Source organism: Ideonella sp. BN130291 (genome assembly GCF_036231905.1).
GTDB lineage: Bacteria > Pseudomonadota > Gammaproteobacteria > Burkholderiales > Burkholderiaceae_C > CAMLIZ01.
The window spans coordinates 1-227,620 of the sequence record NZ_JAZARE010000004.1 but is presented as its reverse complement, the minus strand read 5'-3'; the positions used below and the strand labels follow the sequence as shown (position 1 = coordinate 227,620).

The following is a 227,620-nucleotide window of genomic DNA, read 5'->3' as shown; positions in this document are numbered from 1 at the left end:
GGACGCGGAGCCGCCGCGCGATGCCAACCTGGACGACGAGGAAGAGGTGCTGATCGGCCATGCGCTGCCCGGCGCGCTGGCCTTCCTGGGCCTGGCCTTCCTGCTCTGCACGCTGGTGGTGGCCGGGCTGCCGCCGCTGTCGGGCTTCATCGGCAAGCTGGCCATGCTGTCGGCCCTGCTCGACGCGCCGGTGGGGGCCGCCGGCCTGGCGGCAGGGCGTACGCTGTTCGTGCTGCTCATCGTGTCTGGCCTGCTCGCGGCCACCGCGCTGGTGCGCGTGGGCATCCGCCACTTCTGGGCACCCGCGGGCCGGCCCGCGCCCCGGCTGCGCATCGTCGAATGCCTGCCCATCGGCCTGCTGCTGGGCGCCTGCATCGCCCTGGTGCTGCAGGGCGAGGCGGCACTGGCCTACATGCGCGCCACCGCCGAGGCGCTGCACCAGCCGCAGCACTACATCGGCGCGGTGCTGGGCAGCCGGCCGGTCACGCGCGGCGGCCCCGTGCCGGCCGCTCCGGGGGCCGCCCCGTGAAGCGCTGGTGGCCCGCCCCGCTGCTGTCGGCCGCGTTGCTGGCGCTGTGGCTGCTGCTCAACCCCTCGCCCGGCGTGGGGCAGGTGGTGCTGGGCGCGGTGGTGGCCCTGGTGATGCCGGTGCTGCTGGCACCGCTGCGGCCGGCGGCCGGCCCGGTGCGGCGGCCCGCTGTGCTGGCAGCGCTGATCCTGCGCGTGGGCGGCGACGTGGTGCTGTCGGCACTGAGCGTGGGCCGCGGCGTGCTGCGGGCCGGCCGGCAGGCGCCGCGCGGGCGCTTCGTGACCGTGCCGCTGCACCTGCGCGATGCCCATGCGCTGGCAGCGCTGGCCATCATCACCACCGTGGTGCCGGGCACCGTGTGGTGCGAGCTCGCGCCCGATCGCAGCGCACTGCTGCTCCATGTGTTCGACCTCGGTGCCGACGACGAGGCGGCCTTCATCGGGCACTTCAAGGCCCGCTACGAACGACCCCTGCTGGAGATCTTTGAATGAGCCCGCTGCTGTCCGCGGCCATCACGGTGACGCTGCTGCTCTACGGGCTGGCCATGGCGCTGACCCTGTGGCGCCTGATGCGCGGCCCCAGCGCCCAGGACCGCGTGCTGGCGCTGGACTTCCTGTTCGTGGTGGGCCTGCTCGTCATGCTGGTGCTGGCGATCCGCTATGGCAGCAGCATGACCTTCGAGGCCGCGTTGCTGATGGCGCTGTTCGGCTTCGTGGGCTCGGTGGCTCTGGCCAAGTTCCTGCTGCGGGGGGAGGTGATCGAATGATCGAGCTGATCGTCGCGCTGCTGCTGGTGGCCAGCGGCGCGCTGGTGCTCACGGCGGCCGTGGGCCTGTGGCGCCTGCCGGACTTCTTCCTGCGGCTGCATGCCCCGGCCATGGCCTCCACGCTGGGCGCCTGGCTGGTGGCGCTGGCGACGGTCCTGCACTTCTCGGCGCCAGCGCAGGCGCCATCGCTGCAGGCCTGGCTGGTGATCGTGCTGCTGAGCATCACCGCGCCGGTGAGCACCGTGGTGCTGGCGCGCGCGGCACTCTTCAGGCGCCGACAGGCGGGCGATCCGCTGCCGCCACCGCTGCGCAGTACCGCCGAGTCGGGACCGGCGCCTCGCACACCCGAGACACCGGAGCCCTGAGCTCGCCGGAGGAGCGGGCGAGACGAGGGCGCAGCGGGCGCCGCGCCCTCGGTGACCGCTCAGCGTGCCGCGGCGGGCCGTGGCGCGACACGCCAGGCCCTCATGGGCGGGGGCAGCGGCGCATCACGCGGCCGCGGCACGATCAGCATGTCGCATTCCGCCCCCGACAGCACCCGGCTGCTCACGCTGCCGAGCAGGAACTCGCCCAGCGTGGACCGGCCCTGCTTGCCGGCGACGATGAGGTCGGCGCCCAGCAGCCTCGCCTGCTGCAAGGTGGCCAGGTCGGCGGCACCGCGGCCCACCGAGAACACCAGGTGCGTGCGGTCCAGGCCGAGCCGGGCGGCCAGGCGGCGCATGCGGCTGCCGGTGGCGGCCGCCGCGTTGGCGCCCAGCTTGCGGATCAGGGACTCGTCCACGTCGGCGCGGCGCAGCACCGCGTCGCGATGCGTGTCCAGCGCATGGAACACATGCACCTGCGCGTTGGCCGCCAGCAGCGCGGCCAGCTGCAAGGCGCGATCCGAACCCGCGGTGAAGTCCACCGGGCTCAGCACCCGCCGGTACGGCGCCTCGGCCGGCTTCTTGATTACGAGCACCGGGCGCCGGCAGGTGCGCAGCATGCGGTCGGCGGTGCGGCCGATCAGCGGCTTGGGCAGCCGGCTGTGGCCGCGCTGGCCCAGCACCACCAGGTCGGCGTGGGCCGATGCACGCATCAGCGTGGCCAGGGGGTCGCCGACGGCGACCTCCACCGTGGCCCGCACGTCATAAGCGGCGGCGATCTCCACCGCCACGCGATGCAGCGCGGCCCGCGCCTGCGCGCCCTTCAGGTCGATGTCGGTGGTGGGTGAGAACCAGTCGCGCAAGGGCTTGCAGCCGTCGGCCGGCAGCACGTGCAGGATGTGCAGCCGGGCGCCATGCTCATGCGCCAGCAGGGCCGCGCGGCGCACGGCATTGTTGCCATCGGCGGAGAAGTCGGTGGCGGCCAGGAGAGAGTTGAACGTCGTCATGGAGCCTCCTTCACTACAACGAAAAGTCGCCACTGGATTCAGGCTGGAAGAGGATCGCCAGCACCTCGGCGCTCTTGTCCTCCCCCACCGGCGTGGCCCAGCGCGCCACGCTGCCCACGCGCAGGCCCAGCAGGCTGCGGCCCACCGGCGACAGCACCGACACGAAACCGGCGGCCGGCTCGGCGTCGGCGGGGTAGCACAGCGTGAGCGTGCTGCGCTGCCCGGTCTGCAGGTCCTGCAACAGCACTTGCGAATACATGGTGACCACGTCCGGTGGCACCTCGCGCGACGGCACGATGGCCGACGCGTCCAGCAGGTCCTCCACGTCGTGCCCGCGGCCCGGCAGGCCCTCGCCCAGCGGGTCGCGCCGCAGCAGGTTCAGCAGGCGGACATGGTCCAGTTCAGTGAGCGTGCGCTCGAATGTCAAGGCTTCCACGAGGCGGTCCTTCAGTGTGTGGACGCGCACCTGCACGATGCAGGCACGCGTCAGCGCGCGGGCGAGGTGCCCGGCGATCTGAGGAGTTGCGCAAAAGGGTGGAAGCGATCGCCGGGCTCAGGGATGTGCGGCCGGCTGACGGGTGCGTGGCCCCCAGCCGGCGCGCGAGCGCCCGGGTGTGCACCGCGGGCACGCGTCACGCGAAACCTTTTCGCGAGCAGCGCCGCGGGCCGCGACGTGGAAGGGGGTGGAACACATGAAGCCCACTCTAAGGGTGCGGCGCATTGGGTGCAGGGCACGCGAAACAAGTCGCACTGGAGCGTGTGCGTATTCACCTCTGCGCGGCGATGGTCTGCGATGGTCTGGATGGCCGTTGTCGAAATCTGCCCGGCTCATTCGTCGTGCAGGATGACCGGCGAATCCTTCGCCCGCCCCGCTGCCCTGCGGCAGCTTGCTGGCGTGACCGCACATGACCTCTTCCCCGACCCGGCTGGTGCTGCTCGTGGCCACGCGCAAGGGCGCCTGGCTGTTCCATGGCGACAGGCGGCGCGACACCTGGCGCGTGGACGGCCCGCACTTCCTGGGCCACATCGTCAGCCACGTGCAGCTGGACCCGCGCGACGGCCGCACCCTGCTGCTGGCCGCCAAGACCGGCCACCTGGGGCCCACCGTGTTCCGCTCCACCGACCTCGGCCAAACCTGGAAGGAAGCACGCCAGCCGCCCGCCTTCAGCCCGCCGACGAACGGCCTGCCCGCGCGCACCGTGGACCACACCTTCTGGCTCACGCCGGGCCACGCGAGCGAGCGCGACACCTGGTATGCCGGCACCTCACCGCAAGGCCTGTTCCGCTCGGAGGACGGCGGCGTCAGCTGGATGCCGCTGCCCTCGGTGAACGATGACGCCCAGTTCCGCGAATGGATGGGCAGCGCGCAGGACGGCACACCCGACGGCCCGAAGCTGCACTCCATCATCGTGGACCCGCGCGATCCGGCGCACCTGCTGTTCGGCATGTCCGGCGGCGGGGTGCACGAGTCCCGCGATGGCGGGCGCAGCTGGGCGCCCCTGATACAGGGCATGGAGGTGGTGGAAGGGTTCGACGCCCGCACCGTGACCTTCCACGACCCGCATTGCGTGCGCCTGTGCCCCAGCCAGCCCGACCGCCTGTACCAGCAGAACCACTGCGGCATCTACCGGCTGGACCGGCCCGGCACGGCCTGGCAGCGCATCGGCCGCCACATGCCGGCCGACGTGGGCGACATCGGCTTTCCGATGGTGGTGCACCCGCACGACGCCAACACCGCCTGGGTGTTCCCGATGGACGGCACTGACGTGTGGCCGCGCACCAGCCCGGCGGGCCGACCGGCCGCGTATATGACACGCGATGGCGGCCAGCGCTGGCAGCGGCTGGACGAAGGCCTGCCGCGAGAGCAGGCCTGGTGGACGGTGAAGCGCCAGGCGATGACCGCCGACAGCAGCGCCGAGCCCGCGCTCTACCTGGGCACCACCAGCGGCGAACTCTGGGTGGGCCACGACGGTGGCGCCCGCTGGGCCAACATCGCGCGCCACCTGCCGGAGATCTACGCGGTGGAAGTGGCGGAGTTACCGGCATGAACGTGCTGGTGCCGAGTGCGCTGCGCAGCTACACCGGCGCGGCGCAGGTGCAGGCGCAGGGCGACACGCTGCTGGCGCTGTTCGACGACCTGGAGCGGCGCTATCCGGGCATCCGCTTCCGGGTGGTGGACGAGCAGCAACAGCTTCGGGCCAACATGCGCGTCTTCGTGAATGGGCTTGGTGTGCGCGACCTGGCGCAGCCCCTGCAACCGCAGGATGCGGTGGCCATCGTGCAGGCGCTGAGCGGTGGATGAGGCGCGGCTGATGAGTCCGGGAATCCGTAGTCCGCACGGGTTGTGCCCACGCCGGCGCCTGCTACGATCGCGCGCGCCTTAAGGCAGATGCAGTCATGCCAGGCATTGCCCTCGTTCATGCGCGAGGCTTGTTTCGCCAGGGAGCCCCATCATCGATACCGGACTGCTCAAGGAACTGCGCATCGAAGGTGCGCAACGTGAGGACCATGACAGCGGGCCGCCGAAGTGGGTGTGGGGGCTGCTCGCCGGCCTGGTGCTGCTGGGCGCCCTTGGCGTTGGCGCCTGGTGGTACGTGGCGGGCAACCGGCCCGTGGCGGTGCAGACCGTGACCGTGCGGGCCAACGGCCAAGGGCCCTCCGCTGATGCCGTGTTGCAGGCCACCGGCTACGTGACGGCGCGGCGCTCGGCCACCGTGTCCGCGCAGATCACCGGCACGCTCACCGAGGTGTTGATCGACGAGGGCTTTCGCGTCAAGAAGGGCCAGGTGCTGGCCCGGCTGGACGACAGTGGGCTCAAGGCCGGCCTGGCCACGGCGCAGGCGCAGGCGCGCAGTGCACAAGCCGCGGTGGCGCAGCAGCGCGCGCAGCTGGCGCAGGCCGAGGCCGATGCGCGCAGACAGTCGGAACTGGCCGCGCAAGGCATGACCACGCGCCAGAGCCAGGAGCAGGCCGCCACCTCGGTGACAGCCCATCGCGCCCAGCTCGACGCAGCCCAGCGCCAGGCAGAGGCCGCGCAAGCCCAGGTGGCGCAGGCCCGCGTGAACTTCGACTACGCCACCGTGCGCGCGCCCTTCGACGGCGTGGTCACCGCCCGCGCGGCGCAGGTGGGCGAGATCATCTCGCCGCTGTCCGCCGGTGGCGGCTTCACCCGCACGGGCGTGGGCACCATCGTCGACATGGACTCGCTGGAAGTCGGCGTGGACGTGAACGAGGCCTACATCGCGCAGGTGAAAGCCGACATGCCCTGCGAGGCGGTGCTGGACGCCTACCCCGACTGGAAGATCCCTGCCCATGTGCTGGCGGTCATCCCGAGCGCCGACCGCGGCAAGGCCACCGTGAAGGTGCGCGTGGCGCTGGACCAGAAGGATGAGCGCGTGGTGCCCGACATGGGCGTGCGCGTCACCTTCCTGGCCACCAAGCCGAAGTCGCAGGCCGCACCGGCGCCCGGCGTGCTGCTGCCGCCCGAAGCGCTGGTGCAGCGCGACGGCACGAACACGGTCTTCGTGGTGAACGACGGCCAGGCGCAGCAGCGCGCAGTGAAGCTGGGCGCCGACGTCGGCAAGTTCCGCCTGGCCACCGACGGCGTGAAGGCCGGCGAAGCGGTGGTGGTGTCACCGCCGGCCGAATTGAAGAACGGTTCCAAGGTCGCCAGCAAGGAATGACGCGACCCCTGCACAACGAACGCATGGAGGCATGACATGACCCGACTGATCGAGATCCGCGACCTCTCCAAGGTGTACACCCGGGGCAAGCAGACCGTGGAGGTGCTGCACCACATCGACCTGGATGTGAACCAGGGCGACTTCCTCGCGCTGATGGGCCCCTCGGGCTCCGGCAAGACCACGCTGCTCAACCTGATGGGCGGGCTGGACGCGCCCAGCGGCGGCGCCATCAGCGTGGCCGGCGAACGCATCGATCAGCTCAGCGGCGCCCAGCTGGCCAAGTGGCGCGCAGCCAAGGTGGGCTTCGTGTTCCAGTTCTACAACCTGATGCCCACGCTGTCGGCGCAGAAGAACGTGGAGCTGCCGCTGCTGCTGACCAAACTCTCCGCGGCCGAGCGCAAGAAGCGCGCGTCCATCGCGCTGCAGCTGGTGGGCCTGGGCGACCGCGCCACCCACAAGCCCACCGAGCTGTCGGGCGGCCAGCAGCAGCGGGTGTCGATCGCACGCGCCATCGTGTCGGACCCGACCTTGCTGGTGTGCGACGAACCCACCGGTGACCTGGATCGCCAGTCGGCCGAGGACGTGCTCACGCTGCTGCAGGTGCTCAACCGCGAACACGGCAAGACCATCGTCATGGTCACCCACGACCCCAAGGCCGCCAGCCGCGCCAGCCGCACGCTGCACCTGGACAAGGGCACCCTGGTGACCGCGGCCGAAGCCGCCGCCGCCTGAATCGCGAGGTGACGCGATGAAATACCTGCACCTCATCTGGGCGGCGCTGTTCCGGCGCAAGCTGCGCACGGTCCTGACGCTGGTGTCCATCATCACGGCGTTCCTGCTGTTCGGCCTGCTGGACGCCGTGCGCGTGGGTTTTGACCAGGCCGGCCAGAGCGCCAACGGCGCCACCCGTTTGCAAACCGGATCGAAGCTCAGCTTCATCCAGCTGCTGCCCATGTCCTTGGGCGCGCGCATCGCGCAGGTGGACGGCGTGAAGGACACCACCTACGCCAACTGGTTCGGCGGTGCCTACAAGGACCCGCACAACCAGGTGTTCAGCTTCGCGGTGGCGCCCAACTACCTGGACATCTACCCCGAAATGGAAGTGTCGGCCGAGCAGCGCAAGGCCTTCGCTGAAACGAAGACCGGCGCTCTCGTGGGTGAAGCCCTGGCCCAGCGCTTCGGCTGGAAGGTGGGCGACCAGCTGCCGATGCAGTCCACCATCTTTCCGGACAAATCCGGCAGCCTGAACTGGACCTTCAAGATCGTGGGCCTGATCCACGTGTCCGACAAGAAGGCTTCCGGCTGGTTCGACCAGCTGATGCTGCTGCGCTGGGACTACTTCGACGAGACCACGCCCTACAACCGCGGCCAGGCCGGCTGGTACGTGACCCGCGTGAAGGACGTGAACCAGGCCGACCGCGTGGCCAAGGCCATCGACGCGATCTCGGCCAACTCCGACCACGAGACCCGCACCCTCACCGAGCAGGCCGCCACGGCGGCGTGGATGAAGCAGCTGGCCGACATCAACCTGATCGTCACCTCGATCATGGGCGCGGTGTTCTTCACCTTGCTGCTGCTGTCGGGCAACACCATGATGCAGGCGGTGCGCGAGCGCACCAACGAGATCGCGGTGCTCAAGACGCTGGGCTTCTCGGGCCACAGCGTGCTGGCGATGGTGCTGGCTGAATCGATGCTGCTGTTGCTGCTGGGCGGCATCGTCGGCCTGGGGCTGGCCAGCGTGATCGGGCCGGCCGTGGGCGCGGCCAGCAACGGCATGCTCAACCTGCCGGCCGCCGGCGCGGCCAGCTGGGCCATCGGCATCGGGCTGATGCTGTTCTTCGGCGTGGTGGTGGGTGCGCTGCCGGCGCTGAATGCGATGCGCCTGAACATCACCGATGCACTCGCAGGGAGGGCCTGACATGAAGTACCTCAAGAACTTCGGCCTCGTGCTGCTCACCCTCATCGTGCTGGCCGCCTGGGTGATGCTGCCCTGGCAAGGCGCGCTCGCGCTGCTGGTGTTGCTGGCGCTGTGGCTGTTCCTCTTCCGCGGCGGCGCGCAGGCCCGCTCGGTGGCGTCGGTCGGCATCAGCACGCTGAACCAGCGCCTGGGCTCGTCGGCCGTCATCGTGGTGGGCATTGCCGGCGTGGTGGGCGTGCTGGTGGCGCTGCTGGCCATGGCCGAGGGCTATGCGCAGACGCTGCGCAACTCCGGCGGGCTGGACACGGCCATCGTGCTGCGCGGCGCGTCGGCGGCCGAAGTGGCCTCCGTGCTCAGCCGGGAAGACATCGTGCAGATCAGCCAGGCCGCCGGCATCGCACGCAACGACAAGGGCGAGCCGCTGGTGTCGGCCGAAACCGTGGTGGCGGCCAACCTGCCGGTGAAAGGCACCACCACCGACGAAGAAGGCAGCGCCCAGGTGCGCGGCGTGGGCGAAGAAGCGTTTGCCGTGCGCCCGCACCTGAAGATCGTGGAAGGCCGCCGCTTCCAGCCCGGCCTGCGCGAGCTGGTGGTCGGCAAGGGCGCGGTGCGCCAGTTCGCCAACCTGGGCGTGGGCTCCACCTTGAAGCTGGGCAACCAGCCCTGGACGGTGGTGGGCATCTTCGCCTCGGGCGACGCGATGGAGTCCGAGCTCTGGGCCGATGCCAGCGTGGTGAACGACGCCTACCAGCGCGGCAGCGGCCGCAACTCCGCCACCGTGAAGCTCACCAGCGCCGCCGCGTTCAAGGACTTCAAGGCCGCGCTGGCCGCCAACCCCCAGCTGCGGGTGGACGCCAGCACCACCTTGGACTTCTTCGCCAAGCAGTCGGAGCAGATGACGCAGATGCTGCGCATCATCGGCATCACCGTGGGCGCCATCATGGCCGTGGGCGCGGTGTTCGGCGCGCTCAACACCATGTTCGCGGCCATCGCGTCACGGGCGCGCGAGATCGCTACCTTGCGGGCGATCGGTTTCCGCGGTTTGCCGGTGGTGGTGGCGGTGATGCTGGAGACGATGTTGCTGGCCCTGATCGGCGGCGCCATCGGCGGCGTGATCGCCTGGGGGCTGTTCAACGGCTACGAAGCCTCGACCATGGCGGCGGGGTCGGTGGGCAAGCTGAGCTTCAACCTGCGCGTGTCGCCGGGGCTGCTGTGGGAAGGGATCAAGTGGGCGCTGGCAATCGGGTTCATCGGCGGGCTGTTCCCGGCGGTGCGGGCGGCGAGTCTGCCGGTGACGGCGGCGTTGCGGGAGTTGTGAGGTGGGCGGCCGGCGCCTTCCGCCCTCCAGGAGACAGCGCCTTTGGCAAAGGGATGCCTCGCCTCGCCCTCATCCGGTCTTGCAGCGGATGTCACTGGCGCAACAGACGCAAGCCATCGCCCAGTCGATGTAGATCTCTGCGGTCGAAGTTGCCTCCTCGCGGGGCCGGAGCACCCGGAAACGAAGCTGCTTAACGGGTGCTAGCACCGCGTGCCGCGCGCGGCTGCGTTGAAGCTGTAGTAGCGAAGGGGACACGCCGCTGGAGTGATTGAGATTCGCATCGGCGCTGTCGGGGATGCTTTTTAGGCAGTGGAGCGGAGAAACGTTGCAGCGGGAAGAGACGCCCTACACAAGCGCCCTGCTGAGAGCAAGGCAAAGGGCCGCACGGTGGCAGAGACGCCATCAATCTTCTCCACCGTAGTCGGGGAATGAAGAACAATGTCGTTTAGCGAGGCGAGCGCTCCGCGGCGGCCCACTTGATCTCACTTCATTTTGGAGGCATCGCAGATGATTTCTGATGTGCTTGCGACGTATCTACTTGGGACCCTTGACGGTTTCAGTTTCGAACGGCTGATACAGAAGCTATTGGCGGCGCGTCACGGTGATCAGTTTGTCGCCCTCGGGGGCATCCACGACGGTGGTGCAGACGGTTTCTTTCGATCAATTCTGGAGGATCGCACTCGCGTTACAAACTTCGTACAAATGAGCATTCAGGAGAATGCCGCGGCGAAGATAAAAGACACCATCGCGCGTCTAAGAGAGTTTGGCAGGGAAGTTAAAACGTTGACATACTGGACGTCTAGAAAACTAACCGTCGACACGCTCGAAGATGACCTTAGCGAGGAACTTGGAATAACCCTGAGAATTCGCGACTGGGATAGCGTACTTCGTCTCATCAATGAAAATGAAGCGACGGTCAAGTGTTTTGAGAAGTACTTCCGGCGGGAACTATTCGAACTCACAAACGAGCGGTCACCTACCCCAAAAGACAACGTTGACCTTGTGTCGGACCCCAGCGTGTATGTCTTTCTGCAATTTGAGCGGTCCGAAAGATTTAGCAAAGGCGGGTTGATCGCCCCAATCGTCGATTCGCTGATATATTGGGCATTGCGGGATACCGACCCAGATGTCCCTCAACTATTGACCCGAGGGGCCCTAAAGGGTCGCCTAGCTGAGTTGCTTCCGGCGGCGGCTAGTATCGTGGTCCCTAATATCGATGCCCGTCTTGAGCGTCTCTCCGCTAAGGATGGAGGCGGGAATCAGCGCGTGCGGCACTATCGGCAGTCGGACAGTTACTGCCTCCCTCATGCAATGCGAGCAGAGTTAGCCGCAGAGAGCGCGAAAGAGCTCGCTTTAAGGGCCGATCTGAGGAAATCCCTATGTGCACGGGCGAAAGAGTATGGTGCCACCGAGACCGAGGCGGTTGCCGAGACGTGCGAAAGAGCGCTATATCGGCATTTTCACGAGCAGGGATTGATTCTAGCCGCATTCCTAGAAGGGCGACTCGAGGGAATTAATATTTTCGATCAAATAGTGGAAGAGGAACTACGCGCAACAGTTCTCTCCGGAGCGCGCCTTTCGAAAGAGTCCTACGCGGCTGCTCTCCGCGTTCTGCAGCGTGTGCTTTATACCCCACTTCCGGTGGAACATGAGTTTCTGCGCCGCCTTAGTAAGACGACGCTTCTACTTTTCACGCTGAAGCACAGTCCGAAGCTTATCGAATACTTCAATAAGATGACCGGTAAGTTTCGACTATTGGTAGGCGCAGACATCCTTGTTAAAGCGCTATCTGAAACGTTCCTTCCAAGCGAACACCGGCATGTCACCAACTTACTAAAGGTTGCTAGGGCTACAGGGGCAAACTTGATCCTCACCGAGCCAGTGGTGAATGAACTATTCAATCATCTTCACTCGACACACCTTGAGTTTAGAAACTATTATGCCGAACAGGAGCCGTACATCACTGCCGCCTTGGCTTCTCAGAGTGATCGAATAATGATCCGCACGTATTTCTACGCAAAACTCCTAATGAAAAGGGTGACAGGCTGGAGGACGTTTGTCGAAATGTTTGTCGATTTCGATGATCTAGCCGGAAAATCACCACGAGGCCAAATGCAACTACAGGCCTTTTTGTGCAAGACGTTCGACCTCGAACCACTGTCACGCGCGGAGCTTGCGAAAGGGGTAGACATGGAAAGAGCGGATGAACTAGCGAGGGCGCTAGAAGGCAAAAAGGATGTGCTCGCGAAGAACGACGCGCTAATGTGCTTTGCCGTCTATGCCCAGCGCTCTAGAGGCTCAGAGCACGCCACATATGACGGCTTTGGCGTGCGCACATGGTGGTTAACCAAGGAAACGTCACTACTTCAGCATACGGGTGCAGTCGTCCGAGAGCACGGCGGAACGCCATTCATCATGCGTCCGGAGTTTCTACTCAACTTTTTGTCTGCGTCTCCCAAGGCAAAGGAGATTGACCCAGTGGTGCGAGATTTGCTTCCAAGCCATGTCGGGTTGCAGATTGGTCAACATCTCGATTCGCGACACATGCACAAGCTCCTCGAGCATGTCGATGAGTGGAAGGCCCTCCCCGACGCCCGCAGAGAAATACGGATCACTGAAGCGGTCGATAAGCTGAAGTACGACCGCCTAAAGCGCTATGAGAGCAATTTGGATCTCTCAAGTTCCGATGAAGCAGACGCGGTGCTTGCAGCTTTGCGGGCCAGCGCTGAGTCCAACCCACATTGACAGCAAGCGGTTCAACGCGCGACTCGCGAATTTTCCACGGCCGCCAGCACCTCGACCCTCACCTGTTCCATCAGTTCCCCCTTCAACTCCGCAAACCCCGGCGTCGTCTTCACCGACCAATGCCGCGGATGCGCGAGCTCCACCGGCCTATCCAACTTGATCCGCCCCGGCCGGGCGCTCATCACCACCACGCGGCTGCCCATGAACACCGCTTCGTCGATGTCGTGGGTGACGAACAGCACCGTCGTGCGCTCGGCTTCCCAGATGCCGAGCAGCAGCTCCTGCATCAGCTCGCGGGTCTGGTGGTCCAGGGCGCCGAAGGGTTCGTCCATCAGCAGCATGCGGGGGCGGTTGGCGAGCGCCCGGGCCAGCGCGGTGCGTTGCTGCATGCCGCCGGAGAGCTGCTTGGGGTAGTGGTGCTCGAAGCTCGTCAGCCCCACCTTCTCGATGAAGCCCTGCGCCACCTCCAGCTGCTGGGCGCGCGGCACGCCGCGTTCGCGCAGGCCGAAGCACACGTTGTCGCGCACGGTGAGCCACGGGAACAGGGTGTAGCTCTGGAACACCATGCCGCGGTCGGCGCCGGGGCCGGTGATGCGCTGTCCGTCCAGCGTCACCTCGCCGGTGGTGGGCCGGTCCAGGCCGGCCACGATGCGCAGCAGGGTGCTCTTGCCGCAGCCCGAGGGGCCCAGGATGGTGATGAAGTCGTTTTCCGCGACGCTCAGGTCGGTGGCCTGCAGGGCCAGCGTGTCGCCGTGGGCCGACACGAAGCGGCGCGACACGCCGCGGATCGACAGGATGGGGTCGGCCGTGGTCTGGGTGTCGTTCATCGGCCCAGCTGCGCCCAGGGGTAGAGCTTGCGGTTCAGCGCCTTGAAGGCCAGATCGCTGGCCAGGCCGATGAGGCCGATGACGATGATGCCGAAGATGATCTGGTCGGTGGCCAGCAGCGCCTGGCTGTCGGTGATCATGTGGCCGATGCCGCTGCTGGCGCCGATGAGCTCGGCCACGATCACGTAAGTCCACGCCCAGCCGAGCACCATGCGCAGGATCTCGGCGATCTCGGGTGCGGCCCCCGGGATGAGCACGCGCCGCACCAGGCTGCGGTCGGTGCTGCCCAGGGTGTAGGCGGCTTCCACCAAATCACGCCGGGTGTTGCCCACGCTCACCGCGATCATCAGCACCAGGTTGAAGAACGAGCCGATGAAGATGACGGCCAGCTTCTGCGCCTCGCCGATGCCGGCCCACAGGATGAGCAGCGGGATGAAGGCGCTGGCTGGCAGGTAGCGCGCAAAGGACACAAAGGGCTCGAAGAAGGCTTCCACCGGCTTGTAGGCGCCCATCATCACGCCCAGCGGCAGCGCCAGCGCCGCCGCGATGGCAAAACCGCCCAGCACCCGCCACACCGTCATGCCGATGTCCTTGGCAAAGCCCATCTCGGCCAGCAGCGTCCAGCCGGACTTCACCATGGTGATGGGGTCGGCCAGGAAGGTCTTGGAGACGAAGCCGCCCAGCGTGGCCAGCGCCCACAGGCCGACGAACACGATGAAGAAGGCGATGCCCAGCGCCACGCGGGCGCCGGGGGACACGGGCTGCAGCGGGGCCACGCGGGGAGCGCTGGCTTACTTGATGAAGCGTGTGTCGGCCAGCTTGGCCAGGTCGGGCACCTGCTTGATGATGCCGGCCTCCAGCAGCAGGTCGGCCGCTTCCTTGCTGAAGGCCGCGTGTTCGCCGGCAAAGAACTTCTGGTTGGCCGCGCGGTCCTGCCAGCGCAGGAACTTCTGACTCGCTTCGAAGGCCTCGGCCGTCTGCTTGACGTCCTTGCCCATGATCTCGAAGCTCTTCTTCGGGTCGGCCTTGATCATGTCCACCGCGTCGAAGTAGGCGTCGGCCAGGGCCTTGGCCGCCTTGGGGTTGTCGGCCAGGAACTTGGGCGTGCAGCCGAAGGTGTCCATCACCATCGGGTAGTCGAGCGTGGTGGCGATGATCTTGCCGGCCTCGGGCTTGGCGCGCACGGTGGAGAGGTAGGGCTCGTAGGTCATGCCGGCGTCCAGGTCGGCGGTGCCGGCCACGAAGGCGTTGGCCGCGCCCTGGGGCTCCAGGTTCACCACCTTCACATCCTTGATCGACAGGCCGTTCTTCTTGAGCATCCAGGCCAGGGTGAAGTAAGGCGCGGTGCCGGGCGCGCTGGCGGCCACGGTCTTGCCCTTGAGGTCGCTGATCTTCTGGATGTTGGGCTTCACCACCATGCCGTCGGCGCCGTAGCTCTTGTCCAGCTGGAAGATCTGCGTGGTGGCCACGCCGTTGGCGTTCCACACGATCCAGGTTTCCACGGTGGTGGCAGCGCACTGCACGTCGCCGGAGGCAATGGCGAGGTGGCGGTCCTTCTGCGGGATCTTCTTGATGGTGACGTCCAGGCCGTGCTTCTTGAACAGGCCGGCTTCCTTGGCCAGGGTGAGCGGCGCAAAGCCGGTCCAGCCGGAGATGCCGATGCCGACGGCGGTGTCTTCGGCATGGGCAGCGCCAGCCAGGGCGAGCGTGGCGGCCAGGGCGATGCAACGGATGATCATGCGGGCTCCTCTGTCGGGCGATGGATGGTGTGGCGGGTCAGGCGGGGAACCACAAGGCGGGTGTGTCGAGCTTTCGCAAGATGCGGGCCAAGGAACCGTCCAGCACCAGCGCTGTGGCCCGCTCGATCTCGGGCGCCAGGTAGCGGTCCTGCATCATCGGCGCACACTGCGTGCGCAGCAAGGCATGCGCGTCTTCCAGCGCGGCCGAGCTCTTCAGCGGGCGCAGGAATTCGATGGCCTGCGCGCTGGCCAGCAGCTCGATGCCCAGGATGTGGGCGGTGTTGTGGATCATGGGCTGCAGCCGGCGCGCGGCGAAGGTGGCCATGCTCACATGGTCCTCCTGGTTGGCCGACGTGGGCAGGCTGTCCACGCTGGCCGGGTGCGCCAGGCTCTTGTTCTCCGACGCGAGCGACGCGGCGGTCACGTGGGCGATCATGAAGCCGGAGTTCAGGCCGGCGTCCGCCGCCAGGAAAGGCGGCAGGCGCGACACGCCGGTGTCGATCAGCATCGCGATGCGGCGCTCGGCGATGGCGCCCACCTCGGCAATGGCGATCGCCATGCCGTCGGCCACCTGGGCCACGGGTTCGGCGTGGAAGTTGCCGCCCGACACCAACACGCCCTGCCCGTCCGGCCCTTCGGCAAACACCAGCGGGTTGTCGGTCACGGCGTTCGCTTCGATCAGCAGCACCTTGGCCGCGTGGCGCAGGGTGTCCAGGCAGGCGCCCACCACCTGCGGTTGGCAGCGCAGGCAGTACGGGTCCTGCACGCGGTCGTCGCCCTGCAGGTGCGACAGGCGGATGGCGCTGCCCTGCAGCAGCGCGCGGTAGATCTGCGCCACGTCGATCTGGCCCAGCTGGCCGCGCAGCGCATGGATGCGCGGGTCGAAGGGGCCGTCGCTGCCGCGCGCCGCATCGACCGTGAGCGCGCCGATCACCAGCGCCGCTTCCAGCACCGGCTCGAAGCGGAAGAAGGCATGCAGCGCCAGCGCGGTGCTGGTCTGCGTGCCGTTGATCAGCGCCAGCCCTTCCTTGGCGGCCAGCTTCAGCGGCGTGATGCCCGCTTCCTGCAGCACGCCCAGGGCCGGCTTGCGCAGGCCGTTGACCAGCATCTCGCCTTCGCCCAGCAGCGCGAGGGTCATGTGGGCCAGTGGCGCCAGATCTCCCGACGCGCCCACCGAGCCCTGGCTCGGCACATAAGGCACCAGGCCGGCGTTGTGCACCGCCAGCAGGCAGTCGATCACTTCAGGCCGCACGCCGGAGTGGCCACGCGCCAGGCTGGCGGCTTTCAGCGCCACCATCAGCCGCACCACGGCGGGCTCCAGCGGCTCGCCCACGCCCACCGAATGCGAGCGGATGAGGTTCAGCTGCAGCAGGTCGAGGTCGCCTTCGCTGATGCGCTGGTTGGCCAGCTTGCCGAAGCCGGTGTTCACGCCGTACACCGGCTCCTGGCCGTGCGCGGCCTTCTGCACCACGGCGGCGCTGCGGCGGATGGCTTCATTGGCGCTCGTCGCCAGGGTCAGTTGTTGCTGCTCGGCGTGGATGGCTTGCAGCTGCTCCAGCGTGAGCTGGCCGGGTTGGATCTGGATGGTCATGGGTTCTGTGGGTTCAGCGGCCGAGCATCGGCAGCTTCAGGCCTTGTTCGCGGGCGCAGGCGATCGCCTCTTCGTAGCCAGCGTCGGCATGGCGCATCACGCCGGTGCCGGGGTCGTTCCACAGCACGCGTTCGATTCGCTTGGCCGCCGCATCGGTGCCGTCGCACACGATCACCACGCCGGCATGCTGCGAGTAGCCCATGCCCACGCCGCCGCCGTGGTGCAGGCTCACCCAGGTGGCACCGCCGGCGGTGTTGAGCAGCGCGTTCAGCAGCGGCCAGTCGGACACGGCATCCGAGCCATCCTTCATCGCCTCGGTCTCGCGGTTGGGCGAGGCCACCGAGCCGCTGTCCAGGTGGTCACGGCCGATCACGATGGGGCCTTTCAGTTCGCCTGACTTCACCATCTCATTGAAGGCCAGGCCGGCCCGGTGCCGCTCGCCCAGGCCGATCCAGCAGATGCGCGCCGGCAGGCCCTGGAAGGCGATGCGCTCGCGCGCCATGTCCAGCCAGCGATGCAGGGGCTTGTCCTCGGGGAACAGCTCCTTCATCTTGCGGTCGGTCTTGTAGATGTCCTCCGGGTCGCCCGACAAGGCCACCCAGCGGAACGGCCCCTTGCCGCGGCAGAACAGCGGGCGGATGCAGGCAGGCACGAAGCCGGGATAGTCGAAGGCGTTCGCCACGCCGTTGTCCAGCGCCACCTGGCGCAGGTTGTTGCCGTAGTCGATGACCGGAATGCCCATCGCGTGGAACTGCAGCATCGCCTGCACGTGCTGGGCGCAGGAGCGGCCGGCGTCCGCGGTGAGCTGCGCGTGTTGCGCTGCGTCCTTCTGCGCGGCTTGCCAGCGCTCCACCGTCCAGCCCACGGGCAGGTAACCGTGCACCAGGTCGTGGGCGGAGGTCTGGTCGGTCACCAGGTGGGGCTTGGGGCCGCCGGCGGCGGCGCGCTTCGCGAGTTCAGGCACCAGCTCGGCCGCATTCCCCAGCACGGCGATGGACTTGGCTTCGCCCTTGGCGGTGTAGTGCGCGATGCGAGCCAGTGCGTCGTCCAGGTCGTTCGCCTGTTCGTCCACATAACGCGTGCGCAGGCGGAAGTCGATGCGGGTCTGCTGGCATTCGATGGTCAACGAGCATGCACCGGCGAGGGTGGCGGCCAGCGGCTGCGCACCGCCCATGCCGCCCAGGCCGGCGGTGAGGATCCACTTGCCGGTCCAGTCATTCTTGTAATGCTGGCGGCCCGCTTCGACGAAGGTTTCGAAGGTCCCTTGGATGATGCCCTGGCTGCCGATGTAGATCCACGAGCCGGCCGTCATCTGGCCGTACATCATCAGGCCCTTGCGGTCCAGCTCGTGGAAGTGCTCCCAGGTGGACCACTTGGGCACCAGGTTGGAGTTGGCGATGAGCACCCGCGGTGCATCGGCGTGCGTGCGGAACACGCCCACGGGTTTGCCCGACTGGATGAGCAGCGACTCGTCCTCGTTCAATCCGCGCAAGGCCTGCAGGATGGCGTCGAAGCTCTCCCAGTTGCGCGCCGCCTTGCCGATGCCGCCATACACCACCAGCGCATCCGGGTTCTCCGCCACCTCGGGATCGAGGTTGTTCTGGATCATGCGATAGGCCGCCTCGATGAGCCAGTTCTTGCAGTGCAGCTCGGGGCCGCGCGGGGCGCGCACGGGGCGGGGTCCGGATGCTTGGTGGGTCATGGATGGGGTCTCGAGGGTCCTACAGGAGGGTTGCACTCTACTTGTCTATACAAGCTCATGCAAGTAGGATCGCCGACCATGCCGCCATCCCACCGCGACGCGCAGCTGCTCGCCTCTTCATCCCGCAGTGCAGCAAAGACGGCTTCGGCCATCGCACCGTACGCACAGGTCAAGCAGTACCTCAAGGAGGCGCTGTCGCAAGGCCGCTGGCCCCCCGGCGCGCTGATGCCGTCGGAGGCCGAGCTGGTGGCGCAGTTCGGCGTGAGTCGCATGACGGTGAACCGCGCTTTACGCGAGCTGCAAGCCGAAGGCCTGGTGGACCGGGTGCAGGGCGTGGGCACGTTTGCTGCTGCCTTGCACCGCGTGTCGTCCACGCTGACGATCCGCGACCTGCATGAAGAGATCGTCTCGCGCGGCCATGTGCACGAGGCGCAGGTGCACATCAAGCGCAAGGAGCGCGCGCCCGCCGCACTGGCCCAGCGCCTGGGCTTGAAGACCGGCGCCGAGGTGTTCCACACCCTCATCGTGCACAAGGAAAACGGCGTGCCGTTGCAGTGCGAGGACCGCTACGTCAACCCGGCCTGCGCGCCCGACTACCTGGGCGTGGACTTCACCAAGACCACACCCACGCATTACCTGCTGCAGGTGGCGCCCTTGTGGGAAGCGCAATACTCCATCGAAGCCAGCGCACCCACCGAGCAGGAGGCCCAGCTGCTGTGCATCTCGCGGCGGGACGCCTGCCTGGTGCTGGTGCGCCGCACCGTCGCGCAGGACGTGCCCATCACGCTCGCGCGGCTGGTGCATCCGGGCGGGCGTTACCAGATCGAAGGGCGGTTCAAGCCGTGACAGCGATCCTGCAGCAGCTCTGCGCCCACGACGTGGCGCCGCAACCGTGGAAGAACGGTGGCGGGCGCACGCGCGAGCTGCTCACCTGGCCGGGGCCGCAGGACTGGTGGCTGCGCATCAGCGTGGCCGACATCGAGCAGGACGGCCCGTTTTCGCCTTACCCCGGCGTGGACCGGTGGTTCGGCGTGCTGGAAGGCGCCGGTGTGGAGCTCACCTGGCCGCAGGCAGTGCGCCGTCTGCACGCCGGCCACTCGCTGCTGCACTTCGACGGCGCGTCCGCGCCCGACTGCCGGCTGCTGGACGGCACCACCCGCGACCTGAACGTGATGCACCGGCGCGGCCTGGGCCGCATCGTGGTGCAGCGCGCCCAGGCGCAGAGTGCGCCGCCCGAAGGCTTTGGCCACTTTGCGCTGTTCAACCTGGAAGCCCTGGACGTGCAGCGCACCGGCCGCCCTGCGCTGCATGCCGCGCCGTGGAGCCTGACCTGGGGTGAAGGCGCAGGTTGCTGGACCGAGGTGCCGGCGGACGGCCACGCCTGGTGGATCGGCTTCGACGAACACGGAGCGGCCGCGTGAACACGGCGGTGTTATGGCGTGGCGCGCGCCTGTTCACGCTGGCCGGCAATGGCCCCTGGGGCGCGGTGCCCGATGGCGCCATGGTCACCGAGGGCGACACCCTGCGCTGGGTGGGCCCGCTGGCCGAGCTGCCGCAGCCGCTGCGTGCTGCGGTCGGCGCCGAGCACGACCTGCAAGGCGCCTGCGTCACACCCGGGCTGATCGACTGCCACACCCACCTGGTGTATGGCGGCGAACGCGCTGCCGAGTTCGAGCAGCGCCTGCAAGGTGCCAGCTACGAGGAGATCGCGCGTGCCGGCGGCGGCATCCGCTCCACCGTGCGGGCCACCCGCGAGGCGAGCGACGAGGCGCTGCTGGCATCGGCCACGCGCCGCGCGCGTGAGCTCATGGCCGATGGCGTCACCACGCTGGAGGTGAAGTCGGGCTACGGCCTGGCCGCCGAACACGAGGCGCGCTGCCTGCGTGTGGCGCGGCGCCTGGGGCAGGTGCTGCCGCTGAGCGTGCGCACCACCTACCTCGCCGCGCATGCCGTGCCGCCGGAATACGAGGGCCGCCCCGACGACTACGTGGACGCGCTCATCGGTTGGCTGCCGGCCCTGCACGCCGAAGGCCTGGTGGACGCGGTGGACGGTTTTTGCGACCGCATCGGCTTCACCCGCGAGCAGACCCGCCGCATCTTCGAAGCCGCCCGGGCCCTGGGCCTGCCGGTGAAGCTGCATGCCGAGCAGCTGAGCGACCAGAACGGCGCCGCACTGGCGGCCGAGTTCAAGGCCATGTCCTGCGACCACCTGGAGCACCTCAACGAGGCCGGCGTGCGCGCGATGGCAGCCGCCGGCACGGTGGCGGTGCTGCTGCCCGGGGCCTACTACTTCCTGCGCGACACCACCTTGCCGCCGGTGCAGGCGCTGCGCGAGCACGGCGTGCCGATCGCCATCGCCACCGACCACAACCCGGGCAGCTCGCCGGCGCTCAGCCTGCAGCTGATGCTGCACATGGCCTGCACCCTGTTTCGGCTGACACCGGAAGAAGCCCTGCGGGGGGTGACGGTGCATGCGGCTCGCGCGCTGGGCCTGCGCGACCGCGGCCAGCTGGCCGCCGGCCAGCGCGCCGACTTCGTGGTGTGGGACCTGGACCACCCGCGCGAGCTGGCCTACTGGTTCGGGCGCAATGCTTGCCGCCAGGTGGTGCAGGGCGGCCAGGTGGTGCGCCCGGACGAAAGCGCAACATGACGAGCACCGACCTGCCCTATACCCTGCACCCCGGCAACGCGCCGCTGCTGCTGAGCCTGCCCCACGTGGGCCATGAGATTCCGGAAGCCCTGCACAGCGCCTATGTGGCGCGTGCGCTGGCCAGCGAAGACACCGACTGGCACCTGGAGCGGCTGTACGACTTTGTGGGCGAGCTCAACGCCAGCCTGATCGTGCCGAAGTTCAGCCGCTATGTGATCGACCTGAACCGCCCGCCCGACGATACGCCGATGTACCCCGGCGCGGCCAACACCGAGCTCTGCCCCACCCGGTTTTTCACCGGCGAGGCGCTGTACCGCGAGGGCTTTGCGCCCGACGCGGCCGAGGTGCAGCGCCGGCGCCGGCTGTACTGGCAGCCCTACCACGACGCCCTGCGCGCCGAGCTGGACCGGCTGCGCGAACGCTTCGGCCATGTGGTGCTGTTCGATGGCCACAGCATCCAGTCCGAGCTGCCCTGGCTGTTCGAAGGCAAGCTGCCCGACCTGAACCTGGGCACGGCCGACGGCAAGAGCTGCGCACCCTCCTTGCGCGATGCGCTTTGCCGCGTGCTGGACGGCCAGAAGCGCTTCAGCCAGGTGGTGGACGGCCGCTTCAAGGGCGGCTACATCACCCGCCACTACGGCCGGCCGCAGGAGCGGGTGCACGCAGTGCAGCTGGAGAAGTGCCAGTGCCTCTACATGGACGAACGGCGCGGCGAAGGCGCCAGCTTCGCCTACGACGACAAGGGCGCGCGCACGCTGCAGCCGTTGCTTCGCAGCCTGCTGGCCACCTGCCTGGCCTGGAGGCCGGATGTGAAGTCATGAGCCCGCACGCTCACTGCGTTCGCTGCCCCCCAAGGGGGCGCTCAGTGCCCTTCGGGCGGCCGGGCGGGCACTGATGCCGCCCCTGCAACCCTTGTTGTGGGCGCCCCAGGCCTGGATTGACCAAGGCCACGGCGGCCAATGGCACACCGGCGTGGTGCTGCACGTGGGCAGCGACGGCCACTGGAGCGCCATCCAGCCCGGCGTCGCGGTGCCGCCGGCCGATGCCCGTGTGCTCGCCGGGCCGGTGCTGCCCGGCCTGGTGAACGCCCACAGCCATGCCTTCCAGCGTGCCTTTGCCGGCCTGGCCGAGCGCCGGGAGGGGGAGGCGGACGACTTCTGGTCCTGGCGCGACCGCATGTACCGGGTGGCGCTGCGCATCTCGCCCGCGCAGCTGCAGGCGGTGGCCGCGGAGCTCTACAGCGAGCTGCTGCGCGGCGGCTACACCCAGGTGTGCGAGTTTCACTACCTGCAGCACCAGCCCGACGGCTCGCCCTATGCCGATCCGCTGGCCCTCTCCTGGGCGCTGGCCGATGCGGCGCAGGCCACCGGCATCGGCCTGACGATGCTGCCGGTGCTGTACCAGCGCGCGGGCTTTGCACAAGCCACGCTGCGCGAGGACCAGCGCCGCTTTGCCACCACGCCGGCCGCGGTGTGGCACGCGCGCCAGGCGCTGCAGCAGGCGCGCAGGCCGCTGCTCAACGCCGGCATCGCGGTGCACTCACTGCGCGCCGCTTCGCGTAAATCCATCGCCGAGCTGCAGCGCCTCAGCGAGGGCATGGACGACGGCCCGCTGCACATCCACATCGCCGAGCAGACGCAGGAGGTGGACGACTGCCGAGCCGCCAACGGCGCGCGGCCGATCGAGTGGCTGTGCCGGGAGTTCACGCTCGACGCCCGCTGGCAGCTGGTGCATGCCACCCATGCGCTGCCATCGGAGATCGAGGCGGTGGCGCGCAGCGGCGCCGGCGTGGTCATCTGCCCCAGCACCGAGGGCAACCTCGGTGACGGCTTCGCCGACCTGCCCAGTTGGCTGGGTGCGGGTGTGCCGATGAGCATCGGCTCGGACAGCCACGTCACCCGCGCCTGGCCGGAGGAGCTGCGCTGGCTGGAATACGGCCAGCGCCTGCTCAAGCGCCAGCGCAACGTGGCCGCCGCGCCGGTGGAGGGCCACCCGGCCACCGCGAGCCGCTTGTTCGATGCCGCGCTGGCCGGTGGCGCGGCCGCAGCCGGTTTTGCGTCCTGGGGCCTGGAAGTCGGCGCGCGCGCCGACCTGCTGGTGCTGGACCCGCAGGATTCGGCCCTGCTCGGCCTGCCGCCGGAGCGGACCTTGGACGCGCTGGTGTTCTCCAGCCCCTGCGATGCCGTCCGCGAGGTTTACGTCGCCGGCCGCCGCGTGGTGCACGAGCGCCGGCACTGGCAGCACGAGGCGCTGCACACCGGTTTCGACAGCGCCATGCAGGCGCTCTGGGCGCCGGCCGACGCTTAAGCCGCGTCGTCCATGAGCCTGGAGTGGCGGATGCGCGTGTCCGCCAGCACACCGGCCGATTCCAGGATCGGATACGCGATCGAGCAGATGTGCGAGTTGATGCGCTTCAGGTCGCTGATCAGGTCGATGTGCAGCGAGCTGGTCTCCATGCTGGACGCCGTTTTTTCGTGCAGGCGCTCCAGGTGGGTGGAGGCGTACTTGTGCTGCAGGTCGCGAAAGCGCGCCTTCTCTTCGAGCAGCTTCTTGGCGTCGCGCACATTGCCGTGCAGGAACACGCCCATGCTCAGGCGCAGGTTGTCCAGCAGGCGCGCGTGCATCTCGGCGATCTCGGTCATGCCGGCTTCGGAGAACTCGCGGCCGGGCTTGATCTTGCGGTCCTCGATGTCGGTGATCACGCGCTCGACGATGTCGCCGATCTGCTCCATGTTGATGGTGAACGAGATGATGTCGGTCCAGCGCCGGCTTTCGCGTTCGTCCAGCGCCTCGCGCGAGATCTTGGTGAGGTAGTACTTGATCGCCGAATACAGCTCGTCCACCGTGTCGTCCATGGTGCGCAGCTTCTCGGCCAGCTGCAGGTCGTTGTTGCGGATGACCGTGAGCATGCCGGCCAGCATGGTCTCCACCACGTCGGCCTGGTGCAGCGCCTCGCGGGCGGCGCAGGAGATGGCCAGCGACGGCGTCGCCAGGGCCACCGGGTCCAGGTGGCGCGGCCGGTCGGAGATGCTGCGTTGCTCCGGTGACGGCAACACCCGCTGCAGCAGGCGCGCGATCGGCGCGGTGAACGGCAGGAACGCAATCGACAGCAGGATGTTGAACGCCAGGTGGAACAGCACCACCGTGCTGGCCGGCGTGAGCAGCAGCGGCCGCGCCTCGGCCAGCAGGAAGTTGAGGAAGGGCGCCATCACCAGGCAGCCGATCGTCTTGAACAGCAGGTTCCCAAGCGGCAGGCGGCGCGCCTCCGGCGTGGACCGCGCGGTGGTGAGCACACCCATCACGCCGCTGCCCAGGTTGGCGCCCAGCACCAGGCCGAGTGCCACCTGGATGGGCACCACGCCCGACTCGGCCAGGGTGGCGGTGAGCAGCACTGTGGCGAGGCTGGAATAGGAGAGCACCGCCAGCATCGAGCCGGCCAGGATGTCCAGCAGCGCGTCGCTGTTGAGCGAGCCCAGCATCACGCGCACGCCCTCCGCACGCATCAGCGGCTGGGTGGCGCCCACGATGAGCTGCAGTGCCAGCGTGATCAGGCCCAGGCCGATCAGCACCCGGCCGGCCTGGCCCACATTGCTGGACTGGCGCGGGATGAACAGCACCACGCCCACGAAGATGAGCAGCGGCGAGAGCCAGGAGAGGTCCAGCGAGAACACCGCCACCATCAGGCTGGTGCCCACGTCGGCGCCCAGCATCACGGCCAGCGCGGCCGCCAGCGGCATGAGCTTCTGCGCGACGAAGGAGGTGACGATGAGCGAGGTGGCGGTGCTGCTCTGCACCAGCGCGGTCACGCCAATGCCCGCGGTGGCGGCGGCCAGCCGGTTGGTGGTGCTTTGCGCCAGCACCCGGCGCAGGCTGCCGCCCATGAGCCGCAGCATGCCGGTGCGCACGATGTGCGTTCCCCACACCAGCAGGGAGATCGCCGCCAGCAGATTCAGAAGATGTTGCATCGAGGTCTTGTTATACCCCGAGCGGCTGCAAGTGCCGTGCCGGGCGGCTCACTCATTCGCGTGGAGCAGGCTTTCGAGTGTCTGCAGCGTGTCGGCCTCGTGCAAGGGTTTGTCGTCCCGAATGCGCAGCATGCGCGGAAAGCGCACTGCCACGCCGCTCTTGTGGCGGCCGCTGCGGTTGATGCCTTCGAAGCCCAGCTCGAACACCAGCGAAGGCTTGACGGTGCGCACCGGGCCGAACTTGTCCAGCGTGGTGGCGCGCACCACCCGGTCCACCCGGGCGAACTCCTCGTCCGTGAGGCCGGAGTAGGCCTTGGCGAAGACCACCAGCTGCAGGGCGCCGGGCTCGGCCGGCTGCTTGCGCGCGATGGCCTCCACCACGGCTTGTGCTTCGGCGGCATCAGCCGGCGCGCGGCTCCACACCGCAAAGGTGTAGTCGGTGTACACGCTGGCGCGGCGGCCATGGCCACGCTGCGCGTAGACCAGCACTGCATCCACGCTGAAGGGTTCGATCTTCCATTTCCACCACGTGCCTTGTGCCTTGGTGCGCCCAGTGCCGTAGGCGGCATGGCGGTGCTTGAGCATGAAGCCCTCTACCCCCCGCTCGCGGGACTGCTCGCGCAGCGCGGCGAGCGCCGGCCAGTCCTCGGCTTCGGCGATCGGCGACAGGGTGAAGCCAGTGCCGGCCAGCGCCTGGGCCAGCTGCTCGCGCCGCAGGTGCTGTGGCTGCGGGCGCTGGTCCTCGCCCTGCCACTCCAGCAGGTCGTAGGCGATGAAGTGCACCGGCGCATCGGCCAGCACCTTCTTGGTCAGCGTCTTGCGGCCGATGCGTTGCTGCAGCAGCGAGAACGCCGCGGGCCGGTCCTGCTTCCAGACCAGGATCTCGCCGTCCAGCACCGTGCCGTTGGGCAGCGCCTGGGCCAGGCTCACGATCTCCGGGAAACGCTCGGTCACCAGTTCCTCGCCGCGCGACCAGATCCACACCTGGCCCGCACGCTTGACGACCTGGGCGCGGATGCCGTCGTACTTCCATTCGACCAGCCAATCGGCCGGCGCGCCCAGGATTTCGGGCAGGCGCTCCAGCGGATGCTCCAGCGCATGCGCCAGGAAGAAGGGATAGGGCTGGCCGGCATCGGCCAGCGGAACGGCCTCCAGCGAAGTGAGCTGCAGGTAGCGCTCGGGCGAGGGCGGCGTGCGGATGTCGGTGTAGCCCATCATGCGCTGGGCCACGAGCTTGGCGTCGATGCCGGCGTTTTCCGCCAGCGCGCGCTGCACCAGCAGCTTGCTCACGCCGACGCGGAAGGCACCGCCGATCAGCTTGGCCAGCAGGAAGCGGCCCGGCGCATCGAGTTCCTGCCAGTAGGCCGCCACCCGCTCGGCCTGCTCCAGCGGCGACAGCCCGCGCAGCGGCAGCAGGCGCTGCTCCACCCACTGCGCCAGGCCCAGCGGGCTGGTGGCCTGCGACGGCGGCAGCACCAGCGCGATGGTTTCGGCGAGGTCGCCGACCGCCTGGTACGACTCCTCGAACAGCCAGTCGGGGATGCCGGCCACGCGGCAGGCCAGCTCGCGCAGCAGGCCGGTGGGCACCACCTGGCGCGGCTTGCCGCCGGCCAGGAAGTAGGCGGCCCAGGCGGCGTCCTCGGGCGGTGTGTCGCGGAAGTAGCGCCGCAGCGCGGCCACCTTGTCGCCGGTGGCGGTGCTGGCGTCGAGCTCGGCGTACAGGCGGGCGAAGCGTTCCATGCGGCAGGCGAAACAGGGCCGCAGGTTACCTCGCGCGGGGCAGGCTCCTCGCGGGCGGACGAACCTCTTCGGGCGGCGCCACGTAGCTGTGCAGGATGCGATCGGTGCTGGCCGCGCGCTCGGTGTCCATGAACCACTGCAGGGCCTGCTGCTGGAACGGCTGCAGGTGCGCCTCGCTGAGCAGCACGATTTCAGCCATCAGGGCCCAGTCCAGCTCCTCGTTGAGCACCCAGAGGCGATGGCCGTCTGGCACATGGCGCAACAATTCGACCACTGCCTGAGCCTCTTCCTCGGCGCCCAGCAGCAGCACCTGCTGCGGCCAGCGCCTGAGAAACGGCTGTTGCAGGCTTTGCGGCGGCCACAAGGCGATGAGCCAGTGCGGCGGGTGGTGCTCCACGAGCTCACCCTGGTCGGTGCTGTGCAGTTCGGTCTGGGGCCCGAAGGCGCGGCGCACCGCGCCTATCCATGCACCCGGCATCCAGTCACGCAACAGCCGCTGTGAATCCGCACCCGGAGGAAAGAGAGGTACAACAATCGTCATGGACGCTTGAGGGTACCCTCTGCGCACCCACCCCAGGTGTTGTGCCTTGCAAGGGAATGCAACCCTGGCGCAGCTCCAGGACGTCCAGGCCGACGTGCAGGTCGGAGATGAGCGCGATGCGGGTGCTGGCCCTGGCCGCACGCGCCGTGTGGCGCACCTCGATCATGCGGGGCTCGACGAAGCGCGCGTCGATGAACAGCAGATGACCAGGGCAGCCATCGAAACGCCGTGCATCGGCCAGGGCCTGGTCAGCGCTATTTCAGGTGCTGCTGGAAGAAACGCAGCATGTGCCCGAACTGCAGCGCCTGGTTGGCGCGGCTGGACGCACCGTGGCCTTCGTCGGCAAAGATCATCAGCTCCAGCGGCACGCCGCGCGCCTGGGCCGCCTCGTGCATCAGCAGCGATTCGCCCACCGGCACGCGCGGGTCGTTGGCGCCCTGGATGATCATCAGCGGCGCCTTCAGCTGCTGCACCCAGGTGGTGGGCGACAGCTGCACCAGCGCCTCGCGGTCGGTGGCCGGATCGCCGTATTCGGTGATGCGCAGCTGGCGCCGGTAAGGCGCGGTGTTCTCCAAAAAGGTCACCAGGTTGGCGATACCCACGTTGGACACGCCGGCGTCGTAGGCGCCGGCAAAGCGCGTCATCGCCATCAGGGTGGCATAACCGCCGTAGCTGCCGCCGTACACACCGACCTTTGGCGCCACGCCGTTGCGCGCCCAGGCCTTGCGGATGTGCTGCGCCGCGTCCTCGATGTCGGTGATCACCTGCAGGCGCTTCGGTCCGTTGTCGGCATCCTGCCAGGCTTGGCCATAGCCGGTGGAGCCGCGCACGTTGGGCTCCACCACCACGAATCCGGCCTCCACAAACATCTGCCACACCGGCGAGAAGCCGGGCTTGCTCTGGCCTTCGGGGCCACCGTGGAAGTGCACGAGCACCGGGCACGGCGTGGCCGCGTTCGCGCAGGCCGGCGGGCGGCGCACGAACATCGGGATCGGCGTGCCGTCGCGCGCCGGATAGGTCTCCAGCACGGCGGGCACGAACCGGCGGGTGTCCATCTCGGGGGTGGAGGGCACGGTCCAGGGTGTGAAGCGTGCCTGTTTCCAGTCCCACACGCCGCTCACGCGCGGTTGGCCGGGCGCGGCCATGCCCAGCACCACGCGCTCGCCATCGTCGGTGGGCTGGCCGATGAGCTGGTGGTCCAGCGGTGCGGGCCAGGCCAGCGCCAGCGGCTTCAGGCTGGCCGCGTCCAGGGCATGCGAGCGGGTGTAGCCGGCTTCGTTGATGGACACATACAGACGCTTGCGCGCGCGGTCGGTGCTGAGCGCTTCCACGTCGTGCTGCGCCGCGCCAGGCAGCGCCACCGGCACCATCGCCTGCCCGGGCGCCCATTGGTACAGCCGCCGGTAACCGGTGGGTTTGTTGGAGGTGACGAAGTAGCGGCCGGCGCGGGGCCCGAACAGCATCTCGTACTCGGCGTATTCACCCTGGCCCAGCAGCGGCGTGAGCGTGCGCGTGGTTTCGTCGAACAGCGACCATTCGCGCCCGGTGGAGCCGGTGGCCTTGACCAGCAGCAGCCGGCCGGGCGCGATGTCGCCCACGCGCCAGAAGCCCTCGCCCTGGTAGAGCGCCTCGCTGCGGCCGGCCTGCACCTCATGGCGATAGACCGTGTAGGAGTCGCGCTTCACGTCGTTGGCCACGTAGTAGAGGAAGCGGCCGTCGGGCGAGAAGCCCTGGTACTCCGTCTGCACGCCCTTCTTGTGCTGCACCTCGCGCAGCGGCCCGCCTTCCACCGGCTGCAGGTACAGGCCCGGGTTCTCCTCGCCCTGGTGGTCGCGCTCCAGCGCCAGCCAGCGGCCGTCGGGCGACACCGCCTGCGGCGTGGTGCGGTCCTCGCCGCCGGTCATCTGCACCGGAAAACGCTGCGGGCCGTCCAGGCGCCACACCTGGTCGACCCCCGTGACACGCCAGCTGAAGAACAGGTGCTGCCCATCGGGCGACAACACGCCCATGCCCGGCGAGCGCAGGTCGAGCAGCGCCTGGATCTTGCGCGACACGTCCTCCGGCAGCGGCGCCGGGCGGAAGCGCGCCAGCACCTGCGGGGTGACCGAGCCGGCGCCCAGGCCGCGATAAGCGGGCGCGGCGGACGAGGCGGCGGAGGCCGGCGCGGCGGGCGCCTGGGCCAGCGCCTGTGCGGTTGCCAGCGCAGCCAAGGCAAGCGCCAGGGCGGCGCGCAAGGAACGACGGTTCACTCGGGTTCTCCTGGGGTGTCAATCGGCCGGCCGGCCTCTTCGGACGCCGCGGCCGGGCTGGCGGGGGCATCCGGCCGGGATTCTGCCGCCGCCGGTTCGTCCAGTGCGTCGTCGCCGTATTCGGTGTTGAAGGCGCCGGCCTCCAGCCCCTGCTCCTGCAGCCAGCGCACCATCACGGCTTCGTAGCCGTGCGTGACGATCACGCGCTGCGCCCCGGTGGCGGCGATCGCCTGTTGCAGGCCGGGCCAGTCCGCATGGTCGGACAGCACGAAGCCGCGGTCCACGCCGTGGCGCCGGCGCGCGCCGCGCAGCTGCATCCAGCCGCTGGCGAAGGCGTCGCTGAAGTCGCCGAAGCGCTTGAGCCAGGCGGAGTGCTGCACCGAAGGCGGCGCCACCACCAGCGAGCGCTGCAGCAGCGCCTTGTCGCTCACCGCGCCGGCGTATTGCGTGGGCGGCAAGGCCACCCCGGCGGCCCGATAGGCCGCGTTGAGCGGCTCCACCGCACCGTGCACCAGGATGGGCCCGATGCCGGGGTCCACACCCGCCAGCAGGCGTTGCGCCTTGCCGAAGCTGTAGCCCAGCAGCAGGCTGGTGCGCCCGGCTTCGGCATTGCGGCGCCACCAGGCATTGATGTCGTCGAACACCGCCTGCTCCGGCTGCCAGCGGTAGATCGGCAGGCCGAAGGTCGATTCGGTGATGAAGCAGTCGCAGCGCACCGGCTCGAAGGGCACGCAGGTGCGGTTGGTGTCCGCCGCATGACCGCTCACGAAGTAGTCGCCCGAGGCCACCCACACCTGGCCGCCATGTTCCACCCGCACCTGCGCGGAGCCCAGCACATGGCCCGCCGGATGCAGGCTGATGCGCACGCCGCGGTGTTCCACCGGCTCGCCGTAGGCCACGGTCTGCAGATGGATGTCCGCGCCCAGGCGGGTGCGCAGCACACCGGCGCTGTCGTGGTGTGCCAGGTAGTGGCCGTGGCCCATGCGGGCATGGTCGCCATGGGCATGGGTGATCACCGCCCGGTCCACCGGGCGCCAGGGGTCGATGTAGAAGTCGCCCGGCGGGCAGTACAGGCCCTGGGGGCGTTCGATGATCAGGTCGGGAGAGCGGCTCGGCAGGGCCATGGGGCGATTCTGCGGGAGCATTCCCGCTTTGCCAGGGAGGGGCCATGGGATACTGGCGCGCCGCCCGTTTTCGCACCGCATGAACACCACTGTTTCCCCTGTGGTCGACTTCGCCGAGCCGATGTCGCCCTGGCACATCTTCTTCAGCCCCCGCGGCCGCATTCCGCGCAAGATCTTCTGGATATACGGGGTGGTGGTGCCGCTGGCGCTGGGCGCCTATGCGCATGGCGTGCTGTCGATTGCCGGCGTGCGCGAGCAGGCGGTGGAGCTGGTGCTCAATGCCGGCCTGCTGTGGTCGGCCCTTGCGGTGTCGGCCAAGCGCTGGCACGACCGCAACAAGTCGGGCTGGTGGGCGCTGCTGCAGTTCGTGCCGGTGATCGGCACCCTCTGGACGCTGGTGGAAAACGGCCTGCTGCGCGGCACGCCGGGCCCCAACCGCTTCGGCGACGACCTGACAGGACAACTCTGATGACCATCCTCGTGACCGGCGGTGCCGGCTTCATCGGCAGCAACTTCGTGTTGGACTGGTTGGCGCACGTGGGCGAGCCGGTGGTCAACCTGGACGCCCTCACCTACGCCGGCAATCTGCAGAACCTGGCCAGCCTGGAAGGCAACGCGCGCCATGTCTTTGTGCAAGGCGACATCTGCGACCGCCCGCTGGTGGACCGCCTGCTGGAAGAGCACCAGCCGCGCGCGCTGCTGCACTTTGCGGCCGAAAGCCATGTAGACCGCAGCATCCTGGGCCCTGCGGCCTTCATGCGCACCAACGTCGAAGGCACCTTCACCCTGCTGGAAGCGGCACGGGCCCACTGGGGCCGGCTGCCTGCCGCCGAGAAGGCCGGCTTCCGCTTCCACCATGTGTCCACCGACGAGGTGTACGGCAGCCTGGCGCCCGACGCACCGGCGTTCACCGAAGACCATCCTTACGAGCCGAACAGCCCGTACTCGGCCAGCAAGGCCGCCAGCGACCACATGGTGCGCGCCTGGTTCCACACCTATGGCATGCCGGTGGTGACCACCAACTGCTCCAACAACTACGGTCCTTATCACTTCCCCGAGAAGCTGATCCCGCTGATGATCGTCAACGCACTGGCCGGCAAGCCGCTGCCGATCTACGGCGATGGCCAGAACGTGCGCGACTGGCTGTACGTGCGCGACCACTGCAGTGCGATCCGCGCGGTGCTCGAGGGCGGGCGCCTGGGCGAGACCTACAACATCGGCGGCTGGAACGAGAAGACCAATCTCGAGATCGTGCACACCATCTGCGGCCTGCTCGACGAGCTGAAACCCGACCCCGCCGGGCCCTACAGCCGCCTGATCACCTACGTGAAGGACCGCCCCGGCCACGACCGCCGCTATGCGATCGACGCCCGCAAGATCGAGCGCGAACTCGGCTGGCGCCCGGCAGAGACCTTCGACACCGGCATCCGCAAGACGGTGCAGTGGTACCTCGCCAACGGCGACTGGGTGGCCAATGTGCAGAGCGGCGCCTATCGCGACTGGGTGAGCGCGCAGTATGGAGAGCCGGCTTGAAGCGGGCCGAGCGCAGGGCCGCTCCCAAGCCGGCCCGCATCCCCTCGGGGGATTGCGCGCCGTACTCGGCGTGCGAGGGGTCGACATGAAGATCCTGCTCTTCGGAAGGAACGGGCAGGTCGGCTGGGAGCTGCAGCGGGCCCTTGCCCCCTTGGGCGAACTGGTGGCGCTCGACTCCGACAGCACCACACTGTCTGCCGACTTCACACGGCCCGAGTCTCTGCGCGACACCGTGCGCTCGGTGAAGCCCGATCTCATCGTCAATGCGGCTGCGCACACCGCCGTCGACAAGGCGGAGAGCGAGCCGGATCTGGCCCGCCTGCTCAATGCCATGGCGCCCGGCGTGCTGGCCGAAGAAGCCGCCCGCAGCGGCGCCTGGCTGCTGCACTACAGCACCGACTATGTGTTCGATGGCTCGGGTGACCAGCCGCGCGATGAAGACGCACCGACCGGTCCACTCAGCGTGTATGGGCGCACCAAGCTGGAGGGCGAGGCATTGATTCGCGCCAGCGGCTGTCGGCACCTGGTCTTGCGCACCAGCTGGGTCTACGCGGCGCGCGGCGGCAACTTTGCCAAGACCATGCTGAAGCTCGCTGCCGAGCGCGACAAGCTCACCGTGATCGACGACCAGTTCGGTGCGCCCACGGGCGCGGACCTGCTGGCCGACGTGAGTGCGCATGCGGTCCGTGAGGCGCTGCGCGAGCCGGCGCTGTCGGGCACCTACCACGCGGTGGCCGGCGGCGAGACGACCTGGTGGGCCTATGCCCGCTTCGTGATCGAACACGCCCGTGCGCTGGGCCAGCCGATCAAGGTGGCACCCGACGCCATCGTGCCCGTGCCGACCACCGACTTCCCAACCCCGGCCGCGCGGCCCCGCAACTCGCGTCTGTCCACCCAGCGCCTGCAGCAGGCCTTCGGACTGCGCCTGCCGCCCTGGCAGCAGGGTGTGGAACGCATGCTCAGCGAAGTGCTTGGCCGCTGACAACACAAGACGATCACCATGCAACAACGCAAAGGCATCATCCTGGCCGGTGGCTCCGGCACCCGGCTGCACCCCGCCACCTTGGCGATCAGCAAGCAGCTGCTGCCGGTGTACGACAAGCCGATGGTGTACTACCCCTTGAGCACGCTGATGCTCGCCGGCATCCGCGAGATCCTGCTCATCAGCACGCCGCAGGACACGCCCCGCTTCGAAGCCCTGCTGGGCGACGGCAGCCAGTGGGGCCTGGACATCCGCTACTGCGTGCAGCCCAGCCCCGACGGCCTCGCGCAGGCCTTCATCCTCGGACGGGAGTTCGTCGGCGGCGCGCCCAGCGCGCTGGTGCTGGGCGACAACATCTTCTACGGCCATGACTTCCAGCGCCTGCTGAAGAATGCGGCCGAGCGGCCAGGCGGTGCGAGCGTGTTCGCCTACCACGTGCAGGATCCCGAACGTTATGGCGTGGTGGAGTTCGATGCGAACAAGCGCGCGCTCAGCATCGAGGAAAAGCCGCTGCAGCCCAAGAGCGCGTATGCGGTGACCGGCCTGTACTTCTACGACGAGCAGGTGTGCGACATCGCGGCGGACATCCAGCCCAGTCCGCGCGGCGAGCTGGAGATCACCGACGTCAACGCGCGCTACCTCGCGCAAGGCCAGCTCGACGTGGAGATCATGGGCCGAGGTTATGCCTGGCTGGACACCGGCACCCACGACAGCCTGCTGGAAGCCAGCCAGTTCATCGCCACGCTGGAAAAGCGCCAGGGCCTGAAGGCCGCGTGCATCGAGGAAATCGCCTACCGCTCCGGCTGGATCAGCGCCGAGCAGCTGAACCGCCTGGCGCAGCCGATGCTGAAGAACGGTTATGGCCAGTACCTGCTGAAGGTGCTGAACGACCGGGTGTTCTGAGCATGAAGCTGCTCCCTACCTCCCTGTCCGGCGTCGTCGTGGTCGAGCCCGCCGTCTTCGGCGACGAGCGCGGCTGGTTCATGGAAAGCTGGAACCAGCAGCGCTTCGACGCCGCGCTGCAGGCGATGGGGCTGCCCGCCGCGCCGCCGTTCGTGCAGGAAAATCATTCCTGTTCGACCAAGGGCGTGCTGCGCGGGCTGCACTACCAGCTGCCACCCCATGCGCAGGGCAAGCTGGTGCGTGTGGTCAAGGGCTCGGCCTTCGACGTGGCGGTGGACATCCGCAAAGGCTCGCCGACCTTCGGCCGCTGGGACGGTGTCGAGTTGACTGCAGCGAACCGGCGCCAACTCTGGATTCCGCCCGGCTTCGCCCACGGTTTCATCGCGCTCGAGGACGACACCCACTTCCTCTACAAGACGACCGGCTTCTACGCCAAGGACTGTGAACGCGCGATCCGCTGGGACGATCCGCAGATCGGCATCCAGTGGCCCGGCCTCGCGGGCCTGCAGCCGCTGGTCGCGCCCAAGGACGCGGCAGCGCCCCTGCTGGAACAGGCTGTCGCCTCGGGCGACGTCTTCAATACGGCCGCGTGATACCCGCCATCCGCAAGTAGACCAGCGCACCCCAGGCCACCAGGCCACGGCGCAGCGCCGCCCACCAGCCACGCGGCACCGGTGCGGCCGTCACCTCGCGCGACAACGCAAGCGCCTGTTCGAAGTGCGCCGTCAGCTCCCGGTTGAAGCCGGCATCGCTGACGATCGCATTGGCCTCCAGGTTCAGCAGCAGCGACAGCGGGTCGATGTTGGAGCTGCCCACCGTGGCCCAGTCGTCGTCCACGATGCCCACCTTGGCATGCAGGAAGGCTGGCGTGTATTCGAAGATCCGCACCCCCTGCGACAGCAGTTCGTCGTACATGACACTGGCCGCCAGGCCGGCGATGCGGTAGTCCAGCTTGCCCTGCAACAGCAGCCGCACCTTCACGCCACGGCGGGTGGCTTCGCGCAGGGTGCGGCGGAACAGGCGGCCGGGATAGAAGTAGGGCGACACCAGGTCGATGCGCTCGCGCGCACGCTGGAAGGCCTCGATGTAGCTGTTCTCGATGGCATTGCGCTGGCGCAGGTTGTCGCGCACCACGAAGGCACAACGCACCGGCAGGTTGTCCAGCATGCCCGGCAGCAGGTCCTTCCTGGGCGGCGTGATGCGCAGCCGCCTCAGCAGGCGGCGCGCGCTCTGCACCGGGCGCGCACTGCGGGCGAGCACCTTCACCTCCTCGCGCCAGTCGTGGCCGAAGGCCGCGCGTGTCCACATCGCGCGGGCGGTCTGTTCGATCGGCAGCACCACCGGGCCGCGCAACGCGACGGCGAAGTCCAGCCGTGGCACCTCGTCCACGCCATGGCGCAGGTCGATGCGGTCGTCGATGATGTTGATGCCCCCCACGAAGCCGATCTCGCCATCCACCACGCACAGCTTGTGGTGCAGGCGCCGGAACTGGCCCGGCTGGAACCAGGAGTACCAGCGGTCGATCGGCCGGAACACGGCCAGTGCCACCGGTTCGCCCTGCCACCAACGCCGCAGGGCCGGCAGGTCGGCGCGGCTGCCGAAACCGTCGACCACCACCCTCACCCGCACGCCGCGCCGGCCGGCGGCCGCCAGGGCTTCGGCCACGCGGCGCGCTGCGTCGTCCTCGTGGAAGATGTAGGTGGCCAGCCAGACGTCATGGCGCGCCGACTCGATGGCCGCCACCATGGCCGGAAACAGGCTGTCGCCGCCGGGCAGCAGCTGCACGTCGTTGCCCCCGAGGAACAGGGCGCCCGGATGGGCATACCAGGCGGTGAGGTCCGGGCCGGGTTCGGGGCGCGGCTGGCGCACGAAGCGGCGGCGCTTGGCCATTGCGCGGTCAGCGCTCGGCCGGCCGAGGGCGCTGAGACACCCCCTCCGAGGGCAGCGAACAAGGCCTGTGTGCGAGCCGCCGCATGTCAGGCGGGCTCCAGCTCCGCCACCAGCGGCAGGTGGTCCGACATGCGGGCCCAGGCCGTGCCGCGTGGAACGAAGGTGCCCACGCAGTTCATGCCGCGCAGGTAGATGCGGTCCAGCTGGAACACCGGCACGCGCGAGGGAAAGGTGGGCCGGTCGTTGCCGCTGGGCGCGCGGGCACGCGACAACCCGATCTCTTCCATCGGCCCGTCGAGCTTCTCGCCCCAGTCGTTGAAGTCACCCGCCACCACCAGCATCTCGCCGTGCGGCACCTCGGCTTCGATGAAGGCGGCCAGCTTCTGCACCTGGCGCACGCGGCTGGAGTGGATGAGCCCGAAGTGCGCCACCACCGCGTGCACCGTCATGCCATGCCATTGCACCGGCACATGCAGCAGGCCGCGCTGCTCGAAGCGATGGTCCGACACGTCATGGTGGTTGATGCTGCCCAGCGGCCAGCGCGACAGCAGCGCATTGCCATGTTCGCCATGGCGGGTAACGCAGTTGGTGCGGTAGGCCACGTCATAGCCCTCGGGCGCCAGGTACTCGGCCTGGCCGCGGTCGGGCCAGCCGAAGGAGGACATGTCGAACTCGCGCGCATGCAGCTTGTGGAACAGCCGCACTTCCTGCAGGAACACGAGGTCGGCATCCAGCGCTTCCACACCCAGCCCCAGGTTGTGGATCTCCAGCCGCTTGGCCGGCCCCACGCCTCGCACGCCCTTGTGGATGTTGTAGGTGGCCACCCGCATGACCATGCCCGTGGCCGTGAAGGGGGGCAGGAACGAGGAGTGCAGCGGGTTCATTGCATGCGAGCCGGTGGTCGTGTCCAACATGCCGCTGTGGTGGCAGTTTGTATTCCCGCCATCATGCCCCGTTTGCAGGGGCGATGAAGCGCGGCAGCATCAGGATGGCTTCTGCGTTGGAGGGCGAGAAGCAGCGGTCGGCCGCTTCGCGCCAGGGCAGCCAGGCGTGCTGCAGGTGTTCGCGGGCGCTGAGCTGCACCGGAATGTCGCGCGGCACGCGCAGCCCGAACACATGCTCGGTGTTGTGCGTCACGCCAGGCGCATACCGGTGGCGCCACACGGGATAGATCTCGTACAGGTTGCGAAAGCCCCAGTCGCGCAGCGCCGACAGCGGCACATCCGGTGAGCCGATCACGATGCCGGTTTCTTCGGCCACCTCGCGCACCGCGGTGGTGACCAGCGGTTCGTCGGGCAGGTCCTTGGAGCCGGTGACGCTCTGCCAGAAGCCGGGCTTGTCGGCGCGTTCGATCAGCAGCACCTGCAGGTCATCGGTGTGGATGACCACCAGCACCGACTCCGGGATCTTGTGGGGGCGTGGGCTCGCCGCGTCGGACACCATGCGGCGATTCTAGGCAGTCAGTGCTTCACCGGCACCGCAGGCGGCAGGTCCTTGGCGAGCAGCTGACGCACCTGGCCGACAAGCTTGTTGTGCGCATCGAAAAAGGCCGCGGCGATCACCTTGCCTTCGTTGGTGTTGCTCCAGCCCATGCCGCCAGCGGCCCCCATGCGGCCGAGCGCGAGACCGCCCACGCCCAGGTCGGTGGTGCGGGCGGAGCCGGTGGCGGCGGCCAGCTGCTCGGTGGTCTCGTTGTCGGTGAGCAGCAAGGCCACCTGCGCTTCCTTCAGCTTCACCTGCTCCGCCATGCCGGCCAGGCCGGGCACGCGGTTCAAGCCCGGGATGGCGGCGATCACGCCGCCGAGGCCGCGGCCCGCGTCCTGCTCGCTGAAGGTGAGGCTGGGCACCAGGGTGTACTGGGCCTCGTAGCCCTTGCCCTTCTGCACCGTGGAGTTCTTGCGCAGGATGCCGGCCTCCTTGAGCTCCTGCTCCTGGATGGTGCTGCGCAGCCCGGCCGCGCGGTCCACCACGCGGAAGCAGCCGCTTTGCTGCGCGATCAGCTTGATCAGCGGCACCGGCGAGGCGGGCAGCTGGTAGTTGGCATGCATGGTGTAGCCGCTCGGGTTCTCCGCCAGCGCCAGGGTGGCCACCGGGGCGTCGCACCGCGTCAGCTCCTGGGCAGCGCCCTGGGCGCCTGCCGGGCCGGCCGAGCCGGACACCACCGAACCGCCCTCGCCCAGCTCTGTCTTCTTCTGGCCGCAGCCGGCCAGGCAGAGCGCCACGATCGCCAGCGTGGCAGCGACTTGTTGTTGCTTCATGCCTTCCCCCTCTCAATGAAAAGGGGCTCGAAGAGCCCCTTTGGATGATGCCAGCCGCCCCACGGTCAGGCGCTTGCAACCTGGGGATTGCGCAGGCGGATGTGCAGCTCGCGCAGCTGCTTGTCGTCCACGCCGCTGGGCGCGCCGGTGAGCAGGCACTGGGCGCGCTGTGTCTTGGGGAAGGCGATCACGTCGCGGATCGATTCGGCCTTGGTCATCAGCGTGACCAGCCGGTCCAGCCCGAAGGCCAGGCCACCATGCGGCGGGGCGCCGTACTGCAGCGCGTCGAGCAGGAAGCCGAACTTCGCCTGCGCCTCCTCCGGCCCGATCTTCAGCGCGCTGAAGACCTTGCTCTGCACCTCGGCGCGATGGATACGCACCGAGCCGCCGCCCAGCTCCCATCCGTTGAGCACCATGTCGTAGGCCTTGGCGATGCAGGCGCCCGGATCGGTGTCCATCAGGTCCTCGTGCCCGTCCTTGGGCGCGGTGAACGGATGGTGCACCGCGTTCCAGCGCTGGCCTTCCTCGTCGTACTCGAACATCGGGAAGTCCACCACCCACAGCGGCGCCCACTTGTCCTCGAACAGGCCGTTGCTGCGGCCGAACTCGCTGTGGCCGATCTTGATGCGCAAGGCGCCGATGGCGTCGTTGACCACCTTCTCCTTGTCGGCACCGAAGAAGATCAGGTCGCCGGTCTGCGCGCCGGTGCGCTTCAGGATCTCGGCCACCGCCGCGTCGTGCAGGTTCTTCACGATCGGCGACTGCAGGCCCTCGCGGCCCTTGGCGAGGTCGTTCACCTTGATCCAGGCCAGGCCCTTGGCGCCGTAGATCTTCACGAACTCGGTGTAGCCATCGATCTCGCCGCGGCTCATCTCGCCGCCCTTGGGCACGCGCAGCGCCACGACGCGGCCGCCCGGCGTGGTGGCCGGGCCGCTGAAGACCTTGAAGTCCACGTCCTTCATCACCTCGGTGAGCTCGGTGAACTCCAGGTTGACGCGCAGGTCGGGCTTGTCGGAGCCGAAGCGGTGCATGGCTTCCGAATACTTCATCACCGGGTAGTCACCCAGCTCGACGTCCAGCGCCTTCTTGAAGACGTGCCGGATCATCCCTTCGAACATCGAGCGGATCTCTTCCTCGGTGAGGAAGCTGGTCTCGATGTCGATCTGGGTGAATTCCGGCTGGCGGTCGGCGCGCAGGTCCTCGTCGCGGAAGCACTTGGTGATCTGGTAGTAGCGGTCGAAGCCGGCCACCATCAGCAGCTGCTTGAACAGCTGCGGGCTTTGCGGCAGCGCGAAGAACATGCCGTCGTGCACGCGGCTGGGCACCAGGTAATCGCGTGCGCCCTCCGGCGTGCTGCGGGTGAGCATCGGCGTCTCGATGTCCACGAAGCCCTGCTCGTCCAGAAACTTGCGCACCTCCATCGCCACGCGGTAGCGCAGCATCAGGTTCTTCTGCATCGTGGGGCGGCGCAGGTCCAGCACGCGGTGCGTGAGGCGCGTGGTTTCCGACAGGTTCTCGTCGTCGAGCTGGAACGGCGGCGTGACGCTGGGGTTCAGCACCTCGAGCTCCAGGCACAGCACTTCCACCTTGCCGCTGGTGAGGTTGGCGTTCTCGGTACCGGCAGGGCGCGGGCGCACCTTGCCGGTCACCTTGAGGCAGAACTCGTTGCGCACGCCTTCGGCCGTCTTGAACATCTCCGGCCGGTCCGGGTCGCAGACGATCTGCACCAGGCCTTCGCGGTCGCGCAGGTCGATGAAGATCACGCCGCCGTGGTCGCGCCGGCGATGGGCCCAGCCCATCAGCGTGACGGTCTGGCCCATCAGCGCTTCGCTGACGAGGCCGCAATAGCTGGTTCTCATGGTTGTTCTCTCCGGATTCTTGGGGTCGCGGCTCACCGGCTGCAGGGGCCGGGCCGATGGTGAAGGCGTTGAGGCGGGCTGTATTGCAAGCCGTCAGGACTGAGCGTGCGCCGGACGCTCAGCCCGCCAGATTTCGTGCGGGCACGGCCGCCAGCGGCGGGTGGGTGCCCGGTACCACCACCCCCATGGAGATGATGTACTTGAGCGCCTCGTCCACGCTCATGGCCAGCGGCATCACGTCGCTGGACGGCACGATGAGGAAAAAGCCGGACGTCGGGTTGGGCGTGGTCGGCACGTACAGGCTGAGGTGGTCACCCGGGAGCAGGTGCTCCACTTCGCCACCCGGCTTGCCGGTGACAAACGCAATGGTCCAGGAGCCGGCGCGAGGGTACTGCACCAGCACCGCCTCGCGGAACGCGTTGCCGTTGCTCGAGAACAGGGTGTCCGACACCTGCTTCACCGAGCTGTAGATCGACTTGACGATGGGGATGTGGGACATCAGCCGGTCCCACTGCCGCACCGCCCATTGGCCCAGCACATTGGTGGCGAACACGCCCGACAGCAGCAGCCCCACCACCATGACGATCACCGACAGCCCCGGAAGATGGGCCAGCCGGTCGATGGTGGCATCGGCGCCATCGGGCGCCAGGATCTTCGCCATGCCCAGCAACCCGACGAACACGCCGTCCAGCAGCCCGAGCACCCACAGCAGCACCCAGATCGTGATGGCCAGCGGCAGCCACAGCAGCACGCCGGCGATGATGTACTTTCTCACTGGGTGCTTTCAGCCGGCTGTCGGGGTTCAATGGCAGGCGCAGGCGGTGCCGCAGCTGCCGGCAGAGCTGCCGCTGTCGCTGCTGGCGGCCGCGGTGCTGGCCGCAGGCGTTTCGGTTTTTGCCGGTTCGGACTTGGCGCCGTCCGGCGCCGCCGGCTTGCTGTCCCCGCCGGTGCTCTGACCGCCCCGGAAGTCGGTGACGTACCAGCCGGAGCCCTTGAGCTGGAAGCCCGCGGCGGTGACCTGCTTGGCAAACGAGGCCTTGCCGCACGAGGGGCAGGTGCTCAGCACGGGATCAGACAGCTTCTGCAGCACGTCTTTCGTGTGGCCGCACTCGGCGCAGCGATAAGCGTAGATCGGCATGGCTAAACCCTTGATTCAGAACATGAAATTATAAGCGGCCGCCCGACGGGGCAGCTCCGGACGCAAGGTGTGGGCGCGGGAACGCTTCTTCAAGCGAGCTTGTGGTGATGCGGCTCGTGCCGGTTCACCAGCACCTGGGGCGCCAGCGATCCGGCCACCATGCCCACCAGCGCCGCGATCAGACCCGCCAGCTGGCCGGGGAACTGCTCGCCCAGCTGGCTGACCTGCGGCAGGAACACCAGCCAGGTCAGCACGCCGGCGGCCAGGGACAGCACCGCCCCTTGGGTGGTGGCTCGGCGCCAGTACAGGCCGGTGACCAGCGGCACAAAGGCGCCCACGAGCGTGATCTGGTAGGCCGCGGACACCAGCTCGTAGATCGAGGTGCCCTTCATCGCGATCGCGTACAGCAGCACCAGCACCGCGAACACCACGATGGTGCAGCGCATGGCGAACAGCTGCTGGCGGTCCTTCATCTGCGGCCGCAGGTTCTTGAGGATGTTCTCCACGAAGCTGGTGCTGGGCGCCAGCAGCGTGGCGGAGGACGTGCTCTTGATCGCCGACAACAGGGCGCCGAAGAACAGGATCTGCATCACCAGCGGCATCTTGGTGAGCACGAAGGTGGGCAGCAGCCGCTGGTAGTCGTTCTTCGCCATGTCGAGCGCGTTGTCGCCCATCACCACGACCGCGCAGGCCACCACGAACATCGGCACGAAGGCAAACAGGATGTAGGCCAGGCCGCCGATGGCCGCGCCGTTGCGCGCCGTGCTGGCGCTCTTGGCGGACATCACGCGCTGGAACACGTCCTGCTGCGGGATGCTGCCCAGCATCATCGTGAGGCCCGCGCCGATGAAGGCGGCAATTTCAGTGAACGAGGGGGCCGGCAGGAAGCGGAAGAGATCCTTCTGCTGCGCCATGCCGATCACCTTGTCGGCCCCGCCGGCCAGGTCGCTGGCAAACACCGCGATGATGCTCAGGCCCACCACCAGCACGATCATCTGGATGAAGTCGGTCCAGGCCACGGCCAGGAAACCGCCGATCACCACGTACACCAGCACGGCCAGGGTGCCGACGATCATGCCGGTGGTCTCGGACATCGCACCCTGCGTGAGCACCGAGAACACCAGCCCGAGAGCGGTGATCTGGGCTGCCACCCAGCCGAGGTAGCTCAGGATGATGGCCGCCGAGCAGAACACCTCCACGCCCTTGCCGAAGCGCTGGCGGTAGAAGTCGCCGATGGTCAGCAGGTTCATCTTGTAGAGCTTGGTGGCGAAGAACACGCCCACCAGGATCAGGCAGGTGCCGGCGCCGAAGGGGTCTTCCACAATCGAGTTGAGGCCGCCCTGCACGAACTTGGCGGGGATGCCCATCACCGTCTCCGCACCGAACCAGGTGGCGAAGGTGGTGGTGATCACCATGATCAGCGGCAGGCTGCGTCCCGCCACCGCGAAGTCGCTGGTGTTCTTGATCCGGGTGCCGGCCCAGACGCCCAGTGCCAGCGTGCCCACGAGGTAGAGCACCACGAACGAGATGAGGGTGTAGTTCATGCGACCCGGGAGTGCAGTTGGAAGGGCGGCCGCGCGGCCGGGCCGCGGGGCGCTGCGCTATGCAGCGGCGGGCATTATCGGCGCAGTGCGACCCCCGGCTCGCTTTGCGCGCGGGCTGGCAGCAGGAAGCGTGCCGTAGTGCGCTTTCAACCCAGCTGCAGGCGCCAATACAGCTGCACCAGCACCCCGCCCGCCAGGAAGCCGACCATGCCCCACAGCAGGCCTTGCAGCAGCCGGTTGGTGCGGCGCTGCTCCGCCAGCAGCGCCAGCAAGGCGGGCGTGGCGGGGTCCGGCATGGCGGGTTGCTGCAGGCGCTGGTGCACCAGGCGCGGCAGCTCCGGCAGCAGCTGGGCATAACGCGGCGCTTCCTGCTTCAGGCGCTCCAGCAGGCCGCGCCAGCCGACCTGCTCGTTCATCCAGCGCTCCAGGAACGGCTTGGCCGTGTTCCAGAGGTCGAGGTCGGGGTCGAGCTGGCGCCCCAGGCCTTCTACGTTGAGCAGCGTCTTCTGCAGCAGCACGAGCTGCGGCTGGATTTCCACATTGAAGCGGCGCGAGGTCTGGAACAGGCGCAGCAGCACCTGCCCGAGCGAGATGTCCTTCAGCGGCCGGTCGAAATGCGGCTCGCACACCGCCCGCACGGCACTTTCGAGCGCGTCGATGCGCGTGCCGGGCGGCACCCAGCCGGATTCGAGGTGCAGCTCGGCCACCCGCTTGTAGTCGCGCCGGAAGAAGGCGATGAAGTTCTGCGCCAGGTATTCCTTGTCGAATTCGGTGAGCGTGCCGATGATCCCGAAGTCCAGCGCGATGTAGCGGCCGAAGGTCTCGGGCGCGAGGCTCACCTGGATGTTGCCCGGGTGCATGTCGGCATGGAAGAAGCCATCGCGGAACACCTGGGTGAAGAAGATGGTCACGCCATCGCGCGCCAGCTTCTTGATGTCCACGCCGGCCTCGCGCAGGCGCTGCATCTGGCTGATGGGCACGCCGTACATGCGCTCCATCACCAGCACCGTGGGTGTGCACAGGTCCCACACCATCTCGGGCACCAGCACCAGCTGCAGGTCCTGCATGTTGCGGCGCAGTTGCGCGGCGTTGGCGGCCTCGCGCACCAGGTCGAGCTCGTCATGCAGGTAGATGTCGAACTCGGCCACCACCTCGCGCGGCTTCAGGCGCCGGCCGTCCGCGCTGAAACGCTCCACCCAGCGCGCCATCTTGTGCAGCAGGGCGAGGTCGTCCTCGATGACCGGCAGCATGTTGGGGCGCAACACCTTCACCGCCACCTCGCGCCCGCCGATGAGGCGCGCGAAGTGCACCTGGGCGATGGACGCGCTGGCCACCGGCTCCACGTCGAAGTGCTCGAACACCTGGTCCAGCGGCCGGCCGAACGCCCGCTCGATCAAGGCCATTGCCTGCTGGCCGGGGAACGGCGGCACCCTGTCCTGCAGCAGCGCCAGCTCCTCCGCCACGTCCAGCGGCAGCAGGTCGCGCCGGGTGGACAGCACCTGACCGAACTTGACGAAGATGGGCCCCAGCCGCTCCAGTGCCAGGCGCAGGCGCACGCCGCGTGGCGCGTCCAGCCGCCGGCCCACCGTGAGCACACGCGCCAGCACGCTGGCCCAGCGCCGCCGAAAGCCGCTGAGTGCCAGCTCGTCCAGGCCGAAACGCAGGACGGTGAAGCCGATGAAAACGACCCGGGCCAGGTGCCTCATGGCCGGCGCCCGCCGGGCGCGTCTGGCTGCAGGCGTGACGCGAGGTCGCCACCGGCCTGGACCAGGCGCCGCAAGGCGGCGTCGAAAGCGCCGCCGGCGCGCGCCAGCTGGTGCGCCACGCCCGGGCCGAACAGCCGCTCCAGGTCGGCCGCCACGTCCCAGCGCAGGTTGTCCGCAAGCCAGTGCACGTCCGCAGCGAAGGCGGCATCCCCCTGGATGTCCATGGCGGGCGCCTGGCCCGACAACCAACGCAAGCCGAGCAGCGCCGGGTTGGCGGCATCGATGGTGACATGCAAGTTCGGCTGAGGCGGTGCACCCTCGGCACACCATTCCAGCAAGCCGGCCCGCGTGACGCTGAAGGCCAGGGTGGGCGGCGCCGGCAGCACGCTGGGCCAGTGCTGAAGATGCAACCCGATGCAACGGCCTGCGTGCGGTTGCATCCGCGCAATGGCGGCCGGCTCGCTCGCCAGGACATGGTTGATCAGCAGGGTGAGGCGCTCCATCGCGGCAGGCGCCACGAGCGCATTCAGGGCGTCGAGCATGGCGGGCATTGTAGGCACGGGGGGCCCGCCGATCCCCTGATCCGGGGCGCCGAAGCGCCGGGCGTTTTGAGGGAGAATCCCGCGCACCAGCGGGCCCTCAGACATTCGCCGCCTTGCCCCTATTGCAAAGCGGCCGCGCCGGCAGCTTGCCGCTCGCCCGACACCCTCCCACGATGTTCGAAGACCGCAGCTACAAAAGAACCTTCTACAGCGCGCCGCAGTCGGTGACGTCGCTGGTGGCGGCGTTTCTGGAGCCCACCGTCACCGTGCTCACGTTCCTGCTGGTGAACCAGTGGTACGACGAGCCGGTGCTGCGCTCCACGCTCACGCTGTGCCTGCTGATCTTTGCGCTCACCTTCCCGGGCCGCAACCGCTTCAAGGACAACCTGCTTGCGGCCGGGGTGGACATCGTCACCTCGTGGGTCAGCCTGCTCGCCATCCTGGCGCTGTGCGGCTATGCGACGCGCAGCTTCGGCTTCTTCGAGGAGGAGGTGCTGATCGCCTGGGCGGTGATCACGCCGGGGCTGCAGTGGATTGCGGTGTGGCTGGGCAAGCTGGTGCTCAAGCGCCAGGCCGCGCAGCCGGAGGCCCGGCGGCCGGCCATCGTGGTGGGTGCCGGCCCGCTGGGGGTGAAGGTGGCGAAGGCGCTGGCCGACAGCGAGGACCAGGGCATCGACTTCCTCGGCTACTTCGACGACCGGGCGGATGACCGGGTGCACGGCGACGCGACCGACAAGCGCCTGGGCGGCCTGAAGGACGTGGCACCCTTCATCCGCTCGCACAGCATCCGCGAGGTGTACATCACGCTGCCGCTGGGCTCCCAGCCGCGCATCGTGGAGCTGCTGGAGCAGCTGCAGGGCACCACCGCCTCCATCTTTTTCGTGCCCGACGTGTTCGGCATCAGCATCATCCAGGGCCGGTTGCAGGACATGAACGGCGTGCCGGTGGTCGGCATCTGCGAAACGCCCTTCACCGGCACCAACGAGCTGGTCAAGCGCATCTCGGACATCGTGCTGGCCACGATCATCCTGATCCTGATCTCGCCCATCCTCCTGATCATCGGCATCGGCGTGAAGCTGAGTTCGCCGGGACCGATCATCTTCCGCCAGCGGCGCAACGGGCTGCAGGGCGAGGAGATCATCGTCTACAAGTTCCGCTCCATGCGCACCATGGACAACGGCCCGGTGGTGCGCCAGGCCACCAAGGACGACCCGCGCATCACGCCGTTCGGCGCCTTCCTGCGCCGCACCTCGCTGGACGAACTGCCGCAGTTCATCAATGTGCTGCAGGGGCGCATGAGCATCGTGGGCCCGCGTCCGCATGCGGTGGCGCACAACGAGCAGTACCGGGAGATGATCAAGGCCTACATGGTGCGCCACAAGGTCAAGCCGGGCATCACCGGCTGGGCCCAGGTGAACGGCCACCGTGGCGAAACCGACACGATCGAGAAGATGCGCGCGCGCGTCGAATACGATCTGGAGTACCTGCGGAACTGGTCGCTCGGCCTGGACCTGCAGATCATCGTGCGGACCATCCGCCTCGTGTTCTTCGACCGCAACGCCTACTGAGCGCAGCTCGAGCGGTATCAAAGTCTCAACTCGAAAGGCTCCTCATGACCCTCCAGCGTCTGCTGACCGCCTGCCCGGCTCGCGCACTGGCCCTTGCCGCGGCCGCCGCCTGCCTCCCCGCCGCGCATGCGGAGACCAGCCCGTACTACATCGGGGCGCGCGAAACGATCACGCGTGATTCCAACGTCTACCGCGCTCCCGTCGCGATCAGCGACACCATCCTCAGCACCGGCATCTTCGGCGGGCTGGACCAGCAGATCAGCCGCCAGCGCCTGCGCGCCAACGTGTCGGCCGACTGGAACCGCTACCGCAACGAGGAGCGCCTGAACAACACCAGCGGCTCCGGCCTGGTGCGCCTGGACTGGGCCACGGTGGAGCACCTCTCCGGCGACCTGCAGGTCTCGCATTCGCAAAACCTGTATCGCGACTATCTGCAGGCTTCGCAGGCAGAGCAGAAAACCGTGGTCAAGACGACCGACGCGGCGTTCAACGCACGCCTGGGCGTGGTGACGGCCTGGACCCTGGAAGCGGGCGTCTTCGGCAATCGCACGCGTTACGACAACCCGCTGCTCATTGGCGGCAACCTGGACTACAACGGCTACCGCGCCGGCGTGCGCTACGGCCAGAGTTCCATCCTGAACGTGGGTCTGGCCGCACGGCATGCGGACGGCCACTACCCCAATCTGGGCGACGACCTCGACTTCAAGCGCAACGACATCCAGTTGCTGATCAATTGGCAGCCCACCGGCAGCAGCATGCTGGACGGCTGGATCAGCCGCTCGCGCGTAAGCTATGAATCGGCCCGGCCTCGTTCCGACAACGTCACGACCGGCTCCCTCACCTACCGCTACCGGCCGGGCGGCCGGTTGACGCTGGACGCGCTGTTCAACCGGGACACCAGTGCCGGTCAGTACACCTACCAGGACGTCGTGCTGGTCGACAATGCCCCGTTGCCGCTCGGTGATGCTCACGCAGCGACCACACGCATCTCCACCACGACCGGACTGTCGGCGGGTTATGAACTCACCGGCAAGATCAAGCTGGCGCTTAACCTGCGCCACACTGAGCGCCAACTCGACAATACGCTCGATGGACTGCTGCAGGACCAGACCATTTCGGCCAGCGACAAGACGAACCGGGCCAGCCTGACCGCCAGCTACGACGCCACCCGCAGCCTGAGCTTCAGTTGCGGCGTCACCCGGGTGAAGCGCTCGGCCGAAGGATCGGCCTCACTGACCTACAGCTACGCGGTCAACCTGGCCAACTGCGCTGCGCAGTTCGCCCTCCAGCTCTGACCCGATGAAAAAAACCATTCTGCTCACCGGCGCCGCCGGCTACATCGCCTCGCACACCTGGCTGGCCCTGCTCGAGGCGGGTTACCAGGTGGTGGGCGTGGACGACTTCTCCAACAGCTCGCCCGAGGTGCTCAAGCGCCTGGCAGAGCTGTCCGGCACCACGCCCACGTTCGAGCAGGCTGACGTCTGCGACCCGGCAGCGATGCGCGATGTGGTGCAACGCCACCAGCCCGACGCCGCAGTGCACTTCGCGGCATTCAAGGCCGTGGGTGAATCGACCCAGAAGCCGCTGGCCTACTACCGCAACAACCTCGGCGGGCTGGTGAACGTGTGCGAAATCCTGCAGGCCCATGGCTGCAAGCGCTTCGTGTTCAGCTCCAGCGCCACCGTGTACGGCAAGCCGGAACACCTGCCGATCACCGAAGACAGTGCGCTGTCCGCCACCAACCCGTATGGCGCCACCAAGCTGTTCGGCGAGCGCATCCTCGAAGACCTGGGCGCATCGGATTCCGAATGGTGCACGGCGTCGCTGCGCTATTTCAACCCGGTGGGCGCCCACCCCAGCGGCCGCATCGGGGAGGACCCGCGCGGTACGCCGAACAACCTCATGCCCTATGTGGCCCAGGTGGCGGTGGGCCGGCGCGAGTACCTGCAGGTCTTCGGCAACGACTACGAAACGCCGGACGGCACCGGGGTGCGCGACTACATCCACGTGGTGGACCTGGCCGAGGGCCATGTCGCGGCGCTGAACTACCTCTTCGACAAGAGCACGTCCATCACCGTCAACCTCGGCACCGGCCGCGGCTACAGCGTGCTGGAGGTGGTGAAGGCTTATGAAGCCGCGAGCGGCCGGCCAGTGCCCTATCGCTTTGCCCCACGCCGCCCCGGCGACGTGGCGTCCGTCTACGCCGATCCGGCCAGTGCCGAGCGCCTGCTGGGCTGGCGCGCCCGTCACGACCTGGCCCGCATGTGCGAGGACAGCTGGCGCTGGCAGCAGATGAACCCGCGCGGCTTTGAGGCCTGACATGCCCAACGACACCTCCCAGACGCTTCAGATCACGCCCGTCATCATGGCCGGCGGCAGCGGCACGCGGCTGTGGCCCCTGTCGCGCGCCGGCTATCCCAAGCAGTTCCTGGTGCTGGACGCCAGCAACAAGAGCCTGTTCCAGCAGGCGGTGCGCCGCATGGCGCTGGTGTCCGGCGCCCAGCTGGCGGTGGGCGCGCCCATCATCGTGGGCAACGAGGAACACCGCTTCCTCATGCTGGACCAGCTGCGCGAGGAGAACGTGCAGCCAGCCGCCGTGCTGCTCGAGCCGAGCGGCCGCAACACCGCACCGGCGCTCACGCTGGCCGCGCTGCAGGCCCTGGAGGCAGGGCAGGACCCGGTGCTGCTAGTGACCCCCGCCGACCAGACGGCCACCGATGAGCCCGCCTTCGCCCAGGCGCTGGCGCGCGCCGCGCGGGCCGCAGCGGACGGCAGCATCGTGATCCTCGGCGTGCAGCCGGACCGCCCGGAAACCGGCTACGGATACATCCGCACCAATGCCGATGGCGACACGCCGACAGTCGCCCGTTTTGTCGAAAAACCAGACGTGGACACCGCCAAGCGCTACCTCGCCGAAGGCGGCTATGCCTGGAACAGCGGCCTGTTCGTGCTGCGCGCCTCTACCTGGATGGCGGCGCTGGAGCGCTTCCGCCCGGACATCGCCGGCGCCACCCGCATCGCCTTTGCAGCGCGCAAGCTCGACGGCCCTTTCGTGCGCCCGGGCGCGGAGGCGTTTGCGGCGGTGCCGTCCGAATCGGTCGACTATGCGGTGATGGAAAAGTGCCCCGGTGCGCTGCCGATCCGCATGGTGCCGCTGGCGGCCGGCTGGAACGATCTGGGCGCCTGGGACGCCGTATGGCAGGTGGCCGTCAAGGACGCGCAGGGCAACGCCCGCCATGGCGACGCCCTGATGCACGAAGCGCACAACACCCTGGTGCACGCGACCAGCCGGCTGGTGAGCGTGGTGGGCCTGGACAACGTGGTCGTGGTGGAAACGCCTGACGCGGTGCTGGTGGCCGACCGCAGCCGCAGCCAGGAGGTCAAGAAGATCGTCAACCAGCTGGGCGAGCAGCAGCGCGGTGAACACGAGCTGCATCGCAAGGTGCACCGGCCCTGGGGCTGGTACGACAGCATCGACTCGGGCTCGCGTTTCCAGGTCAAGCGCATCCTGGTGAAACCCGGCGCATCACTCAGCCTGCAGAAACACCACCATCGCGCCGAACACTGGATCGTGGTGTCCGGCACGGCCGAAGTCACCTGCGGCGAGCGCAAGGTCCTGCTCACCGAGAACCAGAGCACCTACATCCCGCTCGGCGAGGTGCATCGGCTGGCCAACCCGGGCAAGGTGCCGCTGGAGATCATCGAAGTGCAGAGCGGCAGCTACCTCGGCGAAGACGACATCGTGCGCTTCGAGGACACCTACGGGCGCGCGCCCAAGGGCTGAGCGGGCCGCGCGCCATACGGCCAAAGCAAAACCGCCCGGCTTGCAACCGGGCGGTTTCACTTGCGGAGCGCTACAGGGCTACAGGCGCCAGCCGCGGAAACCCAGCGCTTCCACCTCGGCCGCCGTGTAGGTGGACTTGACGTCGGCAAACACCCCACCCGGCACCAGGCGCGAGGTGATCTGGGCCAGGCCCATCTGCGCGTAGGCTTGGTGCGCCACCGCCGCAACGACGGCTTGCGCCTGGGGCAAGGCATCCCAGGCTTCGAGCGCCACGCCGTATTCATGCGCGCACTCCTCGGGGCTGGCCAGGGGGTCGTGCACATGCACCTTCACCCCAAAGCTCTGCAGTTCCCGCACGATGTCGATGACCTTGCTGTTGCGCACGTCCGGGCAGTTCTCCTTGAAGGTCATGCCGAGCACGATGACGTTGGCATCCTTGACCACCAAGCCATTGGCGATCATGAGCTTGACCGTCTGCTCGGCGACGAACTTGCCCATGTTGTCGTTGATGCGCCGGCCCGCCAGGATCACCTGCGGGTGATAGCCCAGCATGTCGGCCTTGTGGGTGAGGTAGTACGGGTCCACGCCGATGCAATGGCCGCCCACCAGCCCGGGGCGGAACGGCAGGAAGTTCCACTTGGTGCCCGCGGCCTGCAGCACCTCCATCGTGTCGATGCCGATGCGGTGGAAGATCAGCGCCAGCTCGTTCATGAGCGCGATGTTGAGGTCGCGCTGCGTGTTCTCGATCACCTTGGCGGCCTCGGCCACCTTGATGCTGCTCGCCCGGTACACCCCCGCCGTGATCACCGCCCCGTACACCTGGGCCACCTTCTCCAGCGTGTCAGCGCTGTCCCCGGCCACCACCTTGGTGATCTTGGTGACCGTGCGCTCCTTGTCGCCGGGGTTGATGCGCTCGGGGCTGTAGCCCACGAAGAAGTCGCTCTTCCAGCGCAGGCCCGATTCGCGCTCGAGCACCGGGATGCAGACCTCCTCGGTCGCACCCGGATACACGGTGGACTCGTAGACCACGATCGCGCCGCGCTTCATGTGCCGGCCCACGGTCTTGGAGCTGGACACCAGCGGGCCGAAGTCAGGCTGGTGCGCCTCGTCCACCGGCGTGGGCACCGCCACGATGATGACATCCGCCTCCGCCAGCACGGCGGGGTCGGTGTGGCAGCTCAGGAGCGTGGCCGCCTGCAGGTCCTGCGTGGACACCTCGCCGGTGGGGTCGATGAAGCGGCGATAGCTGTCCACCTTGGCGGCGGACAGATCAAAACCGAGGGTGCGGAACTTCTTTCCGAACTCCACGGCGAGCGGCAGGCCGACATAGCCCAGGCCGACGACGGCGACAGTGGTCATGGATTTCAAACCCGGTAGTAGCTGCGATACCAATCAACGAAACGGCCCACACCCTGCTGGATGGAGGTGGCCGGCTTGAACCCCGTCCACGCCTGGAGCTCGGACACGTCGGCATAGGTGGCGGGCACATCGCCCGGCTGCATGGGACGCAAGTGCTTGACCGCAGTCTTGCCGATGGCGGCTTCGATAGCCGACACAAAGTCCATCAGCTGCACCGGCCCCTGGTTGCCGATGTTGAACACGCGGTAAGGCGCACGCGAACGAGCCGGATCTGGCTGCAAGGGATCGAAGCCCGTGTCCGATCGGGCCGGCTTGTCGATCACGCGGACCAGCCCCTCGACGATGTCGTCGACAAAGGTGAAGTCGCGCTGCATGCGCCCTTCGTTGAACAGCTCGATCGGCCGATCCTCGAGGATGGCCTTGGTGAACAGGAACAGCGCCATGTCGGGCCGGCCCCAGGGACCGTACACCGTGAAGAAGCGCAGCCCGGTGGTCGGCAGGCCGTACAGGTGGCTGTAGGTGTGCGCCATCAGCTCGTTGGCCTTCTTGGTGGCCGCGTACAGGCTGATGGGGTGGTCCACGCCATGGTGTTCGGAGAACGGCATGCGCTCGTTGCCGCCGTAGACGCTGCTGCTGCTGGCGTACACCAGGTGGCCGACGCCGTTGTGCCGGCAGCCCTCCAGCACATTGACAAAGCCGACGATGTTGGCGTCGACGTAGGCATGCGGGTTCTGCAGCGAGTAGCGCACGCCCGCCTGCGCGGCCAGGTTCACCACCACGTCGAACCGGTGGCTGGCAAACAGGGCCTGCATGCCGTCGCGGTCGGCGATGTCGGCCTGCTCGAAACGGAAGCTCGCGTGCGCGGCAAGCCTGGCCAGGCGGTCACGCTTGAGCTGGGGGTCGTAGTAGTCGTTGAGGTTGTCGACGCCGAGCACGGTGTCGCCACGCTCGAGCAGGCGCAGGGCGAGATGCATGCCGATAAACCCCGCGGCGCCGGTGATCAGCACGTTCATGGCGCGATTATGGGCGGCCCACCCGCCCGGCCGCCCCCCTGGTCAGGCGGGACGTGCCCCCATGTGAGGGGGGCCGCCAACAAACGGCGGGAGCCAGCCGAAGTCGCCGTCCGGTTCCGGCGCACCCACCGGCCGGGGCAGGCCGCGGCCGATGCAGTGGTACTCGATGCCCAGCGCTTCCATCATGCGGGGCTCATAGAGGTTGCGCCCGTCGAACACCACCGGCTGCCTCAGGCTGTCGCGGATCTGCTCGAAGTCGGGGCTCTTGAACTCTTTCCAGTCGGTCACGATGAGCAAGGCGTCGGCCGCCTCCAGTGCGTCGCCCGCACTGGGCGCGAACTCCAGGCGTGGCATCCCGCCCAGCAAGTGCGCCGCGGTCCCCATCGCCACCGGGTCGTAGGCCACCACGCTGGCCCCGCGCTTCAGCAGCTCGGCGATGATCACCTGGCTGGGCGCCTCGCGCATGTCATCGGTGTTCGGCTTGAACGCCAGGCCCCACACGGCAAAGCGGTGGCCCTCCAGGTTGTCGCCGAAGCGTTCCACCACCTTGTGCACCAGCACGCGTTTCTGATGCTCGTTGGCCGCTTCCACGGCACTCAGCACGCGCAAGGCCATGCCGTGTTTCTCGGCGCAACGCATCAAGGCCTTCACGTCCTTGGGGAAGCAGGACCCGCCGTAGCCCACGCCCGGATAGAGGAACTGGGGGCCGATGCGCGGGTCGCTGCCGATTCCCTTGCGCACCAGTTCGATGTCCGCTCCCACGCGCTCGGCCAGCAAGGCCAGTTCGTTCATGAAGCTGATGCGGGTGGCCAGCATGGCGTTGGCGGCATACTTGGTGAACTCGGCGCTGCGCACGTCGGTGAGGATCAGCCGGTCGCGGCTGCGTGTGAACGGCGCGTACAGGGCCCACATCAACAGGGCGGCCTGTTCATCGTCGGTCCCCACGATGATGCGGTCGGGCCGCATGAAGTCCTCGATCGCCGCGCCTTCCTTCAGGAACTCGGGGTTGGACACCACCGCGAAGTCGATGGCCACGCCCCGCCGGTCGAGTTCTTCCTGTAACGCCTCGCGCACACGGTCCGCCGTGCCCACCGGCACGGTGCTCTTGTCGACGACCACCTTGTGGTCGGTCATCAGGCGTCCGATGGTCCGGGCCGCCGACAGCACGTACTGCACATCGGCTGATCCGTCCTGGTCCGGCGGCGTGCCCACCGCGATGAACAGGATGGTGCCATGGCCTACCGCCTTGGCCGGGTCGGTGGTGAACTGCATGCGGCCAGCGGCGGCATTGCGCTGGACCATCTCTTGCAGGCCGGGTTCGTGGATGGGTATGCCGCCGGCGTTGAGCGTGCGGATCTTGTCGCGGTCCACATCGAGGCACATCACATGGTTGCCCATCTCGGCCAGGCAGGCCGCGGTGACCAATCCGACGTAGCCGGTACCGACTGTGGTGACCTTCATCCTGGTGGCGGCTCCGCTGCTTGGGGTTACATCGATGCAAACACGAACAAATGGCTGCTGCGGAATTTGTCGCAGAAAGGTCGGTTTTGACGTCGTGCGTCAGCCCCGTAACTCCGTGTGCCGAAGCAGCGACGACATGCGGCAATTTCGGCCCAATGCACCCCCTGCCTTGCCCGGCATGGAACCTGCGTTCTCCCTCGGCTTGCAGTAATCACCGATGGAGCGCGCTAGTGAAACTTACAGTTTCGTGCGGTGCGAAGCGCCGCGAACCATCATCCAGCCATTACCGTGCCCGCCGGGCGCGAGGCTCAGACGAACCCGCCGAACCCTCGGTAGGTTGACCGTCTCCACCGCCACCGGCTTCCACGCCGGCTGAGCGGTACCACCGGGCGCTGCCCGGCTCTCCGGACCGATGCGGTGCACAGACACCGCACGCGGCACTGCTTTGCCAGGCGCCGAAGTCCTTGCCCAGTTTTCATGTCCTGCCCGTCTGCAGGGCATGCCCCAAGCGAATCACCATGAACTCGACCCCCGTTTCTCAACGAACCCGATCCCTCGTCCGCCTGTTCGTCAGCTGCGCAGCAGTCGCCGCAGCCCCTCTGGCCGCTCAGGCCGCTTTTGTTCCGATCAACGGTGCGCCGGCGCCCGCCCCGGCACCGGCGCCCAAACCGGCTCCTGCGCCGGCCCCCGCGCCGGCTCCCACACCCGCGCCGGCTCCGGCACCCGCAACGTCCGCCGCAGCACGAACCGCCACCCTGGCGTACGGCAAGCTGGACAGTGCAACACAGGCGGCTGTGGGCAAGTTCGGCTTCGTGATCCTCAACATGTACCCGAGCATGGGCGTGAGCGCTATGCAGGGGACCATCAACAACCTGCGTGCCATCAACCCGGGCATCAAGCTGGCTCAGTACGTCCTGCTCAATGAATTGATCGGGACTGCGACGCCAGGCACGGACACCTATCCCCAGGTGACGCAGGTGAACAGCGCCAACTGGTGGGTTCGAAATGCCGCGGGGAGTCGAGTGCAGTGGACGTCCAACTTCGACGCCTATGAGGTGAACCCCACGAACTGGGCGCCCGTGTATGGCGGCAAGCGCTGGCCCCAATGGAAGGCGGAGTACGACAGCAACAGCCTGTTGCGCACTTTGACAGGGCTGAACTATGTCTACACCGACAACGTCATGTTCCAGCCTCGCTATGACGCGGACCTGATGCGCATCGGCACCAACCAGTCGCGCAATGACCCGACGATCATGGCCGCGTTCCGCAGCGGCTACGTGAACTACTGGAACAGCCTGCGCGCTCTGAATCCCAGCCTCAAGATCTTGGGCAACGCGGACAACGACCTGGGCTACGCCGAGTACAAAGGCCAGATGGAAGGCTCGTTCAACGAGTGCCTGATGGGCAAGTCCTGGTCACTGGAGACGTGGGCCGGCTGGGACAAGATGATGGAGCGCTACCGCGCCCACATTGCCAACACCAAGGCGCCGCACGACGTGATCTTCCAGGCCTGCGGCATCTCGGGCGCGAACCCCGCCCAGGCACGTTATGGATTCGCATCGGCTTTGCTGGAGAACGGCTACTTCGCTTACACCGTCAACGGCCTCACCGTCCCGTACTGGGCCGATGAATTTTCTGCGTCGCTGGGAACGGCCGTTGACGCGCCGCCGAAGGCACCGACTTCCTCGGGCATCTGGATGCGCCGCTACAGCAACGGTGTGGTGCTGGTGAACCCCGGCAACTCGACCCTGTCCATCGACCTCGGTACGGGCTACAAGCACATCAAGGGCACCAAGGACCCGGTGGTCAACAACGGCCTGGCCGAACGCGTGGTGAGCCTGCCGCCCAAGAGCGGGCTGATCATGGTGAAGTGACGTTTCTTCACGTTTTAGAAAACGCCCGGTCCGCCGGGCTTTTTTTCGTCCATTCGCGGCAGAGCGTGCCGCGCGATTGACCCTTTGAGTCGCCGGTGTAACCAGCCGTCTCGCCAACTGCCCCACAAGCGGGCCCGGTCGTGACCTTATTGGCGTTTCGACAGTCGGCACAAAACCTGCGCATTCGCCCCTCAGTCCCATTGAATGGGCGAGGAGGAAGGGTATGGACGAAGGATTCCGACCAGGTATCGCAATGACATCCAGCCCGCACTGGGCGCGGGCGCGATACATCCGGTTTCTACACGGGCAGCCGGTTTACAAAAGCGGCCTACTCCAGACACCGCTCCCGCCGAAGTCACAGACAACTTCAACCGGAAGCCAACGCTCAGGCACCCAGCCTGACAACTCCGGCCCAGTGCCGAGGCGGTGCCCCACGCATCGCGTCACGCCGACCCCGTCGGCTGCTCGCTGAACGCACTGTTCATCGCCGTTCCAGCCTCCTTGCACGGAGCAATGGGCCGGCTTGTTTAGCGAACCTGAGACACGATCCATGAAGCCTGCTGCCTACCACCTGACGCGTTCCGCGTCGCTTGCAAGTCTCTTTGCCGCCTGTGTTGTGCTGTCCGCCTGCGGCGGCGGAGGCGGCTCGTCGACCGACGCGGAAGCGACGGACGGCACCAAACACGCTGACGCCTTCATTCCTATCGGCGGCGTCCCAGCGCCTGCACCGGCTCCGGCGCCTGCACCGGCTCCCGCTCCCGCTCCCGCTCCGGCGCCTGCACCGGCACCGGCACCGGCTCCGGCTCCGGCTCCGGCTCCGGCTCCGGCTCCGGCTCCGGCTCCGGCTCCGGCTCCGGCTCCGGCTCCGGCTCCGGCCCCTGCTCCCGCTCCGGCGCCTGCTCCGGCACCTGCCCCGGCTCCGGCTCCGGCTCCGGCTCCGGCTCCGGCTCCGGCTCCGGCTCCGGCTCCGGCTCCGGCTCCGGCTCCGGCTCCGGCTCCGGCTCCGGCTCCGGCTCCGGCTCCGGCTCCGGCTCCGGCTCCTGCCCCGGCTCCTGCCCCGGCTCCTGCCCCGGCTCCGGCTCCTGCCCCCGCTCCGGCTCCGGCTCCGGCTCCGGCTCCGGCTCCGGCTCCGGCTCCTGCCCCCGCTCCGGCTCCGGCCCCGGCTTCTGCGGCCAGCCGTACAGCAACGCTGGCGTACGGCCGGCTCAGCACAACAACCCAGGCGACCGTCGGGAAATTCGGTTTCGTCGTGCTGAACATGTACCCCAGCATGGGTGTTTCGGCGATGCAGGCCACGATCAATGGCCTGCGTGCGGTCAACCCCAACGTGAAGTTGGCGCAGTACGTCGTCCTCAACGAGCTGTACGGCACGGCCACGCCGAACACGGACACCTATTCGCAGGTCACGCAAGTGAACGCGGCCAACTGGTGGGTTCGCGACGCAGCGGGCAACCGCGTGCAGTGGACGAACCAGTTCGGTGCCTACGAAGTGAACCTGACCAACTGGGCACCCACCGACAGCACCGGCAAACGCTGGCCGCAGTGGAAGGCCGAGTACGACACCTCCGCCATGTTCGGCAAGCTGAGCGGCCTGAACTACATCTACGTCGACAACGTGATGTACCAGCCGCGCTATGACGCCGACCTGATGCGCGTCGGTACCAACCAGTCGCGCAACGACCCGACCATCATGGCGGCCTTCCGCACCGGGTACGCAAACTACTGGGCGAAGATGCGCACGCTGAACCCGACGCTCAAGATCATCGGCAACGCCGATAGCGACATGAGCTATGCGGAATACAAGGGTCAGATCGAAGGTACGTTCAACGAGTGCCTGATGGGCAAGTCGTGGTCGATCGAAACCTGGGGCGGCTGGGACCAGATGATGAAGCGCTACCGCGCCCACATCGCCAATACCAAGGCGCCGCACGACGTGCTCTTCCAGGCCTGCGGCATCTCAGGTGCAAACCCGGCACAGGCCCGCTATGGCTTCGCATCGGCCTTGCTGGAGAACGGCTACTTCGTCTACACGGTCAACGGACTCACCGTGCCGTACTGGGCTGACGAGTTCTCTGCGCCGATCGGTACGCCGCTGGATGCACCGCCGACGGCTCCCACCTCCAATGGGATCTGGATGCGCAAGTACACCAACGGCCTGGTGCTCGTGAACCCGACCGCCTCCGCGCTGTCCATCAACATCGGTACCGGCTACAAGCACATCTCCGGCACGCAAGATCCGGTGGTGAACAACGGCATGGCGGAAAGCACCGTGTCGCTGCCCCCGAAGAGCGGCCTGATCATGGTCAAGGGCTGATCCCCTCGTCCGACCTTCGGCCAAGCCCGCCTGGTTCGCCAGGCGGGCTTTTTCGTTTGCGGCTCAGGCGGTGAACAGCCGGTCGTAGGCCGCCAGCAGCTTCGGCACTTCGTACTTCCACTCGAGCACGTTCTCGACACGCTCGCGGCCGAAGCGACCCATGCGCTCGCGCCGCTGCGGGTCGTCGAGCAGCTCCACGATCTTGCGCGCCATGTCCCGTTCGTCGTTGCGCGTTGCATAGACCGAGGCCTCGGCGGCGGAGAAGCGCCCCTCGGTAAGGTCGAACTGCACGATCGGTTTGCCCAGCGCCATGTACTCCATGATCTTGTTCATGGTGGACTTGTCGTTCATGTCGTTCGCGACGTCCGGGTTCACGCACACGTCGGCTGTGTTCAGCATCTCCAGCAGGTCCTGGTCCGGCACGCGGCCGGTGAAGGTGACATGCTCGGCAATGCCCAGCTCCGCGGCATAGCGCTTCATCTCCTCGAGCTCGGTGCCGCCGCCCACGAGGCCGAAGTGCACATCCGTTCGCCCCATGTCGCGCACGATGTGGGCAGCCGCCCGCAGCAGGTAGTCGATGCCTTCCTGCTTGCCCATCACCCCCACGTAGCCCACCAGGTAGCGTCGCCCCTTCTTCAATGCGGGTACCGGAGGCACGGTCTTCAAGCGCTCCAGCATCGGGCCGCTGCGAACGACATAGACCTTGTCCGCCGGCATGCCGCCGCGTTCGATCGCAATGCGTTTGTAGGACTCGTTCGTGGCGATGGACACATCGGCCGTCTTGAAGGTCCACCGTTCGAACAGCACCATCAGCCTGTAGAAGAAGTCGCGCCGGCCGAACTTCGCTTCGTAGAGCTCGGGGTTGATGTCGTGGTGGTCGAAGAGGAACTTCTTGCCCAGGAACAGCTTGAAGAAGCCGCCCACCAGGAAGATGAGGTCTGGTGGATTGCAGGCGTGGATCGCGTCGAACCCGTGCCGGCGCAGCACGCGCCAGGCGAGCACGAACTCCCAGAACAGGGCGGCCGAATACTCCACCAGGTAGCCGAGGGCACCATCGGCCTCGGTGGGCAGGGTGTGCCGGTAGATGTGGATGCCCTGCAGGCACTCGTACCGGGCCTCGAAACCCTTGCCCGTGGGGCAGATGATGGAGACCTCATACCCGGCCCCCTTCAGCGTCGTCGCCTCCTGCCACACCCTTCGATCGAAAGGCGAGGGCAGGTTCTCGACGATGAACAGCACACGGCGCGGCTTACCAGCAAATGCCGTCATACCGCCCCTCTTCGGATCGCCGGCCGGCCGCGATGCGGACCAGGTCGACCACCACCTGCCCGGGGTGCACGCCCTCCACTGCGGTGCGGAATTCGGCCGCGCCGTTGCCCACGACGATCACCTCGGCAAACTCCATCACGTCCGCCAGGTTGTCCACCATGATGCGGGAGATGTGCGGGATGTGGTTGAGGATGTAGTCGCGGTTGGCACCCGTGAGCGCAGCCATGTTGACGTTGCGGTCGTAAATGCGCAGTTCATAGCCCTTGCCGAGCAGGCGCTCGATCACCTCCACCACGGGGCTTTCGCGAAGGTCGTCGGTACCGGCCTTGAAGCTGAAGCCCAGCACGCCGATGCGGCGCTTGTTCTTGGACATCACCATGTCGACCGCACGCTGCACCTGCAGGTCGTTGCTCGGCAAGATGGCGTCCAAGATAGGCAAGGCCACGTCCAGCGACTTGCCTTTGTAGGTGAGCGCGCGCACATCCTTCGGCAGGCAGGAGCCGCCGAAGGCGAAGCCTGGCTTCAGGTAGTACGGTGAGAGGTTCAGCTTGGTGTCCTGGCAGAAGATTTCCATCACCTGGTGGCTGTCGATGCCCAGCGGCTTGCACAGGTTGCCGATCTCGTTGGCGAAGCCCACCTTGAGCGCGTGCCACACGTTGTCCGTGTACTTCACCATTTCCGCCGTCTCGATGCTGGTGCGGATCAGCGGTGCGTTCATGCCGGTGTACAGCTGCACCAGCACGTCGCCCGCACGTGTATCGCTCTCGCCGATGACGGTCTTGGGCGGGTGGTAGTAGTCGTAGACCGCCGTGCCTTCGCGCAGGAACTCGGGGTTGTTGCACACGCCAAAGTCGACACCCGCCTTCTTGCCCGAAGCCGCCTCCAGGGTCGGGATCACCACGTCGCGCATGGAGCCGGGCAGCATGGTGGAGCGGGCCACCACAACATGGAACTCCGCCTTGCGCGCGATGGCTGCGCCGATCTCCTCGCACACCCGCCGCACGTAGGACAGGTCCAGGTTGCCGTTGAGCTGCGAGGGCGTGCCCACGCAGATGAGCGAGATGTCGGTGCCCGCGACCGCCTCGGCGACGTCCGTCGTGGCAGTCAGCCGCCCATTCTTGACATTGGCGGCGATCATTTCGCCGATGTCCTTTTCGACGATCGGCGTGGTCCCCTCGTTGACCAGTTGCACCTTGGTGCGGTTGGGGTCCACACCGATCACCCTGTGACCATCCTGTGCGAGGCAACCGGCCGATACCGCACCAACATACCCGAGGCCGAAGATACTGACTTTCATCGTTCTATTTCCCATGTAAAGCTTGCAAATTCAATGGCCGACTGTGCCGACAGCCTGGCCATGCGCCGCGCACCACCGGGCTGTGCAGGCAACGGCGCGCGAAAAGAGCACAAACCGCGCCCGACACCCGCAATGGCACACAGCGCTAACCCCCTGTGTGAGGGGTGCTTCCACCGGCCGGCATGCGAGCATCCGGTGCCGCGAATTCCCTGCTCAAGTCCAGGTGCTGGATCAACATCAGCTGCTTGCCCGCCGGCGTGCGGGCGATCTGGGGCACCTCGAGGATCTTCACCTCGCAGCCCCCCTGGGTCTTGTCGTGCACCGCATCGGCGATCAGGGCTTTGGAGCGCCCAGACAGCGGAGCCCGCGTTTCCACCTTGAGCTCGACCAGCCCCGGCTGATGCTGTTCGTACTGGATCGCAGTCACGTCCGACAGCTCGTTGAAGTGGGCAGCACCCAGGGTGGTGATGCTGATCAGGCGCCCGTCCCGGCATTGCACCATCTCCTGCAGCCGGCCCTGGATGCGTTCCAGCACGGGGAACCCGGGCAAGGTGTCGTTGGGGTGCGTGCTCAGCACCCCGAGGTCGCCGGTGCGGTAACGCACGAACGGCATCACAGCGTTGTCGAAGCTGGTGCACACGATCTCGCCCAGGGCTCCCGGCGCGTCCACCCTCCGGCCCTCGGCATCCACGAGCTCCATGTGGCCGTACTGCGGCCAGAAAAAGTAGCGGTCGTCGCCCGGCATCGACGCAGCCATCACACCTCGCTCGGAATGGCCGTAATGGCGCAGGACAGGGCAGCCGAAGACGCGCTCAAAGAGGTCGTATTGGTAGTCGTGCACTGTCTCTGAATAAAGCAGGATGCCCTTGATGCGCCCCGTGACATCGGGCGCCGGGTGAAGCGCCAGCCACTTCGCCACCGGATACAGCGCCGAGGGGAATGCCTGCACCAGCGTGGGAGACCAGCGGCGCATGGCTTCAACATACTCCGGCATGTTGGCCGGGGACAGGTGATCCGTGCTGAGGATCAGCTGCCGCTTGATGGGCTCATACATCCACAGCCGCCCGCCGCCGGCGGCGCTGGGCACGGTGCGGCCGCGCAATGCCAGCACGCGGTCGCGCTCGGTATAGCCCACACGCGCATGGAAGTCGGCCATGAAGGCGTATTCGCGGGTGCGCGTGACGTGCCGTTCGAGGAAAAACCGCATCGGGTTCGCCGTGGATCCGCCGGTGAAACATTCCAGCCGTCGAGCCGCCGGCGACGCGGTGGAGAGGTAGGCCTGCAGGTCCTTCTTGATCTCGAGCTTGCTCACCAGAGGCAACTGCTGCAGCACCTCGGAAGGCCGGTCCAGGGCTGAACGCAGGTGCCTGTATGCGGCATAGGCAGGAACGGTTTCAAGTGCGATCTGCAGGGTGCGCCCGAGGCGCTGCCTGGCATCGCGGCCGAGCTCTTCCGGCCGGCGCTCGCTAGCCAGCGCCTCCCAGCGGCGGTGGTCCCATCCAAGGCGCCAGGGTTTGGGCAGCCGTGCATAGGCCCATCCCAGGCTCGACTTCACCCACTGCGGAGAGCGGGTGTAGGCGCCCAGGTACGGGTGGACCAGATCCTCGAATGCCAAAGCCGTGCTCCTAGGGGCGCCTTGTGGGCGCCCCCCCTCCAACTGCCTCGTGGGGCGCTGGAATTATGCCGGCGGCGTTCTCCCAGGAGATCCGGCACACGAAGGTGCTGCTTCCTTCGATCTCGGCAGAACAGCGAACCACCCAGGTCGGTGACTTGGTATCGAAGCGACGCGACACCCAGCCCAGCGGGGGGTCGACTTCTGCACGGTGAAGCGTCACGTGAGACGGGGTGCCCTCGAAGTGGAAGCTGACCCGGCGCCCACCGGGATGCAGCGCCAGGGCGCCGTCCGGCTGCAGCGCCGGCTCGAGGCCCTCGGCCAAATGCCAGTGCAGCTCGACTCCGTGCCGGCCCTTGCAGGTCAGCGTGTCGGTGACGGTCATGCAGCCCGTCCGCTTGTCCAAGTGGACGGTGCGGCGATGCAGCACCGGATCCGCCAGACGCATGTAGCCGTCGTGCTCCCCCATCCACCGCTCGCATGTCGCATCGCTGTGATGCTCCAGGCAACGTGCACGGGCCTTGTCGAGCCACATGAAGTTGCCGCCGATCACCGACTGGTCCAGGCCGTCCACGCGCACGGTGTTGTGTGCAGAGGTGCCACGGAAGTAGTTCCGCCAGGCGGCCTGCGTGTGGTACGCAAAGGTGCCCGGATCGATGAGCACTTCGTTGCCGTCAATGGAGAGCACCAGGCTCAGTGCGTCGGCGTGGCCGTGGGCGGCGATCGACAGGTAGCCCAGCGGGCCCGCATCCACCACGGCGCGCACTTCGCCCGGTTCGCCACGTTGGTGGGCGAGCACCCAGTAGCCGCCTTCTGGAAACGCAGACCGGCCACCCCGTCGACCCGCGGCCGGCACGCGGGCAGGCACGCAGCCCAGCAGCCAGCGTGTCTTGCGATCCAGTGGTCGACCGGTGTGCAGGTCGGGTCGGTCAAACAGCACCGCACCGGTGTCCAGCAGCGACGCGTAGGGGTCGAAGCCGGGCGCAGGGTCCCAGCGCACCATCAGGGCATCGTCGGAGTCTCCGATCATCGGGACATGGCCGCCGCGGTCGCGCAACGCCGCAATGAAGTCCAGCATTCCTTCGAGCCGCGCCCAATAGGCCGGCGAGAACGACACCCCGTTGCCCAGGCCGAACAGGCCGCAGATCAACATCATGTCGGCCACTTCATGGTGGTAATAGATCGCCTGCTCGCGGTTGACGCCGTCCTCGCTCGTCTGGCGCAGGGCCTCGCCCTCGAAACCTGCGTGGCCCTTGTCGCGCCAGCGCCGGGCAGCGTCCCAACAGGGCCAGGTGATCCCGGCGATGAACAGGCCCATGTATTCGCCGAGCAGGTGATTGTTGGCCGAGGAATACCGCGAGAGATAGCCCTCGATGAAACTGGCGTGCCGGTAGATCGACTCCAGCCATTGCGCTTGCAGCGCCTGCCCTTGCGGGCCATGGAACAGTGCGCTGTGCTGCCCGCCAAGCAGGTGCCAGGCAGTGGCCCAGTTGAGCAAGCGGATGGCCAGCTCCAGGGAGCTCGCCCAATGCACGCCCAGCGGATACGGGCACTGCTCGAACCAGGACACCAACAGGGCGCGGCAGCCCTCCAGGTAGCGCGGGTCGTCGGTCAGCAGGTAGGCCTGGGCCAGCGTGGTGAGTTCCAGGTGGCGCGACGGCTCCCAGAGGTACTTGATGTTGCCGACCAGCCGTTCATCGCGGTAGTTCAGGCGCTTGCCCACTGTCATGGGAGCCCGGGTACCGGTGAGCGGATCGACGTTCCAGCGCGGGGGAAAACCCAGTGGGGCATCGTGCAGCGCGAACACCTGCCAGCGCCCTTGAAGCACGGCGTCGGCCGCCTGGGTGTAAACCGCCGGATCGACGTCCCCGGGCCACGCGGTGCACCAAGGGCTGCCAAATCCCGCCAGCCGCGCCCGCGGGACGGGCGCTGGCGCACGTTTCAAGGAGACAAGCGCCTTGCCGGCCGCCTGCTGCACGCGGTACAGCACCTCGGCCGGCCCCATCAGCCGCAGCCGGTTCCAGTACCAGCCCAGGCCCTTCGCACCGGCTGTCATGTCGCGCTCCGCCGCAGCGACCCATCCAGCAGGTCGGACCAGAGTGCCTGAACCTGCGGCACGACAACGTCCGCCGCGAAATGGTCACGCACCCGCTGCCGTCCGCTGGTGCCCATGGCACGGCGGCGCGGCTCGTCGGCCAGCACCGCGAGCAAGGCGTCGGCCAGTCCGGCGACGTCGCGTGGGGCGACGAGCAGTCCGTCCACGCCATGGCGCACGGCATGCGGGATGCCGCCCACCCGGGTGGCCACGATCGGCAAGCCCGCCGCCATCGCTTCCAGCACTGCCATCGGCAGCGCTTCGGCATGCGAAGGCAGCACCAGCAGCCAGGCGCGCCGCAGCGCCTGGCGCTTGTCGTCTGCGCTAATCCACCCCAGCCAATCCACTGTGCCCTCCACCCCTTGCTGGCGGGCAAAGGCCTTCAGCGCCTGCTCGTCGCCCGCCCCGCCCAGCTGCAGCCGCGCCTGCGGCATGGCGCGCTGGACAGTGGCCCAGGCTGACAACAAATCAAAGACGCCCTTCGATTCGGTCCAAGCGCCAAGGAAGAGCACGCTCGGCGGAGGGTCGTTCAGCGGAGCCGGTTCAGCAGGGACCTGGATCGGATTCGGAACGATCACGATGACCGCGTCCGGGAACAGCGCCTGCAGCGCGTCCCGCCATTGGTCGGACAGCGCCACCACGCGCGTCGCCTTGCGAAACACCCATGCAATGAAACGCCGGCGCCCGGGGAGTTCGCCGCGTGCATAGAAGCTGGCGAAGCCGCCCCCGTGCATGTGCAGCACCACCGGCACACGGAAGAGGAAGCTGGGCAGCATGAAGGCGCACTTGCGCCAGAAGCTCGGCCCGGACGCAGAGTGCACGTGCACGATCTTCACCCGGCCGGTCACTAGCAGCCCCATGTACACGCACCAGGCGCAGACCGCCAACTGCAGCTTGCGCCAACGCGATCCGTCCCCGTGCGTGGCGATGTAGCGCACTTGCTCGCGCTCGAACAAGCCCTGTTCCGCATAGACGCGCACCACGGCCGAGATGCCGCCGCGCGTGTCCAGCCCGGTTCCTACCATGACGATCTGGCGTCGCAAGAAATGCTTCTCCTGTTGGAGCCGCCCGCCGCAGCCGCGGGCGGCTGGCTCAATGATCCAAGGCCGCGCGCGGCGCCTCACCTGCGCGGTAGAACTCCTGCGACACCCACTTGTACTTGCCGCTGGCCAGCAGCGGGATGTCGTTTTGTAGATCGACGGTGGCTTCGACGCGCGGCGACACCAGGGTCCTGAAGTTGTGCAGCAGCAGCGAGCTGTGCGCCGCGCTGAAGCCGTCCTGCGGCACCACCCGCACCACCCACCGGCCGCGTCCCACCTGGGCCACCTGCGCCTTGGCGATGCAGGGTACGCCCTTGAAGGCGAAGGTCACCACGCTGGGGCTGACCGGTTGGCCGTCGGTGTCGTACAGCTGGTCCTCGATCTTGCCGCCCAGTAACTCCAGCCCGGGATAGGTACGGCCGCAGGGGCAGGGATCGGTGCGCCAACGAGCGCGGTCGCTCAGCCGGTAGCGCACCAGTGGCATGGCCAGGTTGTGGTACGTGGTGCCGACCACGGAACCCGCATCGTCGGTGGGCTGCCCGAGTTCGTCCAGCACCTCCACGTGGGAATACAGCGGGTGCACGTGCAAGCGGCCATGCTCGCATTCCATGGCGAAAGCCACCCGCTCTGCCATACCGTAGTGATCGAAGACCTTGGCTGAAAAGGTCGCCTCGATCAGTTCTCGCTGCACCGGCAGGAGGATTTCAGAACTGGTGACCACCGAACGGAAGCGCAGTTGCAGCCCTGCCTCGTGCACCAGCGTCGCGAGCGTGTGCGCTGCAGACGGATAGGCGCGCAACTGCGCGGCTCCATAGCCCTGCAGCGCGCTGACGATGTCGGCCACATGCTGCGGCAGCAAATGACGGGTGGACACGATCAGCTGGCGGCCCAGGCGGTCTTCGACCCAGTAGGGCGGTGAGCTGCGGTCCACTGGCGTCACCATGTCACCCCGCAGCACGGCCTGCCGTTCGCCCGCCTGCAGGCCTGCCCACCGCCAATGCTGGACACAGCAGGCCTGCTCCCACAAGGTGGAGTCGTAGCTGCGGAAGACTTCAAGCGGCGTGCCGGTGGTGCCGCTGGTCTTTCCCACCGCATGCCAGGGGCGGCAGCGCCCGTCGTTCGGGTAGTAGCGCGAGCGTTCCGCCAGCAGGGTGTGTTTGTCGATGACAGGCAAGGTCCTCACGAAATCGTGAAGGTCGCGCCTGGGGATCTCCCCGCGCAGGTGGGCATACGCGGGCAGTCGCTGCGCCGCGCACAGCAAGGTGCGGCGCAGCAAGGTCTCCTGCTGGGCCTGCAGCTCGTCGATCGACATGCGCTCTTGGCGCTGCAGCCATAGCGCGCGCCGCTGCACCAGCGGTGGTTCCTTGACCAGATGGCGCGCGGCGTATTTGAGGGTGTGCCCGATGGCCATGCCGTCCCTTCTTACGGGCCTCATCGCGCGGTGCGCACGAGCAGCACACCGCGTCGAGCGGGCAACTGCACCTTGCGTTCGTTCACAGGCCCGTCCGCACGCCGATATCCCGGCTCGATCTCGACGGTCGCCGAGAAAGGCCCCGGATTGACAAGCACTATCCCGCCGGAATAGCGGCGCCTCCACACTCCCCCCTCCGCGGCGCTTTGCGGCTCGGGCTCTACTGGACGGCCGATGGACAGCGCGTAATCATCGAACCACGGGGGCTGCGCCTGGCCCGGGACGCTGTAGGTGTAGTAGCCGTCGGCTAGCAGCGCGGAGGCCAACCCATACCGCATGAGCTCGACATCATCGGCGCCGCCGCATGCCTGCAGCACGACGTCCCGGGGTCCCCGCGTATGAGCCAAGGCGCTGCGATACCGGTTCATCATGGCAGCCCAGCCCACCCGCCCTTCGATTGACCAGTTGCGGCCGATCTGGCATTCCAGAAAGGCCCCCTCGACCTGCCCCCGATACTCGGGCGCACCAAGGTCGTGGTCCGCATTGACCATGATCTGCAAGCCGGGGTTACGGGCGCGCAGTGCTTGCCAGTAGTCGACATACCCTTGTCGATAGGCCGATTGCACTTCGGCATCGTTGCGCCCCTGGTTCTCACCGGTGCCTTTCCAGTCTGCTTCGACACGCGGCCGGTCGAACACGTTGTCGACGAACGCGTAGTTCAGCCCTTTCAGCGCACCGAAGAAGTTGCCCGTGTCCGCATCGGCTTTCAGCTCAGGCCAGCGCCGGCCCTCGGCGTCTGCGGGCGCCCAGCGCGTCAGGTTGACCTCGTGCGCCTTGAAGGCGGCGGTCCACTGGACCCGTCGGCCGGCACGATCGCGTGCCCACCAGCCGTTGCGCTCCACCGCTTGCACGAGCGGAAACTGGTCCTCCCCTTCCTTGACGGGTTGGAGTTCGTTCAGCACCACGTACTGAGCGATCTTCGCGTTGGGGTTTTGGCGCCGGATGGCATCGATGGTGGCCTGCATGGTGGGCCGGCCCATGCTCGGCCACATGTTCAGCACCACGAGTGCGAAGGACGCCGCCCGGGAGCGCTGCTCGGTGCGATCGATGCGGCCGTAGTACAGCGCCGCGACGCGGGTGCGGCCCAGGCTTGTGTCGTCGCCGGCGTCGCCCGCACTGGCTGCAGAGGCGGCGCCCGACGGCCCGAGAAGCAAGGAGGAGGCTACGGTCGCAGCGGACATGGCGAGCCGCCAGCGGCGCAACGGCACCTGGAGCGCATTTGGCAAGCAGCTCATGCGACGCTGCCCCCGTGTTCAAGCGCGCGCCGCCGGACGGTGTCGCGCCGGTACTGCCACCAGGCGACCGGCAGCATCGCGAACCACAGTGCGCGGGCCGCCCTGCCAGGAAGCTGGCGCCACTGACGAGAGAGGCCATCGCCGGCATGCCAGGAAGTCCGAGCGTAGATGGCGGCCGCCCAGAAAAAGAACTTCGGGTCGTAGGCAAACCACTGCAGCCGTTCTTCCAGCGCAGCACGGGCACCGAGCGCGAGCGCCGCCGGGTTCTTCCACATCGGGGCCAGCGTGAGGCGACTGTGTTCTGTCGGGTCCTGGAAGTAGATGCGCAGCGCCTTGTTGATGAAGCGTTCCTTGTAGCGCGACGCTATGCGTCCCCACACGATGGACTCCGGCACGTAGCTCGTGCCCGGCAGCTCCGGAAACAAGTTCTCGCGCGCGACCTCGGTTCGATGGAAGCCCCATTTTTCGCCCTTCACCCGATGCCGGTATCGCAAGGCGTTGGAGTCCGAGTCGAACACATCCGCGGGGAACCGATCGCCCACCACCTGCCCCTGCGGATCGGCGACCAGACAACACACGCCGGTGAACTCGGACCGACGTGCAGGCTCGATGCTTTGCCAGGCGGCGTAGAAGCTTTCCAGCGCGTCGGGCGTGCAGGCGTCGTCGGAATCCAGCGAGAGGAAGAACTGGCCGCGGGCCAGGCCCACGCCGAGGTTCCAGGCGGTGTGCTTGCCGCCGTTGGCTTTCGCGACGTACCTGATCGGAAAGTTGGCCTTCTGAGCCCAGTCGTTCACCAGCTGCGCCGTCGCATCGGTCGAACCATCGTCGACGACGAGCCATTCGAAGTCACGGAAGGTCTGCGCACATAGGCTGTCGTACACCCGCGTCAGCGTGTGGGCACGGTTGTAGGTCGCGGTAAAGACGGTGAAAACAGGGGCTGCTGGCGGATCGGCTGTCATGGTACAGGTCGGTATCACGCGGAAACTGACAGTTCGATGGATCGGTGCGCTACGTAGTCTTCGGATCGATGGCTTCCGATAGGCCGAGCGGGAATGCCAGCGACCACCGTATCTGGCGGCACATCGGCGGTAACGACGGCATTCGCGCCCACCACGGCCCGGTCGCCGACGCGAACATGCCCGATTATCTTGGCTCCCGGGCCGACGTAGACCTCATTGCCTATCACGGGGGCACCGCCGCGTGGCCCGGGCTTCCATCCCAACGTGACCCCCTGCGACAAAGTGCAGTCTCGTCCCAGCACGGACAAGTGGCTGACAACGATGCAACCAGGATGGGCGATGTGAAGCCCAGGACCCACCTGTGTGGTGTAGGGTATGGAGATGCCCAGCCGCAAGGTCGCGGCCCTGAAACGCCACTTCGCCAACGGGAAGAGGCTGTACTTCAGCCACCGGTTGCTTCGCAAGTAGGCGCAGGCACGAAACCAGAAGGAGAAGTTGCCACCCTCGCCCCACATCAACTGGTCCAGGAAGTGGCGCGCTCCCCGGCGGCCGCCATGTCGGTACAGGTCGGCGGCGACGAGCTGGCAAAACTGTCGGAAAGCGTTCACGGGAGTACGTGATGAAAGGCGGCGGCGCGCTGCTTCAGGTGGCGCACCAGTTGCGTCAGCCCGCTGGCCCACTGGAAGTAGGGTTCGGACAGCGCCAGCACGGCGGCCTCGCGGTAGCGCCTCGCCCTCAACAGGTCGGCGAAGTGGATCTTGCAGATCTCGTGAACATAGGCACGTGGCACGGCGAGGTCCCGCCCCGGGCCGGAGAGAAATCTGATGAGTGCCCTGCGGCTGGTCACCGCCTTGTCGCTCACCGTCATGCTGAGGGAGTCGGCGTCGGAGCGGTCGTACACCGCCAAGGGACGATGTACGAAGAAAAAACGTCCTCGCGGCATCAGCCGGACCCAGAGATGAATGTCCTCGCCCATGCACAGCGTGCGGTCGAACCCGCCGACGGCCTCGAAGTGACGGCGGCTGATCACGGTAGCACTCGTCCAGATCGGCGGCCCGCTGCTCAACGCCCAGTCGAAGTAGGGAACGCACTCCGAGACGGGGCCGCCAGGCACATCCAGCGCAGCCTCGTTACGCCCGCGGCGCACAAGGTAGTTGGTGCTGACGAGTACCGCCTCCTCCTTGCCCATCACGACAAATGCCACTTCGCGCAAGAAGTCGGGGAACCATTCATCGTCTGCGTCTAGAAATACCACCCAAGGCCGCGATGTGTGTTCGGCGCCAAAGTTGCGTGCTGCTGACACACCCGAGTTCGCGACGTATTGATATCGGAAGCGGCCATCGTGCTGGATCGCCTGCTGCGCGACCGCGCCGCCGCCGTCGGTCGAGCCGTCGTCCACGATGAGCACTTCGAAGTCGGTCCAGGTCTGGGCCTGCACGCAACGGATGGTTCGCGCGATGAACGCAGCCTTGTTGTACAGCGGGATAACGACCGAGAACATTCTGGTACCCAACCTCACGCATTCGCACGCTTGGCGCCGGCGGCGACAGCGACGCCCAGTGCCGCGGCATCACCCAATGGCTCGCCACGAAAGACGCTTGCGTACTGCTCCACCATGCGGGCGAGCGAGAAGTCGCGGAGCACGCGTTCGCGCGCACGTGCGCCCAGGCGCTGCGCTTCGCCCGCATGCCAGATGTGTGCCAGCCGGTCCGCGATCTGCTGAGGCTTACCCACGTCCACCAGATAGCCGCTGACGCCAGGTTCGATCTGCTCGGCCGCTCCGCCGACGCGCGTCAGCACCATCGGCTTGCCGCAAGCCATGGCTTCGAGCACCGCGATCGAGAACGCTTCGACTGCGGACACCAAGGTCATCACGTCGCAAGCGTGGATGAAGGGAGCGACGTCCGGCTGCAGACCTGTCACCACGGTGATGGCGCGCAGGCCGAGCGCATCCACGCGCTCTTCGATTGCACGCCGCTGGGCGCCGTCTCCGATGATCAGCAGCCGCAGCGGCATCCCACGGGCCACAAGCGTCACAGCTGCATCGAGCAGGTCCAGCACCCGTTTTTCGCGGCGGAGTGCTGCGCACAAGCCCACCACGAAGTGCGACCGGTCCCAGCCCAACTCGGCGCGCACGTCGCGCGCCGGCACCGCGGTGAAACGAGCCACGTCAACTCCGTTGTAGATCACGTCCGATGGCATGCCGGCCGCAAATCCGCGCGCGAGCCACTCGTCGCGCTGCCGACGCCCCACGTAGATCAAGCGGTCGTAGCCGCGCAGCGCGATCCGATACGCCAGCAGGCGGGCCCGGTCACGCACCCCATCGCCCACGTGGGCAGGAGACGAGTGAAACGCTGCAATCAGCCGAGGTGGGCGTGGGCCCACGAGCGTGGCCAGGCGCAGCATCGTTCCGCAGTACTGGTTCGTGGCCAGCACCACGTCGTACCGGGCATCCCTCAAGCGACCCGCCAGACGGCGCACCGCTGCGAGGTCAAAACCCGGTCCCGCAGCCGCGCTCCAATGGTTGGTATTGAGCTGTGCGAGTTCTCCGGCAAGGCTGCCGTGGTGTTTGAGCGATATCACATCCGTCGCAAACTCCCGCCGGTCCAGGTGAGCCGCCAGGGTGAGCACCTGGCGCTCAGCTCCGCCGGTTCCCAGCGTGCCGGTCAGGAGGGCGACACGGCGCGGCGTCACGACAGTGCCTCCTGCGGTGTGGCAGGGCCTGCCAGGCAGGCCAGGTAGGGCGCCAGCACGTCAGCCTCGCCATGGCGGCGCTCCACGTACTGAAGCACCGCTTTGCGGGCCGCGTCATAGCTTGCGCGGTTCTCCAACAGGTCCGCGATGGGCCCAACCATCGCAGCGTCGTCCGCGACCGACACGCCGAGCCCGTTCCTGGCGATCACCTGGTCGGGATCGAAGGTGGCGACGATCGGAATTCCGCGCACCCAGGATTGCACGAAAGTATTGGGGAACCCCTCGAGTTCGGACGTATTGGCGAACAAGCGGGCCCTGTCGAACAGATGGCTGATATCGCGGTATGGCACCCCACCGTGGAATGTGAGATTCGGGATCCGGGCCGCTTCCTCTCGGATCCGCTCATACAGCGCAAGCTCGCCCGGATATTCACCGCCCGCCATGTGAAACCGATACGCCGGCAGCGCCCGCGCCACCGTCAGCAGGCGGTCCGGACGCTTCACGCGCCTGAGGTTGGCGACCCACAGCACGTCGATATCGCGATTGGCATCGGCGGAGACGTCAGGCCGCTCGACCAGCATCTGCGCAACGACGGATTCGACACCATAGTGGCGCAGCAGCAGTTCCTGCTGCAACACCGACTGCGCGAGCACCGCATCGGAATGCCTCAAGCCGTACTCGTAGAGCCACTTGTCGCGCTTGAATCGCACCAGCAGGCGCGATGGATCGCAGTCAGAGTCGCTGGCGATGCGGAACACCAGGCGGCGATTGTGCAAACGGCAGAACATGGCGGCGAGCCCCAGTTCCATGCCGGCACAACTGAGGTAGTACACGTCTGCATCGGCACGCGCCAAGGCGCCCCATAGACGCGTCCACCGCGGGTGGATGAAGCGCACCACCGGAAGGCCGGCCCCTTCACGGAAGCTGCGGATCGTGGGCACGCCGTCATACACGGCTTCTGCAGGCTGCCCGTAATCCCCCACCACCACGCGCACATCGATCCCGCGGCGCGCCAAGGCCTTGGCCAGCAGCGCGTGCTGCACCTCTTCCCCGCCCACACGCTCGTGCTTGTACGCCTCGGCGAGCACGGGAAGTGAACCCAGCTTGACTAGACACACTCGCATCACACCCTCGCCTTCCTGCCCAGCACGGCAGCGGCGCGGCGCGCCAGTTTTTGGGACACCTGCTTCAACATGCGCGGATGCCGGCCGAGCATCACGCCATAGGCCATCCAGAACATCATCTGGGGCTGGTTCGGGAACAGTCGGTCGTCGGTGAATGCCTGCACCAACCAGGCCATCATGCCGATGGAGGCGCCACGGAAGAAGCCCTGCATCAAGGGATCAGGATCCGAAACGGCCAAGGTTCGGAAGTCGCGAAAAGCCGAGTACAGGAACAGCAGCACCAGCACCAGCCCCACGATGCCGGAATCCAGCAGCAGATCAAGGTACGCGTTATGGGCCTGCCCCACCACCATCATGCGCCCGCCGGCCACCAGATCGGAGCGGCCGACATACATGAGGCCGTGTCCGAAGATGGGCGCATCCAGCACCTTCGGCAGCAGTGGCAACCAGATCCCGTGCACGCGCCCTGACGACAGGTCCTGCTCACTGCCATGAGTGACGCCAAGGGTGGCCCGCTCGATTACGGCGTCCGGAATGAAGAACGCGCCTATGGCCAGGACCAGCAGCCCGATCAGCAGCTTCGACCCGTCGCGGTAGTACACCATGTACGCGATCAGGATGATCATCAGGCCGACATAGCCGCCCCGGGAGAAAGTGAACAGCAGCGTCACGCTCAGGAAGGCGGCCACCGACAGCAGAAACAGCCGTCGGCCCGACGAAGGCGCCACAAGGCCGGCGAACAGCGTGGTCGCAATGCTGAAGTTCAATGCCACGGCGAACTGGTTCGAGTGCATGCCGAGAGCAGACAGAAACGAGCGGAAGTTCACCAGTTGGGACAGCGACACACCCGAGGCCGGGATATACACCACGATGAAGGCGGCAGGCACGATGGCGCCGAAGGCAAAGACGGTGATCAACCGACGTGGGTCCTTGAGGTGCCGGGTGGCCGCCCCGATCAACCACGCCATGGCGATCAGCAGCGCAGGCTTGAGCACGTAGTAAAGAAGGAAGCCCTTGCGGTCAGCGACCGCCTCCTGGGTCTTGCCGGACAGCTGCGCCAGCGTGTGTGCGTTATTCGACCCCACCAAGCCCACCAGCAGGAATGGGATGAGATAGCACAGCAAGAGCTTGCGGTCCACAAGACGGTAATTCACCTTGTGCCCTATCCGGTACAGCGCATAGGACGCAATACCTCCAAACAGCAGCAGATTCTGGGCATTGAGCCCCTTGAACGACGGCAGCAGGTTCGTGCTGGCCAGCGGAATGAACACCATCAAAGCCCCGGCCGCGATGCGGAAGTCGTACATCAGCAAACCGACGAGGCACAGCATCACGATCAGCAGCACGCTGAAGTAACCCGTCAACACGATGAGCAGGGAGGAGATCACCGCCATGACGACCAGGCCGGCTATCAGGAAGCCGGCGCTTGCAGTCGACGATCGCCCCGAGGGCGCACGGCGAGGCGGCTCGGCAGATGGCAGGGAGACATTGCGCTTGAATCTCAACATGCTTCACTCCTGCCGGGAACCACTGGCTTCGCGCTTCATGTTGCGCAGCACAGCCGCGATGCCAGCCGCTGCCACCACCGAATACGCCACATACGTGGCCGCATAGGCCTCGGTCGCACCCCGCACGCCGTCCGCGGCGACGAAGTGGCGCGCCAGCAACCACCAGAACACATACGTAGCCACCTCGAAAACAGTCAACGCCATCGGGTTGGACTTGGCCACCAGCAGCGCTCCGAACAACCAGGCGATCACCTTGAACACATTGCCTATCATTTGCCAGCCGAACAGGTCGCGCATCGGGAGGAACTGCTCGGTCAGCACGACATGGATGACCAAGTCGCGCAACAGGTACAGGCAAGCGCTCACCGCGCCCACCGCTGGTACAAGAATCAGGAGGCCGCGCAGCAACTCGCGCCTGAGGTCGGCGGCCACCCGGATCTCGCTGAAGCGCGGCAGGTAGTACATCCCCAGCACACTGGTGGCCAGGCCGACGTACATGTCGGAAATGCGCATGACGCCCTGTAGCAGGCCCACCGCGGCCATGCCGGAAGTGTGCGCCACGTCGTTTCGAACGAGTATCTGCACCAGCGGCAGTGCAATCGCGCCCACCGCGGCCATCGGAATGAAGGCGGCGATCGCACGCGCCTCCTGCGAGGAGAACGGCAGCGCCAGCAAACGCTTCGGCCACCAGTGGGCCCGGCACGTAAACACCATGGCAATGAGCAAGGTCATCGCTGGCACGAGCGCCGCACCCATGAGACCGCCATTGACGCCGAAGCGCGGGCACAGCAGGGTGTACAGCGCCACGGTTGACAACGACGTACCAATGTTGATCGACGCGGTGGCCTTGTAGTCCTTCGCGCCTGTGGCCGAACCGATGATCAGTGCAGCTACCAGGCCGAGTACATACACCGCGGCGAATACAAGCAACGGAAGCGCAAGCGCGTCGTTGTGCAGCAGCCTTTGCGCCAGCCACCGAGAGCCGATCGCCATGATGAGTGCGAGCGGAATCCCTACCCAGACCAACAGCCTGAACACCGTCGAGACCACGAGGGCCTGCCCCGGCGATCCAACCCCGTACTCCGCCGTCTTGCGCACCACGCCGGTGTTCAGGCCAGCACTGACACCCGTCTGGGACATGGCAATGAAGTACTGCAGCTGGCTCAGCACCCCCATGCCCGCCGGCCCCAGGAACACCGACGTCACCTTGACGCTGAGAAATCCGGCAATCACCGACACGGCCGTCTGCACCGCTCCGAGCGATGCGGCCTTCCGAAGGCTCATGGACGCCCTTTCCGGCCGGTCAGCTGTGCCCGACGAGCCGCCTTCGCAGCTCCGGGTCCAGATGCGACATCAAGGCGTTCGCAAAGGCGACATGCTGGCCGAAGGCAGTCGAACTCGACGTCGACAGGCTGGACAGCCGCACCAGGTAGCCATCAGGCACGAAGCCGGAGAGTGCATACCGGAACTGGGCAAACTCACGGTCCCAGTAGCTCAGCACCACGGTATCACCCGTGGTGAACCAATAGGTCACCGGCTCCACCCGCCGGCCCTGGGTGGCCACCATGCGGGTTGCGGGCAGCGTACCGCCGCCCACCGTCATCTGCACATGCTGCAACTCGGTGATCCTGAAGCCCTGGGCCGAATAGCACACCTCCTGCCGATGGGCGCGCAGCTGCTGCGTCTGGCGCGACCCGTAGGTGATGGACAGCATGACGCGTTCGCCCCGGCTGTTGATATAGGTGCGCGACAGGATCTGATCGTAGATCTGGTTCAACACCGACGCCTGGTCGGGCGATGGCGGCAGGGGAGCGACGGAATCGTCGACTCGCCAGTCGTCGAACTGCCGGGGCACCGCCTGGTCGAGAACAAAATGTTGCCGGGTGTCGGCCAGCTTCTCCTGAGGCGTAGCCACCGTGCTGAGCACCAGGGCACTCAGCATCAACACGGCCACGACAATCGGGCGCTTGTAGTCAGCGAGCGTCACTTGGTGTCCTTTGCAGGGACAAACAGGCCAAGGATGCGGTCCACGCCGAGCATCAGCATCAGGCCCACCAGGAACAGCACCATGCCGGCAAAGCTGTGCACGAAACCCTGCCCGGCTTCATCGCCCAGATAGAAGGTCACCAGCACCAGGATCATCACCCGCACCACGTTCGCGCAAAAGGAAACCGGCACGATCAGGATGGCAAGCAGCAGGTTGCGCAACTTGGAGGTGTGTCCGACGATGTTCATGTACAGCAAGCCCAAGGCCTCCAGCGTGAACATCGAGTTCAGCCCGGCGCAGGCATCGGCCACCAGCAGCTGGTATGGACCGATCATCAGGATCACGCCGGTCCGCGAGATCGGATAGTCGGCGCGGTAAAGCAGTTGCTCTGCCACATACGAGACGCCGCGCTTGAGCGGCTGCGTCACCATGTCCACCACCGCGCCCGGCAAGGGGATGGCAAAAATCAGGAAGAAGATGGGGAACGCGGCCGCACGCACCATCGCCCAGCCATAGGTCAGCGCCAACGCGGCAACGATGAGCGGCAAGAAGGCGCCCATCTGGAACATGACGATGTTCTGTATGCGCCCCACCATGTAGATCGCCAGGCCGAACGCCAGCAGCAGCCAGCCGCCCAGCCCCGCCGGCACGGCGTTGGCTGCAACCGCACGCAGCTGATCGCGGCGATGCCACAGCAGCCACAGCGCCACGCCGATGATGATCGGGCCGTGGCCTTGTTCGTCCGTGCCCCAAACCTGCTGGATCAGTGCCTCGGCGACCGGCGCGAAAAGCACCAGCAGCGTCGCGGCCAGGATGACGGCCGACATGACCGACCTGTCCTGGCGCAGCCTCACGAATGCCGCAGTGTTGAGCATCATGGGCAGGTCAGAACTCGTTCATGATGACGCCGGCCAGCTTCGCAGGGCTTTCGGCCAGCGAATCGACCAGCTCTTGCAGCTCGGCTACCCGCGACTGATCCTTGCGCGCGATCACCAGCGCGGCCCCGCAGCGGGCTGCAATCACGCCGGCATCCGCCCCGTACACCGAAGCCGGTGTATCGAAGATCACGTGGTCGAACTTGCTGAGCAGTTCGCGGATCAACAACGCAAACGCCGAGCGCTCAATCAGTTCCAGAGGATTGGGCGGCGTGATGCCCACCGGCAGCACGAATAGGTTCGGCAGCGCGGGAATCTGCTGGATCACCTGGGCCTCCACACGGCCGGACAGCAACCCGGACAGGCCAGCGGTGCTGTTGATGCCAAACACCTCATGCTGACGCGGGCCGCGCAGGTCGCCGTCCACCAGCAGCGTGCGCCCGCCCAACTGCGCGAGCACCACCGCCAGGTTGGCGGCGAAGAAGGTCTTGCCGTCGCCAGGGTTCGCGCTGACCACGGCAAGCGCGCGACGGACATCTGTCTCGCCAAACACGCGCATCATGAGCTGGCTGCGGATGCGGCGGAAAGCTTCCGCCTGGTGCGAGAACGGGCTGCGCAAGGTGACCAGCTCTTCGTTGACCCCATCCAGCTGATCGGGCACGTAGACGTAATGGAACTGCTGCGACAGGGCGAAGAGCACATCGTCGGCGTTCACGAAGCCGAGCGCGATCGCGGCCTCGCCAAAACGAACGTGGTGTTCACGTTGGTACCGCAGCACCTCCTCCACCTGCTCGGCCGTCAGGTTTCGCGCCTCGCGAAGCAGATCGCCCATCGCCCGGTCCTGGACGACCGGGCCAGCCGATGACATGGGCGCGGGGCCTTCCGGCTCCACCTGCTGCACGTTCGAAGGGTCACGGAACTTGGCCATCACACACCTTTCGACGGAGTGGGCAGCTGCCCGAGGATACGCTGCTGGAGCAGCGGCATGCCCTTGCCTGCGGCAGCCAGGCGACGACGGCGTGACGTGGGCGGCGGCAAGGTGCCAAGCAACGGCAGGCCGAGCGCTTCGGAAGCGTCGGTCACGGTGCGTACCCGCCGATCCAGCAGCTCCATCACCACCGCAGCGCCGATGGCGAGCAGGCTGCCCATCACGATGGAGAGGAAGGTGTTCAGTGCGATCTTCGGGGACGAAGGCTCCGAAGGTTCCACCGCCGGCGACAGCACGGAGATGTTGCTCTGCGTGGTCTGGCTCTCCAGGCTGGTCTGGGAACCACGGGCCACTACCGCGTCGTAGGCGCGCTGCGCGTTCTCGACATCGCGCTGCAGCACCGTGGCCTCATCGCGCAGCGCCTTGAGTTTGAGCACCTTGCTTCGCTGGGCATCGAGGGCCGCACGGACCTCTCCTTCCCGCGACCGGTTCACTTGGTTGTTGAGCGCCAAGCTCCCCGTCACGCGCCGGACTTCACTGTCCATGCGCGCCCGCAACTCGGCGATATTGGCCTTGGCCTCGATCACCTGCGGATGGTTCGAGCCCAGCCGGGCGCTCAGTTGCTGGAGCTGGGCCTCGTTGCGTGAAAGGTCAGTCTTCAGCGTCGCCACCACAGGATTGTTGAGCACCTCCTGCATGCTGCCGCCGCTTGCGCCTGCCGCTTGTGCACTGCGGCCAGCCGACTCGGCAGACGCAGCCTGCAACATTACCAGCTGACTCGACAACTCGTTGAGACGCGCCGTCTCCACGTCTAGCCGTTCGTCGGCCGCGACAAGCCCGTTTTCCTGCTGGAACGTGGACAGCTTGGCCTGGGCCTTCTCCACCGCATCACGCAACTGCTTGGCCCGTTGCTCGAAGAACGACGAATACTGCCTCGCAGGGTCGACACGCAGATCCACGGTCACGTCGAGGAATGCCTGCACGAACCCGTCGGCCACCGCCTTCGCGAACCGGGGGTCCGGTGCGGTGTAGGTGACTGTGATGACATTGGATTCACGCGAGGGCTTCACGTCCAGCTGTTTCTGGAAGGTTTTTGCCAACCAGGCTTCCAGCGACCCCTTGCCCTCGGTGGACTCCATCCACTGCTTGCGCACCTCCGGGTTCTCCGCGAGCCGGAGGACCTTGACGACACGCTGTGCGACACGGTCGCTCTGGATCACGTCGACCTGGGTCGCCATGTAGCTGGGCAGCGCCAGCGCCGGCAGCATCATGCCGGCGATCGGGTCCGGCGACTTCACGTCCACCACCAGGGTGGAAGTCGCCGAGTAGCGCTTGGGCAGCATCAGACTCACCGCCAGGGTGGTGAGCACCGTGAGGGCGAACACGGCCACTGCAATCGGCCAGCGCGCCTTCAGGATCGCCAAAAACTGGTTCAGGTTCATGTTTCAGGCCCTCAGAAGAGGCTCTCTCGCACGTAGACCACGTCGCCATCGCGAAGCGAGTCGTTCAGGTTCGGCTGTACCACCTCGACCTTGCCGTCGGAGCCGCGGCGGTGTACCCGCAGGCCGCGCTCGGTGCCGCGCTGTGTGAGGCCGCCGCCGGTGGCCAGCGCCTGCATGACCGTCATGTTGCGCTCAAGCCGCATGGCACCGGGGCGCTGTACTTCACCGTAGATATAGACCATGGGCGCACGCTCCACGTAGACCACATCGCCGTTCTGGATGATCAGGTCGTCCTGCTGGCGCCGGTCGCCGCGGAACACGTTCGGCAGGTCGATCTCGCGGCGGAAGGGCTTGCCGTCGCGCATGCCCACCAGGGTGATGACGTCCGCGCCGGAGGTGGCGATGCCGCCGGCCATCGCCAGCAGGTCGGACAGGTGCATGTCGGCCACTTCGATCGGGAAGCGGCCCGGCCGGTTGACCTGTCCCAGCACGCTGGCCTGGTTGCCGCGCACCTGGGTGACCAGCACGCTCACCTGCGGCTGCTTCACGAAGTTGCCGTTGCGCAACCCATCGGCGATGCGCTTCTCCGCCTCGCTCACCGTCAGGCCGCCCAGGCGCACGGTGCCCAGCAGCGGATAGCTGAGCGACCCGGCCTCGCTGATGCGGGCCTCCAGCGTGAGGTCGGGATTCTGGTAGACCGTGATCCGGATGACATCGCCGGATCCGAGGCGGTATTCACCGACGGACGCTGCGGCGCGCGCACCGCCTTGCTGCTGCGCCGAGGCCACGGGGCCCGCCAGCGCGGCGCTGACGGCGAGAACGACGAGGGCGAGTTTGTTTCGGCTGGTGGTCATTTGATGCCCAATCCCTTGGTGATGGAGGAGGTGTCCAGGCCGGCGCTGGCGGCCGGCGCTGGTGCAGCCGGTGCGGGCGCGGCAGACGGTGCCGGCGCGGCAGCCGTGGGCTCGGCAGCAGCAGGTGCTGCGGCGTCGCCCAGCGGCGCAGCGCTGGCGGCATCGGCCGCGGCACCGGCCGCGCCGTCCTTGAACTTGCCCACGTATTCGATCTTTGCGTCGGCGCGCAGCTGCTGCAGATTCTTGGCCACCAGGTCGCGCTTGCGTTCGCCCAGGATCGCCTGCTCGATGGCCGGGGTCGCCTGCTCCAGCGTCACCGGTTGCAGGCGCGATGCGGCCAGCAGCACGATCTGCGCGCCGATGGGCGTGCCATTGAGCACCATCTGCCCGTCCTTCATGCGCGCCAGCAGGTCCAGCGACGGTGCCGGCAACTGCTCCGAGCCGCGCACCACCTGGTTCGCGGCATAACGGATCTGGTTGGCCTTGAGGAAGTCGACAATCTCGGTGAGCGGCTTGCCCCCATCCACCAGGGCCTTCACCGAGGCCACCTGCTCAGGCTTGGCCTCGATGTTGAGCTCCTGCACGCTGTAGACGTGGCGCTCCTTGTAGCGCGCCGGGTGGTCGTCGTAGTACTTCTTCACTTCCTCGGCCGTCGGCTTGGCAACACCCTCGCTGCTCTTTTCCACGTAGGCGCGGGCAATGATCTCGCGGCGGGCGGCTTCCAGTTGCTGCACCACGCGCGGGTCGCGGTCGAGCTTGAGCTCCTCCGCCTTCTGCAGCGCCAGCTCCTGGTCGATCAGGCGCTCCAGCACCTGGCGGCTGGCGGGCTCCATCTGCTCCTGGCGCAGGCCGCGCTGCTGCTGCAACACGAAGTTGATCTGGTGGACGGTGATTTCCTGCTTGTTGACCTTGGCCGCCGTCTGGCTGGCGCCGCCCTTTTCCTTCTTGCTGCAGCCGGTCAAGGCGACCAGGACGCAGACGCTCGCGATCAGCGCGACGCGCGACACCGTCCCTACAGTGCGCGACGTACCCATGTGCATGTTCATGTCATCTAACTCGTTGTTGGCCAGGGAGCCGGCGGACGCGCCGAAGTGCAGCGGTCGGCGTTACGGCTGCCGAGCCACGAAGGTCTGCGAGTGTAGCGATCACCCTTAGTTCAACGACCTCCCCCCAAGTAAGGGGCACCAGCGCGGCCCTGTCCGACCCGCGCCGAGCACATCGGGGAGCAATCGGCGTGCCCGCATCATCGACCCACAGGCGCCCCGCCCACCGGTGCCTGCGCCAGGAACCCTCGATTGCGGGGGCGGCCGTTCAGCTGGCGAGGCCGGTGCGCCGGTGTGTCAGCATTTGATACCGACGTGCAAGGCCACCACACCGGCACTGAGGTTGTGCACGTCCACGTGGCCGTAGCCGGCCGCCTTCATCAGCGCCTTCAGTTCCTGCTGCCCGGGATGCATGCGGATGGATTCGGCCAGGTAGCGGTAGCTTTCGGCGTCGCCGGCCACCCATTGGCCGAGCCGCGGCAGCACGTTGAAGGAATACCAGTCGTAGGCCTTCTCCAGCGGCGCAGCCACCTTGGAAAATTCCAGCACCAGCAGGCGCCCGCCGGGGCGCAGCACCCGGCACATCTCGGACAGCGCCTGCTCCTTGTGGGTCATGTTGCGCAACCCGAAGGCCACGCTGACCAGGTCGAAGCTGTCGTGGCGGAACGGCAGCACCTCGGCGTCGCAGATCGACGTGGGCAGCACCAGCCCCTCGTCGAGCAGCCGGTCGCGGCCCTGCCGCAGCATGGCCTCGTTGATGTCGGTGTGCACCACCGTTCCGGTGGCGCCGACCTTGCGCGCAAACGCACGGGCCAGGTCGCCGGTGCCGCCGGCGATGTCCAGCACCTTGTCGCCGGGTTGCAAATTGGCCACGGCCACCGTGTAAGCCTTCCAGGCCCGGTGCATGCCCATGGACATCAGGTCGTTCATCACGTCGTAACGCGATGCCACCGAGTCGAACACCCCGCGCACCTTGCGCGCTTTTTCCTGTTCGTCCACGGTCTGGAAACCGAAGTGGGTCTGGCTCATCTGCGCCCCCTTGTGTTGTTCAGTGATGGTGGCCGCAGGCGCCCCGGCCGGCCTCCGGCATGGGCGCATCGCGGTCCCGGCCGGCGGCGGCCAGGCGCTGCTCGTAGCGCTGCCACAGGGCCTGCTCTTCGCTGCCCAGCCGGTAGAGGTAGTCCCAGGTGAAGAGACCGGAATCGTGGCCATCCGAAAAGGTCGGCTTGACGGCGTAGTGCCCCACCGGCTCGATGGCCACGATGCTCACCTCGCGCTTGCCCGTCTGCAGCACCTCCTGCCCCGGGCCGTGGCCTTGTACTTCGGCCGATGGCGAATACACCCGCATCAGCTCGAACGGGATGCGAAAGCGCGCACCGTCGTCGAAGGCAATTTCCAGCACCCGCGATTGCTGGTGCACGACGAGCTCGGTGGGATGCCGCTGCGCCATGGCTGCCGTCATTTGTCGGCCAGCGCGGCCGCCACCGCCCTGTCCAGGTCGGCCAGCGAGGCGCGCAGCCGCTGCATCAGCACGGTGTCCGCGGCGCGCTGGGCCGTGGCCCAGATGGGATACGGGAAATGGGTGTCCCAGTCGAAGCGGGCGATCACATGCCAGTGCAGGTGAGCCACCATGTTGCCCAGGGTCGCCACGTTCATCTTGGTGGGCGCCAGATGCTGGCGCATCGTGCGCTCCACGCACACCACCGCGTCCATGCAATGCCGCAGGTCGTCCGGACCCAGGTCGGACAGCTCGGCCACATGCTCGGTCCAGATCACACGGTAGAACGCCGGGAAGTCGGGCGTGTCCTCCACCCGCACCACACGAAGCAGGCCGTCCGCCCACACCGGCTCGCCGCCCGGCTCCGCACAGAGGTGGCAACCCTTGCTCATTGGTGCACCCTTCGCGCCGCGCGCGTTCCCGCCTGGCGGGAATTCACCTCTGCAGACGGCCGGGCGAGGTTCATACCAGCACCCGCTCGATGCCGCCGTCGTTGGCGCGCGCCACGTAGTCGGGCATCCAGTCCTCGCCGAGGATCTGGCGCGCCATCTCGACCACGATGTAGTCGGCCTCCAGCAGGCCGTTCTGCAGGTCCTTGCCGTAGCGGCTCAGGCCCTGCAGGCAGCTGGGGCAGGAGGTGAGGATCTTCACGTCAGCCTTCTCCGCCACCGCGCCGGAGGCACGCAGCGTGGCCTCGCCCTTGCGCAGCTCCTCCTCCTTGCGGAAGCGGATCTGGGTGGAGATGTCGGGACGTGTCACGCCCAGGGTGCCGCTTTCGCCGCAGCAGCGTTCGTTCTTCAGCACCTGCTCGCCCACCAGCGCCTTCACCGTCTTCATCGGGTCCTGCAGCTTCATCGGGCTGTGGCAGGGGTCGTGGTACAGGTAGGCGCCCTTGCCGTCGAGCACGATGCCCTTTTCGAGCAGGTACTCGTGGATGTCGATGATGCGGCAGCCCGGGAAGATCTTGTCGAATTCATAACCCTGCAGCTGGTCGTAGCAGGTGCCGCAGCTCACCACCACCGTCTTGATGTCCAGGTAGTTCAACGTGTTGGCCACGCGGTGGAACAACACCCGGTTGTCGGTGATGATCTTTTCGGCCTTGTCAAACTGCCCGGAGCCGCGCTGCGGGTAGCCACAGCACAGGTAGCCCGGCGGCAGCACCGTCTGCACGCCGGCATGCCACAGCATGGCCTGCGTGGCCAGGCCCACCTGGGAGAACAGGCGCTCGGAACCGCAGCCGGGGAAATAGAACACCGCTTCGGTGTCTGCGCTCGTCTGCTTCGGGTCGCGGATGATGGGGACGTAGTTCTTGTCCTCGATGTCCAGCAGGGCACGCGCGGTCTTGGTGGGCAGGCCACCCGGCAACTTCTTGTTGATGAAGTGGATGACCTGCTCGCGCACCGGCGTGCTGCCCACGGTCGCGGGCGGGCGCGCCGTCTGCGCCTTGGCCAGGCCGCGGAACAGGTCGTTGGCCAGGCGCTGGGCCTTGAAGCCGATGTCCACCATCGCGCTGCGCGCGAACTTGATGGTCTGCGGGTTGGTGGCGTTGAGCATCAGCATCGCGGCCGCATTGCCGGGGCGGAAGCTCTTCTGGCCCATCTTGCGCAGCAGGTTGCGCATGTTCATGGACACGTCGCCGAAGTCGATCTTCACCGGGCAGGGCGAGGCGCACTTGTGGCACACCGTGCAGTGGTCGGCCACGTCCTCGAACTCTTCCCAGTGCTTGATGCTCACGCCGCGCCGGGTCTGCTCCTCGTAGAGGAAGGCTTCGACGAGCAATGACGTGGCCAGGATCTTGTTGCGCGGGCTGTACAGCAGGTTGGCGCGCGGCACATGGGTGGCACACACCGGCTTGCACTTGCCGCAGCGCAGGCAGTCCTTGATCGACTCGCTGATGGCGCCGATGTCGCTCTGCTGCATGATCAGCGACTCATGCCCCATCAGCCCGAAGCTGGGTGTGTAGGCATGCGCGAGGTCGGCGGCACGCACATCGTCGCCCAGCATGGACACGTCGCGCAGCAGCTTGCCCTTGTTGAAGCGGCCTTCCGGGTCCACGCGCTGCTTGTAGTCGGCAAACTGCGCGATCTCGTCGTCGCGCAGGAACTCCAGCTTGGTGATGCCGATGCCGTGTTCGCCGCTGATCACGCCATCGAGCCGGCGTGCCAGCGCCATGATGCGGCCCACTGCCTCGTGGGCCGTCTGCAGCATCTCGTAGTTGTCGGAGTTGACCGGGATGTTGGTGTGCACATTGCCGTCGCCGGCGTGCATGTGCAGCGCCACCCACACGCGGCCGCGCAGCACCTCCTTGTGGATGCGGCGGCACTCCTCGAGGATGGGCTGGAACTCACCGCCGGCAAAGATGCTCTGCAGCGCCTTGAGCACCTGCGTCTTCCACGATGCGCGGAGCGTGCCGTCCTGGATCAGCTCGAAGAACGAGCGCCCTTCCGGCTGCTGCACGTCCAGCTGCTGCAGCCACTGCTGCCACAGCGCGCGCACCTCGCGCAGCAGCTGCACCGCCTGCTGCACCCGGTCCTCCAGCAGCTCGGCGCTCGGGATTTCGTTGGCGTCGTCCGTCTTGCCCAGCGGCAGGTTGCCGCGCTGGAAGAAGGTTTCCAGCCCGTCGAGCAGCTGAAGCTTGTTGCGCAGGCTCAGCTCGATGTTGATGCGCTCGATGCCGTTGGTGTACTCGCCCATGCGCGGCAGCGGGATCACCACGTCTTCGTTGATCTTGAAGGCGTTGGTGTGCTTGGCGATGGCGGCCGTGCGCTTGCGGTCCAGCCAGAACTTCTTGCGCGCGTCGGCGCTCACCGCCACGAAGCCCTCGCCGGCGCGCGAGTTGGCGATGCGCACCACCTCGCTGGTGGCGCGCGCCACGGCGTCAGGATCCTCGCCGACGATGTCGCCCACCAGCACCATCTTGGGCAACACCGCCCGCTTGCTCTTGGTGGCGTAGCCCACCGCCTTGAGGTAGCGGTCGTCCAGGTGCTCCAGGCCAGCCAGGATCGCGCCGCCGGCCTTCGCCTCGGCGAACATGAAGTCCTTGATCTCCACGATCGACGGCACCGCATCCTTCGCGTTGCCAAAGAACTCCAGGCACACCGTGCGCACATGCTGCGGCATGCGGTGCACCACCCAGCGTGCGCTGGTGATGAGGCCGTCGCAGCCTTCCTTCTGGATGCCGGGCAGGCCGGCGAGGAACTTGTCGGTGACGTCCTTGCCCAGGCCCTCCTTGCGGAACACGCGGCCAGGAATCTCCAGGCGCTCGGTGCGCTCCAGGGTCTTGCCGGCCGCATCGAAGTAGCGCAGCTCGAAGCTCGCCACCTCCACGTCGTGGATCTTGCCGAGGTTGTGGTTCAGGCGCACCACCTCCAGCCACTTGGCGTCGGGTGTCACCATGCGCCAGGACGCCAGGTTGTCCAATGCCGTGCCCCAGAGCACCGCCTTCTTGCCGCCGGCGTTCATCGCGATGTTGCCGCCGATGCACGACGCTTCCGCCGACGTCGGGTCGACCGCGAACACATGGCCGGCTCGCTCGGCCGCATCGGCCACACGCTGGGTCACCACGCCGGCTTCGGTCCACACCGTGGGCACGGGCTGGTCCACGCCAGGCAGGGCGACGAACTCCACCTCGGTCATGCGCTCGAGCTTCTCGGTGTTGATGACCGCGCTCTTCCAGGTGAGCGGCACCGCGCCGCCGGTGTAGCCGGTGCCGCCGCCGCGCGGAATGATCGTCAGGCCCAGTTCCACGCAGCCTTTCACCAGCGCGGCCATCTCGGCCTCGGTGTCGGGCGTGAGCACCACGAAGGGGTACTCCACCCGCCAGTCGGTGGCGTCGGTCACGTGCGACACCCGCGACAGGCCGTCGAACTTGATGTTGTCCTTGGCGGTGTGCTTGCCCAGCAGGCGGCGGGTGCGCTTGCGCAACTCCTCGATCTGCACGAACGACGCGGCGAAGCGCTGCACGGCCGTTTCGGCGGCAGCGAGCAGCTCGCCGACCAGCGCATCGCGCTGCGCATCGGCCGCGGCATCGCGCCGCTTGGCGATCTCGCCCAGGCGGTGGCGCAGGGCCTCCACCAGCAGGCGGCGGCGCTTGGGGTTGTCCAGCAGGTCGTCCTGCAGGTAAGGGTTGCGCTCCACCACCCAGATGTCGCCCAGCACCTCGTACAGCATGCGGGCGGATCGCCCGGTCTGGCGCTCCTCGCGCAGGCGGTTCAGCAGCTCCCACGCGCGCGTGCCCAGCAACCGGATCACGATCTCGCGATCGGAGAAGGAGGTGTAGTTGTACGGAATCTCGCGCAGCCGGGGAGCTGCGGCATCGGTGTCCATCTGGCCGGCGGCCATCGGGGTCACGGGAAGCGGTGCGTTCATGGGCGCCAGGCTCGCTCGAACCTGCTTTCAGCACTTGACCGCGAATGGTACCGCAGTGCAGCAATGGGCTTGTGGAGCGGCCTGCCCAGCGGGGTAATCCCCGGTGCCCTTTCGCGCCAAGCTGTGACAGAAATGGACCTGTCACACAGTCCACACAAACTGTCGAGCCGGGCGGCCCAAGAGGCCGCCTTCGCTTGACATCAAAGGAGCCTCATGAAAACGAAGTTGTTCGCCCTGGCGCTTGCGCTGGCGGCGTCGTCCGCCCAGGCACAGACCGAGATCCAGTGGTGGCATTCGATGGGCGGCGCCCTGGGCGAATGGGTGAACGACCTGGCCAAGGATTTCAATGCCGGCCAGAAGGACTACAAGATCGTGCCCACCTTCAAGGGCAGCTACGACGAGTCCATGACCGCCGCGATCGCCGCCTTCCGCGCCGGCAACGCGCCGCACATCCTGCAGGTGTTCGAAGTGGGCACCGCCACCATGATGGCCAGCAAGGGCGCGATCGTGCCCGTGGGCCAGGTGATGAAGGACGCCGGCGCCAAGTTCGACCCCGCGGCCTACGTGCCCGCGGTGGCAGGCTACTACACCGCGCCCAACGGCCAGATGCTGAGCTTCCCGTTCAACAGCTCGACCACGGTCTTCTACTACAACAAGGACGCGTTCAAGGCCGCCGGCCTGGACGTGAACAAGGCGCCCACCACCTGGCCCGAGGTGGCGCTGGCCGCCGCCAAGCTCAAGGCCGCCGGCCACAAGTGCCCGTTCACCACCAGCTGGATCAGCTGGACACAGCTGGAAAGTTTCTCCGCCTGGCACAACACCCTGTTCGCCACCAAGAACAACGGCTTCGGCGGCCTGGACACGCGCCTGGCCTTTGATTCGCCGCTGCACGTGCGCCACGTCGAGAACCTGGCCAACATGTCCAAGCAGGGCCTGTTCGTCTACAAGGGCCGTGGCAATACTGCCGATGCCACCTTCGTGTCGGGCGAGTGCGCCATGTTCACCGGCTCGTCGGGCCTGTATGCCAACCTGAAACGCAACGCCAAGTTCGGCTACGGCATCTCTGCCCTGCCCTATTACCCGGATGTGCAAGGCGCCCCGCAGAACACCGTGATCGGTGGCGCTTCCCTGTGGGTCATGTCGGGCAAGAAGGCGCCCGAATACAAGGGCGTGGCCGCGTTCTTCGAGTACCTGTCCAAGCCCGAAGTGGCGGCCAAGAGCCACCAGCGCACCGGCTACCTGCCGGTCACCAAGGCCTCGTACGAGCTCACCGAGAAGTCCGGCTTCTACAAGGAGAACCCGGGCACCGACGTCGCTGTGACACAGATGATCCGCAAGACGACCGACAAGTCGCGCGGCGTGCGGCTGGGCAACTTCGTGCAGGTCCGCACCATCATCGACGAAGAGATGGAGCAGGTGTGGTCCGGCAAGAAGACCGCGAAGGAGGGGCTGGAGACGGCCATCCAGCGCGGCAACGAACAGCTGGAGCGCTTCCAGAAGAGCGCCAAGCTTTGATGGGGCCCCCGAGCTGGCGGCTGCGCCGCTGCGCGCCCCCCCAAGGGGGCGTGGCCCGCCTTGAGGCGGCTCGGCGCCGGGCCGGGCCCGCGCGCCGGCGGACGTGATGGAAAAGCGCGTCCGCTTCCGTTCCACCTGGCTGCCCTGGGCGCTCATCGCGCCGCAGATGGCCGTCGTGCTGGTGTTCTTCTTCTGGCCCGCGGCGCGGGCGGTGTACCAGAGCGTGCTCACGCAGGACGCTTTTGGCACCTCCACCGAGTTCGTCGGGCTGGAGAACTTCCGCCGCATCTTCGGCGACCCCGGGTACCTGGACTCGTTCAAGACCACCGCCTTCTTCTCGATCGCGGTGGCGGTGTGCGGCCTGGCCTTTGCGCTGCTGCTGGCGGTGATGGCCGACCGGGTGGTGCGCGGCAGTGCGATCTACCGCACGCTGCTGATCTGGCCCTATGCGGTCGCGCCAGCGGTGGCCGGTGTGCTGTGGCTGTTTCTGTTCGCCTCGCCGATGGGTGTGGTGGCCTACGGGCTGCAGCAGCTGGGCCTGGAGTGGAACCACCTGCTCAATGCCAACCATGCGATGGCGCTGATCGTGCTGGCCGCCATCTGGAAGCAGGTGTCCTACAACTTCCTGTTCTTCCTGGCAGGCCTGCAGGCGATCCCCCGCTCGCTCATCGAGGCAGCCGCGATCGACGGCGCCTCGCCCTGGTACCGCTTCTGGACCGTGGTGTTTCCGTTGCTGTCGCCCACCACCTTCTTTCTGCTGGTGATCAACATCGTCTACGCCTTTTTCGACACCTTTGCGATCGTGGACGCTGCGACCCATGGTGGCCCCGGCAAGGAGACCGCCATCCTGGTCTACAAGCTGTACTACGACGGTTTCAAGGCCCTGGACATGGGCGGCTCGGCGGCGCAGTCCGTCGTGCTGATGATCATCGTCGTCACGCTCACGGTGCTGCAGTTCCGCTTCGTCGAGAAGAAAGTCGAATACTGATGATCGAAAACCGCCCCGGCCTGCGTGTTCTGTCGCACCTGGTCCTCTTGCTGGGTGTGCTGATCGTGGCATTCCCGGTGTACCTCACCTTCGTGGCGTCCACCCACACCGCGGAGGAGATCGCGCAAAGCCGGCCGATGACGCTGGTGCCCGGCACGCACATGGCGGATACGTACCGGATCGCGTTGTTCGGTGGCGAAACCAGCATGGGCAGCCACCTTCCGGCGGCCGGGCCCATGATGTGGGTGAGCCTGGTCAGTGCCCTCACCATCGCAATCGGCAAGATCGCGATCTCGCTGCTGTCCGCCTTCGCGATCGTCTACTTCCGCTTTCCGCTGCGCGGCCTGGTGTTCTGGATGATCTTCGTGACCTTGATGCTGCCGGTAGAGGTGCGCATCGGGCCCACCTACGAGGTGGTGTCGCAGCTCGGCATGCTCAACACCTATGCCGGCCTCACCGTGCCGCTGATCGCCTCGGCCACGGCCACCTTCCTGTTCCGCCAGTTCTTCCTCAGCGTGCCGGACGAGCTGGTGGAGGCGGCGCGCATCGACGGCGCTGGGCCGATGCGCTTTTTCAAGGATGTGCTGCTGCCGCTCTCCACCACCCCGATCGCGGCGCTGTTCGTCATCCAGTTCATCTATGGCTGGAACCAGTACCTCTGGCCGCTGCTGGTGACCACCAACGAGACCATGTACCCGGTGGTGCTGGGCATCAAGCGCCTGATTGGCGGTGAGGCCTACACCGAGTGGAACGTGGTGATGGCCACCGCGATGCTGGCCATGCTGCCGCCGGTGCTGGTGGTGATGCTGATGCAGAAGTGGTTCGTCAAGGGCCTGGTGGACGCCGAGAAATAACAACCGAGAACACGACAACAACCATGGCCAGCATTTCGCTTCGCAAGGTGATCAAGCGCTACGGTAGCGGCGCCAGCGCCAACCAGGTGATCCACGGTGTGGACGCGGAGATCTCCGACGGCGAATTCATCGTGATCGTCGGCCCGTCCGGCTGCGGCAAGTCCACCCTGCTGCGCATGGTGGCCGGGCTGGAGGAGATCAGCGAGGGCGACATCGCCATCGGTGACCGGGTGGTGAACAAGCTGGAGCCCGCGCAGCGCGACATCGCGATGGTGTTCCAGAACTATGCGCTGTACCCGCACATGACGGTGTACGACAACATGGCCTACGGGCTGAAGATCGCCAAGGTGCCCAAGGCAGACATCGAGACCCGGGTGCAGAAGGCGGCCAAGATCCTGGAGCTCAGCCAGCTGCTGCAGCGCAAGCCGCGCCAGCTGTCCGGTGGGCAGCGCCAGCGCGTGGCCATGGGCCGCGCCATCGTGCGCCAGCCGCAGGTGTTCCTGTTCGACGAGCCGCTGTCCAACCTGGACGCCAAGCTGCGTGCCCAGACCCGGCTGGAGATCCAGAAGCTGCACACCGAACTGGGTGTGACCTCGCTGTTCGTCACCCACGACCAGGTCGAGGCCATGACGCTGGCCCAGCGCATGATCGTGATGAACGCCGGCCGCATGGAGCAGTTCGGCACGCCGGAAGAGGTGTATGCGCGCCCCGCCACCACCTTCGTGGCCGGCTTCATCGGCTCGCCGCCGATGAACCTGCTGCACGGCCGTGCCGACGGTGCGAGCTTCGGCCTCACCGGCCAGAGCCTGGACCTGCCGCGGCCCGCACCGCGCAACGGCTCGTTGATCCTCGGGGTGCGGCCGGAGCATGTGCGCCTGTCCAACCAGGGCAGCTGGGCGCTGAAGGTGGAGATGATCGAGATGCTGGGCGCCGAGCGCCTGGTGTACGGCCGCCTCGGCGCCGCCCTGTTCACCGTGCGCATCGCGGGCACGGACCCGGTGCCGATCATGGGCCAGACGGTGATGGTGCAGGTGCCCGCCGAACACATCCACTGGTTCGACGAGCAGACCCAGGCGCGGGTGGCCTGATGCAGCCCTGGCCGTATCCCTTCTGGGTGGCCCACCGCGGCGCGGGCAAGCTGGCGCCCGAGAACACGCTGGCCGCCTTCCGGGTGGGCGCGGCACACGGCTACCGGGCCTTCGAATGTGACGTGAAGCTCAGCGCCGACGGCGCGCTGTTCCTGCTGCACGATGCCGGCCTGCAGCGCACCACCTCGGGCAGCGGCACCGCGGGGCAGCAGCCCTGGAGCGACCTGTCGCGGCTGGACGCGGGCGGCTGGCACAGCCGCGCCTACGCCGGCGAACCACTCGCCAGCCTGGACGCCATCGCGGCCTACGTGCTGCGCAACGGCTACGCCCTCAACATCGAGATCAAGCCCACGCCCGGCGAGGAGGCTCGCACCGGCGATGCTGTGGCGCGGTATGTCGCCCAGTGCTGGCCCGCCGACACACTGCCGCCGCTGCTCAGCTCCTTCCAGCCCGCTGCGCTGGCCGCGGCGCAGACAGCCGCGCCGCAATGCCCCCGGGCGCTGCTGCTGGACACGCTCCAGGAAGGCTGGCTGACGCTGGCGCGCAGCCTGGAGTGCGTGGCCATCGTGGCGGCCTATCCGCTGCTGGACCGTGCGGTGATCCAGCAGGCCCACGACGCCGGCCTGCGTGTGCTGGCCTACACCGTCAACGATCCGGCCGAAGCGCATCGCCTCCGCGACGCCGGCATCGATGGCCTGATCACCGACGAAGTGGCACGGTTCTCCCCCGACCCGGCCGCCATCCGCGACTGACTCAGCCGCCCGCCGCGGCGCCCGCCGTGGCCCCAGGCCCGGCGGCAGGCGGCTCGTGCAGGCGCGGCAGTTCCTTCACGCTGCGGATCACCGGCTGGCGCCACGCCACGGCGGCCAGCAGCAGCGAGCTGCAGCCGGCAAAAGCCAGCGAATAACGCAGCCCATGGTGCTCACCCAGCCAGCCGCCCAACAAGGCGCCCGGCCCGGCCGGGATCAGGATCAGCCAGCGCATCGTGCTGGTCATGCGGCCCAACAGCGGCTCTGGCGTGACCGCCTGGCGCAGCGCAAGGAAGTTGATGAAGATCAGCACCGCGCCCACACCGAACATGCCGAGCATGAGCGCAAAAGCGGCCACACCCCAGGCATTGGCCGGCGCCAGGGCCGGCAGCAGCCAGCCCACGCCGCAGATCGCAAAGCCCAGCACCAGCGTGGGCCCCGGCCCGAAGCGGTGGCTGACGCGGTTGCCAAACACGCTGGTGAGCACGGTGCCGGCCCCCATGCCCACGTAGCTCAGCCCGACGGCTTGCTCCGGCAGCCCCAGCACACGGGTGGCATAGAGGATCTGCACCACCACAGCGGCGTTCTGGCACATCTGCCACACCCCGACGCAGGCGGCCAGTGCCACCAGCAGGCGGTGCTCGCGCACGAAGCGCACCCCGGCCTTCAGGTCGTGCCAGAAGTGCGCCTCAGGCCGCGGCGTGCGCACTTCGTCCACCCGGATGCCACGCAGGATCCACGCCGAAAACGCCAACATCACGGCATCCAGCAGAAAGGCCACCGGCGCGCCCACCAGCTTGATCAGCGCACCGGCCAGGCCGGGCCCCGCCACCTCCGCGCCTGAGCTCGCCAGCGCATTCTTCGCATGCGCCTCCACCAGGCGGTCGCGCGGCACCACCTGGGTGAGCACGATCTGCGCGGCCGATCCCGCGGTGGTGTGCACGCTGCCGATGACAAAGGCCACCAGGTACATCAGTGGCATGGCCAGCACGTCCATCCACCAGGCGAGCGGCACGCTGGCCGATGCCACCGCCAGCAGGCATTCGCCGCCGATGTACACGGGCAGCTTGCGCACCCGGTCCAGCCACACGCCGGAGGGCAGCGAAAACAGCACGAAAGGCAGGATCTCCATCGCCGTGAGCAGGCCCATCTGCGTGGGCGTGGCGTGCAGCAGCAGTGCCGCGGTGAGCGGCAGGGCCAGCATGGTGACCTGCGCGCCCAGCGAGCTGATGAGGATGGAGCTGAACAGCCGCCGGTAGGTGACCTGGCGCAGCAGGTCGTCCGCACCCAATAGCCGACCAGCCAGCGCACGCCAGGCGCGCGCGATCGAACCCTGGTTCACCTTTTTCGTCTCCCTGTCGTGCCGCGCGGGCGAGCGGGTGAGCCCGACGCGCGGTGCGGCAGCCTTTTTGGGGGCGGTGTCACCCCGGCTGCGGTGGACGATGCTAGCCGATGTCGATCGGCACGCAGAGAGGGCTCAACCCCCTCAGCTTCGGTAGTCGGCGTTGATGCTCACGTAGTCGTGCGAGAAGTCGCAGGTCCACACGGTGGCCTGCGCCGCACCGCGGTGCAGGTCCACGCGCACGGTGATCTCCGCCTGCTTCATCACGCGCTGGCCGTCTTCTTCCCGATAGGCGGGATGGCGGCCGCCGCGCTGGGCCACGTGCACATCGTCGAGGAAGAGGTCGATCGTGGTCTGGTCCAGGTCCGCGATGCCGGCATATCCGACTGCCGCCAGGATGCGGCCCAGGTTGGGGTCGCTGGCGTAGAAGGCGGTCTTCACCAGTGGCGAATGCGCGATGGCATAGGCCACCTGGCGGCATTCCGCCTCGCTGCGCCCGCCATCGACCTGCACGGTGATGAACTTGGTGGCGCCCTCGCCGTCGCGCACGATCGCCTGCGCCAGACTGCGCGCCACCTCGACCACCACATCGCACAGCGCACGGCCGTCGCCAGACGCAAGGTCCGTGATCTCCGCATGCCCGGCCTGGCGCGTAGCCATCAGCACGAAGGAGTCGTTGGTGGAGGTGTCGCCGTCGATGGTGATGCGGTTGAACGACTGGTCGGCGGCCAGCTTCACCAGCGCCTGCAGTGCCTGCGGTGCTATCACCGCGTCGGTGGCCATGAAGCCCAGCAGAGTCGCCATGTTGGGCCGGATCATGCCGGCGCCCTTGCTGATGCCGGTGACGGTGACGGTGCGGTCGCCGATGGTGAGTTGCCGCGACGCCGCCTTGGGCAGCGTGTCAGTGGTCATGATCGCTTCGGCGGCCTCGGCCCAGCGGTTCTCCGCCAATCCCGCCAGCGCGGACGGCAAGCCGGCCTGGATGCGATCCACCGGCAGCACTTCCATGATCACCCCGGTGGAAAACGGCAGCACCTGCTCCGGCGCAAGATCAAGGTGCTGGGCCAGCGCCACGCAGGTGGCGTGCGCCCTCACCAGGCCGTCCTCGCCGGTGCCGGCGTTGGCATTGCCGGTGTTGATCACCAGCGCCCGCACCTCGGGGCTGGCCGCCAGATGCTGCTGGCACACCTGCACGGGCGCGGCACAGAAGCGGTTCTGCGTGAACACGCCGGCCGCGACGCTGCCCGGCGCCAGCTCGAACACCGTCAGGTCCTTGCGATTGGCTTTTCGCACACCCGCCATCGCGACGCCGATGCGCACGCCGGGAACGGGGTGCAGGCTGGCGGGATCAGGGGCGCTCAGGTTCACCGGCATGACACACCCTTTCGATCAGGCCAACTTGCCGTGGCACTGCTTGTACTTCTTGCCGCTGCCGCAGGGGCACGGGTCGTTACGGCCCACCTTGGGCACCTGGTCCGACGGATCGGTGTCCTGGCTCACGCTGCCGTCGTCGTTGGGGTGCGTGTAGGTCACGTTGCTGATGTGGCTGGCGTGGTCCTCGATCTGCTCGGCGGCCTCGGCCACCTGCTCCTGCGACTGGATGCGCACGGTCATCAGCACGCGGGTGACCTCGAGCTTCACCACGTCCAGCAGCTGCGCAAACAGCTCGAAGGCCTCGCGCTTGTATTCCTGCTTGGGGTTCTTCTGAGCGTAGCCGCGCAGGTGGATGCCCTGGCGCAGGTAGTCCAGCGCAGCCAGGTGTTCGCGCCAGTGCGAGTCGATCGCCTGCAGCAGCACCATGCGCATGAAGGGCGTGAACTGCTCCAGCCCCACCGCCGCCACCTTGGCCTCGAACAGCGCATCGGCCGCCTGAGCCACTTTTTCGACGATGTCCTCGTCGGTCGCTTCGCTGCTCTTCTCGACCTCGGCCTTCAGCGGCATGTCGAGCTGCCATTCCTCGCGCAGCACCTTCTCCAGTCCTTCGAGATCCCACTGCTCTTCCAGGCTGTCGGCGGGCACATAGGTGCGCACCACATCTTCCATCGCAGAGCGGCGCAGCGCAGCGATCTGGGCCGCGAGCGACTGCGCTTCCAGGATGTCGTTGCGCTGCTGGTAGATGACCTTGCGCTGGTCGTTGCTGACGTCGTCGTATTCGAGCAGCTGCTTGCGGATGTCGAAGTTGCGCGCTTCCACCTTGCGCTGCGCGCCTTCGATGCTGCGCGTGACGATGCCGGCCTCGATGGCTTCGCCCTCGGGCATCTTCAGCCGGTCCATGATGGCCCGCACCCGGTCGCCCGCGAAGATGCGCATCAGCGGATCTTCCAGCGACAGGTAGAAGCGCGAGGAACCCGGGTCGCCCTGGCGGCCCGAACGGCCGCGCAGCTGGTTGTCGATGCGGCGGCTTTCATGCCGCTCGGTGGCGATGATGCGCAGGCCGCCCAGCTTCTTCACCTGCTCGTTGAGCTGATGCCATTCGCCGCGCAGCTTGGCGATGCGCACCACCTTTTCCTGCTCGGGAATGCTCTCGTCTTCCTCGATGAACTGGACCTGCTTTTCCACGTTGCCGCCCAACACGATGTCGGTGCCGCGGCCCGCCATGTTGGTGGCGATGGTGATCATCTTCGGCCGGCCGGCCTGGGCAATGATCTCCGCCTCCTTGGCGTGCTGCTTGGCGTTGAGCACCTGGTGTGGCAGCTTCGCCTTGGTGAGCTTGGCCGAGATCAGCTCGGAGTTCTCGATCGAGGTGGTGCCCACCAGCACCGGCTGGCCGCGCTCGTAGCAGTCGCGGATGTCTTCGATCACCGCATCGAACTTTTCCTTGTCGGTCTTGTAGACCAGGTCAAGCTCGTCCTTGCGGATGGTGGGTTTGTTGGGCGGGATCACCACCGTTTCCAGGCCGTAGATCTCCTGGAACTCGTAGGCTTCGGTGTCCGCCGTGCCCGTCATGCCGGCGAGCTTGCCGTACATGCGGAAGTAGTTCTGGAAGGTGATGGAGGCGAGCGTCTGGTTCTCGCTCTGGATCTGCACGCCTTCCTTCGCCTCCACCGCCTGGTGCAGGCCGTCGGACCAGCGGCGGCCGGTCATCAGGCGGCCGGTGAACTCGTCGACGATGATCACTTCGCCGTTCTGCACCACGTAATGCTGGTCGCGGTGGTAAAGGTGGTTGGCCCGCAGCGCTGCATACACGTGGTGCATCAGCGTGATGTTGGCCGGGTCATACAGGCTGGCGCCTTCGGCCAGCAGGCCCGCTTCACCCAGGATGCGCTCGGCGTTCTCGTGCCCGTCTTCGGTCAGGAACACCTGGTGGCTCTTTTCGTCCACGGTGAAGTCGCCCGGATCGATCACGCCTTCGCCGGTGCGCAGGTCCAGTTCGCCGATCTGCTTCTTCAGCTTGGGGATCACCGCGTTGATGCGCACGTACAGCTCGGTGTGGTCCTCCGCCTGGCCGCTGATGATCAGCGGCGTGCGTGCTTCGTCGATCAGGATGGAGTCCACCTCGTCGACGATGGCGTAGGCCAGCCCGCGCTGCACGCGGTCGCCCACCTCGTAGACCATGTTGTCGCGCAGGTAGTCGAAACCGAACTCGTTGTTGGTGCCGTAGGTCACGTCGGCGGCGTAGTCGCGCTGCTTCTGTTCGCGCGACATGCCGGGCACGTTCACACCCACTGTGAGCCCGAGGAAGCCGTACAGCTTGCCCATCCACTCGGCGTCCCGCCGGGCGAGGTAGTCATTGACCGTCACCACGTGCACGCCCTTGCCCGGCAGTGCATTCAGGTAGACCGGCAAGGTGGCCATCAGCGTCTTGCCTTCGCCGGTGCGCATCTCGGCGATCTTGCCCTGGTGCAAGGCCATGCCGCCCATCAGCTGCACGTCGAAGTGGCGCATCTTCAGCACGCGCTTGCTGCCCTCGCGCACCACGGCAAACGCTTCGGGCAGCAGGTCGTCCAGTGTGTGCCCTTGCTGCAGCCGGTCGCGGAACTCCTGCGTCTTGGCCTTCAGCTGATCGTCGGAGAGCTTCTCCAGCTGCGGTTCCAGGCCGTTGATCTTCTCGACCATGCTGCGGTACTGCTTGAGCAGACGGTCATTGCGGCTACCGAAAATCTGGGTAAGAAGCTTGGGCAACATCAGCGTAAGGGCTTGGATGAACGGCAGCCCGCGCCATGCCGCGGTCCGGGTGGGACATTGGCGGCAGCGGCGCGGGAGCGTGTGCGGCACATGAGGGTGCCGGCTCTGCTTTGCAAGGGCAGTGGCCGGGTGGCCGCAAAGCGTGAAAGTTTAGCACCCGGGGTGGCGCTGTCCGGGGGGCGAAGCCGGCCCCGGCAGGACGCTGGCTACACTGGCGGCATGCCCAAAAATCCCTCGCCTGCCCTGCCGATCCGGGCCGCGATGGACGCCAGCAGCCCGCTGGCCGGGTTGATGGAGCGGCTGCACGAATCCAGGGACCGGTTCGAGGCGATCGCCAGCCGCCTGCCGCCGGCATTGCGCGCCAGCGTGCAGCCCGGCCCGGTGGATGACGAGGGGTGGTCGCTGCTGGTGGCCAACGCCTCGGCGGCGGCCAAGCTGCGCCACCTGCTGCCCCTGCTGGAAGACACCTTGCACGCGGGTGGCTTCAGCGCCCGGCCGATCCGGGTGAAGATCCTCACCCCGCGCTGAAGCGCCGCTGGTGCCGGCTATCCGACTCGAACGGATGACCTACCGCTTACAAGGCGGTTGCTCTACCAACTGAGCTAAGCCGGCGGGTGCAGGGAACCCGTGATTCTAGGGGCTGCGCCACTGCCGCGGCAGCCGGCTCTCACGCCGCTTCGCGCGTGATCGGCGCGTTGGCCGTCATCCGGTTCACGATGTTGATGAACTTGCCGTTGGGTCCGCGCGGAATGTGGGGCACTTCCTCCAGGCGAACCTGCATGTCGGGCGAGGTGTGGCTCTTCACGCTGGCAATCAGCTTGGCGGCATCGTCCGGGCCGAAACGCCCGTTGGTCACCAGCTTGACGATGACCTCGCCCTGGCGTTCCTGGTGGAACTGGGCTTCGATCATGTTGTCCACCCCGGTCGGGATGTGGGCCGTGATCGCGATGTGGTACCCCTCGGGCGTGATCAGGTAGCCGTAGTAGCGGCCGATGATGCGGTCCACCGTGCGGAACTGGCTGCCGCAGGCGCACGGCCGCTGCACCTTGGGCATCTCGACATAGTCGGCCGTGCGGTAGCGCAGCAGCGGCATCACGTAGTTGTGCAGCTGGGTGCCCACGATCTCCGTGGTGTTGCCGTGCGCCGGCAGGAACTCGACGATCGAGTAGTCCTCCTGCACGTGGTAGGCGCCGCAATGGCACTGGCCGATGGCCGCCACCCGCTCGGACTGGCCGTACCAGTCGACGACCCGCGTGTGGAAGGTCTGCTCGATGAACTCGCGCACCGGCTGGGCCAGTGACTCGGAGGAGGTGAACACCGCGTCGAAGGTGTAGTCCACCCGATTCAGCCGGAACAGCTTGGCCAGCACATGGCCCATCGACGGGCCGCAGTACAGGATCTGCGGCCGGAACTCGAGGAGCTTGTCGATGTAGTGCGGCGCGCTTCCGGGCGAGAGGTGGTAGCTGGACATCTGCAGCTCCTGGTCGGCCGGGTTGTAGCGCCAGAACGGCGGCTGCTTCTGCGCTGAAGGCACGATGATGTCGCCACGCAGGGAAATGCGGCGCTTGCCGTCGTCGCCTGCGTTGTGCCAGTTGCGCCAAATGGCCGCGTGCTCGAAGTTGATGGCGTTGAAGTCGCGCAGGAACTTGCTGGGCAGTCCGGTGGTGCCACTGGTGGTGCCGGTATGGCAGAGCCAGTTGCGGTGTTGCGGCGAGATCAGGCGGTCGAAGTTCTCGCGCACCAGCTTGCTGTCCAGCAACGGCAGCTTCTGCAGGTCCTGCTGGGTGGCGACGTCCTCCGGGCGCAGGCCCAGGCGCTTGAACAGGTCGATGTAGTAGGGAACATGGCTCGTGCAATGGCGGACCATGCGCTGCAGGGCCTCGTCCTGGTAGGCGCGCAGCGCGTTCGCGTCAAGGCGCTGCGTGTGTTGGAGCAGGCGTGTGTAGGCGCGGTACCGCGGCCCATGGCGATACCACCGCTTGACATAGCAAAGCGCGGCGAATCCTAGCTGTGTATGCCTGTTCATTGTTCCAAGGACGAACCGACCATGCCAACTGCCCAAACATCATGCACGCCGCTGGACCCGCCCTGACATCCCGCAGACAAGGGCCCGAGCGTGCAAAACAACAGCAGCCTCCCGACGCCGGAAGTGCAATTTGTATGCCGTTGTTTCAGCGGGGGCGGCCGTGCGCAGGCAACCGCGCTACAGGCAGAAACGTCGGGAAGGCTTGCGCGACTGGGAAAAATTTCCCAGTCGGCTTTACTTCACCCGCTTGAGCGAAGGACGCCCCGTGGGCGGCGTGGTGGGCGGCTCCGGCGGCTCGGCATCGTCGTCCGATGCCGCGGCGTCCGCTTGCGGGTCGTGCACCGGCCCGGCCGACTCGTTCTCGCTGGAAGCCAGGCGCAGGCCACGTGGCGCGCCCGCGGTCTTGTCGCGCCCGACCTCGGCTGGCAGGTCCGGTGCGGAGCCGGTGCTCGCGGTGGGCACCGGGAAGGCCATACCCTGGCCGTTTTCGCGCGCGTAGATGGCGACCACGTGGTCCACCGGCACGATGATCTCGCGGGCACTGCCGCCGAACCGTGCCTTGAACTCGATCGTCTCGTTGCCGAGCTTGAGGCCGGAGGTGGCCTCGAAGCCGACGTTGAGCACGATCTCGTTGTTCTTCACATACTCCATGGGCACCTGCACGCTGCGGTCGACGAACACCGCGATGTACGGCGTGAAGCCGTTGTCGGTGCACCAGTCGTGCAGCGCACGGATCAGGTACGGCCGGGTGGACGTGCCCTGGTTGTCAGGAGCCGATGGAGTGCTGCTCATCGCTTACTTGCGCATCACCTTTTCGGAAGGCGTCAGCGCCTCGATGTAGGCCGGCCGCGAGAAGATGCGTTCGGCGTACTTCAGCAGCGGCGCGGCGTTCTTGGACAGGTCGATGCCATAGTAGTCCAGGCGCCACAGCAGCGGCGCGATGGCCACGTCGAGCATCGAGAAGTCGTCGCCCAGCATGTACTTGTTCTTCAGGAAGATCGGGGCCAGCTGCGTCAGCCGGTCCTTGATCTGCGAACGGGCCTTCTCCAGCTGCTTGTCGGTGGGCTTGGCCGCCACGCCGCGGCTTTCGAGGATGTTCACGTGCGCGAACAGCTCCTTCTCGAAGTTCAGCAGGAACAGGCGCACACGCGCACGCGCCACCGGGTCACCCGGCATGAGCTGCGGATGCGGGAAGCGCTCGTCGATGTACTCGTTGATGATGTGCGACTCGTACAGGATGAGGTCGCGCTCCACCAGGATGGGCACCTCGTTGTACGGGTTCATCAGCGCGATGTCTTCCGGCTTGGCGAAGAGGTCAACGTCGCGGATCTCGAAATCCATGCCCTTTTCGAACAGCACGAAGCGGCAGCGGTGCGAGTAAGGGCAGGTGGTTCCGGAGTAAAGCACCATCATGGCGGTGGGCTCCCAGTCAAAAAAGCGGCTTGTGCAAAAAATCCAAAGCGCAGCAGGCGTTCGTCACACCCGCTGCGCGCTCAAGCCCGGGCAGGCGCCCCGGGCGCGACGCGTCACTTCACGTCTTTCCAGTAAGCGGCGTTCAGGCGCCAGGCGATCACGGTGAACAGGCCCAGGAAGAGCAGCACCCACACACCCAGGCGCACGCGGTGCTCCTGCTCGGGCTCGCCCATCCACTGGAGGTAGGCCACCAGGTCGGCCACCGCATTGTCGTACTCCAGCGCACTGAGCTTGCCCGGCTGCACCTGCTCGAAGCCAGCGAACACGTGGACCTTCTTGCTGTGGTCGTGCGGATCGGTCTCTTCGGCGAACTTGGCGATGCGCGCGCCCTGCAGCTCCCACAGCGCGTGCGGCATACCGACGTTGGGGAACGCGAGGTTGTTCCAGCCAGTCGGGCGGGTCTCGTCGCGGTAGTAGGTGCGCAGGTAGGTGTAGAGGTAGTCGGCCCCCGTGCCGCCCGCACCCGCACGCGAGCGTGCGATCACGGTGAGGTCAGGCGGCGTCGCACCGAACCATTCCTTGGCTTGGCGCGGGTCGATCGCGGCCTTCATGGTCTCGCCCACCTTGTCGGTGGCGAACAGCATGTTCTTCTTGACCTGGTCTTCCGACAGGCCGATGTCGCGCAGGCGGTTGTAGCGCATGTAGGCCGCCGAGTGGCAGTTCAGGCAGTAGTTGACGAACAGCTTGGCGCCGTTCTGCAACGACGCCACGTCGTTCATCTTCTCCACCGGGAAGCGGTCCCAGACCATGCCGCCTTCGGACGCGAAGGCCGGCACCAGGAACGACAGCGCGGCAACGAGGCTGACGATGAGTTTTTTCATGGTTCGTGTCACTCCGGCTCGCGTCAGTGGGCGTGGTAGACGACGCGGTCAGGCACCGGCGAGAACCGGCCCAGCTGGCTCCACCAGGGCATCAGCAGGAAGAAGCCGAAATAGAAGACGGTACCGATCTGCGCAATGATGGTCCCGATGGTGGACGGCGGCTGGATGCCCAGGTAGGCCAGCGCGATGAAGAACGCCACGAACACCAGGTACAGCCACATGTGCCACTTCGGGCGATAGCGGATCGACTTGGCCGGGCTCTTGTCCAGCCAGGGCAGGAAGAACAGGATGATGACCGCGCCGCCCATGATCACCACGCCCCAGAACTTCGCGTCGAAGGTCTTGAGCAGGAAGATGGCCACGGCAGCGCCGACCAGCACCGCCACCTTGCCCACCATCGACAGCCGGCTCTTGGCAAAGGTCACCAGCGCCGACAGTCCGACGATCACGCACAGCACGTTGACCATGTCGTCCGTGGTGGCGCGCAGCATCGAATAGAACGGCGTGAAGTACCACACCGGCGCGATGTGCGCGGGGGTCTTCAGCGGGTCGGCCGGGATGAAGTTGTTGTACTCGAGGAAGTAGCCACCCAGCTCCGGCGCGAAGAAGATGATCGCGCTGAACACCATCAGGAACACGCTGGTGCCGAAGATATCGTGCACCGTGTAGTAAGGGTGGAAGGGAATGCCGTCCAGCGGGCGGCCGAGCGCATCCTTGTGCTTCTTGATCTCCACGCCGTCCGGGTTGTTGGAGCCCACTTCGTGCAGCGCGATGATGTGCGCCACCACCAGGCCGATCAGCACCAGCGGGATCGCGATCACGTGGAAGCTGAAGAAGCGGTTCAGCGTGGCGTCGCTCACCACGTAGTCGCCGCGGATCAGCAGCGCCAGGTCCGGGCCGATGAACGGCACGGCGGCGAACAGGTTCACGATCACCTGGGCGCCCCAGTACGACATCTGGCCCCAGGGCAGCAGGTAGCCGAAGAAGGCTTCGGCCATCAGGCACAGGAAGATCGCGCAGCCGAAGATCCACACCAGCTCGCGCGGCTTGCGGTAGGAGCCGTACAGCAGGCCGCGGAACATGTGCAGGTACACCACCACGAAGAACGCCGAGGCGCCGGTGGAGTGCATGTAGCGGATGAGCCAGCCCCAGGGCACGTCGCGCATGATGTACTCGACCGAGGCGAACGCGAGGTTCGCATCGGGCTTGTAGTGCATCACGAGGAAGATGCCGGTGACGATCTGGATCACCAGCACCAGCAGCGCCAGCGAGCCGAAGATGTACCAGAAGTTGAAGTTCTTCGGCGCGTAGTACTCGCCGACGTGCTCGTTGTAGAGCTTGGACAGCGGGAACCGGTTGTCGATCCAGTTCAGCAGCTTGGCGCCGGTGGGCGCATTGGCGGGGAGTTCTTTGTATTCAGCCATGGTTCGTCACCTCGATGCGCTTCAGGCCTTCTTCGCTTCACCGATCAACAGCTTGTTGTCGGCGAGGAAGGTGTAGGGCGGCACTTCGAGGTTGTCCGGCGCCGGCTTGTTTTTGTAGACACGGCCGGCCAGGTCGAAGGTGGAGCCGTGGCAGGGGCAGAGGAAGCCGCCTTGCCAGTCGTCGGGCAGGGAAGGCTGTGCGCCCGGGGTGAAGCGATCGGACGGCGAGCAGCCCAGGTGCGAGCAGATGCCCACCACCACCAGCACGTCGGGCTTGATCGAGCGGTATTCGTTGCGCGTGTCCGGCATCGGCGTGATCTCGTCCGGCTTGCGTTCGGACTTCGGATCGGCCACCAGGGCATCGGTCTTCTTCAGCGAAGCCAGCATCTCCGGCGTGCGGCGGATGATCCACACCGGCTTGCCCCGCCATTCCACCGTCTTCTTCTCGCCCGGCTTCAGGTCGCTGATGTCCACCTCCACCGCCGCGCCGGCGGCGCGCGCGCGCTCTGACGGCTGGAAGCTGGAGACGAACGGCACGGCAGTGGCCACGCCACCCACGGCGCCGGCACCACATGCGATCGCCACCCACGTGCGGCGGCCTTGGTCGACTTGCGGCTTACTCATGAACGATCCTTGAAAGGGAGTCTTTTCTGATCAGGGGCAACCCAGAATTCTAACGGACGCGTCAAGGGGCATACTGGCCCGCACCACCAGGAGGAGCACACCATGGGATTCGCCAGCGAGTTCAGGCAGTTCGCGATCAAGGGCAACGTCGTCGACCTCGCGGTCGGCGTGATCATCGGCGGCGCATTCGGCAAGATCGTCGACTCGCTGGTGGGCGACATCATCATGCCGTTGGTGAGCCGGGTGTTCGGTGGCCTGGACTTCTCCAACTACTTCGTTCCGCTGGCGGGCCAGACGGCCACGACACTGGCCGAAGCCAAGAAGATGGGCGCCGTCTTCGCCTACGGCAACTTCCTCACCGTGGCGCTGAACTTCCTCATCCTCGCGTTCGTGATCTTTCTCATGGTCAAGCAGATCAACCGGCTGCGCCGCCATGAAGCCCCCGCGGCCGCCCCCCCGGCGGACCCGGAGGAGGTGCGGCTGTTGCGCGAGATCCGCGACGCGATACGCGCGCGCTAGCAGGCACACCCGTCGCCCGGGGCGCGACGCGGGCGCCGCGTTCGCCGGCGTTTTGGCCCCATACTTCTGTAGTTTCCGCACCACCTGCCGATTCCACAGAGGTGGCGGCCTGTGCTGCCGCCGTCCGATCCCCCGGCCCCGATGAACCTGCCACTCCCGCGTTACCAAGCCGCCTTGCAGGCGGCGCTGCAGCGTATCAAGCAGGCGGCCCGCCTCGCGGCGGAGCGCTCGGTGGACAGCCTCGGCCTGGCGGCACTGTCGGCCACCAGCGTGCGCGAACGCGATGACCTGCTGAGCGCGCAGTTCGAACTGAACAAGCGGCTGGCGCAGTTCACCACCACCTTCAATGACACCCTGGACCGCCGCGTCGCGCGTGCAACTGCCCCACGCGGCAGCGACAGCCCGCCCACCAACTTCGGCAAGCTGCCCTGGGAGTCGCTCAGCCTGGTGGGCGACCACGAGGTCGAAGCGCAGGTGATGGCCGACCGCTTCAGCCTGACGATCCTGCATGACAGCGAGTGGGAACTGCGGGAGCTGGATGCCTACATGGGCTCGCTGCTGCAGCTGTCGCGCCCCGACCATGAGCGCAACCCGCTGCGCCCGGAAGCGGTGGGCCTGGCGCTGGTGGCGGGCACCGAAGTCGTGTCCGAGCGGCCTGAGGTGCGCAAGCTGCTCACCCTCGAGATCGGCCGTGGCCTCACCGGCTTGATCCGCACCGCCTACGCCGACATCGTGAACGACCTGCGTTCGGCCGGCGTGCAGCCGCTCAGCCTCACGCTGCGCCCCACCTCCGGCGCGCGCAGCAGCTTCTCCGGCCACGGCGGCGGCTCGGGCAATGAGCCCGGCGACACGCTGGGGCTGGCCACCGAAAGCGGCTCCATCCCGCTCAGCACCTCGGGCGCCTCGACGCGCCAGGGCGGGCCGGGCAGCACCGGGCGCCAGGGGCTGGGCAGCCAATGGGGCGGCGGCTCGGGGCATGGCGCACGCTCCGGCACCTTCGGGCAGGTGGACGCCCAGCTGATGACGCTGATCCGGCGCCTGGCCTTCCTCGGCAATGTGCCGGACCCGGGCGCCAGCGGCGGCGGCGTGGGCGCTGACGGTTTCCGCAGCACCGCAGCGGGTGCAACGGCCGGCGGCAGCACGCTGCCTCTGTCCCTGCCCAACCTGATCGTCCAGCACCGCGACGAGCTGCGCCAGGCCTCCACCGGCACGCTCGACCACATGGTGATCGACGTGGTCGGCAGCCTGTTCGACCAGATCTTGTCCGATCCCAAGGTGCCGCCGCAGATGGCGCGCCAGATCGCCCGGCTGCAGCTGCCGGTGCTGCGGGTGGCGCTGGGCGACGTGAGCTTCTTCTCCTCGCGCCGGCATCCGGTGCGGCGATTCGTCAACCGCATCGCGTCGCTGGCCTGCGCCTTCGAGGATTTCAACGACGGCCCGGGCCAGCACTTCCTCGGCCTGGTGAAGGAGCTGGTGCAGGAGATCGTCACCGGCGACTTCGACCAGATGGAGGTCTACGAGCGCAAGCTGGCGTCGCTCGAGAACTTCATTGCCGAGCAGACGGAAGCGGAGGTCCGCGAGCAGGGCGACGCCGCCACGCTGCTGCAACGCAAGGAAAGCGAGCTGCTGCAGCAGCAGCGCTACATGCAGCAGCTGCAGGCCGCACTGGCCGCGGTGGAGATGCACGACTTCCTGCGCGACTTCCTCGCGCAGGTGTGGAGCCAGGCCATCGTGCAGGCGCAGCGCAAGGACGATGGCGGCGCGCTGGCCGACAAGCTGCGCCGCGCCGGCCGCGACCTGGTGATGAGCGTGCAGCCCAAGGGCGCGCCGGCCGACCGCAAGGCCTTTCTGCTGCAGCTGCCGCAGCTGATGAAGGACCTGAACGAAGGCCTGGCCACCATCGGCTGGCCGGAGAGCGCGAAGAAATCGTTCTTCGCGCAGCTGCTGCCCGCGCACGCCGAATCGCTCAAGGGCCAGTCCATGCGCCAGCTGGACTACAACCTGCTGGTCAAGCAGCTGGACACCATCCTCGGTGCGCCCTTGCCCAAGCCCGGGGACCTGCCGCCGGCCGGTGTGCTGCCGGTGCTGGACCAGGTGGTGCCCGACCTCGCTTTCACCGCGGCCGAGGCGGCACAGGTGGGCCTGGTGGCCGAAAGCTCGGTGGACTGGAGCGGCCAGGTCGATATCGACCTCTCCGCCGAGCCCGCGCTCACCGAGGTGGACATCAACATCGACGGCCTGCCGGCGGCCGAACCCACCGAACCGACCCAGGGCGCATCACTGGCGGACCATGTGCAGCTCGGTTTTGCCTACCAGATGCATGTGGAAGGCCAGTGGCAGAAGGTGCGCCTGAGCTACGTGAGCCCGGGGCGCGCGTTCTTCGTCTTCACCCGTGGCAAGAAGCACCAGAAGACGATCTCGCTCACGCACCGGATGCTGGTGCGGCTGTGCGAAACCGGCCGCATGCGTGCCTTCGAGAACGCCTACCTGATCGAGCGCGCCACCGCGCGGGCGCGGCGCCAGCTGGCCGCGTTGAGCACCAGCGGCGCGGTCAGCACCCGGCACTGAACGCGCGCGGCGACCTATCCGCGGCTCAGCCGGCGGGCCATGTGCACCGCCGCCACCAGGCTGGCTGCATCGGCCACGCCCTTGCCCGCAATGTCGAAGGCCGTGCCGTGGTCCGGGCTGGTGCGCACGAAGGGCAGCCCCAGCGTCACGTTGACACCCTGCTCCACGCCCAGGTACTTCACCGGGATCAGGCCGTGGTCGTGTGTCATCGCCACCACGATGTCGAACTCGCCCGGGTGTGCGGGCGGCGCGTGGCGCGCGCGCATGAACACCGTGTCCGGCGCGTAGGGCCCGCTCGCGTCGATGCCCTCGGCGCGGGCCGCCTGGACCGCCGGGCCGATGATGCGCAGCTCCTCGTCGCCGAACAGCCCGCCCTCCCCGGCATGCGGGTTCAGGCCGGCCACTGCGATGCGCGGTTGCGGCTGGCCCCAGCGGGCCGCGGCCGCATGCGCGATGCGCAGCGATTGCAGCACCGCGTCGAAGGTCACCTGGTCGATCGCCTTGCGCAGCGACAGGTGGATGGTGACCAGCACCGTGCGCAGCTCGTCGTTGGCGAGCATCATGCGCACCGGTGGCAGGGCCCCGCCGGGTGCGGCAGCCAGCGCCTGCAGCATCTCGGTGTGGCCCGGATAGGGCACACCCGCCGCCGCCAGCGCTTCCTTGTGGACCGGTGCCGTGACCAGCGCGCCGATGCGCCCTGCCATCGCCGCCCGTGCACCGGCTTCAATGCAGCACGCCGCGGCCGCCCCGGCGGCGTCATTCACCTGCCCCATGGGCAATGCCACCAGGCCCTCGGGCAACCCGGGCGGAACCCAGACCGGCAGGCACGCCGGCGGGCACTGCGCGGCATCGACCAACTCGTGCAACTGAGCCACCGGCAGCTCGCGGCCCAGCTGGCGCAGCGCGCGGCGCATCACCGCCACGTCGCCGATCACCACGCAGCGGCCGGCCCGCCCGTCGGCAATGGCCTGCGCGACGATCTCCGGCCCGATGCCGCAGGGGTCGCCCATCGTGATGCCCAGCCAGGGCGCGCCTGGCGACGTGGCGACTGGTGCGCTCATGCCGGGTTCTCGATGTCGATGACACGGCGCGGCAGGCCGTACTGCTGCGCCAGGTGTTCGCCGACGGCCTGCACGCCATAACGTTCTGTCGCATGGTGGCCGCAGGCCAGGAAAGCCACGCCGGTCTCCCGCGCGTAGTGGGTTTGCGGTTCAGCGATCTCGCCGGTGATGAACGCGATCGCGTCCTCGAAGTAGCCCTGCGCACCGCCGGTGCACCAAGCGATTCGGCGCAGCGGCCGACCGCCGCCCGGCACCACCGTGGCCGGCCTGCAAAGTGCAGCGGAGGCGGCCTCGGCCAGCGCCTGCAGCGTCTCGTATGGAGGGCCCTCGACCTGCAGGCCGTTCGGCCCATAATCCTTGAAGCGCTCCACAACCAGGAGCTGGTTGAGGTGGGCATCGATGTCGGTGCGGGCAACTGGCATGGCGTGGGGTGCGCTCAACATGCGCAAGACCTGGCTGATTTTCTCGCAAGCGGTGACCGTCGCGGTGGCCGTGCTTTTTGTGATTGCCACGCTCAAGCCGCAGTGGCTGCAGCGGGCCCAAAACAGCCGCCTGCTGCCCGACGCGGTGTCGGTGGCGCCGGTGATGCCGGTGGTGGGCGGCGGCGTGGCGCCCAGCGGCTACAGCGCCGCGGCCCGCACCGCGGCGCCGGCGGTGGTGTCCATCGCCGCCAGCAAGGCCATGTCGCGCCACCCGCACGGCGAAGACCCGTGGTTCCGCTTCTTCTTCGGCGACCGCAACCAGCAGCAACTGCAGCCGCAGGTCGGCCTCGGCTCTGGCGTCATCGTGTCGGCCGACGGTTACCTGCTCACCAACAACCATGTGATCGAGGGTGCGGCCGACATCGAAGTGCAGCTGGCCGACGGCCGCCAGGCGCGCGCCAAGCTCGTGGGCACCGATCCGGAAACCGACGTGGCGGTGCTGAAGATCGCGCTGGACAAGCTGCCGGTGGTGCGCGTGGGCAATGTGCAGCAGCTACAGGTGGGCGACGTGGTGCTGGCGATCGGCAACCCGTTCAACGTGGGCCAGACCGTCACCTCCGGCATCGTGAGCGCGCTGGGCCGCAACCAGCTGGGCATCAACACCTTCGAGAACTTCATCCAGACCGACGCCGCCATCAATCCCGGCAATTCCGGCGGTGCGCTGGTGGACGTGAACGGCAACCTGGTGGGCATCAATACCGCCATCTTCTCGCGCACCGGCGGCAGCCTGGGCATCGGCTTCGCCATTCCCGCCGACATTGCGCATCAAGTGATGGACGGCCTGATCCGCGAGGGCCGTGTCACGCGCGGCTGGATCGGCGTGGAGCCGCGCGACCTGACGCCCGAGTTCGCCGAGAACTTCAAGCTGCCGGTGCGCCAGGGTGTGCTGATCACCGGCGTGCTGCAGGACGGCCCCGCCAGCAAGGGCGGCATGCGCCCGGGCGACGTGGTGGTAAAGATCGGCGAACAGCCGGTGAACAACACCGCCCAGCTGCTCAACGCCGTGGCGGCACTCAAGCCGAAAAGCGACGCGGTGATCGGCGTGCAGCGGGGCGACAAGGCGCTGGAGCTGAAGGTTCGTGTGGCGCAGCGGCCGGCGCCTCAGCCGGCCAAGCGCGACGAACCCTGAGCGCGGCTCAGGCGCCGGCTTCCTCGGCCGGCTGGGTGTGCTTGATGAAGATCTGCGCCGCCCAGATGCCCACTTCGTAGAGCAGGCACATCGGAATGGCCAGCGACAGCTGCGACACCACGTCGGGCGGCGTCAGCACGGCCGCCACGATAAAGGCCAGCACGATGAAGTACGAGCGGAAGGCCTTGAGCTTCTCGATGCTGACGATGCCCGCGCGCGCGAGCACCACCACCGCTATGGGCACCTCGAAGGCCGCGCCGAAGGCGAGGAACATGCTCAGCACAAAACCCAGATAAGCCTCGATGTCCGGCGCCGCGGTGATGCTCTTGGGCGCAAAACCCTGGATGAAGGCGAACACCTTGCCGAACACGAAGAAATAGCAGAACCCCACGCCCAGGAAGAACAGCAGCGTGCTGGACACCACCAGCGGCAGCACCAGCTTCTTCTCATGGCTGTACAGACCGGGCGCAACGAAGGCCCACACCTGGTACAGCACCACCGGCAGCGCCAGCAGGAACGCGGCCAGGAGCGTGATCTTCAGCGGCACCAGGAACGGCGAGATCACGTTGGTGGCGATCAGGGTGGCGCCTGCGGGCAAGGTGGCCACCAGCGGCGCGGCCAGCAGGTCATACAGCCCGCCGGGTGACGGCCAGACACACAGCAGGCCGAAGGCCACGCCCACCGCGATGAGGGCGCGGATCAGGCGATCGCGCAGCTCGATCAGGTGCGAGACGAAGGGCTGTTCGGTCCCTTCCAGTTCGTCGGGGCCGTCGCTGGGTGCGGTCATGGGTCAGGGGTGGCGCGGAGGCCGGAACCGCGCCACGCGCGCGGCGCCCGATTGCGCCTTGGAGCGGATGCCCTGGCGCTGCTTGTACCAGTGCGGCAGGGTGCCGCGCTTCAAGCGCCAATTCTTCTTGGGCCGCTTGTAGGTGATCGGCGGGGCCGGCAGGCCGTCGTTGGAATAGGACGGTGTGTCCTTCCAGCCCTGCTCGATCTCGGCGGCCGTCTGGTGGATGGTCTGGTTGACGCTGGACTCGACGTCGCGCGCCGCGTCCTCGAACTGCGTCTTCATCTTCTTGAGCTCTTCGAGCTCGATGGAGCGGTTGACTTCGGCCTTGACGTCGGCCACATAGCGCTGCGCCTTGCCGATCAGGTGGCCCACCGTGCGCGCCACGCGCGGCAGCTTTTCCGGCCCGATGACGATGAGCGCCACCGCGCCGATGAGCGCCAGCTTGTCGAAGCCGAAGTCGATCACGACCTGGTTTTCGCTTCCACGTCCACCGTGTTGGGGTCGTTGGCCTTCGTGGCCGACGAAGTGACCTGCTGGTTCGGCGGAACCGGGGTCTCCGGCGTGCCGGCGGAACCGCCCTTCACGCCTTCCTTGAAGCCGTGCACCGCGCCGCCCAAGTCGGAACCGATGTTCTTGAGCTTCTTGGTGCCGAAGATCAGCACGACGACCAGAAGGACGATCAACCAGTGCCAGATGCTGAAGGAACCCATGACGTTCTCCTGAAGGACAAGCGAGTGATTTTAAGAGGTGGGGCTGCCTGTGCCGGTTTCCAGGGCTAGGTGCGGCGCCCGCCGAGCACGTGAACGTGCAAATGGTCCACTTCCTGGCCGCCGTCGCGGCCGGTGTTGATGGCCGTCTTGAAGCCGCCGCCCAGGCCCTCCTGGCGCGCCAGCACCGGCACCAGCGCCATCAGGCGCCCCAGCATCGCCTCGTCGCCGGGCTGCACATGCAGCAGGGAGGCGACGTGGCGCTTCGGAATGACCATGAAGTGCACCGGTGCGGCCGGGCGGATGTCATGGAAGGCAAAGAACTCGTCGTCCTCGTGGACCTTCTTCGAAGGAATGTCACCCGCGACGATCTTGCAGAAGATGCAATCCATTCAGCTCACCATCGGTTTGTTGTCCCGCAGGTTCAACCAGCCACGCACCACGCGGTAGAGGAACCACACCGAAATCACCGTCCAGGCGATCCATCCGGGAATGAAGAACAGCAGCCACAGCGGTGTCGTGATCAGGTACAGCCCGCCGGCCCACAGCACCGAGCGGATGCGCCAGCGGAAGTGCGACTCCTGCCAGGTGCCGGCGGCATCGTCCTTCTTCACCAGGTCGATGATGAAGGCCACCAGCAACAGGAACACACCCGGCTGGGTGCCCGGAAGCACCGCACCCACCGCCACGATGGTGTGCAGCAGGTAGCTGACGTGGCCGATCGTCTTGAGCGATTCGGCGCGCTGGTCCAGGTCGATCGCTTCGTTCATCGCTGCTCTTCTCCGTCGCGTTGTTCCGCCTTGCGCAGGGCGAACTCTTCCAGGCCGGACAGCCCTTCGCGCCGCTCCAGCTCCGCCAGCACGTCGGCCGGCTTGAGCCCGAACTGGGCCAGCGCAATCATCGAATGGAACCAGAGGTCGGCCACCTCGTAGACGATCTTCTTCGCGTCGCCGTCCTTGGCGGCCATCACGGTTTCCGTGGCCTCTTCGCCCACCTTCTTCAGGATGGCGTCGGTGCCCTTGTGGAACAGGCGCGCGACGTAGCTGGTGTCCGGGTCGGCGCTCTTGCGCGATTCGATGATGGCGGCCAGGCGGGCCAGGGTGTCGTTGCTTGCAGTCACTTGTAGATGCTCTCCGGATCCTTCAGCACGGGGTCCACGGCTTTCCAGGCGCCATCTTCGTACCGCTGGAAGAAGCAAGCGTGACGCCCGGTGTGGCAGGCGATGCCCGGCTCATGCCCCAGCTGCGTCACCTTGAGCAGCACCACGTCGTTGTCGCAGTCCAGCCGCATCTCGTGCACCTTCTGGATGTGGCCGGATTCCTCGCCCTTGTGCCACAGGCGCTGGCGCGAGCGGCTCCAGTACACCGCCTCGCCCCGCTCCGCCGTGCGCGCGAGCGCCTCGCGGTTCATCCAGGCGAACATCAGCACGTCGCCGCTGCCCTGCTCCTGCGCGATCACCGGCACCAGGCCGTCACGATCCCACTTCACTGCATCCAGCCAGTTCATCCGGCCAGTGTAGTCAGTCGGTGTGGGTGTCGCCGGTGAAACCGCGTTCGGCAGCAAACCAGCGCAATACCGGCACGGTGCCGGGCAGCACCGGGGCCACCGTGACCGGCAGGCCGCTCCAGGCCATCTGCTGGCCCTCGCGCATCTCGAACTCGCCCTGCCAGTCGTACACCTTGCAGAAATTCAGGCGCACCAGGGCATGCGGATAGTCGAACACCTCGACCTTCCAGGCGTGTACCGGTCCGATCGTGATGCCGAGTTCCTCGTGCAACTCGCGCCGCAAGGCCTGTTCCACCGTTTCGCCGGCTTCCAGCTTGCCGCCCGGGAATTCCCAGTAGCCGGCGTAGGGCTTGCCTTCCGGACGGGAGGTCAGCAGGAAGCGGCCCTCGGTGCCGTCGGCCGAGCGCTGGATCAGCACGCCGACCGCCACTTCCACCGGCGTGCGCAGCCCCTCAGACATGGTCCAGCCCTGGGGCGCGTCATCGCCCGAGGGCACAGGCGCGGCCGCCGCGGCGGGCGCCCCACCCCGTCCGGCGAAGTCGCGCGCGAACTGGTAGGCCACCCGGCCGGAACGAGACCCGCGCTCCAGCGCCCACACCAGGCACTCGCTGCGCGCCGCCGTGATGGCCTCTTCCGCCACGCCGAAATGGCGCAACCACTGCGCGGCGATCGCCAGGTATTCGGCCTGGCTGAAAGGATAGAAGCTGATCCACAGGCCGAAGCGTTCGGACAAGGAGATCTTTTCCTCCACCACCTCACCCGGATGCACCTCGCCATCGTCGGTGTGGGTGTAGGACAGGTTCTCCTTCATGTACTCGGGCAGCAGGTGGCGGCGGTTGCTGGTGGCGTAGATCAGCAGGTTTTCGCTGGCCTGCGCCACCGAGCCGTCCAGCATGGACTTCAGCGCCTTGTAGCCGGGCTCGCCCTCGTCGAAGCTCAAGTCATCGCAGAACACGATGAAGCGCTCGGGGCGCTGCGCCACCAGGTGCACGATGTCCGGCAGGTCCACCATGTCGGCCTTGTCCACCTCGATCAGGCGCAGGCCCTGCCCGGCGTATTCGTTCAGGCAGGCCTTGATGAGCGAGCTCTTGCCGGTGCCACGGGCGCCGGTGAGCAGCACATTGTTGGCAGGGCGCCCCTGCACGAACTGCTCGGTGTTGCGCACCAGCCGCTCCTTCTGCGGCTCGATCTCCTTCAGGTCGGCCAGGCGGATGGTGGCCACGTGGCGCACCGGCTCCACCACACCCGAACCGCCGCGCTTGCGATAGCGGAACGCGACCGAGGCGGCCCAGTCGGGCGCCGCCGGCGCATGGGGCAGCAGGGCCTCCAGGCGCGACAGCACGGTTTCGGCGCGGGCGATCAGTCGTTCGAAGGCGGGGGAGTTCGGCATGGTCATGGCGGGCAGCGGGGCAGTGTAGCCAGCTCAGGCCACCGCCAGCACACGCTGTTCGGCCACGGCAAAGACGCGGTCTTCGTCGTCGGCATGCACCGCATGCATGCCGGTGAAGGCGCCGAAGGCCGGGAGGACACCCAGCGCCGGACGCAGCCAGAAGCACGGCAGGCGCAGGCGGTCCAGCCCGCGGCCGACGGCCACGCAGGGATGCAGATGGCCTGCCAAGGCATAGGCGTGCGCCACCGGTTGCGGATGGTGGCACAAGGCCAGGCCGCCCAGCCGCAAGGGCTCGTCCACCACCTCGATGCCGAGCGCCGCCGGTGGATCGCCAGCGCGCAGGTCGTGGTTGCCGCGCACCAGCGTCACGGCCAGCCGCGCATGCCGCTCACGCCACCGGGCCAGGGCCGCCAGCGTGGCGGGCGCATGAGCGCGCTCGGAATGCAGGAAGTCGCCCAGGAACACCAGGCGCCTCACCGGCAGTTGCTCGATCAGCAAGGACAGGCGCTGCAGGGTGTCGGTGGTCGTACCACGCGGCACCGGCACGCCCCAGCGCCGGAAGGACACGGCCTTGCCGATGTGCACGTCGGCCACCAGCAGCGCGCCGTGCGCGGGCAGGAAGGCGGCCTTCTCCGGCAGCAATTGCAGCGGCTCGCCACCGGCCTCAACGGTGAGCATTCAGTGGCTCGCAGGCGGGGATCAGGACGTCAGCAGCTGCAGCGCGGCGTCCAGTTGTTCGGTGGGGCTGCGCTTGAAGCCGGAGCGGGCATAACGCTGCAGGCGGCCGACCACGAAGGCCGTGATGACGGAGGCCTGGGCGTTGGCCTGCACCGTGGGCATGGCGGCGCCGGCCGCTTCGGCCTGCAGGCGCATGCTCTGCCGCAGCGCGGACTCGACGCGCTCGAAGAACTGGTTCATGCGTGCCAGCAGGCGCTCGTGCTCGAAGACCAGCGCGTCGCCGACCATGACGCGGGTCATGCCGGGGTTCTTTTCGCCGAACTGGAGCACCACGGTCACGATGCGACGCGCCTGCTGGGCGCCGTCGGCTTCGCGCTCGCCGATCTGGTTGATCAGGGTGAATAGGCTGGACTCGATGAACTCGATCAGCCCTTCGAACATCTGCGCCTTGCTGGCGAAGTGGCGGTACAGCGCCGCTTCGGAGACCTGCAACTTGGCGGCCAGCGCGGCGGTGGTGATGCGCTCTGCGCCGGGTTGTTCCAGCATGGAGGCCAGCGTCTGCAGGATCTGCACACGCCGCTCGCCCGGCTTGGGCCGCTTGCGCGTGCCGGCGGCAGCAGCCTCGTCGGGCGGGTCGGTGACCAGCGCCTGGGCGTCTTGCAGCCCCTCGCCTGGGCCGTCTGGGTCGGGCAGGTCGGTCATCGGCGCACGCGCTTTCGCAACTGTTGTAGCGAAGTGATTCTGGCACACACGTATGTCGGCCTGCGCAGCAGGTAAACACCAACTTCGGGTCTGTGCGCATTAGTTTTCATCCAGCGCTGCATCCACACGGTTCGAAAGCCCAGGCCGCGTGCCGCCTTCTGGTGCGCCAGGGTGTCTTCCACCAGCACGCACTGCGCGGGCCGCACCCCCAGCTGCGCCGCCAGGCGGCGGAACATGCGGGTGTCCGGCTTCGGACGCCAGTGGCCGAACATGCGCATGCCCTCGATGGTGATCACGCCGTCGAACAGGTGCCCGATGCCCAGCGTGCGCAACACCCGCTCGGTGTACGCGCGCGGCGCGTTGGTCAGGATGTACTTGCGGCCCGGCAAAGTGCGCAGCGCGGCAAAGTCATGCGGATGGCCTTTGAGCATGCCTTCCAGCCCGGGCATGCGGTGGGTGTGGTCCAGGAAGTGCGGCGCCTTGACGCCGTGGTGGCGGACCAGGCCCAGCAAGGTGGCGCCGTAGCGCTGCCAGTAATGGCGGCGCAATCGGTCGGCCTCATCGGCCGTCATGGCGAGCGTTTGCTGGATGTAGTCGCTCATCGAACGGTCCAGCAGGCGGAAGGCCGAACTGGACGCGTCGTGCAGCGTGTTGTCCAGGTCGAACAGCCAGACCGTCCGGCCCGCGGGCACGGTGCTCAATGCGAGCGGATCATCGTGCCGTAGGCCTGGTCGGACAGCACTTCCAGCAGCAGCGCATGCGGCACCCGGCCGTCGATGATGTGCACCGTGTTCACGCCGCTCTTGGCGGCGTCCAGCGCCGACGCAATCTTGGGCAGCATGCCGCCGGAAATGGTGCCGTCAGCGAACAGCTCGTCGATCTCGCGCGCCGACAGGTCGGTGAGCAACTGGCCCGCCTTGTTCAGCACGCCCGGCGTGTTGGTGAGCAGCAGCAGCTTCTCGGCGCGCAGCACCTCGGCCAGCTTGCCGGCCACGAGGTCGGCATTGATGTTGTAGCTCTCGTTGTCCTCGCCGAAACCGATCGGGCTGATGACGGGGATGAACTGGTCGTCCTGCAGCGCCTTCACCACGCTGGGGTCGATGGACGCGATTTCGCCCACCTGGCCGACGTCGTGCGTCTTGTTGGGGTCGTCCTTGTCGACCATCTTCAGCTTGCGCGCCCGGATCAGCCCGCCGTCGCGGCCTGTGAGGCCTACCGCCTTGCCGCCGGCATGGTTGATCAGGCCCACGATGTCCTGCTGCACCTCGCCGCCCAGCACCCATTCCACGACTTCCATCGTCTCCTCGTCGGTGACGCGCATGCCCTGGATGAAGGTGCCCTTCTTGCCGATCTTGGCCAGCGCCTCGTCGATCTGCGGGCCCCCGCCGTGCACCACCACCGGGTTCATGCCTACCAGCTTGAGCAGCACCACGTCCTCGGCGAAATCCTGCTGCAGGGCCGGGTCGGTCATGGCATTGCCGCCGTACTTGATGACCAGCGTGCGGCCATGGAAACGGCGGATGTAAGGCAGCGCCTGGGCCAGGATCTCCGCTTTTTCGCGCGGCGTGATGTGGGCCAGGTCGTGTTCGGCGGCGGCAGGAGTGCTCATGGCGTGCGGGGAAGGCGAAACTGCGGCCGATTGTAGGGACGGCCGCCGGTGAACAACTGAAACGGCCGCTTGAAATCGGCCGCGGGCACGCCATCATCATGGTTACTGGCGCAGGCGCGTGTCCTCTCCCGCCGGGCACCGGACGTTGAACCAGGATGAAGACCCGCATTCGGCAACTCATTCTCCTGGCTTCCCTGACGGGCGCCGCCGTGGCTGCCTGGGCGCAGGCGCCCACCACCGAGGGTGAGGTTCGCAAGATCGATCCCGCGCAGCAGAAGATCACGCTCAAGCACGGCGAGATCAAGAACCTGGACATGCCGCCCATGACGATGGCGTTCCGGATGAAGGACGCCGCGCTGCTGAGCCAGTTCGCCGTTGGCGACCGTGTTCGCTTCACGGTGGAAAAGGTCGACGGCGCCTACACCGTCACGCAGATCCAGAAGGCGAACTAAAAGCCCCTCAGCGCTGGCTGTGCACGCCTCGGCGCGCCGGCCCAACGCCGGCGCCTTCTGACAGCGCCAGCACGATGCCGCACACCTCGTGCGGCGCCGCATGCCCGCAGGCCGACTGCAACAGCTTCAGCTGGTGCTCCAGCGCCTTCAGTTCCGCCATGCGCTCGCGCACATGCTGCAGGTGTTCGGCCACCAGTGCATCCACGGGCGAGCAATCGGCGCTCGGCTGGTCGATGAACTGCAGCAGGATGCGCACCTCCTCCAGGCTCATGTCCAGCGCCCGGCAATTGCCGATGAACCTCAAGCGCTGCAAGGCTTGGGCGTCGTAGCGCCGGTAGTTGTTGCCAGCGCGGGTCGGCGCCGGCAGCAGCCCCTGCTTTTCGTAGAAGCGCACGGTTTCCACCGGCATCCCGGCGGCAGCAGCCAGTTCCCCGATCTTCATGCCAACCCTTTCGCGAGCAGGGCCAGTCTACGCGCTTGACCCTGAAGTGACTTCATGCTTTGCAATGCCCGCATGTCTGCTCACTGCTGCCACCATGAAGCCCCGCCCTCGCGGGCCAACGATCCCCGCTATCGGCGGGTGTTGTGGATCGCCCTGCTGCTGAACGCAGCGATGTTCCTCCTGGAGGTGGGTGCCGGCGTGCGGTCCGGCTCGGTGTCCCTGCTGGCCGACGCGGTGGACTTTGCCGGCGACGCGGCCAACTACGGGCTGTCGTTGGCGGTACTCGCCATGGGTGTGGTGGCGCGCGCCCGTGCGGCGCAGGTGAAAGCCGCCTCCATGGGCGCATTTGGCGTGCTGGTGCTGGGCCGCGCCATCTGGGCCTGGACCAGCGGCCAGGTGCCGGAGCCGGCCACCATGGGCGTTGTCGCCGTGCTGGCGCTGGCGGTGAACGTCGGCGTCGCCGTGTTGCTCTACGCCTGGCGCGAGGGCGACGCCAACATGCGGTCGGTCTGGCTGTGCACTCGCAACGATGCGCTGGGCAACGTGGCCGTCGGCTTGGCCGCGCTCGGCGTCTTCGGCACCGGAAGCGCCTGGCCAGACCTGCTGGTCGCTGCCGCGATGGCCCTGCTGGCGCTCAGCGCATCGATCAGCGTGCTGCGCCAAGCGAAGTCGGAACTGGCCACCCCGCACACCCACGCACAGCACCCCCATTGAGCCGCCCGCGCCCAGCGCGGGCCGGCTCAGGCGCCAGTTGACGGACAGCCGCCAGGCCGCTCCGTCGAACGCAGCGCCGACAAACTGGACGCTTCCGCGTCCTGTTTGTCAGAAATGGATGCCGCGCATCATCTGCTGCAGGGCGATGGCTTCGGGCGACAGCGTCGGCTTGCCCTTCTCGCCCTTGGCGGCATCGCTGTCCGGGAACATGCGGAAGCTGGTGTTCATCATGATCTGCGCCACCCGCGGCAGCAGTGCATGCAGCACCTGGCCGGTGATGCCCAGCCGGGTGGCGATGCGCACCGGCTTGTACACGCAGGCCTGCGCGATCATGTCGGCTGCCTCTTCCGGCGCCAGTGTGGGCACGTTCTGGTAGATCTTGGTGGGCGCGATCATCGGCGTGCGCACCAGCGGCATGTTGATGGTGGTGAAGGTGATGCCCTGGTCGGCGAACTCGCTGGACGCGCAACGCGTCCACGCGTCCAGCGCGGCCTTGCTGGCCACGTAGGCCGAGAAGCGCGGTGCGTTGGTCAGCACGCCGATCGAGCTGATGTTCACCACATGGCCCTTGCGCTTGGCCACCATGCCGGGCAGCAGGCCCATGGTGACGCGCAGGCAGCCGAAGTAGTTCAGCTGCATGGTCCGTTCGTAGTCGTGGAAGCGGTCGTAGCTCGACTCGATCGCACGGCGGATGGAGCGCCCGGCGTTGTTGATCAGGAAGTCCACGCCGCCATAGGTGTCGGACAGCCACTGCACCAGTTCGCCGCAGCTCTGCTCGTTGGCGATGTCGGCCGAGTAGGTGACAACCTGCGCGTCCTTGCCGGCGTGCTGCAGGATCTCCTTCCTGGCTTCGGCGAGCTTGGCCTCGTCGCGCGCGCAGATCACCGTGATGGCGCCCGCTTCCGCAAACTTCTTCGCCGCCGCCAGGCCGATGCCGGAGGAGCCACCGGTCACCAGCACCACCTTGCCGCCCACCGCGCCCTTCAGGGACCGGTCGATCAGCAGGTCGGGGTCGAGGTGGCGCTCCCAGTAGTCCCACAGGCGCCAGGCGTAGTCCTTCAGGTTGGGCACCTCGATGCCCGTGCCCTTCAGGATGGCCTGCGTCTCGCGACTGTCGAAGCGCGTCGGGTAGTTGACGAAGGTGAGGATGTCCTCCGGCAGCCCCAGGTCCTTCATCACCGCGTTGCGCACGCGGCGCACCGGCGCCAGGGCCATCATGCCCTTCTTCACGCTGCGCGGAATGAACCCCAGCAGCGCCGCGTTGATGAACAGGTTCATCTTCGGCGCATGCGCCGCCTTGGAGAAGATGTCCAGCACGTCGCCCACGCGATAGCCCTGCGGGTCCACCAGGTGGAAGCAGCGCTTGTTGAGCTCGGCCTTGGCGTGGCTGATCGCGTCGAGTGCGGCCACCACGTAGTCCACCGGCACGATGTTGACGCGCCCGCCCTCCAGGCCCACCGACGGCATCCACGGCGGCAGGATCTGGCGCATGCGCTGGATCAGCTTGAAGAAGTAGTACGGGCCGTCGATCTTGTCCATCTCGCCGGTGGCCGAATCGCCCACCACCATCGCGGGGCGATACACCGTCCACGGCACCTTGCACTCCTTGCGAACGATCTTCTCGCTCTCGTGCTTGGTCATGAAGTACGGATGGTCCAGGCCTTCCGCTTCCTCGAACATGTCCTCCCGGAAGACGCCCTCGTACAGACCTGCAGCCGCGATGGACGACACATGATGGAAGTGCCCGGCGTCGATTGCCTTGGCGAACTCCACCGCATTGCGCGTGCCCTCGATGTTCACCTGCACCTGCGACTCTTCGTCCGCGCCCAGGTCGTACACCGCGGCCAGGTGGTACATCATGTCGACGCTGCCCTTGAGCGCCTTCACGTCCTCGGCGGACACGCCCAGCTTCTTGCCGGTGAGGTCCCCGTAGATCGGCACCGCGCGGCCCTTGCCGGCACTCCAATACTCGAGCAGCTCGGGCACCTTGCCTTCACTTTCGCGCCGCAGCAGAAAGTACACCGTGGCGCCGCGGCGGGCCAGCAGTGCCTTGACCAGCCGTTTGCCGATGAAACCGGTGGCGCCTGTCACGAAATACTGCATGCGGGGATCCTCCTCGGGTTGATTGGATATGGGTGAGCCGCCTATTCTGACCAAGCCGCCCTGTGGCCCCGCTGCGCGCTAACCCCAAGCCGAGGGGGTTCGTCGCTGCGTCACCATAGAGCCCGCTCACTAGACAATTAGGCTGTGCGCTCCAAGGGCGCTGCCTATAGTGCACAGCATGCGGCGTGCAGGTCGTGGCGCTGCGCCCACCCGGTGATGGAACGACAGAGGAATCGCATCATGGTCAAGAAGCTTCAGAAGATGGCAGAAAAGAAGACGGTGTCGGCCGCAGGTTTGCTCGACAGCCAGATCGCGCAGACGGTGAAGGATTCGGCCCAGCAGATCTGGCTGGCCGGCCTGGGCGCCTTTGCCAAGGCGCAGGAAGAAGGCGGCAAGGTCTTCGAAGCGCTGGTCAAGGAAGGCGTGAGCCTGCAGCGCAAGACGCAGGCCGTGGCCGAAGAGCGCATCGGCGACGTCACCGGCAAGATGAGCAACCTGGCCGAAGGTGTGACCAGCAAGGCCGGCCAGCAGTGGGACAAGCTCGAGTCCATCTTCGAGGACCGCGTGTCCAAGGCGCTGAACAAGCTGGGCGTGCCCTCCAGCAAGGACATCGACGCGCTGGTGCAGCGGGTGGACGAGCTGAGCGCGCAAGTGGCCAAGCTGTCGAAGGCGCCGCGCGCGGCCAGCACCCCGGCCAAGCCGGCCGCGAAGGCGAATGGCGTTGCCAAGCCCGCAGGCAAGCGCGCCGCGGCCCGCAAGTCGGCTGCGGCCTGATCGCCGTATCGCCGGTCTCCAGGGGGCGCAGCGCGCCCCCTTGTCGTTTGTGCGGAGAGGGTGAATCCCGAGCCGGTTTAGAGCCGCGCGTCAAAAGCTCCGGGCACGCCGCTGCCTAGACTGGTCCGCATGTCGTCGCATCCCTCTCGTTCTCGTTCCCCGTCCCGCACCCGTTCGCCCTCGCGCATCGGCCTCGCCCTGGCCGGCGGCGGCCCGCTGGGCGCCATCTACGAAATCGGCGCGCTCTGCGCGCTGGACGAAGCGCTGCAGGGCCTGGACTTCGCCGACCTCGACTGCTACGTGGGCGTGTCGGCCGGCGGTTTCATCGCCGCCGGGCTGGCCAACGGCATGCGGCCGCGCGAACTCTGCGCCTCCTTCATCGAGAACGACGGGGCGCAGGCCGATGTGTTCCGTCCGTCCCTGTTGCTGCGGCCCGCCTGGAGCGAGTTCGCCCAGCGGCTGGCCACGGTGCCCGGCCTGGCCGCCCAGGCCGCTCTGCGATATGCCTTCAAGCGCCGCTCCCTGCTGGGCGCGGTGGAGCGCCTGGGGCGGGCGCTGCCCACCGGCCTGTTCACCAACGCGCCGCTGGAAGCACAGCTGCGGCGTGTGTTCTCGGCGCCCGGGCGCACCAACCGGTTCCAGGACCTGAAGCGCAAGCTGGTCCTGGTGGCCACCGACCTGGACAGCGGCCAGGCGGCACCGTTTGGCCAGCCGGGTTGGGACAACCTGCCGATCTCACGCGCGGTGCAGGCCAGCGCTGCCCTGCCCGGCCTGTTTCCGCCGGTGGAGATCGACGGGCATTTCTATGTCGATGGCGCGCTGAAGAAGACGCTGCATGCGCGTGTGCTGCTGGACGAAGGCATGGACCTGGTGCTCTGCCTGAACCCGCTGGTGCCGTTCAATGCCAAGCAGGCGCCGGAGCACCGGGTGCTGTCCGGCGGCGAGGAACGCATCCCCCGGCTGGTGGAGGGTGGCTTGCCGGTGGTGCTGTCGCAGACCTTCCGCTCGCTGATCCACTCGCGGCTGGAGCTCGGCATGATGGGCTACGACCGCAGCCACCCGCATGTCGACATCGTGCTGTTCGAGCCCGACCAGCGCGATCCGGAGATGTTCCTGGCCAACACCTTCAGCGTGTCGCAACGCCGGGTGCTGGCCGAACACGCCTACCAGCGCACGCGCGAGATGCTGCGCTCGCGCCGCACGGTGCTCGGCCGGCAGCTGGCACGCCACGGCGTGACGCTGAACGATGCGGTACTGGACGACACGCAGCGCCACCTGATCGAAAAGCGCCGGCCTTCACAGCGCCTGGGCCGCGCGGTCAAGCGCCTGGAAGAGGTACTCAACGACCTGGAGCAGGCCCTGCCGCAGCCGGGCCGCGGCTGACGCGTCAGCCGAGGTAGCGCGCTTCGAGGTGCGCCCTGAAGTGCGCCGGGTTGAGCGGCTCGCCGCTGGCCCGCACGGCCAGCTCGTCGGTGGTCCAGCGGCTGCCTTGCGACCAGATGTTGTCGCGCAGCCAGTCGAACACCGGTGACAGGTCGCCGGCCGCGATGCGCGCATCCAGCTCCGGCGTCTGGCGCCGGATGGCGGCAAACCATTGCGCCGCATACATGGCCCCCAGCGTGTAGCAGGGGAAGTAGCCGAACAGCGCCTCCGGCCAGTGCACGTCCTGCAGGCAGCCGTTGCGGTAGTTGCCGCGCGTGTCCACCCCCAGCAGCGCCTGCATGCGCTCGTCCCACAACGCCGGGATGTCCTCGGCCTCGATGTCGCCCTCGATCAGCGCCCGCTCGATCTCGAAGCGCAGGATCACGTGGGCCGGGTAGGTGACCTCGTCGGCGTCGACCCGAATGAAACCGGGCTGCACGCGCGTCAGCAGCCGGTGCAGGTTGTCTGCCTCGTACGCCGGATCGGCGCCGAGGTGGCGGGCCATCAGCGGCGCCAGCAGGCCGGCGAACGGCCGGCTGCAGCCCAGCTGCATCTCGAAGCTCAGGCTTTGGCTCTCGTGCAATGCCATGGAACGCGCCTGCGCGATCGGCTGGCCCAGCAGCTCGCGCGGCAGGTTCTGCTCGTAGCGCGCATGGCCGGTCTCGTGGATGGTGCCCATCAGGCTCTGCACGAAGTCGCTCTCGCCGTAGCGCGTGGTCAGGCGCACGTCCTCCGGCACACCGCCGGAAAACGGATGCGTGCTTTCGTCCAGCCGACCGCCATCGAAGTCGAACTGCAGCAGCTGCATCACGTCGAGACTGAGCGCGCGTTGTGCAGCCTTGGGGAACGGGCCGGAGGGCCGGCGCACCGGCTCGCGCTGCTGGCGCTCGGTCACCTGGGCGATCAGCCCGGGCAGCCAGCCCTTGAGCTCGCCAAACACCCGCTCCACGGTTTCGCTGCGCATGCCGGGTTCGTAGCGGTCCATCAAGGCGTCGTAGGGGCGCAGGCCGCTCTGGGCGGCCAGCAGTGCGGCCTCCTCACGCGCTGCGCGCAGCACCGGGCGAAAGTTTTCCAGGAAGCCAGTCCAGTCGTTGGCCGGCCGCTGCTGACGCCACGCGTGTTCGCAACGCGAGGTGGCCAGGGTCTTGGCCTGCACCAGCGACTCGGGCAGTGCGTTCGCGTTGCGCCACTGGCGCTGCATCTCACGTAGGTTGGCGCGCTGCAGTTCGTCCAGCGGCTCCTGTTCGGCGCGCTGCAGCTGGGCTGCCAGCTGGGGATCGGTGCCCATGCGATGCAGCAGCGCGGCAATCTCCGCCAGCGCGGCGGCACGCGCCTGCTGGCCCTTGGGCGGCATGTTGCACGCCTGGTCCCACCAGGCGATGGACTGCAGGTGGCTGAGGTGGTGCATCCGCGTGTGCAGCTGGACCAGGGCGTCGTAGTGGGGATGAAGGGCGCTCATGAGGAATCCTTCTTCAGCCAGGGCTCAACGCAGCCGGCCCATCGCGTGCAGCGCCTTGACCGCGCCCTCGCCGATGGACGCACCGAAGCGCTTGGCCAGGCGTTCAGCCACGTTTTCCTTCGGCGTGTAGTCCACGACCTCCTCGGCCTTGACCACTTCACGGGCCACGTAGTCCAGGTTGCCGAACTTGTCGGCCAGGCCTTGCTTGACCGCCTGCTCACCGTCCCAGAACAGGCCGGAGAAGGTTTCCGGCGTCTCCTTCAGGCGCGAGCCACGGCCTTCCTTGACGACCTTGATGAACTGCTGGTGGATCTGGTCCAGCATGGCCTGCGCGAACGCCAGCTGCTCCGGCTTGACCGGAGAGAACGGATCCAGCATGCCCTTGTTGGCGCCGGCGGTGAGCAGGCGGCGTTCCACGCCCACCTTCTCCATGGCCCCGGTGAACCCAAAGCCGTCCATCAGCACGCCGATGGATCCGACGATGGAGGCCTTGTCGACATAGATCTCGTCCGCCGCCACCGCGATGTAGTAGGCCCCCGACGCGCACATCTCCTCGACCACCGCGTACACCTTCTTCTTGTGGATGGCCTTCAGGCGCCGGATCTCGTCGTTGACGATGCCGGCCTGCACCGGGCTGCCGCCGGGTGAGTTGAAGCGCAACACCACGGCCTGGGCCGTGCGGTCCTCAAAGGCGCTCTTGAGCGCGGCCACCAGGTTCTCGGCGCTCGCATCGGACTCGCCGGCGATCTCGCCGCGCACCTCGATCAGCGCGGTGTGCGGGCCGCTGGGTGCGGTGGTATGCGCCTTCTGCGCCAGCAGTGCCCAGGCCACCGCCATGAAGACGCCCAGCCACAGCAAGCGCACCACCAGGCGCCAGCGCCGGTCGCTGCGGCGCTCGCGCAACATGTCGCGCGCCAGCTGTTCCAGCACCGGCTCATAGCGGCTCACGGCGGTGGCAGCGGGCTCCGCCGCAGGCGCGGACGGGCGGGCGGCGCTGGGCGCAGGAGCGGGGGGGATAGGCGCGGGCGTGCCCGTGGCGTCGCCCGGGCGGGTGTCGTCGTCACTGTTCATCGGGAGCTTTCGTCAGGGAAGCCGGCGTGGCAATGGCCACGGGCCGGATGTCGCGGGAAGGATACCAATAGACCTGCCCGTCACGCTCCTCCACCCGCACGGGTGCGAGGCGGCCGCGGCCGCAGGGCCCGCCCACGCAGCGGCCGTCCGACGGTTCGTAGGTGGCACCGTGGATGGAGCAGATGATCCAGCGCCGGTCGCTGTCGAGGAATTCACCCGGCTGCCAGTCGAGTTCCACCGGCACGTGCAGGCAGCGATTGAGGTAACAGACCACACGGCCGCCGAAGCGCAAAGCAAAAGCGCGCGCCGGGGCACCGTATTCCAGCACGTCGAAAACCAGGGCCTTGCCGCCGTCTTGTAGCGCACTGCCGGCACACAGCCACAGGCCAGGGTCGGGAGCAGCAACCTTGTCGGCGGCCTGCATGGCATTCAGGCGTGGGCGAGCAGCCACTGCTGCAGGTCCAGCGTGGAGTGGGCGATGTGCAGCGGCTCGAAGGCACGGAAGGCACCCGGCTCGTGGGCGCCGTAGCTCACCGCCACACGCGGCGTGCCGGCGTTGAGCGCCAGCTGCAGGTCGTGCGTGGTGTCGCCGACCATCAAGGTGCGTTGCGGCTCGGCGCCAAACTCGCGCATCAGTTCCAGCAGCATGGTGGGATCGGGCTTGGACGCGGTTTCGTCGGCGGTGCGGGTGCCGTCGAACACACCCTTGAGCTGCGCCGTGTTGAGCGCCTCGTCGAGGCCGCGCCGGCTCTTGCCGGTGGCCACCGCCAGCCAGTGGTGACGCGCCTTCAGCGCATGCAGCATCGGCAGCACGCCGTCGAACAGCATGAGCGCATGCTGCTGCGCCACGTAGTGGTGGCGATAGCGCTCGCCCAGCTCGGGGTAGCGCGACGCGGGCAGCCCCGGCACGGCATACCGCAGTGCGTCCTGCAGGCCCAGGCCGATCACGTATGCGGCACGCTGGTCGCTCGGCACCGCCACGCCCAGGTCGCGGCAGGCGGCCTGGATGCTGTGCACGATGAGCGCGGTGGAATCGAACAGCGTGCCGTCCCAGTCGAACACGATCAGGTCGAAGCGGCGCGGGGAGGTGCTCATAGGTGTTTCAGGAGTGTGGCGCACTCGGGCGGCAGGCCCGCGTGCAGCTCGATGCGTTCCCCACTGGCCGGATGGTCGAAGGCGAGCCGCCGGGCGTGCAGGAACATGCGCTCGAACCGCAGACCCGGCACGGCCTGCCCGCGGGCCAACGCCTTGTTCAGCTCGAAGTCGCCGTATTTGTCGTCACCCACGATCGGATGGCCCTCATGCGCCAGATGCACCCGGATCTGATGCGTGCGGCCGGTCTTGATGGTCACGTCCAGCAAACTGAAGTCCCGCAGGCTTTGCACCACCTGCACCAGCGTGATGGAGCGTTTGCCTTCGTCGGCATCGGCGTCCACCGCCCGCACCCGGCGCTCGCCCTCGCCGGTGAGGAACTTGTGCAGCGCCACGTCGATGACCTTGCGATTGGCCGGCCAGCTGCCACGCACCAGCGCCGCGTAGGTCTTGCCGGTCTCCCGGCTGCGGAACTGGTCCTGCAGCGCGGTGAGCGCGCTGCGCTTCTTGGCGATCAGCAGCAGGCCCGATGTTTCCTTGTCCAGCCGATGCACCAGCTCCAGGAACTTCGCCTGCGGCCGCGCCTGACGCAGCTGCTCGATCACGCCAAAACTCACGCCGCTGCCACCGTGCACCGCCACACCCGCGGGTTTGTCCACGCACAGCAGGTGCTCGTCCTCGAACAGCACCGGAAATTCACGTGCGGGCGCAGGCGCCTTGTGGCTGCGGTCGGCCACCCGCACCGGCGGCACCCGCACCTCGTCACCGAGGGCCAGGCGGGTGTCGGCCGCCGCGCGGCCCTTGTTCACCCGCACCTCGCCCGAGCGGATCACCCGGTACACCAAGGTCTTGGGCACGCCCTTGAGCAGGCGGATCAGGAAGTTGTCCAGCCGCTGGCCTTCGCCCGCCTCGTCCACCGTGACCCGGCGAACCTCGGGTAAGGCAGCGGAAAGGGGCTCGACTTTCCCGATATCAGGCGAAGTTTTCGCCCCTATAATCCGCCGGACCACGTTTTCGTTGTAAGTGCTTGATTTTTCAGAGTTTACCTGGGCACCTGCAGAGCAACGTGGGCCGTTTCGCGAAAGCGGAACGATTGGTGATGCAACACCTGCCGCCTTCCGGCGGGCCTTCAGTCCCCGAGTGACTGGGCGGCCGAGACGAGGCGGGTGGAAGAGACCCGAGTCGAAAAAACCCCTGCCAACCAGCAGGAAGAACAAGGTTGACCGACCGCAGAAACAGGCTCCCAAGCCAGGGGCTGCGGTTTGCAAATGCCCCAGTGACCCCGCCCATGGCGTCCGCCTCCACCTCCCCCCTGTGCGCCCCGCAGCCCCGGCCTGTAGCCGGCGTGGCTGCGCGCTGCGTGCGGGACCCGCTGCGCGATCCGCGGCGCCGGGGCCGGTGCGGGCCGCTGCCCGGGCACCGTCACCGCGGCACACGCGCCAACGCTGCACCGTGATCGGCTGACCGATCCACCGCAGTCCAGGGCGATTCCTTCCACGGTTTTTTCTTCGCGTTTCTCGTGCGTCGGTGAGTCGCCCTACCGCTTTTTCGGCGGCAGGCGATGTGATCGTGCGCGGCCCCACACAAAGGCCGCGTGAGGAGTGCAGATGAAACGCATGCTGATCAATGCGACGCAGCAGGAAGAGCGTCGCCTGGCCATCGTCGATGGGCAGAAGCTGCTCGACTTCGAAACCGAAATCGAAGGCCGCGAGCAACGCAAAGGCAATATCTACAAGGCGGTGGTCACCCGCGTCGAGCCTTCGCTCGAGGCGTGTTTCGTCGACTACGGCGAGGACCGCCACGGCTTCCTGCCGTTCAAGGAAATCTCGCGCACCTACTTCAAGGAAGGCGCCGACGTGCGCTCCGCGAAGATCAGCGACGTCATCAAGGAGGGCCAGGAACTGCTGGTCCAGGTGGAAAAGGAAGAGCGCGGCAACAAGGGTGCGGCGCTCACCACCTTCGTGTCGCTGGCTGGCCGCTACCTGGTGCTGATGCCCAACAACCCGCGCGGCGGCGGCGTGAGCCGGCGCATCGAGGGCGAGGACCGCGAGGAACTCAAGGACGCGCTGGACCAGCTCGAGTACCCCAAGGGCATGAGCCTGATCGCCCGCACCGCCGGCATCGGCCGCTCGGTGGCCGAGCTGCAGTGGGACCTGAACTACATGCTCAAGCTCTGGACCGCGATCGATGACGCGTCCAAGGCCGGCAAGGGCGCCTACCTGATCTACCAGGAGTCGTCGCTCGTGATCCGTGCGATCCGCGACTACTTCACCGCCGACATCGGCGAGATCCTGATCGACACCGACGACATCTTCGATCAGGCGATGCAGTTCATGAACCACGTGATGCCGGAAACGGCCAATCGCGTGAAGCGCTACCGCGACGACGCGCCGCTGTTCAGCCGGTTCCAGATCGAGCACCAGATCGAGACCGCCTTCTCGCGCACGGTGAACCTGCCTTCCGGCGGCGCCATCGTGATCGACCACACCGAGGCGCTGGTGTCCATCGACGTCAACTCCGCCCGCGCCACCCGCGGCGGCGACATCGAGGAAACCGCCACCCGCACCAACCTGGAAGCCGCCGACGAGATCGCGCGCCAGATGCGACTGCGCGACCTGGGCGGTCTGATCGTGGTCGACTTCATCGACATGGAGGAGAGCAAGAACCGCCGCGAGGTGGAACAGCGCCTGCGCGAAGCGCTGCGCTACGACCGCGCCCGCGTGCAGCTGTCGTCCATCTCGAAATTCGGCCTGCTCGAGCTGAGCCGCCAGCGCCTGCGCCCGGCGTTGAGCGAAGGCAGCCACATCACCTGCCCGCGCTGCAACGGCACCGGCCACATCCGCGACACCGAGAGCTCCGCGCTGCAGATCCTGCGCATGGTGCAGGAAGAGTCGATGAAGGAAAACACCGCCGCCGTGCATGTGCAGGTGCCGGTGGAAGTGACCTCCTTCCTGCTCAACGAGAAGCGCACCGAGATCACCAAGATCGAGCTCAAGCAGCGCGTGACCGTGCTGCTGGTGCCCAACAAGCACCTGGACACGCCCAACTACAAGCTGGAGCGCCTGCGCCACGACGATCCGCGCCTGGAAGGCCTGCAAGCCAGCTACACGATGATCGAGGAGCCGGACGAAGAGGTCGGCATCACGCGGCGTGAGAAAACAAAGCCCAAGCAGGAGCCGGTGCTCAAGGGCATCCTGCCCGAGCAGCCCGCGCCCAAACCGGAACCCAAGCCCGAGCCGGCACCGGTGGTGGTCGCTCCCGCGCCGGCGCCCGTGGCCCTGGCTCCTGTGCCCGCGCCGGTGGCAGCGCCCGCAGGCGGTGGCTTCTTCGGCTGGATCAAGAAACTGTTCGGCGCCGAGCCGGCAGCGGCCCCGGTACCCGCACCGGCGGTGGCAGCGCCCGCGGTCGCCACACCGGCGGCTGGCGAACGCCGGGAAGGCCGCGGTGACCGCGGCGGGCGGGGTGGACGCAACGATCGCGGTGGCCGCGGTGGCCGCGACCGTGATCGTGACGGCCATCGGGGCGGCGAGCGCCAGGCCGAAAGCCGCGGTGCACAGCAACGTGCCGACGAGCCGCGCCGTGAAGGCCGCGACGACAACCGCGGTGGCCGGGGCGGCCGCCGGGGCGAACGCAGTCCGGAAGCCATCGAGGCCAGCAAGGCACTGGAGCCGATGACCGGCGCCGAGCCGCGCGAGACCGCGCATGAGCGCCGGGAAGGCCGTGGCGAAGGACGCCGTGGCCAGCGTGGCGGCGAGCGTGAACCGCGCCGCGCGGAGACGGTGGCCGAGCTGGACACGGCGACACCCGTGGTGCCGGGCTTTGTGGACACCACGCCAGGTGAAACCTCCGCCGAAGGCGCCGAGGGCCAGGATCGCGAACGCAGCCGCCGCCGCCGTCGGGGTGGCCGTGGCCGCGATCGCGACGAGGCGCGCGAAGCCGGTGCACCGGAAGCGACCAGCCAGGGCGTGGACCCCGATGTCGAAGCTCCGGTGGCCGAGGCCGCACCGGACTCAGCCTCGGTGGATGGCGAAGCTGTCGCCGACCGCGAGGACGGCCGCCAGCGCCGCGGCCGCGGCCGCGATCGCAACCGCCGTGAGCGTCAGGAGCTCGAGGCCGGCCAACCGGCAACGGACCACCGCTTCGAAGCTGAACCGTTTGCTGCCGACGCGCCGCCAGCGGCCATGCTGGCAGAGACGCCCGCAGCCGCCGCGCCGGCCTTTGTGCCGGCACCCGCACCCGCGCCGCAGCCCGTGGCCGTCGTCGCCGAGGCGCCTGCCCCGGTGGTGGTGGAACCGTTCATCCTGCCCACCGACCAGCTGGCCGACGTGGCGCGCGCAGCCGGCCTGGAATGGGTGAACTCCGACGCCGACAAGGTGCGATCGGTCCAGGAAGCCATGGCCAACGAGCCGCGGCCCATCCACGTGCCGCGTGAACGGCCGCCAGTGGTGCAGCTGGACGAAGGCCCGCTGGTGCTGGTGGAAACGCGCAAGGACCTGTCGCAGGTGCGCCTGCCGTTCGAAACGGAAGCGCGTCAGTAATCTGCTCAGGCCCCAAAGGAAAAGCCGCCGCGGCATCAGGCCCCGGCGGCTTTTTCATGGACGCTCGCGCCGAAGCGCCCCGCTCGCTCAAGGCAGGCGTTCGAGCGCGTGCTGGTACGGCGCGTAGTGCATCAGCTCGTCCCACGGCAGGGGCGCGGTCTGCGGCAGCAGGTCGAGCCGGCGCTGTTCGCTCAGCTCGTCGGCCTGCCAGCGGCCCTGCTCCAGGGCGGCCTGCAGGCCGTCGAGCAGCTCGTCCACCGGCCGGCCACCGTCCACCTTGGACTGGTTGCACAGCAGCACCAGGTCGCAGCCGGCGTTCAGCGCAGCGATGCCGCCTTCCACCGGGCTGCCGGCCACACGCGCGCCTTCCATGCTGAGGTCGTCGCAGCAGATCGCGCCGGTGAAACCATAGCGGCCTCGCAGCATGTCCTTGAGCCAGCGGGATGAAAAACCGGCCGGCATCTCGTCCACCTGCGGGAAGGTCACATGGGCCGGCATCACGCAGGTGAGCGCAGTGGACAGCCAGTCGTAAGGCATGGCGTCCTCCGCCAGGATCTCCTCCAGCGCGCGGTCGTCCACGGCTCGCGCCACGTGCGAATCGGCCACTGCATAACCGTGGGCGGGAAAGTGCTTGCCGCAGTTGTTCATGCCAGCGCGCAGCAGCCCGAGCATCAGGCTTTGCGCGAGGATGCTCACCACGCGCGGGTCGCGGTGGAAGGCGCGGTCGCCCACCACCTCGCTGCGGCCGTGGTCCAGGTCCACCACCGGGGTCCAGCTGAGCTCCACGCCGCAGGCGCGCAGCTCCGAGCCCAGCACGTAGCCGGCCGCGGTGGCCGCATCCACTGCCCTCATCGCGTCCTGCATCCAGAGCTCGCCGAAGGCCCGCATCGCGGGCAGGTGGGTGAAGCCGTCGGTGCGGAAACGCTGCACCCGCCCGCCTTCATGGTCCACCGTGATCAGCGCGTCGGGACGGATGGACTTGACCTCGGCGCACACCTGGGTGAGCTGGCGCCTGTCCTTCCAGTTGCGGGTGAAGAAGATGATGCCGCCGGTGAGCGGATGCTGCAGGCGCCGCCTGTCGTCGGCGTTGAGCTCCTGGCCGGCGATGTCGAGGATGACCGGGGCGTGAATGCTCATGGGGTGTGGGTTGTTTCGACCACCACGAAGGAGGCCGCATAGTCGGATTCGTCGGTGACCGTCACGTGCGCCTGCAATCCGCGCGCCTTGAACCAGTCGGCCAGCGCGCCGTGCAGCTGGATGTACGGCTGGCCGCTGGGCAGGTTGAGGATCTCGCAGCTGCGCCAGGTCATCGGCATGCGGATGCCGGTGCCGATGGCCTTGGAGAAGGCCTCCTTGGCAGAGAACCGCGTGGCCAGGTAGCGCACGCCGCGGGACTCCACCTTGGCACGGCGGAAGTGAAAGACCTTCATCTCGTTGGGCCCCAGCACCTTCTCGGCGAAGCGATCACCCTTGCGCGCCAGGGTGGCCTCGATGCGGCGCACGTCGCAGATGTCGGTGCCGATGCCCAGGATCATGCAAACGCCCGCTGGATGCAGCGCTGGTAGTCGCGCACGGTCTCGGTGTAACCCAGCTCCAACGCGTCGGCGATCAGCGCATGGCCGATGGACACCTCCTGCACACCGGGCACTGCGCGCAGGAAGTCAGTGAGGTTGTCGCGGTTGAGGTCATGGCCGGCGTTCACCCCCAGGCCCACGGCGAGCGCTGCTTCCGCCGTCCTGGTGAAGCGCCGCAGCACCTCGTCCTGCTGCGGCGTGCCGTGCGCGCTGGCATAAGTTTCGGTGTACAGCTCCACCCGGTCAGCGCCCAGCTCGCGCACCGCACGCATGGCCTGGGGAACCGGGTCCATGAACAGGCTGACCCGCACCCCGAGCGCCTTCGCTTCAGCGATCACCGGCCGCAGGCGCTCGGCATCCGCAGGAAAGCTCCAGCCGTGGTCGGAGGTGAACTGGCCCACGGTGTCCGGCACGAACGTGCACTGGTGCGGCCGCACGCTGCGCACGAAGTCCATCAGGTTGTGGAAGGGGTTGCCTTCGATGTTGAACTCGATGTGCGGCCAGGCCTTCAGCAGATCGGCCAGCTCATGCACGTCTTGTGCGCGGATGTGGCGCTCGTCGGGCCGCGGATGCACCGTGATGCCCTGGGCGCCGGCCTCCAGCACCTGCAGCGCGGCCCGCGTGACGCTAGGAATGCCCAGGTGGCGGGTGTTGCGCAGCAAGGCCACCTTGTTGAGGTTGACCGACAGCGCGGTGCGGCCGCCATGGGCGGAAGGCTCGGGTGCGACCAGGGGGTTCATCGGGAGCAATGGCGAAGGGTCAGTCGAGCAGGCGCTGCACGTCCAGCATCACCTGGCGCGTGCGCAGCTGCGGCGAGCCCAGATGATAGTGAAGCAGGCTGCGCAGCTGCGGCCGCAGCACGGGCAGCACCGGCAGGCAGCGCGCCTGCAAGGCGGGGATGCTGCCGTGCTGCAGCGCAGCCTGCAAGGCGGTGAAGGCGGCACCGCTGCAGCCCGGGTCATCCGGGTCGCGCAGCAGGGCCACGCCGACCTCAGGGCGCAAGGCATAGAGGCGTTCGGGATCCAGCTCGTTGCCACCCAGCGTGGTGGTGCTCAGGTCGGGCAGCAGGCCCAGCTCGCGCAGCAGCACCAGCTCGAAAGCCCGCAAGCCGGCTTGTTCCACGTCCCCGCCGGTGGCCAGCGCAGGCAGGCTGTCGGCATAGGCGTCGAACAGCTGCGCATGGGCGTCATGGCGGGCCAGCAGCTTCATCAGCAGCTCGTTGAGGTAGAAGCCGGAGAACAGCGAGGCCCCCGACAGCATGGGTGCGCCGCCCGCCCACTCGGCCTGGCGCAAAGTCTGCACCTCGGCGGCATCCTCGCCGGTGCTGCGGCCGAAGCTCACGTTGAGGCGCTGGAAGGGCAGCAGCACCGGGCGCAGCTGCGAATACGGCCGCTTCGCGCCCTTGGCGGCGACCGTGACACGACCCAGGTCGCGGGTGAACAGGTCGAGGATCAGACTGGTTTCGCTCCAGTCGTAGCGGTGCAGCACGTAGGCGGCTTGCGCCTGCGCGGCGCGTCTACTCATACCCGTAGGCGCGCAGGTGCTCTTCGTTGTCGGCCCAGCCGGAGCGGACCTTGACCCACAGTTCGAGGAACACCTTGGCGTCCATCAAGGTCTCGAGTTCCTGGCGCGCCTCGCTGCCGATGCGGCGCAGGCGCTCGCCGCCGGTGCCGATGACCATGCCCTTGTGCGCGTCGCGCTCCACGATGATGGTGGCGGCGATGCGGCGCAGGTTGCCCTCCTCCTCGAACTTGTCGATCACCACGGTGGAGGTGTAGGGCAGCTCATCGCCGGTGAGGCGGAAGAGTTTCTCGCGGATCAGCTCGCTGGCGAGGAAGCGGTCGCTGCGGTCGGTGAGCGCGTCTTCCTCGTAGTACCACTCCTGCTCGGGCAGGTAGGGCTTGATGATCCCGAGCAGGCGCTTGACGTCCGCGTCCTTGGTGGCCTGCAACGGCACGAACTCGCTGAAGTTGCGGCGCTCCTGCATGCTCTTGAGCCAGGGCGCCAGGTCGGCGCGGCGACGCACCGTGTCCAGCTTGTTGGCGATGAGGATGACCGGCTTGTCGTCCGGCAGCAGTGCCAGCACCTTGGCATCGTCCAGCCCGAAACGGCCGGCCTCCACGACGAACAGCACCACGTCCACGTCGCTCAGCGAAGACAGCACCGTGCGGTTCAAGGTGCGGTTCAGCGGGTTGCCATGGCGCGTCTGGAACCCGGGGGTGTCGACAAAAACGAACTGGGCTTCTTCCACCGTGCGGATGCCGGTGATGCGGTGGCGCGTGGTCTGCGCCTTGCGCGAAGTGATGCTGACCTTCTGGCCGACCAGCGCGTTCAGCAGGGTGGACTTGCCCACATTCGGCCGGCCCACGATGGCCACCAGCCCGCAGCGATGCGCTGGCGACGAGGGGGCCGCAGGGTCGGCGGCGGCGGGATGGTCAGGGGTCATGGGGAACGCGGTCAGGACCGCAGGGGGCTGCCCGGCTTGTCGCTGGCCTTCAGCGACTCGAGCATGCGGCGCGCAGCCTCCTGCTCGGCAGTGCGGCGGGACTTGCCCTCGCCTTGCTCGGCCAGGTGCAGCGCCGGCACGGCGCACTCCACCTCGAAGGTCTGGGCATGCGCCTGGCCGCGGGTGGCGACGATGCGGTAGGCCGGCACCGGCAGCTTGCGCGCCTGCAGCCATTCCTGGAGCTCGGTCTTGGCGTCCTTGCTCCAGCTTTCGATGTCGGTGGTGGCGATGATCTCGCCGAACAGGCGCCGCACCACGGCCAGCGCCGGCTCGAAGCCGCCGTCCAGGAAGGTGGCGCCGATGAGCGCCTCCACCGCATCGGCCAGGATGGACGGCCGCTGGGCGCCGCCGCCACGCGCCTCGCCCTCGGACAGCCGGAGCACGTCCGGCAGGCCGAGCGTCAGCGCCACACGGTGCAGGCTGTCCTCGCGCACCAGGTGCGCGCGCACGCGGGTGAGGTCCCCTTCGTCGGAGCCGGCAAAACGTTCGTAGAGCAGGCTGGACACCGCCAGGCTCAGCACCGCGTCGCCCAGGAATTCCAGCCGCTCGTTGTGGTCGGCGCCGAAGCTGCGGTGCGTGAGCGCGCGGGTCAGCAGGCGGGCCTGGCCGAACTGGTGGCCCAGGCGCTGCTGCAGGGAATCGAGGCGGGTGTCCATGGCGACAGCGCAGCAACGGGCGCGCCCGTTACTTGGAGCGGCCCTCGTAGTGGATCAGCAGGGAGACCGGGCCGTACAACTGCACTTCGCTGTCGTACTTGAACCCGATGACGATCTTGTCGTTGTCCTTGGTGATCTCGAGGTCCTTGCCGGTGATGGACTTGATCGAATACTCGATCTGCGACTGCTTTTCGAAGGCGGCGCGGACTTCTTGCACCGTACCCACACCGCTGTGCGCGATCTGGCTCACCGCGCGCTGGATGGTCAGGTATTCGTTCACCGACGGAAAGGTCTTGATGGCGACCAGCGCGGTGAACCCGATCAGGATGACCCAGAACATCAGGCCCAGCAGCGAAATGCCGCGCTGGAACCGGGAACGGACTTGGCAAACGTGCATGCGCCCTCTTCCTGTGAAACGCACCTGTGTCGGTGCTGATGCCGGGCGGCTCACTGGAAGGAGCCGATGCGCCCGAGATTACCGAAATTCATCCACACATAGAAGGCTTTGCCGACGATGTTCTCGTCGGGCACGAAGCCCCAGTAGCGCGAATCCTCGGAGTTGTCACGGTTGTCGCCCATGGCGAAGTAATGGCCGGGCGGCACCTTGCAGACCGCGCCTTCGGCGCTGTAGCGGCAGTTGTCCTTGAACTTGAAGTCGTAGTGCGGCCCGGAAAACGGCTGCATGTCGGGCTTGCGCTGGATCAGGTGTTCCACCGGGCCCAGCTTCTCGGCAAAGCGCTGGCGGTAGCCCATGCTCTCGTCGTCGTATTCCTCGCCCAGGCGTCGCGTGGGCACCGGCTGGCCGTTGATCTTGAGCTCCTTGTTGAGGTAGCTCACCTCGTCGCCCGGCACGCCGACCACGCGCTTGATGTAGTCCACCCGCGTATCCATCGGATAGCGGAACACCACCACGTCGCCACGCTGGGGGTCGTTGTTCGCGACGATCTTCTTGTTGATCACCGGCAGGCGGATGCCGTAGTGGAATTTGTTCACGAGGATCAGGTCGCCCACCACCAGCGTCGGGATCATCGAGCCGGAGGGGATCTTGAACGGCTCGAACAGGAACGAGCGCAGCAGGAACACCACCAGGATCACCGGGAAGAGCCCGGCCGTCCAGTCCAGCCACCACGGCTGCATCAGCAGGCGGTGCTTGGCCTCCTCGACGTTGCCATCCACCTTCTCGATGCCCTTGCGCGCCAACGACGAGCGGCGGTCGGCATCCTCGCGCTCCAAGCGCGCAGCCGCGGCCTCACGCGCCGGCTTGAAGTGGAAGCGTTCGGCCAGCCAGTAGCCCAGCGTGACCAGCGTCAGCAGGAACAGCAGCAGGGAGAAGTTGCCGACCCAGTGGCCGAGGAACCAGCCGCCGAGGTAGACGCCCAGGCAGGCGTACAGAAGTCCGGTGAGTGCACCCATTAGTCATCCACTTGCAGGATGGCCAAAAACGCTTCCTGCGGCACCTCGACGGAGCCGATTTGCTTCATGCGTTTCTTGCCGGCCTTTTGTTTTTCGAGCAGCTTGCGCTTGCGCGTGATGTCGCCGCCGTAGCATTTTGCCAGCACGTTCTTGCGCAGCGCCTTGATGTTCTCGCGCGCGATGATGTTGGCGCCGATCGCCGCCTGGATCGCCACGTCGTACATCTGGCGCGGGATCTGTTCACGCATCTTGGCGGCCACCGCCCGGCCGCGGAACTGGCTTTGCACCCGGTGCACGATGATGGACAGCGCGTCCACCCGGTCGCCGTTGATCAGCAAGTCGACCTTCACGACGTCCGCCGCGCGGTACTCCTTGAACTCATAGTCCATGGACGCATAGCCGCGCGACACGCTCTTCAGTTTGTCGAAGAAGTCGAGCACGATCTCCGCCAGCGGCAGCTCGTAGGTGAGCATGACCTGGCGGCCGTGGTAGGCCATGTTCAGCTGCACGCCGCGCTTCTGGTTGGCCAGCGTCATCACCGGGCCAACGTAGTCCTGCGGCATGTACAGGTGCACGGTGACGATCGGCTCGCGGATCTCACGGATGCGGCCCAGGTCCGGCATCTTCGACGGGTTTTCCACCATCAGTACGGTGTCGTCGTTGAGCTCCACCTCGTACACCACGCTGGGCGCGGTGGTGATCAGGTCCTGGTCGAACTCACGCTCCAGGCGCTCCTGCACGATCTCCATGTGCAGCAGGCCGAGGAAGCCGCAGCGGAAGCCGAAGCCCAGCGCCTGACTCACCTCGGGCTCGTAGCGCAGCGAGGAGTCGTTGAGCTTGAGCTTCTCCAGCGCGTCGCGCAGCTGGTCGTATTCGCTCGCCTCGGTGGGGTACAGGCCCGCAAAGACCTGCGGCTGGATTTCCTTGAAGCCGGGCAGCGCCTCGCTGGCCGGGCCGGCGTTGTTCGGCAGCTTCTTTTCCAAGGTGACGGTGTCGCCCACCTTGGCGGCCTGCAGCTCCTTGATGCCCGCGATCACGAACCCCACTTCGCCGGCATTGAGCTCGTCACGCGCCAGCGACTTTGGCGTGAACACGCCCAGCTGTTCGGCGTTGTAGACCGCGTTGGTCGCCATCATGCGGATGCGGTCGCCGCGGCGCAGCGAGCCGTCCACCACGCGCACCAGCATCACGACGCCCACATAGTTGTCGAACCACGAGTCGATGATCATCGCGCGCAGCGGCGCGTCCGCCACGCCGCGCGGCGGCGGCATGCGGGTGATCACTGCCTCCAGGATGTCGTCGATGCCTTCGCCGGTCTTGGCCGAGCACGGGATCGCATGCGTGGCGTCGATGCCGATCACGTCCTCGATCTCCTCCTTGGCGCGCTCCGGGTCCGCCTGCGGCAGATCCATCTTGTTGAGCACCGGCACCACCTCCACGCCGAGGTCCAGCGCGGTATAGCAGTTGGCCACGGTCTGCGCCTCCACGCCCTGGCTGGCGTCGACCACCAGCAGCGCGCCTTCGCAGGCCGAGAGCGACCGGCTCACTTCGTACGAGAAGTCGACGTGGCCGGGCGTGTCGATGAGGTTGAGGTTATAGACCTTGCCATCGCGCGCGGTGTACGACAGTGCGGCGGTCTGGGCCTTGATCGTGATGCCGCGCTCGCGCTCGATGTCCATCGAGTCGAGCACCTGCGCTTCCATCTCGCGATCGCTCAGGCCGCCGCAACGTTGGATGATCCGATCGGCCAGCGTGCTCTTGCCGTGATCGATGTGGGCGATGATGGAGAAGTTGCGGATGTGGTCCATGGCTCAAGCGTGCGCCGAAAGTCAATCGCGGTGTGCGATGCGAAGGCCTCCAAGAGGGCCGCGGCGCAGATAAAAAAAAGGCACGTCGAATGGGTGACGCGCCTTCCAACAAAACGTATGGCAACTGCTTGTTGGGCTTTCATTGTAGCCAAAAGCACCCTGCTGAAAACCGCGCCAATGCTTGATTTCAAGCCGTTGCGGGGTACCAACATGGGAATCCATCCACAGGATATCCACAAACTGTTGTGGATGTGTTGGGGATAGATGTTCGCCTTTCGACTTCACCGTTCGGGCAGCATCAAACAGTAGAGTCCAGGCGGCATTCTATACGCCGCTCGGAACAATGCCGCCGGCCGAACGGGTGATGTAAGTAGTTACTAACATTCGTGCCGCGAGAAAACCTTCGCTTACGGTCTCGCCAGATGAAAAGACCTGCCGGCGCACTCGGACGCCGACGGGTTCGGGGCACCCGATCAGCGGCTCGGGCGGATCACCAAGTAGTTCACCCACTCGCCACGACGCACCAGCACGCTCAGCGGCTTGTTCTTGTCGGCCTTCTGCACCACGGCCTGGAACTGCTTCACATCGGCAATCTCCGTGTTGTCCACCGAGAGGATCACGTCGCCTTCGCGCAGGCCAGCCCGTGCAGCCGCACCTTCGGCGGCTTCCACGCGCACGCCACCGCGCACCTTCAGCTCACGCTTCTGCGCTTCAGTGAGGTCGGCAACGCCCAGGCCCAATGCCTTCACCGGGGCAGGCTGCGCATCAGGTTGGCCAGCAGCGGGTGTGCGCGGTGTGTCGGATTCGAATTCGCCCACGGTCACCGCCACGTCGCGGTAGTTCCCTCGGCGGAACAGCTGCAGGGCGACCCGGCTGCCCGGCTTGGTGTTGCCGATCATGCGTTGCACGTCGTTGGACTTTTCCACCGAGCGGCCATCCACCTTGGTGATGATGTCCCCGGCTTCGATGCCGGCCTTTTCGGCCGGGCCGCCTGCTTCCACGCTGCGCACCAGCGCCCCGGTGGGCTTGCCCAGGCCGATGGATTCGGCCACGTCCTTGGTCACGGGCGTGATCTGCACACCGATGCGACCGCGGATCACGCGCCCGTTGGCACGGAGCTGGTCGGCGATGCTCTTGGCCTCGTCGATCGGGATGGCGAAGGAGATGCCCATGAAGCCGCCGGAGCGGCTGTAGATCTGGGAGTTGATGCCCACCACTTCACCGCGCATGTTGATCAGCGGCCCGCCGGAATTGCCCGGGTTCACCGCGACGTCGGTCTGGATGAACGGCAGGTAGTCCCCCGTGTCGCGCTGCTTGGCGCTGACGATGCCGGCGGTGACGGTGTTGTCCAGGTTGAAGGGCGAGCCGATCGCGAGCACCCACTCGCCCACCTTGAGCTTGTTGACGTCGCCGATGCGCACGAAGGGCAGGTTGGCGGCATCGATCTTCACCACGGCCACGTCGGTGCGCTTGTCGGCGCCGATGATCTTGGCCTTGAGCTCGCGCTTGTCGGTGAGGGTGACGATCACTTCGTCGGCGCCCTCCACCACGTGGGCATTGGTCATCACGAAGCCGTCCGCGCTGAGGATGAACCCCGAGCCCACGCCGCGCTGCACGGGCGACTCGTCCTCACCACCACCACCGGGCGGTGCGCGGCGCTGGTCCGGCCGGCCTGGCAGCGGAATGCCGAAGCGCCGGAAGAACTCCTCCAGGTTGTCGTCCATCTCGGGCATGCCGCCACGCGCCTGGCGGGCGCGCTCCAGGGTGCGGATGTTCACCACCGCGGGCCCCACGCGCTCCACCAGTTCGGTGAAGTCAGGCAACGCCACCTGCGGCTGCGCGGCCGCCGACGCCGGAATCAAGCCTGGCACCGCGCTCAGCAGGCACAGGCCCAGGGCCACCACATGGCCGCGCCAGCGCGCGGCCGGGGATACGACGTCGACTCGCATGAAACCTCCAGTGATTTGATGAACTGTGCAGCCGCGCGGCGGCGCTTGAAGGCCGCGGGCTGCGTTTTCACTTGCGCCGTTCCAGCGCTCCCGCAAACTGCTTCAAGGTCGAGGTCGGCACGTCGCCGACCACGGTGATCCACCACTCGCCCTGGCGTTGCATCAGCGTGTGCGTGGCCCCCACCGCGGTGTGCATCGGCCGCTGGTGGCGCTGGCTGTCGAAGGGCTCGATGAACAGCGACACGTGCGTCAGGCCGTCGGAGAAGATGGTCTGCAGCACCTCGGCGGGGCCGGCATTGCGGCCGACGTCGGGCAAACCGGCCGTGAGCGGCCGCTTGACGCAGCTGATCTGCCGGAAGCCCGGCACCCCCTGCTTCATGGCCCAACCTTCGCCCTCGAGCTGGGTGGCTGTCACCGCCGGCCTCACGACCCGGTAGCCCTCGAGCTTTTTCATTGGCTGCAGCACCGTCTCGGGTTGCGCCCGCACACCGATCGCGACCTCCGAAAACGCCGAGGACTCCAGCACCTCGCCATGTGCGCCCAGCACGTCGGTGCGCAACAGCAGGCCGGTGCTGCGCTCCGCCCACAGGCGCTGGCCGAAGCGTAGGGCATCGCGCGGCTTGAGTAAAAACACCTCGGCGTCATAACCCGCCAGGCGGTCGCTGCCCTGGGACATGAGTTCGTAGTATTCGGTGAGGCGGTCGCCGCCGGCCTGTAGCAGCGCCGGGAACGGGGGCAGCGGTTCGCGCTGCTCCACCACCGCGATCTGGCGCTGCGGCCACACGGTGTAGACGGTGTCGTTGTGGCGGAACACCCGGCGCATCTGTCCGTCGAGCATGTCCACACGCTCGTACTGCTGGCTGCCGTCGCAGTAGTGGGCAATGCGGCTGCTGGACACCACGCCGCCTGCCGTGAACACCTGGGTGCCCTGGTAGTTGCGCAGGCTGGCGGCCTCGTGCACACGTGCCAGCCAGGCGCGTGCGTCCACCGGCATGTCGGCACGGCCCTCGGCCAGCGCGTCTACGCTCATCAGTGTCGTCGCCAAGCCCAGGGCGGCGAGCAGAAAACGGCGCACCATGGGCAAGGATCAGCGCTCGGGTGCGTAGGTGGCCGCGTTGCGCAGGCGCACCCCGGGGACGCTGACCGCTGCCGTGCTGCCGAACTGCTTGTGCGCAGCCAGGTACCGGTCCAGGTGCACATCACGGATCAACTTGGCGTCCGCGCCCGGCGCCCCGCTGTCGCGGTCTGCGCCCGCTGGCTGCACCGCCACGGCCGCGACCGCACCCTGGCCCGGCGCCAGGGTGGCCAAGGGTCCGGAAGGTGGTGCACCCACTGGCCCTGCCACCTGCGTGACCGCCAGCACGCCGGCGACGGCCACGAAGCCGGCGGCCACTGCCAGCGGGGCGGCCCAGGCGCGGCGCCGCAATGGGGCAACCGCCGGTGCAGCCGGCAAGGCCGCGGGCTGAGTCACCGAAGCAGGCGCCAGGACAACCGGTTCCTGCGCCAGGCGCGCCCTCAAGGCGGCAAGGAAGGCATCGTCTCGCTGCGCCGGAACGGCTAGGTCGTCGGATCGCAGCACGTCGCCGATGAGGTGGTAGGTGTGCCAGGTGCCACGCGCAGTGGCGTCCTCGCGCCAGGCGGCGCAGGCACGCTGCACGGCAGCGGCGTCGAGTTCCCCATCGGTCAAGGCGGACAACGCCCGCCTGGGCTCGCTTGCATCGACCGAATCGTCAGACATCTTCGACTCCAGACAACATTACATGGGCCACCGGCAGCCTGCGGCTACCAGCGTTCGCCCTCGCGCGTGCCAAGCAACGGCCGCAACCGTTCTGCGATCGCCTCACGTGCACGAAAGATCCGTGAACGAACGGTGCCGATCGGGCAGTTCATCACGTCGGCAATCTCTTCATAGCTCAGGCCTTCGATCTCGCGCAGGGTGATCGCCTGGCGGAGATCCTCCGACAGCGCATCGACAGCCGCGTTGACGGTGGCCGCGATTTCCTTGCTCGCCAGCACCGCCTCGGGGGTCTCGCCGTCGCTTAGTTCGTTTTCGACCCGGGAAGTTTCCTCGCCATCCTCGGATGACGCGTAGGCCGACTCTGAAACTAGGGGGTCGCGCTTGAGCTCGACCAGTGCCTTCTTCGCCGTGTTGACGGCGATGCGGTACAGCCAGGTGTAGAAAGCGCTCTCCCCCCTGAACTGGGGGATGGCACGGTACGCGCGGATGAAAGTCTCCTGCGCTATGTCCTGCACCAGGTCCACGTCGCGCACCATGCGGCCGATGAGGCGCTCGATGCGGCGTTGGTACTTGACCACCAGCATCTCGAAGGCGCGCATGTCGCCCTGCTTCACGCGGTCGATCAGCAGCGCATCGGCGTCTGCGGCGCTCATTCGGGCTCGCGTCCGCGACGCGCAGGGTTCTGGGGGTTCAAGGCGCGGCAATATACCGCAGCGCGCAGCTCCGGCCCGAGGCGCAGGCGGGCTTCCGCCACGGGCAGCCAGGCGCCACGCATGCCGGGTGCGTCCGCATCGAAGCGCAACAGCATCCAGCGGTGGAAGTCCATCATCACCTGCACCTGTCCTGCCTGTTCAACGGCCTGCGCGCCCGGGGCGCGATACCACCACTGCGCACCGTCCCAGCGGATCGTTCCCCGGCCGGGCGGCCGGACGAACCACAACAGCAGGGCGCCACCCAGCCCAGCCGTGGCAATGCTCACGCCTGCCGGTACCAAGCCGAGTTCCAGGTGGCCGCACAGCGTGGCGGCGCTCGCTGCGAAGCTCTTCGCCCCGAGCAGCGGGGCGAGCGCATCCCAGCGGCGGGAGCCGGGCAGTTCAACCGTGACGGCCGGCGCAGCGCGCATGGCCCGCAGCGACGTGCAGCGTCAGATGCGCCGGATCACCAGCGTGCCGTTGGTGCCGCCGAATCCGAAGTTGTTCTTCACCGCCACATCGATCTTCATCTCCCGCGCCGTGTTGGCACAGTAGTCCAGGTCGCATTCCGGATCCTGGTTGAAGATGTTGATCGTGGGTGGAGACAGCTGGTGGTGCACCGCCAGCGTGGTGAACACCGACTCGATGCCGCCCGCGCCGCCCAGCAGATGGCCGGTCATCGACTTGGTGGAGTTCACCACCAGCCGCTTGGCATGTTCACCGAACGCGAGCTTGATGGCATTGGTCTCGTTCAGGTCGCCCAGCGGCGTGGAGGTACCGTGTGCATTGAGGTACTGCACCTGGTCCGCGTTGACGCCGGCATTGCGCAGCGCAGCCTTCATCGACCGCTTCGGGCCATCGACATCGGGCGCTGTCATGTGGAAGGCATCCGCGCCCATGCCGAAGCCACCCAGCTCGGCGTAGATCCGTGCGCCGCGCTTCTTGGCGTGCTCGTACTCCTCGAGCACCAGCACGCCGGCGCCCTCACCCAGCACGAAGCCGTCGCGGTCCTTGTCCCAAGGGCGGGATGCGGTGGCAGGGTCGTCATTGCGGGTGGACAGCGCACGCGCTGCCGCAAAACCGCCGATGCCCAGCGGCGACACGGTGGACTCCGCTCCGCCAGCGACCATCACATCGGCATCGCCGTATTCGATCAAGCGGCCGGCCTCGCCGATGCAATGCAGGCCGGTGGTGCAAGCGGTGACGATCGCAAGGTTGGGCCCCTTGAAGCCGAACTTGATCGACACGTGGCCGGAGATCATGTTGATGATCGAGGCCGGCACAAAGAACGGCGAGATGCGGCGCGGGCCACGATCGACCAGTTCCTGGTGCGTCTCCTCGATCAGCGGCAAGCCGCCGATGCCAGAGCCCACCAGCACGCCGATGCGCTCGGCATCTTCCTCGTTCAGCGCGTCGCCCACCGCCAGGCCGGCGTCCTTGACCGCCTGCATGGACGCCGCCAATCCGTAGTGGATGAAGGTGTCCATATGGCGGGCTTCCTTCGCCGGGATGTACTCCTCGACGTTGAAGCCCTTCACCTCGCCGGCAAAGCGGCAGGCCAGGTTCGACGCGTCGAACTTGGTGACGGTGGCGATGCCGGTGCGGCCGGCCACCAGGTTGGCCCAACCTTCGGCCACGGTGTTGCCGACCGGGCTGATCAGCCCGAGCCCGGTGATGACGACGCGACGACGGGTCATGCGTGAGGAGTCCGGTGTTTACGCCTTCTGGTGCTTGACGGCGTAGTCGATCGCCAGCTGCACGGTGGTGATCTTCTCGGCTTCCTCGTCGGGGATCTCGATCCCGAACTCGTCCTCGAGGGCCATCACCAGTTCCACGGTGTCAAGGGAGTCGGCGCCCAGGTCGGCCACGAAGGCCTTCTCGTTGGTGACGTCCGCCTCCGGCACGCCGAGTTGCTCGGCGATGATTTTCTTGACTCGTGCTTCGATATCGCTCATGACTCCTCCAGGAGTGGGAAAACAGAAAAACAAACAGCCCGCGATTTTACCCGCCGATAGAGTGTCGTCTCTAAGACACCCTGATGAGCGGTTACTGACCGGGCTGGACCAACTTCAGTTCATGAACATGCCGCCGTTGACGTGCAGCTCGGTGCCGGTGATGTAGCCGGCTTGCGGACTGGCCAGGAAGGCAACGGCTTGTGCAATCTCCTCCGGCGCGCCCAGGCGCCCGAGCGGGATCTGCTGCAGCAATGCGGTCTTCTGCGCCTCGGGCAGTGCGTCCGTCATGTCGGTGGCGATGAATCCCGGGGCGACGCAGTTCACCGTGATGCCCCGGCTGCCCAGCTCGCGCGCGAGCGCGCGGGTCATGCCCGCCACGCCGGCCTTGGCGGCGGCGTAGTTGGCCTGGCCGGGGTTGCCGCTGGCACCCACCACCGAGGTGATGCTGATGATGCGGCCGTAGCGTTGCTTCATCATCGTGCGCATCACCGCACGGCTGCAACGGAACACGGCCTTGAGGTTGGTGTCCAGCACCGCGTCCCAATCGTCGTCCTTCATGCGCATGGCGAGTGTGTCGCGCGTGATGCCGGCGTTGTTGACCAGCACATGCAGGGCGCCATGCTCCTTCACGATGGCCTCGACGGCGGCTTCCACCGCCGGGCCGTCGTTGACGTTCAGCGTCAAGCCACGGCAACCGGGGCGCGCCGCCAATGCAGCATCGATCGCCCCCGCGCCGGCGTCGGACGTGGCGGTGCCGATCACCTTGAGCCCGCGCGAGGCCAGCTCCATGGCGATGGCGCGGCCGATGCCGCGCGAGGCGCCGGTGACCAGGGCGACCTGGCCTTCGAAGGAAGACGCGCTCATGCCAGCATCTCTTTCACACTCTGCAGCGAAGCCGGGTCGTACACCGTGCCGGTGATGACCTCCGCATCGATGCGTTTCACCATGCCGGCCAGCACCTTGCCCGGGCCGCATTCGAACACCTGCGACAGCCCGCGCTGGCGCAGCGCCTGCACCACCTCCACCCAGCGCACCGGACCGAAGGCCTGGCGGTAGAGCGCTTCCCGGATGGCATCCGGCTGCTCTTCGATACGCACATCGATGTTGTTCACCACCGCGATGCGAGGCGCCCGGATGAGGGTATCTGTAAGCCTGAGCTTCAGGCGCTCGGCCGCGGGTTTCATCAGGCTGGAATGGAAAGGCGCCGACACCGGCAGCGGCAGCGCCCGCTTGGCGCCCGCGGCCTTGAGCAGCTCGCAGGCCTTGTCCACGCCCGCCTTGCTGCCGGCGATCACGGTCTGCTTGGGATCGTTGAAGTTGACCGCTTCGACCGCTTCGCCCGTGGCGGTGGCCGCCTGGGCGCAACCCTCGCGCACGGCCTGCGCCTCCATGCCGAGGATGGCGGCCATGCCGCCGGCGCCCACGGGCACCGCGTCCTGCATCGCCTGCGCGCGGAAGCGCACCAGCGGCAACGCGTCGGCCAGCGTCAGGGCCCCGGCCACCACCAGCGCGCTGTATTCGCCGAGCGAATGGCCAGCGACGGCCGCCGGCTCCAGGCCGGTTTCCGCCAGCCAGGCCCGGTAGCAGGCCACACCGGCCACCAGCATCACCGGCTGGGTGTTGGTGGTGAGGTCCAGCTGCTCCTTGGGCCCATGCTGGATGAGTGCAGCCACGTCCTCGCCCAGCGCCTCGGATGCTTCCACCAGGGTGCTGCGCACGGCCGGGTGGTCGCCCCAGGCGTCCAGCATGCCGACGGCTTGCGATCCCTGGCCCGGGAACACGAATGCAAATGCGGTCATCGCTTCGCTTGTGGTCTAGAAATCGAGCAGCACGGCGCCCCAGGTGAAACCGCCGCCCACGCCCTCGAGCATCAGGGTGTCACCGCGTTGGATCTTGCCGCTGCGCACGGCGACGTCCAGCGCCAATGGAATGGACGCCGCCGAGGTGTTGCCGTGTTCGTCCACGGTGGCGATCAGCTTGTCCAGCGGCAGCTTCAGCTTGCGCGCCGTGCTCTGCATGATGCGGATGTTCGCCTGGTGAGGAATCAACCAGTCGATGTCAGCGTCGGTGCGGCCGGCTTTTTTCAAGGTGCTGCGGGCGGCTTCTTCCAGCACGCCCACGGCCAGTTTGAACACCGCCGGGCCGTCCATCTGCAGCAGCGGGCTGCCACTGATCTGCCCGCCCGACACGGTGCCCGGCGTGCAGAGGATTTCGACATGGCGGCCGTCGGCATGCAGGTCGCTGGCCAGGATGCCAGGGGTGTTGCTCGCTTCTACCACCACCGCGCCGGCCCCGTCGCCGAACAGCACGCAGGTGGTGCGGTCGTTGAAGTCCAGCAGGCGGGAAAAGATCTCCGAGCCGATCACCAGCGCCTTGCTCGCAGCGCCGCTGCGGATCATCGAATCCGCCACCGACAGGCCGTAGACGAAGCCCGAGCACACGGCCTGCATGTCGAAGGCGGCGCAGCCGTGGATGCCCAGCTTCTGCTGCACGATGCAGGCGGTGGACGGGAACACCATGTCCGGCGTGGACGTGGCAACGATGATGAGATCGATGTCGGCGGCGGACACACCGGCCGCGTCCAGCGCCTGACGGGCGGCGCGCACCGCCAGGTCGCTGCAGGTGTCGGTGTCGGCCGCGAAGTGGCGCGCACGGATGCCGGTGCGTTCGACGATCCAGGCGTCAGAAGTTTCCACGCCGCGTTCGGCGAGCTGACGGGCCAGGTCGTCGTTGGTCACGCGGCGCGCCGGCAAGTGGCTGCCGGTGCCCGTGATGCGGGCGAAACGAGGAGCAGTCAAGTTCATGCAGCTTGGGCGGCGGGATCGGATCCATCGTCGCCAGCAGGCAGCGCCTGCAGGGTCTCGAGGATGCGATCGTGCACCCGGTCGAGCAGTCGGTTGCGGGCGGCATCATACGCCCGCACGAGGGCCTGCTCGAAGGCAAAGGCATCGGCGGAGCCGTGGCTCTTGAAGACCAGGCCGCGCAAGCCCAGCAGGGCCGCCCCGTTGTGGCGGCGGTGGTCGACCCGGGCCTTGAAGTGGTTGAGCACCGGCAGCGCCACCAGCGCGGCCGCCTTGGTGAAGGGCGAGCGGGTGAACTCCTGGCGGATGAAGGCGGCCAGCATGCCGGCCAGGCCCTCCGACGCCTTGAGCACCACATTGCCGACAAAACCGTCGCACACCACCACGTCGGTGGTGCCCTTGAAGATGTCGTTGCCTTCGACGTTGCCGTGGAAGTTGAGGTGCCCGTCGGCAGCGGCCTTGCGCAGCAGCTCGGCTGCGCGCTTGATGGTCTCGCTGCCCTTGATGGCCTCTTCACCGATGTTGAGCAGGCCCACGCTGGGCTCTTTACCGGGCGCCATCGCGCTGGCGAGCGCCGCGCCCATGACGGCGAACTGCAGCAGGTGCTCCGCGGTGCAGTCGACGTTGGCGCCCAGGTCCAGCATCACGGTGTGGTGGTCACGCTGGTTGGGGATGCCGTAGGCGATGGCCGGCCGGTCGATGCCGTCCAGCGTCTTGAGCACGTAGCGCGCCACAGCCATGAGCGCGCCGGTGTTGCCTGCGGAGACACAGGCGTGGGCCAGGGCGGGCGTCTGTTCGCCCACCGCCTTGAGCTGGCTGATCGCCACCCGCATGGAGGAGTCCTTCTTGCGCCGAAGCGCCACCTCCACCGGGTCGTCCATGGTCACCACTTCGCTCGCCGGCACCAGGCTGCAGCGCGCCCAGCCGCGCGCGGGAGCCAGCGCCTCCGGCGTGCCGACCAGCACCAGCTCGGCCTGGGGATGCGCTCGCAGGAACGCCTGGCACGCAGGCAGCGTGACGGCCGGGCCGTGGTCGCCGCCCATGCAGTCGACTGCAATGCGGACCAGCGGAAGGGGATCGAGGCTCACGGGAGAGTGGCGCAACGGGCGCAAGACGAACGCCCGGCTTGCGGAGTTCGCAAACCGGGCGTCGAATCGTAGCCGGACTGTGATGCGAGGCGACCGCCGCCAGGGCGGCAACCTGTTCCCAGCATCAGAACGTCAGGCGTCAGCCTTGGTCTTGAGCACCTTGCGGCCGCGGTAGAAACCGGTCGGGCTGATGTGGTGGCGCAGATGCGTTTCGCCGGTGGTCGGCTCGATCGCGGTGCCCGGCTGGCTCAGGGCATTGTGCGAACGGTGCATGCCGCGCTTGGACGGCGACTTCTTGTTTTGCTGAACGGCCATGGAGTTCTCCTGAAGGCTTCCTACGCTTTTACTCCGCGGCGGCAGCGCCGTGCGGGAGCACGCGGTCAAAAATTGGGGTGGTCGCGAGGTAGGCGCCACTGGGAAAGCCGAAGATTCTAGCATGCCGGGTTTGCCCTCGCCAGCCAGGTTCAGTGTGAGGACTTCCCGCGCTTGAGCACCGCCAGCTTGGCAAACGGATGGGGGGCGGCCTCAGCCTGCGCCTGAAGCGGGTCGGGCGCAGTGTCGGACTGGGGCAAGGGCAGCGGATCCGGACAGACCTCGTGGCGCGGCACCAGCGGAAGCTCCAGGATCAGCTCGTCTTCCACCAGTGCCCGCAGATCGAACGCCCGGCTGAGCGCCAGCACGTCCTCTTCGCTGTCCGGATCCTCGGCCTCGGCTTCGGCCTCTGTTCGCACAAACCGGAACACACGCTCAACCGCCAACGCCTGCCGCATGGGCTGCAGGCAGCGCTGGCATTGCAGCCAGGCATGGGTATCGGCCTGCAGATGCAGCCACAGCTGCGGTTCCCCGGCGCGGCGGCCCCGCGATTCGCCCCGCGCATGCCATTGCACCGCCTCGTGCGGCCCGTCCGGCGCATCGGTGGCACCCGCCTCCGCCAGGCGCGGGAACGCGGTCAAGGGCCATTGCCCGTCAAGCTCCGCGGCGTCCGCGGCAAAGGCAGGCACATCCAGGCGAAAGGGATCGAACACTCTCTGCTTCATTGCAGCCAGTGTACGGAAATGCAGTGGGAGAATTCCGCGATGCGAGCTTCGAGACCCCGCCTCATCCTTGGTTCCACGTCACGCTACCGGCGCGAACTGCTGGAGCGGCTACGCCTGCCTTTCGAGGTGGTGGCGCCGCAGGTGGACGAGACGCCACAGCGCGGCGAAAGCCCGGCGGCATTGGCCCTGCGATTGGCGCTGGCCAAGGCCCGGGCCGTGGCACAGGCGCATCCAGATGCCATCGTGATTGGCTCCGACCAGGTCGCCGATCTGGACGGGCAGCCGATCGGCAAGCCGGGCAACCATGAACGGGCGGTCGAACAGCTGCGCGCCATGAGCGGGCGGCTGGTGGTGTTCCAGACGGCCGTGGCCCTGGCCAGGCAGAGTACTGGCTATGAACGTGTACTGCTGGCGCCGGTGAGCGTGCGCTTTCGAGTATTGGCTGACGCCGAAATCGAACACTACCTGCGGACCGAGCAGCCGTACGACTGCGCCGGCAGCGCCAAGTGCGAAACCCTGGGCATCGCGTTGCTGGACGCGATCGAATCCGACGACCCCACCGCGCTGGTGGGCCTCCCGCTGATCCGCACCTGCGCCTTGCTGCGCGAAGCGGGGCTGGATCCTTTGGGCAGCCCATGACCACGGCAACGCCTGGCACGCTGGTGCTCGTGCCGAACACGCTGGACCTGGGCACTGAAGCCGGCGAGTTGCAGGACGTGCTGCCCGCCGGCGTGTTGCGGCGTGCCGCCGGGCTGCGCCATTGGATCGCGGAGAACGCCAAGACCACACGCGCTTTTCTGAAGCGGGTGGACGCGGTGGTCCCGCTGGCCCAGCCGCTGCAGGCGATATCCATCGTGGAGCTGCCACGGCCGCGCAAGGGTGGCGGTTCGGATGCGGTGCCAGGCGCCGAGCAATGGCAAGCGCTGCTGTCGCCTGCCATGCAAGGCGACGACGTGGGGCTGATCTCCGAAGCCGGGCTGCCCGCCGTGGCCGACCCGGGCGCGGCCGTGGTGGACGCCGCCCACCGGCTGGGCGTGCCCGTGCAAGCGCTGGCCGGCGCCAGCTCGCTGATGCTGGCCTTGGCCGCCAGCGGCTTGAACGGGCAGAGTTTTGCGTTTGTGGGCTATCTGCCGGTGGAAGCTGCGGCCCGCGCCGCGCGGCTGAAGGAGCTGGAATCGCTGTCGCGCCGCAGTGGCCAGACCCAACTGGTGATCGAGACGCCCTACCGCAACACTGCGCTGCTGAACGCCATGGCTGCGGCGCTGTCGCCGACCACGCAACTGTCGGTCAGCTGCGGGCTCACGCTGGCCAATGGCTGGACCCGCACGCAGGCGGTGGCCCAATGGCGCAAGGCGCAGACCACCCTGCCCGACCGGCTGCCCGCGGTGTTTGCCTTCCTTGCCTAGCTCTTGCGGCCACCGCCCAGCAGCGATGCGACCTTCTTCTTCGGCTTGATGTTCGAGGTGAGCCCGGTCCGCGGGGCGTCGTTGGCGGGCTGCGCCTTGTGATCCCAGGCGGGTGACTCGCCAGTGGCCGCAGACGGCTCGTACGGGCGGTCGAAGATCGGATCGGACGGCGCCGCTGGAGGCGCCCAGGACCGCCGCGGACGCTCCATCGCCCGGTCCACCGGGGCACGCTCTGCCACAGGAGCGCGTTCCGGGCGGCGCTCGGCTCCGGCATCGTCGTCCATCGGGCGGCGCGGCCGGCGCGGACGGTCGTCCTCGAGCTCGATCGGCTCCAGCTCGATCTTCTTCTTGATCAGCTTCTCGATGTCGCCGATGAGCCGGGTGTCGTCCCGCGTGACAAGCGTGACTGCCAGGCCGGATGCGCCCGCGCGGCCGGTGCGGCCGATGCGGTGCACATAGTCCTCGGCATTGAAGGGCACGTCGAAGTTGAAAACGGCCGGCAGGTCGGCAATGTCCAGCCCGCGCGCGGCCACGTCGGTGGCCACCAGCAGCTCCACTTCGCCGCGCTTGAAGGCCTCCAGTGACTTCAGGCGCTCGTCCTGCGACTTGTCGCCGTGCAGCGCCGCGGTCTTCAGGCCATCACGCTCGAACGAGCGGGCCAGCCGCGCAGCGCCCAGCTTGGAGTTCACGAACACGATCGCCTGCGTGAGGGCTCGGTCCTTCAGCAGTTGGCGCACCGCACCACGCTTGTCGTCGTCGGACACGCTGAAAAAGCGCTGCTCGATCAACGACGCAGTGGCATTGGGCCGGGCCACCTCGACCGTGATCGGGTCCTGCAGGTAGCTCTGCGCCAGGCGCCGGATCTCGGGAGAGAACGTTGCCGAAAACAACAAGGTCTGCCGCTGCTTGGGCAGGTAGGACAGGATGCGCTGCAGGTCGGGCAGGAAGCCGATGTCCAGCATGCGGTCCGCCTCGTCCAGCACCACGTACTCGACCTGGTTCAGCACCGCGTTCTTGGCTTCGATGTGGTCCAGCAGGCGACCCGGCGTGGCGATCAGCACCTCGACGCCGGCCTTCAGCTCGGCGGTCTGCGGCTTCATGTCGATGCCACCGAAGACCACCGCCACGCGCAGGTTGGTGTGCTTGGCGTAGGCCTTGACGTTGTTGGCGACCTGGTCGGCAAGCTCTCGGGTGGGCGCCAGGCACAGGGCGCGCACGGGGTGGCGCGCGGGCGAGGCGCTGGCGTTCTCGTGCCGCAGCATCTTTTGCAAAAGCGGGATCGAGAAGGCCGCTGTCTTGCCGGTGCCGGTTTGGGCCGCGCCCATGACGTCTCGGCCCGCCAGGACGAGGGGAATCGCCTTCGCCTGGATGGGGGTCATGGTCGCGTAGCCCTGGTCGGCGACGGCGCGAAGGAGCTTCGGGTCGAGCGGGAGGGTGTCGAAGCGGGCGGGGGCCAGCGGCGCCTCGGAGGTCGCCGCCAGAGGGGTATCGGTCATGGCCACATTATCTCTTGCCGCTCTCATTGCTGTTTCGTACTGCGCGATGGGCGACAGAAACGATTCACAATCTCAGCAAGCTGACCTTCCTTCCCACGATGAGCTCGGACGCATCTGCTACTCGCCAGCCGGTCGACTACTTTTTCCACATTCCGAAGACGGCCGGGACGTCACTCACGCGATTTCTCGAATCCGCCTATCCAAAAGGTACGGTGTTCCCTGGACACCTGTGGCGGCATCTGATCGGCTGTCGGACAGAAGACGTCCACGGCGTCCGGCTGTATCGTGGTCACTTCTATGGCGCGTTGCAGGGGTTCGTCGGGCGTCCTGTACGGGCGTTTACTTTCTTACGAGATCCGGTAGAGCGGGCACTCTCGCACCATGGGCACGTCCTGCGAGATCCAACTCACTACTTGCACTGCCGAGCCGTCGAGGCGGGGTCTTTGGCGAAGTATTTGGCCGACCCGATCCTCCGGACGACCGTCGAAAACTTCCAGGTGAGAGCTTTGGCGATGGAGTTGGACCCGGTTGCGGAGGCTGCCGATCTGAATGCGACGCAACTCGGGCAAGGTGTTCTTGAGCAGCGGATGATGACCGCTCCCTTTGATCGACCTTTGCAGCAGTTGCTCGACACCGCTCTGCGCCGCCTGGACGACATGGCGTTCGTCGGAGTGACTGAGCGCTATTCAACTTCACTGCGCGGACTGTGCCGACAATTGGATCTGCGGCCTCCTCCTCAAGAGCAGCGACGTTTGAATGTCAACCCAGGCCGCCTTGAGGCGGCGCGCCTCGAACCGGCCGACCGGAGGGCACTGCACCGTCTCACGGAAGGCGATCAGGTGGTGTACCGCCACGCCATGCGGCTGCTAGACCAGACTTGCCCGGACTCCAAGGGCTAGGGGCGAGGCAGCCTGTATCATTGCTGGTTTGTTCACCGCACGGCTCAAGCAAGTTGGGTCCTTAGTTCGCGGCGCGACTAGGAACGATCGCCGTCGCCGTCCGAAGTGGCGCTGCGGTCCAGTGGAAACTTCTCAATGAACTCATCGATCAACCTGCAACCGGTCATCATGGCAGGCGGTTCAGGCACCCGGCTGTGGCCGCTCTCGCGCGCACAGTTCCCGAAGCAGTTTCTGTCGCTGCTGGGCCAGCAAAGCCTCTTCCAGCAGGCAGCTCTGCGCCTGAAAGGGCTGGGCAGGGACTTCCTGCCCTCGGCGGATCCGATTGTGGTCGGCAACGAGGAGCACCGCTTCATGCTACTGGAGCAACTGCAAGCGGTGTCGCTGCAGCAGAGCCTGCTGATGTTGGAACCCTGTGGCAGAAACACAGCGCCTGCGGTTACCCTCGCAGCACTGCACGCACAGGAACAGGGTTTGGATCCGGTACTCGTCGTCTCCCCCGCGGATCAGACGGTGATCGACTTAACGGCCTTTACCGCTGCGCTGCGCAGCGCGGCGGAGGAGGCTGCTTCAGGCGGCATCGTCATCTTGGGTATCCCTCCCAGCGGCCCCGAAACCGGGTTCGGTTACATCCGCACCGAGGGTAGCGGCCCGGTGATGAAAGTGCTGCGCTTTGTTGAGAAACCCAACTTGCAGACTGCGCAACGGTATCTCGACGAAGGGCATCACTTCTGGAATAGCGGGATGTTCGTCATGCGCGCCTCGGTGTGGCTGCAGGCGCTCGGCGAATTCCGAGCCGATATCCTGGAGGCCACCCGGCGCGCCTTCGAGGCCGGCACGCGCGACAACAACATGCTGCGGCCCAACCCTGACCTCTTTTCGGCCGTTCCGGCCGAATCGGTGGACTATGCAGTCATCGAGCAATGCCCTGGCACCCGCTTCACCGTCTCGATGGTTCCCCTGGCTGCTGGCTGGTCGGATCTGGGTGCCTGGGACGCGGTGTGGCAGGTGGCGGACAAGAACGAGGACGGCAACGCCACCTTCGGTGACACGCTGATAGCTGACAGCCACAACGTCCTCATCCATGCAAGCAGCAGGCTGGTGGGCGCGGTCGGACTTGAGGACATCGTGATTGTCGAGACACCCGATGCCGTCCTCGTTGCCGACCGCAGGCGCGCCCAGGACGTGAAGAAAATCGTCGGCAAGCTGCAGGGCAGTGGCCGCACCGAGCAGCATTTGCATCGCCAGGTCCATCGTCCCTGGGGCTGGTATGACAGCATTGATGCAGGCCCTCGCTTCCAGGTAAAGCGGATCATGGTGAAACCCGGGGAGAGCCTCAGCCTCCAGATGCACCACCACCGTGCGGAGCACTGGATAGTGGTGTCGGGAACGGCCGAGGTTACCAACGGGGACAAAGTGATCGTCCTGACGGAGAACCAGAGCACGTACATTCCGCTCGGCGAACGCCACCGCCTTGCGAACCCCGGCAAGGTGCCGCTGGAGATCATTGAGGTCCAGTCGGGCTCCTACCTTGGCGAGGACGACATCGTTCGCTTCGAAGATCACTACGGCCGGCAGTGAGTATTGCCCATGCGACACACCGCTTCACGGCTGTTCATCCTTGCCCTCTGCGCCGCCTTGCTGTGCGGCTGTGCGCAACTGCCCAACGTCGGCCCCAGCCGCAAGGATGTGGAGCAGCATGCACCGACTGGTTCCATCCAGTTGGTTCAGCTGACGGGCGATGTGACGCAGCGACTGCTTGTTGAACGCCGGCAGCGACTGTTTTCCGAGGCCTTGGGGGCTGCGTCGGCGCGTTACAGCGGCATTGGCCCTGGCGACGCCCTGGAGGTGAACATCTGGGAGGCGCCGCCGGCCACGCTGTTCGGTGGTGCGGCTTCCGAGCTGCGCGGTTCACTTGCTGCAAGCCGGGGCACCGCCCTTCCGGAGCAGGTGGTCGACCGTGATGGCAACATCGTGGTGCCGTTCGCAGGCAAGGTGTCCGTCCGAGGCCGGACGATCTCGGAGATAGAGGCCGACATTACCGGTCGTCTCAAAGGCAAGGCCAACAAGCCTGAAGTGATCGTGCGGCAGACCCGCAACAGCACTTCAACGGTAACAGTGGTGGGCGAAGTGGCAACCAACACCAAGCTACAGCTCACACCAGCGGGGGAAAAGCTGCTGGATGCGCTCGCCGCAGCAGGCGGGGTGCGGCAGCCGGTCAGCAAAGTCACAATTCAGGTGACACGCGGATCGCAGTATTTCGCACTGCCCTTGGACACGGTTATTCGAGACCCACGGCAGAACGTCCCCTTGTGGGCGGGCGATGTCGTGACGGCCATGGTGCAACCTCTGAGCTTCACAGCCCTGGGGTCTACCGGGAAGAACGAGGAGGTGAACTTCGAAACGCCTGGCATCTCGCTCGCCCAGGCTCTGGCCCGCGCTGGCGGACTCATCGATTCACGCTCTGACGTTCAAGGGGTCTTCGTTTTTCGGTTCGAGCCGTCTGGGGCATTGGACTGGCCTCGCCAGCCGGTATCGACAACGGCTGACGGTCAAGTGCCAGTGGTGTATCAGCTTGACATGAAGGATCCGACCAGTTTCTTCCTCATGCAGAACTTCGCAATGAAGGACAAGGACATCCTCTACGTGTCGAACGCACCCGCCGCAGAGCTGCAGAAGTTCCTGAACATCGTCTTCTCAGTCGCCTACCCTGTGCTTACGGCGGTCCAGACCACCAAGTAGATCGGTGCCTCGCGACGGTTCCCAACACCATGCCGATCTCCTATGCGCAAAACTTCGAGGACGTGATGCTGCTGCGCGCACTCGGCCACGTGCCGCAGGGGTTCTATATCGATGTCGGTGCGCAGGACCCGATCGCGGACTCGGTCAGCATGGCGTTCTACGAACTGGGATGGCGCGGCATCCACGTCGAACCCACGCCGGCCTACGCGCGGGCCCTGCGCGATGCGAGGCCGGATGAGACGGTGATCCAGGCGGCCGTCAGCGAGCAGACGGGGCTCCTGACACTCTACGATGTGCACCACACCGGACTCAGCACGTCGGATGCTGCCTTGGCTGAAAACCATCGATCGGCCGGCTATGGCAGCACCCCGATCGCCGTGCCCTGCGTCACCCTGGCGTCGATCTTCGAAGTGTGCGGCAACCGCGACGTGCACTGGCTGAAGATTGATGTCGAAGGCATGGAAGCGAGCGTCATTCGCAGTTGGGAGCCTTCGGAGCAGCGGCCTTGGATACTTGTGGTTGAGGCTACGCGGCCTCGAAGCAAGGAGCTGTCCTACGAGGATTGGGATCCCCTGGTTGTCCAGTTAGGCTACCAGTTTGTGTACTTCGACGGCCTCAATCGCTTCTATGTCTCGGAGCGGCACCCCGAACTGGTTGAGTCCTTGCAGGTCCCACCGAATGTCTTCGACGGCTTTTCGCTGTCGGGTCTTTCTGCCCATAGCTTCTGCGACACCGTCAAGGCAGCGGAGGCCCATGCCCGGGCACTCGCGGCGCAAGCCGAGGAGCAAGCGGCGCAGGAGCAGCAAAAGTCGCGCGCCTGTGAAGAGCGTGTCCGGAGCATTGAAAAGGCTGCGGAAGCGGCTGCCGAAGCCGCCGCAGAGGTGCCTGCACTGCGTGAGTCGCTCTCCGAGTCGCGCGAGGAACTGGCCCGGGTTCGGCAGCAGCAAGTTGCCGAACTTGCCTACCACCAGGAGCAGTTGGCGGCGCTGCGCGAGCAGAGCCAAGCCGATCTGCTTGAGATGTCGGCCCGGCGCGAACTTGCGGATGCACAAAGGGCGGAGATTGAGGCCCGCATGGGCAGGACCGAGGCACTGCTGGCGGCTGCGCGCGAGCAGGTCATGCATCTGGAAGAAGCCCAACGCCTCCTCGAGCAGCGATTGAGCTTGGAAAGCTCGCAGCATGCCGATCTCTTGGCCAAGGCTCACGCACAGCTTCGGAGGGAGACCGAGCGTCGCGAGGCGTTGGAGCACGAGAGCGCTGAAACCTCGGCGAAGGCAGCCGAAGCGACGCGCCAAGCCCAGTTGCTGGAGCACCGGTTGTCCCTCCAGCAGCAGCATGCTCTGGTCCAGGAGGCAGAGGCTGTCAACGCGCTGCATGCCGTTTCCGATGCAGCAGATCGACGCGTGGCGCAGTTGCAAGAGCAGCACGCCGCGACTCTGCAACGGCAAAGGCGCCAAATGGACGACCTCGTGGCGGGCCTGCAGACACAGCTTGTGTCAGCCGAGCGATCGCTTCGACAAGCCCGGGACGAGGCCGTACGTCATGAAGCAGTTGTCCTGGCGCGGCTCGAGGCATCGCGACAACGGCTCCCTCTGACGTCCAAAAGGGCCGATGGCCATATCCGAACACCAGACGAGAGGGCTGACATGCTCCCTGCCGCACACTCGGCCGACACGCCGGCTTCTTCGCTGGAGGCCTTGCTGGCCCTACATGACGAGCGCTTCGTGCGCGCTGCCTACGCCACCGTGTTGGGCCGACAAGCCGACGCCAGCGGCCTTTCGAACTTTCTTACGCAAGTGCGGGCGGGCGTCAGCAAGGAAATTGTCGTCGCGCAGTTGGCGATGTCCTCTGAGGGCCGGTCGAGAGGCGTCAGCCTTCCAGGCCTCGCCGAGTTGCTCCGGCGTGTTCCGACCCGCCCCCTGTCGCTCTGGTCACGAGCGGTGCGAAAGATGATGCGAGGGTCGCTGCTGCCCGTGGAGGACAAGCTACGTAGCTTGGAGAATCGCCTGGCTGTCCAGCAGGAGGAATACGCGCAGGCCGCGGAATCCGTTGCGCAGACGCTTTCAAGCCGGATTGACGACATCGGCCACGCCTTGGCGGCAGCGGCGGAACGTTCGAATCACCGATCGACGCTGCTGGAGGACCGAATCGGCGAACTCGCTCAGCATCTCGAAGATCAGCACCTGCGCAGCCTTGAGGCGCTCCGGGCGGTGGAAGATGAACTCGGCCGGATCGTGCACCAGCTTGCCCTGTTCGGTGCCGATATGGATCGGCTGTCCGCTGGCCATGCGCCGGCCAGCGGCTCTTCACAGGACCCTTCTCCCGCACGCACCGGTCATGCGGCCGCTGCGCAGACTCTTGCATTAGTGCGCCGGCGTATCACGGGAGAGGCGTCTCAGCCGTGAAAGTGGCCATTGCGACGGTGCAGGTGCCCTTCATTAATGGAGGCGCGGAGATCATGACCCAAGGGTTGCTTGATGCACTCAGGGCGGCAGGACATCGCACCGAGGTCGTCACCCTGCCCTTCCGGTTCGGGCCTCCTGCGGCGGTCCGGGAGAACATGGACTGGTGGCAAGCACTCGATTTCGACGGTTTCGATTGCGGCGCGATCGACCGGGTCGTGGCTCTGAAATTCCCGGCCTTCTACCTTCGCCACCCGGAGATGCGGGTGTGGTTGATGCACCAGCATCGCTCCGTCTACGAGCTGTTCGACACGCCGTTCGGAGAAAGGTCGGATCATCTGGACAGTGTGCGCTTCAAGGACGAGGTGGCCCTTCGGGATACCAAAGCGCTCCGCGCAGCGCGTGCGGTTTTCACTATCTCCCGGACCGTTGGCGAGAGACTCACGCGCTTCAACGGGATCGCATCAACGCCTCTGTACCAACCGCCCCACTTCGCCGACCAGTTCATCGCTGGAGAGGACATGCCGTATGTCTTCTGTCCCAGCCGACTTGAGTCACTGAAGCGACAATCCCTGCTGCTGCGGGCCATGGCTCACGTCCGACCACCCGTGTATGCGTTTTTTGCAGGTGAAGGCGGTCAATCGCAGGAACTGCGGCGCCTGTCCGAAGAGCTAGGCCTACAGCACCGCGTGCGCTTCCTCGGACAAATTCACGACCAAGAGAAGATTCGGTACTACAGCAATAGTCTTGCCGTATTCTTCGGCCCGCTCCATGAGGACTACGGTTTCGTGACTCTCGAAGCGATGTTGTCGTCCAAGCCCGTCATCACCTGTGTGGACTCGGGGGGGCCAACAGAGTTCGTGGTCGACGGCCAGACAGGACGCGTGGTGGCTCCGGACGAACATGCCGTCGCTGAAGCAATCAACGGCCTCTGGGCGAACCGTCAAGCGGCAAGGGAGATGGGCAGGAACGGTCGGGCTCACTACATGTCAATGGACATTTCGTGGGACAGCGTCATCGACGCGTTGACCTGCTAGGCATGCAGATGAACATCGCTTTGGTGGCTCCGAGCCCAGTTCCCTTCGTCCTTGGTGGCGCCGAGCACCTCGCACTTGGCCTGCAGCGCTTCATCAATGAGCAGACAGCGCACCGCTGCGAGCTCTTTAAGGTCTCGGTGCTAGAGCACAATCTGCCAGACCTCTTGATGTCTTACCGCACTTTCTCGCGGCTGGATCTTTCCTCGTTCGACCGAGTCGTGTCCACGAAGTATCCGTCGTGGATGGTGCAACATCCATCGCACGTCGTCTACATGCTCCACACCCTTCGTGGGCTGTATGACGCATACCACTTCATGAATCAGCCGCTGGAGTGCGACTACGACACTCCCCACGCGCAACGCGTCCGTGACGAGATGCACAGGATCCGTAGCAGCGGGGAGACCGGCCGCGAGGCGCTGGAGCGCTTCTTCGACCTCGTGCAGGAAGGCTTGGGCGGCGGCCAACTGTCATCGAGCTTCACGCGGTTCCCCGGACCTTTCGCGCGCGACGTGGTCCACTTTCTCGATGGCTTTGCAATGCAACCGGCCCGGATGGCCGGATATGCGGCTATTTCCCGGACTGTCCGCGACCGTGCGGGCTACTTTCCAGCCGGACAGCAAGTATCTGTGCTGTACCCGCCCCCTCGTCTCGAAGGCTTTCGTTGTGGCGGCGATGACTACCTCTTCACGATAAGCAGACTCGACGTGCCGAAGCGCGTCCGCCTATTGATCGAAGCGATGTGCCACGTGAAAGCGGACATTCCCTTGCTCATCGGAGGTACAGGGCCTGACGAGCCCGCGCTGCGCCATCTGGCAGGGAATGACCCCCGTATTCGATTCCTTGGCCCTCTGACCGACTCCCAAGTCCTGGACTTGTATGCGGACGCGCTCGTCATTCCGTTCGTCCCGTACGACGAGGACTACGGGCTCATCACACTGGAGGCGATGATGAGTGGGAAGCCCGTGCTCACCGTTGCGGATGCGGGTGGTGTGAACGAGTTCGTCGTTGACGGAGAGACCGGGCTATGCGTTCCGCCGGAACCACTCGCCATTGCCTCTGCGATCGATAAGCTGTGCGAGGATCGATCCGCGGCGCGGCGCATGGGCGAGGAGGCCCGCCGGCGCGTGGGGAAGATCGGGTGGCGGACGGTCGTAGAGGGCCTGCTTGGCCAGGAACTCGCGCCCGCTCCTCGAGCGCGCCGGGTGCTCGGACGTCAGTGGCCGCACCGGCCGCGCATGGTGGTCACGGTCACGTTTCCCGTCCATCCCCCGAGGGGGGGAGGACAGTCGCGGGTGTTTCACCTGTACCGACATCTCGCTCGGCATTTCGACATCACCCTCGTCACGCTGGGACCTGCAGACCAGCCACGATTCGATGCTCAAATTGCACCGGGCCTGCGAGAGATCCGAATTCCCAAGACGGAGGCGCACCAGGCGTACGAGAACCAACAAAGCCAGTCTGTCGGATGGATCCCCGTGACCGATATCGTGGCCGCGATGGCTCTACACCTGACCCCCGCTTATGGAGAGACGCTCGAGGCCTGCGTACGTGAAGCGCATGTTCTGGTCGCATGCCATCCATACTTGGCCAGGGAGATGTGCAAGCACAAGCCCGGATTGCCGCTGTGGTATGAGGCTCAAGACGTCGAATGGACGCTGAAGCAGCAAATGCTCGGGACGTCGGGCGCAGCGCTCGAACTGGCCGAAGTGGTCCGGTCCGTGGAGGCCGAAGCTTGGCACGCTGCGGAATTCGTCTTCGCCTGCACAGCGGAAGACTTGCAAGCGCTTACCGGACTCTATGGTCCGACTCGAGCCAGCCAGCTTGTCGTTCCAAACGGCTTTGCAGAGGACGAAGTGCGCTTCACGCCTCCCCTCGTGCGCCAGCGTCTCGCCAAGGTGGTAGGCCTTTCGGGCCGCAGCGTACTCTTCATGGGCAGCTGGCACGGGCCGAATTTCGAAGCCATGGACCACGTCCGCGCCTACGCCGAGGCGCTCCCCGACGTTTCCTTCCTGATCGTCGGAAGCGTCGGTCTGAAGTACGCCGGCAGCGAGATGCCGAGCAACGTGAAGCTACTAGGTGTCGTAGACGACGAAGAGAAGCAAGTGCTGCTATCGGCGGCCGACGTCGCGGTCAACCCTATGCTGTCCGGTACCGGAAGCAACTTGAAGATGTTCGACTACCTGGCCGCTGGCCTGCCCGTCGTCTCGACACCGTTCGGCGCACGCGGAATCGACATCCAGCCGGGTCGGCACTACATCGCGTCAGAAACCCAGGACTTCCCAGTCGCCCTGATGGACTGTTTCATCCGCGGCATCGACGAATCTCTTGTCAGGAACGCCAGTGACTTCGTGCGCGAACACTATGCCTGGAACGTGATCGCCGAACGAGTCCACGCCCATCTGCGAGAACACCTTCTGTGAGCCAGCGCCTACCCCCGCCTGATCGGCTGACGCTCGCCGGACCGGCCAAGCTCTCGGAGCTCCTGGCGCTTCACGACGAGTCTTTTGTCCGCGCCGCCTACCTCGCGATACTGGGCAGGCCCGCCGACCCAGGCGGCCTTGCCAACTACCTCTCGCAGGTGCGCAGCGGCATCCCCAAGCTCGAAATCGCCGCCGAACTAGCCACATCGGCCGAGGCCCGACGCCACGCGGCAGCGCTTGAGGGGCTCGAGAAGGTATTGCGTCGGCCTTGGTTGAACCCGCACTCCATGTTCTGGCGAGCGTTCCGACGGTGGCGGCGCGCACGGAGCGCGTGGCGAGTGCAGGCACACCTGAATCGCATCGAAAACGAGTTGGGTGCGCTCAGGCAGGAGGGGCTACCGTCACACCGCCTTGCTGATGGGTATCACCCCACCCAGTCCATGGACACAATACCAGCGGCCGGGATCGAGCATCTCAACGAACGCGCTCGGATGCTATATGGTCGCATGGCCTTGCTGCGCGAGACGTCGGGGAACTGAACATGCGCATTGTCGTTGACTTCCAAGGTGCTCAATCGAGTGGATCCCGTCAGCGTGGCATCGGCAGGTACAGCACGTGGCTGACCAAAGCGCTTCTGCAGATCCGCGGGCAGCATGAGGTCCTTCTCGCGGTGAGCGATGCGTTCGGTGAGGCCATCGACGAGATTCGATCCGAGTTCCATGGATTGCTGCCGCAAGAGAACATACGTGTGTGGTCACCCGTTGGCCCAACCGCACATGTCGCCGCACAGAACGAATGGAACCGGCGCAGCGCGGAACTGCTGCGCGAGGCCTTTCTGGCCTCTCTGGAGCCCGATGTAGTGCTGGTCACCAGCCTGATGGAGGGGCTGATTGACAATGCCGTCACCAGCGTGGGCCGGTTCGCAAGATTGCCAACGGCCGTCGTACTCTATGACCTCATTCCACTCGTTCATGACGACATCTACTTGAAAGATGCCGGCACGCGCGCCTGGTACGAGGGCAAGCTGGACGACATGCGCCGCGCCGACTTGCTGCTCGCCATCTCGCAGTCGTCAAGGGACGAGGGCATCCGGTACTTGGGACGCTCCAGTGAGGACTGCATCTCCATTTCGACTGCAACGGATCCCTCGTTCAGACCCGTTGTCATCGCTCCAGCGACCGAACGCCAGCTTCGCAGCCGATATGGCTTGGCGCGGCAGTTCGTCATGTACACCGGTGGCATCGACCACCGTAAGAACATCGAAGGACTGCTCAGGGCTTTCGCGTCGCTGCCATCGTCTTTGCGCGACACCCACCAGTTGGCAGTGGTCTGCGCCATTCATGCCACGGATCGAGAGCGCCTCGGCAAGCTCATGGGGCAGCTCGGCTTGGGAAAGGACCAGGTGGTTTTCACCGGCTTCATTCCCGAGGCTGACTTGGTTGCGCTATACAACCTCTGCAAGCTGTTCGTCTTTCCCTCCTGGCACGAAGGGTTCGGTCTGCCTGCGCTGGAAGCCATGGCGTGTGGGCGGGCAACGATCGCGGCGGACAGCTCCAGTCTGCCCGAGGTCATCGGCGACCCAGAGGCACTTTTCGACGCGCATGACGACGCCGCAATGGCACGCACGATCGAACGATTTCTCAACGACCCCCTGCTACGCAAGCGGCACGAACGGCGCGCGCTGACGCAGGCTGCGCGCTTCAGCTGGAATGCCACCGCCCAACGAGCCTTGGCGGCGCTGGAGCAACTGCACGCCCGTAAGAAGACGACCGCCGTCAAGCCGATGTTTGGCCTGCCGGCACGGCGTCTGCGGCTGGCGTACGTCTCGCCCCTCCCGCCCGAGCGCAGCGGTATCAGCGACTACTCCGCCGAACTGCTGCCGCAGCTGCGGCGTTATTTCGACATTGAACTTGTCGCAGCGCAATCCGAGGTGAGCCCTGCCGTCGCCGTTGCCGGCAGTCCCGTGCGCAGCGTGGACTGGTTCCTTCGTAACAGCCACCGCTTCGACAGGGTCGTCTACCACCTCGGAAACTCGGTGTTCCACCTGCACATGTTCAGCCTGATTGAGCAGGTGCCGGGCGTGGTGGTACTGCACGACTTCTACCTCGGCCATGTGATGGAGGCGCTGGAAGGCACCGGCCGGTCGCCGGGTGCCTGGACGCGCGCACTGTACGAGTCACATGGATCACTTGCGGCGGCTGAACGCTTCCTTCACGAATCGCACGACGTCGTCTGGAAATATCCCTGCAGCCGGTTCGTCTTCGAGCAGGCGATCGGTGTCGTCGTTCATTCGCACGCCTCTGTCCGCTTGGCCGAGGATTGGTATGGCGCAGAGGCGGCCCGTCGCTGTGCGGTGATTCCGCTGCTTCGACAACCCGCTGGCATGCTGGACCGCAAGGCGGCCAGGAGGGCGTTGAACCTGCCCGAAGACGCTTTTGTGGTCTGCAGCTTTGGACTGCTGGGGCCCACCAAGCTCAACGATCGTTTGCTGGACGCGTGGCTGTCATCCACACTTAGCGCCCTTCAAGACTGCTATCTGATTTTTGTCGGTGACAACCATCCAGGCGACTACGGCCGCTCCCTCCAATCCCGTATCGCTGCAACCCCCGCGGCGGCCCGTGTCCGGATCACCGGTTGGACAGACGCAAAGACCTATCGCCTGTATCTCCACGGGGCGGACGCGGCGGTCCAGCTGCGATCGTTGTCGCGCGGGGAGACGTCCGCGGCGGTTCTTGACTGCATGAACCACGAGCTGGCCACAATCGTCAATTCGCACGGCAGCCTCGCGGATCTGCCCGACGATATGGTCGTCAAGGTACCTGACGACTTCGACGACCGGGCCTTGTCCGGGGCGTTGGAGGCGCTCTATGAGAACGGCGGACGCCGTGTGCAGATCGGCCAAAAGGCGAGGGAGCACATCCTGTCGACTCACTCACCAAAAGTCTGTGCGGAGCAGTACCTCCACACGATCGAGCGCTTCTACCAGGCTGCCGAAAACGAGCTGCAGGCGCTCAACGCAATGCTTGCGCGCCTCGATGAAGGCCAAGCCGACCCGCGCTGGTGGTCCGATCTAGCACGAGCCGAAGAACTGGCCTTCAGGCCTCGTCCCACACCGGCGCGCCAGCTGCTGGTCGACGTTTCGGAGCTGGTGCACCACGACGCCGGTACCGGTATTCAGCGCGTTGTCCGCAACATCCTCGAACACTGGCTCTGTCAGCCCATGAAAGGCTTCCGTGTAGAGCCTGTATATGCCGAAGCAGGGCGGGCGGGCTATCGATACGCTCGCAACCTATCTTTGCGCATGCTGCAGGCGCCGGCCGCCCCCCTCCCCGACGCCCCGATCAGCTTTGGCGCCGGCGACGTGTTCGTGGGCCTGGATTTCCAGCCGTTTGTTATCCCGGCCCAGCGGTCGTTCTACCGGCAGATGATGCGGCACGGCGTCACTGTGAAGTTCGTGGTGTACGACCTGCTCTCCCTGTCCATGCCCGAGCACTTCCCCGAAGGCGCCGAGGCTGCGTTCCAGCGATGGCTCGAGGTGGTCGCGGAGAGCGACGGCGCCATCTGCATCTCGCGGGCGGTGGCCGAAGAGCTACCTGAATGGCTCGCTCGGCAGCAGGTGGTGCGCCGGCGCCCCTTACCTATCGACTGGTTTCATCTTGGCGCGGATCTTCCCCAAACGGCCACTATCGGCACGAGCCTGCTCTCGGCTCCGCTGCGCGCGCTGCTCGAGAAGGGGCCGACGTTCTTGATGGTTGGGACTTTGGAGCCGAGAAAGGGACATGCCGACGTCCTCCAGGCGTTCGAGGCCACCTGGGCACGCGGGTCCGTTGCGAAACTGGTCATCGTAGGCAAGGAAGGCTGGAAGTCAGAGAAACTGGCGGGTCGGATACGCAATCACGCAGAACGGGGACGTCTGCTCCATTGGTTCGAACGCGTCAGCGATGCCGATCTCGCGCGCCTTTACGGCCTCGGCAGCGCGCTGATCGCCGCGAGCCTCGGTGAGGGCTTTGGCCTGCCGGTGATCGAAGCGCAGCTTCACGGGTTACCGGTCATCGCCCGCGACATCCCGGTGTTCCGGGAGGTTGCATCCGAGGACGCGACGTTCTTCCGCAGCGAGCGGGACCTCTCGCTCATCCTCCAAAGCTGGGGCTCACCACGAGTTGCCCGCGACACCAAGGTGCGGGTAGCCCGATTGACATGGCAACAAAGTGCAGAAGCGCTGGCAGAGGCTGTCTTTTCACCTCTACACCATGCCCAGTGGGAACCTGACGAGGTGCTCCGCTTTAGTGCGGGCGACTACCGGCTGAAAACCGAAGTGGGCATCCGGGACGGCGCGCGAATGCGAAGCGACGGCCGCAAGGGATTTCTGGTGTACGGGCCCTTCCAAGCACTCGCTCGCGGCACCTACAGCGTTAGCATCTGGGGCAGCGCTGGCGGTGCGGGCTTGCAACAGGCCTATGCCGACGTAGTCACCGACCATGGCGCCATACGCTTGGCAGCTGAAGCGATCTCTCCAGGCCAGGGCGGCCAGGCGGAGGTGGCCAGACTCCTGGTTAGGCTCGACGCCGCTTGCCGCGATCTGGAAGTCCGGGTGTGGACCCCTGACGACGCTGATATATCGCTGTCCGGCATTGAGATTGCACCGGCGCCCGAAGATCTCCTGACGGACGTCTGCCTGCCTCAGCAGCCGGGCTCCCCAAGTTCCTTGAACGGCCGCGTCGAAGCTTTCTGAACGGAATCCACAAACGCGGCGGCCGTCCGCCAGCCAGTCCTTTCCAATCTCTAACAACCGACAATTCATCTCATGAAGCGAGCGATCATCACCGGCATCACCGGGCAGGACGGTGCCTACTTGGCTGAACTGCTGCTGGAGAAGGGCTACACCGTCTATGGCACCTACCGGCGTACCAGCTCGGTGAACTTTTGGAGAATCGAGGAGCTTGGCATCGTGAAGCACCCGAATCTTCATCTTGTCGAGTACGACCTCACCGACCTTGGCGCGAGCATCCGCCTCCTGCAAACGACCGAGGCGACGGAAATCTACAACTTGGCGGCGCAGAGCTTCGTCGGCGTATCGTTCGAGCAACCGGTGACGACGGCGAAGATCACGGGTATCGGCCCAGTCAACCTGCTCGAAGCCATTCGCATCGTCAATCCGGGCATCCGCTTCTATCAGGCAAGCACCTCGGAGATGTTTGGCAAGGTGCAGGCGATCCCGCAAATCGAGTCCACGCCGTTCTACCCTCGCAGCCCCTACGGAGTGGCGAAGCTCTATGCCCACTGGATGACCGTCAACTACCGCGAGAGCTACGGCATCTTCGGCAGCAGCGGGATACTGTTCAACCATGAGTCTCCGCTGCGCGGACGCGAGTTTGTGACCCGCAAGATCACCGACTCCATCGCAAAGATCAAGCTGGGGCAACTCGACGTCCTCGAACTCGGCAACATGGACGCCAAGCGAGACTGGGGATTCGCTAAGGAATATGTCGAAGGCATGTGGCGCATGCTTCAGGCAGATTCCCCGGACACTTATGTCCTGGCTACCAACCGGACTGAAACCGTCAGGGATTTCGTCGCCATGGCCGCGAAAGCGGCCGGTATCGCGTTGGTCTTTAAAGGCGAAGGCGAGAAGGAAGTCGCGATCGACTCGCAAAGCGGCAAGACGGTTGTCCGTGTGAATCCGAAGTTCTACCGGCCGGCGGAGGTGGATCTTCTGATCGGCAACCCGGAGAAAGCAACCCGGGAACTGGGCTGGAGTCCGACAACCGGGCTGGAGCAACTGTGCCACATGATGGTGGAGGCGGACCTGCGGCGGAACACAGCGGGCTTCTCCTTCTAAAGTGCAGAGCATGAGCAAGAAGGTGCTGGTGACCGGGGCCGATGGCTTCACGGGCCGTTACTTGGTTCGACGGCTCGCTGCCGCCGGCCATGAGGTCCATGGTTTGGTGCACCATAGCCCGACCATGCCCGTCGAGGGGGCCACCTCGGTCCTGCAGGCAGACCTCCGGGACGCCGAGGGACTGGCCCGGATGGCCAAGGCAATGCAGCCCCAATGGGTTGCGCATCTGGCGGCCATCGCCTTTGTTGCCCACGGCGATGCCGATGCGATGTATGCCACCAATCTCGTGGGTACCCGCCATCTGCTGGAAGCGCTGGTCTCCTGCGGCACATTGCCCGAGGCAGTCCTCTTGGCGAGCAGCGCCAATGTGTATGGCAACAGCACCGAGGGAAGCCTCGACGAATCAAGTGATCCGGCGCCCGCGAACGACTACGCTGTCAGCAAGCTGGCGATGGAGTACTTGGCGCGCCTATATGCCTCACGCCTGCCTCTGATCGTGACGCGGCCTTTCAATTACACAGGCGTAGGCCAATCCGAATCCTTCCTCCTACCCAAGATCATCTCGCATGTCCGGCGCCGTGCGGCGCTGATCGAACTGGGTAATCTCCATGTCGCGCGGGACTTCTCGGATGTCCGGATGGTGGTCGAGGCCTATGCGCGACTCCTTCAGACACCGGCAGCCACGGGGGGAACGTTCAACGTCTGCTCCGGCCGGGCTTACACGCTCCAGGAGGTGCTGGACATGGTGAAGCGCTTGTCCGGTCACCCCTTCGAAGTGCGCGTGAACCCCGCCTTCGTCCGAAGCAACGAGGTCACGGTGCTTCTAGGGGATCGCCGACGGCTTGACGAATGCATCGGACCACTTGAGCCCATCGCGCTTCAAGATACCCTTGACTGGATGCTTCGGGCTCCGTGATCGCGAATGCGACTACAGAGCCCGCTTCAACGAGGCAGGCGCTCGAAGAACGCCTGCCACATCGGCGCAATCCGATCGGGCAGATACCTGGCCGCCGTCACGGCCCCCGCCTTGCGCATTTCATCCCGCCGTTGCGATGCTGCTTCGTCGAGCAGTCGCTCGACCACGTTGGCAAGCTCAGTCGCCGAGTAAGGGTCAAAGTACTCCGCTGCGTCACCGCACACTTCCCGGTGCACCTCGATGCCAGAGGCGGCCACCACACCACCACAGCGCATCGCCTCGACCCCGGAATAGCCAAAGCCTTCGGCATAGCTGGGACAAACTGTCACGCCGGCATGTCGATACAGCACTCGCATCTCATTGGCCGGCACGCCTCTCAGCAGGCACAGGTCGCCACGCGCAATCCAGTGCCACATCCGGGAGACTAGGCCCTCGCTGTCCCATCCGATGGCGCCCACCAGCACCAGTTTCAGCCGCGGCATGCGCCGCTTGATCTGCTCCCATGCTTGCACCAGCGTCTCGTGGTTCTTCCGTGGCTCTAGCGTCGACACCATCAGCAGGTACGGATCACCCTGCGCCCACTCTGACCCGAGCGCCGGGGCGCTAGCCTCTGCAGGCAGCCAGCGGTGCTTGCGCACGATGTCGGCGATGCTGGCTGCCTCGGACGATTCCTCGAAATAGTCGTGCGACAGCATGCAGGGGATCGTCACTGCACGGTCCCCGAGGTCTGGGAAGGTGGCAAGCAGGTCCTTCCGCGTCGCCTCCGAGCAACAGACGAAATATGCGCCGCTAGCAACATTGCTGCGCAACGCATGGTAGTGGAGCGCTTGGTGATGGACCGTATGGACGATGGTGTGCGGAAGCAGTAGCGGCACAGCGTCGAAGTAACGAACGACCAGCGTGGTGCCAGGCGACACATTGCACGGATAAGGCGTCATCGCCAGCATCACGTCGAAGCCTCGCGTGTCGAGACCCGGGTAATACGGGCCGCCAATGCTGCGCGTCGCGAGAGCGGCCGCATGCATCGCCCCGTAGGGCCACCGACAGACCCGGTAGTCCGCCCTTGTGATCTGATCGAAGTCCTCGGATGGTAGGGACTTGGAGAACAATCCTCTCCAGAGAAAGTCCTTGAACCGCTCCGGATCGAACCGGGTCAGCCGGTGCTTGGCGCGAAGCACGCAGGCGGCGAGCAACAACGCTGGTGGCGCCAGACGGCGGACTCGAGCGAGCACGCGGCCGACTCTTCCCATCGGCGGAGCAGCCTGCGGGGCCGCTTGCAAACCAATGACAACGCGCGATAGGCGATCGATGACTTCATGCGGTTCACGCGGCCGCTTATCAATTGCCGGAGGCAGGAACTGGCCGCTGCTCTGGAGCAGGCCGACTGTCTCAATGCCCGCCAAGCGGCCCAGGCCACGGAACAGCAGTCTCGTCTCCTGCGGGATGCCTGCATAACCATGCAACGCCGGTCGCAATTCGACGAGCACCTTCAAGGGCGGCCTCTCACAGCGTCGCGGTTTGATAGAACTCGTACGCCGCATCCACGGAGTCGAACGAGTGAAGCCGCCCCTGGTGCAGCACGCACGCACTCTCGCAGTAGCGTCGGATCTCCTCGGGCTGGTGCGACACGAGGATGAAGGCTCGATCTTTGCGCTTAACAAAGAGCTCGTTGTGACAGCGCTCGTGGAAGCGAGCATCGCCCACCACCATGGTCTCGTCGATCAGGAAACAGTCGAATTCCACCGCCATGGACAGCGCGAACGCCAGTCGCGTCGCCATGCCCATGGAGTAATGGGAAACCGGCTCGCGAAAGTACACCCCCAATTCGGTGAACTCCTCGACGAACTGAACCTTAGGCCGGTAGTCCACGCCATAGATGCGGCACACGAACTTCAGGTTGTCAAGCCCCGTCAGGTGCGGCTGGAAAGCACCCCCAAAGGCCAGCGGCCAGGAGACCGTCATCCCGCGGCGGATCCTGCCGGATGTCGGGCGTTCCGCACCGCTAAGCATTCGGATGAGCGTGGACTTGCCTGCGCCGTTGCGGCCAAGGATACCGACGTTTCGCCCGCGATCGAGCTTCATATTGATGTGGTCCAGCACCAGCCGATTGCCGTGGCGGGTGCGGTACGTCTTGCAAACGTTCTCGATGGAGATCATGGTGCCTGCACCCGGCGGCTGGCATCCCGGGCGAGGAAGAGCCCCACCAGATTCATGACCAGACAGATCGCGGCCATGTACGGGATGTCGTAGTGCGTCTTGACCGTATTGCCGAAGAACCCTTCTCGGACCATCTCCACGCCATGCACCATGGGCAGCAACAGCACCACCTGTTGCGCCGGCTTAGGCAGCCACTCAACCATGAATGCCGCCCCTGACAAGGGAAAAAGCAGGTAAGAGGTTGGGTGCCACACGCGGTCCACGAGTTCGGAATAGGCCATCGCAGACCCGAGCAGGAGACCCAGGGATGCGCCGAACCAGGCGAGCATCAACCAGCCGCCAATGACGGTCATCATGTCCACCGGCGGCTTCATCATGTTCAACGAGATGAACAGCACGGAGAGGAGCATGAACGAAGCGGTGGCGCCGGCCAGTTCCAAAAGAATGCGGGTGATGAAGAGATCGACCACCTGAACGTTGCGGTGGTAAAGCAAGTTGAAGTTCTGGGAGATGGCAGCGTTGCACTTGCTGGCCGTGTTGCGCCACATCAGTACGGAGGAATAGCCCGTGATGGCAAACGCGACGATCGGAATGCCAGAGCCATGGCTCAAGCCTGCGGCGGACCACAGCGCAGCGACCCCAAGAGTGAACAGGGCCGGCTCACCGATCAACCACAGCACGCCTAGATTCTCCCGGCCGAAGCGGGTGATTACCTCGCGCATCATGAGGGCGCGGACCACGCGCCACTGAACACGCAGCGCCTTTAGGAGGGAACCGTCGGTCACGATCGGGCACCGCTCAGTCGGTGTGCTCTCGCACGCTGGCGAGGACGAGGCTGACCACCCCCCAAAGAATCATCCCTAGCGCAAAGACGACCAAGATAGACCTGGTCCGCTTAGGCTCCTCCGCCTTGTCCGGCAGATTCGGTTGGACAAGCCGTTCTAGGTAAAGCTGTTTGCGCTGGGCCTCGTTGCGCGCCGTTTCCAGTGCGGCCAACGACGTGGCGAGCTGCCGTTCGGCGAAGGTCTTCTCCAAGACGAGCCTGTCGTACTCTGACGCCTTCGTGGTGAATGAACCCTTTGTGCCTGTTACCTGTGCCGTTTCAGCTGCCACCGCCAGGCGAAGCGATTCAACGCGCGCCCGGATCACCGGAATCTGCGGGTTGCTCGGGGACACCTGTCGCAGTTGGGCGAGTTCCGTTTCCGCTCCACGCAGCTCTTCCTTGATCTTGGCGACGCTTTGCAGTTCCAGGCCGGCCTGACGTTCGGGATCAAACAGGGACTGGCGGTTGCGATAACCCGAGAGCGCCAGAGACGCGGTCTTGGCGCGTTCTTCGGCTTCGCGGACCTCCTTCTGCGCCGTTCCGATGAGGTCCTGCCGACTGCGGTTGTTCAGGTTGTTGACCAGTCGCTCGCCCATCTGGAGCAGAAGGTCGTTGAACCGCCGAGCGTCTTCGGCCGTGTAAGCCCGCACATACAGCACTGAAATGGAGGAAACGGTGTCGTAGTCGACCGTCACATGCTTTCTATAGTGCTTGTAAAGCGCCTCGAAGCTGTCGTCCCACGACACGCCAGGGAACCGGTTGAAGACATCGATGCGATCTGATGAGAACGCCTTTTTCACGTCAAGCTGACGGTCCAGTTCGTGGAGGGCATCGCGGGACAGCACATAGTCATGGACGGAATAGGTGTCATCCTGAGCCCGGGTGAAACCGGTGCTCTGCAGCAGCGCACCGATGGTGGACTGCGCCTGTCGCTGAGGGTTCTTGATGACGAAGCGAGATTCGGAGATGTAGACGTCCGAAGCTACAACGCCGAAGTACAGGATCGCCAAGAACGTCGGGATCAAGACCGCGAATACGAACACACGGTTCAATTGCTTAAGCGGCGCAAGCCACCAGCTCGTGGCAGCAGCAGACTGATTGACCTGGGAGAGCTCAGCAACGTTGGTTTCCAAAACCGATCCTAAAAACAGTGGCCCAATCGGGAATACAGCGCCGTGGTCCGTTCCAGCATGACCTCGGCCGTCAGGTGCTCCTCGAAGCGTTGTCTCGCTTGATTTCCGAGCTGCGATGCATACGCCGAGTCCCCCACGAGGCGGCCTATGGCACAGGCCAATGCCTGTGCGTCACCCACTGGCACAGTGAGTCCTGTCACCCCCGATTGGTTCACCCAAGGCACCGCGGAGCCCGGAATATCGGTGGTGATGACCGGTTTGCTCATTGCCATGGCTTCGAGCAGCGCCACACCATAGGCCTCGGCACGCTCGGTGGAGGGCAGGCAGAACACCTCCGCAGCCGCAAAATAGCTGCTTAGATCTTGCGAGGCGATATAGCCCACAAAGGAAACCTTGTCCGCCAGCCCACGCGACATCGCAGCTTCGCGGTAAGAAGCGAGCAGTTCTCCTCCGCCGCCGATGATGATAACGCAGTCATCAGGCAAGGCCGTTGCCGCCCGAAGCAGCACGTCGAATCCCTTGTAGTACGTCATGCGGCCCAGGGAGAACACGATCTTGCGATGGCCAAACCGCTTGCGAATGCGCTCCACCGCCTCCGGGTCGGGGGAAGGCGCCGCAGAAATTCCGATGGGGATGACCACCGTCTTGTTAGTCCACGCCTGCAGCCAAGGCGACGTCTCCGCATATGCATTCGATGTCGCGACGATCGCATCTGCGCGCCGCAGAACCCATGACTGCAAGGGACGATAGAGTTGCAACGCCCGCTTTTGCCTCACGACGTCACTGTGCCAATGAACCACAACCCTCCCCTGAGGCCGGGCAAGCCACAAGGACAGCGCCGCCATGGGGTCCGGCATATGGACATGGACAATGTCGGCGCTCCGACTCATGCTTCGGAGCAGGCCGGGCATGGCTGGAGCGACGGAGGTGGAGAGTACCCTCGTCCAAGCCCCGGCACGAACAATTCGGTAGCCGGAAACGGCCCGCTCTTCGTACGTATGCCGCTCCAATCCTGCACAAAGCACAGCGACGTCTATCCCCCGCCTGCGCAGTCCTTCGGTGATTTCCCAGGCGACAGTTTCCATCCCGCCCGGCACCGGCGGATAGAACTTGCAGACTTGAAGAATCTTCATGCCTGTCTGGTGTCGTCAGTCCAATGGACGGACGACACACTCGATAACAGGCGGGACGCGACCGCATCCCAGGTAAAGCGTGCGCTGTGTCGGCGTCCAGCGTGGGCGAGCGCGACTCTCAATGACGGATCGCCGGCAAGGCGGTGCATCGCTTCCGCGAGTTGCGGTGCGCACGCCTCCTCGACGTAGAACGGGGCCTCACCGCAGGACTCCGGGATCGCGGCCGTGCGCGTTGTGATCACCGGGCAACCGCAGGACATCGCCTCCAGCGGAGGGAGTCCAAAACCCTCGTACCGAGATGGAAACACAAGGGCAGCCGCGTGTTCGTACAGCGCCTTGAGTGAGGCATCGTCCACTGCCCCCGCATGTACGATTCGGGCGTCCGTCCCCAGAACCTCGGCTCTAGAGAAGACCTCCGGCCGATGACTCCCGACGATGACGAGCTTCAAGTCAGGTCGGTCCGCAAGCTTGGTGAAGGCCTCCACGACGGCAGAATGGTTCTTGTTGACATTGGCGCTGCCCACCACGATGAAGTAGTGGCCAGGGATGAGTCGAAGCCGCATCAGAACCTTGCCATCCGCGGTCACGGCGGAAAAGTGATCAGCCCCGCAGCCCAGCAGCGCCACGCGCTGCAGCGTTAACGGCAGGTGCTCCATCAGCCGTCCCTTCGAAAACTCGGACACGGTCGCGACGAACGCTGCCTTCCCAGCCAGTCGACGAAAAAGGAAGCGGTACCACCAGACAAAGACTCGCCTATAGGCGCCGGGACGGTCGAAAACCGCCGCGTCGTAAAAGGTGCAGGCCTGCACGTGCTTCAACCACGGCGCCGACCCAGACAAGCTCAACAAGGGCGCTCCCTTGGTTACCCATGGAAGGAGAAGTTGCTCCCAGCCGTGCAGCCCAAGCATGCTGGCGCCAGTGATCACCCGGGTTTCGATGCATTGCAGGGTGGGTGCTCGGCGCCGGTCAGGACACAGAAGCACCCAGTGGGTCGACTTCGCCGTTTGCCGCTGCAATAGTCGATCCAAAGCTGCAACGGTGTTGTGAGCCGCCCTCTGAACGCCAGTTGTAGGTTGGGCGGTAAATTTGCCATTGATGTAGACAGTGTTCAAGCGAAATAGCAGCGTGGCTCCAGAGGATCAACGACAATTATCGGTTGCGGCCAGGATCTTGGCGCGCGGTTCGCCATGACACTCCTGATCATCAGTTTCGCCACCTCGCTGATCGTTACGCTGCTGCTCGTTCGGTATGCCAGCGGTCACGATGCCTGGGCCGCGAACACCTTCGCTCCCCAGACCGTGCACTCACGGAGCATTCCTCGCATCGGAGGAGTGTCCTTGTTCTTCGCGGTGCTTATTGCCGAAGGCTGGGCGCAGCACAGCGCCATACCCGATGACCACGGCCTGCGGTGGAGCTTTCTGGTCGCCTCCCTTCCAGCCTTCCTTTCGGGGTTGGTGGAGGATGTGACCCGCCGGGTCCCCCCGCGCCGGCGGCTGGTGCTGAACGCCACCTCCGCGGTACTCGGTGTGTGGTTACTGGATGCCGTCCTCAAGCGCAGCGATATCCCCGGTCTGGAACTGCTGATCCAGTGGTATCCCACCGCGATCCTGCTCACGGTGTTCGCGGTGACCGGCGTGGCGAACTCTGTCAACATCATCGACGGCTTCAACGGCCTGGCATCGATGTGCGTGTTGCTCATGCTGCTATCACTCGGCTACGTCGCTTACCGCGTGGGCGACGCGTTCGTGCTGACTACGGCGCTAGCGCTGTGCGGCGCGGTCCTGGGGTTTTTCGTCCTCAATTTCCCCGCCGGTTTGATTTTCCTGGGCGATGGGGGGGCCTACTTCCTTGGATTCATGGTCGCCGAACTCGGGGTGCTGCTCATCGGGCGCAATGCGGAGGTGTCGCCTCTGTGCCCGCTGCTCATCTGCATCTACCCCATCTTCGAGACTGTCTTTTCGATGTACCGTCGCCGCGTCGTGCGGGGCATTGCTGCGGCAGCTCCCGACGGTATCCACCTCCATACCCTGCTGTACCGGCGGGTGGTACGGCCGGCTCTTCTTGGCACCGGACGAGGCAGCACCATGTCGAACTCCATGACGTCGCCGTATCTCTGGGTCCTCTGCCTGCTGTCTGTGGCCCCCGCAGTGCTGTTCTGGGATAGCACCTTGATCATCGCGTGTTTTCTTGCGCTGTTTGCGGTGACCTATGTGGTGCTATACAACCGTATATCGCGCTTCAAGACACCCAAGTGGCTGACGTTCGACCGCTGAGTGGACGTGATCTGTGCGGCGTCTGTCGCACTCTGGAAGGATTACCGCGGTAGACCGATTGCTCGCCGTTACCTCCCGGTGCGATAGTTCCGACCCACCCTACGCGCTCTCCCAAATGAACCTCTTGCACTCATTCGGTCGCTGTGTCGCCACCTTTGCCATCATCCTCATGATGGCACTGCCCCATGCCGCCTCGGCGCAGGCCACCCGCACTTGGGTGTCCGGCGTAGGAGACGACGCAAACCCGTGCAGCCGCACGGCGCCCTGCAAGACTTTCGCGGGCGCGATCAGCAAAACGGCCGCCAACGGCGAAATTAACTGTCTCGACGCTGGGGGGTTCGGCGGGCTGACCATCACTAAATCGATTCACATCGATTGCGGCGGATACATTGGCGGCGTGCTGAACGCCGGATCAACCGGCTTCGTGGTGAACGGTGCAGGCATCAACGTCACCCTGCGGAACCTCGACATCGAAGGCGCGGGCACCGGGGTGAATGGTGTCAATGTTCTCAACGCGGCCTCTGTCCAGATTGACCACGTCACCATCCGAGGGCAGTCCCAGTCAGGCGTCCAGGTTGCGAGCAGCGGAAACGCGCATGTCTCCATCACCAACTCGATGTTCCGAGAGAACGCGATGCACGGCGTGCTCGTGGCTCCCAGTGGTAGCGCCCGGGTCGCAATCGCGTTTAGTTCGCTCAACGCCAACGGCCTAACCGGCCTGCGGGTGAACGACAATGGCTTCGCCGCCGTATCAGACTCGATACTCTCCGGCAATGGGACGCACGGGGTTACTGCGGCCTCCAATGGCATGCCGGCGCGCGTGAGCCTGACGCGCGTCACGACATCGGGCAACCTGAACGCAGGCGTACTGTCCAGCGGTGGCGCAGCGACCGTCTGGTTGAGCGACGTCACTTCCATGGGCAACGCCTACGGTTTGTACCCCGGTGCCGGCGGCGCCTACATCTCTTTCGGCAACAACAAGATCGCGGGCAACGGCACTGCTGATGGCACCCCGACCACCACGGTCACGCCCATCTAACGGCGATCCAGAAGGCGCAAGGCGCTACATAGAAAAACGCGGTTCATCAGCCGACAGGCCGGTATTCACCGCCGTCAGAAAGGTACGCGGCGAGCACCGTCCGAATTTCCGCCACGGCAGTTTCGGACAGCACACTGGCGGCACCGAGCGGTTCCACTGAACGGACATGCCGGCGGTGGAAGAATGACTCCGGGTCGTAGTACGAAAAGCCAAGATCTACCGTGGACTCGTCCTTCTCCATCCGGGACACCCGCTCGAAGACGGCCCGCTTGTCATACTTGGCAAGCAGCTCACTACGTCGCTCCACTGACCACTCAACTCCCAACCACGCGGCGATCCGGTCTATCGCCGCCGCTGGATCCCCTTCAACCTGCTCATAGGGCAGGTTCAGCATACGACCGGCGAGTTCGCTGTGCCACGCGATCCAACTGGCGACGGTTTCTATTGATTCTGCCAAGCTGAACCCGAAAGTCTGCGACCAGGACGCGATGGCATCTTCGGGCTTGCGGTGTGTGCAAATTGCCTTTGCCCGACCGTCCGCGATCATTGAGCGGATCTCCTCGTCCGGGTGGTGGCTCTTCAGGACAAAGTGAGCCGACGCGGTGAGCCGCCCCAAAGGGGGCATGCGGTTGTCAGATGCCCACGCAGTGCTGCCTAGCGATTGCAGGATCTCTCGCACAACATTGAACGAGAACGTTGAGCCGCTTCGCGGCATGCCGGCAACGATGACAATCATGACGGGTTGCGCGCAGGCGCATATTCAGGGACAACCTGTTGCAGCCACCGCCGTGCCTGTCCATCGTCGGGGTGCAACTGTGGGTTTGCACGTTCGCACAACGCTTCGATCCAGGAGGTATCGTCGGCGCGAGAAAGGTCCAGCTTGGCGATCCTCAGCCGCTCCACCGGCGTCTTGACGGTCGCATCGCCATCTGCCAGCAGTTCCTCGAACAGCTTCTCGCCGGGCCGCAGGCCGGAAAAGACGATCGGGATCTCAGCGTCGGAATGGCCGGCCAGCCGGATCATGGTGCGGGCGAGATCCACAATGCTCACCGGCTCGCCCATGTCCAGCACGAGCACCTGCCCGCTCTCGCCAATCGCCGCCGCCTGCAACACCAGGCGGGCGGCCTCCGGAATCGTCATGAAGTACCGGATGATGTCCGGATGCGTCACTGTGACCGGGCCGCCCTTGGCGATCTGCTCCTTGAACTTCGGGATCACGCTGCCCGAAGAGCCCAGCACATTGCCAAAACGCACGGCCATGAAGCGGGTGCCCTCGTGTTCCGTGGCCATCGCCGAGATCACCATCTCGGCTGCGCGCTTGGTGGCGCCCATCACATTGGTCGGGTTCACCGCCTTGTCGGTACTGATCAATACGAAGCGCTCAACCGCGTTCTCCGCAGCAGCCAACCCGGCGTAGTACGTACCCAGCGTGTTGTTGCGCAACGCGGCCCAGGCGTTGTCATGCTCCATTAATGGCACGTGCTTGTAGGCCGCCGCGTGGAAGACCACGTGCGGCCGCCATCGTGCGAAGGTCAGACGCAGGTGGTCCAGGTCCTTGACGTCGCCGATCAGGCGCACCAGCGGCAGATCTGGAAAGCGCTCCCCCAGGTCCTGTTCTATCGAGTACAGCGCAAACTCGCTCAGTTCGTACAGCACCAGCTGCTTTGGCCGATAGCGCGCCACCTGCCTGCAGAGTTCGGACCCGATGCTGCCGCCAGCGCCTGTGATCAGCACCACCTTGTCGCGCAGCACCTCCCCGATGCCGGCTTCGTCCAGCACGACCGGCTCGCGCCCCAGCAGGTCCTCAGGCTCGATGTCCCTCACGCGCTCCCTTGCCCCACGCTGCAATTCCTCCGCGCCCGGGATGGTGAGCACCGGCAGGTTGGCTTCCATCGCGAGGTCGATGACGCGCCGGCGCACGGATCGCGCCGCGGAGGGCATTGCAATGATGAGGTGGGTGATGCCTTGAGTGCTCGCCTGCTCGCGCAACTCGCTCAGCGGCCCCAGCACCGGGACGCCAGCCACGCGGCTGTCCTGCTTGGCCGGGTCGTCGTCCAGCAGGCCCACCACCGTCCAACCTTCGTGCTGGATGCCGGCGACCAAGCGCCTGGCCGCGTCGCCCGCACCTAGGATCAACGCCCGGCGCGTTTCAGCGGACCGGCCCGAGACCTGCTGGCGCATGTGCTCGTACACGGTGCGGTACATCACCCGCACACCAGCCACGCCGAACAGGGCAAAGAACGGATGCAGCGCGAGCACCGCCCGCGGCACCGCGTGCAGATGCGACATCAGCACCACCAACGCGCTGATGCCGCCGGCCAGGCCGCACGCGAGCATCAGGCGCTTGATCTCGCCGAAGCCGGAGAATCGCCACATGCCCTTGGGCACGTGCAGCAGGTGGAACACAGCCAGGTAGCAGACGACGACACCCACCAGCACCCAGGCGTCATAGCCGGGCCGCGCCGTCATCCAGCGTTCGAAGCCAAGCCGGAACAGGTAGGTGAACTGCCATGCCAGCGCGACCACCGCGCCGTCGATCAGCAGCGACAGCGGCTGCCGGTGCGGCCGCAGGCGCGTGAGGAATACATCCAAGGATTGCCAGAACATGGGAGGCGCGTTCAGCCGGTGATCAGCACGTTCAGGGTGCGTGCGATGAGGCGCAGATCGGTCCAGACGGTGGCGCGCTCGGCGTAGGCCATCGCGTGCTGCAGCTTCACCGGCATGACGACCTCCACGTATTCACGCTCGGGGTCGGCCGCGGCGGCGAGCAGTTCGCCTTCGTTGCGGAAGGCCAGTGCCGCCGGGTCGGTGATGCCAGGCCGCACAGACAGTACCTTCGCACGTGCCTCCGCCGAATACATGGCCACGTAGCGCGGCACTTCGGGCCGCGGCCCCACCACGCTCATGTCGCCCTTCAGCACGTCGATGAGCTGCGGCAGTTCATCGAAACGCCTCGACCGGATCCACCGGCCCACCCGGGTGACGCGTGCGTCGCTGGTGCCCAGCGTGATCTGCGGCCCCTGCCGCTCCGCCGACTCGCCCATGGTGCGGAACTTGTGGATGCGAAAGGGCCGGCCACCCCGCCCAACGCGTTCCTGCCGGAAGAACACCGGCCCGGGTGAATCGAGCTTGATGGCGATCGCGATGCCCAGCATCAGCGGCGCAAAGAGCACCAGCCCAGCGACGGCGAACAGCAGATCCATCAGGCGCTTGGCCATGGCCATCCTCGGCTCGGCGTGTCAGCCGTGCAGCGCCCAGCGCACCGCCGCCACCACCCGGTCCGCGTCCGCATCCGTCATCCGCGTGTACAGCGGCAGGCTCACCATGCGCTCGAACGCGTGCTGGCTGTGCGGGAACTGCGCGGGCGTCAGGCCGTAGCGCTCCTTCCAATACGGATGCAGGTGCAGCGGAATGTAGTGCACGCTGCAGCCGATGCCCGCGGCATACAGCTTCTCGATGAAACGGTCGCGCTCCACGCCGGCGCCGTCGGCCAGCCGCACCACGTACAGGTGCCACGCATGCGTGGCCCCGACGCCCGGCTGCGGCGGCAGCACCAGCGGGAGCCCGCCCAGACCCTCGTTCATGCGCGCCGCCAACGCCTCGCGCCGCTGCTGGAACGCAGGCAGACGCTTCAACTGGTGCAGCCCGAGCGCCGCGGCGATGTCGGTCAGGTTGTACTTGAACCCCGGCGCCACGATTTCGTAGTACCAGCTGGGCACGGTGGCCGTGAAGCGGTCGAAGGCATCGCGGCTCATGCCGTGCAGCCGCATCACCTTGGCGCGCGCGGCCAGCGCCTTGTCGCGCGTGACCAGCATGCCGCCTTCGCCGGTGGTGATCGTCTTGTTGGCGTAGAAGCTGAAGACGGTGGCATCGCTGCCGAGCGTACCGACGAGCGCACCGCCCACGGTGGTGGGCAGCGCATGGGCCGCATCCTCGATCACCTTCAGCCCATGGCGGCGCGCGATCTCCAGGATCGCCGGCATGTCGGCGGCCAGGCCGGCGTAATGCACCGGCATGATGGCCTTGCTGCGCGGCGTGATCGCGGCCTCGATGGCCTTCGGGTCGATGTTCAAGGTGGCCGGATCGATGTCCACCAGCTTCACGTCCGCGCCCAGGTAGCGCACCACCTCCGCCGTAGCGGTGAAGGTGTGGGTGGTGGTGATGACCTCGTCGCCCGGGCCGACGCCCACTGCCTCGAGCGCCAGGTGCAGGCCGGCGGTGGCGGAATTCACCGCGATGGCCTCCAGCGACGGGTCACCGAGGAAGTCGACGAACGCCTGCTCGAAGCGCTTGGCCTTGGGGCCGGTGGTCACCCAGCCGGAGCGCAGGGTGTCCACCACCTCGGCGATCTCTTCTTCGCCGATCTCGGGCAGGGCAAAAGGCAGGAACGGTTGATTCATGTCAGCGCCGCCCGGCCGCCCAAAGGCGCTGACGCGCCGCCTCGCGGGGCAGCGAACGAAGTGAGCGTGGGGGTTTTCATATCAGTGTTTCTGGATCCAGCACAGCAGGTGCGTGCGCAGCAGCGGCAGGCTGTTCAACGCAGTGTAGAGCGCGGGGTGCACACGGCACACCCGGCGCGCGATGGGCGGTGCGAGGGTGATGCGGCGGGGCCTCACCGTGCCCTGCGGAAACAGCTCGCGCACCCGCCGCAGCGGCACGCCGCGCACGTCCGGGTTGCGCGGATTGTCCATGGTGAAGTCATACCACAGCACGCCGCCGCCCGGCATCACCCAGCGCCACATGGCAGCCGCGAGCGCGGCCTGGAAGTCGTGGTCCAGCAGGGAGGAGAACACGGTGTGCTGCGCGACCACATGCTGGCTGCCTGGCGCAATCGGCGCGCTGGTGGCGTCGCCCAGGTGCAGGCTGACGCTCGCCGGCAGCACACGCTGCGCAATGGCATGGCGCTCGGGCAGCAGCTCCAGCCCGGTAAGGTGCTCCGGGGCAAAACCGGCGCGCAAAGCCTCGAGCAATGCCCCGCCCGCACCGCAGCCGACCTCGGTGTAGCGGCGCTGCGGCAGGTCATGCCAGCCCAGCCGGGCCCAGATCTGCCACTCGGCGCGCTGGCGCTCCTGCAGGCTTTGCCACACGTCGGGCTGCAGCAGGCTGTAGCGGTCGGTGGTGGCTGCCCGCCGCGCATAACGCTCGGCAACGGCTTGCGGCTCCTGTGGCACCGGGGCATTCATGGCGCCTCCGCGTCGAAGCCGCAGGCCTGGGCGAAACGCCGCGCCAGCACCGGATAGGTGTGATGCGCCTGGACGAACGCCCGCCCCCGTTCACCCATGGCCCGGCGTTCGGCCGCCGGCAGGGCCGCGAGCCGGCGCAGGCCATCGGCGATGGCAGCCGGCGCCTCCGGCGCCACCGTGAGCCCGCAGCCGGCTTCGGCCACCGGGTCGTTGCCCGCCTCCACCGAATGCAGCACCGGCACGCCGGCCATCATGTAGTCCATCAGCTTGTTGGGCGCGATGCCGAAGCGGTAGATCGGCACGCGCTGCCAGCCGATGTAGGCGATGTCGATCTGCGCCAGCAGCGATGGGATCTGTGCCTTCGGAATCGGCGGCAGCATCGCCACCTTGTCCAGCCCTTCGGCGGCCACCCGTTGCTGCAGCCGCGCCTTCTCGTGGCCGTCACCCACCATCACGATCTGGATCGCCTGCCCGCGCAGCAGCGCGGCTGCGTCCAGCAGGTGATCCAGCGCGTTGGGCAGCCCATGAGAACCGGCATAACCCACCACGGTGCGGCCGGCCGCCTTGGCCTGACGGATGGCCGCTGCCACGTCGTCGCGCAGCGGCTCGCCCGTGCCATGCCATTCATCCAAGGTGATGCCGTTGGGCACGATGTGCAGCTTGGCCAGGTCCAGCCCGCGCGAGGCCATGTGCTGCTGCACCTTGGGCAGCATCGAGATCACCACGTCCGCGTGGCGGTAGGCGGCATCCTCGGCGGCCTGGCACAGCAGCGCAAACGGATGGCGCGGCGACATGCCGGAGAGCTCGATCGGCGACAGCGGCCACAGGTCATGCACCTCGAACACCAGCGCGGCGCGCGCGAGCCGCGCGATGCGCCGTGCCACCCAGATGTCCATCGGGTAGGTGCTGGAGGCGATCACCACGCCGGGGCGGAACTCGCGCACGATGCGCCGGGCGTCACCCCACACCTGGGACAGGAAGCGCCAGATGTTGCGCACGCGGCCCAGGCCGTTGCCTTGGTAGGCGGGTGTCGGATACCAGCGATATCCGATGCCGTCGATGCCCTCGTCGCGTGGCGCATCGCCGAGGTTGGGCTGGTGCGCGCGCACATGCGAGAAGCCCGCGGCCAGCATCTGAACACGGTGCCCGGTGCGCACCCATTCCCGGGCCAGGTAGTACGGCCGGTACTCCATGCCCAGGGCCGGCGTGCCGGCGTAGTGGTTGAGGTAGAGGATGTTCATCACGCGGACTGCAGCTGCTGCAGGCGCTGCACGAAGCGGTCCACCAGGGGTTCGAACAACGCATGCTCGCGCACCCACGCGCGGTTGCGTTCGGCGATGTCGTCGGCACGCGGTAGCAGCGTGCCCAGCGCCGGCATCACGTCGGTGGCCGCCGCGTCGCGCAGCACCAGGCCGTTATCGCCATCGCGCACCAGCTCACGGTTGGCCGGCAGGTCCGACAGCAGCGGCACGCAGCCGTGTGCCATGGCCTCCAGTAGCGACACCGACACCGCGTCGCTGACGGGCAGGCTCAGGTACCAGCGCGCACTGCCGTAATACGCCGCCTGGGCGGCCGCATCCAACCGCCCGGTGAACTGCACCCGCTCCGCCAGCCCGCCGGCCTGCACCTGGTGCTCCAGCTCACCGCGCAGCGAGCCATCGTTGGCCACCACCAACCGGGCCTGCGGCCATTGCGCCGCCACCTTTGCAAACACGGCCAGCACGCGCTGCGGCGCATAGATAGCCTCCAGCCCGCGGTTGGCAAAGAACAGCATGTCGTCCTTGGCTTGTGGCCGCGGTGGCATGGCTTCCAGCCCGAAAGGCAGCAGCATCACCTCGGCGGCGCCCAGCGCCTTCATGCGCTGGCCCATGTACTGGGAGTCGCTGGTGGTGACCGCGCAGGCGGCCAGCACCCGCCGCGTGAGCCAGCGCAGAACCGCACTCTGTTCGGGCGCGACAAGGATGTCCGAGCCCCAGGCCGAGCCCGCGATGCGCCCGCGCACACGGAACACCGAGCGCGACAGCCAGGCGAGCGTGCCGTGCGAGGTGAGGTAGTGCGCATGCAGCCAATCCGGTTGCACCCGGCGCAGCCAGCGCGCCAGCGCCGGCAGGCAGCGCAGCAGGGCCGCATTGCCACCTTCGAAGTTCGGCTGGCTGTTCAGCGCCAGCCGGCGCTCCGCGGGCAGCACGGCGTCAAAACCCGGCAGGAAGCCGCGGCTGGACGCCGCCCACAGCTCCACCCGCGGCGCCAGGGCACGTGCCCACTTCAGCAGGTGCACGCTGTCACCATCGCCGATCAGCACCAGCCTCATTCCTTGGCCCATGCGTCGTAGAAGGCTCGCAGCTCGGGGTGGCCGCGCAGCAGCGCTTCATCGGTGCGGCGCGTGTCGCCCACCACGCGCGCCGGCCGGCCCTCCAGCACGGCAAAGTCCGGATACTCGCCGCGCACGAAACTGCCCGCGCACACCAGGGTGCCGCGCCCCAGCCGGGTATTGGCCTCGATCAGCGAATGCGGCCCGATGAAGCTGTAGGCGCCGATGTGCACCGGCCCGGCGATCCAGCCGGGGCGCTCGCCTGCGCCCGGCTGCACGAACTGCCGCCCCAGCAGGCGCTGGCTGCGATGCGAGCTGTGCGTCACGATGCTGCAGTGGCTGGTGATCTGCACGCCCTCGTCGATCGTCACGCCGCCGCTGGCCTCGATGAAGTTGAAGGGGCCGATGTACACATGGTCCGCCAACGTCAGCCGCTCTTCATGCTCGATGCTGCAGGAGGGCGAGATGCGGGTGTGCGGCAGCAGCCGGCCTTGCGAACGCTCGCCGAACACGGTGCGAAAGAGCAGGCTTCGCGCGATCCAGCGGCGGCAGCGGTTCAGCCATGCGCGCAGGGCCACACTCATGCCGGCAACTCCAACGGCGGGTCGAGGGGCCAGGTGGCCAGCTTCCAGAAATACCAGCCGAAGTACAGCACCATCACGCCCGACACCATCCAGCCCGCCATCTGCAAGCCGCCGATGGCCAGCCCGAGCGCCAGCGCACCCACGAAGAGCGCCTGGCCCACCAGCGCCAGGCGCAGCGCCCATCCCTGCGCCCGCCACGCCATGGTCACCACCGCCAGCGGCGACGCCACGAAGTGCAGCGCGATGTACGGTGCCAGCGCCCGCGCCAGCTCACCGGCTTCGCGCCACTGGTCGCCGAAGGCATGGGCGAAGGCCCAGGGGCCAAAGACTGCCAGCAGCAGCACCAGCACGGCCGCGATCGCGCCCAGCGTGGCCATCACACGGACAGCGGCCGCGCGCGAGGCCGCCGTCACGCGGTGCCCGGACTGCGCCAGCTTGGGATACAGCGCCTGCGAGACCGCGCCGCCCACCAGGGTGGCCGGGGCCTTGAGATAACGCAGCGTGAGGCCCCAGAAGCCCGCTGCGGCCGGCCCCTGCCATGCCGCGATCAGCGCCACCGCGGCCGTGTCCTGCAAGGCGCCGGCAAAGGCATGCGGTGTGTTCAGCAGGGGGAACTGCCGGTGTGCTGCTGCGACTGCACGCAATTGCGTCCAGGGCCGGCGCCAGCCGCCGCGCCAGCGCCAGCGCAGCACCGCCAGGGCCGCCGCTGCGGCGAGCAGCGGCGCGGCGATCAGGCCCGTCACGCCGGCATGCAGCACACCGGCCGCCGCCTGCAGGGCGGCGCCACCCCCATGCTGCGCCACCCGGGCGCTGGCCAGCGCGTGGAAGCGCTGCTCACGCGTGGCGTCCAGCGTGGCGAGGGACACCGCGCCGAGCACGCACACACTCAGCGGCAGCCACAGCGGCCAGGCGGCCTGCGTGGTCCAGGCCCAGGCGGCGGCACCCAGCGTGCTGGCCAGCGTGGCGGCCAGCAGCAGCCATCGGCACAGCGCGCGCAGGTCCGCCGCCCGCGTGTCGCTGGTCTCCAGCGGCAGCGCAAATTCATAGCGGGCACAAGCCACCACCGCCACGTTGGCCGCCACGGCCGCGAACAGGTGGTAGCCGCCGAACTCCTGCGGTGTGTACAGCCGCGTGAGCAAAGGGCCCAACAGCAGCGGCACCGCCTGCGCCAGCGCGCCGCCGGCCAGCAGCGTGAGCGTGGCTCGCACCAGGCCGGGCGCGCGCGGAGCGGCCGTGGTGTTCATGCGGTGCAGGTCAGGCCGCGGCGCGCTGGTGCGCCAGCACGTCGGCCAGCGTCTGCACCACCCGCTGCTGGTCGGCTTGCGACAGATCCGCGCTCATCGGCAGGCTCAGCACCTGGCCCGCGGCACGGATGCTTTGCGGGCAGTCGTCCGGTTGGCCATGGTGGGCATAGGCGGGCTGGTGGTGCAGGGGCTTCGGGTAGTGCACCGCGGTGGGGATGCCCGCCGCCTGCAGGCCGGCCTGCACCGCCTTGCGGTCGTCGACGAAGATGGTGAACTGCGCCCACACGCAGTCGCGGTCATCGCGCACCGCCAGCCGCCGCACACCCGGCACAGCGGCCAGCAGTTGCTGGTAGCGCTCGCCGATCTCGAGCCGCCGCTCGATTTCCCAGTCGAAGCGTTCGAGCTTCGCCAGCACGATGGCGCATTGCAGCGTGTCCATGCGCCCGCCCACGCCCACGCGGGTGTGGGTGTAGCGCGCGCTCTGGCCGTGCACGCGGATTTCACGCGCGGCCTGCGCAATGGCATCGTCGTCTGTGAACAGCGCCCCGCCGTCGCCATAACAGCCCAGCGGCTTGCTGGGGAAGAAGCTGGTGCAGCCGATGGTCGAGAGCGCACAGCTCTTGCGGCCCTGGTAGGTGGCGCCGAAGCTCTGGGCGGCATCCTCGATCACCGCAACGCCATGGCGATCGGCGATGGCGTTGAGCTCGGCCATGTCGGCCACCTGCCCATACAGGCTCACCGGCATGATGGCCTTGGTGCGCGGCGTGATGGCCGCTTCGACCTGGCGCACATCGATGTTGCAGGTGTCGGGCTCGATGTCCACGAACACCGGCTTGCCGCCCAGCAGCACGATCACTTCGGCCGTGGCCGCGAAGGTGAACGCGGTGGTGATCACCTCGTCGCCGGCTCGGAAGTCCAGCGCCATCAGCGCGATCAGCAGCGCCTCGGTGCCGCTGGCCACGGTGACGCAGTGCTTGCTGCCGGTGTAGGCCGCCAGGCGCTGCTCCAGCTCGCCCACCTCGGGGCCCATGATGTACTGGCCATGGTCCAGCACCTGCTGGATGCGGGCGTCGATGCGGGGCTTGAGCGCGGCGTACTGCGCTTTCAGGTCGATGAAGGGCAGGCTGCTCACAGCAGTTCGTCTCCCAGGAGTTGGCACACCTTGCCTTGCAGGCGATAGCGCTCGCCCGTGGCCGGGCAGGTGGCCTGGCGTTCGGAGCCGGCGTCGGTGGCGGCCGGCAGGTCCAGGCGCTCGCCGTGCCGGCTCATCCAGCCGATGCGCCGCGCCGGCACGCCGACCACCAGCGCGAAGTCGGGGACGTCCTGTTGCACCACCGCGCCGGCGCCCACGAAGGCATAACGGCCGATGGTCACGCCGCACACCAGCGTGCAGTTGGCGCCCAGGGTGGCGCCCTTTTTCACCAGGGTGCGGCGGTAGGCATGCTTGCGGGTCACCGCGGAGCGCGGGTTGTAGACGTTGGTGAACACCATGCTGGGGCCGCAGAACACGTCGTCTTCCAGCGTCACCGCGTCGTACACCGACACGTTGTTCTGGATTTTCACGTTGCGGCCGATGGTGACGTCGTTGCCCACGTACACGCCCTGCCCCAGCGAGCAGCCGTCGCCGATGCGGGCGCCCGCGCACACATGGGCGAAGTGCCACACGCGGGTGCCCTCGCCGAGCTGCGCGCCCTCGTCGACGATGGCGCTCGGGTGGATCGTCGCGGCCATGATCAGAAGACCAGTGGCAGGCCGACGCGCACGCCATCGCGCGCCGAGCGGTAGGCCGCGATGATGACCTCCAGCGAGCGCAGGCCTTCGTACCCGTCCACCGCTGCATCCGCCTCGCCCTGCATCGTGCGGATCACGTTGTCGTAATACAGCGGATGGCCGAAGCCGTACACCGACGTGGGCGCGTAGTTGGCGTCCATCACCTGGGCGTCCTCCGGCCGCTTGTCGGCGAACTCCCAGTGATCGATGCGGTTGACGGCCACGCCGCCCACGCGCACGGTGCCGTTTTCGCCCAGCACGACGATGCTGCCTTCGAGGTTCTTGTTGTGCGTGAGCATGGTCACGTTGATGGAGGCCAGCCCGCCCGAGCGCAGGCGCAAGCTCATGACGCCGGTGTCCTCGGCCTCGATGTTGCGCGCCAGGGTGGCGGTGTAGGCATGCACGTTGTCCACCGGGCCCACCAGCCAGTCCACCATGTCGACGTAATGGCTGGCCTGGTTCATGAAGGCGCCGCCGTCCAGATCCCAGCGGCCGCGCCAGGGCGCGTCGTCGTAGTAGCTCTGCGGCCGGGTCCAGAACACGTTCACGTTCACCATGAAGATGCGGCCGAAGCGCTGCTGCTCGATCGCGCCCTTGAGCAACTGCATGGTGCTGTTGAGCCGGTTCTGCTTGACGACGAACAGCTTCACCCCGGCGTCGCGGCAGGCCCGCACCATCTGCATGCCTTCGTCGAACTTGGTGGCCATGGGCTTTTCGGTCAGCACATGCCGGCCGGCCTGCGCCACCTTGATGGCCTGGCGCGGGTGCAGCCCGCTGGGCGTGGCCAGCACCACGATGTCGGCGTCGCTCTCGGCGAGCAGTGCGTCCAGCGACGCGAAGCCCGCCGCGCCCGTCTTCGCCACCGCAGCTTCCAGCGCGGCAGGCCGGTTGTCGCACACCGCCACCAGCTCCGCGCGCTGCTCATGCTTGGCCAATGCGGCGACGTGGTTGGCCGAGATGCGGCCGCAGCCCACCAGGGCAAAGCGGATCTTGCGGTCGCGGATCGGCAGGCTGACGCTCATGGGCACGCGGAAAGGAAAAGCTGCTGATTTTAAGGCGCCGGGTCGGCCCTGCGTAAAATTGCAGCAAATTCAACGAGTTGACGATGACCGATCACACCGCGCCCTCCCCTGTCGCTGCCGCCGACGAAAACCAGCTGATCGCCGAACGGCGCGAAAAGCTGGCCGCGATCCGCAAGGCGGGCGTGGCCTTCCCCAACGACTTCAAGCCCACGCACCACGCGGCCGACCTGCAGCGCCAGTACGGCGCCCTGGCCAATGAAGAGCTGGAGCCGCAGAACGTACAGGTGGCGATCGGCGGACGCCTGATGCTCAAGCGCATCATGGGCAAGGCCAGCTTCGGCACGGTGCAGGACGCCTCCGGCCGCATCCAGCTCTTCGTCACCAAGGACGGCGTGGGCGAAGCCACCTATGACGCCTTCAAGCACTGGGACCTGGGCGACATCCTTGGCGCGGTGGGCACCTTGTTCAAGACCAAGACAGGTGAGCTCTCGGTGCGCGTGCACACCGTGCGCCTGCTCACCAAGAGCCTGCGGCCGCTGCCGGACAAGTTCCACGGCATGACGGACCAGGAGCAGAAGTACCGCCAGCGCTATGTGGACTTGATCACCGACGAGCAGGCCCGTGCGCGCTTCGTGGCGCGCAGCAGGGCGGTGAGCTCCATCCGCACCTTCATGGTCGAGCACGGCTTCCTGGAAGTGGAAACGCCGATGCTGCACCCGATTCCCGGCGGTGCGAATGCCAAGCCCTTCGTCACCCACCACAACGCGCTGGACCAGGAAATGTTCCTGCGCATCGCGCCGGAGCTGTACTTGAAGCGCTTGGTGGTGGGCGGCTTCGACCGGGTGTTCGAGATCAACCGCAACTTCCGCAACGAGGGGATCAGCGTCCGCCACAACCCCGAGTTCACGATGATGGAGTTCTATGCGGCGTACTGGAACCACCACGACCTGATGGACTTCACCGAGGCCGTGCTGCGCCATGCCGCGCGCGCGGCCAGCGGCTCGGCCAGCCTCAGCTACGCCGGCAAGCCGGTGGACCTGGACAAGCCGTTCGCGCGCCTGTCGGTGCGCGACTCTCTGATCGTGCATGCCGGCCTGGTGGGCGAAGAAGCCGACGACGCCGAGCTGCTGCGCGCCAAGCTGAAGGCGCTGGGCGAAGAAGCGCCGGCGCACTGGAAGCTGCCCGAACTGCAGTTCGGCCTGTTCGAAGCCGCGGTGGAAGAAAAGCTCTGGCAGCCCACCTTCATCATCGACTATCCCGTCGAGGTGTCGCCGCTGGCGCGCGCGTCGGACAGCAACCCGGCGATCACCGAGCGCTTCGAGCTCTTCATCACCGGACGTGAATACGCCAACGGCTTCTCCGAGCTGAACGACGCCGAGGACCAGGCCGCGCGCTTCCAGGCGCAGGTGGCCAACAAGGACGCCGGCGATGAGGAGGCGATGTACTACGACGCCGACTTCATCCGCGCGCTCGAATACGGCATGCCGCCCACCGGCGGCTGCGGCATCGGCATTGACCGCCTGATGATGCTGCTGACCGACAGCCCCAGCATCCGCGACGTGATCCTGTTCCCTGCGCTGCGGCGCGAGGGCTGAGACCTCAGGCCTCGCACACGCGCAGTGCCGCGTCGTGCGGCACCCATGCCAGCAGAGTGCGCACCAGCTCGTCCGGGTCGATCGGCTTGGCGATGTGCGCCTGCATGCCGGCAGCCAGGCATTCCTGCTTGTCTTCTTCCATGGCCGCGGCCGTCATCGCGATGATGGGCAGCGACGTGTACTGCGGCATCTGGCGGATGGCCCGCGTGGCCTGCGGGCCGTCCATGTCGGGCATCTGCATGTCCATCAGCACCGCGTCGAAAGCGGCCTTCTTCACCCAGTCCACCGCCTCCAGCCCGTTGGCGGCCACGGTGACCTGCAAGTCGCCCAGCGCCAGGAAGGCCAGCGCCACCTGCTGGTTCACCACGTTGTCTTCCACCAGCAGCACGCGGGCACCGCGCAGCGGGCGCAGCGCCTGCGCAAATTCGAGGGCCGGCCCGTGCGCCGCGGGAGGCGGCAGCGCCTGGCCGTGCTGCAGCCGCACGATGGTCTCGAACAGGCGCGACGGCGTCACCGGCTTGGGCAGCACGCCGGTGGCAGGCATGCCTTGCAGCGCCTGCTGGACACGCTCTCTCGACTCCAGCGTGACCATCACGATGACCACCAGGCCAGGCCCGCAAAGGCGCCGCGCCTGCTGCACCAGCTCGATGTCGGCTGCTTTCCAATCCAGCAGCAGCAGCTCGTAGCAGGCGCCGGGTTCGGCGCGCCGCAGCTTGAGCAGTGCGTCGTCGGCAAAGGACGCGACAGCCACCTGGAAGCGCCAGCTCTGCAGCATGCGCTGCAGGATCAAGCGCCCGGTGGGCTGGCAGTCCAGCACCAGGGTGCGCATGCCGCGGATGCGAAGCAGGTCCAGCCGCTGCACGGCGTGTTGCGACACACCGAAGCGTGCACTGAAAGCGAAGGTGCTGCCCTGCCCCGGCACGCTGTCCACCGTGATGTTGCCGCCCATCAGCGCCACCAGCCGGCGGCAGATGGCCAGCCCCAGGCCGGTGCCGCCGTAGCGCCGGGCCGTGGAGCGGTCGGCCTGCTCGAAGGCCTCGAACAGGCGCTGCGATTGCGTCGCCGTGAGCCCGATGCCGCTGTCGCGCACGAAGAAGCGCAACTCGACCTGCGCCCCGTCGCGCGACACCTGCTCCACCCCGATCACGATCTCGCCACGCGGCGTGAACTTGATCGCATTGCCCACCAGATTGTTCAGCACCTGCGTGAGCCGCATCGAATCGCCCAGCAGGCGCTGGGGGATGTCCTTGTCGATCTCGAAGAACAAGTCCAAGCCGGCCTCCTCCAGCCTGGCGGCGAAGAGCTGGCCCACACTCTCTATCGTCTCCTCGACGCTGAACTCCTCCGTCTCCAGCATCACCTTGCCGGCGTCGATCTTGGAGTAGTCGAGGATGTCGTTGAGTAGCGTGAGCAGCGCCTTGGACGACGCCTGCACCTTGGACAGGTGATCACGCTGCGTGTCGTCCAGCCGCGTGCCCAGCACCAGCTGCGTCAGCCCGATGATCGCGTTCATCGGCGTGCGGATCTCGTGGCTCATGCTCGCGAGGAACAGGCTCTTAGCGGCGTTGGCGGCCTGCGCCTGGTCACGCGCCGCGCGCAAGGCCTCACCCTGGCGCCGCTCGGCCTCGTGCAACCGGACCAAGCGCGCATACAGCATGCCGTTTTCCAGCAGCAGCTCCAGCAGCACCACACTGCAGGCCAGAAGGCCGTAGATGCGCCCAGCATAGAAGCCGAGGTCGAAGCGGCCGGCGTTGAGCATGGCGGACAGCGCCATGTCGAACAGCCAGGCGCACATCACCACCATCAGCCACAGGTCCAGCACCGAATGAGGGCGGCGCTGCCACAGCACAGCCAAGGCGCCCAGGCTCACCAGCCACACCGCACCCACCGTGCCTTGCATCGCGCCGGTGTAGCGGTGGCCTTGCATGATGGCCGGCAGCCAGCCCTGCCCTGCGGTCGCCAGCCCGAGCAGTGCCAGCCCAGCCAGCACGGCGGCCAGCGGCACCAGCGCGGCCGGCAGCCGGCCCTGCGCTGGGCCGTCGACGGGTGAACGCGGCCGCCGGCGCTGCAGCAGCGCGAACGCCAGCACGAACAGCGGGAAACCGCCATGCCAGAACATGTAGATCCAGGCCGTGCTCTGGGGCCCCGCACCCAGCAGGCCTGTAGGCGCAAACAGGCCGGGAAAGGTGAGCGCATGCCCGACCGTCATCACGGCGGTGAACAGATAGCCGCTGCCCAGCACCAGCAGTGCATTCGACCGCAGGATGCGGAACTGGCCGAACAGCAGCACCGCGGTGATCAGGTCGGTGATCACCAGCGCCGACTCGTAGATCGGCATGAAAGCCGCCACGGGCTGCAGCGGCATCTTGGCCAGCGGCGCACAGACGCAGAAGGCGACGGTGGAAACGATCAGCACCCACATCGCGCGGCGCCGCTCGGCGGGACCGGCTGGCTGGCTCAGCAGAAATGCCGGGCGCTCTGCCTCATCGCTGGCACGGGGCTCATCGTCCGCGACAGCCACTGCTTCTCGCTGGCCTTGCACTACACCGTCTCCCAACAGCTTCTGCCGCCGATGGCGGCGCGTTTGCCCTCCTTATGCCGTGAAGCGGGCATCCGCGCAATGCCTCCAAAGCGGGGAGCCGATGTGAAAAAGCCCTGCCGTGGGTCCCGCGGCAGGGCTGGTGAACCCCGCAGCCGGATGGGCCGCAGGGACAAGAGGAAATGCTTACTTGCTGGCGGTGGTCTGCGAGGCCACGTAGACATTGCCACGCGGGGCACGGGCCTGCGCCAGGGCGCCGCTGTCTTCCGAGTTCATCGCAGCGTATTCGCCGCTGGCCTGGGCAGCCTTGAGCTCGGCGACCACCTGGTCACGCGTCTTCAGCGACTTGCTGAACGACAGGGGGTTGTAGCGGGTGGACCAGGCGTTGATCGTGCCGTCGCGCTTGGCTTGGTCGCGCTCGGCCAGCACCTGGGCGCGGCTCTTGGTGGCGACGGCGTCACGGTAGGTGTCGGGGGTGATGTCGTCGGCCAGGGCGGCACCGGCAACAACCATCATCAGGGCGGCAATGGACAGCTTCTTCATGGTGGACTCCTCAGGGGTTGGTTTCCAGGACACGGTGTGTCCATGGCGTGAATAGTAGAAACCCGGAGTCCAAAGAAAAACCGCAGTGCAGCAAAGGCTGCATTGCGGTTAATGAAAGAATCGTTTTGTCTCCAAGCCGTATCGCTTCGGAAACATCAGCGATCTTAGGGGGTCCACCTCAAGATCAGCGATGTTTGAAGGCTGGCTTGCGTTTGTTGAGGAAGGCGTCCATACCCTCACGCTGGTCCTCGGTGCCGAACAGCGCATGGAACATGCGGCGCTCGTAGGCAATGCCTTCGGACAGCGGGCCTTCGAAGGCGCGGTTCACGCATTCCTTGGCCAGCGTCACGCTGGGCTGCCCGAGCGCGCAGATGGTGTTGGCAGCAGCGAGCGCTTCGTCCAGCAGCTTGTCGGCGGGCACGATGCGCGACACCAGCCCGGCACGTTCAGCCTCGGCCGCATCCATCATGCGGCCGGTGAGCACCATGTCCATTGCCTTGGCCTTGCCCACCGCACGCGGCAGCCGCTGGGTGCCGCCGGCGCCCGGCACGATGCCGATCTTGATTTCCGGCTGGCCGAACTTCGCGGTGTCGGCCGCGATGATGAAGTCGGCCATCATCGCCACCTCGCAGCCGCCACCGAGCGCAAAACCGGCCACCGCGGCGATCACCGGCTTCTTCACCTGGCGCATGGTTTCCCAGTTGCGCGAGATGTAGCCCGTTTTGTAGACGTGCATGAAGTCGTAGCTCGCCATCGCGGCGATGTCTGCACCGGCGGCAAACGCCTTGTCGTTGCCGGTGACCACGATGCAGCCGATGGTGTCGTCGGCATCGAAGGCCAGCAGCGCATGGCCCAGTTCGTCCATCAGCTGGTCGTTCAGGGCGTTCATCTGCTTGGGCCGGTTCAGCGTGATGAGGCCGGTCTTCAGCGGCGCGTCGCCGTGCACGCTGGTGAGGATGCATTCGTAGTTCATGGCGTCTCCTGGGTAGGCCAACGGGTAGGCCGGAACTATAGGGTCAGGGTGCGGCCTGCTGCGGCGCGCGCTCGAGCATCAGGTCGACATAGACCTCGGCGCTTTGTTCGATGCGCACGCGCACCGGCAGGTACTGCAGCGTGGGCGCGATCCAGCTTTCGACGGTGAGCACGTTCTGCGGGCTGTCGATGCGGCGCGGCTTCACGTGCATCACCGGAATCTGGCCAAACGCCGTGTACAGCGTGTCGGCCTCCACCACGTCGTAGGTCCAGCGATCCACGCGCCGCGGCAGCGCCAGCGGCACCTCCACCGACTGGCCGACCTGCAGTCGCTGCGGCTGGGTGGTGAACAGCCACGTCAGCTGCACCAGCTGGCTGGCGGTGTCCTGCACGCCCTCGGGGCGCGGGCGCGTGCTGCCATTGGCCAGCACCACCCGGTCGTCCTCGAAACGCACGGTGGCATGGCGCGGCGGCTGGAACGCCACCCGCGTGTCCTCGTGGTAGCGCTGGGGCTTCAGGCCCTGCTCGCTCAGCTCGCCGTCGCTGGTCATCTGGCGCTGCATCAAGGGCGCGACCGAGAGGCCGACGATCACATCCAAGTGCACCTGGTAGCGGTTGCCGCTGCGTATCCATTGCACCCGCGCAGACCCTTCCACCGGGCCCTGGTAGTTGCCGGTGAGCAGGTAGCTCAGGCGTGTGGAGGGTGGCCATTCGAAAGGCGGGGCAGCGGGCGCCGAAGCGCCGATGTCGGGCGCCGACGCCGCGGTAGCGGATACCTCGGCGACCTGCACGCTGTCTGAAGGCGGCTGCGAGGCAGGAGACTCAGGCGGCGACGCACTCGAGGCAACATCGGGCGCCTGCGCGACCTCTGGGGCCGCCTCGGCCTGGGCTTGCGACGCGGCCGGCTCCGGGCTGGCGGCCACACTGCGGCGCGGCGCGCGCGCCACGGCGGGCGCCTGCGCGCCAGCAGGTGGTGCGGCCTGTGCGAGCTCGCGGACAAACGCCACTTCCATGCGGGTGGGGCTGCTGTCCGCGGCACCCCAGCCGAAGCGGTCCTCCGCCAGCTCATCGGTGACCCAGCCATGCAAGCTCACCACGGCGAGCAGCAACAACAGCCAGGCGGCACGGCGGCGCCAACGCCGGCCCGTGCCGTGCTCGGGCGTCAGCCCTGCAGCCATGCGCGGCGCACGGCGGCCGCGTCCTTGGGCGCCTTGTCGGCCAGGACGAGCGACGGTGTGCGCGGCAGCTCGGACACCGCCGGGGGCACCACCCGCACGGCGAAGACACGGCCGTCGCGCACCACCAGCAGCTCCAGCGCTTCGCCGGTGGACAACCAGGCCTGGGCCTCGTCGAGCCGGCGCACCCGCCAGCCCTGCACCGCCAGCAGTTCATCGCCCGGGCACAGGCCGGCACGTTCGGCCGCGCTGCCGCGCAGCACCGACTTGACCTGCACGCCGCTGATCGGCCCTTCGCTCACCTTCAGCCCCAGGGCCGCCGGGAGGCCCGTGGCCGGCTCTTCACGCACCGCCACGCCCACCCGCTCCAGCAGCCGGGCCAGCGGCAGGTCGTCGGTGCCATGCACCCAGGCGCGCAACTCCTCGGCCACACGGCGGCCGCCGGCCTGCTCCACCGCGCCCAGGATGTCGGCCTCGCTGATCGGCCCGCCCTGGGACTGCTGCCACAGCTGGCGCATCACCTGGTCCAGCGTGGCTTCGCGCTTGGGCGCCGCGCGCAAGGCGAGGTCCAGCGCCAGAGCCACCAGCGAGCCCTTGGTGTAGTAGCTGATCGTGGCGTTGGGCGTGTTCTCGTCGGCGCGGTAGTACTTCACCCAGGCGTCGAAGCTGGCCTGGGCCACGCTCTGCACCTTGCGGCCCGGCAGGCCCAGCACGCCGGCCAGGGTGGTGCCCAGCAGCTTGAGGTAACGCGTTTCGTCGAGCAGGCCGCTGCGCAACAGGAACAGGTCGTCGTAGTAGGAGGTGAAGCCCTCGAAGAACCACAGCAGCTCGGTGTAGTTCTCGCGCGTGTAATCGAGCTGCGCAAACTCCGCCGGCTTCAGGCGCTTGACGTTCCAGGTGTGGAAGTACTCGTGGCTGATCAGGCCCAGCAGGCGCACATAGCCGTCGGTGAGGCCCGGCTGGCCGCGCCGCGGCAGGTCGCGCCGCGGGCCGATCAACGCGGTGCTGGCCCGATGCTCCAGCCCGCCATAGGCGTCTTCCACCGCATTGAGCATGAACACATAGCGCTCGAAGGGCGGCCGGCCCGTGCCCTTCTTGCCCGGCAGGCCATGCCAGAACGCGATCTCCGTTTCGCAGATGCGCTTGGCGTCGGCCAGCAGGCGTTCCCCATCGAAGCTGGGCAAGGCGCCGGCCACCACGAACTCATGCGGCACACCGGCCGCCTCGAACTGGCCACGCCAGAAGCGGCCCAGCTCGAAGGGGTGGTCCACCAGTTCGTCATAGTCGGCCGCTTCGAACACCCCGCGCCCGGCCGACGGCATGGCCGTGGCCACCTCCCAGCCCCTGGGCAAGCTCGCCAGGCGCAGGCGATGCGGCTCCTGCTCGCGTCCTTCGACGCGCAGGCACAGGCTGGTGCCGTTGAAGAAGCCGCGGTTGGCATCGAGGAACGCGGTGCGCACCGACGTGTCGAAGGCGTACACCATGTAGCTGATGCTCAGCGCCGCGCGGCCGCTGCAGCGTGCCAGCCAAGTGGTCTTGTCCAGCTGCTGCAGCGCCACCTCGCGGCCGCCCTGGCGGGCCGTCATCTGCGACAGGTGGCGGCCGAACTCGCGCACCATGTAGCTGCCCGGAATCCACACCGGCAGCGACAGCCGCTGCTCGGCCGCGGGCTGCGGCAGCTCCAGGGTCACCCGGTACTGGTGGGTGTGCGGATCGGCAACGTCGATGCGATAGGAGATCATCAGGAGGGACAACAACGGGTCGGACAGAGGGCGCCGGGCGCCCGCATCAGGCGTTTGCCGCGCCGATGAAGCAGCTGAAGGCCGCCACCGCGCTGAAGCGGAAACGCAAGGTGAGCCAGGCGGCCAGGCCTTCGGCCGGGTACAGCTTGCGGTCGACCAGGTAGCCCGCCACCAGCAGCACCCCCTGCACCACCAGCCCGGCATCCGGGCGCATCATCACGCCGGCCCACGCCAGCAAGGCGAACGCCGCGCCGGACGCCAGCAGCCGGGCCGGCGCATCGCTGTGGCGCATCGCCAGGCCCCAGTGCACCCCACCCAGCAAGGCCACCACCACCGCGGCATAGGCGCACAGCGCCTGGGTGACGTAGGGCCGGGCATCCGGCCAGACCAGCCAGATCAGCAGCGCACTCAGCACGAAGGGCACAAGGCCCGCATAAACCCAGCGGCGCGCGAGGGGCGGCACGGACAGGGGCGGCGGCAGGGCAAGGGCGGCATCCATGGGCGCGCATTGTCGCCCGCGGAGTGCGGCGTCAGTTCTTGGCGATCAGGGCCAGCTGCTTTTCCACCTGGTCCAGCGGGAGTGCACCCGGCACGCGAGTGCCGTCCTCGAAGATCACGGCCGGCGTGCCGTTGAGGTGGTGCTTGCGCGCCAGGGCCGCGTTGCGCTCGATGGCGGACGCATCGCAGGCGCCCATCACGCGGGCCGGCGCCTTGTTCTCCAGCATCCAGCCACGCCAGGCCGCCGTGTTGTCCTTGGCGCACCAGATCGCCTTGGACTTCTCCGGCGAATCGCCGCCCAGGATGGGGACCACGAAGGTGTAGACCGTGACGTCCTTCACGTCCTGCAGGGTGCGCTCGAAGCGCTTGCAGTAGCCGCAGTTGGGGTCGGCAAAGATGGCCAGCTTGCGCTTGCCGGTGCCCGTCTTCCAGACGATGGCGTCCTTCAGCGGCAGGCTGGCGAAGTCGATCGCAGTGAGCTTGTTGATGCGCGCTTCGGTGAGGTTCACCTTGCTGCGCGTGTCCAGGATCTGGCCTTCGATGAGATGGTTGCCCTGCTCGTCGCTGTACAGCACCTCGGTGCCCATGCGGATCTCGTAGAGGCCCGGGATCGGCGTCTTGCTGATCTCGTCGATCTTGGGCATGTTGGGCATGCGCTCGGCGATGTTCTTGCGGATGGCCGCCGCGTCCTGCGCAAGCGCGAATTGGGCGCTCAGCACGCCGATGGCCAGGCCCAGGGCCACGCGGGACGAAAGACGGAAAGGCAAGGTCGGCATCAAGAATCCTTCAGCTGCTGAGCGCACGCGCGGCCAGCCAGCGTTTGAGCGGCGGGAGGCCATTGACCAGAGTCAGGCCCTGGTTGCGAAGTTCCCGCACCCAGGGCGCGGAGTGTGAAAAGAGTTGCAGCAGGCCGTCGGTCACCTGGCCCATGGCCCAGGTGGGCAGGCGGCGCTCGCGGGCATAACGGCGCAGCAGCTTCACGTCGTCCAGCGTGCGCCAGCTTTCCCGTTCGGCGATCACGCGCGCCAGAGCAGCCACGTCGGCCAGGCCCAGGTTGAGCCCCTGCCCCGCCAGCGGATGCACCAGGTGGGCGGCGTCCCCCAGCAGGGCCCAGCCCGGCCCGCACACCGGCTCGGCCTGGGCGATGGCCAGCGGCCAGGCCGCCCGTGGCCCGGCCAGGGTCAGCGTGCCGGCTGCGCCGCCGGTGGCTTCGTTCAGTTCCCGCTCGAAGCTGGCATCGTCCAGCGCCAGCACCGACTGCGCCCGCGCTTCGGGCAACGACCACACCAGGCCGTAGGAGGCGCCCGGCTGCGGGCGATCGAAGGGCAGCAACGCCAGCACGTCGGGCGCGCGGAACCACTGGCGGGCGGTGCCTGCATGCGGCTGGGTGGCACACAGCCGGGCCGCGACGGCACGCTGGCCATACGCCTGCGGCGTCCACTGCACGCCGTGTTCGGCCCGGCTGGCGGAGTCGCGGCCATCGCACAGCGCGGTCAAGGTGCACGCCACCGGCTTGTCGGCCACCAGCTGCACATGCGGCGCAAAACGCAGCGCCGCAGCGAGTGCGTCCTCCAGCGCGGCGGCATCGACGATCCAGGCGAGCGCTTCCACGCCCTGCTGCCAGGCGGAAAAGCGGATCGCCGCGCCGGCCGCGTCGCCTTCGACCTGCATGTCGTAGACCGGCGTCACGGCGTCGTCGGGCAATGCGCCCCAGACCTTGAGCTCGCTGAGCAAGGCCACCGAGCCGGCGTTGAGTGCGTAGGCCCGCACGTCCGTGGATGCGGGCGGGCGCTCGTCACGCCCCTGCAAGGCCACCGACAGGCCCTGGCGCGACAAGGCCAGCGCCAGGCTGCGCCCCACCACGCCGGCTCCGCGAACACACACATCGACTCGGTCCATCGGGTCATTGTAGGGAGCGCTCACAATCGAGCGCATGAGTGACCTGACTGTTCGCATCGCCTCGCTGTACGTCCATCCCGTCAAGTCCTGCGCCGGGGTGTCGCCGGCCCAGGCGCTGCTGTCGCCCACCGGCCTGCAGCATGACCGCCGCTGGATGATCGTGACGCCCGACGGCCAGTTCGTCACCCAGCGCCAGCTGCCGCGCATGGCGCTGATCCGCACCGCACTCGAAGGCGACGGCTTGCGCCTGGACGCTCCTGGACTGCCCAGCCTGCGGCCCGCCCCGCACGCCGCGGGCCGCCCCTGCCGCGTGACGGTGTGGAAGGACGAAGTGGCCGCACGCGACCTGGGCGATGAAGCCGCTGCCTGGTTGGCCCAGGCGCTGGGCCAGTCGCTGCGCCTGGTGGCCTTCGAGCCCGAGCAGCCACCCCGCCTGTCCAGCCGCGACTGGACCGGCGATCTGCAGGCGCCCAACCACTTTTCCGATGGCTTCCCTGTTCTGGTTACCTCCACCGCAGGGCTGCAGGCGCTGAACCGGCGCCTGGCTGAACGCGGCATCGCCCCCGTGGGCATGGAGCGCTTCCGGCCCAACCTGGTGCTCGACGGCCTGGAAGACGCCAACGGCGAGGACTTCATCGACGAGCTGCGCTTCGAGACCGCCGAGGGCCCGGTGGTGCTCAAGCTGGTGAAACCCTGCGTGCGCTGCACCATCCCCAGCGTGGACCCGCGCACCGGCGAACAGGGCACCGAGCCCGGTGACACCTTGAGCAGCTACCGCGCCGACAGCCGCATGGGCGGCGGCATCACCTTCGGCATGAACGCGGTGATCGTCGAAGGCGTCGGCCGCACGCTGGCCGTCGGCATGCCGGGCGAAGCGAGCCTCGCGTTCTAAAATCCCGCCCTTCCCCTCGCCCACGCGCGATCCGAGCGAAAGCCTTCCATGAGCCTCAAATGCGGCATCGTGGGCCTGCCCAACGTCGGCAAGTCCACCCTTTTCAATGCGCTGACCAAAGCCGGCATTGCGGCCGAGAACTACCCCTTCTGCACCATCGAGCCCAACGTGGGCATCGTGGAGCTGCCCGATCCGCGGCTGGACAAGCTGGCCGAGATCGTGAAGCCCGAACGCATCGTGCCGGCGATCGTGGAGTTCGTGGACATCGCCGGCCTGGTGGCGGGCGCCTCCAAGGGCGAAGGCCTGGGCAACCAGTTCCTCTCGCACATCCGCGAGACGGACGCGATCGTGAACGTGGTGCGCTGCTTCGAGGACGAGAACGTCATCCATGTGGCCGGCAAGGTCGACCCGATCGCCGACATCGAGGTGATCCAGACCGAGCTCTGCTTGGCCGACATGGCCACGGTGGAGAAGGCGCTGCAGCGCTACACCAAGGTGGCCAAGGCCGGCGGCGACAAGGAAGCGCAGCGCCTGGTGGACGTGCTGCGCAAGTGCGAGGCCGCGCTCAATGAAGCCAGGCCGGTGCGTACCATCGATTTCAGCAAGGAAGAGCAGGCGGTGTTGAAGCCGCTGTGCCTCATCACCGCCAAGCCGGCGATGTTCGTGGGCAACGTGGACGAAGGCGGTTTCCACGACAACCCGCTGCTGGCCCAGCTGGAGGCCTACGCGGCCAAACAAAACGCTCCGGTGGTCGCGATCTGCGCGAAGACCGAATCCGAGCTCGCCGACATGGCCGACGAGGACCGACTGATGTTCCTGCAGGAGATGGGGCAGGACGAACCGGGCCTGAACCGCCTGATCCGCGCGGCGTTCAAGCTGCTGGGCCTGCAGACCTACTTCACCGCCGGCGTGAAGGAAGTGCGCGCCTGGACCATCCACGTCGGCGACACCGCGCCGCAGGCGGCCGGCGTGATCCACACCGACTTCGAACGCGGTTTCATCCGCGCCCAGACCATCGCCTACGACGACTTCGTGGCCTACAAGGGCGAACAGGGTGCCAAGGACGCCGGCAAGATGCGCGCCGAAGGCAAGGAATACGTCGTCAAGGATGGCGACGTGATGAATTTCCTGTTCAACGTGTGATGGTCGAGCTCAGCGCCGGCGGCGCCCGCGTGTCGCCGGTGGTGGCCGGCGCGTGGCGCATGGACAGCTGGGGCTGGAGCCCCGCCGAGCGCCTGCGCTGGATCCAGCAGTGCGTGGACCTGGGTGTCACCAGCTTCGACCACGCGGACATCTACGGCGGCTACACGGTGGAGGCCCTGTTCGGCGAGGCGCTGGCGCTGCAGCCGGCGCTGCGTGAACGCATCCAGCTGGTGAGCAAATGCGGCATCAAGCTGGTGTCGCCCGCGCGGCCTGGCCACCGCATCAAGTCCTACGACACCTCGGCGGCGCACATCGTGGCCAGCGTCGAGCAGTCCCTCGCGGCCTTGCGCACCGACCGGCTGGACCTGCTGCTGATCCACCGGCCCGACGCGCTGATGGATGCGGCCGAGATCGCGCACACCGTGCAACGGCTGCGGCGGGAGGGGAAGGTGCTGCACTTCGGCGTCTCCAACTTCACGCCTTCGCAGTTCGCGCTGCTGGATGCGGCCACGCCGCTGGCCACCAACCAGATCGAACTGCACCCGCTGCAGCTGGCCCCGTTGCACGACGGCACGCTGGACCAGGCCCAGGCCCTGGGCCGCCGGCCGATGATCTGGTCGCCGCTGGCGGGCGGGCGCCTGCTGGCCGGTGAAGACACTGCGGCGCTGCGCGTGCGGCGCGTGCTGCAGGCCGTTGGCGAACGCCTGGGCTGCCCAGCCGCCACCGTGGCCTATGCCTGGCTGCTGCGCCACCCGGCCCGGCCGGTGCCGGTGGCCGGCTCCCGCCGCATCGAGGGGCTGCGTGAAGCCGTGGCCGCACTGGATGTGCGGCTGGACGCACAAACCTGGTACGAGATCTGGCAGGCCGGCCAGGGCCAAGAAGTGCCGTAGTCAGCGGTCGCATTCACGCATGCCGGTGGTAGGCTGTCGCGTTCCCCCATGACCAGCGAAAAGCAGCCGCCCACCTGGCTGGCCCTGCCCGCCACCGCCGTCGCCTACCTGGTGACCGGCTGGATCGCGTTGTCCCTCGCGACCGCGCCGTCGTATGCGGCTCCCTTGTACCCCTCGGCCGGCATCGCGCTGGCCTGCGTGCTGGTCTATGGCGCGCGCGTGCTGCCCGGCGTGGCGCTGGGCGCCTTTGCGGTGAACCTGCTGCTCACCGGCGGCCGCGGCCAGCCGGTGCTCACACCCTGGGTGGCGCTGGCGTTGCCGGTGGCCATCGGCCTGGGCGCGGCCTTGCAGGCCTGGCTGGGCGCCCTGCTGGTCCGGCAGCTGGTGAGCCAGCCGCTCACGCTGAGCGAGCCGCGCGACGTGGCGCGCTTTTTCGTGCTGGGCGCCCTGCTCGCCTGCACCGTCAGCGCCAGCGTGGCCACCGGCGCGCTGCACCTGGCCGGCGCGATGCCGGCGGGCAGCGCCGGCACCACCTGGTGGATCTGGTGGGCGGGCGATGCGCTGGGCGTGCTGATCGGCGCCCCGGTCGCGCTCACCCTCATCGGCCGGCCGCGCAGCGAATGGGCCCATCGTCGCAACTCGGTCGGCCTGTCGCTGGTGCTGGTGACCGCCTTGCTGGCGACCGCCGCCATGCAGGTGGCGCGCTGGGACGAGCAGCGCACGCGCGTGATCTTCGAGCGTGATGCCGGCCGGGCCGCCGATGCGCTGGTGGCCCAGCTCGACAACCCGCTGCATGCGCTGGAAGCGATGCGTGGCACGGCGGCGGCGATGGGCGGTGTCACGCGCGAGGCGCTTCGCACGGCATCCGCGCATTGGCTGATGCAGCCTTTCCATCTCAAGGCCATCGGCTGGGCCGAACGTGTGCCGCGCGACGACATTGCGCGCTTCGAGGCGGCCGTGCGCGCGGAGCTCGGCATGCCGGGCTACAAGGTGTTCGACCGCTCCGACCCGGAAGCGGCAGCCCAGGCGCGCGAGGACGCCGATGTGGTGGCCATCCGCTACATCGAGCCACCCCAGGGCAACCAGGCCGCACTGGGCGTGAACCCGCTGTCCATCAGCCCGGCACGTCCCGCACTGGAGGCCGCCCGCGTCACCGGCCGGCCGCAGGCCAGCGGCGGCTTCCGGCTGACCCAGGAGGTGGGCGACCAGACCGGCGTGGTGATCTACCAGGCGCTGTACCAGGGCAACCCCGGCATCGAGGCGCAGCGGCGCACGCAGCTGAGCGGCATGCTGTTCGCCACCCTGCGCATGGAGGAAGCGGTGCAGAGCGTGGCGGCGCCACTGCCGCCCTACCTGCGCTGGTGCCTGGTGGACACCGACCCGCGCGGCGGCCGGCAGCGGCTGGCCGGCGGCGCGGGCTGCGAGCACGAGCCGGCCGCCGGCTTTGCCCACACACGCGCCATCGACTACGCCGGCCGCCACTGGGAGCTGCGCCTCACCGCGGCGGTCGGCACGGTGCCGGAGAGCCGGCACTGGAACGCCTGGCTGTTCTCGCTGGTGGGGCTGATGGCCACCTCGATGCTGGGCGCGCTGCTGCTCACCGTCACCGGGCGCACCCGCCGCATCGAGGTGGCTGTGGCCGAGCGCACCGCCGACCTGCGGCACGAGGTGGCCGAGCGCACCCGCACCGAGGCGGCGCTGCGCGAAAGCGAGCAGCGCTTCCGCAACATCCTCGACCACGTGCCCATCGGGCTGATCTACACCGACCTGAACGGCCGCATCCAGGAGGCCAACCCCAAGCTGCGCGACATGATCGGCTATTCGCCCGAGGAGCTGGTGGGCAAGAGCATCCTGCACCTCACGCATCCGCAGGACCGTGCCGCCGACATCGAGCTCGGCCGCCGCGTGATCCAGGGTGTCGTGCCGGTGTACCGCCGACAGAAGCGCTACATCGCGCGCGACGGCAGCGTGCTGTGGGTGCAGGCCACCGTGTCCGCGCTGCGCGACCCCGAAGGCCGGCCGCTGCGCATGGTGGGTGTGGTGGAAGACATCACCGAGCACCTGAAGCTGGAGGAGGCCGAGCGGGCGCGTGAGACGGCCGAAGCCGCCAACCGCGCAAAGAGCGATTTCGTGTCCCGCATGAGCCATGAACTGCGCACGCCGCTCAACGCGATGCTCGGCTTTGCCCAGCTGCTGGAGCTGGACCGCCAGGCCCCGCTGCGGCCCCACCAGATCGAATGGACCGCCCAGATCCAGCAGGCCGGCTGGCACCTGCTGCACATGATCAACGACACCCTGGACCTGTCGCGCATCGAATCGGGCACCCTGCGGCTGCAGACCCAGGCGGTGCCGGTGGCCGAGGTGGTGCAGTCCACTTGCGCGCTGGTGGAGCAGGCCGCAACGCAGCGCCGGGTCACGGTCGAGCAGCACCTGGACCCGGCGGCGGACGCGGTGCTGGGGGATGAAACCCGGGTCAAGCAGATCCTCACCAACCTGCTGAGCAACGCCGTCAAGTACAACGTCGAGGGCGGCCGGGTGCTCATCACCTCGCGCCTGGCCGGCCCCGACACGCTGGAGATCGAGGTGCGCGACAGCGGCCTGGGCATGGATGAAGCGCAGATGGCGGAGCTGTTCCAGCCGTTCAACCGCCTGGGGCGGGAGTCGCACGCCGAAGGCACGGGCATCGGGCTGGTCATCAGCCGCCGGCTGGCCGAGCTGATGGGCGGCGCCCTCACCGCGCAGAGCAGGCCCGGCGAAGGCTCGTCGTTCCGGCTGGTCCTGCCGCTGGCACGCCGCGACGCCGGCATGCCTGTAGCGCCCTTGCCGGGGCAGGCGCGCGAGGCCCTGGACTACCACCAGCGCCTGGTGCACTACATCGAGGACAACGAGACGAACGCCGAGGTCATGCGCGGCATCCTCGCGCAGCGTCCGCAGGTGCGGCTGAAGGTGTCCGGCACCGGCCTGGATGGGCTGGCCGCCATCCGCCAGCAGCCGCCCAGCCTGGTGCTGCTGGACATGCACCTACCCGACGTGGACGGCCTGGAGCTGCTGCGCCACCTGAAGCAGGACCTCCGCACCGCCGACATCCCGGTGATCGTGGTGTCCGCCGACGCCACCCGCATCCGCATCGACGAGGCGATGGCGCTGGGCGCTGCGCACTACGTCACGAAGCCGGTCAACGTGGCCGCCATGCTGCGGCTGCTGGACGAGGTGCTGGAGCAGCAGGACACGCGCTTCAGCGTGGACCTGTAGGAGCGCTCGGCGCTCGGCTCCACCGCCCACGGCCCACGGCCCCGGCCGGGCGACGAACTGGCCGGTGTTTCCCAGCTTTTTTGCACTCCCGCGGCGCAGCCCAGCGCCGAACAATCGGGCGGCGGGTCTTCAGTTCGGCGCGCTGCGGCCGATACCGACCCATACCCCGCACCCACGCCCGCTGCGGCGGCGCGAGTCCGGTCTGCTTAGCCACGAGAGAACGCCCATGTTTTCACTTCGATCGATTTCGGTACGCTCGCGCTTCCTGCTGGTGATGGCCGTGGTCACCCTGTCGCTGGTGGGCCTGGGAGGCTGGGGCTTCCTGTCCAGCAAGACGGGCAACGACACCACCTCGCGCCTGTTCGAGCAGGCCAATGCAGCGAGCGCCGAAGTGGGCAACCTGCGCGAAGCGCTGTCCAACCTGCGCCGCTACGAAGCCACGATGATGGCCGTGTCCACCGCCAACCCGACGGGGGTGGAGGAGTACGTCAAGGCCTGGAAGAAGGAGCTGGCCAACGTCAAGACCGTCGGCGAGCACCTCGTCAAGGCCAACGAAGGCCACGCCGAGATCGCCACCCTGGTGGCCAGCCAGTCCAAGCTGCTGGACGAGTACGCCGCGGTCATCGCGCCGATCGCCGATCAGCTGCAGGGCGCCAAGATCGACGCCGCGGTGGCACTGGCCTACGCCGGCAAGGCCGAGGGCACGGTCAAGCAGCTGCAAGCCAACAGCGACGCCCTGGTGAAGGCGCAACAGGCCAGCCTGGCCTCGCTGCGCACCGAACTCGCCAACAGCGCCACCCTGGCGTCCACCTTGCGCCTGCTGCTGGTGGCCGGCACGCTGGCGCTGTTCGTGCCGCTGATGTGGCTGACCCTGCGCTCGGTGTGCAAGCCGCTGGATGAAGCGATCGAGGTGGCCAGCCGCATTGCCAAGGGCGACCTGAGCGTGAGCTGGGCGGTGGAAGGCCAGGACGAGCCGGCCCGGCTGATGCATGCGCTGCAGGCCATGCAGGACGCGCTGCGCACGCTGGTGGGCCAGGTGCGCGAATCGGCCGAAAGCATCCAGACGGCCAGCACGGAGGTCGCCTCCGGCAACCAGGACCTGAGCCAGCGCACCGAAGAGGCCGCCTCCAGCCTGCAGCAGACCGCCTCGTCGATGGTGCAGCTGACCGACAACGTGCGCCAGAGCGCGGACGCGGCCTCGCAGGCCAACCAGCTCGCCTCGTCGGCGTCCAACGTCGCCTCGCGCGGCGGCGCGGTGGTGGCCCAGGTGGTGTCGACCATGGACGAGATCAACTCCAGCTCCAAGAAGATCGCCGACATCATCGGCGTGATCGACGGCATCGCCTTCCAGACCAACATCCTGGCGCTGAACGCCGCAGTGGAAGCCGCCCGCGCCGGCGAGCAGGGCCGCGGTTTTGCCGTGGTGGCCGGCGAAGTGCGCTCGCTGGCACAGCGCAGTGCCGAGGCCGCCAAGGAGATCAAGGCCCTGATCGGCACCAGCGTGGACAAGGTGGAGACCGGTGCCCGCCTGGTGCAGGACGCCGGCAGCACGATGAACGAGATCGTGGCCAGCGTGCAGCGTGTGACCGACATCATCGGCGAGATCACCGCCGCATCGGCCGAGCAGTCCGGCGGCATCAGCCAGGTGAGCACGGCCGTGAACACCCTGGACAAGATGACGCAGCAGAACGCGGCGCTGGTGGAAGAGTCCGCCGCCGCGGCGGAAAGCCTGAAGGACCAGGCCCACAAGCTGTCCGGCATCGTGGCGACCTTCCGCCTGGGCGACGCGGGCAGCCGCACGGCACCCGTACCCGCACCCGCCAGCCGCGCGGCCAGCACGCCTGCCCCGGCGGCCAAGCCCGCACCCCCCAGCCGGCCGGCGCCAGTGGCGGCCCACCAGGCGGCAGCGCAAGCCGTCATCGAACGCGCCAAGGAAGAGTCCCGCCCGCCCCTGGCGGTCGCCGCGGCTCCGCTGGCCGCCGCCGCCCCGGCACGTGTGCCTGCCAAACCGGATGACGACGGTGACTGGGAAACCTTCTGAGGCCGCCCGGCTCACAAGACGGCAGCCCGCGGGCTGCCGTTTTTCATTGCGTTAGCACTCACTCTCTAATTTGTGCCGTGTTGATGTGGCGCAATCCGTCATCAGCACTCTCAATTGGCGAGTGCTAATATCGGGAACCGAAGCGGAATCCAAAGGTCAGAGACTTCATGAACCTGTCCCGATCCTCCACCGCCGTTGCCATCCGCGACCCGTGGTCGATGGTGCCGTCCCTGGGCAACCTGGACGCCTACATTTCCGCGGTGAACCGCATCCCCCTGGTCACCCACGACGAAGAGGTCGAGCTGGCCACGCGCTGGCGCACGAGCGGCGACCTCGAGGCGGCCGGCCGCCTGGTGCTGTCGCACCTGCGCCTGGTGGTCTCCGTTTCACGCCAGTACCTGGGCTACGGGCTGCCGCAGGGCGACCTGATCCAGGAAGGCAACGTGGGCCTGATGAAGGCGGTGAAACGCTTCGACCCCACCCAGGGCGTGCGCCTGGTGAGCTACGCGCTGCACTGGATCAAGGCCGAGATCCATGAATACATCCTGAAGAACTGGCGCATGGTGAAGGTGGCCACCACGAAGGCGCAGCGCAAGCTGTTCTTCAACCTGCGCTCGATGAAGCAGGGCATGAAGAGCGAAGCGGCCGATGCGGACACCCACCGCAGCACCCTCACGCCGGCCGAAGTGGCGCAGATGGCGGCGCAGCTGAAGGTCAAGCCCGAAGAAGTGCTGGAGATGGAAACCCGGCTGTCCGGCGGCGACGTGGCCCTGGAGCCGCAGAACGACGACTCGGAAGAGAGCTACGCGCCCATCGCCTACCTGGCCGACGACACCTCCGAGCCCACCCAGGTGCTGGAGGCGCGCCGGCGCGACCACCTGGCCGGCGACGGCGTGCAGCAGGCGCTGGAGGTGCTGGACGACCGCAGCCGCCGCATCGTGGAAGAGCGCTGGCTGAAGGTGAACGACGACGGCTCCGGCGGCATGACGCTGCATGAGCTGGCGGCTGAATACGGCGTCAGTGCCGAACGCATCCGCCAGATCGAGGTGGCCGCCATGAAAAAGATGCGCAAGGCGCTGGTGGCCGAGCCGGCCTGAGGCAGCGCACCTCCATCCTGGTCGAACGGCTCCCGCGGGAGCCGTTTTTCATGCGCGCACGTCGGCTCGCCCGGTGGCCGGCAGGGCGGTCCAGCGGTCCAGCGTGGCGGCCAGGCGCGCGGTGTCCACCGGCTTGGTGAGGTAGTCGTTCATGCCGGCCGCCAGGCAGCGCTCGCGGTCGGCCGGCGTGGCGTGGGCGGTCAGCGCCACCACCGGCATGCGCTGGGCGCGCGCACCCGCTTCCCCGGCGCGCATGCGGCGGGTGAGCTCGTAGCCGTCCACCTCCGGCAGCTGGCAGTCCATCAGCACCAGCGCATAGTCGCGCGCCTGCAGCGCCTTCAGGGCGGCAGGTGCGGCCTCCGCCACGTCGACCTCGAAGCCCAGGTGCTCCACGAAGGCACGCGAGACCATCTGGTTGATCTCGTTGTCCTCCACCAGCAGCACCCGGCCGCGCGAGCCCGCCGGCCGGGTGGCCGGCGCGGCAGTGGTGTTGGCACCCGCCGGTTCCAGCGCACGTGCCAGGCTCGCATCGGACAGCGGCCGATGCAGCCGGGCGGCCGGCGCGGCGAGGGCCCCGGCACTGTCGGGCCACCGCTGCAGCAGCAGCACCACCCAGGGCGCGGGGAGCTCGCCATCCACCGGTGCCAGGCCGGCGGGCCAGCCTTCCATCGGCTCGTCGTAGAGCACCGCGTCCGGCTTCAAGGCCACCAGCGCCTCCGGCTCGAACGCCAGGTCGCGCCAGCTGAGCACGGCCACCACCTCGTGGTGCAGGTACGCCAGGCGGTCGCGCAGCGCCATCTGGCTGCTGGGCGCATCGCTCACCACCGCCACGCGCCGGCTCGGGTCTGCCGCCAGCGGCGGCGCCCCCAGCTCCAGCACCGGCAGCGGCAGGTGCACCCGGAAACTGGTGCCGCGCCCCGGCTCGCTGCACAGGGTGATGCGCCCGGCCATCGCACGCACCAGGGTGTCCACCACGGTCAGCCCCAGGCCGATGCCGCCCTCGCGCCGGGCGATGCTTTCATCCCCCTGCACAAAGGGCGTGAAGACACGGCTCTGCAGCTCCGGTGCGATGCCCTGGCCGGTGTCGCTGACTTCGATGACCAGGCCTTCCGTATCCGAACGCGCGGCCAACACCACCTGGCCGACGCTGGTGAACTTGATCGCGTTGTGCAGCAGATGCAGGCAGATCTGGCGCAGGCGGGCCGGGTCGGCACGCACCACCGAGGGCAGCCCAGGCGCCAGCTGGCATTCGAAAAGCAGGCGCTTGTCCAGCGCCTGGTGCGCCACGGCCGCGGCGGCGTCGTCGAGCAGCTCGCGCAATTGAACGGCTTGCGGCTCCAGGTCCAGGCGCCCGGCTTCGATGTGGGAGAAGTCCAACAGCTCGCTCAGCAGGCCCAGCAGCCCGGTGGCCGAGCGCTGCATCAGCTCGAGGTAGTTGCGCTGGGTGCTGTCCAGCGTGGTGTTGGCCAGCAGCTGGCTCATGCCGAGCACGCCGCTCATCGGCGTGCGGATCTCGTGGCTCAGCTTGGCGAGGAAGCGCGATTTGGCCTGGCTGGCCTCTTCGGCCGCCTGCAGTGCCAGCTGCAGCTCCTGCAAACGCAGCTGCAGCTCGCCGTCCGCCCGCTCCGGGCGCACCGCCGGTGCGGGCGTTGCAGCGGGCGGCAGGTGCACGGTGTCGTGCGCCTGCGCTTCCACCGGGTTGACCGCGGCACGCACGCGCACCAGCGCGTCACGGAAGCGACGGCGGAAGGTGGGCGCTGCGGAATGATGCTGCGGCAAGTCCATGGCAGGCGGTGGGCGCAAGCATAGCGCCGGCCGGCCCGCACGCTGTATCCGCTTGCGGCAGCGCCGCCTCAGTTTCCTAGTTCGATTCCTTGATCAGGCGGCCGCCGGCGGGCTGCACCGGGCGGGCGTTCATCGGGTACAGGCGCGCGAAAAGGTCGATCTGGTCGCCGCCCAGCTGCACCGGCTGTTTCATCACCATCCACAGCACGCCTTCACTGCACGGCGGCGTGGTGAGCGAGCCCATGTAGGTGTAGTAGCGCCGGTCCTCCGGCAGCAGGCGCCCGGGGTCCAGCGTGACACGGGCGGCCTGCTCCTCGCCTTTTTCCAGCGGCAGGTTGTTCCACACCGCCTGCACCACCGGCTGCTGGCTGCCGCGCTCCAGCAGCACCGCCACCACCGCCAGCCGGCCCTCCGCATCCTTGTGCACCAGGTGCACCACCATGTCGAAAGCGCGGCCGTTGATGCGCTCTTCCGACGGGCGGTGAAAATGAAACTGCACCAGCTCATAGCGCCGGCCCAGCACGCTGATGGTGTTGCCGGGCGCCAGGTTCACCTGCACCGTGTGGCCGTTGTCGATGACGCGGAAGTTGCTCGCCTGGTAGGCAAACTCCACTGGCTCCAGCTGCACAGCAAAGCCGTCGCGGATGTCGATCGGGCTCTGGCGGTGGCCGCTGGCGCAGGTGGCGAACTCCGGCTTCAGGCGCGCCCAGGCCTGCGGCCCGGTCTCCCCGGCATAGGACCAGTGCACCGCGCCGGGCTCGATGTGCTCCACCGGCTCGGTCTTCTTCGATGCCGTGCGCCGCACCGGCGCCGCCGTGGCGATCGCCCTGCTGGGCACACGCAGCAGCAGCGATCCGTCGGACGTAGGCTGCCGCACCGAGCCCAGCCGGTCGGACAGGCGCTGGTGCAACGCTTCCAGCGTGTCGTTGCCGGCAGGGGCGGACGCGGCCGATGCCGCCGGCGACGCCGCTGCAGACGCGGCACGCAACGCCGGCACAGCGGCATGTTCTGCGGCGAACGCAGACGGCAGGGTGATGCTCGCCGCGATCAGCGGCGCCAGGAGATGTCTCATCGTGAACGGGCTATCGGCCCGCCGGCCCGGATACTTGAATGCCGCTTCACTGGGTGACGCGCGGCTTCACCCAGATCCAGGCCACCACGCCGATGCTCATCATCAGCAGCGAGGCCGTGGCCAGCGCCACCGTGGAGTGCATCACCAGCGGCGCGATCACGCCGGCAACCAGGCCGTTGGCCATGCTGCCGACGAAGGCCTGCAGGGAGGACGCCATGCCGCGCCGCTCGGGCACCAGGTCCAGCACCATCAGGGTGACCACCGGCACCATCAGCGCCCAGCCGAAGGCGAAGATGCCGATCGGTAGCACGGCCCACCAGGCCTCCGCCGGGAACAGCAGGTTGAGCGCCAGGTTCACCAGCGACACCGCCAGCATGATCACGAAGCCGTGGCGGATCTGGTGCTTGGGCTTGATCTTGCCGGCCAGGCGGCCGCTCAGCCAGGCGCCGCCCATGATGCCGCTGATGGTGAGGCAGAAGAAGACGAAGAAATGCTGTGGCGCCAGGTGCAGGTGTTCGCCCAGGAACACCGGCGCCGACAGCACGTAGAGAAACATGCCGTTGAACGGGATGCCGCTGGCCAGCGCCAGCGCCAGGAAGCGCGGGCTGGCGCCCAGCTCCCAGTAGCCGGCCATCAGGTGCTTGAAGTTGATCGGCTGCTTGGCATCGGCATGCAACGTTTCGGGCAGCACCCGCCAGTTGGCGAACCACAGCGCCGCGCCCACGAGCGCCAGGAACCAGAAGATCGCGTGCCAGCCCACATGCACGTAGAGAAAGCCGCCCACCATGGGCGCGATCGCCGGCGCGATGCCGAAGTAGATGGTCACCTGCGACATCACCCGCTGCGCATCGGCCGGCGGGAACATGTCGCGGATGATGGCGCGCGACACCACGATGCCGGCCCCGGCCGACATGCCCTGCAGCGCGCGCATCAGCACCAGCAGGCCGATGGACTGCGACAGCGCGGAGCCCACCGAGGCCACGGTGAAGATCGCCATGCCCCACAGCACCAGCGGGCGCCGGCCGAAGGTGTCGGACAGCGCGCCGTGGAACAGGTTCATCACCGCAAAGCCGAACAGGTAGGCCGACAGCGTCTGCTGCATCTGCACCGGCGTGGCGTCCAGCGAACGCGCAATGCCGGTGAACGCCGGCAGGTAGGTGTCGATCGAGAAGGGCCCCAGCATGCCCAGGCAGGCGAGCAGGAAGGCCAGCGTCCAGCGGGGGTAGCGCCAGAGGGTGTGGGCGTCGGGATTCATCGGGAGCCGACGAGTGTAGGTGCACTCATCCGGCTCGGTGGCGGCGCCATTTGACGGCCCACTTGGACAGCGGGGCAAAGGCATCGATCAGCTCCAGCCCCATGGCCGTGAGCTGGTAGCCCGGCCCTTCCGGCTCCAGCAGGCCGCTCTCGCGCAGCTCGGCCAGGCGCTGGTTGAGCACCGTGGGCGACAGGTCGCCACAGGCTGCCTGCAGCGCGCGGAAGGTGAGGCCGCCGCCGCGCAGCTCCCAGATGACACGCAGCATCCAGCGCCGGTGGAACAGCTCCAGCGCCTCGTTGATCGCCTGCTTGCCTTCTGGGACGGTTGTGCTCATCGCTACGATTAATGTAGCATGTGCTTCGCTACTGTTTTTGTAGCGATCCAGGAGAGACCATGCCCCGCATCGAACCCGTCACCGCGCCCTATTCCGCCGCCTTGCAGCAGCGCTTCGCCCGCCTCGTGCCGCCGGACACCGTGCCACCGGCGATCTTTCGAGCGGTGGCGCGCAACGAAGGCCTGTTCCTGCATCTGGTGGACAGCGGGCTGCTGGGCCCCACCGGCCTGCTGGACCGCCGCGTGCTGCCCAAGCCGCTGCGCGAGCTGCTGATCCTGCGCACCTGCGTGGCGGCCGGCAATGACTATGAATGGCACCTGCATGTGGACACCATTTCGGCGCGCATGGGGTTGTCGGCCGAGCAGATCGAGGACACGCGCAGCGAGGTGCCCTCGTCCGGCCTGTGGAGCGCCGAGCAGCTTGCGGCGATGCGGCTGGCCGATGCACTGGTGCGGCGGCTGGCAGTCGACGACTCGCTGTATGCCGAGCTCCGCGGGCACTTCGACGAGCCGACGCTGATCGAGATGACCCAGCTGGTGGGCCTGTACACCGGCGTGGCGATGCTGGTGGCGCTCGCCCGCCCTGGGCGCGACGCGTACCGGGCGAACAAGCGCGAATAAGAGTGAAGCAAGCCGATAGGCCGGATTCTGTGCACCGCGGTTGCCCGCGGCGTGACCGCCATTCCTCTGGGCCGTGGATCGCTCACACGGCTCGGTGCTACCTACCCGCACACTCACCGGGCCGGATCAATGTGTGCCTATTTGGTATTGCTGCGCGTAGAGATTGCCCGTTTCACCCGGGGCCTTCTTTCGAAAACCCCGACTCGTCTCTGTTGCTCTGATCCTCGCCTCACGGCGGACAGGTGTTACCTGCTACGCTGCCCTGTGCAGTCCGGACCTTCCTCCAGGGCCACCTTTCGGTGATCGCCCCAGCGGCGGTCTGGCTTGCTTCACCGGCGGATTATCCTCTGCCCGAGCCAACGACCCAGGAGACTGCTCATGAAAGCCGCCAACGTCCTCGCCACCATCGGCAACACGCCGCACATCCGCATCAACCGGCTGTTCGGCCCGCAGGCCGAGGTGTGGGTGAAGTCCGAGCGCGCCAACCCCGGCGGCTCGATCAAGGACCGCATCGCCCTGTCGATGGTGGAAGCGGCCGAGCGCGATGGCCTGCTCAAGCCCGGCGGCACCATCGTGGAGCCCACCTCGGGCAACACCGGCATCGGGCTGGCGATGGTGGCGGCGGTGAAAGGCTATCCGCTGGTGCTGGTGATGCCGGAAAGCATGTCGATCGAACGGCGGCGCCTGATGCTGGCCTACGGTGCCAAGTTCGTGCTGACGCCGCGGGAAAAAGGCATGAAGGGCGCGATCGAGAAGGCGGGCGAGATCGTGGCCGCCACGCCGGGCGCCTGGATGCCGCAGCAGTTCGACAACGCGGCCAACATCGAGGTGCATGTGCGCACCACCGCGCAGGAGATCCTGGCCGACTTTCCCGAGGGCCTGGATGTGCTGGTCACCGGCGTCGGCACCGGCGGCCACATCACCGGCTGCGCCCAGGTGCTCAAGCGAAGTGGCCGCAGCTCAAGGTGTTTGCGGTGGAGCCTAGCGCGTCGCCGGTCATCAGCGGTGGCAAGCCAGCACCTCACCCGATCCAGGGCATAGGCGCCGGCTTCATTCCGAACAACCTGAAGACCGAGCTGCTGGACGGCGTGATCCAGGTCGAGGCCGAGGATGCACGCGAGATGGCGCGCCGCTGCGCCCGCGAAGAAGGCGTGCTGGTCGGCATTTCCAGCGGCGCCTCGCTGGCTGCCATTGCGCAAAAGCTCAAGGAGCTGCCGGCCGGCGCCCGGGTGCTCGGTTTCAACTACGACACCGGCGAGCGTTATCTCTCGATCGAAGGCTTCCTGCCGGCCGAAAGCTGAGGCGCAGGGCGGAACACCGAGGCGTCGTCGTAGAAGGCGGCGTCCTCGTTGGCCGGCCACCAGCCCGGCACGCCAAGCACCGGCAAGGGCAGGAAGCTCTTGCGTTCATAGGCGCAGGCCGCGAGTTCGCTGCCTGCGAGCAGCGCATGCGCGGTGATGGGCTTGCGCGGGTGCAGCAGCTTTTCCAGCAGCGCATGGCCCACCAGGACCAGGCGCGTCTCGCGCCAGGCCGCGCGCTGGCGCACGAATGCACCGTGCCAGTCGCGCGCACGCAAGGCGGCCACGAGGTCGGCCGGGGCTTCCAGCAGCGCGCCGTTTTCGTCGAACACGGTGAGCGCGTCGCGCAACGGCCCGCGTGAGGCGGCGATACCGCGGCGGCCGATCTCCTCGGCCTGCAGCGCGTTGAGCCGTGCCTTGAGGGCCGGCTGGTGCAGCCACACCAGCCCGTTGAAGAAGTCGTGCAGGTTGTCGCGCGTGGGTACCTGGCCCGTGCGGAAGATGAACGCCTCGTAGGCCTCGGCCGCAGGCAGCGCCGAATGCGGCACAAAGCGCGGCACGCCGGGCACCGCTGTTTCGTTCAAAGCCTCGGCCACGCTGCGGCCGGCTCGCACACCGTGCTCGACCTGGGCGCCGAGCAGGCGGTAAGGCGCCAGCCACGGCGCCGCCCAGTCGATCGGCTCCGAGCCCGGGCTGCAGCCGCTGCCCGTGGCTGCGCTGTGCGGCGTCATGTCAGCCCCGCCTTTGCACCCAGCGCCGGCCCCGGCGCATCTGCCGACGCTTCAGGCCGCGTCTTTGGGCGCCCGCGGTTTGCGGGGGCGGCGCGCGCGGGTGGTCTTTTCGGCTGGCGCGGCCGGCGCGTCGCCGGCCGGGCTGGCCATTGCCGGCTCCGGCAGCGCGGGCGGCTGCGGCACGGGGGTGGGCGCCGGCTCGCGGGCCGGCTCATCGCTGCGGTCCGGGCTTCTTTCCGCATCACCGGCCGCCGCGTTGCGCGAGGAGCGCCGCGGCTTGGTGGTGCCGGTCTTGCGCGCGGTCGATCCGTCACCACGCCCGCGCCCACGCCGGGGCGCCGCAGACACTTCCCCGCTCGCGGCGGTGTCGGTCGCTGTATCGGTGCTGGGCACCGGTGCGGGCGTCGGCGTGGGCACGGCCTGCTCGTTGCGCGGTGGCGCATCGTGCCGCAACGCCGGCCGGCTGTTGCGCTGGATGTACACGTTGGACTTCTCGTCGCGCTCGATCTCCAGCTGACCGCGCGCCTGGGCTTCTTCCAGCAGGCCGCCGAAGCTGCGGAAGCCGTAGCGGTTCTCGCTGAAATCCGGCTTGCGGCGCTTGATCGCGTCCTTGAGCACCGAGGCGCGCACCTTGCCACCTTCGCCGCGCTCGGACACCAGCGCGTCCAGCGTGGTGACGGTGAGCTCGATCGCCTTCTGGATGCGCGCTTCCGCCTCTTCGCGGCGGCGCTGCTCGTCGGCCGGGGAGCGCCGGTTCGACGCCTGCGCCTCCTGTGGATTGCGCCGCGCCTGCACACGTTCATGGTCGCGCACCAGGTCGTCGTAGAAGATGAACTCGTCGCAGTTGGCGATCAGCAGGTCGGAGGTGGACTGCTTCACGCCGACGCCGATCACCTGCTTGGCGTTCTCGCGCAGCTTGGACACCAGCGGCGAGAAGTCGGAGTCGCCGCTGATGATGACGAAGGTGTTCACATGCGACTTGGTGTAGCACAGGTCCAGTGCGTCCACCACCAGGCGGATGTCGGCCGAGTTCTTGCCCGACTGGCGCACATGCGGGATCTCGATCAGCTCGAAGTTCGCCTCGTGCATCGCGCCCTTGAACTGCTTGTAGCGGTCCCAGTCGCAATACGCCTTCTTCACCACGATGCTGCCCTTGAGCAGCAGGCGCTCGAGCACGCGCTTGATGTCGAACTTTTCGTAGTTGGCGTCGCGTACGCCGATGGCCACGTTCTCGAAGTCGCAGAACAGCGCCATGCTGACGGTGTCGGGGGTGTTGGCTGCCATGTTGGTTTTCTTGAGAGTTGGGTTGAAGCGGCTCAGCCGGCCGACGCAGCGGCGGTGGCCGACAGACGCCAGGCAAGCGTTTCGCCGCCACGCAGCGGCTTCAAGCGGGTGTCGCCGAAGGGCACGGTGTCCGGCACGGTCCAGGGCTGTTTCAACAGCGTGACGCTGCCGCGGTTGCGCGGCAGGCCGTAGAAGTCGGCGCCGTGGAAGCTCGCAAAGCCTTCCAGCTTGTCGAGCGCACCCGCGGCTTCGAAGGCCTCGGCATACAGCTCCAGCGCATGCAGCCCGGTGTAGCAGCCGGCGGCGCAGCTGGCGTGTTCCTTCAGCGTGGCCGCATGCGGCGCACTGTCGGTGCCCAAGAAGAACTTCGGACTGCCGGAGGCCACCGCGCCCAGCAGGGCCTGGCGATGCTCTTCGCCCTTGAGCACCGGCAGGCAGTAGTAGTGCGGCCGCAGGCCGCCGGTGAAGATGGCGTTGCGGTTGTAGAGCAAGTGGTGCGCGGTGATGGTGGCCGCCGTGCGGCTGTCCCCGCCCTGCACGTACTGCACCCCCTCCCGCGTGGTGAGGTGCTCGAACACGATCTTCAGCTCGGGGAAGTCACGCCGCAGCGGGATCAGCTGGCGGTCGATGAACACCGCCTCGCGGTCGAAGATGTCCACGCTGGGGTCGGTGACCTCGCCGTGCACCAGCAGCAGCAGCCCTTCGCGCTGCATCGCCTCCAGCGTGGCGTAGGTCTTGCGCAGGTCGGTCACGCCGGCGTCGCTGTTGGTGGTGGCGCCGGCGGGGTAGAGCTTGACCGCCACCACGCCGGCCGCCTTCGCCCGCACGATCTCCTCGGGCGCCAGCCGGTCGGTGAGGTACAGCGTCATCAGCGGCTGGAAGTCCAGCCCGGCGGGCAGCGCCTGGAGGATGCGCTCGCGATAGGCCAGCGCCTGCGCCGCGGTGGTGACCGGCGGCTTCAGGTTGGGCATGACGATCGCGCGGGCGAACTGGCGCGCGCTGTGCGGCAACACCGCGGCCAGCGCCGCGCCATCACGCAGGTGGAGGTGCCAGTCGTCCGGCCGGGTGAGGGTGAGGGAAGCGGGAAGGCTCATCCCGCCATTCTCACCGCTGGCGCAAAGGCCGCCGCCCTTGCGCTCCAGCTCAATGTTGCAGGATCTTGGAGAGGAAGTCCTTGGCGCGCGGGGAGCGGGCGTCGGGGTTGCCGAAGAAGTCCTCCTTGGTGCAGTCCTCGACGATCTTGCCGGCGTCCATGAAGATCACGCGGTGGCTGACCTTGCGCGCAAAGCCCATCTCGTGGGTGACGCACATCATGGTCATGCCTTCGTGCGCCAGCTGCACCATCACGTCCAGCACCTCGCCCACCATCTCGGGGTCGAGTGCGGACGTGGGCTCGTCGAACAGCATCACGATCGGGTCCATGCTGAGCGCGCGCGCGATGGCCACGCGCTGCTGCTGGCCGCCCGACAGCTGGCCGGGGAACTTGTCCTTGTGCGCCATCAGGCCCACGCGGTCCAGCATCTTCAGGCCGCGCGCCTTGGCTTCGTCGGTGCTGCGGTTGAGCACCTTGATCTGCGCCAGCGTCAGGTTCTCGGTGACCGACAGGTGCGGGAACAGCTCGAAATGCTGGAACACCATGCCCACGCGCGAACGCAGCTTGGGCAGGTTGGTCTTGGGGTCGCTGATCGAGATGCCGTCAACGATGATGTCGCCCTTCTGGAAGGGCTCCAGCGCGTTCACGGTCTTGATGAGGGTGGACTTGCCCGAGCCGGACGGCCCGCACACCACCACGACCTCACCCTTCTTGATCGTCGTCGTGCAATCGGTCAGCACTTGGAAGCTGCCGTACCACTTGGAAACGTTCTTGATGTCGATCACGAATAACTCCTCATTTGCGCTGGCTCGGACGGCGCCGGGCCGCCCCAAGCCGTTCGAGCGCCCCTCGGGGGCGGCCGCGGTACCCCGCGGCCGGGGCTGACATTCACCGAATGATGGCGATCTTCTTCTGCAGGCGGCGCACGAGCATGCTCAGGCTGAAGCAGATGACGAAGTAGACGACGGCGGCCAGCAGGTACATCTCCACCGGCCGGTTGTAGTTCTTGCCCGCGACCTCAAAGCCCTTGAGCAGGTCGTAGGCGCCCACGGCGTAGACCAGCGAGGTGTCCTGGAACAGGATGATGGTCTGCGTGAGCAGCACCGGCAGCATGTTGCGGAAGGCCTGCGGCAGGATGATGAGCTTCATGGTCTGCGCATAGGTCATGCCCACCGCATAACCCGCATGCACCTGCCCGCGCGACACGCTCTGGATGCCCGCCCGCATGATCTCCGAGTAGTACGCCGCCTCGAAGAGGGTGAAGGTCACGATGGCCGACACCTCCGCCCCCAGCGGCCGGCCGATCAGCAGCGGGATCAGCAGGAAGAACCACAGGATCACCATCACCAGCGGAATCGACCGCATGGTGTTCACATAGGCCGCCGCCGGGGTCACCAGCCACGGCTTGCCCGACAGGCGCATCAGCGCGAGCAGAGTGCCGATCGCAATGCCGCCGATCATCGCAATGAAGGTCAGCTGGAACGAGAACACCAGCCCCTTGACGATGAAGCCGGAAACGACGCTTCCGGTCAGGAAGCTGTAGTCGAGGTTGAGCATCATTTGCCGCCCCCCAGGATGCCAGGCACCTGCACCTTGGTCTCGATGAACTTGGCCACGCGGTTGATCGCGAAGGCAGACATGAAATACAGCGCCGTCACCGCCAGGTAGATCTCCACGCCGCGCGAGGTTTCTTCCTGCGCCTGCATGGCGAACATGGTCAGCTCCGCAATGCTCACCGCGAAGGCCACCGACGAGTTCTTGATGATGTTCATCGACTCGCTGGTCAGCGGCGGGATCACGATGCGAAACGCCATCGGCAGCAGCACGTAGCGGTAGGTCTGCGGCAGGGTCAGGCCCATCGCCAGGCCGGCGTAGCGCTGGCCGCGCGGCAGGCTCTGGATGCCCGCCCTCACCTGCTCGGAAATGCGCGCGGAGGTGAAGAACCCCAGCGCAAACACCACCAGCAGGAAGCTCGGCACCTGCTGCAGCGAGCGGAACATCGACGGCAGCACGTGGTACCAGAGAAAGATCTGCACCAGCAACGGTATGTTGCGGAACAGCTCCGTCCACGCATTGCCGAAGGCCACGAAAAGCTTGTTCGGCGTGGTGCGCAGGATGCCCACCAGGGAGCCGAGCACCAGCGACACGATCAAGGCCAGGGCCGCGACGCTCAGCGTCCAGCCCCAGGCCGACATCATCCAGTTGAGGTAGGTCTCACCACCGCCGGTGTCCTTCATGAACACCTGCCAGTCCCATGTGCTGCCCAAGGCCGCCTCCGTCCTCTTTGTTCGTATGCCGCTGCCAAAAAGAAGGAGCGCGACGCGAGCGCCGCGCTCCGGCAGCATAAGCAAGCCCTGGGCCGCTAAGCCTCAGGGTCAACCATGCTCTGACTTACTTCTTGGCGTAGTCTTCCATCGGCTTGTCGTTCGGGTTGGCCCAGGCCGCCTTGGTGGCGTCGGACGCCGGCAGGCCGACCTTGGTGTTGCTCGGCGGGATGGGCTGCATGAACCACTTGTCGTAGATCTTGGCGATCTCGCCGGACTTCATCAGGCCCTGGATGGTGCTGTCCACCTGCTTCTTGAAGGCCGGATCGTCCTTGCGGATCATGATGGCGATCGGCTCCACCGACAGCACTTCGCCCACGATCTTGAAGTCCGCCGGGTTCTTGGCCTTGCTGATCAGGCCGGCCACAATCTGGCCGTCCATCACGAAAGCGTCGGCGCGGCCGGATTCCAGCAGCAGGAAGCTGTCGGCGTGGTCCTTGCCGAACACTTCCTTGAAGTCCACGCCGTTGGCGCGCTCATGCTTGCGCAGATGCTGCACCGAGGTGGTGCCGGTGGTGGTGGCGATGGTCTTGCCATTGAGCTGGCTGATGCCATTGATGCCGGAGTTGGCCTTCACGCCGATGCGCACTTCCTCCACGTAGGTGGTGTCCGCGAACGCCACGTCCTTCTGGCGAGTGGCGTTGTTGGTGGTGGAACCGCACTCGATGTCCACGGTGCCGTTCTGCACCAGGGGGATGCGGTTCTGCGAGGTCACCGGCTGGTACTTGATCTCGACCTTCTTGCCGATCGCCTTCTCGATGTCGGCCACCACGCGCTGGCACAGCTCGACGTGGTAGCCCACGTACTTGCCGTCGCCCAGGGTGTAGGACAGCGCGCCGGAGGATTCGCGAACGCCCATGGTGACGGCGCCGGTGTCCTTGATCTTCTTCAGCGTGTCCGTGGTCTGGGCTTGCGCAAGACCGGCGGCGAGCAGCGCAGCCATGACAAACAGGGACTTGTTCATTCAGAACTCCTTGCAGGTTGAAAACAGAGGTGCTTTACGACAACGAAATTCTAGGCATGCGGGCCTACGGGATATCGCGTAGGAACCTGCCGGGCGCCGGCGTTCAGTTGGGGACCTGGTCCGAGGGGTACTTCCAGAAATCCCTCAGCAGGTAGTTCATCGGCATGTTGAGCGACACATTCTTGGGCGGGATCGGCTGCACGAACCACTTGTCGTAGATGGCATAGGCCTCCCGGCTGGTGATCAGGCGCTTCATCTCCTCGTCGATGATGTGCTTGAACTCCGGATCGTCCTTGCTGAGCATGATGGCCAGCGGCTCGATGGTGAGGAACTTGCCCACCACCTTCAGCTTGTTGGGGTCCGGCCGCTCGGACTTCAGGCCATACAGCAGCACGTCGTCCATCGCAAAGCCGTCGACTTCGCCCTTTTCCACCAGCTCCACCGCCTTGGCATGGTCGGGCGTCTCCACGATGGTGATGCCCAGCAGCCGCTCCTTGTTGGCCTGGTCGATGGCCTTCAGCGGCGTGGTGCCCTTGGTGATGGCCAGCTTCTTGTGGTCGAAGCCGGGCAGCTCGGTGATGGGGCTGTCGGCTCGCACCAGGTAGCGTGCGCCGGTGATGTAGTGCGGGATGGTGAACGCCACCTTCTGGCGCCGCTCGGCATTGTTGGTGGTGGACCCGCACTCCAGGTCCGCCTTGCCCTCGGCGATGGAGGGGATGCGGGTGGCGCCGGTCACCTGCAGGTAGGCCACTTCCAGCTTGGGCAGGTTGAGCTTTTTCTTCACCGCCTCGCTCAGCCGCAGGCACAGGTCCACCGCGTAGCCCACGGGCTTCTTGTTGGCGTCCACGTACGAGAGCGGCACGGACGATTCACGGTGCGCAATGACGATCTTGCCGCTTTGTTTGATGCGGTCGATCACCGGGCCGGCGTGCGAGGACGCGCCCGCTGCAAGCAACGCAGGCAGGAGCAGCAAGGTGGATGCGGATTTCATGGCGGTGGGGGGAAAGGAGGTCCAGAAGCGGAATGCGCAGGCGCGTTCAGTCTGAAGCCGCCAGCCGGACCGGCTGCGTGAGCCGCTCCGGCACCAGCAGCGCCTGCATCTCTTGCCGGGTCATGATGCCCAGCGCCTGAGCAGTATCCGCGATGGTTCCTCCCGTCGCGAGGGCAGTTTTCGCGATCAATGCCGCTTTTTCATAGCCGATGATGGGGTTCAGCGCCGTGACCAGCGTCACCGATTCGGCGACCCGGCGCTCCAGCAGTTCACGGTTGGCCTGGATTCCCTGCACGCAGTGCACCTGCAAGGTGCGGCATGCCTGGGTGAGGTGGTTTACGCTCTTGAACAGCGACCAGGCCATGATCGGCTCGAAGGCGTTGAGCTGCAGCTGGCCCGCCTCGCTGGCCATGGTGATGGTGACGTCGTTGCCGATCACCTCGAAGGCCACCTGGTTCACCACTTCCGGGATCACCGGGTTGACCTTGCCCGGCATGATGGACGAGCCGGCCTGCCGCGGCGGCAGCTTGATGTCGCCAAAGCCGGCCTGCGGGCCGCTGGAGAGCAGGCGCAGGTCGTTGCAGGTCTTGCTCAGCTTGCAGGCCACCCGCTTGAGCACGCCCGACAGCTGCACGAAGGCGCCGGTGTCCTGGGTGGCTTCCACCAGGTTGGGCGCGGTGCTCACCGGCACGCCGCTGGCTTCGGCCAGCAGCCCCACCACCAGCGCCGCGTAACCGTGCGGGGCATTGATGCCGGTGCCGATCGCCGTGGCGCCGAGGTTGATCTCCTCGATCAGCGCCCGGGCCTCGCGCAGCCGCTGTTCATCCTCGCCCAGCATCACGGCATAGGTGGAGAACTCCTGGCCCAGGGTCATGGGCACGGCATCCTGCAGCTGGGTGCGGCCGATCTTCAGCACATGGCGGAATTCTTCGGCCTTGGCCTCGAAGGCCCCGCGCAGCTCGGCCATCGCGTCCAGCAGCCGGCCGATGCCGAACCACGCCGCCAGGCGCAGCGCCGTCGGATAGACGTCGTTGGTGCTCTGCGAGGCGTTCACATGGTCGTTCGGATGCAGGTGCTCGTAGGCGCCCTTCGCGAATCCGAGGTGTTCCAGCGCGCGGTTGGCGATCACCTCGTTGGCATTCATGTTGGTGGAGGTGCCAGCGCCACCCTGGATGACGTCGACCACGAAGTGTTCGTGCAGCTCGCCGCGCAGAAGGTCGTGGCAGGCGCGCGTGATGGCGCCCGCGTGTTCGGGGCTCAGCACGCCAAGCTGCAGGTTGGCCTGGGCACAGGCCAGCTTCACATACGCCAGCGCGCTCACCAGGTCAGGCAGGTGGCCCAGCGTCTGGCCGCTGATCGCGAAGTTTTCCACCGCGCGGGCGGTGTGCACACCCCAATAGGCCGCCGCCGGGATTTCCTTCTCGCCGAGGAAATCGTGTTCCATGCGGCTGGTGCCGGCAACGGTGGCGGGGTGGGACGACATGGGCGCGGACTGTAAGGCGCAGTTACGCCGGAAGCCAATGCTGAATGATCGCCGCCTCATGCGTTTCATGCATGGGACCTGCGGGTTTTCCCTATATCAACCCGCCTTGAGGAAATCCCACAGCGCCTGTGCGCCAGGCTTGGTGTGGCGCGCCATTTCGGGCCGCTCCCGGTAGATGCGCACTTCCATCGTCAGCTCGTTGCTGGCCGAATCCGACGCCGACACCAGCCGGCGCGACTTGAGCTCCTTGCGCACCGAGCTCGACGGCAGGAAGGCCAGGCCGTGGCCCTCGAGCGCCATTGCCTTCAGGCCTTCGGCCATGTCGGTTTCATAGATCGGGTCCAGCAGCAGCGGCGGGCTGGCCTGCTTGATGATCTGCTCCACCAGGCGGCCGAGGTAGGCGCCGGAGGCGTAGCTCAGGAAGGGCACACGCTCGCCGGGCTGCGGCGGCAGGTGGAACATCGGCTCGCCGTTGGCGTCCGCCTTGGCATAGGGCGCGAGCGTCTCGTGGCCCAGGCTCAGCATCTCGTAGCGCTCGGGGGAGAGCTGCAGGGGCTGCGACGGATGGTGGTAGGCGATCAGCAGGTCGCAGCTGCCTTCGGTCAGGCGCAGCACCGCGTCGTGCACGTTCAGCGCGATCAGGCGACTCTTCAGCGCCCCGAAGCGCTTGCGCAGGTCCATCAACCAATGCGGGAAGAACGTGAAGGCGAGCGTGTGCGGCACCGCGAACTCGATCATGTCGTGCCCGCTCACCTGGTGGCCGCGCATCATGTTGCGTGTGGCCTGCAGGCTGCCCAGGATCTCCAGTGCCTGGGCGTGGAAGGTTTCACCGGCCGGTGTCAGCCGCGTGGGGTAGGACGAGCGGTCCACGAGGTCCAGGCCGGCCCAGGCTTCCAGGGCCTGGATGCGGCGGGAGAACGCGGGTTGCGTGACGTGTCGCAGCTGCGCGGAGCGGGAGAAGCTGCGCGTTTCGGCGAGGCTGACGAAGTCTTCTAACCACTTGGTTTCCACTTTGGAAGTGTAACCAGCGGGGGTGGGGTTTGTTGCGCCTGCGGCGCTGGCTGCGTTTCTGGCCACTCGCGTGCAGCCCGCGGGTCGCGCCCCGCCGGCGGTCACTTCTCTTGCTGGCTCAAGAGAAGTAACCAAGAGAAGAGCCTTCGAATACCAACATCCGATCAGGCTCGCTGACACCGAATCGGGGCCCGGTTTTCGGGGAGCACGTTGACATTGCTGCAGACCCGAGGCCACTTTGCGCCAGCCAGGTACATCGACCTGACCTATCACTGGACCACGAACCAGCCTCCGCACGCCATGTCCGAGCGAGCGCAGCGAAGCGCCCGCGCAC

206 protein-coding genes, 1 tRNA gene, 1 other RNA gene and 2 pseudogenes (1 of these 210 cut by a window edge) are annotated in these 227,620 nt (G+C 67.1%); 64 read left to right on the top strand and 146 right to left on the bottom strand.

Annotated features, from left to right (window positions below; translation table 11 throughout):
- The 4 genes in view from VPH43_RS10260 to mnhG are tightly spaced (each overlapping or abutting the next) and all read left to right on the top strand, a layout consistent with a single transcriptional unit that may run on beyond the window.
- On the top strand, positions 1-529 hold the final stretch of the coding sequence (locus tag VPH43_RS10260) for a monovalent cation/H+ antiporter subunit D (protein WP_328577591.1). It extends 1,154 nt beyond the left edge of the window; the window shows 529 of its 1,683 coding nt (coding positions 1,155-1,683); its start codon lies beyond the left edge, outside the window; the stop codon is at positions 527-529.
- Positions 526-1,020 (top strand): Na+/H+ antiporter subunit E, encoded by a 495-nt coding sequence (locus VPH43_RS10255; RefSeq protein ID WP_328577590.1) that lies wholly within the window; start codon positions 526-528, stop codon positions 1,018-1,020. Before VPH43_RS10260 ends, VPH43_RS10255 begins: the two co-directional genes overlap by 4 nt.
- Positions 1,017-1,295, top strand: coding sequence for a K+/H+ antiporter subunit F (locus tag VPH43_RS10250; RefSeq protein WP_328577589.1), 279 nt, complete (start codon positions 1,017-1,019; stop codon positions 1,293-1,295). Before VPH43_RS10255 ends, VPH43_RS10250 begins: the two co-directional genes overlap by 4 nt.
- Positions 1,292-1,660 (top strand): monovalent cation/H(+) antiporter subunit G, encoded by a 369-nt coding sequence (mnhG, locus tag VPH43_RS10245; protein WP_328577588.1) that lies wholly within the window; start codon positions 1,292-1,294, stop codon positions 1,658-1,660. The genes VPH43_RS10250 and mnhG overlap by 4 nt, the downstream gene beginning before the upstream one ends.
- A 59-nt stretch (positions 1,661-1,719) precedes the next feature.
- On the opposite strand, the gene VPH43_RS10240 is transcribed toward mnhG, so the two are convergent.
- Positions 1,720-2,664, bottom strand: coding sequence for a universal stress protein (locus VPH43_RS10240; RefSeq protein WP_328577587.1), 945 nt, complete (start codon positions 2,662-2,664; stop codon positions 1,720-1,722).
- 13 nt (positions 2,665-2,677) lie between these two features.
- The gene (locus VPH43_RS10235) at positions 2,678-3,100 is read right to left on the bottom strand and encodes a GreA/GreB family elongation factor (protein ID WP_328577586.1); all 423 of its coding nucleotides are present in this window, start codon (positions 3,098-3,100) and stop codon (positions 2,678-2,680) included.
- Positions 3,101-3,569: 469 nt separating this feature from the next.
- Here VPH43_RS10235 and VPH43_RS10230 point away from each other — a divergent pair, with 469 nt between their 5' ends.
- The 7 genes from VPH43_RS10230 to VPH43_RS10200 all read left to right on the top strand — a co-directional run bounded on the left by VPH43_RS10230 (position 3,570) and on the right by VPH43_RS10200 (position 12,328).
- Entirely contained in the window at positions 3,570-4,712 is a 1,143-nt protein-coding gene (locus tag VPH43_RS10230) for a glycosyl hydrolase (protein ID WP_328577585.1), read from the top strand.
- Positions 4,709-4,966, top strand: coding sequence for a MoaD/ThiS family protein (locus VPH43_RS10225; RefSeq protein ID WP_328577584.1), 258 nt, complete (start codon positions 4,709-4,711; stop codon positions 4,964-4,966). The genes VPH43_RS10230 and VPH43_RS10225 overlap by 4 nt, the downstream gene beginning before the upstream one ends.
- Positions 4,967-5,195: 229 nt before the next feature.
- A complete protein-coding gene (locus tag VPH43_RS10220; protein WP_328577583.1) occupies positions 5,196-6,347 on the top strand; it encodes an efflux RND transporter periplasmic adaptor subunit in 1,152 nt (383 codons plus the stop codon).
- A 36-nt stretch (positions 6,348-6,383) separates the two neighbouring features.
- Positions 6,384-7,079, top strand: a complete 696-nt coding sequence (locus tag VPH43_RS10215; protein ID WP_328577582.1) for an ABC transporter ATP-binding protein — start codon at positions 6,384-6,386, stop codon at positions 7,077-7,079.
- Between the two features lie 16 nt (positions 7,080-7,095).
- Positions 7,096-8,265 (top strand): ABC transporter permease, encoded by a 1,170-nt coding sequence (locus VPH43_RS10210; RefSeq protein WP_328577581.1) that lies wholly within the window; start codon positions 7,096-7,098, stop codon positions 8,263-8,265.
- A 1-nt stretch (position 8,266) separates the two neighbouring features.
- Positions 8,267-9,583: an ABC transporter permease gene (locus VPH43_RS10205; RefSeq protein WP_328577580.1), complete on the top strand. Its 1,317-nt coding sequence runs from the start codon at positions 8,267-8,269 to the stop codon at positions 9,581-9,583.
- A 507-nt stretch (positions 9,584-10,090) separates the two neighbouring features.
- Entirely contained in the window at positions 10,091-12,328 is a 2,238-nt protein-coding gene (locus VPH43_RS10200) for a hypothetical protein (RefSeq protein WP_328577579.1), read from the top strand.
- A gap of 11 nt (positions 12,329-12,339) precedes the next feature.
- On the opposite strand, the gene VPH43_RS10195 is transcribed toward VPH43_RS10200, so the two are convergent.
- From VPH43_RS10195 to hutU, 5 genes are read right to left on the bottom strand one after another with little or no spacing between them, the layout of a single operon-like run.
- Positions 12,340-13,155 carry an ABC transporter ATP-binding protein gene (locus VPH43_RS10195; protein WP_328577578.1) on the bottom strand — a complete coding sequence of 272 codons (816 nt, stop codon included), beginning with the start codon at positions 13,153-13,155 and terminating at the stop codon, positions 12,340-12,342.
- Entirely contained in the window at positions 13,152-13,931 is a 780-nt protein-coding gene (locus VPH43_RS10190; RefSeq protein ID WP_328577577.1) for an ABC transporter permease, read from the bottom strand. The genes VPH43_RS10195 and VPH43_RS10190 overlap by 4 nt, the downstream gene beginning before the upstream one ends.
- A 15-nt stretch (positions 13,932-13,946) precedes the next feature.
- The gene (locus VPH43_RS10185; protein ID WP_328577576.1) at positions 13,947-14,894 is read right to left on the bottom strand and encodes an ABC transporter substrate-binding protein; all 948 of its coding nucleotides are present in this window, start codon (positions 14,892-14,894) and stop codon (positions 13,947-13,949) included.
- A gap of 37 nt (positions 14,895-14,931) precedes the next feature.
- A complete protein-coding gene (gene hutH, locus VPH43_RS10180) occupies positions 14,932-16,485 on the bottom strand; it encodes a histidine ammonia-lyase (protein WP_328577575.1) in 1,554 nt (517 codons plus the stop codon).
- 13 nt (positions 16,486-16,498) lie between these two features.
- A complete protein-coding gene (gene hutU, locus VPH43_RS10175) occupies positions 16,499-18,187 on the bottom strand; it encodes a urocanate hydratase (RefSeq protein ID WP_328577574.1) in 1,689 nt (562 codons plus the stop codon).
- A gap of 78 nt (positions 18,188-18,265) precedes the next feature.
- Between hutU and hutC the strand changes: the two genes are divergently transcribed.
- The 5 genes from hutC (at position 18,266) to VPH43_RS10150 (ending at position 23,144) form a co-directional block, all read left to right on the top strand.
- Positions 18,266-19,033: a histidine utilization repressor gene (gene hutC, locus VPH43_RS10170; RefSeq protein WP_328577573.1), complete on the top strand. Its 768-nt coding sequence runs from the start codon at positions 18,266-18,268 to the stop codon at positions 19,031-19,033.
- Positions 19,030-19,608 (top strand): HutD/Ves family protein, encoded by a 579-nt coding sequence (locus VPH43_RS10165; protein WP_328577572.1) that lies wholly within the window; start codon positions 19,030-19,032, stop codon positions 19,606-19,608. Before hutC ends, VPH43_RS10165 begins: the two co-directional genes overlap by 4 nt.
- Complete coding sequence (hutI, locus tag VPH43_RS10160; RefSeq protein WP_328577571.1) at positions 19,605-20,837, top strand: imidazolonepropionase; 1,233 nt, start codon at positions 19,605-19,607, stop codon at positions 20,835-20,837. Before VPH43_RS10165 ends, hutI begins: the two co-directional genes overlap by 4 nt.
- Positions 20,834-21,658, top strand: a complete 825-nt coding sequence (gene hutG, locus VPH43_RS10155; RefSeq protein WP_328577570.1) for an N-formylglutamate deformylase — start codon at positions 20,834-20,836, stop codon at positions 21,656-21,658. The genes hutI and hutG overlap by 4 nt, the downstream gene beginning before the upstream one ends.
- Positions 21,659-21,731: 73 nt before the next feature.
- Complete coding sequence (locus VPH43_RS10150; RefSeq protein ID WP_328577569.1) at positions 21,732-23,144, top strand: formimidoylglutamate deiminase; 1,413 nt, start codon at positions 21,732-21,734, stop codon at positions 23,142-23,144.
- Here VPH43_RS10150 and VPH43_RS10145 read toward each other — a convergent pair.
- The 5 genes from VPH43_RS10145 to VPH43_RS10125 all read right to left on the bottom strand — a co-directional run bounded on the left by VPH43_RS10145 (position 23,141) and on the right by VPH43_RS10125 (position 30,456).
- Positions 23,141-24,802 (bottom strand): Na/Pi cotransporter family protein, encoded by a 1,662-nt coding sequence (locus VPH43_RS10145; RefSeq protein ID WP_328577568.1) that lies wholly within the window; start codon positions 24,800-24,802, stop codon positions 23,141-23,143. The genes VPH43_RS10150 and VPH43_RS10145 overlap by 4 nt on opposite strands.
- Before the next feature lie 48 nt (positions 24,803-24,850).
- Positions 24,851-26,542 carry an ATP-dependent DNA ligase gene (locus tag VPH43_RS10140; protein ID WP_328577567.1) on the bottom strand — a complete coding sequence of 564 codons (1,692 nt, stop codon included), beginning with the start codon at positions 26,540-26,542 and terminating at the stop codon, positions 24,851-24,853.
- 25 nt (positions 26,543-26,567) lie between these two features.
- On the bottom strand, positions 26,568-27,083 hold the full coding sequence (locus VPH43_RS10135; RefSeq protein WP_328577566.1) for a hypothetical protein: 516 nt from the start codon (positions 27,081-27,083) through the stop codon (positions 26,568-26,570).
- 254 nt (positions 27,084-27,337) lie between these two features.
- Positions 27,338-29,332: a S9 family peptidase gene (locus VPH43_RS10130; protein WP_328577565.1), complete on the bottom strand. Its 1,995-nt coding sequence runs from the start codon at positions 29,330-29,332 to the stop codon at positions 27,338-27,340.
- Entirely contained in the window at positions 29,329-30,456 is a 1,128-nt protein-coding gene (locus tag VPH43_RS10125) for a ligase-associated DNA damage response exonuclease (protein WP_328577564.1), read from the bottom strand. Before VPH43_RS10125 ends, VPH43_RS10130 begins: the two co-directional genes overlap by 4 nt.
- A gap of 79 nt (positions 30,457-30,535) precedes the next feature.
- On the opposite strand from VPH43_RS10125, the gene VPH43_RS10120 reads away from it, so the two are divergent.
- The 5 genes from VPH43_RS10120 (at position 30,536) to rfbC (ending at position 34,467) form a co-directional block, all read left to right on the top strand.
- Positions 30,536-30,925 carry a DUF805 domain-containing protein gene (locus VPH43_RS10120; RefSeq protein ID WP_328577563.1) on the top strand — a complete coding sequence of 130 codons (390 nt, stop codon included), beginning with the start codon at positions 30,536-30,538 and terminating at the stop codon, positions 30,923-30,925.
- A complete protein-coding gene (gene rfbB / locus VPH43_RS10115; RefSeq protein WP_328577562.1) occupies positions 30,925-31,989 on the top strand; it encodes a dTDP-glucose 4,6-dehydratase in 1,065 nt (354 codons plus the stop codon). Before VPH43_RS10120 ends, rfbB begins: the two co-directional genes overlap by 1 nt.
- An 85-nt stretch (positions 31,990-32,074) precedes the next feature.
- Positions 32,075-32,971 carry a dTDP-4-dehydrorhamnose reductase gene (gene rfbD / locus VPH43_RS10110; protein ID WP_328577561.1) on the top strand — a complete coding sequence of 299 codons (897 nt, stop codon included), beginning with the start codon at positions 32,075-32,077 and terminating at the stop codon, positions 32,969-32,971.
- 18 nt (positions 32,972-32,989) lie between these two features.
- A complete protein-coding gene (gene rfbA / locus VPH43_RS10105) occupies positions 32,990-33,874 on the top strand; it encodes a glucose-1-phosphate thymidylyltransferase RfbA (RefSeq protein ID WP_328577560.1) in 885 nt (294 codons plus the stop codon).
- 2 nt (positions 33,875-33,876) lie between these two features.
- Positions 33,877-34,467 (top strand): dTDP-4-dehydrorhamnose 3,5-epimerase, encoded by a 591-nt coding sequence (gene rfbC / locus VPH43_RS10100; protein ID WP_328577559.1) that lies wholly within the window; start codon positions 33,877-33,879, stop codon positions 34,465-34,467.
- Here rfbC and clsB read toward each other — a convergent pair.
- The 10 genes from clsB to VPH43_RS10050 all read right to left on the bottom strand — a co-directional run bounded on the left by clsB (position 34,451) and on the right by VPH43_RS10050 (position 44,811).
- On the bottom strand, positions 34,451-35,764 hold the full coding sequence (gene clsB / locus VPH43_RS10095; protein ID WP_328577558.1) for a cardiolipin synthase ClsB: 1,314 nt from the start codon (positions 35,762-35,764) through the stop codon (positions 34,451-34,453). The genes rfbC and clsB overlap by 17 nt on opposite strands.
- A gap of 86 nt (positions 35,765-35,850) precedes the next feature.
- Positions 35,851-36,648 (bottom strand): endonuclease/exonuclease/phosphatase family protein, encoded by a 798-nt coding sequence (locus tag VPH43_RS10090; RefSeq protein WP_328577850.1) that lies wholly within the window; start codon positions 36,646-36,648, stop codon positions 35,851-35,853.
- 61 nt (positions 36,649-36,709) lie between these two features.
- A complete protein-coding gene (gene nudB, locus VPH43_RS10085; RefSeq protein WP_328577557.1) occupies positions 36,710-37,207 on the bottom strand; it encodes a dihydroneopterin triphosphate diphosphatase in 498 nt (165 codons plus the stop codon).
- A 17-nt stretch (positions 37,208-37,224) separates the two neighbouring features.
- Entirely contained in the window at positions 37,225-38,022 is a 798-nt protein-coding gene (locus tag VPH43_RS10080; protein ID WP_328577556.1) for a CsgG/HfaB family protein, read from the bottom strand.
- Between the two features lie 65 nt (positions 38,023-38,087).
- Positions 38,088-39,881, bottom strand: a complete 1,794-nt coding sequence (gene aspS / locus VPH43_RS10075; RefSeq protein WP_328577555.1) for an aspartate--tRNA ligase — start codon at positions 39,879-39,881, stop codon at positions 38,088-38,090.
- A gap of 118 nt (positions 39,882-39,999) precedes the next feature.
- Entirely contained in the window at positions 40,000-40,656 is a 657-nt protein-coding gene (locus VPH43_RS10070; protein ID WP_328577554.1) for a DUF502 domain-containing protein, read from the bottom strand.
- Positions 40,657-40,683: 27 nt separating this feature from the next.
- Positions 40,684-41,019, bottom strand: coding sequence for an FmdB family zinc ribbon protein (locus tag VPH43_RS10065; RefSeq protein ID WP_328577553.1), 336 nt, complete (start codon positions 41,017-41,019; stop codon positions 40,684-40,686).
- A gap of 89 nt (positions 41,020-41,108) precedes the next feature.
- A complete protein-coding gene (locus VPH43_RS10060) occupies positions 41,109-42,563 on the bottom strand; it encodes a sodium:solute symporter family protein (RefSeq protein WP_328577552.1) in 1,455 nt (484 codons plus the stop codon).
- A 146-nt stretch (positions 42,564-42,709) separates the two neighbouring features.
- Entirely contained in the window at positions 42,710-44,269 is a 1,560-nt protein-coding gene (gene ubiB / locus VPH43_RS10055) for a ubiquinone biosynthesis regulatory protein kinase UbiB (protein ID WP_328577551.1), read from the bottom strand.
- A complete protein-coding gene (locus tag VPH43_RS10050) occupies positions 44,266-44,811 on the bottom strand; it encodes a hypothetical protein (protein ID WP_328577550.1) in 546 nt (181 codons plus the stop codon). The genes ubiB and VPH43_RS10050 overlap by 4 nt, the downstream gene beginning before the upstream one ends.
- A gap of 173 nt (positions 44,812-44,984) precedes the next feature.
- On the opposite strand from VPH43_RS10050, the gene VPH43_RS10045 reads away from it, so the two are divergent.
- From VPH43_RS10045 to VPH43_RS10030, 4 genes are read left to right on the top strand one after another with little or no spacing between them, the layout of a single operon-like run.
- Entirely contained in the window at positions 44,985-46,379 is a 1,395-nt protein-coding gene (locus VPH43_RS10045; protein ID WP_328577549.1) for an undecaprenyl-phosphate glucose phosphotransferase, read from the top strand.
- 44 nt (positions 46,380-46,423) lie between these two features.
- Positions 46,424-47,674 (top strand): hypothetical protein, encoded by a 1,251-nt coding sequence (locus VPH43_RS10040; RefSeq protein WP_328577548.1) that lies wholly within the window; start codon positions 46,424-46,426, stop codon positions 47,672-47,674.
- Positions 47,675-47,678: 4 nt separating this feature from the next.
- Complete coding sequence (gene galE, locus VPH43_RS10035) at positions 47,679-48,698, top strand: UDP-glucose 4-epimerase GalE (protein ID WP_328577547.1); 1,020 nt, start codon at positions 47,679-47,681, stop codon at positions 48,696-48,698.
- A 1-nt stretch (position 48,699) separates the two neighbouring features.
- Complete coding sequence (locus tag VPH43_RS10030) at positions 48,700-50,163, top strand: mannose-1-phosphate guanylyltransferase/mannose-6-phosphate isomerase (RefSeq protein ID WP_328577546.1); 1,464 nt, start codon at positions 48,700-48,702, stop codon at positions 50,161-50,163.
- Between the two features lie 78 nt (positions 50,164-50,241).
- Here VPH43_RS10030 and VPH43_RS10025 read toward each other — a convergent pair whose 3' ends face one another.
- Genes VPH43_RS10025 through VPH43_RS10015 form a run of 3 tightly spaced genes read right to left on the bottom strand, consistent with a single transcriptional unit; the run spans position 50,242 to position 53,996 of the window.
- Complete coding sequence (locus VPH43_RS10025; RefSeq protein WP_328577545.1) at positions 50,242-51,522, bottom strand: nucleotide sugar dehydrogenase; 1,281 nt, start codon at positions 51,520-51,522, stop codon at positions 50,242-50,244.
- 5 nt (positions 51,523-51,527) lie between these two features.
- Positions 51,528-52,535, bottom strand: coding sequence for an NAD-dependent epimerase (locus tag VPH43_RS10020; protein WP_328577544.1), 1,008 nt, complete (start codon positions 52,533-52,535; stop codon positions 51,528-51,530).
- Positions 52,536-52,577: 42 nt separating this feature from the next.
- A complete protein-coding gene (locus VPH43_RS10015) occupies positions 52,578-53,996 on the bottom strand; it encodes a UDP-glucose dehydrogenase family protein (RefSeq protein WP_328577543.1) in 1,419 nt (472 codons plus the stop codon).
- Between the two features lie 464 nt (positions 53,997-54,460).
- Here VPH43_RS10015 and VPH43_RS10010 point away from each other — a divergent pair, with 464 nt between their 5' ends.
- Positions 54,461-55,870 carry a putative glycoside hydrolase gene (locus VPH43_RS10010; RefSeq protein ID WP_328577542.1) on the top strand — a complete coding sequence of 470 codons (1,410 nt, stop codon included), beginning with the start codon at positions 54,461-54,463 and terminating at the stop codon, positions 55,868-55,870.
- Between the two features lie 701 nt (positions 55,871-56,571).
- On the opposite strand, the gene VPH43_RS10005 is transcribed toward VPH43_RS10010, so the two are convergent.
- Positions 56,572-57,057, bottom strand: coding sequence for a hypothetical protein (locus tag VPH43_RS10005; RefSeq protein ID WP_328577541.1), 486 nt, complete (start codon positions 57,055-57,057; stop codon positions 56,572-56,574).
- An 83-nt stretch (positions 57,058-57,140) separates the two neighbouring features.
- On the opposite strand from VPH43_RS10005, the gene VPH43_RS10000 reads away from it, so the two are divergent.
- Positions 57,141-58,184 carry a putative glycoside hydrolase gene (locus VPH43_RS10000; protein ID WP_328577540.1) on the top strand — a complete coding sequence of 348 codons (1,044 nt, stop codon included), beginning with the start codon at positions 57,141-57,143 and terminating at the stop codon, positions 58,182-58,184.
- Between the two features lie 63 nt (positions 58,185-58,247).
- On the opposite strand, the gene VPH43_RS09995 is transcribed toward VPH43_RS10000, so the two are convergent.
- The 24 genes from VPH43_RS09995 to VPH43_RS09885 form a co-directional block, all read right to left on the bottom strand.
- Complete coding sequence (locus VPH43_RS09995) at positions 58,248-59,453, bottom strand: glycosyltransferase family 4 protein (RefSeq protein WP_328577539.1); 1,206 nt, start codon at positions 59,451-59,453, stop codon at positions 58,248-58,250.
- Positions 59,434-60,750, bottom strand: coding sequence for a UDP-glucose/GDP-mannose dehydrogenase family protein (locus VPH43_RS09990; RefSeq protein WP_328577538.1), 1,317 nt, complete (start codon positions 60,748-60,750; stop codon positions 59,434-59,436). The genes VPH43_RS09995 and VPH43_RS09990 overlap by 20 nt, the downstream gene beginning before the upstream one ends.
- A gap of 145 nt (positions 60,751-60,895) precedes the next feature.
- Positions 60,896-62,407, bottom strand: a complete 1,512-nt coding sequence (locus VPH43_RS09985; RefSeq protein ID WP_328577537.1) for a hypothetical protein — start codon at positions 62,405-62,407, stop codon at positions 60,896-60,898.
- On the bottom strand, positions 62,376-64,367 hold the full coding sequence (locus tag VPH43_RS09980; RefSeq protein ID WP_328577536.1) for a heparinase II/III family protein: 1,992 nt from the start codon (positions 64,365-64,367) through the stop codon (positions 62,376-62,378). Before VPH43_RS09980 ends, VPH43_RS09985 begins: the two co-directional genes overlap by 32 nt.
- A 47-nt stretch (positions 64,368-64,414) precedes the next feature.
- The gene (locus tag VPH43_RS09975; RefSeq protein ID WP_328577535.1) at positions 64,415-65,500 is read right to left on the bottom strand and encodes a glycosyltransferase family 4 protein; all 1,086 of its coding nucleotides are present in this window, start codon (positions 65,498-65,500) and stop codon (positions 64,415-64,417) included.
- 49 nt (positions 65,501-65,549) lie between these two features.
- Positions 65,550-66,908 (bottom strand): phenylacetate--CoA ligase family protein, encoded by a 1,359-nt coding sequence (locus tag VPH43_RS09970; protein WP_328577534.1) that lies wholly within the window; start codon positions 66,906-66,908, stop codon positions 65,550-65,552.
- Positions 66,909-66,928: 20 nt separating this feature from the next.
- The gene (locus VPH43_RS09965) at positions 66,929-68,149 is read right to left on the bottom strand and encodes a putative glycoside hydrolase (protein WP_328577533.1); all 1,221 of its coding nucleotides are present in this window, start codon (positions 68,147-68,149) and stop codon (positions 66,929-66,931) included.
- A 50-nt stretch (positions 68,150-68,199) separates the two neighbouring features.
- Positions 68,200-69,162, bottom strand: coding sequence for a glycosyltransferase family 2 protein (locus tag VPH43_RS09960; protein WP_328577532.1), 963 nt, complete (start codon positions 69,160-69,162; stop codon positions 68,200-68,202).
- Between the two features lie 14 nt (positions 69,163-69,176).
- Complete coding sequence (locus tag VPH43_RS24635) at positions 69,177-69,677, bottom strand: serine O-acetyltransferase (protein ID WP_442909264.1); 501 nt, start codon at positions 69,675-69,677, stop codon at positions 69,177-69,179.
- Positions 69,678-69,766: 89 nt separating this feature from the next.
- Positions 69,767-70,663: a glycosyltransferase family 2 protein gene (locus VPH43_RS09955; protein ID WP_328577531.1), complete on the bottom strand. Its 897-nt coding sequence runs from the start codon at positions 70,661-70,663 to the stop codon at positions 69,767-69,769.
- Positions 70,664-70,677: 14 nt separating this feature from the next.
- The gene (locus tag VPH43_RS09950; protein ID WP_328577530.1) at positions 70,678-71,856 is read right to left on the bottom strand and encodes a glycosyltransferase; all 1,179 of its coding nucleotides are present in this window, start codon (positions 71,854-71,856) and stop codon (positions 70,678-70,680) included.
- Positions 71,853-72,980, bottom strand: coding sequence for a glycosyltransferase family 4 protein (locus tag VPH43_RS09945; RefSeq protein WP_328577529.1), 1,128 nt, complete (start codon positions 72,978-72,980; stop codon positions 71,853-71,855). The genes VPH43_RS09950 and VPH43_RS09945 overlap by 4 nt, the downstream gene beginning before the upstream one ends.
- Positions 72,980-74,488 carry an O-antigen ligase family protein gene (locus VPH43_RS09940; protein ID WP_328577528.1) on the bottom strand — a complete coding sequence of 503 codons (1,509 nt, stop codon included), beginning with the start codon at positions 74,486-74,488 and terminating at the stop codon, positions 72,980-72,982. The genes VPH43_RS09945 and VPH43_RS09940 overlap by 1 nt, the downstream gene beginning before the upstream one ends.
- A 3-nt stretch (positions 74,489-74,491) precedes the next feature.
- On the bottom strand, positions 74,492-75,772 hold the full coding sequence (locus VPH43_RS09935) for an O-antigen translocase (RefSeq protein ID WP_328577527.1): 1,281 nt from the start codon (positions 75,770-75,772) through the stop codon (positions 74,492-74,494).
- A 19-nt stretch (positions 75,773-75,791) separates the two neighbouring features.
- A complete protein-coding gene (epsI, locus tag VPH43_RS09930) occupies positions 75,792-76,475 on the bottom strand; it encodes an exosortase-associated protein EpsI, B-type (RefSeq protein WP_328577526.1) in 684 nt (227 codons plus the stop codon).
- A complete protein-coding gene (xrtB, locus tag VPH43_RS09925) occupies positions 76,472-77,302 on the bottom strand; it encodes an exosortase B (protein ID WP_328577525.1) in 831 nt (276 codons plus the stop codon). Before xrtB ends, epsI begins: the two co-directional genes overlap by 4 nt.
- Before the next feature lie 58 nt (positions 77,303-77,360).
- Positions 77,361-78,278 (bottom strand): polysaccharide biosynthesis tyrosine autokinase, encoded by a 918-nt coding sequence (locus tag VPH43_RS09920; RefSeq protein ID WP_328577524.1) that lies wholly within the window; start codon positions 78,276-78,278, stop codon positions 77,361-77,363.
- Complete coding sequence (gene epsF, locus VPH43_RS09915; RefSeq protein WP_328577523.1) at positions 78,278-79,720, bottom strand: chain length determinant protein EpsF; 1,443 nt, start codon at positions 79,718-79,720, stop codon at positions 78,278-78,280. The genes VPH43_RS09920 and epsF overlap by 1 nt, the downstream gene beginning before the upstream one ends.
- Before the next feature lie 11 nt (positions 79,721-79,731).
- Positions 79,732-80,574, bottom strand: a complete 843-nt coding sequence (gene epsE, locus VPH43_RS09910; RefSeq protein WP_328577522.1) for a polysaccharide export protein EpsE — start codon at positions 80,572-80,574, stop codon at positions 79,732-79,734.
- Positions 80,571-81,620, bottom strand: a complete 1,050-nt coding sequence (locus VPH43_RS09905; protein ID WP_328577521.1) for an EpsD family peptidyl-prolyl cis-trans isomerase — start codon at positions 81,618-81,620, stop codon at positions 80,571-80,573. The genes epsE and VPH43_RS09905 overlap by 4 nt, the downstream gene beginning before the upstream one ends.
- A 294-nt stretch (positions 81,621-81,914) precedes the next feature.
- A complete protein-coding gene (gene ubiE, locus VPH43_RS09900) occupies positions 81,915-82,646 on the bottom strand; it encodes a bifunctional demethylmenaquinone methyltransferase/2-methoxy-6-polyprenyl-1,4-benzoquinol methylase UbiE (protein WP_328577520.1) in 732 nt (243 codons plus the stop codon).
- Between the two features lie 19 nt (positions 82,647-82,665).
- Positions 82,666-83,079 carry a DUF971 domain-containing protein gene (locus VPH43_RS09895; protein ID WP_328577519.1) on the bottom strand — a complete coding sequence of 138 codons (414 nt, stop codon included), beginning with the start codon at positions 83,077-83,079 and terminating at the stop codon, positions 82,666-82,668.
- Positions 83,076-83,507 (bottom strand): HIT family protein, encoded by a 432-nt coding sequence (locus VPH43_RS09890; RefSeq protein ID WP_328577518.1) that lies wholly within the window; start codon positions 83,505-83,507, stop codon positions 83,076-83,078. Before VPH43_RS09890 ends, VPH43_RS09895 begins: the two co-directional genes overlap by 4 nt.
- 70 nt (positions 83,508-83,577) lie before the next feature.
- Entirely contained in the window at positions 83,578-87,483 is a 3,906-nt protein-coding gene (locus VPH43_RS09885; RefSeq protein WP_328577517.1) for an FAD/FMN-binding oxidoreductase, read from the bottom strand.
- 213 nt (positions 87,484-87,696) lie between these two features.
- Between VPH43_RS09885 and ugpB the strand changes: the two genes are divergently transcribed.
- The 5 genes from ugpB to ugpQ all read left to right on the top strand — a co-directional run bounded on the left by ugpB (position 87,697) and on the right by ugpQ (position 92,680).
- Positions 87,697-88,998 (top strand): sn-glycerol-3-phosphate ABC transporter substrate-binding protein UgpB, encoded by a 1,302-nt coding sequence (ugpB, locus tag VPH43_RS09880; protein ID WP_328577516.1) that lies wholly within the window; start codon positions 87,697-87,699, stop codon positions 88,996-88,998.
- 106 nt (positions 88,999-89,104) lie between these two features.
- Positions 89,105-89,986 carry a sn-glycerol-3-phosphate ABC transporter permease UgpA gene (ugpA, locus tag VPH43_RS09875; RefSeq protein ID WP_328577515.1) on the top strand — a complete coding sequence of 294 codons (882 nt, stop codon included), beginning with the start codon at positions 89,105-89,107 and terminating at the stop codon, positions 89,984-89,986.
- Positions 89,986-90,840 carry a sn-glycerol-3-phosphate ABC transporter permease UgpE gene (gene ugpE, locus VPH43_RS09870; protein WP_328577514.1) on the top strand — a complete coding sequence of 285 codons (855 nt, stop codon included), beginning with the start codon at positions 89,986-89,988 and terminating at the stop codon, positions 90,838-90,840. The genes ugpA and ugpE overlap by 1 nt, the downstream gene beginning before the upstream one ends.
- 23 nt (positions 90,841-90,863) lie before the next feature.
- Positions 90,864-91,928, top strand: coding sequence for a sn-glycerol-3-phosphate import ATP-binding protein UgpC (locus VPH43_RS09865; protein ID WP_328577513.1), 1,065 nt, complete (start codon positions 90,864-90,866; stop codon positions 91,926-91,928).
- Positions 91,928-92,680 (top strand): glycerophosphodiester phosphodiesterase, encoded by a 753-nt coding sequence (ugpQ, locus tag VPH43_RS09860; protein WP_328577512.1) that lies wholly within the window; start codon positions 91,928-91,930, stop codon positions 92,678-92,680. The genes VPH43_RS09865 and ugpQ overlap by 1 nt, the downstream gene beginning before the upstream one ends.
- Position 92,681: 1 nt before the next feature.
- Here ugpQ and VPH43_RS09855 read toward each other — a convergent pair whose 3' ends face one another.
- The 3 genes from VPH43_RS09855 to secA all read right to left on the bottom strand — a co-directional run bounded on the left by VPH43_RS09855 (position 92,682) and on the right by secA (position 98,144).
- Complete coding sequence (locus VPH43_RS09855) at positions 92,682-94,019, bottom strand: MFS transporter (RefSeq protein ID WP_328577511.1); 1,338 nt, start codon at positions 94,017-94,019, stop codon at positions 92,682-92,684.
- Between the two features lie 144 nt (positions 94,020-94,163).
- Positions 94,164-95,393: a bifunctional glutamate N-acetyltransferase/amino-acid acetyltransferase ArgJ gene (argJ, locus tag VPH43_RS09850; RefSeq protein WP_328577510.1), complete on the bottom strand. Its 1,230-nt coding sequence runs from the start codon at positions 95,391-95,393 to the stop codon at positions 94,164-94,166.
- 15 nt (positions 95,394-95,408) lie between these two features.
- The gene (gene secA, locus VPH43_RS09845) at positions 95,409-98,144 is read right to left on the bottom strand and encodes a preprotein translocase subunit SecA (RefSeq protein ID WP_328577509.1); all 2,736 of its coding nucleotides are present in this window, start codon (positions 98,142-98,144) and stop codon (positions 95,409-95,411) included.
- Between the two features lie 219 nt (positions 98,145-98,363).
- Between secA and VPH43_RS09840 the strand changes: the two genes are divergently transcribed.
- Positions 98,364-98,672 (top strand): hypothetical protein, encoded by a 309-nt coding sequence (locus VPH43_RS09840; RefSeq protein WP_328577508.1) that lies wholly within the window; start codon positions 98,364-98,366, stop codon positions 98,670-98,672.
- Between the two features lie 8 nt (positions 98,673-98,680).
- On the opposite strand, the gene VPH43_RS09835 is transcribed toward VPH43_RS09840, so the two are convergent.
- The 7 genes from VPH43_RS09835 to petA all read right to left on the bottom strand — a co-directional run bounded on the left by VPH43_RS09835 (position 98,681) and on the right by petA (position 104,512).
- Positions 98,681-98,756, bottom strand: a tRNA-Thr gene (locus VPH43_RS09835).
- Positions 98,757-98,811: 55 nt separating this feature from the next.
- Positions 98,812-100,011, bottom strand: a complete 1,200-nt coding sequence (locus tag VPH43_RS09830) for a hypothetical protein (protein WP_328577507.1) — start codon at positions 100,009-100,011, stop codon at positions 98,812-98,814.
- A gap of 393 nt (positions 100,012-100,404) precedes the next feature.
- Positions 100,405-100,962, bottom strand: coding sequence for a ClpXP protease specificity-enhancing factor (locus VPH43_RS09825; protein WP_328577506.1), 558 nt, complete (start codon positions 100,960-100,962; stop codon positions 100,405-100,407).
- A 3-nt stretch (positions 100,963-100,965) separates the two neighbouring features.
- The gene (locus VPH43_RS09820; RefSeq protein WP_328577505.1) at positions 100,966-101,583 is read right to left on the bottom strand and encodes a glutathione S-transferase N-terminal domain-containing protein; all 618 of its coding nucleotides are present in this window, start codon (positions 101,581-101,583) and stop codon (positions 100,966-100,968) included.
- Positions 101,584-101,696: 113 nt separating this feature from the next.
- Positions 101,697-102,464, bottom strand: a complete 768-nt coding sequence (locus VPH43_RS09815) for a cytochrome c1 (protein ID WP_328577504.1) — start codon at positions 102,462-102,464, stop codon at positions 101,697-101,699.
- Positions 102,465-102,487: 23 nt separating this feature from the next.
- Positions 102,488-103,888: a cytochrome b gene (locus VPH43_RS09810; protein WP_328577503.1), complete on the bottom strand. Its 1,401-nt coding sequence runs from the start codon at positions 103,886-103,888 to the stop codon at positions 102,488-102,490.
- 21 nt (positions 103,889-103,909) lie between these two features.
- Positions 103,910-104,512 (bottom strand): ubiquinol-cytochrome c reductase iron-sulfur subunit, encoded by a 603-nt coding sequence (gene petA, locus VPH43_RS09805; protein ID WP_328577502.1) that lies wholly within the window; start codon positions 104,510-104,512, stop codon positions 103,910-103,912.
- A 102-nt stretch (positions 104,513-104,614) separates the two neighbouring features.
- Here petA and mscL point away from each other — a divergent pair, with 102 nt between their 5' ends.
- Positions 104,615-105,031, top strand: a complete 417-nt coding sequence (mscL, locus tag VPH43_RS09800) for a large conductance mechanosensitive channel protein MscL (protein WP_328577501.1) — start codon at positions 104,615-104,617, stop codon at positions 105,029-105,031.
- 141 nt (positions 105,032-105,172) lie between these two features.
- Entirely contained in the window at positions 105,173-107,599 is a 2,427-nt protein-coding gene (locus VPH43_RS09795) for a DUF1631 family protein (protein WP_328577500.1), read from the top strand.
- A gap of 14 nt (positions 107,600-107,613) precedes the next feature.
- On the opposite strand, the gene pdxA is transcribed toward VPH43_RS09795, so the two are convergent.
- Positions 107,614-108,660 carry a 4-hydroxythreonine-4-phosphate dehydrogenase PdxA gene (gene pdxA, locus VPH43_RS09790; protein WP_328577499.1) on the bottom strand — a complete coding sequence of 349 codons (1,047 nt, stop codon included), beginning with the start codon at positions 108,658-108,660 and terminating at the stop codon, positions 107,614-107,616.
- Positions 108,657-109,103, bottom strand: coding sequence for a Nif3-like dinuclear metal center hexameric protein (locus VPH43_RS09785; protein WP_442909262.1), 447 nt, complete (start codon positions 109,101-109,103; stop codon positions 108,657-108,659). Before VPH43_RS09785 ends, pdxA begins: the two co-directional genes overlap by 4 nt.
- Between VPH43_RS09785 and VPH43_RS09780 the strand changes: the two genes are divergently transcribed.
- Positions 109,102-110,271 (top strand): S1C family serine protease, encoded by a 1,170-nt coding sequence (locus tag VPH43_RS09780; RefSeq protein WP_328577498.1) that lies wholly within the window; start codon positions 109,102-109,104, stop codon positions 110,269-110,271. The genes VPH43_RS09785 and VPH43_RS09780 overlap by 2 nt on opposite strands.
- Positions 110,272-110,278: 7 nt before the next feature.
- Here VPH43_RS09780 and tatC read toward each other — a convergent pair whose 3' ends face one another.
- From tatC to argB, 13 genes and pseudogenes are all read right to left on the bottom strand, one after another.
- A complete protein-coding gene (tatC, locus tag VPH43_RS09775) occupies positions 110,279-111,058 on the bottom strand; it encodes a twin-arginine translocase subunit TatC (protein WP_328577497.1) in 780 nt (259 codons plus the stop codon).
- A gap of 3 nt (positions 111,059-111,061) precedes the next feature.
- On the bottom strand, positions 111,062-111,526 hold the full coding sequence (gene tatB / locus VPH43_RS09770; RefSeq protein WP_328577496.1) for a Sec-independent protein translocase protein TatB: 465 nt from the start codon (positions 111,524-111,526) through the stop codon (positions 111,062-111,064).
- Positions 111,523-111,771 (bottom strand): Sec-independent protein translocase subunit TatA, encoded by a 249-nt coding sequence (gene tatA, locus VPH43_RS09765; protein WP_328577495.1) that lies wholly within the window; start codon positions 111,769-111,771, stop codon positions 111,523-111,525. The genes tatB and tatA overlap by 4 nt, the downstream gene beginning before the upstream one ends.
- A gap of 65 nt (positions 111,772-111,836) precedes the next feature.
- Positions 111,837-112,160 (bottom strand): histidine triad nucleotide-binding protein, encoded by a 324-nt coding sequence (locus tag VPH43_RS09760; protein ID WP_328577494.1) that lies wholly within the window; start codon positions 112,158-112,160, stop codon positions 111,837-111,839.
- Positions 112,161-112,538 carry a DUF4870 family protein gene (locus VPH43_RS09755; RefSeq protein WP_328577493.1) on the bottom strand — a complete coding sequence of 126 codons (378 nt, stop codon included), beginning with the start codon at positions 112,536-112,538 and terminating at the stop codon, positions 112,161-112,163.
- The gene (locus tag VPH43_RS09750) at positions 112,535-112,888 is read right to left on the bottom strand and encodes a phosphoribosyl-ATP diphosphatase (protein ID WP_328577492.1); all 354 of its coding nucleotides are present in this window, start codon (positions 112,886-112,888) and stop codon (positions 112,535-112,537) included. The genes VPH43_RS09755 and VPH43_RS09750 overlap by 4 nt, the downstream gene beginning before the upstream one ends.
- Entirely contained in the window at positions 112,885-113,274 is a 390-nt protein-coding gene (gene hisI / locus VPH43_RS09745) for a phosphoribosyl-AMP cyclohydrolase (RefSeq protein WP_328577491.1), read from the bottom strand. Before hisI ends, VPH43_RS09750 begins: the two co-directional genes overlap by 4 nt.
- A gap of 13 nt (positions 113,275-113,287) precedes the next feature.
- On the bottom strand, positions 113,288-113,734 hold the full coding sequence (locus tag VPH43_RS09740) for an NUDIX domain-containing protein (RefSeq protein WP_328577849.1): 447 nt from the start codon (positions 113,732-113,734) through the stop codon (positions 113,288-113,290).
- A gap of 51 nt (positions 113,735-113,785) precedes the next feature.
- Positions 113,786-114,664: pseudogene (locus tag VPH43_RS09735) on the bottom strand (ATP-binding protein); the annotation flags it as partial.
- A 33-nt stretch (positions 114,665-114,697) separates the two neighbouring features.
- On the bottom strand, positions 114,698-115,342 hold the full coding sequence (gene pdeM, locus VPH43_RS09730; RefSeq protein ID WP_328577490.1) for a ligase-associated DNA damage response endonuclease PdeM: 645 nt from the start codon (positions 115,340-115,342) through the stop codon (positions 114,698-114,700).
- Positions 115,343-115,363: 21 nt separating this feature from the next.
- Positions 115,364-116,044, bottom strand: a complete 681-nt coding sequence (gene slmA, locus VPH43_RS09725) for a nucleoid occlusion factor SlmA (protein ID WP_328577489.1) — start codon at positions 116,042-116,044, stop codon at positions 115,364-115,366.
- Positions 116,041-116,736, bottom strand: a complete 696-nt coding sequence (locus tag VPH43_RS09720; RefSeq protein WP_328577848.1) for a pyrimidine 5'-nucleotidase — start codon at positions 116,734-116,736, stop codon at positions 116,041-116,043. Before VPH43_RS09720 ends, slmA begins: the two co-directional genes overlap by 4 nt.
- Before the next feature lie 5 nt (positions 116,737-116,741).
- Positions 116,742-117,653, bottom strand: coding sequence for an acetylglutamate kinase (argB, locus tag VPH43_RS09715; protein WP_328577488.1), 912 nt, complete (start codon positions 117,651-117,653; stop codon positions 116,742-116,744).
- A gap of 155 nt (positions 117,654-117,808) precedes the next feature.
- Here argB and VPH43_RS09710 point away from each other — a divergent pair, with 155 nt between their 5' ends.
- Entirely contained in the window at positions 117,809-118,105 is a 297-nt protein-coding gene (locus tag VPH43_RS09710) for a copper-binding protein (protein ID WP_328577487.1), read from the top strand.
- Between the two features lie 7 nt (positions 118,106-118,112).
- Here VPH43_RS09710 and VPH43_RS09705 read toward each other — a convergent pair whose 3' ends face one another.
- Entirely contained in the window at positions 118,113-118,547 is a 435-nt protein-coding gene (locus VPH43_RS09705; RefSeq protein ID WP_328577486.1) for a Cd(II)/Pb(II)-responsive transcriptional regulator, read from the bottom strand.
- A gap of 72 nt (positions 118,548-118,619) precedes the next feature.
- Here VPH43_RS09705 and VPH43_RS09700 point away from each other — a divergent pair, with 72 nt between their 5' ends.
- The gene (locus tag VPH43_RS09700; protein ID WP_328577485.1) at positions 118,620-119,261 is read left to right on the top strand and encodes a cation transporter; all 642 of its coding nucleotides are present in this window, start codon (positions 118,620-118,622) and stop codon (positions 119,259-119,261) included.
- Positions 119,262-119,369: 108 nt separating this feature from the next.
- Here VPH43_RS09700 and VPH43_RS09695 read toward each other — a convergent pair whose 3' ends face one another.
- The gene (locus VPH43_RS09695) at positions 119,370-121,364 is read right to left on the bottom strand and encodes an SDR family oxidoreductase (protein ID WP_328577484.1); all 1,995 of its coding nucleotides are present in this window, start codon (positions 121,362-121,364) and stop codon (positions 119,370-119,372) included.
- Between the two features lie 240 nt (positions 121,365-121,604).
- Here VPH43_RS09695 and VPH43_RS09690 point away from each other — a divergent pair, with 240 nt between their 5' ends.
- Positions 121,605-122,138 (top strand): phasin family protein, encoded by a 534-nt coding sequence (locus tag VPH43_RS09690; protein WP_328577483.1) that lies wholly within the window; start codon positions 121,605-121,607, stop codon positions 122,136-122,138.
- A gap of 129 nt (positions 122,139-122,267) precedes the next feature.
- Positions 122,268-123,521 (top strand): patatin-like phospholipase family protein, encoded by a 1,254-nt coding sequence (locus tag VPH43_RS09685; protein ID WP_328577482.1) that lies wholly within the window; start codon positions 122,268-122,270, stop codon positions 123,519-123,521.
- Positions 123,522-123,525: 4 nt separating this feature from the next.
- Here the strand turns inward: VPH43_RS09685 and VPH43_RS09680 are convergent, their stop codons facing one another.
- The 5 genes from VPH43_RS09680 to VPH43_RS09660 are packed head-to-tail and all read right to left on the bottom strand — an operon-like array spanning position 123,526 to position 128,153.
- Positions 123,526-125,019: a carboxypeptidase M32 gene (locus VPH43_RS09680; protein WP_328577481.1), complete on the bottom strand. Its 1,494-nt coding sequence runs from the start codon at positions 125,017-125,019 to the stop codon at positions 123,526-123,528.
- Positions 125,020-125,043: 24 nt separating this feature from the next.
- Positions 125,044-126,090: a S49 family peptidase gene (locus VPH43_RS09675; RefSeq protein WP_328577480.1), complete on the bottom strand. Its 1,047-nt coding sequence runs from the start codon at positions 126,088-126,090 to the stop codon at positions 125,044-125,046.
- Positions 126,080-126,514 (bottom strand): Rieske (2Fe-2S) protein, encoded by a 435-nt coding sequence (locus tag VPH43_RS09670; RefSeq protein WP_328577479.1) that lies wholly within the window; start codon positions 126,512-126,514, stop codon positions 126,080-126,082. The genes VPH43_RS09675 and VPH43_RS09670 overlap by 11 nt, the downstream gene beginning before the upstream one ends.
- Positions 126,515-126,519: 5 nt before the next feature.
- Positions 126,520-127,185 carry an HAD family hydrolase gene (locus VPH43_RS09665; RefSeq protein ID WP_328577478.1) on the bottom strand — a complete coding sequence of 222 codons (666 nt, stop codon included), beginning with the start codon at positions 127,183-127,185 and terminating at the stop codon, positions 126,520-126,522.
- Positions 127,182-128,153 carry an RluA family pseudouridine synthase gene (locus VPH43_RS09660; RefSeq protein WP_442909261.1) on the bottom strand — a complete coding sequence of 324 codons (972 nt, stop codon included), beginning with the start codon at positions 128,151-128,153 and terminating at the stop codon, positions 127,182-127,184. The genes VPH43_RS09665 and VPH43_RS09660 overlap by 4 nt, the downstream gene beginning before the upstream one ends.
- A 636-nt stretch (positions 128,154-128,789) precedes the next feature.
- Here VPH43_RS09660 and VPH43_RS09655 point away from each other — a divergent pair.
- Positions 128,790-131,720, top strand: a complete 2,931-nt coding sequence (locus tag VPH43_RS09655) for an Rne/Rng family ribonuclease (protein WP_328577476.1) — start codon at positions 128,790-128,792, stop codon at positions 131,718-131,720.
- Between the two features lie 87 nt (positions 131,721-131,807).
- Here VPH43_RS09655 and nagZ read toward each other — a convergent pair whose 3' ends face one another.
- The 22 genes from nagZ to VPH43_RS09545 all read right to left on the bottom strand — a co-directional run bounded on the left by nagZ (position 131,808) and on the right by VPH43_RS09545 (position 150,937).
- Positions 131,808-132,857 (bottom strand): beta-N-acetylhexosaminidase, encoded by a 1,050-nt coding sequence (nagZ, locus tag VPH43_RS09650; protein ID WP_328577475.1) that lies wholly within the window; start codon positions 132,855-132,857, stop codon positions 131,808-131,810.
- Positions 132,854-133,255, bottom strand: a complete 402-nt coding sequence (acpS, locus tag VPH43_RS09645) for a holo-ACP synthase (protein WP_328577474.1) — start codon at positions 133,253-133,255, stop codon at positions 132,854-132,856. The genes nagZ and acpS overlap by 4 nt, the downstream gene beginning before the upstream one ends.
- Complete coding sequence (locus VPH43_RS09640; protein WP_328577473.1) at positions 133,252-134,034, bottom strand: pyridoxine 5'-phosphate synthase; 783 nt, start codon at positions 134,032-134,034, stop codon at positions 133,252-133,254. The genes acpS and VPH43_RS09640 overlap by 4 nt, the downstream gene beginning before the upstream one ends.
- A gap of 19 nt (positions 134,035-134,053) precedes the next feature.
- Positions 134,054-134,818 (bottom strand): DNA repair protein RecO, encoded by a 765-nt coding sequence (gene recO / locus VPH43_RS09635; RefSeq protein WP_328577472.1) that lies wholly within the window; start codon positions 134,816-134,818, stop codon positions 134,054-134,056.
- Complete coding sequence (gene era / locus VPH43_RS09630; RefSeq protein ID WP_328577471.1) at positions 134,811-135,740, bottom strand: GTPase Era; 930 nt, start codon at positions 135,738-135,740, stop codon at positions 134,811-134,813. Before era ends, recO begins: the two co-directional genes overlap by 8 nt.
- 11 nt (positions 135,741-135,751) lie before the next feature.
- A complete protein-coding gene (gene rnc, locus VPH43_RS09625; RefSeq protein WP_328577470.1) occupies positions 135,752-136,456 on the bottom strand; it encodes a ribonuclease III in 705 nt (234 codons plus the stop codon).
- Positions 136,457-136,484: 28 nt separating this feature from the next.
- Entirely contained in the window at positions 136,485-136,853 is a 369-nt protein-coding gene (locus tag VPH43_RS09620) for a DUF4845 domain-containing protein (protein ID WP_328577469.1), read from the bottom strand.
- Between the two features lie 50 nt (positions 136,854-136,903).
- Positions 136,904-137,869 (bottom strand): signal peptidase I, encoded by a 966-nt coding sequence (gene lepB / locus VPH43_RS09615; protein WP_328577468.1) that lies wholly within the window; start codon positions 137,867-137,869, stop codon positions 136,904-136,906.
- Positions 137,869-139,677 (bottom strand): translation elongation factor 4, encoded by a 1,809-nt coding sequence (gene lepA / locus VPH43_RS09610; protein ID WP_328577467.1) that lies wholly within the window; start codon positions 139,675-139,677, stop codon positions 137,869-137,871. Before lepA ends, lepB begins: the two co-directional genes overlap by 1 nt.
- 473 nt (positions 139,678-140,150) lie before the next feature.
- The gene (locus tag VPH43_RS09605; protein WP_328577466.1) at positions 140,151-141,626 is read right to left on the bottom strand and encodes a DegQ family serine endoprotease; all 1,476 of its coding nucleotides are present in this window, start codon (positions 141,624-141,626) and stop codon (positions 140,151-140,153) included.
- 67 nt (positions 141,627-141,693) lie between these two features.
- Positions 141,694-142,704: a MucB/RseB C-terminal domain-containing protein gene (locus tag VPH43_RS09600; protein WP_328577465.1), complete on the bottom strand. Its 1,011-nt coding sequence runs from the start codon at positions 142,702-142,704 to the stop codon at positions 141,694-141,696.
- Between the two features lie 9 nt (positions 142,705-142,713).
- Positions 142,714-143,364: a sigma-E factor negative regulatory protein gene (locus VPH43_RS09595; protein WP_328577464.1), complete on the bottom strand. Its 651-nt coding sequence runs from the start codon at positions 143,362-143,364 to the stop codon at positions 142,714-142,716.
- A gap of 44 nt (positions 143,365-143,408) precedes the next feature.
- Positions 143,409-144,017, bottom strand: a complete 609-nt coding sequence (rpoE, locus tag VPH43_RS09590; RefSeq protein WP_328577463.1) for an RNA polymerase sigma factor RpoE — start codon at positions 144,015-144,017, stop codon at positions 143,409-143,411.
- Positions 144,014-144,487: a hypothetical protein gene (locus VPH43_RS09585; RefSeq protein ID WP_328577462.1), complete on the bottom strand. Its 474-nt coding sequence runs from the start codon at positions 144,485-144,487 to the stop codon at positions 144,014-144,016. The genes rpoE and VPH43_RS09585 overlap by 4 nt, the downstream gene beginning before the upstream one ends.
- A gap of 21 nt (positions 144,488-144,508) precedes the next feature.
- Positions 144,509-145,753 carry a beta-ketoacyl-ACP synthase II gene (gene fabF / locus VPH43_RS09580; RefSeq protein WP_328577461.1) on the bottom strand — a complete coding sequence of 415 codons (1,245 nt, stop codon included), beginning with the start codon at positions 145,751-145,753 and terminating at the stop codon, positions 144,509-144,511.
- Between the two features lie 18 nt (positions 145,754-145,771).
- Positions 145,772-146,011: an acyl carrier protein gene (acpP, locus tag VPH43_RS09575; RefSeq protein ID WP_058936430.1), complete on the bottom strand. Its 240-nt coding sequence runs from the start codon at positions 146,009-146,011 to the stop codon at positions 145,772-145,774.
- A 114-nt stretch (positions 146,012-146,125) separates the two neighbouring features.
- Complete coding sequence (gene fabG, locus VPH43_RS09570) at positions 146,126-146,875, bottom strand: 3-oxoacyl-ACP reductase FabG (protein ID WP_328577460.1); 750 nt, start codon at positions 146,873-146,875, stop codon at positions 146,126-146,128.
- Positions 146,872-147,810 carry an ACP S-malonyltransferase gene (gene fabD / locus VPH43_RS09565; protein WP_328577459.1) on the bottom strand — a complete coding sequence of 313 codons (939 nt, stop codon included), beginning with the start codon at positions 147,808-147,810 and terminating at the stop codon, positions 146,872-146,874. Before fabD ends, fabG begins: the two co-directional genes overlap by 4 nt.
- A 15-nt stretch (positions 147,811-147,825) precedes the next feature.
- On the bottom strand, positions 147,826-148,815 hold the full coding sequence (locus VPH43_RS09560; protein ID WP_328577458.1) for a beta-ketoacyl-ACP synthase III: 990 nt from the start codon (positions 148,813-148,815) through the stop codon (positions 147,826-147,828).
- Positions 148,812-149,879: a phosphate acyltransferase PlsX gene (gene plsX / locus VPH43_RS09555; RefSeq protein ID WP_328577847.1), complete on the bottom strand. Its 1,068-nt coding sequence runs from the start codon at positions 149,877-149,879 to the stop codon at positions 148,812-148,814. Before plsX ends, VPH43_RS09560 begins: the two co-directional genes overlap by 4 nt.
- 153 nt (positions 149,880-150,032) lie before the next feature.
- Entirely contained in the window at positions 150,033-150,215 is a 183-nt protein-coding gene (gene rpmF / locus VPH43_RS09550) for a 50S ribosomal protein L32 (RefSeq protein ID WP_328577457.1), read from the bottom strand.
- A 149-nt stretch (positions 150,216-150,364) separates the two neighbouring features.
- Positions 150,365-150,937 carry a YceD family protein gene (locus VPH43_RS09545; RefSeq protein WP_328577456.1) on the bottom strand — a complete coding sequence of 191 codons (573 nt, stop codon included), beginning with the start codon at positions 150,935-150,937 and terminating at the stop codon, positions 150,365-150,367.
- Positions 150,938-150,976: 39 nt separating this feature from the next.
- Between VPH43_RS09545 and VPH43_RS09540 the strand changes: the two genes are divergently transcribed.
- Positions 150,977-151,576, top strand: coding sequence for a Maf family nucleotide pyrophosphatase (locus VPH43_RS09540; protein ID WP_328577455.1), 600 nt, complete (start codon positions 150,977-150,979; stop codon positions 151,574-151,576).
- Entirely contained in the window at positions 151,573-152,343 is a 771-nt protein-coding gene (locus VPH43_RS09535; protein WP_328577454.1) for an SAM-dependent methyltransferase, read from the top strand. Before VPH43_RS09540 ends, VPH43_RS09535 begins: the two co-directional genes overlap by 4 nt.
- Here the strand turns inward: VPH43_RS09535 and VPH43_RS09530 are convergent.
- Positions 152,340-153,839 (bottom strand): DEAD/DEAH box helicase, encoded by a 1,500-nt coding sequence (locus VPH43_RS09530; protein WP_328577453.1) that lies wholly within the window; start codon positions 153,837-153,839, stop codon positions 152,340-152,342. The genes VPH43_RS09535 and VPH43_RS09530 overlap by 4 nt on opposite strands.
- 14 nt (positions 153,840-153,853) lie before the next feature.
- Here VPH43_RS09530 and VPH43_RS09525 point away from each other — a divergent pair, with 14 nt between their 5' ends.
- From VPH43_RS09525 to VPH43_RS09480, 10 genes are all read left to right on the top strand, one after another.
- Positions 153,854-154,738, top strand: a complete 885-nt coding sequence (locus VPH43_RS09525; protein ID WP_328577452.1) for a hypothetical protein — start codon at positions 153,854-153,856, stop codon at positions 154,736-154,738.
- Between the two features lie 135 nt (positions 154,739-154,873).
- The gene (locus VPH43_RS09520; protein ID WP_328577451.1) at positions 154,874-156,316 is read left to right on the top strand and encodes a mannose-1-phosphate guanylyltransferase/mannose-6-phosphate isomerase; all 1,443 of its coding nucleotides are present in this window, start codon (positions 154,874-154,876) and stop codon (positions 156,314-156,316) included.
- A gap of 9 nt (positions 156,317-156,325) precedes the next feature.
- A complete protein-coding gene (locus VPH43_RS09515; protein ID WP_328577450.1) occupies positions 156,326-157,477 on the top strand; it encodes a polysaccharide biosynthesis/export family protein in 1,152 nt (383 codons plus the stop codon).
- A 29-nt stretch (positions 157,478-157,506) separates the two neighbouring features.
- Positions 157,507-159,882, top strand: coding sequence for an FkbM family methyltransferase (locus VPH43_RS09510; protein WP_328577449.1), 2,376 nt, complete (start codon positions 157,507-157,509; stop codon positions 159,880-159,882).
- A complete protein-coding gene (locus VPH43_RS09505; protein ID WP_328577448.1) occupies positions 159,879-160,916 on the top strand; it encodes a glycosyltransferase family 4 protein in 1,038 nt (345 codons plus the stop codon). The genes VPH43_RS09510 and VPH43_RS09505 overlap by 4 nt, the downstream gene beginning before the upstream one ends.
- A gap of 2 nt (positions 160,917-160,918) precedes the next feature.
- Positions 160,919-163,336 carry a glycosyltransferase family 4 protein gene (locus VPH43_RS09500; protein WP_328577447.1) on the top strand — a complete coding sequence of 806 codons (2,418 nt, stop codon included), beginning with the start codon at positions 160,919-160,921 and terminating at the stop codon, positions 163,334-163,336.
- A complete protein-coding gene (locus VPH43_RS09495) occupies positions 163,333-163,875 on the top strand; it encodes a DUF4214 domain-containing protein (RefSeq protein WP_328577446.1) in 543 nt (180 codons plus the stop codon). Before VPH43_RS09500 ends, VPH43_RS09495 begins: the two co-directional genes overlap by 4 nt.
- A gap of 2 nt (positions 163,876-163,877) precedes the next feature.
- Positions 163,878-168,068: a glycosyltransferase gene (locus VPH43_RS09490; RefSeq protein WP_328577445.1), complete on the top strand. Its 4,191-nt coding sequence runs from the start codon at positions 163,878-163,880 to the stop codon at positions 168,066-168,068.
- A 72-nt stretch (positions 168,069-168,140) separates the two neighbouring features.
- A complete protein-coding gene (gene gmd, locus VPH43_RS09485; RefSeq protein WP_328577444.1) occupies positions 168,141-169,175 on the top strand; it encodes a GDP-mannose 4,6-dehydratase in 1,035 nt (344 codons plus the stop codon).
- 10 nt (positions 169,176-169,185) lie between these two features.
- Complete coding sequence (locus tag VPH43_RS09480) at positions 169,186-170,091, top strand: GDP-mannose 4,6-dehydratase (protein WP_328577443.1); 906 nt, start codon at positions 169,186-169,188, stop codon at positions 170,089-170,091.
- Positions 170,092-170,117: 26 nt separating this feature from the next.
- On the opposite strand, the gene VPH43_RS09475 is transcribed toward VPH43_RS09480, so the two are convergent.
- The 6 genes from VPH43_RS09475 to VPH43_RS09450 all read right to left on the bottom strand — a co-directional run bounded on the left by VPH43_RS09475 (position 170,118) and on the right by VPH43_RS09450 (position 176,449).
- Positions 170,118-171,578 (bottom strand): glycosyltransferase family 4 protein, encoded by a 1,461-nt coding sequence (locus VPH43_RS09475; protein WP_328577846.1) that lies wholly within the window; start codon positions 171,576-171,578, stop codon positions 170,118-170,120.
- Positions 171,579-171,594: 16 nt separating this feature from the next.
- Entirely contained in the window at positions 171,595-172,248 is a 654-nt protein-coding gene (locus tag VPH43_RS09470) for an ABC transporter ATP-binding protein (RefSeq protein WP_328577442.1), read from the bottom strand.
- Positions 172,245-172,973, bottom strand: coding sequence for an ABC transporter permease (locus tag VPH43_RS09465; protein WP_328577845.1), 729 nt, complete (start codon positions 172,971-172,973; stop codon positions 172,245-172,247). The genes VPH43_RS09470 and VPH43_RS09465 overlap by 4 nt, the downstream gene beginning before the upstream one ends.
- 73 nt (positions 172,974-173,046) lie before the next feature.
- Entirely contained in the window at positions 173,047-174,204 is a 1,158-nt protein-coding gene (locus VPH43_RS09460; RefSeq protein ID WP_328577441.1) for a hypothetical protein, read from the bottom strand.
- 8 nt (positions 174,205-174,212) lie between these two features.
- Entirely contained in the window at positions 174,213-175,337 is a 1,125-nt protein-coding gene (locus VPH43_RS09455) for a glycosyltransferase (protein WP_328577440.1), read from the bottom strand.
- Entirely contained in the window at positions 175,334-176,449 is a 1,116-nt protein-coding gene (locus tag VPH43_RS09450; protein WP_328577439.1) for a glycosyltransferase family 4 protein, read from the bottom strand. The genes VPH43_RS09455 and VPH43_RS09450 overlap by 4 nt, the downstream gene beginning before the upstream one ends.
- A gap of 75 nt (positions 176,450-176,524) precedes the next feature.
- On the opposite strand from VPH43_RS09450, the gene VPH43_RS09445 reads away from it, so the two are divergent.
- Both VPH43_RS09445 and VPH43_RS09440 read left to right on the top strand, forming a co-directional pair.
- The gene (locus VPH43_RS09445) at positions 176,525-177,610 is read left to right on the top strand and encodes an MraY family glycosyltransferase (RefSeq protein ID WP_328577438.1); all 1,086 of its coding nucleotides are present in this window, start codon (positions 176,525-176,527) and stop codon (positions 177,608-177,610) included.
- Positions 177,611-177,725: 115 nt separating this feature from the next.
- The gene (locus tag VPH43_RS09440) at positions 177,726-178,649 is read left to right on the top strand and encodes a right-handed parallel beta-helix repeat-containing protein (protein WP_328577437.1); all 924 of its coding nucleotides are present in this window, start codon (positions 177,726-177,728) and stop codon (positions 178,647-178,649) included.
- 46 nt (positions 178,650-178,695) lie between these two features.
- On the opposite strand, the gene VPH43_RS09435 is transcribed toward VPH43_RS09440, so the two are convergent.
- The 12 genes from VPH43_RS09435 to VPH43_RS09380 form a co-directional block, all read right to left on the bottom strand.
- On the bottom strand, positions 178,696-179,385 hold the full coding sequence (locus tag VPH43_RS09435) for a sulfotransferase family protein (RefSeq protein ID WP_328577436.1): 690 nt from the start codon (positions 179,383-179,385) through the stop codon (positions 178,696-178,698).
- On the bottom strand, positions 179,382-181,256 hold the full coding sequence (locus tag VPH43_RS09430; RefSeq protein ID WP_328577435.1) for a polysaccharide biosynthesis protein: 1,875 nt from the start codon (positions 181,254-181,256) through the stop codon (positions 179,382-179,384). Before VPH43_RS09430 ends, VPH43_RS09435 begins: the two co-directional genes overlap by 4 nt.
- An 11-nt stretch (positions 181,257-181,267) precedes the next feature.
- The gene (locus VPH43_RS09425) at positions 181,268-181,867 is read right to left on the bottom strand and encodes a sugar transferase (protein WP_328577434.1); all 600 of its coding nucleotides are present in this window, start codon (positions 181,865-181,867) and stop codon (positions 181,268-181,270) included.
- 21 nt (positions 181,868-181,888) lie between these two features.
- The gene (locus VPH43_RS09420) at positions 181,889-183,049 is read right to left on the bottom strand and encodes a DegT/DnrJ/EryC1/StrS family aminotransferase (RefSeq protein WP_328577433.1); all 1,161 of its coding nucleotides are present in this window, start codon (positions 183,047-183,049) and stop codon (positions 181,889-181,891) included.
- Positions 183,050-183,130: 81 nt separating this feature from the next.
- Positions 183,131-183,832 (bottom strand): class I SAM-dependent methyltransferase, encoded by a 702-nt coding sequence (locus VPH43_RS09415; RefSeq protein ID WP_328577432.1) that lies wholly within the window; start codon positions 183,830-183,832, stop codon positions 183,131-183,133.
- Positions 183,829-185,073 carry a glycosyltransferase family 4 protein gene (locus VPH43_RS09410; protein WP_328577431.1) on the bottom strand — a complete coding sequence of 415 codons (1,245 nt, stop codon included), beginning with the start codon at positions 185,071-185,073 and terminating at the stop codon, positions 183,829-183,831. The genes VPH43_RS09415 and VPH43_RS09410 overlap by 4 nt, the downstream gene beginning before the upstream one ends.
- Positions 185,073-186,143, bottom strand: coding sequence for a glycosyltransferase (locus VPH43_RS09405; protein ID WP_328577430.1), 1,071 nt, complete (start codon positions 186,141-186,143; stop codon positions 185,073-185,075). Before VPH43_RS09405 ends, VPH43_RS09410 begins: the two co-directional genes overlap by 1 nt.
- Entirely contained in the window at positions 186,140-186,727 is a 588-nt protein-coding gene (locus VPH43_RS09400; RefSeq protein WP_328577429.1) for an acyltransferase, read from the bottom strand. Before VPH43_RS09400 ends, VPH43_RS09405 begins: the two co-directional genes overlap by 4 nt.
- A complete protein-coding gene (locus tag VPH43_RS09395) occupies positions 186,724-187,971 on the bottom strand; it encodes a lipopolysaccharide biosynthesis protein (protein ID WP_328577428.1) in 1,248 nt (415 codons plus the stop codon). Before VPH43_RS09395 ends, VPH43_RS09400 begins: the two co-directional genes overlap by 4 nt.
- 10 nt (positions 187,972-187,981) lie before the next feature.
- The gene (locus tag VPH43_RS09390) at positions 187,982-189,094 is read right to left on the bottom strand and encodes a DegT/DnrJ/EryC1/StrS family aminotransferase (protein ID WP_328577844.1); all 1,113 of its coding nucleotides are present in this window, start codon (positions 189,092-189,094) and stop codon (positions 187,982-187,984) included.
- A gap of 5 nt (positions 189,095-189,099) precedes the next feature.
- Positions 189,100-189,702, bottom strand: coding sequence for an acyltransferase (locus VPH43_RS09385; RefSeq protein WP_328577427.1), 603 nt, complete (start codon positions 189,700-189,702; stop codon positions 189,100-189,102).
- 2 nt (positions 189,703-189,704) lie between these two features.
- Positions 189,705-190,763 (bottom strand): Gfo/Idh/MocA family protein, encoded by a 1,059-nt coding sequence (locus VPH43_RS09380; RefSeq protein ID WP_328577426.1) that lies wholly within the window; start codon positions 190,761-190,763, stop codon positions 189,705-189,707.
- Positions 190,764-190,846: 83 nt separating this feature from the next.
- Here VPH43_RS09380 and lysS point away from each other — a divergent pair, with 83 nt between their 5' ends.
- Positions 190,847-192,358 (top strand): lysine--tRNA ligase, encoded by a 1,512-nt coding sequence (gene lysS, locus VPH43_RS09375; RefSeq protein WP_328577425.1) that lies wholly within the window; start codon positions 190,847-190,849, stop codon positions 192,356-192,358.
- Positions 192,359-192,362: 4 nt separating this feature from the next.
- On the opposite strand, the gene VPH43_RS09370 is transcribed toward lysS, so the two are convergent.
- The 8 genes from VPH43_RS09370 to VPH43_RS09335 form a co-directional block, all read right to left on the bottom strand.
- A complete protein-coding gene (locus VPH43_RS09370; protein WP_328577424.1) occupies positions 192,363-194,780 on the bottom strand; it encodes a response regulator in 2,418 nt (805 codons plus the stop codon).
- A gap of 303 nt (positions 194,781-195,083) precedes the next feature.
- Entirely contained in the window at positions 195,084-195,440 is a 357-nt protein-coding gene (locus VPH43_RS09365; protein ID WP_328577423.1) for a DUF4148 domain-containing protein, read from the bottom strand.
- Between the two features lie 184 nt (positions 195,441-195,624).
- On the bottom strand, positions 195,625-196,413 hold the full coding sequence (locus VPH43_RS09360) for an enoyl-CoA hydratase (RefSeq protein WP_328577422.1): 789 nt from the start codon (positions 196,411-196,413) through the stop codon (positions 195,625-195,627).
- A 43-nt stretch (positions 196,414-196,456) separates the two neighbouring features.
- Positions 196,457-197,590, bottom strand: a complete 1,134-nt coding sequence (locus VPH43_RS09355) for a DUF3108 domain-containing protein (protein ID WP_328577421.1) — start codon at positions 197,588-197,590, stop codon at positions 196,457-196,459.
- The gene (locus tag VPH43_RS09350) at positions 197,575-199,329 is read right to left on the bottom strand and encodes a M61 family metallopeptidase (RefSeq protein ID WP_328577843.1); all 1,755 of its coding nucleotides are present in this window, start codon (positions 199,327-199,329) and stop codon (positions 197,575-197,577) included. The genes VPH43_RS09355 and VPH43_RS09350 overlap by 16 nt, the downstream gene beginning before the upstream one ends.
- Before the next feature lie 46 nt (positions 199,330-199,375).
- Positions 199,376-199,828, bottom strand: coding sequence for a DUF3429 domain-containing protein (locus tag VPH43_RS09345; protein ID WP_328577420.1), 453 nt, complete (start codon positions 199,826-199,828; stop codon positions 199,376-199,378).
- Between the two features lie 31 nt (positions 199,829-199,859).
- Positions 199,860-200,603: a DsbC family protein gene (locus tag VPH43_RS09340; RefSeq protein WP_328577419.1), complete on the bottom strand. Its 744-nt coding sequence runs from the start codon at positions 200,601-200,603 to the stop codon at positions 199,860-199,862.
- Positions 200,604-200,613: 10 nt separating this feature from the next.
- Positions 200,614-201,726: an FAD-dependent monooxygenase gene (locus tag VPH43_RS09335; protein ID WP_328577418.1), complete on the bottom strand. Its 1,113-nt coding sequence runs from the start codon at positions 201,724-201,726 to the stop codon at positions 200,614-200,616.
- Between the two features lie 34 nt (positions 201,727-201,760).
- Between VPH43_RS09335 and VPH43_RS09330 the strand changes: the two genes are divergently transcribed.
- The 6 genes from VPH43_RS09330 (at position 201,761) to rpoH (ending at position 211,041) form a co-directional block, all read left to right on the top strand.
- Positions 201,761-202,618 (top strand): MOSC domain-containing protein, encoded by an 858-nt coding sequence (locus VPH43_RS09330; protein WP_328577417.1) that lies wholly within the window; start codon positions 201,761-201,763, stop codon positions 202,616-202,618.
- Positions 202,619-202,666: 48 nt separating this feature from the next.
- The gene (gene ychF / locus VPH43_RS09325; RefSeq protein ID WP_328577416.1) at positions 202,667-203,761 is read left to right on the top strand and encodes a redox-regulated ATPase YchF; all 1,095 of its coding nucleotides are present in this window, start codon (positions 202,667-202,669) and stop codon (positions 203,759-203,761) included.
- A complete protein-coding gene (locus VPH43_RS09320; RefSeq protein ID WP_328577415.1) occupies positions 203,761-204,651 on the top strand; it encodes an aldo/keto reductase in 891 nt (296 codons plus the stop codon). Before ychF ends, VPH43_RS09320 begins: the two co-directional genes overlap by 1 nt.
- A gap of 48 nt (positions 204,652-204,699) precedes the next feature.
- Positions 204,700-207,903 (top strand): CHASE domain-containing protein, encoded by a 3,204-nt coding sequence (locus VPH43_RS09315; protein ID WP_328577414.1) that lies wholly within the window; start codon positions 204,700-204,702, stop codon positions 207,901-207,903.
- A gap of 226 nt (positions 207,904-208,129) precedes the next feature.
- Entirely contained in the window at positions 208,130-209,944 is a 1,815-nt protein-coding gene (locus VPH43_RS09310) for a methyl-accepting chemotaxis protein (protein WP_328577413.1), read from the top strand.
- A gap of 167 nt (positions 209,945-210,111) precedes the next feature.
- Positions 210,112-211,041, top strand: coding sequence for an RNA polymerase sigma factor RpoH (rpoH, locus tag VPH43_RS09305; protein WP_328577412.1), 930 nt, complete (start codon positions 210,112-210,114; stop codon positions 211,039-211,041).
- A 48-nt stretch (positions 211,042-211,089) separates the two neighbouring features.
- Here rpoH and VPH43_RS09300 read toward each other — a convergent pair whose 3' ends face one another.
- The 4 genes from VPH43_RS09300 to VPH43_RS09285 all read right to left on the bottom strand — a co-directional run bounded on the left by VPH43_RS09300 (position 211,090) and on the right by VPH43_RS09285 (position 215,487).
- Positions 211,090-212,826 carry a response regulator gene (locus tag VPH43_RS09300; RefSeq protein ID WP_328577411.1) on the bottom strand — a complete coding sequence of 579 codons (1,737 nt, stop codon included), beginning with the start codon at positions 212,824-212,826 and terminating at the stop codon, positions 211,090-211,092.
- A 76-nt stretch (positions 212,827-212,902) separates the two neighbouring features.
- Positions 212,903-213,898 (bottom strand): carbonic anhydrase, encoded by a 996-nt coding sequence (locus VPH43_RS09295; protein ID WP_328577410.1) that lies wholly within the window; start codon positions 213,896-213,898, stop codon positions 212,903-212,905.
- Between the two features lie 46 nt (positions 213,899-213,944).
- Positions 213,945-215,153, bottom strand: a complete 1,209-nt coding sequence (locus tag VPH43_RS09290) for a multidrug effflux MFS transporter (RefSeq protein ID WP_328577409.1) — start codon at positions 215,151-215,153, stop codon at positions 213,945-213,947.
- 25 nt (positions 215,154-215,178) lie between these two features.
- Positions 215,179-215,487: a winged helix-turn-helix transcriptional regulator gene (locus VPH43_RS09285; protein ID WP_328577408.1), complete on the bottom strand. Its 309-nt coding sequence runs from the start codon at positions 215,485-215,487 to the stop codon at positions 215,179-215,181.
- A 59-nt stretch (positions 215,488-215,546) separates the two neighbouring features.
- Here VPH43_RS09285 and VPH43_RS09280 point away from each other — a divergent pair, with 59 nt between their 5' ends.
- Positions 215,547-216,107 carry a carboxymuconolactone decarboxylase family protein gene (locus VPH43_RS09280; protein ID WP_328577407.1) on the top strand — a complete coding sequence of 187 codons (561 nt, stop codon included), beginning with the start codon at positions 215,547-215,549 and terminating at the stop codon, positions 216,105-216,107.
- On the opposite strand, the gene rnpB is transcribed toward VPH43_RS09280, so the two are convergent.
- Positions 216,108-216,438, bottom strand: an RNA gene (gene rnpB / locus VPH43_RS09275) — RNase P RNA component class A.
- A 47-nt stretch (positions 216,439-216,485) separates the two neighbouring features.
- Between rnpB and cysK the strand changes: the two are divergent.
- A pseudogene (gene cysK / locus VPH43_RS09270) lies at positions 216,486-217,408 on the top strand (cysteine synthase A).
- Here cysK and VPH43_RS09265 read toward each other — a convergent pair.
- The 10 genes from VPH43_RS09265 to VPH43_RS09220 form a co-directional block, all read right to left on the bottom strand.
- Positions 217,369-218,136 carry a DUF3025 domain-containing protein gene (locus VPH43_RS09265; RefSeq protein WP_328577406.1) on the bottom strand — a complete coding sequence of 256 codons (768 nt, stop codon included), beginning with the start codon at positions 218,134-218,136 and terminating at the stop codon, positions 217,369-217,371. The pseudogene cysK and the gene VPH43_RS09265 overlap by 40 nt on opposite strands.
- 51 nt (positions 218,137-218,187) lie before the next feature.
- Positions 218,188-219,420: an NYN domain-containing protein gene (locus VPH43_RS09260; protein WP_328577405.1), complete on the bottom strand. Its 1,233-nt coding sequence runs from the start codon at positions 219,418-219,420 to the stop codon at positions 218,188-218,190.
- 32 nt (positions 219,421-219,452) lie between these two features.
- Positions 219,453-220,514, bottom strand: coding sequence for a dihydroorotase (pyrC, locus tag VPH43_RS09255; RefSeq protein ID WP_328577404.1), 1,062 nt, complete (start codon positions 220,512-220,514; stop codon positions 219,453-219,455).
- 49 nt (positions 220,515-220,563) lie between these two features.
- Positions 220,564-221,298 carry an amino acid ABC transporter ATP-binding protein gene (locus VPH43_RS09250; RefSeq protein ID WP_328577403.1) on the bottom strand — a complete coding sequence of 245 codons (735 nt, stop codon included), beginning with the start codon at positions 221,296-221,298 and terminating at the stop codon, positions 220,564-220,566.
- A 103-nt stretch (positions 221,299-221,401) separates the two neighbouring features.
- A complete protein-coding gene (locus VPH43_RS09245; protein ID WP_328577402.1) occupies positions 221,402-222,073 on the bottom strand; it encodes an amino acid ABC transporter permease in 672 nt (223 codons plus the stop codon).
- Positions 222,070-222,750: an amino acid ABC transporter permease gene (locus VPH43_RS09240; protein ID WP_328577842.1), complete on the bottom strand. Its 681-nt coding sequence runs from the start codon at positions 222,748-222,750 to the stop codon at positions 222,070-222,072. Before VPH43_RS09240 ends, VPH43_RS09245 begins: the two co-directional genes overlap by 4 nt.
- Before the next feature lie 154 nt (positions 222,751-222,904).
- Complete coding sequence (locus tag VPH43_RS09235) at positions 222,905-223,801, bottom strand: amino acid ABC transporter substrate-binding protein (protein WP_328577401.1); 897 nt, start codon at positions 223,799-223,801, stop codon at positions 222,905-222,907.
- Positions 223,802-223,904: 103 nt separating this feature from the next.
- Complete coding sequence (locus tag VPH43_RS09230; RefSeq protein WP_328577400.1) at positions 223,905-224,792, bottom strand: amino acid ABC transporter substrate-binding protein; 888 nt, start codon at positions 224,790-224,792, stop codon at positions 223,905-223,907.
- Positions 224,793-224,838: 46 nt separating this feature from the next.
- Positions 224,839-226,275: an aspartate ammonia-lyase gene (locus VPH43_RS09225; protein ID WP_328577399.1), complete on the bottom strand. Its 1,437-nt coding sequence runs from the start codon at positions 226,273-226,275 to the stop codon at positions 224,839-224,841.
- Positions 226,276-226,371: 96 nt separating this feature from the next.
- Positions 226,372-227,286, bottom strand: coding sequence for a LysR substrate-binding domain-containing protein (locus VPH43_RS09220; RefSeq protein ID WP_328577398.1), 915 nt, complete (start codon positions 227,284-227,286; stop codon positions 226,372-226,374).
- Positions 227,287-227,620 lie beyond the last annotated feature (334 nt).

Excerpts from the sequence above, each read along its gene's own strand:
- VPH43_RS10250 (WP_328577589.1), top strand. The coding sequence starts at position 1,017 with ATGAGCCCGCTGCTGTCCGCGGCCATCACGGTGACGCTGCTGCTCTAC.
- mnhG (WP_328577588.1), top strand. The coding sequence starts at position 1,292 with ATGATCGAGCTGATCGTCGCGCTGCTGCTGGTGGCCAGCGGCGCGCTG.
- VPH43_RS10240 (WP_328577587.1), bottom strand. The coding sequence starts at position 2,664 with ATGACGACGTTCAACTCTCTCCTGGCCGCCACCGACTTCTCCGCCGAT.
- VPH43_RS10230 (WP_328577585.1), top strand. The coding sequence starts at position 3,570 with ATGACCTCTTCCCCGACCCGGCTGGTGCTGCTCGTGGCCACGCGCAAG.
- VPH43_RS10225 (WP_328577584.1), top strand. The coding sequence starts at position 4,709 with ATGAACGTGCTGGTGCCGAGTGCGCTGCGCAGCTACACCGGCGCGGCG.
- VPH43_RS10215 (WP_328577582.1), top strand. The coding sequence starts at position 6,384 with ATGACCCGACTGATCGAGATCCGCGACCTCTCCAAGGTGTACACCCGG.
- VPH43_RS10210 (WP_328577581.1), top strand. The coding sequence starts at position 7,096 with ATGAAATACCTGCACCTCATCTGGGCGGCGCTGTTCCGGCGCAAGCTG.
- VPH43_RS10205 (WP_328577580.1), top strand. The coding sequence starts at position 8,267 with ATGAAGTACCTCAAGAACTTCGGCCTCGTGCTGCTCACCCTCATCGTG.
- VPH43_RS10200 (WP_328577579.1), top strand. The coding sequence starts at position 10,091 with ATGATTTCTGATGTGCTTGCGACGTATCTACTTGGGACCCTTGACGGT.
- VPH43_RS10195 (WP_328577578.1), bottom strand. The coding sequence starts at position 13,155 with ATGAACGACACCCAGACCACGGCCGACCCCATCCTGTCGATCCGCGGC.
- VPH43_RS10185 (WP_328577576.1), bottom strand. The coding sequence starts at position 14,894 with ATGATCATCCGTTGCATCGCCCTGGCCGCCACGCTCGCCCTGGCTGGC.
- hutH (WP_328577575.1), bottom strand. The coding sequence starts at position 16,485 with ATGACCATCCAGATCCAACCCGGCCAGCTCACGCTGGAGCAGCTGCAA.
- hutU (WP_328577574.1), bottom strand. The coding sequence starts at position 18,187 with ATGACCCACCAAGCATCCGGACCCCGCCCCGTGCGCGCCCCGCGCGGC.
- hutC (WP_328577573.1), top strand. The coding sequence starts at position 18,266 with ATGCCGCCATCCCACCGCGACGCGCAGCTGCTCGCCTCTTCATCCCGC.
- hutG (WP_328577570.1), top strand. The coding sequence starts at position 20,834 with ATGACGAGCACCGACCTGCCCTATACCCTGCACCCCGGCAACGCGCCG.
- VPH43_RS10150 (WP_328577569.1), top strand. The coding sequence starts at position 21,732 with ATGCCGCCCCTGCAACCCTTGTTGTGGGCGCCCCAGGCCTGGATTGAC.
- VPH43_RS10145 (WP_328577568.1), bottom strand. The coding sequence starts at position 24,802 with ATGCAACATCTTCTGAATCTGCTGGCGGCGATCTCCCTGCTGGTGTGG.
- VPH43_RS10140 (WP_328577567.1), bottom strand. The coding sequence starts at position 26,542 with ATGGAACGCTTCGCCCGCCTGTACGCCGAGCTCGACGCCAGCACCGCC.
- VPH43_RS10135 (WP_328577566.1), bottom strand. The coding sequence starts at position 27,083 with ATGACGATTGTTGTACCTCTCTTTCCTCCGGGTGCGGATTCACAGCGG.
- VPH43_RS10125 (WP_328577564.1), bottom strand. The coding sequence starts at position 30,456 with ATGGCCCTGCCGAGCCGCTCTCCCGACCTGATCATCGAACGCCCCCAG.
- VPH43_RS10120 (WP_328577563.1), top strand. The coding sequence starts at position 30,536 with ATGAACACCACTGTTTCCCCTGTGGTCGACTTCGCCGAGCCGATGTCG.
- rfbB (WP_328577562.1), top strand. The coding sequence starts at position 30,925 with ATGACCATCCTCGTGACCGGCGGTGCCGGCTTCATCGGCAGCAACTTC.
- rfbD (WP_328577561.1), top strand. The coding sequence starts at position 32,075 with ATGAAGATCCTGCTCTTCGGAAGGAACGGGCAGGTCGGCTGGGAGCTG.
- rfbA (WP_328577560.1), top strand. The coding sequence starts at position 32,990 with ATGCAACAACGCAAAGGCATCATCCTGGCCGGTGGCTCCGGCACCCGG.
- rfbC (WP_328577559.1), top strand. The coding sequence starts at position 33,877 with ATGAAGCTGCTCCCTACCTCCCTGTCCGGCGTCGTCGTGGTCGAGCCC.
- clsB (WP_328577558.1), bottom strand. The coding sequence starts at position 35,764 with ATGGCCAAGCGCCGCCGCTTCGTGCGCCAGCCGCGCCCCGAACCCGGC.
- VPH43_RS10090 (WP_328577850.1), bottom strand. The coding sequence starts at position 36,648 with ATGAACCCGCTGCACTCCTCGTTCCTGCCCCCCTTCACGGCCACGGGC.
- nudB (WP_328577557.1), bottom strand. The coding sequence starts at position 37,207 with ATGGTGTCCGACGCGGCGAGCCCACGCCCCCACAAGATCCCGGAGTCG.
- VPH43_RS10080 (WP_328577556.1), bottom strand. The coding sequence starts at position 38,022 with ATGAAGCAACAACAAGTCGCTGCCACGCTGGCGATCGTGGCGCTCTGC.
- aspS (WP_328577555.1), bottom strand. The coding sequence starts at position 39,881 with ATGAGAACCAGCTATTGCGGCCTCGTCAGCGAAGCGCTGATGGGCCAG.
- VPH43_RS10065 (WP_328577553.1), bottom strand. The coding sequence starts at position 41,019 with ATGCCGATCTACGCTTATCGCTGCGCCGAGTGCGGCCACACGAAAGAC.
- VPH43_RS10060 (WP_328577552.1), bottom strand. The coding sequence starts at position 42,563 with ATGAACTACACCCTCATCTCGTTCGTGGTGCTCTACCTCGTGGGCACG.
- ubiB (WP_328577551.1), bottom strand. The coding sequence starts at position 44,269 with ATGAGGCACCTGGCCCGGGTCGTTTTCATCGGCTTCACCGTCCTGCGT.
- VPH43_RS10050 (WP_328577550.1), bottom strand. The coding sequence starts at position 44,811 with ATGCTCGACGCCCTGAATGCGCTCGTGGCGCCTGCCGCGATGGAGCGC.
- VPH43_RS10045 (WP_328577549.1), top strand. The coding sequence starts at position 44,985 with ATGTTCGAAGACCGCAGCTACAAAAGAACCTTCTACAGCGCGCCGCAG.
- VPH43_RS10040 (WP_328577548.1), top strand. The coding sequence starts at position 46,424 with ATGACCCTCCAGCGTCTGCTGACCGCCTGCCCGGCTCGCGCACTGGCC.
- galE (WP_328577547.1), top strand. The coding sequence starts at position 47,679 with ATGAAAAAAACCATTCTGCTCACCGGCGCCGCCGGCTACATCGCCTCG.
- VPH43_RS10030 (WP_328577546.1), top strand. The coding sequence starts at position 48,700 with ATGCCCAACGACACCTCCCAGACGCTTCAGATCACGCCCGTCATCATG.
- VPH43_RS10025 (WP_328577545.1), bottom strand. The coding sequence starts at position 51,522 with ATGACCACTGTCGCCGTCGTCGGCCTGGGCTATGTCGGCCTGCCGCTC.
- VPH43_RS10020 (WP_328577544.1), bottom strand. The coding sequence starts at position 52,535 with ATGAACGTGCTGATCACCGGCGCCGCGGGGTTTATCGGCATGCATCTC.
- VPH43_RS10015 (WP_328577543.1), bottom strand. The coding sequence starts at position 53,996 with ATGAAGGTCACCACAGTCGGTACCGGCTACGTCGGATTGGTCACCGCG.
- VPH43_RS10000 (WP_328577540.1), top strand. The coding sequence starts at position 57,141 with ATGGGTGTTTCGGCGATGCAGGCCACGATCAATGGCCTGCGTGCGGTC.
- VPH43_RS09995 (WP_328577539.1), bottom strand. The coding sequence starts at position 59,453 with ATGACGGCATTTGCTGGTAAGCCGCGCCGTGTGCTGTTCATCGTCGAG.
- VPH43_RS09990 (WP_328577538.1), bottom strand. The coding sequence starts at position 60,750 with ATGAAAGTCAGTATCTTCGGCCTCGGGTATGTTGGTGCGGTATCGGCC.
- VPH43_RS09980 (WP_328577536.1), bottom strand. The coding sequence starts at position 64,367 with ATGGGGCCGGCCGAGGTGCTGTACCGCGTGCAGCAGGCGGCCGGCAAG.
- VPH43_RS09970 (WP_328577534.1), bottom strand. The coding sequence starts at position 66,908 with ATGGCCATCGGGCACACCCTCAAATACGCCGCGCGCCATCTGGTCAAG.
- VPH43_RS09965 (WP_328577533.1), bottom strand. The coding sequence starts at position 68,149 with ATGTCCGCTGCGACCGTAGCCTCCTCCTTGCTTCTCGGGCCGTCGGGC.
- VPH43_RS09960 (WP_328577532.1), bottom strand. The coding sequence starts at position 69,162 with ATGACAGCCGATCCGCCAGCAGCCCCTGTTTTCACCGTCTTTACCGCG.
- VPH43_RS24635 (WP_442909264.1), bottom strand. The coding sequence starts at position 69,677 with ATGTGGGGCGAGGGTGGCAACTTCTCCTTCTGGTTTCGTGCCTGCGCC.
- VPH43_RS09955 (WP_328577531.1), bottom strand. The coding sequence starts at position 70,663 with ATGTTCTCGGTCGTTATCCCGCTGTACAACAAGGCTGCGTTCATCGCG.
- VPH43_RS09945 (WP_328577529.1), bottom strand. The coding sequence starts at position 72,980 with ATGCGAGTGTGTCTAGTCAAGCTGGGTTCACTTCCCGTGCTCGCCGAG.
- VPH43_RS09940 (WP_328577528.1), bottom strand. The coding sequence starts at position 74,488 with ATGTTGAGATTCAAGCGCAATGTCTCCCTGCCATCTGCCGAGCCGCCT.
- VPH43_RS09935 (WP_328577527.1), bottom strand. The coding sequence starts at position 75,772 with ATGAGCCTTCGGAAGGCCGCATCGCTCGGAGCGGTGCAGACGGCCGTG.
- xrtB (WP_328577525.1), bottom strand. The coding sequence starts at position 77,302 with ATGTCGGCCGTCATCCTGGCCGCGACGCTGCTGGTGCTTTTCGCGCCG.
- VPH43_RS09920 (WP_328577524.1), bottom strand. The coding sequence starts at position 78,278 with ATGGCCAAGTTCCGTGACCCTTCGAACGTGCAGCAGGTGGAGCCGGAA.
- epsF (WP_328577523.1), bottom strand. The coding sequence starts at position 79,720 with ATGAACCTGAACCAGTTTTTGGCGATCCTGAAGGCGCGCTGGCCGATT.
- epsE (WP_328577522.1), bottom strand. The coding sequence starts at position 80,574 with ATGACCACCAGCCGAAACAAACTCGCCCTCGTCGTTCTCGCCGTCAGC.
- VPH43_RS09905 (WP_328577521.1), bottom strand. The coding sequence starts at position 81,620 with ATGAACATGCACATGGGTACGTCGCGCACTGTAGGGACGGTGTCGCGC.
- ubiE (WP_328577520.1), bottom strand. The coding sequence starts at position 82,646 with ATGAGCCAGACCCACTTCGGTTTCCAGACCGTGGACGAACAGGAAAAA.
- VPH43_RS09895 (WP_328577519.1), bottom strand. The coding sequence starts at position 83,079 with ATGACGGCAGCCATGGCGCAGCGGCATCCCACCGAGCTCGTCGTGCAC.
- VPH43_RS09890 (WP_328577518.1), bottom strand. The coding sequence starts at position 83,507 with ATGAGCAAGGGTTGCCACCTCTGTGCGGAGCCGGGCGGCGAGCCGGTG.
- VPH43_RS09885 (WP_328577517.1), bottom strand. The coding sequence starts at position 87,483 with ATGAACGCACCGCTTCCCGTGACCCCGATGGCCGCCGGCCAGATGGAC.
- ugpB (WP_328577516.1), top strand. The coding sequence starts at position 87,697 with ATGAAAACGAAGTTGTTCGCCCTGGCGCTTGCGCTGGCGGCGTCGTCC.
- ugpA (WP_328577515.1), top strand. The coding sequence starts at position 89,105 with ATGGAAAAGCGCGTCCGCTTCCGTTCCACCTGGCTGCCCTGGGCGCTC.
- ugpE (WP_328577514.1), top strand. The coding sequence starts at position 89,986 with ATGATCGAAAACCGCCCCGGCCTGCGTGTTCTGTCGCACCTGGTCCTC.
- VPH43_RS09865 (WP_328577513.1), top strand. The coding sequence starts at position 90,864 with ATGGCCAGCATTTCGCTTCGCAAGGTGATCAAGCGCTACGGTAGCGGC.
- ugpQ (WP_328577512.1), top strand. The coding sequence starts at position 91,928 with ATGCAGCCCTGGCCGTATCCCTTCTGGGTGGCCCACCGCGGCGCGGGC.
- argJ (WP_328577510.1), bottom strand. The coding sequence starts at position 95,393 with ATGCCGGTGAACCTGAGCGCCCCTGATCCCGCCAGCCTGCACCCCGTT.
- secA (WP_328577509.1), bottom strand. The coding sequence starts at position 98,144 with ATGTTGCCCAAGCTTCTTACCCAGATTTTCGGTAGCCGCAATGACCGT.
- VPH43_RS09840 (WP_328577508.1), top strand. The coding sequence starts at position 98,364 with ATGCCCAAAAATCCCTCGCCTGCCCTGCCGATCCGGGCCGCGATGGAC.
- VPH43_RS09830 (WP_328577507.1), bottom strand. The coding sequence starts at position 100,011 with ATGGTCCGCCATTGCACGAGCCATGTTCCCTACTACATCGACCTGTTC.
- VPH43_RS09825 (WP_328577506.1), bottom strand. The coding sequence starts at position 100,962 with ATGAGCAGCACTCCATCGGCTCCTGACAACCAGGGCACGTCCACCCGG.
- VPH43_RS09820 (WP_328577505.1), bottom strand. The coding sequence starts at position 101,583 with ATGATGGTGCTTTACTCCGGAACCACCTGCCCTTACTCGCACCGCTGC.
- VPH43_RS09815 (WP_328577504.1), bottom strand. The coding sequence starts at position 102,464 with ATGAAAAAACTCATCGTCAGCCTCGTTGCCGCGCTGTCGTTCCTGGTG.
- VPH43_RS09810 (WP_328577503.1), bottom strand. The coding sequence starts at position 103,888 with ATGGCTGAATACAAAGAACTCCCCGCCAATGCGCCCACCGGCGCCAAG.
- petA (WP_328577502.1), bottom strand. The coding sequence starts at position 104,512 with ATGAGTAAGCCGCAAGTCGACCAAGGCCGCCGCACGTGGGTGGCGATC.
- mscL (WP_328577501.1), top strand. The coding sequence starts at position 104,615 with ATGGGATTCGCCAGCGAGTTCAGGCAGTTCGCGATCAAGGGCAACGTC.
- VPH43_RS09795 (WP_328577500.1), top strand. The coding sequence starts at position 105,173 with ATGAACCTGCCACTCCCGCGTTACCAAGCCGCCTTGCAGGCGGCGCTG.
- pdxA (WP_328577499.1), bottom strand. The coding sequence starts at position 108,660 with ATGAGCGCACCAGTCGCCACGTCGCCAGGCGCGCCCTGGCTGGGCATC.
- VPH43_RS09780 (WP_328577498.1), top strand. The coding sequence starts at position 109,102 with ATGCGCAAGACCTGGCTGATTTTCTCGCAAGCGGTGACCGTCGCGGTG.
- VPH43_RS09785 (WP_442909262.1), bottom strand. The coding sequence starts at position 109,103 with ATGTTGAGCGCACCCCACGCCATGCCAGTTGCCCGCACCGACATCGAT.
- tatC (WP_328577497.1), bottom strand. The coding sequence starts at position 111,058 with ATGACCGCACCCAGCGACGGCCCCGACGAACTGGAAGGGACCGAACAG.
- tatA (WP_328577495.1), bottom strand. The coding sequence starts at position 111,771 with ATGGGTTCCTTCAGCATCTGGCACTGGTTGATCGTCCTTCTGGTCGTC.
- VPH43_RS09760 (WP_328577494.1), bottom strand. The coding sequence starts at position 112,160 with ATGGATTGCATCTTCTGCAAGATCGTCGCGGGTGACATTCCTTCGAAG.
- VPH43_RS09755 (WP_328577493.1), bottom strand. The coding sequence starts at position 112,538 with ATGAACGAAGCGATCGACCTGGACCAGCGCGCCGAATCGCTCAAGACG.
- hisI (WP_328577491.1), bottom strand. The coding sequence starts at position 113,274 with ATGAACTGGCTGGATGCAGTGAAGTGGGATCGTGACGGCCTGGTGCCG.
- VPH43_RS09740 (WP_328577849.1), bottom strand. The coding sequence starts at position 113,734 with ATGTCTGAGGGGCTGCGCACGCCGGTGGAAGTGGCGGTCGGCGTGCTG.
- pdeM (WP_328577490.1), bottom strand. The coding sequence starts at position 115,342 with ATGCTCACCGTTGAGGCCGGTGGCGAGCCGCTGCAATTGCTGCCGGAG.
- slmA (WP_328577489.1), bottom strand. The coding sequence starts at position 116,044 with ATGACCGACCTGCCCGACCCAGACGGCCCAGGCGAGGGGCTGCAAGAC.
- argB (WP_328577488.1), bottom strand. The coding sequence starts at position 117,653 with ATGAGCACTCCTGCCGCCGCCGAACACGACCTGGCCCACATCACGCCG.
- VPH43_RS09710 (WP_328577487.1), top strand. The coding sequence starts at position 117,809 with ATGAAGACCCGCATTCGGCAACTCATTCTCCTGGCTTCCCTGACGGGC.
- VPH43_RS09705 (WP_328577486.1), bottom strand. The coding sequence starts at position 118,547 with ATGAAGATCGGGGAACTGGCTGCTGCCGCCGGGATGCCGGTGGAAACC.
- VPH43_RS09700 (WP_328577485.1), top strand. The coding sequence starts at position 118,620 with ATGTCTGCTCACTGCTGCCACCATGAAGCCCCGCCCTCGCGGGCCAAC.
- VPH43_RS09695 (WP_328577484.1), bottom strand. The coding sequence starts at position 121,364 with ATGCAGTATTTCGTGACAGGCGCCACCGGTTTCATCGGCAAACGGCTG.
- VPH43_RS09690 (WP_328577483.1), top strand. The coding sequence starts at position 121,605 with ATGGTCAAGAAGCTTCAGAAGATGGCAGAAAAGAAGACGGTGTCGGCC.
- VPH43_RS09685 (WP_328577482.1), top strand. The coding sequence starts at position 122,268 with ATGTCGTCGCATCCCTCTCGTTCTCGTTCCCCGTCCCGCACCCGTTCG.
- VPH43_RS09680 (WP_328577481.1), bottom strand. The coding sequence starts at position 125,019 with ATGAGCGCCCTTCATCCCCACTACGACGCCCTGGTCCAGCTGCACACG.
- VPH43_RS09675 (WP_328577480.1), bottom strand. The coding sequence starts at position 126,090 with ATGAACAGTGACGACGACACCCGCCCGGGCGACGCCACGGGCACGCCC.
- VPH43_RS09670 (WP_328577479.1), bottom strand. The coding sequence starts at position 126,514 with ATGCAGGCCGCCGACAAGGTTGCTGCTCCCGACCCTGGCCTGTGGCTG.
- VPH43_RS09665 (WP_328577478.1), bottom strand. The coding sequence starts at position 127,185 with ATGAGCACCTCCCCGCGCCGCTTCGACCTGATCGTGTTCGACTGGGAC.
- VPH43_RS09655 (WP_328577476.1), top strand. The coding sequence starts at position 128,790 with ATGAAACGCATGCTGATCAATGCGACGCAGCAGGAAGAGCGTCGCCTG.
- nagZ (WP_328577475.1), bottom strand. The coding sequence starts at position 132,857 with ATGAGCATTCACGCCCCGGTCATCCTCGACATCGCCGGCCAGGAGCTC.
- acpS (WP_328577474.1), bottom strand. The coding sequence starts at position 133,255 with ATGATCCTGGGCATCGGCACCGACATCTGCGACGTGCGCCGCATCGAG.
- VPH43_RS09640 (WP_328577473.1), bottom strand. The coding sequence starts at position 134,034 with ATGAACCCCCTGGTCGCACCCGAGCCTTCCGCCCATGGCGGCCGCACC.
- recO (WP_328577472.1), bottom strand. The coding sequence starts at position 134,818 with ATGAGTAGACGCGCCGCGCAGGCGCAAGCCGCCTACGTGCTGCACCGC.
- era (WP_328577471.1), bottom strand. The coding sequence starts at position 135,740 with ATGACCCCTGACCATCCCGCCGCCGCCGACCCTGCGGCCCCCTCGTCG.
- rnc (WP_328577470.1), bottom strand. The coding sequence starts at position 136,456 with ATGGACACCCGCCTCGATTCCCTGCAGCAGCGCCTGGGCCACCAGTTC.
- VPH43_RS09620 (WP_328577469.1), bottom strand. The coding sequence starts at position 136,853 with ATGCACGTTTGCCAAGTCCGTTCCCGGTTCCAGCGCGGCATTTCGCTG.
- lepB (WP_328577468.1), bottom strand. The coding sequence starts at position 137,869 with ATGGGTGCACTCACCGGACTTCTGTACGCCTGCCTGGGCGTCTACCTC.
- lepA (WP_328577467.1), bottom strand. The coding sequence starts at position 139,677 with ATGGACCACATCCGCAACTTCTCCATCATCGCCCACATCGATCACGGC.
- VPH43_RS09605 (WP_328577466.1), bottom strand. The coding sequence starts at position 141,626 with ATGCGAGTCGACGTCGTATCCCCGGCCGCGCGCTGGCGCGGCCATGTG.
- VPH43_RS09600 (WP_328577465.1), bottom strand. The coding sequence starts at position 142,704 with ATGGTGCGCCGTTTTCTGCTCGCCGCCCTGGGCTTGGCGACGACACTG.
- VPH43_RS09595 (WP_328577464.1), bottom strand. The coding sequence starts at position 143,364 with ATGTCTGACGATTCGGTCGATGCAAGCGAGCCCAGGCGGGCGTTGTCC.
- rpoE (WP_328577463.1), bottom strand. The coding sequence starts at position 144,017 with ATGAGCGCCGCAGACGCCGATGCGCTGCTGATCGACCGCGTGAAGCAG.
- VPH43_RS09585 (WP_328577462.1), bottom strand. The coding sequence starts at position 144,487 with ATGCGCGCTGCGCCGGCCGTCACGGTTGAACTGCCCGGCTCCCGCCGC.
- fabF (WP_328577461.1), bottom strand. The coding sequence starts at position 145,753 with ATGACCCGTCGTCGCGTCGTCATCACCGGGCTCGGGCTGATCAGCCCG.
- acpP (WP_058936430.1), bottom strand. The coding sequence starts at position 146,011 with ATGAGCGATATCGAAGCACGAGTCAAGAAAATCATCGCCGAGCAACTC.
- fabG (WP_328577460.1), bottom strand. The coding sequence starts at position 146,875 with ATGAGCGCGTCTTCCTTCGAAGGCCAGGTCGCCCTGGTCACCGGCGCC.
- fabD (WP_328577459.1), bottom strand. The coding sequence starts at position 147,810 with ATGACCGCATTTGCATTCGTGTTCCCGGGCCAGGGATCGCAAGCCGTC.
- VPH43_RS09560 (WP_328577458.1), bottom strand. The coding sequence starts at position 148,815 with ATGAACTTGACTGCTCCTCGTTTCGCCCGCATCACGGGCACCGGCAGC.
- rpmF (WP_328577457.1), bottom strand. The coding sequence starts at position 150,215 with ATGGCCGTTCAGCAAAACAAGAAGTCGCCGTCCAAGCGCGGCATGCAC.
- VPH43_RS09545 (WP_328577456.1), bottom strand. The coding sequence starts at position 150,937 with ATGAAGCAGAGAGTGTTCGATCCCTTTCGCCTGGATGTGCCTGCCTTT.
- VPH43_RS09540 (WP_328577455.1), top strand. The coding sequence starts at position 150,977 with ATGCGAGCTTCGAGACCCCGCCTCATCCTTGGTTCCACGTCACGCTAC.
- VPH43_RS09535 (WP_328577454.1), top strand. The coding sequence starts at position 151,573 with ATGACCACGGCAACGCCTGGCACGCTGGTGCTCGTGCCGAACACGCTG.
- VPH43_RS09530 (WP_328577453.1), bottom strand. The coding sequence starts at position 153,839 with ATGACCGATACCCCTCTGGCGGCGACCTCCGAGGCGCCGCTGGCCCCC.
- VPH43_RS09520 (WP_328577451.1), top strand. The coding sequence starts at position 154,874 with ATGAACTCATCGATCAACCTGCAACCGGTCATCATGGCAGGCGGTTCA.
- VPH43_RS09515 (WP_328577450.1), top strand. The coding sequence starts at position 156,326 with ATGCGACACACCGCTTCACGGCTGTTCATCCTTGCCCTCTGCGCCGCC.
- VPH43_RS09510 (WP_328577449.1), top strand. The coding sequence starts at position 157,507 with ATGCCGATCTCCTATGCGCAAAACTTCGAGGACGTGATGCTGCTGCGC.
- VPH43_RS09500 (WP_328577447.1), top strand. The coding sequence starts at position 160,919 with ATGCAGATGAACATCGCTTTGGTGGCTCCGAGCCCAGTTCCCTTCGTC.
- VPH43_RS09490 (WP_328577445.1), top strand. The coding sequence starts at position 163,878 with ATGCGCATTGTCGTTGACTTCCAAGGTGCTCAATCGAGTGGATCCCGT.
- gmd (WP_328577444.1), top strand. The coding sequence starts at position 168,141 with ATGAAGCGAGCGATCATCACCGGCATCACCGGGCAGGACGGTGCCTAC.
- VPH43_RS09480 (WP_328577443.1), top strand. The coding sequence starts at position 169,186 with ATGAGCAAGAAGGTGCTGGTGACCGGGGCCGATGGCTTCACGGGCCGT.
- VPH43_RS09470 (WP_328577442.1), bottom strand. The coding sequence starts at position 172,248 with ATGATCTCCATCGAGAACGTTTGCAAGACGTACCGCACCCGCCACGGC.
- VPH43_RS09465 (WP_328577845.1), bottom strand. The coding sequence starts at position 172,973 with ATGATGCGCGAGGTAATCACCCGCTTCGGCCGGGAGAATCTAGGCGTG.
- VPH43_RS09455 (WP_328577440.1), bottom strand. The coding sequence starts at position 175,337 with ATGAAGATTCTTCAAGTCTGCAAGTTCTATCCGCCGGTGCCGGGCGGG.
- VPH43_RS09445 (WP_328577438.1), top strand. The coding sequence starts at position 176,525 with ATGACACTCCTGATCATCAGTTTCGCCACCTCGCTGATCGTTACGCTG.
- VPH43_RS09440 (WP_328577437.1), top strand. The coding sequence starts at position 177,726 with ATGAACCTCTTGCACTCATTCGGTCGCTGTGTCGCCACCTTTGCCATC.
- VPH43_RS09435 (WP_328577436.1), bottom strand. The coding sequence starts at position 179,385 with ATGATTGTCATCGTTGCCGGCATGCCGCGAAGCGGCTCAACGTTCTCG.
- VPH43_RS09430 (WP_328577435.1), bottom strand. The coding sequence starts at position 181,256 with ATGTTCTGGCAATCCTTGGATGTATTCCTCACGCGCCTGCGGCCGCAC.
- VPH43_RS09425 (WP_328577434.1), bottom strand. The coding sequence starts at position 181,867 with ATGGCCAAGCGCCTGATGGATCTGCTGTTCGCCGTCGCTGGGCTGGTG.
- VPH43_RS09420 (WP_328577433.1), bottom strand. The coding sequence starts at position 183,049 with ATGAATCAACCGTTCCTGCCTTTTGCCCTGCCCGAGATCGGCGAAGAA.
- VPH43_RS09415 (WP_328577432.1), bottom strand. The coding sequence starts at position 183,832 with ATGAATGCCCCGGTGCCACAGGAGCCGCAAGCCGTTGCCGAGCGTTAT.
- VPH43_RS09410 (WP_328577431.1), bottom strand. The coding sequence starts at position 185,073 with ATGAACATCCTCTACCTCAACCACTACGCCGGCACGCCGGCCCTGGGC.
- VPH43_RS09405 (WP_328577430.1), bottom strand. The coding sequence starts at position 186,143 with ATGAGGCTGGTGCTGATCGGCGATGGTGACAGCGTGCACCTGCTGAAG.
- VPH43_RS09400 (WP_328577429.1), bottom strand. The coding sequence starts at position 186,727 with ATGAGTGTGGCCCTGCGCGCATGGCTGAACCGCTGCCGCCGCTGGATC.
- VPH43_RS09395 (WP_328577428.1), bottom strand. The coding sequence starts at position 187,971 with ATGAACACCACGGCCGCTCCGCGCGCGCCCGGCCTGGTGCGAGCCACG.
- VPH43_RS09385 (WP_328577427.1), bottom strand. The coding sequence starts at position 189,702 with ATGGCCGCGACGATCCACCCGAGCGCCATCGTCGACGAGGGCGCGCAG.
- VPH43_RS09380 (WP_328577426.1), bottom strand. The coding sequence starts at position 190,763 with ATGAGCGTCAGCCTGCCGATCCGCGACCGCAAGATCCGCTTTGCCCTG.
- lysS (WP_328577425.1), top strand. The coding sequence starts at position 190,847 with ATGACCGATCACACCGCGCCCTCCCCTGTCGCTGCCGCCGACGAAAAC.
- VPH43_RS09370 (WP_328577424.1), bottom strand. The coding sequence starts at position 194,780 with ATGTGGGTGCTGATCGTTTCCACCGTCGCCTTCTGCGTCTGTGCGCCG.
- VPH43_RS09365 (WP_328577423.1), bottom strand. The coding sequence starts at position 195,440 with ATGAAGAAGCTGTCCATTGCCGCCCTGATGATGGTTGTTGCCGGTGCC.
- VPH43_RS09360 (WP_328577422.1), bottom strand. The coding sequence starts at position 196,413 with ATGAACTACGAATGCATCCTCACCAGCGTGCACGGCGACGCGCCGCTG.
- VPH43_RS09355 (WP_328577421.1), bottom strand. The coding sequence starts at position 197,590 with ATGGCTGCAGGGCTGACGCCCGAGCACGGCACGGGCCGGCGTTGGCGC.
- VPH43_RS09350 (WP_328577843.1), bottom strand. The coding sequence starts at position 199,329 with ATGATCTCCTATCGCATCGACGTTGCCGATCCGCACACCCACCAGTAC.
- VPH43_RS09345 (WP_328577420.1), bottom strand. The coding sequence starts at position 199,828 with ATGGATGCCGCCCTTGCCCTGCCGCCGCCCCTGTCCGTGCCGCCCCTC.
- VPH43_RS09340 (WP_328577419.1), bottom strand. The coding sequence starts at position 200,603 with ATGCCGACCTTGCCTTTCCGTCTTTCGTCCCGCGTGGCCCTGGGCCTG.
- VPH43_RS09335 (WP_328577418.1), bottom strand. The coding sequence starts at position 201,726 with ATGGACCGAGTCGATGTGTGTGTTCGCGGAGCCGGCGTGGTGGGGCGC.
- VPH43_RS09330 (WP_328577417.1), top strand. The coding sequence starts at position 201,761 with ATGAGTGACCTGACTGTTCGCATCGCCTCGCTGTACGTCCATCCCGTC.
- ychF (WP_328577416.1), top strand. The coding sequence starts at position 202,667 with ATGAGCCTCAAATGCGGCATCGTGGGCCTGCCCAACGTCGGCAAGTCC.
- VPH43_RS09320 (WP_328577415.1), top strand. The coding sequence starts at position 203,761 with ATGGTCGAGCTCAGCGCCGGCGGCGCCCGCGTGTCGCCGGTGGTGGCC.
- VPH43_RS09315 (WP_328577414.1), top strand. The coding sequence starts at position 204,700 with ATGACCAGCGAAAAGCAGCCGCCCACCTGGCTGGCCCTGCCCGCCACC.
- VPH43_RS09310 (WP_328577413.1), top strand. The coding sequence starts at position 208,130 with ATGTTTTCACTTCGATCGATTTCGGTACGCTCGCGCTTCCTGCTGGTG.
- rpoH (WP_328577412.1), top strand. The coding sequence starts at position 210,112 with ATGAACCTGTCCCGATCCTCCACCGCCGTTGCCATCCGCGACCCGTGG.
- VPH43_RS09300 (WP_328577411.1), bottom strand. The coding sequence starts at position 212,826 with ATGGACTTGCCGCAGCATCATTCCGCAGCGCCCACCTTCCGCCGTCGC.
- VPH43_RS09295 (WP_328577410.1), bottom strand. The coding sequence starts at position 213,898 with ATGAGACATCTCCTGGCGCCGCTGATCGCGGCGAGCATCACCCTGCCG.
- VPH43_RS09290 (WP_328577409.1), bottom strand. The coding sequence starts at position 215,153 with ATGAATCCCGACGCCCACACCCTCTGGCGCTACCCCCGCTGGACGCTG.
- VPH43_RS09285 (WP_328577408.1), bottom strand. The coding sequence starts at position 215,487 with ATGAGCACAACCGTCCCAGAAGGCAAGCAGGCGATCAACGAGGCGCTG.
- VPH43_RS09280 (WP_328577407.1), top strand. The coding sequence starts at position 215,547 with ATGCCCCGCATCGAACCCGTCACCGCGCCCTATTCCGCCGCCTTGCAG.
- VPH43_RS09265 (WP_328577406.1), bottom strand. The coding sequence starts at position 218,136 with ATGACGCCGCACAGCGCAGCCACGGGCAGCGGCTGCAGCCCGGGCTCG.
- VPH43_RS09260 (WP_328577405.1), bottom strand. The coding sequence starts at position 219,420 with ATGGCAGCCAACACCCCCGACACCGTCAGCATGGCGCTGTTCTGCGAC.
- pyrC (WP_328577404.1), bottom strand. The coding sequence starts at position 220,514 with ATGAGCCTTCCCGCTTCCCTCACCCTCACCCGGCCGGACGACTGGCAC.
- VPH43_RS09245 (WP_328577402.1), bottom strand. The coding sequence starts at position 222,073 with ATGATGCTCAACCTCGACTACAGCTTCCTGACCGGAAGCGTCGTTTCC.
- VPH43_RS09240 (WP_328577842.1), bottom strand. The coding sequence starts at position 222,750 with ATGAAGGACACCGGCGGTGGTGAGACCTACCTCAACTGGATGATGTCG.
- VPH43_RS09235 (WP_328577401.1), bottom strand. The coding sequence starts at position 223,801 with ATGAACAAGTCCCTGTTTGTCATGGCTGCGCTGCTCGCCGCCGGTCTT.
- VPH43_RS09230 (WP_328577400.1), bottom strand. The coding sequence starts at position 224,792 with ATGAAATCCGCATCCACCTTGCTGCTCCTGCCTGCGTTGCTTGCAGCG.
- VPH43_RS09225 (WP_328577399.1), bottom strand. The coding sequence starts at position 226,275 with ATGTCGTCCCACCCCGCCACCGTTGCCGGCACCAGCCGCATGGAACAC.